This window comes from Rhodoferax sp. (assembly GCF_034519335.1).
GTDB lineage: Bacteria > Pseudomonadota > Gammaproteobacteria > Burkholderiales > Burkholderiaceae_C > Allorhodoferax.
Genome location: NZ_JAXHOL010000040.1, coordinates 1 through 230686, shown reverse-complemented (window position 1 = coordinate 230686; position 230686 = coordinate 1). Strand labels below are relative to the sequence as shown.

Sequence of the window (230686 nt, the reverse complement as noted above, 5' to 3'; positions counted from 1 at the left end):
GGGTACTCATTCAAGCGATCTCCAGATGGCTGCGGAGCATACAGCCCCATGCAAAAGGCCACCCGAAGGTGGCCTTGGTGTGACGCGCCTTACACGCGTTCAAAGATGCCGGCAGCGCCCTGCCCGGTTCCTACGCACATGGTGACCATGCCGTACTTCAGGTTGTTACGGCGCAGTGCGTGGATAACGGTAGCCGCACGAATGGCACCGGTAGCGCCGAGCGGGTGACCTAGCGCAATCGCGCCACCCATGGGGTTGACCTTGGACGGGTCCAGACCCAGGGTGTTGATTACGGCCAGCGACTGGGCCGCAAAGGCTTCGTTCAGCTCGAACCAGTCGATGTCAGAGTGCTGCAAACCGGCGTAACGCAGGGCCGCAGGAATGGCTTCAATGGGGCCGATACCCATGATTTCGGGTGGCACGCCACGGGCCGCAAAGCTCACAAAACGAGCCAGTGGTGTGAGGCCGAATTGCTTGACCGCTTTTTCGCTGGCCAGAATCAAAGCGCCTGCGCCATCGCTGGTCTGGGAGCTGTTGCCGGCGGTCACGCTGCCGCGGGCAGCGAACACGGGCTTGAGCTTGGCCAGGCCTTCGATGGAGGTGTCTGGGCGCGGACCTTCGTCGAGGTTCACGGTGCGAGTGCGGGTGGACACTTCGCCGGTGGCGAGGTTGGGCGTGCGCTCGATCACGTCAATGGGCGTGATCTCGTCGGTGAACTCGCCGGCTTGCTGGGCCTTGATGGCGCGCAGGTGGGATTCAAGTGCGAAGGCGTCTTGCATTTCGCGTGTCACCTTCCACTGCTGGGCCACCTTCTCAGCGGTCAGACCCATGCCATAAGCGATGCCGACGTTTTCGTCGCGGGCAAACACTTCGGGGTTGAACGAGGGCTTGCCACCACCCATGGGCACCATGCTCATGGACTCGGCACCACCGGCGATCAGCACATCGGCTTCGCCGACACGGATGCGGTCTGCCGCCATCTGAATAGCGGAAATGCCGGACGCGCAGAAGCGGTTGACGGTGATACCACCCACGGGGTGGTCAAACGCCAGACCCACGGCCACGCGGGCCATGTTCATGCCCTGCTCGCCTTCAGGGAAAGAGCAGCCGATGATGGCATCTTCAATCGCCTTGGGATCCAGGGTGGGGACTTGCAACATGGCGCTGCGCAGGGCAGACACCAGCAACTCGTCTGGGCGGGTATTGCGGAAATAGCCGCGGCCGGAACGCCCGATGGGGGTGCGCGTAGCGGCAACGATGTAAGCGTCTTGGACTTGTTTCATGGGATAACTCCTAATCAGTTGGGGACAGAGCTTGCGACTACGTCGCTGCGGTCTGTCCCGCAATGCTCTTTGGTTGCGGGGTGGGTATCCACGCCCAGATGAATTCACATTGAATGGGCTGCTCGCCCGATTCGTCGCTGACCAGCACGGGCACGCTGACCTCGCCCTTGTCGCTTTGCTGCATGAGCTGACGCTGTGCATCCGACAAAGTGGCCACGGCGCGCATGGCGCCCTGGGCACGTCGCTTGAAGTCGATGCGCATGGTCTTGGCCAGGGGCACGCAGTCGTCCCGCACATTCATGCCCACCACCATGCCGGTGGCCGTTTCGGCCAACAGCGCCATGGCAGCCGCATGCACGCCCTGAATGTGGTTTTGCACGCGGCGCACATTAGCCACGGCAATCTCCACACGCTCAGGCGCCATGTGCGCAAAGTCCAAGCCTGCGGTGCCGGTGAACGGCACTGCGCGGCCCATGACCTTGTTACGCAGCCAGGGGCGCAGAGCCGCAGGCACGCGGTCCAGCTTGGCGACCGAACGCGCCAGCCGGTTGGGCCGGGCGGTCGATGCGTGGGCAGCGGGAATGCTCATGCCGGCGATCAGTTTCGCACCGGCTTGCCGGTGGACATCATGCCCATGATGCGCTCTTGCGTCTTGGGGTGGGTCAGCAAGCTGCAGAAAGCCTTTCGTTCCATAGCCATGAGGTATTCCTCCGTCACCAGGGTGCCGGCATCCACTTGGCCGCCACACACGACCTCTGCAATTAGCAGGCCGATATGGAAATCGTGCGCGCTGATGAAGCCGCCGTCACGCATGTTGACCAGCTGGGCACGGATAGTGGCAATGCCACTGCGACCGGCCACGGGGAAGCTGCGCTTGTGCGGTGCACGGTAGCCGGAGGTGTACAAAGCCTTGGCTTCGTTGATAGCGACGAACAAGAGCTCGTCTTTGTGCGCCACCACCACATCGCTGTCCAACAGGTAACCCAGCTTGCGGCTTTCCAGCGCGCTAGTGCCTACCTTGGCCATAGCCGCAGCGGTGAAGCCTTCGGTCAGGAAAGGCAGCACGTCCTTGGAGGTGGACATGGCCATGTTTTCTGCAGCGCGGCGTGCGATGTAGGTCAGGCCACCGGCACCGGGCACCAGGCCCACGCCGACTTCCACCAGACCGATGTAGCTTTCCATCGCCGCCACGCGCTTACTGGAGTAAACGGCCAGCTCGCAACCACCGCCCAAGGCCAAACCGCGAATGGCGGAAATGACAGGCACGTTGGAATAGCGCAGCTTGAGCATGGCGTTTTGCAGCTCGGCTTCTGCGCCCTCGATGGCTTTGGCGCCACCGATCATGAAGGCAGGCATCATGCCTTGCAGGTCGGCACCGGCAGAGAACATCTCGTCCGGCGACCAGATCACCAGGCCTTGGTATTCCTTCTCGGCCAGCTCCTGGGCTTGCAGCAGGCCTTCGATCACACCGCCACCGATGGCGTGCATCTTGGTCTTGATGCTGGCGATCAGCACTTGCTCGTCCAGCGTCCACAGGCGGATGGACTCGTCTTCAAAAATGGTCTTGCCTGCGGTCTCGGCCTTGGGCGCATTGGAACCCAGCACGCTCTCGGGGAAGTGCTGGCGTTCGTACACGGGCAGCTTGCGCACCGGCACAAAAGTGCCTGTGGTGGGGTTCCAGGAACCTGCAGCGGTGTGCACGCCACCGGCATCCGCCACGGGGCCTTTGAACACCCAGTCGGGCAAAGGCGCTTTGCACAACGCTTTGCCGGCGTCGATATCTTCTTGAACCATCTTCGCCACTTCGAGCCAGCCGGCTTCCTGCCAGAGCTCAAACGGGCCTTGCTTCATGCCGAAGCCCCAGCGCATGCAGAAGTCCACATCGCGGGCGTTGTCGGCGATCGACGCCAAATGGATGGCAGCGTAGTGGAAGCTGTTGCGCAGGATGGCCCACAGGAACTGGCCTTGCTTGCCTTCGGCGTTGCGCAAGAGCTTCAGACGCTCGGCGGCTGGCTTCTTGAGCATGCGGGCGTAGACCTCGTCGGCCTTTTCGCCACCGGGCACGTACTCCTGGCTTTCGCCATCGAAACGCAACACATCGCGGCCAACCTTCTTGAAGAAACCGGCTTTGGACTTCTGGCCCAGGTTGCCCATTTCCAACAGGGTCTTAAGCACCACAGGGGTGACAAAGCTCTCGTAGAAGGGATCGGTCTCGATGCTCAGCGTGTCCTGCAACGTCTTGATCACGTGGGCCATGGTGTCCAGGCCAACCACGTCCGCAGTGCGGAAGGTGCCGGAAGATGCGCGACCCAGCTTCTTGCCGGTCAGGTCATCGACCACGTCATAGGTCAGGCCGAAGTTTTCCACTTCCTTCATGGTGGCCAACATGCCGGCGATACCGACGCGGTTGGCGATGAAGTTGGGGGAATCCTTGGCACGCACCACGCCCTTACCCAGGGTGCTGGTCACAAAGCCTTCGAGTGCATCGAGGTAGTGGGCTTCGGTGGTGGGAGTGTTGATCAACTCCACCAGCGCCATGTAGCGGGGGGGGTTGAAGAAGTGAATACCGCAGAAGCGGGGCTTGATTTCTTCCGGCAGCGCTTCTGACAGCTTGGTGATCGACAGGCCGGAGGTGTTGGAGGCCACGATAGTCTCTGGGCCAATAAAGGGAGCGATCTTCTTGTAAAGGTCCAGCTTCCAGTCCATGCGCTCAGCGATGGCCTCGATGATGAGGTCGCACTCGCGCAGCTGCTCCAGATGCTCTTCGTAATTGGCTTGGCCAATCAGGACGGCATCGTCTGCCACACCCAAGGGCGCGGGTTTGAGCTTTTTGAGGTTATCGACAGCGCGGGTCACGATGCCATTCTTGGGGCCTTCCTTGGCAGGCAGGTCGAACAGCACCACCGGTACTTTGACGTTGACGAGGTGGGCGGCAATTTGCGCGCCCATCACGCCTGCGCCGAGCACGGCGACTTTCTTTAATTGGAAGCGGGACATAAAAATTCCTGAATGAGATTACTGGACGCGAATCCAGGTTTGGGTGCGGTAGAAGAATCCGATGTAGCCGCGCATCTCGATCTTCTTGCCACCTTCTATGGGGGTCATGGTCATCTTGTAGACCTTGCCGCTGGAGGGCTCCACAATCGTGCCACCCTCCCAAATGTCCTTGCCCTCGGTCTTCTTCAAACCGCGGATGAGCTCCAGGCCAATGATGGGCTGGTCCTTGCGGTCATCCTTGCACTCGGTGCATTTGTCATCGGGCTTGGCTTTGGGGCTCAGGTCGCGCTCGATCTTGCCCGATACCACGCCACCGTTGTCCACGATGCGGATCTCGGACTTGGCCGAGCCATCCTTGTCATCGATCGTCTTCCACAATCCCACGGGCGTCATTTGCGCCATGGCTGTCAATGCACTCAAACCCAGGGTTGCCACCAAAGTATTGCGAATCATCGTTGTCTCCTTTTGTAATTTGCAGGATTGCGGAACACGGTTGCTTATCAGGCAAACACGGCGTCGGTGTCCATCAAAACCTTCGAGCCGGTGCGTGCTGTGCGCATCAGGGTCGCGGTTTCGGGGAACAGCTTGGCGAAGTAGAAGCGTGCGGTCTGCAGCTTGGCGGTGTAGAACGGGTCGGTGTTGCCGGCCGCAATTTCACGCAGTGCCACTTGCGCCATACGGGCGAAGAAGTACCCGAACACCAGGTGCCCGGCCACGCGCAGGTAGTCCACCGCAGCGGCGCCCACTTCGTCGGGGTTCTGAAAACCCTTGAAGCCGATTTCGGTGGTGAACTTGGTCATCTGCTCGCCCAGGATGGCGATGGGGGTAATGAATTCGGCCATCTTTTCATTGACGCCTTCTTCGGCCACCAGAGCGCCCACCAACTTGCCAAACTTCTTGAGTGTGGCGCCGTTGTTGCCCAGGATCTTGCGGCCCAGCAGGTCCAGCGACTGGATGGTGTTGGTGCCTTCGTAGATCATGTTGATGCGGTTGTCGCGCACAAACTGCTCCATGCCCCATTCCTTGATGAAGCCGTGACCGCCAAACACCTGCATGCAAGCGTTGGTGGCGATGTGGCCGTTGTCGGTCAGGAAAGCTTTGGCAATCGGGGTCAGCATGGCCAACATTTCGCCGGAGTCCTTGCGCACCTTTTCGTCGGGGTGGTTGTGCTCTTTTTCGAGCAGCATCGAGCAATAGGCTTGCAGCGCACGGCCACCGTCGGCGTAAGCGCGTGCCGTCATCAGCATCTTGCGCACATCAGGGTGCACGATGATGGGGTCGGCAGGCTTGTCCTTGGCCTTGGGGCCGGTCAGGCTGCGCATCTGGATGCGGTCCTTGGCATAGGCCAGGGCGTTCTGGAAGGCCACTTCGGTCAGGCCCAAGGACTGGTTGCCCACGCCCAGACGGGCAGCGTTCATCATCACGAACATGCCTTGCATGCCCTTGTTGGGCTGGCCGACCATGGTGCCCACGGCGTTGTCCAGCACCATCTGGCAGGTGGCGTTGCCGTGGATGCCCATCTTGTGTTCCAGGCCACCACAGTAAATGCCGTTGCGCTCGCCCAAAGAGCCGTCCTTGTTCACCAGCACCTTGGGCACGATGAACAGGCTCACGCCCTTGATGCCGGGTGGCGCATCGGGCAGACGGGCCAACACCAGGTGGATGATGTTGTCGGTCATGTCGTGCTCGCCAGCACTGATGAAGATCTTGTTGCCGGTGATCTTGTAGGTGCCGTCGGCCTGGGGCTCGGCCTTGGTGCGCATCAGGCCCAAGTCGGTACCGCAATGGGGTTCGGTCAGGCACATGGAGCCGGTCCACTCGCCGCTGGTCATCTTGGGCAGGTAGGTAGCTTTTTGCTCGGGGGTACCGTGGGTTTCCAGCGCGGCGTATGCGCCGTGGGTCAGGCCGGGGTACATGGTCCAGGCCTGGTTGGCGCTGTTGAGCATTTCGTAGAACATGCTGTTGACCACGTAGGGCAGGCCTTGGCCGCCGTACTCGGGGTCGCAGCCCAGCGCCGCCCAGCCGCCTTCGATGTACTTGCCGTAAGCTTCCTTGAAGCCCTTGGGAGTGGTCACGGCATGGGTCGTCTGGTCAACCTTGCAGCCCTCTTGGTCGCCGCTGATGTTCAGGGGAAAGGTGACCTCAGCGGCGAACTTGCCGCCTTCTTCCAGTACCGCGTTGATGGTGTCTGCATCGATGTCCGCGTGCTTGGGAATCTGCTTGAAATCGGCCACCACGTTGAGCACTTCGTGCATCACAAACTGCATGTCGCGCAGTGGGGGGGTATACGTTGGCATGGTGTGTTCTCCTAGGGGTAACGGAAAGAAACGGTTGGACTAAAAAAGAGTGACTAAACAGACTTGGCGCCGTAACGCGCCAGGATGTTGGCAAAACCTTGGTTGGCCCGCGCAATGGAGCCGGGGTTTTTGAGAAAGCGGGCTTCGTAATGCAGAGCGAGGATCAGGCCGTGGATCTCAAACGCCATTTGCTGCTCGTCCGCGTTGGCGTCCAGCTGGCCGCATTGTTTGGCCAGTACCACCGCGCGGTACAGGGCGCTGAGCCAGGTCTGCACCGAGCTGGCCAAGGCATCCCGCACCGGGCCAGGGCGGTCGTCAAACTCGACCGCACCACTGATGAAAATGCAACCGGACTGGATTTCCACGGCCACGCGCTTCATCCAGTTGTGGAACAAAGCCTCGACGCGAGGCAGCCCCCGCTCAGCGTGCAGTGCGGGGTAAAACACCTCTTGCTCGAAGCGGCCAAAGTACTCGCGAATGACCGAGATCTGGAGTTCTTCCCGCGAGCCAAAGTGGGCAAATACGCCCGACTTGCTCATTTGGGTGACCTCAGCCAACACACCAATGCTCAGGCCTTCGAGTCCAATTTGGGTTGCCAATCCGAGTGCGGCCTCTACGATGGCCGCCTTGGTTTGTTGTCCTTTTTGCATGGCGCGCTTGGACGGCGCACGCTTGCCCGACGCATCAGACGCGGGCTGGGACGGGCTGGAAACCGAGGCAAGAGACATGGATAGAGGCACCACAAAATAGAACGATCGTGCTATTCTGCAGCATTTCCACCGCCTCCCCCCAGAACCCCGGTTTTCTAGAGGGTTACTTCTAGGGGATCTACGGGTTTACCCGAGCATCAATTGCAAGGCGGGCTCCAGATGTTCGGACGGCAAACGCTTGAAACTTGACCGTGCGTAACGCTGCAGGCGCCCCGCCACGAAGGCTGTCACGGTGGCCGCACGCACCTGGACATCCACCGTAGGGGTGGCAGAGGCCTGCGCGGCAACTCCCTCGCGCAGGCACTGCTTGAGCGCGGCTTCCACCTTGTCAAACAGCTGGTTCATGCGCAGTTGCAGGCGCTCGTTCTCCAGCACCAAGGCGTCGCCGACCATGACGCGGGCCATGCCAGGATTCTTTTCTGCAAACTGGATGAGCATGGTGGCAATGCGCGCTGCTTGGCGCTCGCCATGGCCTGCGCCAAGTCCGGCCGCAGACTCCCGTTCCACGATCTGGGTGATCAGGCCGAATACGGTGTCCTCGATGAAATCGATCAGGCCTTCGAACATCTGGGCCTTGCTGGCGAAGTGGCGGTACAACGCCGCCTCACTCACCTCCAGCCGGGCCGCTAGTGCCGCGGTGGTGATACGTTCGCCACCAGGCTGCTCCAGCATGCTGGCCAGGGTTTGCAGAATCTGGACCCTGCGCTCACCGGGCTTGGGGCGCTTGCGCCCGGCTGCGGCAGGCGTGGAGTCGGACGTGTCAGCAAGCGGGGCGTGGGCGTCTGGCATGGTGGGTTCAGCGTTGGGTTCGGAGCATTCTCGCACAGGGTTTTTGGCACTTACGGTGGGAAACTCAACCACACCCGCAGACCGAGGCCACCGTTTCCGCTGGCCAATTGCAGGTGGCTACGGTGCACGCGTGCAATCTCATCCGCAATGGCCAAGCCCAGGCCATTGCCTTCAATGGCCGTGCCCGGCACGCGGTAGAAACGCTCCAATACCCGGCGCCGCTCCTCGGGAGCGATACCGGGTCCATCGTCCTCCACCTCCAGAAACGGCGTAGGGCTGGCGTCTGGAGTGGCTGGACGCAAGCCACAACGCAAGGTAACGCGCCCACCGGTGGGCGTGTATTTGAGTGCGTTGTCAGCCAGGTTGACCAGCAACTCGCGCAGTAGCCATTCTTGCCCGCTGATGTGGGAGTGGGCCACCTCCAAACCAAAATCAATATCCTTGCGTGTGGCGGCTTCCAGCAAGGACTCCAGCACTGCCTCGCACAGTTGCTGCAGGTCCACACGCTGCAAGGGCTGGGCTTGGGCACTGCGTGCATCGGCGCGGGACAGCGCCAGCAGCTGGTTCGCCAACTGGGAGGTCCGCCGCGCCGCATGGCGCAGGCGCAGCACCTGATCCGCTCCCAAAGTAATAGCTGCTTGCGCAGTATTCATGGGCGCCAAAGGCATATTTGATGTGCTTTTTGAGCCCGTTACAGCTTGTGCCCAAGCCTCCACTTGGGCCTGCAGGCCTGCCAGCGGAGTGCGCAGCTGGTGGGCCGCATCGGCTACAAAGCGGGCCTGGCTCTCCGCCTGGGCATTGACCAAGCCGAACAAGCGGTTGAGCGAGAGCACCAATGGACGCACTTCATCCGGCGAAGCATCCGGGTCCAGCGCCGACAAGTCGCGCGGGGAGCGGCGCTCCACCGCATCGCGCAACTCCAGCAGCGGCCGCAGTGCGGTGCGCACCGCCCAGTTCACGGCGAAGAAGCCGCCGATGGCCAGCACCAGGTTGGGCAACAACACCTTGAGCGCCAGCAGAGTCAACCATTGTTGGCGCGGGTCCGAACCATCCGCCAGACGGACCACCAGTTCACCGGCCGCCGTTTTGGCGCGCTGGCTGACGATGCGGTACGTGATGCCCTGGTGCTCTTCACTGGAGAACTCCGCTTCCCGGGTGGTGGGCGGCAAGCCGGTCAACCAGTCGGTGCCCACCAGCACTTTGCCTTCCAGGCTCACCACGGCAAAAGCCGCCAGCTCGGGGCGGATGCTGAGGAATTCATCGACGGGTGGCGCCATCAATAGCACTGGCGGCGTCTCGGCACTGCCACCGCCGGCGATCACCGAGTCGGCCAACAAGGGCGCGAGGTTCAGCAGCTGGCGGTCTTGCTCCAGTGCAGCGCTGTCCGCGCTCCGAAAGTCGAACCAGGTGTTGAGCATGGCCAGCAATAGCAGGGGCAACAACAGCAAGAGCAGCAGGCGCCGCTGCAGGCCGGAGGACATGCCGCTGGTCATTGCATCGTCAGCTTGTCAGCAGTTCTAGCCGGTAGCCAAAACCCCGGATGGAGCGCAAGGCAATGCCATGGGGCTCCAGCTTGCCGCGCAAGCGCGAGATGTAGACCTCGACGGCGTTGGGCGTGATTTCCTTGTCCCAGCCGGTCAGGGCCTGGAGCAGTTTGTCTTTGTTGGCGGGCTTGGGGGCCTGCAGAAGCAGGTACTCCATCACGGTCCACTCGCGGGGCCCCAGCTCAATCGGCTGCGCGCTGCCACTTGCGGAGCGAATGCAGGCTTGGCGCTGGGCCGTGTCCAGCTCCAACGGGCCAAAACTTAGCGTGGCCGACGTCGCGGCCTGGGAGCGGCGCAACAACGCCCGCAGGCGGGCCAGCAATTCTGGCAGCTCAAAGGGCTTGACCATGTAGTCGTCTGCCCCCATGTCCAGCCCCTGAACACGGTCCTGCAAGGCATCACGCGCGGTAAGGATGAGTACCGGCATGCTGTGCCCGTTTTTGCGCAGTGCATGGGTCAACGCCAGCCCATCCATCAGCGGCAGACCAATGTCGACCACCGCCACATCAAACGATTCGGTCTGGGTCACCTCCAGCGCCCGCTCGGCGCTGCCCACCCAGTCCACCGCATATCCAGCGTCCGACAGGCCCAGCTTGATACCGCTGGCCACCATCACATCGTCTTCCACCAGCAAGAGTCTCATAGTACTTTAGGCCTCTGGAGCTTATGGAATATGCGCAAACAGCTACTAATTCAATAGCACATCAATGAGAGCGAATCATGGTGCCGAAGGCTTGATCGGTCAGAATTTCCAGCAGGAGCACGTGCGGCACGCGGCCGTCAATGATGTGCACCGAGTTCACGCCGCTCTTGGCTGCGTCCAGTGCGCCCGCAATTTTGGGCAACATGCCGCCGCTGATGGTGCCATCCACAAACAGCTCGTCGATGCGCTTGGCAGTCAAGTCAGTCATAAGTTGTCCGGCCTTGTCGAGCACACCGCTGATGTTGGTGAGCATCATCAGTTTTTCGGCCTGCAACACCGTGGCCAACTTGGCAGCCACCACGTCGGCATTGATGTTGTAACTCTCGTTGTGCTCCCCAAAGCCGATGGGGCTGATGACGGGAATGAAAGCATCGTCCTGCAACGCCTTGACCACGCTGGGGTCCACGCTGACGATGTCGCCCACCTGGCCCACATCGTGTTCCTTGCTGGGGTCATTGTTGTCCAGCATCTTGAGTTTGCGCGCGCGGATCATGGCGCCGTCGCGCCCGGTCAGGCCCACGGCCTTGCCGCCAGCCTGGTTGATCAGGCCCACGATGTCCTGCTGGACCTCGCCGCCCAGCACCCACTCCACCACGTCCATGGTGGGGCCGTCAGTCACGCGCATGCCCTGGATGAACTGGCCCTGCATGCCCAGACGCTTGAGCGCGCTCTCGATCTGCGGTCCGCCGCCGTGGACCACCACGGGGTTGATGCCGACCAGCTTGAGCAGCACCACGTCTTCGGCAAACGCCTTTTGCAAGGCCGGGTCGGTCATGGCGTTACCGCCGTATTTGATAACCATGGTCTTGCCGTGGAACTTGCGGATATAGGGCAAGGCCTGGGCCAGGATCTGGGCTTTGTCAAAAGGAGCGATGGAAGACGGTGCGCTGGTGTCAGACATGGTCAAGGTCCGTATTGTGTCAGGGAAATAAGCGCAAATTGTGCCGCATTACCGAGCCGCATCCTTGCTGCATGCCTACGGCATACGCACTCAGGCGGGCTGGTAGCCCTGCACGTGCTGCACCATGAAGGCCTTGATCGCGGCAGCGTCATTGGCATTGGCCGCTTGCAGCAACACATGCAACTCTTGCTGCAACACGGCCCAGGGCATAAATGGCTCGTGGGCTTTCATGATGCGCGGGTGCGCGGTAGGCTGCGGGTTGTCACCAATCAGCAGCTCCTCGTAAAGCTTTTCGCCCACGCGCAGTCCGGTAACGGCAATTTCGATGTCCCCGGTTGGGTGGTCCGCATCACGCACCGACAAGCCGGACAACTGCACCATGCGCCGCGCCAAGTCCATGATCTTCACCGGTTGGCCCATGTCCAGCACAAACACGTCACCGCCCTGCCCCATGGCTCCGGCCTGCAGCACCAGCTGTGCAGCCTCGGGAATGGTCATGAAATAGCGCGTGACTTCTTCGTGCGTGACGGTGAGCGGCCCACCTGCCGCCAGCTGTTTGCGAAACAGTGGCACGACGCTGCCGCTGGATCCCAGCACATTGCCAAAGCGGACCATGGAAAAGCAAGTTCCCGAATGTTCTTGCGCAAGCGCCTGCAGCACCAACTCCGCCACACGCTTGGTCGCACCCATCACATTGGTGGGGCGCACGGCCTTGTCGGTGCTGATCAGCACAAACCGCCGGGCACCACTAGCCGCGGCCGCTTGGGCCAGATTCAGCGTGCCAAAGACGTTGTTGCGCACGCCTTCGCCGGGGTTGTCCTCCACCATCGGCACATGCTTGTAAGCGGCGGCGTGGTAAACGGTGGCCGGCTGATAGGCATCACAGATGGCACGCAAGCGCTCGGGATTGGACACACTGCCGAGCAAAGACACCAACTCCACCGGCAACTGTCGGGCATTGCAAATGCCCTCCAGCTCCTGGTGGATGGCATACAAACCAAACTCGTTGTGCTCCAAAAGCAGCAACTGCCGCGGACGCTGCAGCACGATTTGGCGCGTTAACTCTCCGCCAATGCTGCCGCCAGCGCCACTGACCAACACCACTTGCCCCGTGAGATCCTGGGCCAGCAGCTCTGCATTGGGCGGCACTGGCTCGCGGCCCAGCAAATCCTCCACATCCAACTCGTGGATGTCTTGCACCGTGACCTTGCCACTGGCCAGATCGGCCATGCTAGGCAAAGTGCGCACATGTACAGGCAGGCCCTGCAGAGATTCAATGATCTGGTTGCGCCGCTCGCGGGTGGCATTGGGCATGGCGAGGAGGATGTCGGTGACTTGCTCGTCACGCACCAGCTCCAGCAGCTTGACCGACGCATGCACCGGTGCACCATTGATACTGCGCCCATCCTTGCTGGCGTCATCGTCTACAAACCCGACCAAGGTGTAATGGCGGGCCATGCCCAAGGCGGCAGCCGTCTGCGCTCCAGCCGAACCGGCGCCAAAAATGAGCAAACGCCCCCTATCGCCGGCCGACTGCGCAGCAAGGCCAGCCAGCCAGAACCTGGCGAATGCACGACTGGCGCCCACCAGCAACAAAAACACGATGGGTTGCAGCAAACCAAGGCTTCGAGGCACCCCGGGCCATTGTTGCCAGAGCAACACCGTAGTCAGCACTGCGGCATACAGGGCCACCGCCTTGCCGGTAGCGACCAGAGCCGCTTGGCCGGTATACCGAAAAATGGCCCGGTACAGCCCCAAACGGACAAAAATGGGAACGGCCAGCATAGGAGCCACTCCGTATACCCACCACTGCGCCCCCACTGGGTAGTAGGTGTTGTCCAGGCGTAAGGCGTAGGCAACCCATGTTGCCAACAACGCCAGCACAACGTCCAGCGCGATGACAGCCAGGCGCTTGGCCGCACGTGGCCAAGCAAGAACCCGGCGGCTATTGAGCATTGACTGCGAAGGATTCCTTGTTTTGTCCTTGAGCAATCAAGGCCGCCAACCACTTGGGTGTCAGACCACGGCCTGACCAAGTTTCGCCGTTGGGGCCGCGGTATTTGGCAGCGACCGCTACGCCCGCTCGCTTGCCAACCTTGGGCAACTTGCCTCGGGCCACCGCCCTTTTGCCACGCACTCCGTTGGCTGACTTGGCCGGTTTTGCATTTTGCAAATCCTTGACAGTAATGCCGAAGGCCTGCATTTTGGACAAAATATCCTGCACCGTGCTGTGAAATTCCTTCGCCTTGATTTCACTGGCTTGTTTTTGTAATTTTTCGATTTGGCTTTGGATGTCGATCAAATTAGACATACGCTTCTCCTTAATATGGAAGGAAATTAATGGGTAACACTTTCCCGTTTCAAAACTTTCACGATGGTAAGGGCAATTATCTTCAGATCCAAACCCAGAGAACGCCGCTTCAAATATTCCTCATCCAGCGCCACCTTAAGAGGAATGGGCAATTCATCGCGCCCATTGATTTGCGCCCAACCGGTCAAACCTGGCACCAACACATGAATGCCTTTGCTGGTCCGCAGACTTATCAAGTCTTGCTGATTGAATAATGCGGGGCGCGGACCGACAAAACTCATGTCGCCACGCAGAATGCACCACAACTGTGGCACTTCGTCCAAACTGCTTTTACGTAGAAACGATCCTATTGGCGTCAACCACTGCTCAGGATTTTCCAGTAAGTGGGTGGCTACGGCCGGAGTATCTACGCGCATGCTGCGGAATTTGGGCATTTTGAACAGGCAATTATTCCGCCCGACCCGGTCACTCCAGTACAGAGCAGGCCCTCGGGAGGTCAAACGAACAGCCACAATTAAAAGAAGTATCGGGACGGCCAATAGCAACCCCGCCACCCCGGCCAGTATTACGTCGAGTGAACGCTTCATTTTCGAAACTCTTGTGCGGTAAGCCTGAGCCCCTCATCCATTGTCAGCGGCGGGGTCCACCCTAGTAAATAACGAGTTTTTCTGATATCGACCTGCAAAGAATTGCAGAGTCGATGGTACGTGTCCTTTTTGCGCATCAAGTGTGCACCTGCCTCCAGAAAGGCCAGTGGCACTGCCGGTAAACGCACCGGTACGTCCAAAGCATGCCCCATACGCCGTAGCAATTCCGCTGTCGACAAATCCTCACCGTCGCCGGCAAGAAATATCTGATTGGCGGCGGCGTGATGTTGAGTACAGACTGTTATCAAATCCACCAGATTATCTAGAGCCACAAAGCTGCGCCGGTTATGCGTCACCGCTCCCAAAGGCAATGGAAAGCCCCGGGACAGCCAGCGCATCATGGAAGCGAAATTGGCCCTTACCCCTGGACCATAAACCAGGGGGGGGCGGATGATGACCACCTCCATATCGGTTTCCCGGGAAAGCTGTTGCAGCCCCTGCTCGGCTTCCCATTTGGAGATGCCATAGGCATCCTCCGGCTCTGGCAGGGTGTCTGCAGAAAAAGGGACGCCCGGGTAGGTTCGCTCACCGAGTGCCTTCACAGAGCTGATGAACACAAAGCGTCGAACTCCGGCCGCGGCTGCCCAGCGCGCCAACGCCAGCGTGCCTCCAACATTAATGCGCCGGAACTCCTTCAGGGGGTCTGCTGCCTTTTCATCCATGACATGGACTCTAGCCGCCGCATGGACAAGCACCTCCGTCCCTACCAAAGCGGCACGCCAAGCACTGTCGGAGGTGAAGTCGGGGATAGCATAGCAAGCCACGCCCTCGGGCGAAGTCGGCGGCAGAGTTCTGTAACACGCACGAACACCCCGGCCTGTAGCAACTAATTTGCGCAATAGCGCGCTTCCGACAAAACCGGATGCCCCCGTCAACAAGACGTTCATGGATGCGGCCTCGCTTCCTTTGGTGCAGATGCAGCCATCTGGAGCAGCCACGCCTCCAGACGGCCCAGCAGCATGGATCGTTCGAACTCCTGCTCATACAGAGCAAGGCCTTTTCGGCCCATCTCGGCACGCGCAACGTCCGTCAGCGTCGACAGAAGCAGCACAGCATCCGCCAGCCCCACGGCGTCACCCGCAGGGCAGGTCACCCCGGCGCCATGAGTGTCGAGCAGGTCGGCCCCCTCACCATCGAGCATGGCGACAATGGGGCGCCCAGCCGCGAGATAGGACTGCAGCTTGCCGGGAATGGTCATCGCAAAAATAGGTTCTTTCTTGAGGCTAACGAGCAAGGCATCGGCGCCCTGAAAAAAAGATGGCATGCGCTCCACGGGAAAGCGCCCCAGCAAGTGCACGCATGACGCGAGATTTCGCTCGACGATAGCGTGCTCTACCCACGGTTTTACACGGCCATCGCCCAAAACCACCCAGCGGATGTGGGGGTGAGTGTCTTTTAGATATTCCGCCGCTGCCAGGATGCTTGGGAAGTCCTGCGCTTCGCCAATATTCCCCGCAAACAGGACTGTGAAACTACCAAGCGCTCCAGCCAGTTCCTCGGCCCGGGACTGATCAGCATTTCCGGCAAACAGCGACTCTGCCCAACTAGGGAAATACGCGATTTGTGCAGCATCGCCCGTATGTCGGCGAATCTGAGGAATGAAGCTTTGAGACTGCGCCAAGATCAGGTCGCAGCGACGGTAAATCCAGCGGACCATCAGCCCTACCAGCCACAGGCCCCAATCCGAACTGACGATGCCAACGGCCTTCAGTGTTTCTGGCCACAAATCCAGGACCCAGAATGCCATGGGTACTCGCTTGCACCAGCGCAGCACGGCGCCAGGAATCCCCACGGTCACGGGCGAAGGCTCGTACACTAGGATGGCATCGACCCGCTCCTTGCGCAGGCGCCAGGCGCCCCAGAGAGAGGCGCTCAGGGCAAAACTGAAATAGTTGAGTACCAGGCGTACCGCCCCCCGTCCCCGCGCCAGCATAGGAACACGCACCACCCGCGCACCGGCATAGCTGGCAAAGTCTGCGGGGGCGCGGCGATAGCTATCGAACACCTGGCCTTCGGGGTAGTTCGGCAGGCCCGTCAAGACCGTGACCTGGTGCCCCTTCTGGACAAAGTCGGCCACCAAATCATTGATACGAAAGTTCTCCGGCCAGAAGTACTGGCTGATCACAAGCAAGTGCATGAGTTCAGGCGGTGTACTTCTTCCACACTACGCGGTTAATGTAATCCGTGTAACTGTGGATGATGCGCAGCACCTTGTCCGACACATTGGGCATGCTGTAATCCGCAACTTGCCGCAGATCCCGCTGCTCACCACGCGCCTGGTGTGAAAGAATCGCCAGCGCCTGCCGCACGCGATCCACCTCAAGGCCCACCATCATTACGGAAGCCTCTTCCATGCCCTCGGGCCGCTCATGAGCCTCACGCAGATTGAGTGCAGGAAAATTCAGGATGGAGGACTCCTCATTGATGGTCCCGCTGTCCGACAGCACCGCACGCGCCGAGAGTTGCAAGCGCACATAGTCATGAAATCCCAACGGCTTGAGCAAGCGGACCTGCGGGTGGAATTGCACCCTAGTGGCGTCCACACGCTTTTGTGTGCGGGGATGGGTAGACACGATGACCGGCAGGCCATAGTCCTCAGCCACCGTGTTCAGCACGGCAACCAATTTGGCGAAGGATTGGGGTGACTCAATATTTTCTTCGCGATGGGCACTGACTACGAAGTACTCTGCTGGCTTCAGTTTGAGCCGCGTAAGCACATCGGATGCATCAATGCGAGGCCTATAGTGGGTCAACACCTCACACATAGGGCTACCGGTCTTGATGACCATGTCTGGCGGCAGCCCCTCGCGCAACAGGTAGTCGCGCGCGATCGTGCTGTAGGTCAGGTTAATGTCCGCAGTGTGGTCTACGATGCGACGGTTGGTCTCCTCCGGAACACGCTGATCGAAGCAGCGGTTGCCCGCCTCCATGTGGAAGATCGGCACCTTACGTCGTTTGGCAGGAATGACTGACAGGCAACTGTTGGTATCCCCCAAGACCAGCATGGCCTGGGGCTGCACTTGCTCCAGCACGCGGTCAACCGCAGTGATCAGGTTGCCTATGGTGTGGGCAGCACCGCTGGAGTTCGCAGCACTGTCCAAAAAATAGTCAGGTTTGCGTATGTCCAGATCGTCAAAGAACACCTGATTGAGTTCGTAGTCGTAGTTCTGTCCAGTGTGCACCAGCACATGCTCGCAGTGCGCATCCAACTGCGCCAGCACGCGCGACAGACGGATGATTTCAGGGCGGGTGCCCACCACGGTCATGACTTTAAGTTTTTTTAGCTGCATGGGGTTCTTTCCAAGCTGTGTCATACCGGGCAGGCAAAGGTATCGGGCCGTGCGCGGTCAAACACCTCATTGGCCCAGAGCATGACCACCATGTCCCCATCACCCACATTGGTGATGTCATGGGTCCAGCCCGGCACGGTCTCTACGATCTGGGGCCGGGTGCCACTGGTCTGTAGCACGTGCTCCTGACCGGTCTGCATCTGGCGGAAGCGGAACCTGGCATTCCCTTGAATGACCAGGAACTTCTCAGTCTTGCTGTGGTGGTAGTGCCCGCCGCGTGTCACGCCGGGATGCGCCGTGAAATAGGAAAACTGACCGCTGTCCTGCGTTTTGAGCATCTCTACGAACACGCCGCGCGGGTCCGCATGGCACGGCACGTCATAGAAAAAGGCCTCGACAGGCAGATAGCTTACATAAGTCGCATACAGCGCCCGCATCCAACCCGTCCCCACCCGTTCCGTCATGAGCGTTTCCCGGCCTTCTCGGAACGACGCGATCTGCCGTGCCAACTCACCCACTGTCACGGTGTACTGCGGGGCCACAGTATCAAAGCCCTCTGTATTTGTCGCCGGGTCTGCGCCATCCATGAGTTGCAGGAAGCGGTTGATCACATCGTCCACATAAACCAGCCTCATCGCAGCCTGCGGGTCATGAATCTGGATGGCCAGGCCATGGGCGATGTGGTGGCAGAACGTAGCCACTGCAGAGTTGTACTGGGGCCGGCACCACTTGCCAAACACATTGGGTAAGCGGAATAGATGCACCGGCACCAATGGGTCTTTCCCCAACGCCTGCAATGCGACCTCTGCCTCCCGCTTGCTACGACCGTAGGGGCTGTCGGACGCGGCCTGGGTCGACGAGGTATAGAGAATCGGGATAGCCTGGCCCGCCGCGTGCGCCGCGTGTGCCACATCTGCACACAAAGCGCGTGTCAGATCGGCATTGCCCAGGGTGAACTCGGCAGGATCCTGCGGACGATTTACGCCCGCGAGGTGAAACACAAAGTTGACCCCCTGCAACAAAGCAGGCAACTGCTCCACCCCGTTTTCACGGGTGAAGCAGACCACCTGCACATCCTTGCGTTCGCTCAGGTGCAGCTGCAAGTTCTTGCCGACAAAGCCATTCGCCCCCGTGATCAGTACTTTCATGGGCTCAATCCCCGGCAACTGCGGCCTCGCCACGGACTATGCGCTGCATGAAATCCAGCTTGAGCAAAAGCGCCCGCATGCCGGGGAGATCCAGGCGCGTTGTATTGTGGGAGTTGTAGTCCTCACCATGAGAGCTCTGGGTCAACTTGGGCTCACCCTCTTCCACAAACTTGGCGTAGTTCAGATCCCGACCATCTGGTGGCACACGGAAATATCCGCCCAGATCTTCGGCGCACGCCATTTCTTCGCGACTCAGCAGAGTCTCAAAGAGCTTTTCACCGTGGCGGGTTCCTATCTCATGAACCGGATGCGCGGTGCGCCCCAACAGCTCCAGCAAGGCATGGGTCAGCACATGGACCGTCGCAGCCGGGGCCTTTTGTACAAAGATGTCACCGTTGCGCCCGTTCTCGAAAGCATAGAGCACCAGGTCCACCGCATCCTCCAGCGTCATCATGAAGCGCGTCATGCCAGGATCGGTCACGGTGATGGGCATGCCCGCCAGCACCTGGTCAACAAACAGCGGGATGACCGAGCCGCGCGAGGCCATCACATTGCCGTAGCGCGTCCCGCAAATGACGGTGCCGTCCAAGTTGCGGCTGGTGGCGACCATGACTTTCTCCATCATGGCCTTGCTAATGCCCATGGCATTTATGGGATAGACCGCCTTGTCCGTGCTCAGGCAGACCACGCGCTTGACGCGGGCCGCGATTGCCGCCTCCAGCACGTTCTCGGTCCCCAGCACATTGGTGCGCACCGCCTCCATGGGGTGGAATTCGCAGGACGGAACCTGCTTGAGCGCGGCAGCATGGAACACATAGTCCACGCCCCGCATCGCTACAGCTACGCTGCGGACGTCGCGCACATCACCGATATAGAACTTGAGCTTGGGATGCGCATAGCGCTTACGCATGTCATCCTGTTTTTTTTCGTCACGGCTGAAGATACGAATCTCCGCAAGCCCTGCGTCGAGAAAGCGTTGGAGCACAGCGCCACCGAATGAACCGGTTCCACCGGTGATCAGCAACACGCTACCGTCGATTATCAGTTTTTCATTCATGTTTTAAGCTTCCACGCCATTCATTGATCACCGGGGAAGACGAACAGCTTGTTCAGTAGAAAGGAGCTCAGCGCAAATACCGGAACACCTACCAATTGCGCATAGTCACCCGGCACGCCCAATCCCTTGATCGACGCCAGCACCGCGCAGAGGTTCATGGAATAGGCTATTGCGGCCACCAAAAAATATCCCAGCAAGTGCCTGGCCCCTAATGTCGAGCGTCCGAATGTCCAGCGGCCATTCAGCACAAAACCCAAAAAGATACAAACCAGATACCCCGCCAGATTCGCAGTCGCATCGCCCCACTGCAACCCCCATTTGAGCGCGTAAATGATGGCCAAGCCGAGAATTGTGTTGAGCACGCCTACGCTGGCGAACTTGGCCAGCTCCGCAGACAGCCCTTTACGCGAAGCCGCGAACATAGTACTGCCCCCCAAGAGGCAACCATGAGAGCAACCGCTCGGCAAAACGAAATGCCTTGAGAAATCCGGGGAAGAAAACGCGGTATTGCACCCGCACATCCTGAAACCCTGCATCCCGGCAACGTTGCGCCATGACAGAGGCGCGGATCAGCTTGGCGTTCGCGTCGAATGGGCAATTGTTCACCACGCGCACGGTCAGCGGATTGAAGGGGTTGTGCTCGTACACCATCATCATCCCGCCCGACTTGAGCCGCTGGCGGATATCTACTAGCAGCCGAATATGAGAGCGCTCATCCACATGGTGAAAAACACACATAGCGTAGGCGGCATCCAGAGATGCGACCTCTGCAGGCCACGCATTACTACCCTCCAGCACAAGAAAGCTGGCCAACTGCCCATGGTGCTTGCGCGCCTGTTCTAAGCTCTCCATCGAAACATCCACGCCCAGCAGTTCCGCTTTTCCGAAATGCTTGCGTGCATGCGGCATGGATGCACCCACGCCACAGCCGAAATCCATCAAGCGCAAAGCCGTCTCCACATCCCTGCCTGAACGCGCCAGCTCATGGCGCAGATCGCGGATTTTGTATTCCGAGAAATAGGCCGAATCCTCACCAGAAAAGCCTATGCTTTCATCTAATACCTTTTGGTAGCTATGCGCATGTGCGTCGAATTCCTGCCGCGTCATGATTTACCCTTTGTTTGAACCCGCAATATATGTCATACGCTCGACCCGAAGCAGCGCTGCAGCTCCCTCGAGCAGGGTCGTATGGCAGATCTCCCCAGCCGCGCCCAGCGGCGAGACGGAGCGGTAAGCGACCCTGCGCGCATACATGGCCGACAGGTTGTTACGATTGCAGACGATGCGGAGACGACGCTTATTCAAGCGATTGAATGTCGCAATAATCTCGGAAATAGTCACACTGCGTTCAGCGGCGACGATCTTGACCTGTGTACGCTTGTCCTGCGCCCTCAAGGCCTGCAACGCAACGATGAAACCGCTTGCTGCATCCTCCACAAAAAGATAATCCCTTGATGTATCCAGCGGCACGAAGATTTCGACGGGTTGATGTCGGAGCGCACAGCGGGCGATGTGTGACAGCAAGCCCTGCCGCTTGCCCTGCGCCTGCCCTGGCCCATACAGCGTCGAGAAACGCGCCAGCAGCACACGAACATCGGCGATGCGGGAGGCGAAGTCTTCGAACAGGCGCTCCTGCGCCAACTTGGCCGCAGCATAGTCATTGATCACCGTAACGGCTGTGCATTCGGTGATCTCGAAATCCTGACTGCCAGCGTACAGCGCGCCTGCAGAACTCGCAAAACCCACCATCCCCGGCACGCCGCACTGCTGCAGCCCCTGCGCAAGCAATCCCAGGAACTCTCCCAACACAAAAGTCTCTCCATCGAGATCGGCCTTACTGCTACCCATGGAGCCCACGCCTGCGGCCCAATAGATCTCCCAGTCGTCACCCGCAGAGAGTCCGGACAGGAACTCCTGTGTCGCTGCATCGAACTGCTGACGCACATGCTGCGGAGTCTTCCAGTCAAAAGACTCGCGGTAGCGATAGACATGTGCACCGCCCTGGTGCAACTCTCGACTCAGCGCGGCCCCCAGCATCCCTCCGCCCCCCAAAACCCAGACGCGCCTCATTCAGTTTGACCTGTTGCTTCGGGTCCCCACGACATAAAGTGGTTTGCCCATCGCGATTCCCATGGATACGGCCAAGTACTCTGCAATCATGCCCAGGGAGACCAGGATGCAACCGGAAAAGAAAGAGACGACAATCACCAGCGAGGCCCAGCCTTGGGCTTGGACATTGCCGCTCATCTTCTGGTAGACAGCATAGACACCGATGAGGACCGCAATTGCCACCGAGAACACCCCCAATAGGGTAATCAGCCGCAAGGGCCGCGTTCCGACAGTCAACAGCATGGTCCAGAAATGGGCCAGCAGACGGCTATAGGTATAGCCGGAAGCACGGCCTTCCTCAACACGCATATTGACGGGGCAACGGCCGATCCGCCCGGCAATCCAGAGCAGTCCGACATCGAGGTATACGCCGTGCCCGCAGTAAGCGGCCAAGCTGCGGGCAATCTCGCCCTGGACCATGCGGTAACTGTGGAAATACTCGACGGCATCGTGCCCCATCATCAAACGCCCGATACGCTTGGAGAGGCGGCTGGTGAAGTTGCGCAGAAAGCCATGGGGCGGCGTATTCATGGGCTGGGCGTACACGACTTGCATGTCCTGACCCAGGGCGCAATCCAGCAAGCGACCGATATCGCCCGGATCATGCTGGCCGTCTTCGTCCATCGTGACGATCCAATCTCCCGTTGCAGAGCTCATTCCGGCAAGAGTGGCAGCATGCTGGCCGAAATTCTTGGTCAGCCAGATCGGTTTGATCTGCACATGCTTTTCAGCCAGTTGGCGGATGCTCACATCGGAGCGATCGGGGCCGCAGTCATGGACCAGCAGAACTTCCGAAACCACGAAGGTCCTCCCCTCTGTGCTCTCGGTCGGCTCGAAGTAGCGCGCAATCTCATCCACCAACTGAGCAATAGACGTTTGGCCCTGGTACACGGGAATAACAATAGAAACGTTCTGAGCCTTCATGGCCACCTCATTCTTTCTTCGCTCTTCGCCATTTCGCCCAGACCACTCCAAGCTTATCCAGCCAAGGGTCCGCGATATGCACTAAAACCCATGCCAAAAGCAAGTAGTTGCCGAACATATAAGCGGGTATCGGCGGGAAGTAAAGCACAAAGCCTACGACGCCAGCAAATAGTACCGCTGCCCTCATATACATGCCGTGCCAAGCCATGATGGCAAGGACCAGCCCCCCCATACCCGCACTTAAATAACTCAACAGCCTAGACATTGTCAGATAACCCAGAGAAAAACTCTGGGCTGAGTTAACAATTGCATTGCGTACAAGCTCACCCGGATGCTGAGCTGCATATCCAACCAGCTCCTTCTTCAACGCACGGTAGTAGTCGGCGCGGGCTGTTTCATCGTAGTAGTTGCCTCCCGGTAGCGATGTGTCGATCTGTATCCCGCTCAACGCCTTGTAGCGGTTGTAGCCGGAATCATCCGATAGTTCGACACCACCAGCATTGGGATAGGCCCCTAGCCCCACGTAGGCCGTGTGCCAAGGCTGAGACGGACTCTTGACCAGAAGCACAAAGACCAGCATCGCCATCAAGGCGATCCAAGCGTGCACCGTGCGCTCCTTCCATAACCAGTAGCCCAACATGAACATTGACAGTAGCACAGTAGACTGGCGGACGAGGAAGACAGACATCATCGCCGCGAGCATCCAATAAATCTTACGTTCCAGACGGACTCCTCCCCGCGCCTCATAGGCGAGCCAAAGAAGGGTCGGAACGACCTGCCAGTAATAGTGATAAGCGAAGGTAACGAAATGCAGCACGATGGGGTTGATCCCATACACCACAAAGAAAATCAATCGCTGCCGAGGAGTTGAAAGCAGGCTCAGAACCCAAAGGACCGAAGCGATATGGCAAATCACCTGAAGCCATAAGACGGCCTTGATGGAAGGCAGCCAAAAGAGCAGTGTCTGCGCCACCCAGACTATGAACACATAGCCTCGATCTAGAATAGAGTACGGCACCAGATCACCAGCCTGACCTCGTACGAACTCGTAATCCATTTGCCCGGCATAGGGCAGCCGCGCAAATTCAGCATACGTCGCAGCGTCAATCCTCCATGCCAGATCCGGCCCCAGATTGGCGGCGCCTGAGAAGTACGGGTACATCCAGCCAGCTCCCTGCGATCCCGGGTTCCAAAAGGCCAACGCAGCCAACAGCATGACGGCAGAGGCCAGCACCATATAACCGATACTCACTGTCCGTCGCACCTCAGATCCCCACTCTTTTTTTTGCGGGAATAAGGGCAACATAAAACCTAAGAATGTCGGAGAGCTGACTTTCGTAACTGTACCTACTGATATAGGCCTGCTGACCAGCCTGACCCATTTCGAGGGCCAGAGCCGGATCGTGGGTAAGTCGCAGCACTGCGTCGACGAAGGTGTCAACGTCCTCGGGGCGAGCCATCAATCCGGCGCGATTACGCGCTACCACCTCCATTTGGTGTGGCAAGTCGCTGATCACGATCGGCAAGCCAGCAGCCATGTACTCGAAGATTTTGGTGTGGATGCCTTTGATCTGCTGCGGTACCCTCAAATTCGGCGAAATCGCAATCGTCGCCTGATTTAGGACGTCCATGATCTGCGGTGGCTTCACTGGGGGTAGCAGGTCCACGTTAATCAACCCCCGCGCTCCGATCGCCTCCACGAATTGCAGCCTGAAATTCTCGTCGAAGAAGCGCCCGGTGGTAATGACCCGGATATTCGGCGCACGTATCTGCAGGCGTTCGGCAATGTCGAGCAACAACCAACTGCCATTATTCTCGTGGTGCGCACCGATGAAAACCACCCGAGGTTCGCGTTGCGCCCAGTCGGATTTTGCTGAATCGATCAACGCCAAGGATGCGTAATTGAAGATGTAGGTCTTGCGCAGACCTAGCGCGCCGAAATCGGGCTCCTGAGATGGAGCAACGAGCACTATATTCCGAATGATACGGGCGCAGCACCACTGCCCCCAACGCACACCCCATGCCAATGGTCGCCTGAAAAGCGTCGGGATCCATTCGCGAACGAGCATTTCGTCGGGGTAGTTTTCATGAACGTCGTACACCACGGGCTTAAACAGCGCCAGCACTGTCATCCAGGGCAACAGGTCTATGTCGTGGAAATGGACTACATCAACCTCGCCCAATATCCGCCACAGGGACGGCAACAAATGCCTAGGAACGTTCAATAGGCGCGCGGCCCGTGATTGCGGCTTGTGGAAAGGATGAAAGATGACTCCATCGCGCCCCAGTCCGGGCTCAACGCTCCAGGGGGCCACCAGATGAACGACATGTCCAGACGCTGCCAACAACTTGGCATGGCGCCAGACGCGTGCATCAAAGTCCGGGTGAATGGAAGTCACGATCGCAATGACCATGGGCCGCCTTTCGCCAGCCTTTCCTCGAACCATGACGGGCTCCGTGGCGTCCTGCTCTGTTGCACATTCAGCCCCTGCTGCCACACCCTTGTCTGCGGCGGTCATAGCGCTACTCCGCAAACCCTCTGATCTCGCATCATGCATCATGCATCTGCAGCCAGCCTCGCCGCAATCTTGTCCGCAGCATCACCATCACCGTAAGGCGAAACATCGCGCCCATGGGTTCCGAGCGCCTGGCGAATTGCAGCCACAACGACGTCCACATCGTCAGGCGGCGCCAGCCGGTTCCAGCCAGCATCGACCAATTCCACCCATTCTGTTTCTTCGCGCATAGTGACACACGGGACCTTAAAAAAATAAGCCTCTTTCTGTACCCCGCCAGAATCCGTTACAACCAGCGCAGCGTGCTTCTCCAACTGCACCATGTCGAGATAGCCCACAGGTTCGATCAGTCGCACGCCACTGGTCTCCAGTTGGGCCAAGAGGCCATCACGTAACAGCACCCCTCGGGTTCTAGGATGCAGTGGCCATACCACTGGGAGCGTCCGCGCCGTTTCGGCCACCGCCGCTACGATCACCCGCAGCCGTGCGAGGTTATCCGTGTTCTCGGCGCGGTGAACCGTCGCCAGGGCGTAACAGCCTGGCGTCAGGTCGATGCGAGACAGTGCGCCGCCGGTCGCTCCCGCGCGTTCGCCAAAGTACAGTGCAACGTCGTACATCACGTCCCCAACAGGGACGATCCGGCCTGCGGGGACACCCTCTGCATGCAAATGACGGATCGCCGCCTCGGTTGGCGTGAACAGCCAAGTCGATATCCGATCGGTCAGGATTCGGTTGAGCTCTTCTGGCATGCGCATGTTAAAGCTGCGCAAGCCAGCTTCAACATGCGCCACGGGGATGTGCAACTTGGCGGCGGCCAATGCGCCCGCTAGCGTGGAGTTTGTGTCGCCGTACACCAGCACCACATCTGGTGACTCGTCCAGAAGAACCGCCTCAATCGCCTCCAGCATCTGCCCCGTCATGGCACCGTGCGGGCCACCATGCACACCCAGGTTGTACTTGGGCACAGGTATGCCGAGTTCCGAGAAGAAGACTTCCGACATGTTTGCATCGAAATGCTGGCCAGTATGGATCAGCACCTCCTCCAGATTACCGCTACGTGCCAATGCCTTGGACACGACGCTGGCCTTGATGAACTGGGGGCGAGCGCCAATGACCGTTAATATCTTTTTCATTGCGGCGCGCCTTCGGTGCCTCGACGGGGTGCCATGAGCTGCATAAAAGGTTTCAAGAATAAATCCGCACCGTTTTTCCCGTGATTTTTGCCACCACCGACTGAATCCCCTTGAGTGCCCGGTAATACTTGTCCCAGTTGGAAAAATCGGAGTAATGCCGCATGGGCACATGCATCAGCCGCTCAAAATCATCTTCACTAATTCTCAACTTCTTGCAGAAGAAACCGATGTCCGTAGACAGCTCCTTGAGGTCATACAGTGGTTTCTCCATTTCTCGGAGAGCCTCTTCACGGCTCATTTGTCCTGAAACGATCAGGCTGGATAGGTGCGGGCGTCGCTTGTCATAGCCAAACCGTTTAGGCAGATAGTGGTTCTGAAAAATCTTGGTGAAATGAGACTCACCGTGCTTACGTCCATAAGAGCGCCAGCCTACGGTGCGCTCAAGCTCTGCAACGGCCTGGTTCTTGTCATAGGGCATGTAGTTGAGCGGACGCACGGTACGCATTTTTTTGATGAAAGGGTAGCCAATGTAATAGTCAAAGAAATTAATAGTCTCGTAGGTCTCCAGCTGATGCTCCCCGAACGCCCTGTGAATGGCCTTCAGATTGATCGCATCCATGGCGCTACCGTGCCATGCCGAGGGGAATATCCCCTCAGTTGCGATATTCCCCCCGGAAAAGATATATCGGATGCGGTGCCTGGTCGCGAAGTGGTACAGGCTCGCAAAGAAGATGTGGTCTTGGGGTACATCCTGATTGGCAATGCCTGACTTCAGATAGGCAAGATGTAGGTCCCGCATTTCCTCCCAATTCACCACATGGGTGTGTAGGTGGTAGCCGCAGTACTTTACTATAGCCTCGATATTGGCCACCGCTAGCTCGCTATTCCAACCAGCATCCACATGGACAACCAAGGGGCGCAGACCCCATTCCTTGGCCTTCAGAGCGAGGTATGAACTGTCAACGCCACCACTCAAACCAATAATGCAGTCATACGCGTGACCGGCTCCGTCTGCCTTGATTTTCTCTAGGATCGCCTGTAGCTTCCGCCCTCCCTCTTCATTGGGAAACCAGTTGGCACGGGTGACAGCATCGAATTCCACGCAATGGTTGCACACCCCGAGTTCGTCAAAGACGATATCGGGGTCACTGGTGTCCATAATGCACCGTGAGCACACTTGATATGGGGCGGCCTTGTCAGTCATATGAATCGATTATCCCATCTGCAAATGAGCGGAAACCACTCGCATTGCACTATCAAGCTTGGCAAGCCAAGTAACGGCCACCATCCACATCAAAGCCCAGGTCCAGGTACATGGCCATCAGCTCTTTCTCTTCTTCTTGCCAGCTAAATACCCGCTCGTGGCCTCGGGTGTTGGCACGCTTAGCCGCAAGTTCTCTAGCTGTCATGCCCTGAATCAGACGACGCACAGCCTGCACTTCGGGCACCACCTTCCAGCCGCAATCGTACTCTTCCACGAATTGCCCCATCTCCGGGAAGTCACTCACTACAGCTGGAACGCCGCATGCCGCATATTCGAACAACTTGTTGGGCAAGCACAGGTAATAGCTAAGGCATACATTCTCAATCAGTGAGAGTCCGACGTCGGCGTCCACCGTGTACTCCTTGACTAACTCCGGGGGTACCGCCGGCATGAAATGGATATTCGACTGACGTACCGCGCTTGCTTTGATCTGATCCTCCAGCTCGCCAAAGCCCATGAACACCAGATGCTGGTAGTGCGGCAACCCGGAAAACGCATCGATCAGAAGTTCCACCCCACGCCCATGGACTAGCCCGCCCTGATAGAGAAACACCTGCGCATCCGACGCAGTCAGTCCCAACGTTTGCCTCAACAGCCCTTTGCGAACCAGCTCATGCTCATCCCGATAGGGTACATTTTTCACTATCCATACCGTTCTCAGTCTATAGGTGGTCCTGTACCAATCGGCAATTGATCGATTGACTAGGCAGACCGCGTCCGCAAACGGGATCAGGATCCGCTCGATTTTTCGCGCCAGAAACCTTCGCCAGCCGCGCATGGGCGACGTCTCCGTCTCCAGCTCATGCGGTTCGTACACCAGTTTGCATGCCTTCCACCACTTAATCAGCACGGAAAGCGGCAACACAGCGAGGCTGTGGCAGTTGAAGCACGCCACCTTCACGCCCCGCAACGCCCAGAGCACGCCAAGGTACCAGCCGATGACTTTGATAATCAAACCGAGTCGCCCCTTCAACGCAGCCCCAAAGAGTGGCGCCACCCGCAGAACCTCGATCCCGTCGTCGATGGCTTCGCGCCTGGGCAGACCGTCCTTCCAAAGTGCAAGGACCAGAATCTCTGCGAACACCGAATGGCCCCTTAGGCTCCGGACCATTTTGAGTATTCGTGACTCATGCTGAAAAACTGAGGGGTATATATGAATATTCACAACTGACCCATGAAACAAGTTGTCGGGCTGATAATCCCTGTGCCCCACCAAACCCTCATCGTTCCGCCGGCCCTCTCAAGGCTCTGACAATCCGTTTCATGCACCGATAGACCTGACTCGCGTACCGATACTTCCATTGATGGTTTGGGAATTCAGTGTAGTGATGGGCGGGTTGCTCGATCAACACTTCAAACTCAGCCAGCGATAGCCCCAGCTTCTTCGCAATGAACAGCTTGTCTTCGATGAGCAGCTTCTCATCATAAAGAGGGACCTTCAGTGCGTCCAAGGCAGTCGCCCTGTCCATCTGCCCGGAAAGTACCAAGCTGGACAGATGCGCTTTGCGCTTGTCGTACCCGAATTTGTATGGCAGGTAATAGGCTTGGAAGAAACGCGTCCACCTCGACTCGTAGTGCTTTCCGCCGTAGTACCGCCATCCATAGTCCCGCTCAAGGAGCTTGATGGCACTTTCCTTGTCGTACATCAGTAGATTCAACGGCTTGAGAATCTCCATATTAAGAATGTACGGATACCTCACGTAAAAATCGAAGAAGCCAACGACAGGAAAATCCCCCCGTGCGCGTTTGCCGAAGCGTTTATGGATCGCCGTGACATGGGTAGCGTCCATTGCGTCATAGCCCCACGCCGTAGGCAATATGCTCTCTGTCGCAAAGTTACTACCGTTGATCACATATTTGATTCCAGCCTTTGCTGCATACCCATAGAGAGCGGCAAAGAATGCGTGGTCCTGTGGTACGTCTTGATTTGCAAGATTCGACCGCAGAAAGGCCAGTTGCATATCGCGGATTTCTTCCCAATCAACTACGTGGGTCACCAAGTCGAATCCCAATCTACGGCAGATTTGCTCGATATTCATCACCGCCAACTCGGAGTTCCAGCCGGCATCGACATGCACAACTAAGGGGCGCAAGCCCCATTCTGCGACTTTCACGGCCAAGAAGGAACTGTCGATTCCGCCTGACAGCCCAATCACGCAGTCGTAGCGCTTGCCTTTGCCGTTGGTTTTGACGCGCTGAATCATCGCCTCCAACTGGGCAGGATCCCCCGAGCCAAACGACGGCCATGCGGGTCGCACCACTTCGTCGAATCGACGACAGTGGCTACACATACCGTGCACATCGAATTCGATCTCTGGGTCCGTCGTATCCATCACACACCGCGCGCAAATCTGATAAGGGCGATCCAACGGCACAAAGGCGGCCCGCTCGATTGGCCGGCCATCAATGGGCGCACGAACCGCTTCAACGGGATGACTATAGTCAGGCATGTACATCAGTTTTCACTCACTTTTTGGATAGCCACGTGCCAGACAACTCACGGCAGGCGCCGAGCCAGCTCGGTCCGATCTGGGTAGTTGATCAGCACAGCCCGATGTGGTCCGACGAACACGAACAGGCTCCCCGCAGCTACGGCCGAGGCGCCAGCCTCATTCACCGCAGCGGCAAAGTCGTCAATGCCAGATGCGCCACCGCAAGCGACCACCGGAACGCTGACCGACGCCGACACCTCACGAATTAGCTTTAAGTCGTATCCACTTTGTGTACCATCGCGGTCCACGGAATTGACAATGATCTCGCCCACGCCCAGACTCTCCAGCTCTTTCACGTGGTCTTTTAGACTAATGGACTGCTTCGACTTGCCGGCATGGGAGCTCAATTCATAGCGCCCAAGAAGCGTGCGTCGGACATCCACGCAACCCACAATACTCTGGGAACCGTAGATCCCGACTGCGTCGCAAATCAGTTGGGGAGAAGTATAAGCTGCCGTATCTATAACGACCTTCTCGAAACCCAACGCGAAGATACGCTGCACTTGCTCCAGCTTCGTAATGCCACCGCCGTATGCCATCGGCATGAAAGCCTCGCCTGCGATATCGGCCAGCAACTCGTAGTCCGGCCCCCTGCCCTCAGGAGCCGCCGTAATATCGAGAAACACCAACTCGTCTACCTCCTTCTCGTTGAAGATGCGGACCGAATTGATGGGATCTCCAATGTATTTGGGATCTTTGAATTTCACCGTTTTGACCAAGCCTTTGCCGCGCAGAAGCAGGACGGGGATAACACGGGTCTTGTTCATGGGATTTGAAGTTCGACAAAAGATCGCATCAACGCTAGGCCGTGACGCAGGGACTTTTCGGGATGGAACTGGGTTCCCATGATGTTGGCACGCTGCACCGCACAGACGAACTCGACGCCATGTGTGGCCGTGGCCAGCACGTCTTCGGACTGGGCACAAATCATGCGGTACGAGTGTACAAAATAGAAGCGCGCGTCCTCGGCCATTTGGTCCAGCAGGGGAGATGGCCTCTTGGGCACTATTTGGTTCCAGCCCATGTGCGGCACACGAATGCCGGGCATGGCCTCGAAGCGGTGACAGGTCATGTCGATCCAACCAAGACCTGGCGCCTCTCCCTCTTCGCTGCTGCGGCCCAGGATCTGCGCACCCAGGCAGATACCGAGAACTGGGCGCCGCAGCTCCAGTGCAAAACGGTCAAGCGCCTCGCGCAGGCCGGAGGCATTGAGCATCTTCATGCCATGGTCGAAATGCCCCACACCAGGCAGCAGCAGCTTGTCCGCCGCCAGAATCTCGCCCGTATCGCGCGACACCGTCACGTCGCCCCCCGCCTTGCGCAACATATTTCCGACGGACGCAAGATTCCCTACACCGTAATCAACAATCACTATCATCGGGTAACCGCCCCCCGCATCAGGCTTTTTAACCGGCGGATCGCACCCAACAGAATTCGGCGCGCTTCTATTAGGCAATCAAATAGGCATCTCCCCACCAGAATGGGAAATACCAGCGCCCCAGTTAGGGCGGATCCGGATCCCTTCAGAACCGCCTTCTCGGTTTCATAGAGCTGATTGATCTTGCGCAGATGGAAAGCCGCATAGGCAACGAACGGTCGCGACGCGAGATCGGCTGAATGCCTAGGCTTGGAATTCAAGTGCACCCTGTTGAACCACAAAGGTCTGTCAGACGCCGCCAGAAGGTAATTCCCTGCCGCGAGGATATAGCTCAGGGGCGGATAGGCGTTGTTCATCGGGATGGTCTTGTTGATCCACCACCATTTGACGAAATTCATTTTCACGACCGTGCTCATCCTGAACAGACCGTAGAAGAAGGCATCGCGCCGCCCTGAAGGCTCCAGATGAAATTTCGTGATGCGGGTCAGCGCCGAGGCACCTCCAAAGTCGAAGCTATGCATCCCGGGTAGCAGCCCCCCCTGTTCGTCAATTTCAACATAAGGGCAAAAGGCAACCGCAGCCTCTGGCTCTTGCTCCAACGAACCAACTAGGCGTTCGATGAATTCCGGATCCCATCGGTCGTCCGACGCCGCCCACATGAAATACTTTCCTTGCGCCTGATCAATCAAATACCTGAAGTTCGCATGCGGGCCGAAGTTGCGCTCTTGGCGGACATAGCGCACACGGGAATCCTTACTGACGTAGCGCCAACATATCTCTCTCGAATTATCAGCTCGAGGCAGTTGTCCGAGAATGAGCAATTTAGAGGTTACGGTACGATCTGCGCAAGGATGTGTCCATCGTTGGCGGCTCTTATTTTACCTCTCCATCAGTTATAGTTCGGAATTACTAACACAGTCACTCGTGGCTTGCATTATTTCATCAGCAGTGTCACCACTTCAACCCCACCTCGTTAATGTCTAAAAAACGGGCCCAACACCATGTAGGACCGTTCAAAGCAGCTATGGGAGTAGGCGGCATTGACAGGCTAATCCAGCCGTGCCAGCATCCATGCCTAGCAGATCCAGATGAACTAGAGCTACAAGTTAGGCCAATGTGCAGTGCAGAGCCAAGCGCTTATAGTCACGCAGACAGGCAGGCAGCTGGACCACCCAGCGTGCAGGCCAATGTCCATTACTGGCTCACCATACAGAGCAAAACCTCAGCCCCCCAGGTAAGGTTTTTCGGGCCATGATGGGTGCCGCCACAGCCAGATAGCCAATATTCAGGATCAGCCAAGCCACGGCCGCACCCAGGGCGCCTTGTCCCCAGACGAGGGCCAGCATCAGCGGCACGACCACGATGGCCGACACTAGGTTCTGATAAAAGCCATACATGGACCAGCCGCGAGCCACCGTCATCTCGTAGGGAATCCCCAAGGCCGCATTCAGCGCCGAGCCCAGAATCAGCACACTAGCAATCGGAGCTGCAGACCGGGCCACCTGCTCATTTTGCAGCCACATCTGCAAAATCTCCGGAGCAAAGAGAGCCAGAGTCATGGCGGCGGGAAAGACCAAAAGCGAGATCAACTGGCTACCTTGGTGATAAAGAGCCACCAGCTCATGCGGTTTGTCGTCCTGGGCATAGAGCGCGGAGAAACGAGGAAAAAAGGCCTGGAACACGGCTGCCGGCAGCATGCGCGAAGCGGTGTTCAACTGATTGGCCACGTTGTAATACCCGAACGCCGTCAGCGAGATGAATTTGCTTAGAATCAATCGATCGAGGTTAGACAGCAGGAAAGTGACGGCGCCGCTGGCTCCTAAGCCCATCGCAAAGCGCCAGACGCCTCGCAAGGCTACTTGACTATACTTGGCCGAGCGGCGCCGGTGCGGCAATATCTGCCAGCAGACTATCGCAAACCCAGCAACGGAAGCAGCGGCGGCGACCAATTGCCAGGCGAAGAAGGCCTCCAAAGTGGGTGATACCCACCACAAGATACCCATCGCGCCGACGGTCCTCAGCGTCCCGAGCACGATCTGCAGTAAGTTCAGAAGTACCTGCCGTTCCAGACCAGTCAGGCAGCCGACGTAGAGGCTAATGGGCCACTGAAACGCGACTATCAGCCCCATGAATCGAATGGCGTTCACGACATGTTCGGTAGCCTGGTGCTCGTTGTTCAGCCATTGCGTCGCAATGAGGGGCGCGGCCCCATAGACAAGCGCTGCCAGCAGCAGGCCTAGCATCCAGTAGATCACCTCCAGCGACCGAACCAAGTCGCGAGTGTTCTGGAACTCATCTGGCTCCGAGCGAGTTTGCGCTATCTCCCGATTGATCACCACGCCGAAGCCGAACTCCAGCAACTGCAGAGTTGCCAGCAACATCGTAAAGAAACCGATCAGGCCAAAGGCCTCCACCCCCAATTGGTCGATGTAGACGGGAACGGCGATGATGCTGATGGCTAGCAGCCAGAACTTACCGAAGAAGTTCGCAACGATGTTCAGCGCCATCAGCTGTTTGCGTCTCGTAATGACCGTCTCCGGCGCCCGACCTTAGCGGAGGCGCTTAAGGAAACCGTCCGGCGCCACCGTGACCTGCAGCTTGTGCGGGATGGCGGCGTCGATCTCGAAGCCCGGCTGCTCCTTAAGGTAGGCATGCACAGCGGTCTTGGGGTTGTCGCCCGGCGCCCAGGGACGATCCGGGAACAGATTTGCGGGCATGTCCTCCACGAAAGTGTCGAAGACCACGCAATAACAGCCTGGCGTGGTCAGCGGAGCGTAGGCGCGCAGTTCTGCCAACACATGCTCATGCGTGTGGTTGGAGTCCAAGCAGACCATGACGCGCTGGTAGCCGCTTGCGTAGGCCTGGACTTTGTCGATGACCTCGGACGAGATGCTCGAGCCCTGGATCATGTCGATTTTGTGCGCGAGGGGATGCGACTCGATGGCATCGCGATTGTGTGGCCGGATGTCAATGTCCAGACCCAACACCTTACGCTTGCTGGCCTTCGGATCCAGCGCAGTACCAGCCTGGACCGCATCGCAGTAATCCAGCATGGCCAACAGCGAGGCGCTGAGCACCAGCGAGCCGCCGTGCGCGATACCGGTCTCGATGATGAGGTCGGGCCGAGTGGACCAGACCAACTCCTGCATGGCAACCATGTCCTGCGGATACTGGATGATGGGGCGACCCATCCAGTCGTAATTGTAGACATAGCGCCGGCGCATCGAGGCCTCGAGCCAGGCCTGCGACTGGGCGGTGAAAGCGGCGTCACGCGGATAGCCGGCGATCTGCTGGTGGCGTTCCTGGGCGAATTGCTGGATAGGGTCGGTCATAAGCTCACCTGGGTTCATGAGAAAGCGCCGGCCAGGGCGGCCAGCACGGGTCGGGGTTGGAAATCGAACTCTGCTCGGATACGGCCGATGTCGACGGGGATGAAACGCACGGCTGGAGCACCGGGCGTCACTTCGACGGCGCAACCCGTCTGGGCGGCCAGTTGCGCCGTCCATTGCGCGTGCGTGGTCTGCACGCCGCTGGCCACGTTGTAGAGCCGCTCGCGGCCGCCGGCGGCGATGCGCGGCAGCAGCTCGGCCACGTCGTCGATGTGAATGTAGTCCTTGGCCGAGTCGGCGGCCGTCTGCAGCACGATGCGGCCGCTGCGCGCCTCGCGCACGAGGCTGGGCACGAAATTGGCGGAGCCCGCGTCCTCGCCGCCCACCACATTGGACAGGCGAGCCACCCGCACACCGGCGCGCGCATCCTGAAGGCAGAGCGATTCGCCCATGAGCTTGGACAGGTTGTAGAGGTCGGACGGATCCTGCGCCAGCACGAGGCAGCGGGACCATCCTCGCGGCCCTGGCAGGGCGCGCCATAGACGCGCGCCGTGGTGACGAAAGGAGCAGGACTCGAAATCCGCCTGCTGCAGCATTTCGGCCAGCACGCTGACATGGGCCTGCATCGTGTCGTAGGGACGCCGCCGAAAATCGGCCGTCAGCCCGATGGCGTAGATCACATGCCCCAGCGGCCTTCGGTACAGGCCGGCCTCGCCGCGGCCCGGGGTGTCCACGGTCTGCCCGGTCGCCCGCAGCCGGGCCACTAGGCGGCGGCCGATGGTGCCGTTGGCGCCCAGCACGGTCCAGCTCATTGCCGCTCCCCTACCACACGCAGGGGTTGCCCCGCATAGACGGTGTAGGCGGCCAGTTCGCCGCTCACGACGGAACCCGCGCCCAGCACGCAGCCACGGCCCAGGACGGTACCATCCAAGAGCACGCAGTTGGCGCCGATCCAGACGTCGTCCTCGATCACGATGCCGCCCTTGCCGGGCAGGAAACCCTGCTCGCGGATCAGACGCGATTTATCCTTGTAGGCGTGGTTGACCGGCGCGAAGGTGCAGTTGGCGGCGATGGCGACATGGTTGCCGATGTGGATGCCCTGCCCCGTGTAGAGCACGCAGCCCGAATTGATGACCACATGGTCGCCCGATGACCAGGTCGCCCACTACCGCCAGCAGGCTTGACCTTGACGAAGCTGTCGATCACCGAATGCGCGCCGACCACGATGCGGGTGCCGCGCACCGAATCCTCAATGTCGGCCATCGGCGAGACGCGGGCGCTGTGGGCAATCTGGATCGTCATGTCAGTTCCCCAGGAACCGGATTTCCGGGATCGCGACAGCAAGCTGCCCGCCCCATCTCCGCGATGTAGGTCCAGCTGCGTCGGCCACCTCGCTCGGCGCAGGTTCCAGGGCAGGATCAGCACGTAGTCTGGACGTCGTGCGCGCGCAGGTGCGCCTCGCTCACCACCGGGATGTGGCTGCCGGGCAGGTACTGGCCTTGTTTGGCGGGGTTCTTGTCCACCACGTAGGGCAGCAGGTCGGGCCGCACGCCCGCGAAGTTGAGCAGGGTGTTGCCCTTGGCCGCCGCGCCGTAGGCGCCCACCGTGCCTGCCTGCGCGCTTCTGCTCGAGCAGAAATGTGAGCAGCTCGCGCTTGACCCGTATGGCCTGGACCTGGAAATCGCTGTAAAAACCTGCGCCCAGCATGCCCGCCGCTGCCTCGGTGGCCAGCAGTTGCTGCACGCGGGCAGCGCCGTCCGCGTGCCTGCGGGTGCGCCACCGCGTCGGCAGCGGGGCGGCAAACACCCGCAGACTACCGCCGTGCGTGGGCAGCTCCTGCACGTCGAACACCACCAGGCCGTTGGCCGCAAAGATGCGCTGCACCGCCGTGAGCGACAGGTAGGAGTAGTGCTCGTGGTACGCCGTGTCGAACTGGCAGCCCTGCACCATGCGCAGCAGGTGCGGAAACTCGAACGTCGCCACGCCCTGGGGCTTGAGCAGCGGGTGAAGCCGCCCACAAAGTCGTTGATGTCGGGCACATGGGCCAGCACGTTGTTGGCGGCGATCAGGTCGGCCTGGCGGTCGGCGGCGGCCAGCTCGTCGGCCAGGGCCACGCCAAAGAACCGCTCCACCACCGCAATGCCCTTGGCGCGGGCTGCGGCAGCCGTGCTGGCGGTGGGCTCCACGCCGTAGCAGGGGATGCCAGCCGCCTGCACGTACTGCAGCAGGTAGCCGTCGTTGGACGCGACCTCGACCACGCGGCTGGCGGCGGTGAGGCCCAGGCGCTCGCGCATCGCCTCGACATAGGCCTGGGCATGGGCGAGCCAGGACGACGAGAACGAGCTGAAGTAGGCGTAGTCGTCGGTGAACAGCGCCTCGCGCCCGGCGTGGTCTTCGGTCTGCACCAGCCAGCAGGTTTCGCACACCAGCACGCGCAGGGGGAACCAGGTTTCGGGCGCGCGCAGCGCGGCCTCGCTCAGGTAGGCGTTGGACGGCGGCGCGCTGCCCAGGTCCAGGAACGGCAGTTGCAGCGGGCTGCCGCAGTGTCGGCACTTCACAGGCGCACTCCTTCGAATTCTTCGGTCATCCCGGGCTGGCCTGCATCGCGGGGCGACATTTGCCCCACCGGCAGCGGCCAGGCAATGGCCAGGCGCGGATCCAGCGGGTGCAGGCCCGCTTCGGCGGCGGGTGCATAGGCCGCCGAGTGGCAATACAGCAGCTCGGCATGGTCGCTCAGCGCCTGGAAGCCGTGCGCGAAACCGGGCGGGATGAGCAGCGCGCGGCCGTTGTCGGCCGACAGATGCTCGGCATGCCAGTGCAAAAAGGTGGGCGAGCCCTGGCGCAGGTCCACGGCCACGTCCCAGACCTCGCCGCGCAGGCAGCTCACGAGCTTCATCTCGGCGTGCGGCGGCTTTTGGTAGTGCATGCCGCGCACGGTGCCTTTCAATGCGGTGTAGCTCTGGTTGATCTGGGCGATGGCGCCCGTCCAGCCCGCGCCCGCCAGTTCATCGGCGCAGAACAGGCGCGCAAAAAAGCCGCGCTCGTCCACCAGCGGCTGGCGCTGCACGCGGAACAGCCCCGCCAGCGGGCAGCGGCGCCAGGGCGAGGCGGCTCACAGGGCGCCGCCTCCCAGGCGTCGATGTCGGCCAGGCACAGCGCGCGCGCGTCGGCGCCGCCGTGTTGCTGGCGGTACCAGTTCATGGTGCGGGCCACGGCCGTGCTCAGCGACCAGTGCGGGGCCACGCCCAGCACCTGGCGGGCGTGGGCGGTTTCCAGCGCGAGCCAGCCAGCTTCGTGCGGGCCTTGACTCTCATTTTCATAGCTGGTAGCGCTTGATGGATAAGCGCTAGAGGCCAATTCGATCACATTTTTGACCGTGGCAGCCTCATGCGGCAGCGGGCCGAAGTTGTAGGCACCGGCCAGCGTGGGCGTCTCCCACAGGCACTGGGCCAGGCGCAGGTAGGCGGCCAGCGGCTCCAGCACATGCTGCCAGGGGCGCGTGGCCTGGGGGCGGCGGATGTGCAAGGTTGCGCCCTTTTCCCAGGCGCGCACGGCGTCGGGCAGCAGGCGGTCTTGCGCCCAGTCGCCGCCGCCAATCACGTTGCCCGCGCGGGCGGTGGCCACGGCCACGCCCTGTGCGGCCAGAAAGGAATCGCGGTAGCTGGCCGTGACCAGTTCGGCGGCGGCCTTGCTGGCGCTGTAGGGGTCGTGCCCGCCCAGCGCGTCGTCTTCGCGGTAGGGGTAGGCCCATTCGCGGTTGCGGTAGACCTTGTCGGTGGTGACCACCACGGCCACGCGCACGCCGGCCAGGCCGCGCAGCGCATCCAGCACATGGGCCGTGCCCATGACGTTGGTGGCGAAGGTGTCGAGCGGCGCCGCATAGCTAGGCCGCACCAGCGCCTGCGCGGCCAGGTGCAGCACCACTTCGGGCCGGGCGGCGCGCACGCGGCCATCGGCCGCCTGGGCGCTCGCGGATGTCGCACAAGTCGGCTCTCGCATAGCCTGGCGCGACCTGCCCCAGCTGGGCCAGGGTGAACAGATTGGGCTCGGTGGCGGGCGGCAGTGCCACGCCGGTGACCTGGGCGCCCAGGCGCTGCAGCCACAGGGCCAGCCAAGCGCCCTTGAAGCCAGTGTGGCCGGTAAGCAACACGCGCTTGCCGCGCCAGAAGTCGGGATCAGGGCGCATCGTGGGTTACCAGCATTTCCAGGGCGCGTTGCCCGATTGCCACAGGTCTTCGAGCAGGTTTTTCTCGCGCAGCGTGTCCATGGGCTGCCAGAAGCCGGTGTGTTCAAAGGCCACGCAACTGGCCGGCTGCGCGCCAGCCGCGCCAGGGGTTCAGCTTCCCAGCTGGTGCTGGTCGTCCGTCGATGCAGGTCGATCACCTCGGGCTGAAGCACAAAAAAGCCGCCGTTGATCCAGCCGCCATCGCCCCGCGGCTTTTCCTCAAACCCGGCCACCGTGTCGCCGTCACGCACCAGGGCGCCGTAGCGGCCCGGCGGCTGCACGGCGGTCACCGTGGCGCTGCGGCCGTGCGCCCGGTGGAAGCGCGAGCGAGCTCGCCGATGTTGACGTCGGACACGCCGTCGCCATAGGTGAAGCAGAAGGCTTCTCATTCTCAGGCATATACGCTTGCACCCGGCGCAGGCGCCCGCCGGTCATGGTGCTTTCGCCGGTGTCCACCAGGGTCACGCGCCAGGGCTCGGCGTGGCGGTGGTGCACTTCCATGCGGTTGTTGGCCATGTCGAAGGTCACATCCGACATGTGCAGGAAGTAGTTGGCGAAATACTCCTTGATCACATAGCCCTTGTAGCCACAGCAGATCACGAAGTCGTTTACGCCATGGGCGGAATACATCTTCATGATGTGCCAAAGGATGGGCTTTCCACCGATCTCGATCATCGGTTTGGGGCGAAGATGGGTCTCCTCCGATATACGGGTGCCCAATCCCCCTGCAAGGATTACTGCTTTCATATAGTCCTGATGTATCGATGGCAATCCGAGTTATTCCAAAGCTTTGAGGCCGCCCAACGCTCGCTGCAATGCCTCGACGACTTTCTTTTGATCGCCATCCCCTAAGCCCGGTGACATCGGAAGACTCATGACCTCCTGCGCAACAAGGTCCCCAATTGGGACCATCACCGTATCGTCGGCTACGGCGGGCTGCTTATTGAGTGGAAGCGGATAGTGCACTGCAGTAGGAATGCCTAACTCGCTCAGCATCTTTTGAACTTGGTCACGCGCCGGCACGCGCACCGTGTACTGGGCCCAGGCGCTGACGTTGTACCCCTCAACATGCGGCGTAGCCTTGACCCCAACCTCATTTAACAGGCGGGTGTAGAGTGCGGCGACCATCTGCCGCAAGCCCAACTCCTGATCCAAAATGGCCAGCTTGGGCAGCAGAATAGCCGCTTGAAGCGTGTCGAGGCGGCTGTTCACGCCGACCCGCACATGATGGTAACGACGCTCCTGCCCATGACGTGCGATCTGGCGCATGACCTTGGCCAACCCATCATCGCTCGTAAAAATTGCGCCGCCATCACCATAACAACCCAAAGGCTTGGTCGGGAAGAAGCTCGCGCAAGCGATGGTACTGAGGTTGCAGCTCTTGTGCCCCTTGTAGCTGGCGCCAAAGCTTTGGGCAGCATCTTCGATAACAGGAATTCCGTGGCGCGCTGCGATGGTATTGATGGCGTCGAAGTCGGCGCACTGGCCGTACAGGCTGACCGGAATGATGGCCTTGGTGCGCGGAGTGATGGACGCCTCCAGCAGTGCCGGATCCAGGTTGTAGGTGCGGGCGTCGATGTCCACGTAGACTGGCTTGGCGCCCAGCAGGGCCACCGTCTCGGCAGTGGCAATGTAAGTGAAACCAGGGGTGATAACTTCATCGCCCGGGCCAACGCCCAACGCCATCAACGCGATCTGCAATGCGTCCGTGCCGTTCGCCACGCTAATGCAGTACTTTGCGCCAGTGTAGGCTACCAGCTTCTCTTCGAGCTCTGCAACTTCAGGGCCGAGAATGAACTGACCATGGTCCATCACGCGCTGGATCGCGGCGTCAATCTGGGGCTTGAGCCGCTGGTACTGGCTCTTGAGGTCAATGAATTCCATGCGAAACTTTTCCTATTTTCAGTCCACCAGCCGACACTGGCCACCCCGCAATTCATACCGTTGCCCGGTCTGCGCGCACACGGCCTCTGCATTCCCGCGTAACGGCAGGCTTAACCGCTCGCCGTGCTGGTTTATCCAGCCAATCTGGCGTGCCGGCACGCCAACCATTAGCGCGTAATCTGGCACGTCATGGTTTACCACGGCACCGGCACCGACAAACGCGTACTGCCCAATCGTGACGCCACAAACGATAGTGGAATTGGCGCCAAGCGTTGCGCCACGACGAACCAGCGTACGCCGGTATTCATCCTTGCGGGTTACGGCGCTGCGCGGGTTATAGACATTGGTGAAGACCATGCTGGGGCCGCAAAAAACGTCGTCCTCCAGCGTTACTGCTTCGTAGACGCTAACATTATTTTGGATCTTGACGTTGTTGCCAATCAGCACATCGTTGCCCACAAACACATTCTGCCCGAAGGAACAGCCCCGGCCGATGCGTGCACCTGCACTGATATGAACCCAATGCCAGACGCGGCTGCCTTCGCCAATATGCGCCCCTGCGTCGACGATGGCCGTGGGATGTATGGTGGTAGTCGCGCCCATCAAAGCTCCAGCGGCAGTCCCACCCGTACGCCATCGCGCGCCGAGCGATAGGCCGCAATCAACACCTCCAGCGACTTCAAGCCTTCGCGACCATCTACATCAGGCTCAGCCTCACCACGCATTGTCCTAATGACGTTGTCGTAGTAGAGGGGATGACCAAAGCCATAGACGCTAGTCGTCGCATAGCTGGCAGCCTTGATCTGCTCATCTTCCGGGCGGCTGTCGGCAAACTGCCACTCTTGGATCTCATTCACGGCCACGCCACCTACCCGCACCGTACCTTTTTCGCCCAGGATGGTGATGGATCCTTCCAAATTTTTGGGATACGTCAGCATGGTGCAGTTCAGCGAGCCAAGCGCACCGTTGCGCCAGCGCACGCTGAGCACGCCGCTGTCTTCCGCTTCAATGTCGCGGGCCAACGTAGCGGTGTAGGCATGCAGGGAGTCTATGGGGCCGATCAGCCACTCCAGGAGGTCCACATAGTGGCTGGCTTGATTCATGAAGGCGCCACCGTCCAACTCCCAGGTACCACGCCACTTCGCCTGATCGTAATAACCCGCCTGGGGCCGTTGCCAGAATACATTGAGAGTCACCATGTAAATCTGGCCAAAGCGCTTTTGGCTGACAGCCTGCTTGAGCAATTGCAGCGTAGCGTTTTTGCGGTTTTGCTTGACAACGAAGAGGCGCACACCGGCCTCCTCGCAGGCACGCACCATCTTAAGGCCATCTTCCCACTTGGTAGCCATGGGTTTCTCGCTGAGCACATGGCGTCCGGCGCGGGCCACGTCCACCGCCTGCTGCGGATGGATACCGCTGGGCGTGGTCAGGATTACGCAGTCAGCCGTTGTTTTCTCCAGCATGGCTGATAGGCTGGCGTGGCCTACGGCACCCGTAGCTGTAATCGCATTTTGCAGAGCGGCGGGATCGATATCACATACATCCACTAACTCGGCGTGATCGGCATGCTGGCGGATCGAGTCGAAATGGTTCTTGGCAATCCGGCCACAGCCCACGAGGGCGAAGCGGATTTTACGGTTGGTGATGGGGGTGTTGCTCATGGCGGAACTCACAGTCGGAACACCGTAAAGCCAACGCCCGCGGCGGCGTGGCGGTCGTAAAGGCTCTTGACATCTGCCAGCACAGGCTTCTCCCCGCGGCACAGCACGCGCAATTCACTAGGCTGCGCGTGGCGGTATTCGTTGTGTCCCACCGCGACCACAAGCGCATCCACGGGGCGGGCTGCATCGACGACTCCAAGTTTGATACCGTATTCGTGTTGCACCTCTTCAGCATTTGCCCAGGCATCAGCCACAACGACCTCAACTCCCCAGCCCTCAAACTCGCGCACCATGTCCACCACCTTGCTGTTGCGGATGTCAGGGCAGTTTTCCTTGAAGGTAAGGCCCATCACCCCCACACGGCAGCGCGGGACATCCATGCCGTTTTGCAACATGAGCTTGATCGTATTGCGCGCCACATAGCGCGCCATGTTGTCGTTAATGCGACGCCCGGCCAAAATGACCTGTGGGTGATAGCCCACTTCCTCAGCCTTGTGAGTGAGGTAGTAGGGATCGACACCGATGCAGTGACCACCGACCAGGCCCGGACGGAAGGGCAAGAAGTTCCACTTGCTGCCCGCTGCTTCCAGCACATCCAGCGTATCGATACCCAGACGCGCAAAGATGACAGACAGCTCATTAATAAGTGCAATATTCAGGTCACGCTGGGTGTTCTCGATCACCTTGGCGGCCTCTGCCACCTTCAAGCTGCTGGCCTTATGGGTCCCCGCGGTAATAATGCTGCGATATAGCGCATCCACCGCCTCGGCAACCGCGGGGGTGCTACCGCTGGTGATCTTCTTTATCTTGGTCAGGGTGTTGACCTTGTCACCAGGGTTAATGCGCTCTGGGCTGTAGCCGCAGTAGAAGCCTTGGTTGAATCTCAAGCCGGAAAACTTTTCCAGCACAGGCACGCAAACCTCTTCAGTCGCGCCAGGGTAAACAGTGGATTCATAGATCACCACAGCGTCTTTGGGCAACACTTTACCCACAGTCTCGCTGGCCTTGACCAAGGGCGTCATGTCAGGGCGGTTCGCCGTATCCACCGGTGTCGGCACGGTTACGATGAACACTTGACATTGCTTGAGAAGATTCAGGTCGGCGGTGTAGGTTGCATGACGCGCAGACTGCAGCTCCTCTGCAGACACTTCCAGCGTGCTGTCCTCGCCTGCCTGCAGCTCTGCAATGCGTGCGGCATTAATATCGAAGCCAATCACCTTGCGCGTCTTGGCAAACTCGACTGCCAAGGGCAGACCCACATAGCCAAGGCCGATGACCGCAATCACACCATCAAGTTGCTTCATTTTCCATCCATCCCGTTTACAGACTCGGCCTCCCGACGCAGCTGCTCTATCTCCTCTTGCAGCCGCTCATACTCTGCCATCTTGATCTGCAGAAAGTCCAAGGCCAGACTGCTTTTTGCAGCAATGCCTGAAGGCGTCAGTAAATACGCATAAGCCAGCTTATTGCGGCTACCCCGGAAGTTCTGCAACTTGATAAAACCCTTGGCCAGCAAAGCCTGCACGCAGAAATTAGCCTTACCAAGACTCATACCCAACTCCGCCGCCAGCTCTCGCTGGGTGAGCTGCGGTTTTCTCTCAAGCAGGCGCAGGACCTGCAGGCTGGATTCCTCAGAAGAGACTGGCATTTGGCGCGAGCTTGTTCATTGGTTGAACAATTCTAATCGCCAAATGACGCAGTTCCACCAAGCGCCTAGAAGTGAATTCCCCGCATCATCTGCTGCATCGCAATTGCCTCCGGCGACAGCTTAGGCTTATCCCCAGCCTTGGCCCCCTTGGCTGCCGATGAATCAGGGAACATACGGAAGCTGGTGTTCATGGCGATCTGGGCGATACGAGGCACGAGGGCGTGCAGCACCTGACCAGTAATGCCCAAGCGGGTGGCAATGCGCACCGGCTTACTGATACAGGCGTCAGCCACCATGTCGGCAGCTTGCTCAGGCGACAGCGTGGGCACGTTGTTGTAGATGCCTGTGGGCGCAATCATGGGGGTGCGCACCAGTGGCATATTGATGGTGGTGAAGCTGATGCCCTGGTCGGCAAACTCGCTGGAGGCGCAACGGGTCCACGCATCCAGCGCGGCCTTGGAGGCCACATAGGCGCTGAAGCGGGGCGTTGGTCAGCACGCCAATAGAGCTGATATTGACCACGTGGCCTTTTTTCTTGGCCACCATGCCGGGCAACAGCCCCATGGTCACCCGCAGGCAGCCAAAGTAATTGAGCTGCATGGTGCGCTCATAGTCGTGGAAGCGGTCGTAGCTAGACTCAATGGCGCGGCGGATCGAGCGACCGGCGTTGTTGATGAGGAAGTCCACACCTCCGTGGTTCTCGATCAATAGCTGCACAAACCGATCGCAGTCGGCCATGTCCGCGATATCCGCCGGGTACGCGACAAAATTGTAGCCCTTGGCTTTGGCTTCTTTGCAGGCCTCATCCAGCTTATCTACATCGCGCCCACAAATAATAGTGGTGGCGCCCGCCTCGGCAAACTTGTGCGCAGCCGCCAAGCCGATCCCCGAGGATCCGCCGGTAATCAGCACGACTTTTCCGCCCACGGTACCGCGCAGGGAACGGTCAATGTGCAAGTCGGGATCGAGATGACGCTCCCAGTAATCCCACAGGCGCCAGGCGTAGTCCTTGAGGTTGGGACACTCCACCCCACTGCCCTTGAGCATGGCCTGGGTATCGCGGCAGTCAAAGCGTGTGGGGTAGTTGATAAAGGTGAACATGTCCTCGGGCAAGCCCAGGTCTTTCATAACCGCATTGCGCACGCGCCGCACCGGGGCCAGTGCCATGAGGCTCTTGGTCACGCTGCGCGGAATGAACCCAAGCAGGGCCGCATTCACAAACACATTCATCTTGGGCGCATGCGCAGCCTTGCTGAAGATGTCCAGCACATCGCCGACGCGGTAGCCCACCGGGTCCACCAGGTGGTAGCACTTCTTGGCAATGCCGGCCTTGTGGCTGATGGCGTCCAGCGCGTCCACCACAAAATCCACCGGCACGATGTTGATGCGACCACCTTCGAGACCAATGCCGGGCATCCATGGCGGCAGCAGCTGGCGCATGCGCTGGATCAGTTTGAAGAAATAATACGGGCCGTCGATCTTGTCCATCTCACCGGTCTGGCTGTCGCCCACCACCATGGCGGGGCGATAAACGGACCATGGCACCTTGCAGTCTTTACGCACGATTTTTTCGCTCTCGTGCTTGGTCATGAAATAGGGGTGGTCGTAGTTTTCAGCCTCTTCGAACATGTCCTCCCGGAAGACACCTTCGTACAAGCCCGCAGCAGCGATGGATGACACATGGTGGAAGTGGCCAGCATCAATCGCTTTGGCAAACTCGATGGTGTTGCGGGTACCTTCGATATTGACGGCAATTTGGCTGTCCTCGTCAGCGCCCAAGTCATACACAGCAGCCAAATGGTAAAAATGGTCGACGCTACCTTTCAGAGCCTTGACGGCATCCGCGGCCACACCCAGCTTCTTGCTGGTCAGATCACCAAATACCGGGACTGCCCGAGCAGCACCTTTGGCGTCCTTTAGCCCCCAAAATTCATGCAAGCCCGCAACCTTGTCCTGACTCTCCTTGCGGATCAAAAAGTGCACCACAGCGCCCTTGCGCTCCAGCAGTTTTTTTACAAGGCGCTTGCCAATAAAGCCTGTGGCTCCCGTCACAAAGTACTGCATACATGCTCCAAATAATGAAACCATTTTGGCCGACTTTACAAGCCACCCCGTTCATCGTAAACCCGCAACTGCCACCGTTAGTTAGGCACATCTACACAGACGTGCACTCTGCGCTTAGAGTAAGGGCTAAAGTCGCTCATCCCACACATCCTCAGGAGTTCTCATGGTCAAGAAACTGCAAAAAAACAAACCCACCAAAGCAGCTGGCATCCACCTGTCTGGCTCTGTCAAAGATTCTGCCCAGCAGATCTGGCAGGCTGGCTTGGGCGCCTTTACCCGCGCACAAGCGGAAGGCAGCAAGGCCTTTGAGTCCTTGGTGAAAGAAGGTGTGAGCATTCAACGCAAGACACAGGCAGCCGCAGAAGAAAAGATATCGGAAGCGACGTCCAAGATGTCAACCATGGCCACGGATATTTCCAGCAAAGCTTCCGGTCAGTGGGACAAACTGGAGAACATTTTTGAAGAACGCGTAGCCAAGGCGCTGAACAAGCTGGGTGTCCCCTCGGCCAAAGACGTGGCAGCGCTGATCACCCGCATCGACGACCTGAACAAGGCAGTACAAAAGTTGTCGGCCAAAGCGCCGGCGGGGGCAAAAGCCCCAACGGCCAAGCCCGCATCCAAGCCGGCTGCCAAGAAGGCAGTGCCTGCGGCTGCAAAAAAGGCAGCTAAAGCACCGGCCAAAAAGGCCGCCCCCATCAAGAAGACCGCAAGCAAACGCGCAGCACCTGCAGCTAAACCTGCCGCAGCCAGCAACACCGAAACGCCCGCGTCCCAGGCTTGACCCCGTGTTGGCCTCATAACCTGAAGGGCGCTACGGCGCCCTTTTTTGCGCGCAGCCGAGACTGCTGCAACGCAACAAAAAACGCCCCCACTCGCATCTACACTTTCAGGCCATGAACGTAAAAAAGAAACCCACTCCCAAGATTGCGCTGGCACTGGCGGGGGGAGGTCCCTTGGGCGCGATTTACGAAGTTGGCGCCATGTGCGCGCTAGAAGAATCTCTGGAGGGCCTGGACTTCAACCAGCTGCACCATTACATCGGAGTTTCGGCTGGAGGGTTTATTGCGGCTGCATTGGCAAATGGCCTGACACCGCGAGACATGTGCGCGTCGTTCATCGAAAACGACAGCGCGCCTTCGGAAACCTTTGACCCCTCCTGGCTCATGGAACCGGCCTACGGTGAATTTGTCCGCCGTGGCATCATGCTCCCGGGGCTTGCCTTGCAAGTAGCTTGGCAGGTTTTTAGCGGGCGCAGCTCCTTGCTGCGAGGCTTGGAACGCTTGAGCCCGGGCCTGCCTACCGGCGTTTTCTCCAATGCACAGGTCAACACCCAGCTGGCGCGACTGTTCAGCCAGCCTGGACGCACCAACGATTTTCGCCAGCTCAAAACCAGGCTCACCCTGGTGGCCACCAACCTTGACAGTGGCGAAGCCGCCCCATTCGGACGCCCCGGCTTCGACCACATCCCGATCTCCCAGGCGGTACAGGCCAGCTCGGCTCTGCCGGGGCTTTTTCCTCCTGTGGAGATTGATGACCAGTACTACGTAGACGGCGCGCTCAAGAAGACGATGCATGCGTCAGTGGCTCTGGAAGAAGGTATTGACTTGATGATTTGCCTGAACCCCTTGGTGCCGTTTGACGCCACAGCGCCGCAATTCGACAAGGTCATGCAACGCGGTGTGCCACAAGAAAAGCGAAAAATTCCGCGCATTGTGGATGGCGGCCTGCCCGCTGTGCTGAGCCAGACCTTCCGCTCCATGATCCACTCGCGCATGGAACTGGGCATGAAGCATTACGAACACGCCTACCCCAACACAGACATTTTGTGGATTGAGCCCGACCACCGCGACCCCGAGCTCTACTTGGCCAACACCTTCAGTTATGCCCAGCGTCGCCATCTCGCCGAACATGCTTACCAACAAACACGGCAAATGCTGCGTTCACGCAAGACGGGACTGTCTGCCAAGTTAGCGCGTCATGGCATCAGCTTGAACCAAGTTGCGCTGGATGATCCCAAACGCCATCTGTGCCTGCCCAAGAAGCCCCCCACGGAACTGGGGCGTGCGATTGCAACACTCCAAGAGCTGATGGATGACTTGGGCCATCTGGTGGCCGCGCCCGCCGCTGCCAAGGCCCTGCACTGAAGGTACCCGATGGTCAAAAAAGCCCCTCGCCGCACCGCCGAACGGATTCTGGAAGTCACGCTGGAGCTGTTCAACCGCTTTGGTGAACCCAACGTCTCCACCACGCTGATTTCTGCCGAACTGGGCATCAGCCCCGGCAACCTCTATTACCACTACCCGGCCAAAGACGAGCTCATCAACTCGTTGTTTGACCGCTACGAGCGCTCCCTCAACGAAGTGCTCAACGCCAGCGACAACGTGCGCGATGTAGAAGACGCCTGGTTCTTCATGCACACCCTGTTCGAGCTGATCTGGCAGTACCGCTTTCTGTACCGCGACCTCAACGACCTGCTCAGCAAGAACCGCCGCCTGGAGACCCACTTCCAGAGCGTGCTCAAGAACAAGACCCGCTCCATCCGCGCGCTGCTGGAGAGCATGGCGCGCTCTGGCGCACTCCGCATGGACGCCCGCGAGATGGAGCCCACCGCCACCAGCATGGTGGTGGTGCTGACCTACTGGCTGAGCTTTGAGTACGTGCGTGACCCCCGCAACGCCCTAGAACCCGCCAGCGCCCAGGCCGCCCTCATGCGTGGTGCGCACCATGTGCTCAACCTGCTGGTGCCCTACCTGGAGCCTCAGCAGCGTACCCACCTGCTCACCCTGGCAGGGGCCTACACCAGCCCCTGACACTGCATGACCACTTGGACCGCCTTCCCCTACCCCGAACGGCATGTATTCGATGCGGCAGGCGTGCGTGCCCAGTGGGCGGTCTTGCACCGCGGGGACCAGGAGCCCCTGCCCACCGACCCGCGCGTGCTGGAAGCCTGGGTGCTGTACCACCGGGGCGAGTTTCAGGCAGCAGCCCAGGCAGGCGATGCCTTTGGTGCGGCGGGCGCTGTGGTTGCCAACAAAGCCCGCCTGATCTATGCAGACTACCTGGAGCCCGGAGAAAAAGCGCGTCTAGACCTGTTCATGGACGTTGCCAAGCGCTGCGAGGCCCTAACCGAACAAGCCCCCGACTGCGCGAACGCCCACTACCTGCACGGCTACGCGCTGGGCCGCTACAGCCAGGGCGTGAGTGTTGCGAAAGCTCTGGCCAAAGGCATTGGCGCAAAAGTGAAGACTGCGTTTGAAACCACCTTGGCATTGCAGCCCGAGCATGCCGACGCCTACATTGCATTGGCCGCCTTCCATGCAGAGGTCATCGACAAGGTGGGGGCGCTGATTGGTCAACTCACCTACGGTGCCAAACGTGAAACGGCCCTCAATTTGTTTGCCGAGGGCATGACCCGCATTCCCCAAGCGGCCATTGCCCTCACCGAATACGGCAAGGCTTTGCTAATGTTGGACGGCGACATACGCATAGCGGAGGCGCAACGCCTCTATGAAGAAGCCGCCAGCATCGCCCCCCTGGATGCCATGGAGCATTTGGGTGTGGACCGCGTAGTGGCCGAGCTCAGCGCCTGAGTCGCACGAAAGCTCAATCTCCCCAGGGCAGCATCAGGGTCAGCATGGAGAGCTTGGCAAACTCGGGCTCAAACTGGTCGATGATTTGCTGCGGGTCCGGGCACAGCTTGGCGTCTGACACCACGCCAAACTGCACACCGCCGCCATAACTCAGAATGGATACACCCAGTCCAACAGAACCGCTTTGCGGCACCCAGAACAGCGTCTCTTCAATGGTCGAGCCGCAAATCTTGAGCTTCTCGCGTGGCCCCGGCACATTGGTCATCACGGCCGTGGTCTTCTTCGAGAACAGGTTGAGCAGCGCATCCTGCGCGGGCTTGATGAGCAGGCCCGCCACCGCCAGCAGGCCGAAGGCCAGCAGTGGCTGCATGCTGCCCTTGAGCCCGCGCATGCGGCTGCGTACTTCGTAGACCCGTTCCACCGGATTCTCCACACCAATGGGCAGCACCAGCGGGGCCAAGCCAAACTGGTTGCCCAGCTTGTAGGCCTGCTCCATGGGGCGCAGGTTCACCGGCACCATGGCGCGAATCTCCTTGCCAGCCACCGCCTCGCCCTGCTCCTTCAGGTACTCGCCGATGGCGCCAGCCACACAGCTCAGCAGCACATCATTGATCGAGCAATTGAGCGCCTTGCCAACGGCCTTCACCTCTTCCAACGGAATCGGCGGGCACCACGCCACGCGCTTGCGGTTGCCCGGCAGGCCCTTGAGGCGGGTGGGCGAGTCGTCGGGCATCAAGGCCAGCGAGGCCAGATCGGCCACCACCTGGTAGGCCATCTTGGCGGCATCCACCGAGTTGTGCATGCCCTGCTCCATGCCTTTTTGCGGCTCCATGAGCAGGCCCATGGAACGGGCCGCGCCCTCGCCCGCCGCGCCCAGCGCCTTCACCGTCATGCTGGTAAAGGGTTTGAGCAGCGCGTTGGCGATCCACTCCTCGGCCCCCTCCAGTCCTTCCGCGCGGGCCTGGCGTGGGGTGCGTTGGGGTGGCGGAGCACCGCCGTCCACCAGGGATTGGGTGACCGAAATCAGCGCAATGCCATCGGCAATGCAGTGATGTATACGCACCATGAGGGCCGAACCACCTTTGTAGTCTTCCACCAAATGCATCTGCCACAGCGGATGCTGCTTGTCCAGCGGCTCCATGGTGAGCTGGGCCAGACGGTCTTGCAACGCCTCTTGCTCGCGGCCCGCAGGCTTTTTGGCCAGCGTCTCCGTCACCAGGTGGTTGCGAATGTCGAAGGCCGGATCTTTCACCCAGGTGGCACCGGCCGCATCTTCCACGGCACACTGCACAAAACGCGGGTACTTGAGCAGGCGCTCCTCAATGCGCTGCTGCAGGTCAGCCAGTTTGAGCTTGGGGTGAATCACCCACACACCCACAATCATCATTAGGTTGGCCGCAGAGTCCATGCGCAACCACGCGGTATCCACTTTGCTCATGCGTTCGCCGTTCAGGCCCAGCGAACCCGCCACGGCCTTGGTCACATTCTTCTGGACGACCCGTGCGGCTTTTTGGGCCTGGCGGGTCGCTTTCTTGGCTACCGGACCGACGGGAGCCACGGTGGCTGCGACACGGCGCTTGGCCTTCTGGGCTACATCTTTGGCAAGAACTCGGGTGACCATGGATTCTCCGGGCGAAACAGGGGTTGGGGGTGCTCACCTATTCTGCAGTGAAAACGCCCCTTAAGATACGCGGGTAACCATCAATGGAGAACACCATGGCCGACCTGAAAGCCGCTTTTGAAGCCGCCGTTGCAAATTCCAAAAACCTGAGCGAACGCCCCGACAACGGCACCCTGCTCAAAATCTACGCGCTCTACAAGCAAGCCACCGCCGGTGACAACGCCGAGAAGAAGCCAGGCTTCGCCGACATGGTGGGACGCGCCAAGTGGGACGCCTGGAATGGATTCAAAGGCACCAGCAACGACGACGCGATGCAGCAGTACATCGACCTGATTGAGTCTTTGAGCTAAATCAGGCCCTAGCCCTCGTATTTGCTGCGCAAGCAGCTATCAAAAAAGTAGCGCCTAGCGCTACTTTTTTTTCGCCGCCGCTTTGGGCTTGGCGGTCTTGGGGGCCAGCAGCTGGTCCAGGTTCTTGACAATCTCCGCCTCAATCTTGTCTTTGAAAGCACCCAGCAAAAAACCCAGTTTGGCATTCAGCTCAAACTGGTCCTTGGTCACCAAGAGGGTTCCGTTGACCCCAGAGCGCTTGAAGCTCACTTCGTCTTCGGTCTTGCCCTCGGCGTACACACACTCCATGTCGAACTCTTGCTCCACTTGCTCGGCCCATTCAAATGCAATTTTGCGGGCGCCAGCCAGGCCCAGGGTGTGTTCGCGAAGAATATGAAGGTCTGCCACGGTGCTGCTCCTCGTTGAAATGCGTTTGGGGTAAAAGAGTGGGCACATTGCACCATAAAACCGGAGTCCATCGCCATGCTGTACAAGTTCAAATCCAAAGTCTCCAGCGACGTCATCATGCTGGAACCCAATGGTCGCCAGATCCTGCAAATCTGGGGCAAGTTCGAGGAAGGTGCGCCCGCCAAAGGCATCCTCCTGCCAGAAGATATGCCGGCTGCAAAGGCGGCGCTGGAGGCGGCCATTGCACAAGAGGAAGCCCAGCGGGCCCAGGCCGCGCTGGAAGCACAGGCCAGCGGCGAGGACACCCATGTACCCGGCATCTCGCTGCGCCAGCGCGCCAAGCCCTTGCTGGACATGCTGCAACGCAGCCTGAAGGCCCAAAAAGAAATCGTCTGGGGCACCTAGGCGCCACCAGACGATGGGGGTCTCGGCCCCTCACGGGGCACAGAAACGCAGGCTTAGTCGGCGTACACGCCAGCGGCCTTGATCACAGGGCTCCACTTGGCGATTTCAGCAGCCACAAATTTCTTGTGCTCAGCGGGCTCCATGCGCTTGTCGGTCACCACCACCGCACCCAAAGCTTCCTGCTTCTTGATGAAGTCGGGGTCTTTGAGCGCAACCTTCACGGCAGCGTTGAGCTTGGCTGCCACGTCGGCGGGCAGACCCTTGGGGCCATAAAGGCCGTGCCAAATCGAAACCTCAAACCCCTTGAGACCGGAGTCATTCAGGGTGGGCAAGTCTTTCAGGGCGGGCGTGGTCAATGGCTTGGGAGAAGTCACCGCGTAGGCAAGCACCTTCTTGGCTTCGATTTGTGCTGTTGTGTTGGTGGTTTGGTCGCACATGAAGTCGATTTGGCCACCAATCAAGTCGGTCATGGCTGGCGCAGTTCCCTTGTAGGGAACCGTGGTCATGTCCACAGCCATGGCGTTCTGGAACATCAGCCCGCACAGGTGCGAAGCGGAACCAATACCGGCGTTACCCAAATTGATTTTCCCCTTGTTCTGCCCGATCCAAGTCGAGAGCTCTTTGAAATTCTTGGCAGGCAACGAGGGGCGGCCAATCAAGGTCATGGGCACATCGTTGACCAAACCCAAATAATCAAAATCACTTTCGACTTTGTAGGGAATGTTGCGCAACAGGGTCGGCAGCGTTGCCATCCCGATATGGTGCAACAACAGGGTGTAGCCATCGGGTGCTGCCTTGGCTACCTTGTTGGCACCGATAGAGCCACCGGCACCGGCAGCGTTGTCCACGACAACGCTCACACCACCCAACGGCTTGCGCATGGCTTCGGCCAAGTCACGGGCCACACGGTCGGTGGGGCCACCTGCGGCGAAAGGCACAACAAGCGTAATAGGCTTGGATGGATAGTCTTGTGCCTGAGCACCAATGGCAGCCAAAGCAGCCGCAACGACGAGCAGTTTTTTCATGTTTCAGTCTCCTAGTTAATGTGTGCAGTCTAGCCTGCCCCGGCAAACACTGTCATGCGGAAAGCACCTAGCGCTCAGGGGTCTTGGGCTGCGAAATCCAATTTCAGCCGAGCCTAGGTTATCCAGGCCCGCGCCGCTTGATAACTGTGGTGTTCAACAGCTCGGGAAAACCCTAGTCCGACATTACCAGCGGCCCTAGCGGTAGCTGCGCGCATCCTCAATCACCTTGCCGTCATTGGGCAAACTCCCCGGCGCCACCAGCACCACATCGCCGCGCAATTTGGTCACGTCACGAATAGCCTCGCCTACACGGCTGGGCAGCCCCTCCGGGCTACCGACCACTTCAATGTGCAAGGCCATGGTGTCGCTGGCCATCTCGCCGCTCACCACCAGCCGAGCCCGCAACACCTCTGTAAAGCGCTTGGCAATCTCGTCCACCTGCTTGGCGTGCACAAACATGCCGCGCACCTTGGTGGTCTGGTCGGCCCGGCCCATCCAGCCTTTGATGCGGGTATTGGTACGGCCCGTGGGGCACGGCCCGGCCAGCACGGCCGACAGATCACCCGTGCCAAACCGCACCAAGGGATAGCCTGCGCCCAATGTGGTCACCACGACCTCACCCACCTCACCGTCGGCCACCGGATCGCCGGTGCCGGGACGCACGATCTCCACGATCACACCTTCGTCCAGCACCAAGCCTTCGCGGGCAGTTGTCTCGTAGGCAATGAGTCCCAGGTCGGCCGTGGCGTAGCACTGGTAGCCATCCACCCCGCGCTCCAGAAACCAGTCGCGCAGAGACGGCGGAAATGCCTCGCCACCAAACATGGCTTTGGTGACGCTCGGAATGGTCACTCCCATTTCAGCGGCCTTCTCCAGAATGATCTTGAGGAAACTGGGTGTGCCGATGTAGCCCGCCGGCTGCAGCTCGCGCATCGCCTGCACCTGCTGCTCGGTCTGGCCGGTGCCACCAGGAAACACCGTGCAGCCCAGCGCATGGGCACCAGTCTCCATCATCGAACCGGCAGGCACAAAGTGGTAACTAAAACTGTTGTGGATCAGCTCGCCCGGACGAAAGCCAGCTGCGTACATGGCACGCGCCATGCGCCAGTAGTCTTTGGCCGTGCCCTCGGGTTCGTAGATAGGGCCCGGGCTGGCAAACACACGCGGCATGGCGGCACCAAAGCCCAGCGCGCTGAAACCGCCAAACACATTACCCCCCTGCTCGCGTGCAGCCTGTTGCAGCGCCTGCAACTCGGTTTTGCGCGTGACCGGCAATTGGGCCAAAGCAGCGCGGTCGACCACACGGCTGGCATCCACCCCCGCCAGAATGCGGGCAAAGGCCGGAGCGCTGCGCTGGGCATGTGCCACTTGCGCGGGCAGGGGGGCCATCAAAGCGACTTCGCGCTCAGCAGGGGATCGGGTTTCCAGGGCGTCGTAGGATCTGGTCATGGTGGGCAGCCGAGGGGTTTATAAGTAATTTTGGGCTTTGGCACCCATGGAATATGCGCAAACAGCTATCAATTGCATAGCAATTCAAGCCAGCCAGCGTTTGCGGCGCTTGTAACTCTTCACATCCTTGAAGCTCTTGCGCTCGCCACCGCCCACGCCCAGGTAGAACTCTTTCACGTCCTCGTTGCTGCGCAGGTCCTCGGCGGCGCCGTCCATCACTACCCGGCCGCTCTCCATGATGTAGCCGTAGTCGGCGTACTTCAGGGCCATGTTGGTGTTCTGCTCGGCCAGCAGGAAGGTCACGCGTTCTTTGGCGTTCAGGTCTTTCACAATCTCGAACACCTCTTCCACAATTTGCGGCGCCAGGCCCATGGACGGCTCGTCCAGCAACACCATGCTCGGATTGGCCATCAGCGCGCGACCAATGGCGCACATCTGCTGCTCGCCGCCCGAGGTGTAGGCAGCTTGTGACGCACGGCGTGTCTTGAGGCGCGGAAAGTAGTTGTAGACCTTTTCCAGATTCGCCGCCACTTCCGCCTTGCTCTTGCGCGTGTAGCCACCGGTCAGCAGGTTTTCTTCGATGGTGAGGTGGGCAAAGCAATGTCGCCCTTCCATCACCTGCACCACGCCGCGCTGTACCAGGTCGGCCGGACTCAGGTTTTCAATGCGCTCACCACGCAGCTCGATGCTGCCCTTGGTCACCGCGCCGCGCTCGCCGGCCAGCAGGTTGCTCACCGCGCGCAGCGTAGTGGTCTTGCCCGCCCCGTTGCCACCCAGGATGGCCACAATGCCGCCCTCCGGCACCTGCAGCGACACCCCCTTGAGCACCAGGATGACGTGGTTGTAAATGACCTCGATGCCATTCACGTTGAGAACGATGTTTTTAGTGTCCATAGGTCGTTGCCTTTACCAATCGACAGACCTGCGCAGCAAGCCTGTCGATTGGCGGCCCGTCGGGGCCGCTGCCCCTCCCGCTCGGCGGGAGGGGTTGGGGAGGGTGCAGTCAGGACAGCAGAACTGCCGTCTTGATCTGCAAAGCAGATCAAGACTGGCAGTCAGCCGGAGTACGGGCAGTCAGCTTCTTCTCGGCAGCGTATTTGGCGGCAGTGGTCTTGACCAAAGGCTTGATGATTTGCTCATCGCCCTGCAGCCAGTCGGAGGTGAACTTCCAGGCCTTGCCATCCCAGGTGTGGATACGGGCCCACGATGCACCCATGTGGTCCACACACGAGGTGCTGATGGGGCGCATCACACCGGCAAAGCCCAGGGCATCCAGCTTCGGTTGGGTCAGGTTCAGATTCTCCAGGCCCCAGCGCACTTGCTCGCCGGTCATGACCTTGCCCTTGCCAAAGCGGTCTTGCGCCGCGCGCACACCTTCAATCGCCAGCATCGCGCTCATGGCGCCACGCATGTAGAGCACCTGGCCCACTTCTTCCTTGGGTCCGGTGCCCTGGCCTTTTCCGTGCACCATGGCCATCACGTCTTTCACCAGCTTGGAGTTGGGTTCGGCACCGTGCTGCATGGTCACGGCGTTGTAGCCCTTGGCACCGTCGGCCACGTCCTTCACATCAGGCTCGGCACCCGCCCACCACACGCCATACATCTTCTCGCGCGGGTAGCCGGTGGCTTGCGCTTCCTTGATGGCGGTGCTGTTCATGATGCCCCAGCCCCACAGGACCACGTAGTCAGGCCGGTTTTGACGCACCTGCAGCCAGGTGGCTTTTTGCTCCACACCGGGGGCGGTCACGGGCAACAGCTGCAGGTTAAAACCATGCATGGCAGCGCGTTCTTGCAGCAGCGGAATGGGCTCTTTGCCAAACGGGCTGTCGTGGTACACCAGCGCCAGCTTCTTGCCCTTGAGCTTGTCAAAGCCGCCTTCTTTCTTGGCGATCGCTTGCATGATCGCGTCAGCAGCGACCCAGTAGGTGCCGGCGATCGGGAAGTTCCACTTGAATACCGAGCCGTCCGCGCTTTCGCTGCGGCCGTAGCCCACCGTCACCACGGGGATCTTGTCGGCCGGTGCTTTTTCGGTAATGGCAAACGTAGCGCCAGTGGACAGCGGCTGCACAAAGGACGCGCCCTTGCCCTTGAGGCGTTCATAGCACTCCACGCTGCGTGCGGTGTCGTAGCCGGTTTCGCACTCTTCAAAACTGAACTTCACCCCATTGATGCCACCACGCGCGTTGGTGAGTTTGATGTAGTCCACATAGCCGTTGGCCCATGGCACACCGTTGGGCGCGTAAGGCCCGGTGCGGTAGGACAGCACCGGAATGAACTGCTCCTTGGCCTGGGCCATGGCTTGGCCAGCCGCCAACCCGGAGGCCAGGGCGACGGTTGCGAGAACGAGTTTAGAAAGCTTCATTTGTCTCTCCTGTAATTAAGTGTTGAAGCACGGGGAAAACACGGGGACCAGCGCGCAGGCCCTAATGGGGAAAAGGCCAGAGACGCAGTTTTTGTTTGGCAATGGACCACAGCTTGGCCAGGCCATGCGGCTCCACAATCAAGAACCACACAATCAGACCGCCAAAAATCATCAACTCGGCATGCGAAATACCCGCGGTGGAAATCTCGATCCCAAACAGGCTGGCCAGCACGGGCAGGACCTGGCTCAGGAAGATGGGAAGCACCACGATGAAGGCCGCCCCAAAAAAGCTGCCCATGATGGAACCCATGCCGCCAATGATCACCATGAACAAGAGGCGAAAGGACTGGTCCACCGAGAAGGCCGCGGGCTCCCAGGCGCCCAGGTAAATAAAGCCCCACAAGGCCCCGGCTACACCTACGATGAAAGAACTGACCGCAAACGCGCTGAGCTTGGCGTACATGGGGCGGATGCCAATCACGGCGGCCGCCACGTCCATGTCACGGATCGCCATCCACTCGCGGCCCACCGCGCCGCGCACCAAGTTTTTGGCCAAAAACGCGATAACGGCCAGCAGGCTCAGGCAAAACACGTACTTGGCCACTGGGCTCTCCAGCGAAAAGCCAAACACCTGCAGGTTGGACACCGACACCGAGCCCGACGGCGAGTTGTTCGTGAACCACTGGATACGCAAAAACATCCAGTCTGCAAAAAACTGCGCGGCCAGCGTAGCCACCGCCAGATACAGGCCTTTGACCCGCAGGCTGGGCAGGCCAAACACCATGCCAAACAGCATGGAGCTCACACCACCCAGCAGCAGCGCCACCAGCAACGGCATGCCCTCAATGCGCACAAAGAAGTTGTAAGCCGCATAAGCCCCCACCGCCATGAAGGCACCCGAACCCAGCGAAATTTGCCCGCAGTAGCCCACCAGAATGTTCACGCCCACCGCCGCCAGCGAGAAGATCAGAAAGGGAATCAGGATGGCCCGAAACATGTAGTCGCTGGCCAACAGGGGCACCACCGCAAACGCAACCACCAGCAGGGCCAAAATGGCGATGCGGTCTTGCGCGATAGGAAAGATCTGCTGGTCCGCGCGGTAGCTGGTTTTGAATTGACCGTTTTCTCTGTAGAACATTTTTATCTCGCAATTTCTTAGCTAGGTGTCAGTGCGGCAGTTCGCAAAGAAAGATTCAAAGCGGTCGTCATACGCGGTCGATGATTTTTTCGCCAAATAGGCCTTGGGGCCGAATCAGCAAAAAGCCCAGCGCCAACACATAGGCAAACCAGATCTCGATGCCGCCACCCACATAGGGGCCCAGAAAGACCTCGGACAGCTTCTCGCCCACCCCAATAATCAAGCCGCCCACAATGGCACCGGGCACCGAGGTGAGTCCGCCCAAAATCACGACCGGCAACGCACGCAGCGCCACCGTGGTCAATGAGAACTGCACGCCCAGCTTGCTGCCCCAGATCATTCCGGCCACCAGCGCCACCACACCGGCCACGCACCAGACGATGACCCAGATGCGGTTGAGCGGAATGCCAATGGATTGCGCGGCCTGGTGATCGTCGGCCACCGCGCGCAGGGCCCGGCCGGTGGCCGTTTTCTGAAAGAAGACGCTGAGCAATGCCACCAGTGCCGCGGCAATGATGGCGGCGTAAAAGTCTTCCTTGTTGATCAGGATGCCGCCTTCAAAGGTGCTCTCCAGAATCATCACCGGGTCTTTGGGCATGCCAATGTCGATCTTGTAAATGCTGCTGCCAAAGATCGTTTGGCCCAAGCCTTCCATGAAATAGGTGATGCCCAGCGTAGCCATCAACAACGTAGTGCCTTCCTGGTTGACCAGGTGGCGCAGCACCAGGCGTTCGATGATCCAGGCCACCACAAACATCACCACGCCCGCTCCCACAAAGGCCAAGACATTGGCGGCAATCGGGTCGCTGATTCCCAGGTGCAGCGGAATCCATTCTGCAAAGCGCGCCATGGCCAAGGCTGCAAACAGCACCATGGCACCTTGCGCAAAGTTGAATACGCCTGATGCCTTGAAGATCAGCACAAAGCCCAGTGCGACGAGGGAATACAACATGCCGGCCATCAGGCCGCCAAGCAAGGTCTCTAGAAAAAATGCCATCTTGGTATGTCCTTAGTGCGAGGTGCCGAGGTAGGCGCTGATCACGTCGGGGTTGTTGCGCACTTCATCGGGGGTCCCGTCGCCAATCTTCTTGCCGTAGTCCAGCACCACCACCCGGTCGCTGATGTCCATCACCACGCCCATGTCGTGCTCGATCAACACCACTGTGGTGCCAAACTCGTCGTTCACGTCGAGCACAAAGCGGCACATGTCCTGCTTCTCTTCCACGTTCATGCCGGCCATGGGCTCGTCCAGCAGCAGCACCTGTGGCTCCATGGCCAAGGCGCGTCCCAGGTCCACGCGTTTTTGCAGTCCATAGGGCAGCTGGCCCACGGGGGTCTTGCGGTAGGCCTGGATTTCGAGGAAGTCGATGATGCGTTCGACCGCCTCGCGGTGCTGGATTTCCTCGCGCTCGGCCGGGCCAATGCGCAGCGCTTGCAGCAGGATGTTGCTTTTGATCTTGAGGTTGCGCCCGGACATGATGTTGTCCAACACACTCATGCCCTTGAACAAGGCCAGGTTCTGGAAAGTCCGGCCTATGCCCATAGTGGCCACCTGGTGGCTGTTCATGTACTTGAAGGCTTGGCCACGGAAGGTGATGGCACCCTCCTGCGGTGCATACACGCCGTTGATGCAGTTGAGCATGGAGCTCTTGCCCGCCCCGTTGGGGCCGATGATGGCGCGGATCTCGTGCTCACGCACATCGAAGCTGATGTCGGTCAGCGCCTTCACGCCGCCAAAGCGAAGGGAGATATTTTTGACGTCCAGGATGACGTCACCTATTTTCTTGCTCACTACATAACCTCCGTGCTGCGCACTGCGGTGCGAGCTTGCTTGGGGCGGCCCTGCGCGGCGCTCATGCCGCAGCCTTCACAGGGGCGAATGTTTTTGCGTCGTCAATCCTCAGCGTGGCACTCACGCTGCCGGTGCGGCCATCTTCAAACTTGACCTGGGTTTCGATGAACTGGCTGGTCTTGCCGCCGTACAGGGCGTCCACCAGCACCTGGTATTTCTCGGCGATAAAGCCGCGGCGCACCTTGTTGGTCCGGGTCAGTTCGCCGTCGTCGGCATCCAGCTCCTTGTGCAGCACCAGAAAACGGCTCACCTGGCTACCAGCCAGCAGCGCGTCCGCACTCAGGTCGGCATTCACCTTCTCCACACACTCCTTGATGAGCTGGTAGACCTCGGGCTTTTGCGCCAGATCGGTGTAGCCGGCGTATGGCAGATTGCGCCGTTCGGCCCAGTTGCCCACGGCATCAAAGTCGATATTGATCAGCACGCACACTTTTTCGCGGCCATCGCCATAGGCCACCACTTCCTTGATGTGCTGGAAGAACTTGAGCTTGTTCTCCACGTACTTGGGGGCAAACATGGCGGCATCGAATGCACCGCCCTGGATGCGGCCCACGTCTTTCACGCGGTCGATGATCTTGAGGTGGCCATGCGCATCAATAAAGCCAGCATCGCTGGTGTGGTACCAGCCATCCGCCGTCAGCACCTCGGCCGTGGCAGCGGGGTTTTTGTAGTACTCCTTCAAGAGACCGGGCGACTTGACCAGAATCTCGCCGTTGTCGGCCACCTTGATTTCCACCCCCGCGCAAGGTACGCCCACCGTATCGGCACGCGCCTGGTTGTCGGGCTGCAAGCACACGAACACCGCAGTCTCGGTAGAGCCGTAGAGCTGCTTGAGGTTGATGCCAATGGAGCGGTAGAAGGTAAATAGATCGGGGCCAATGGCTTCGCCCGCGGTGTAAGCCACGCGCACCCGGCTGAAGCCCAGGGTGTTGCGCAGCGGGCCATACACCAGCATATTGCCCAGTGCATACAAGGCACGGTCCGCGGCGGACACGGGCAGGCCGTCCATCAGCGCAGGGCCCACTTTCCGGGCCACGCCCATGAAGTAATGGAACATCTTGCGCTTGAGGGCACCCGCGTCCTCCATACGGATCATCACCGTGGTCAGCATGCCCTCGAACACGCGCGGCGGCGCAAAGTAGTAGGTGGGGCCAATCTCTTTCAGGTCGATAGTGGCCGTTGCGCTGCTTTCAGGGCAGTTCACCACATAGCCGCACGACAGCCACTGCGCGTAGCTGAAGATGTTTTGCCCGATCCAGGCTGGCGGCATGTAGGCCAACACGTCCTCGTCGCTGGTCAGGCGGTCGAACTCGGCACCGGCGCGGGCGCGGTTCAGCAGCGAATCGTGCGTGTGCACCACGCCCTTGGGGTTGCCCGTGGTGCCGGAGGTAAAGAACATCGCAGCCACATCGGTGTGTGCAATCTTGGCGACCTCGCCCTTGAAGAATTCGGTATGCAGCGCTGCAAACGCTTTGCCGGCGGCCTGCAGCTCATCCATCGCGGCCAGGCCAGGTTCGTCGTAGTTGCGCAGGCCGCGCGGATCATCAAAGTAAATGTGGGCCAGCTGCGGGCACTGTTCGCGCACCTCCAGCAGCTTGTCGACCTGCTCCTGGTCTTCGGCAAAGGCGAAGCGCACTTCGGCATTGTTGATGGGGAACACACACTCCGGTGCCGCGGCATCCTGGTACAGCGGAATGGGAATGGCACCCAGGCTCTGCGCAGCCAGCATGGTGGCGTACAGGCGCGGGCGATTGGCGCCCACCACCACCATGTGATCGTGGCGTTGCAAGCCGGCCTGGTGCAGGCCGGCGGCAATCTGCTCCACCATCTGCACCAGGTCTGCCCAGGTGAGCGCCTGCCAGATGCCGTATTCCTTTTCACGCATGGCTGGCGCCTGCGGGCGCTGGCTGGCGTGCTGCAGCAACAGCTGCGGAAATGTCGTGTGCGTACCCATTGCGTGTCACCTCGTTATGGCCCCCGGCATGCGCCAGAGGGCTTTTGGTATGGGGCGAATGGTAGAACTGCATTTGACGCCAAGTTGTCGTTTGAACGACAATTTGCGCATTTCTCGGTAGGTGTTTTCCCTTCACTTATTGGCAACTTACAAGGCCTGCCCATGACCGCCGATCCCAGCCTTCACCAGCGCCGCCGCCCCCTCACCGAGGCCGAGTTGGCCGCCATTCCCTGGCTGCAAGTGCTGCTGCCCGACGAACGCCAGCGCGCGGTGGACGACCTGCGCATTGCCGAGGCCGCGCCGGGTGAATACCTGTGCCGCATGGGCCGCCCAGTGACGTATTGGTTTGGCGTGGTGGACGGCCTGCTGAAGATGAGCACCGACAACGCCGAGGGCCAGACCATGACCTTCACCGGCGTGCCGCCCGGCGGCTGGTTTGGCGAGGGCACAGCCCTCAAGCGCGAGACTTACCGCTACAACATCCAGGCGCTGCGCAAGAGCCAGGTGGCGGGCCTGCATGTGGACACCTTCCACTGGCTGTTGGACCACTCCATCGGCTTCAACCGCTTTGTGATGAACCAGCTCAACGAACGCCTGGGCCAATTCATCGCCGCACGCGAGATCGACCGCATGACCAACCCCGACATCCGCGTGGCGCGCAGCCTGGCGTCACTGTTCAACCCCGTGCTCTACCCCGGCGTGGGCGAGGTGCTGCGCATCACCCAGCAGGAGCTGGCCTACTTGGTGGGCTTGTCGCGCCAGCGCGTGAACGAGGCGCTAAATGCACTGGAGGCGCAGGCCTTCATTCGCGTGGAATACGGCGGGTTGCGGGTGCTGGATTTGCAGGCGCTGAGGTCTCGGGTGTTTACACGTCAAATCACTCCCTAACGCCCATGGAATATGCGCGAGCAGCTATTGTTTTTATAGTGACTCGATTGGTGGGCTGCGTGGCGTGCGCTGCGGTGTGGACGAGGTGGGCGGCCAACTGCAGGAGGTCCGCTACCATGGTCCCAACGTTCACCCTTCCCTCACTTCATTTGCAGCCATGAAGAAGCTCGTTTTCCTTGCCCTGGTATCTACCGCGTCGGCCTTGGCGGCCACACCTGCCGCGCCGGAGCGGCCGCCCAGCGGGCACCCGCTGGTGGGCACCTGGCAGTGGACGCACCAACCGAGCAACTGCACCGAGGTCTATGAATTCCGCGCCGACGGCCAGGCCTTCATCCAAAGCCGGGACGAGCGTACCGACAACACCTTCACCGTGGCCGCAGCGCCCGACGCCAACGGGTTTTACCGCGTTGTGCTGCGCACCACCAAAGACCATGGCGGCCAAGACTGCGTGAACGACTCGGCCGACAACACCGGGCTGGAAAGCATTAACTACAACGCCTTCACCCCCGACCGCACCCAGATGCTGACCTGCTACGAGCCCACAAGCAGCGCCTGCTTCGGGCCGCTGCGCCGCATCAAGTAGCCGTGGCTGCGAGGCGGCTCAGCCGCGCAATTAAGTGCCAAATTGGCACTCAGCGCCCGTAAAATATGCGCAAGCAGCTCCTAAAACAATAGCAAAACTCTCCCCTACACTTCGTAGCACCAACTTCTCCCAACCACGGTACACAGCACATGCAAGGGCAACTTTTCAGCCAAGACTTCCTAACCCGCGGCGTGTTGGACACCCAACCCTCGCTGGCTCTGGATGAAAGCAAGGCACTGGCGAAGTTTGAAGCTGCGTTGCGGAACATTTTTGCAGGGCTGGATGCAGGCTCCACCATCAACGAAGCACAGACCGAGAGCGTCGTCATCAACAAAGTGCTGGTAGAGCTGGGCTGGGGCGACGATTTTTTGCCCCAGGTCAACCTGTCAGGCAAACGCCGCGAAGACGTGCCCGACTGCCTGCTGTTTGCCAGCATCGAGAAAAAAGCGCTGGCGCTGGCCGAAACCAAAGACGACAAACGCTACCGCCACGGCTTGGCTATTTTGGAGGCCAAACGCTGGCTGCGTCCGCTAGACCGGGGGGACAGCACGGAGGCTACCGACCCGGATGCGCCATCGAGCCAAATGCTGCGCTACCTGAGTCGGGCCGATGTAGTGTCTGACCGTGCCGTGAAATGGGGCGTACTGACCAATGGCAATGTGTGGCGCCTCTACTGGCAAGACGCCCGCTCCCGTTCCGAGGAGTTTTTTGAGGTCGACGTTGCCGCCGCGCTGGGCCTGAGCGGAATTCAGCACGAGCTGGACGAAATAGACCCTGCCCACGCCCTGCGTCTATTCTTCTTGTTCTTCCACCGGGGCGCCTTTTTGCCCCAAAGCTGGGACGATAGTGGCCGCACCTTCCATGCCTACGCCCTGAACGAAGCGCGCCTCTACGAAGAAAAAGTGTCGCAAGACCTGGGCAAACGGGTATTTGAAGACATCTTCCCCCAACTAGCCGATGCACTGGCCCGGGGCGACCTGCACGCCAAAACCCACAGTATTGGCTACGGCCAGTTCACCCGAGCGCAATACACACCCGAGTACTTGGACGAAGTGCGCGAAGCCGCGCTGGTGCTGCTGTACCGCCTGCTGTTTTTGTTTTACGCCGAAGACCGCAATCTGCTCCCTGTGCGCGACCCGCGCTACGCCCCTTACAGCATTCGCCGCATACGCGAAGACGTACGAGACAAGGTAATTGCCGGGGGTACTTTCTCCAGTACCTTGTCCAACATTTGGCGTGACATCGAGGGTGTTTGCCAGCTAATTGATGAAGGCGACGACGACATCGGCATGCCTGCCTATAACGGCGGTCTCTTCAACCGGGCGCGCTCTCTACTGCTGACCCGTGCAAAAGTACCTGACAAAGTGATGGCCCCCATCATCGATGCCCTCTCGCGCCGCACCGAAGAGTTGCTGGCCGGTTGGATCAACTACCGGGACCTGGCCGTGGCCCACCTAGGTGGCATTTACGAGCGCCTGCTGGAGTACAGCCTGGTGCACGAAGTGCAGGCTATCGACACCTACAAAGATAAACCCGAGATCAACCGCATCGTGGCCGCCCCGGCCAGCTTTGCGCGCAAGGTATCGGGCAGCTACTACACCCACGATGACCTAGTCCGCCTGATCTTGCGCGAATCCGTAGGACTATTGGCTACCGAGCGCTTGCAAAGCTTTGAAACTCACCTAAAAAAACAAGGAAAAAAAACATCGCTCAACCCCGGCGACTGGGATGCGCTAGACGCAAAAGACCCCGCAGGCCAAATCTTAGAGCTCAAGGTCTGCGACCCGGCCATGGGCAGCGGCCACTTTTTGGTGGCGCTAGTGGACGACATTGCAGACCGGGTACTGGAAGCCGTTGCCACCGCCACAGAAACCGTCAACGCCCAACCCTGGGCCGCGCACCTGGTAGAGAGTGGACGCCCCTGGCAAAGCCCGGTGCTCGCGCGCATCGCCCATATCCGCCGCAGCATCAAAACCGCTGCCAAAACCCACGGATGGGCCGTGACCGACGCGCAGCTGGACGACCGCCACATCGTGCGCCGCATGATTTTGAAAAAAACCATCTTCGGCGTGGACAAAAACCCCATGGCCGTGGAACTAGCAAAAACTGCACTGTGGCTGCATACCTTCACCGTGGGCGCTCCACTGAGTTTTTTAGATCACCACCTCAAAATTGGCGACAGCCTACACGGCGAACAGTTGCCACAGGTTCAAAAGAACCTCAATGACCTTGGCATGCTGTTTCAACAGGCCGACTTGGCACGACTGGATATTGCAGAACGAAGCTTGGGCCAAGTCGCAGACTTGACTGATGTGGACATTGCCGAGGCGCGGTTGTCCAAGCAATTGACTGACGAGGCTCAAGCACAGGTCAAACCACTACATGCACTGCTGGACTTCTGGCGCGCCCTGCGCTGGAAAGTACCCGGTTGGCCTGTGAACTCGCCCAAAAAATTAGCCAAACTGGGTGACGACACATTACGTTTGGCATTGGCAGAGATTTTTTCGCTGGATAGAAATCTGATTGCTGTTCTCGCGGAAGGCAAGATTACAGGCCATGGTGACGGTATTGATGCTGCCAACCTTTTGCTAGCCCAAACCCAAGAACTCGCCCAGAGAGAATCATTTTTCCATTGGTGGACGGCTTTCCCCAACGTCTGGAAATCGGATGGTACGGGTGGGTTTGATGCTGTCATTGGCAACCCACCTTGGGACGTTATCGAAATGAAAGAGGTGGAATGGTTTGCAGATAGAGATGACTCTGTCTCGTTGACCCCTAACGCCGCGGAGCGAGTAAAAGCAGTTGCGGCGCTTAAGACAACCAAGCATCAGTTGTGGACAGAATTCAAAAAGGCAGAGGAAACAACTGAAACGATTTTGCGCGTCGTTCGGGAGTCTGGTGAATATCCACATTTTTCGGCAGGCAAAGTTAATCTTTACAAACTTTTTGTGGAGCGCGTTCAATCGCTTATTTCAACTAACGGCCTTGCAATGCTGCTAACACCGTCAGGAATTTCAGCGGACAAGGCGAGCGTAAGTTTTTTCAAAAGTGTCGTTTCTGCAAAAAGATTGAATGTGATTTTTGACTTTGAAAATCGAAATAATCCATGTGGCAGTTACTTCCCTGACGTCGACCAACGCTTTAAATTTAGTGTCTTTGGATTTGGTGGAAGCGCTCGGTCTTTCGATTCAGTCAGATGCGCGTTCTACTTAAACAGCCCCGCTGACTTAGATACGGATGAGCAGCGAATTTTGTATCTGACTGCTACAGATTTCGAAAACATCAATCCGAACAGTGGAACAGCACCAATGCTTAAGTCCCGATTTGAAGGGACATTAACGACGACTGTCTATCGAAATAATCCGGTGTTTATCGACAGGCGTCCAAAGCAGCCGCTCGCGCAATGGCCCCTGCGCTACACACAAGGCACGCACAATATGGCGACGGCCTCAAAGAAATTCTTGCGAAAGGCTGAATTGATTGCCCAGAGTTGGCTACCCGGCAGCGGTGGTTGCTGGGAGAAAGACTCCAAAAGTTACGTTCGACTCTTTGAAGGCAAGATGGTCCAGATGTATGACCACCGGGCTGCTGAAATCATCATCAATCCCACCAACTTGCACCGCCCCGCGCAAGAAGTGCCCGTAAATGCTGCACGCAAAGCCGACCCGACTTTCTTGCCAGACGCTCAGTACTGGGTGTGTACTGATGACTTCAGGTTTGATGAGATGTCTAGTGCACTGTTGGGATTTAAGGATGTGACTTCACCCACCAATGCTCGCTCAGCGATCGCTGCATTTATTCCTGCCAGCGGTGCGGGACACACGTTCCCGTTACTGCTACCCAAAGCAGACACTAATCACAGGGACTACCTGCGGTGCGCTTCGCTGTTGTTGGCAAATCTCAATTCGTTTGCATGTGATTTCTTCCTACGACAAAAGCTCCAGACGCAGCACTTAACTTTGTTTGTTCTTGAGCAGCTCCCCGTCATCGCCCCCGAGCGTTTCGACGAGCCCCTGCCCTCCGCCTTTGTCTCCGCCATGCGCGCTGCCGAGCTCATGAACGGCCACCACCCGCACCCCACGGTGGCCGACTTCGTGCTGCCCCAGGTGCTGGCACTCACCTACACCGCGCACGACATGGCGCCGTTTGCCCGCGACATGGGCTATGTCGACGACCAAGGCGACGTGCTGCCCCCGCTGGTGTGGAATGAAGACGAGCGCCGCGCCCGCATGGCCGCGCTGGATGCGGTGTTTTTTTACCTCTATGGCCTGAATGCCAAAGACGCTGCTTACATGCTCGACACCTTCCCCATCGTGCGAGAGCAAGACCTAAAAGTGTTTGGCAACTTCAAAACCCAGACGGACATTCTGGCGCTACTGGGCCTGTTATGGCCATAATTTACGAACCAAATCTGCCTCTAGCCCCTATGCAATATGCGCAAGCAGCTCCTAAAACAATAGCAAATTCACCATGACCGACCAGCCCCCCCGCCCCACCCTGCGCCGTGCACCGGCGCCGACAACCGATGCCGCCAGCCCGGCTGGCGTGCGCCGCGCGCCACCGCCTGCCAACCGAGCCCCCGGCAACCGCGCCATTCCGGCCGGCCAAACCAACACCGCCGCCCAGGGCGCGGGCGGCACGGTGCGCCTGAACAAGCGCATGGCCGAGCTGGGCATGGCCTCGCGCCGCGAGGCCGACGAATGGATTGGCAAAGGCTGGGTGAAGGTGGATGGCAAGGTGGCCGAAATGGGCATGCAGGTGCTGCCCGGCGTGCGGATCGAAATCGACAAACAGGCCCAGGGCCAGCAGGCCAACCAGGTCACCATCTTGCTGAACAAACCCATTGGCATCGTCAGCGGCCAGGCCGAAGACGGGCACGAGCCCGCCATCACCCTCATCCAGCCGCAAAACCGCTGGACTGAGGACAACGCGCGCTTCTTCTTCCACGGCAGCCAGCTCAAGAGCCTGGTGCCCGCCGGTCGGTTGGACATTGATTCCACCGGCCTCTTGGTGCTGACACAGGATGGCCGCGTGGCGCGCCAGCTGATTGGCGAAGACTCGGTGATGGAAAAAGAGTATTTGGTGCGCGTGGTCTACACCGGTGTGGCCAACAGCGCAGCGGCCAACTCGCCCGCCGCCACCTATGGCGGCAAGACCCAGCAGCTCAGCCGCATTGACGATGACGACCCGGTGGGCACCGACGTGCAAAGTGTGTTTCCCCCCGACAAACTGCAGTTGCTGCGCCACGGCTTGAGCCTGGACGACCAACGCCTCAAGCCTGCCAAGGTGGAATGGCAAAACCCCGAACAGCTGCGCTTTGTGCTGACCGAGGGCAAGAAGCGCCAGATCCGCCGCATGTGCGAACTGGTGGGCCTGCGTGTGGTGGGCCTCAAGCGCGTGCGCGTGGGCAAGGTCATGCTGGGCAACCTGCCCGTGGGCCAGTGGCGCTATCTGCAGCCACACGAGAAGTTTTAATACACCCGTTTTCGAAGGCCACCATGCCCCTGCCACCCCGCCCCAAAGCCCTGCAGCACTTTCGGGCGTCTGACCTGCGTGGGGTGGTGCAACTGGCCACCCAGGCCACCCGCGGTGTGGCGCGCATGGCAGAGGGCGTGCACCAGTCGGTTTGGGGCAGCATGGGCGTGCCGGGCGGCCAAACGGCGGGCACCACGCGCGGCCTGACCGGCCTGATTTACCAAACCGTGCAGGGCGTGACCCAGCTGGTGGGCAGCGGCGCCGAAGCACTGTTGGGCAAGCTGCAGCCCCTGCTGGACGCGGCCGATGCCCAAGCCCCCAACACTCCACAGCGCGAAGCCGTGCTGGCCGCCCTGAACGGCGTGCTGGGCGACCGCCTGGCTGCCAGCGGCAACCCGCTGGCCACCCGCATGCAACTGCGCCATGCGGGCCAGGCGTTGGACTGGAGCAACCCTGCGACACTGCCCGCAAAAGCCGCTGTGGGCGGCAAGCTACTGCTCGTTATCCACGGCCTGTGCATGAACGACCTGCAATGGACCCACACCACCGCCACTGGCGAGGTGTGCAGCCATGCCAACGCACTGGCCGGGTTGGGTTACACCCCGGTTTATGTGCGCTACAACACGGGCCTGCACACCTCAGAGAACGGCGCGCTGCTGGCAGCAGAACTGGCGCAACTGGTGGCCCACTGGCCCGTGCCGGTGACCGAGATCACCGTGCTGGCGCACAGCATGGGCGGGCTGGTGGTGCGCAGCGCCGTACAGCAGGCATTGCCAAGCCAACCAGCGTGGCTGCCTGTGTTGAAGAACATCGTTTTTCTGGGCACACCGCACCACGGCGCACCGCTGGAGCGCGCGGGCAACTGGGTCGATGTGATCTTGGGTGCCACGCCCTACTCGCGCCCCTTTGCCAAGCTGGGCCAGTTGCGCAGCGCCGGCATTACCGACCTGCGTTATGGCTTCGTCAGCCCCGAGGATTGGCAGGGCCGCAACCGCTTCCACAAGGGGCCGGACCGCCGGGCCCTCGTGCCATTGCCTGAGGGTGTGGCCTGCTTTACCGTGGCCGCAACCACCGCCAGCCAGCGCGGCGCCTTGGCCGACCGGCTGCTGGGAGATGGGCTGGTGCCACTGCGCAGTGCGCTGGGCCTGCACGACGAGGCAAAACGCAATCTGGTGTTTGCCAAGCCCAGCCAGTGCATCGCCTACCAAATGAACCACATGGAGCTGCTGCACCGCCCCGAGGTGACGGCGCAGCTGCTGGCCTGGCTGGCGGACTAGGATTTGGGAAACAGCTTGTCCAGATCCACGGGCACCGTGGGCTCAAAGTCAGGGGGCGCTTCAGCCCCCGGTTTCTTCTCCGTACCTTCCACACTCGCCTCCCACAGGCCCCAGGCGGTGTCGGTGTCGCTCTCCGTCACATCCGGCAAAGGCAGCGGGTCCAACAAACTGTCGTAAGGCTTGGCCGGGCCTGGCTTGCTGGTGGCGGGGAAGGTAGGTGGCTTGTCTGGCTTCATGTCGGGGCGTCCCTGGGGGCTTTTTCTGCAATGTAGCCCCAACGCCTGCCCACGGGAAGGCCAGACGCTAAACCCCCCGGTATTACTCACCTTTTGCCGCCCCGGCCATGCGCTCGCAATCCTCCAGTGCAAGCAGCAAGCTGGTGCGGTGCTCACGGGCGACTTCCTGCCAGTGCAAGCCACTGATTGCGCCCTCCAAAGCCCAAAGCAGGTTCAGACTGGCGTTGCCGCCTTGCCGTTTGACCTGAAGGTAAGAGGCCACCGAACCGAGACGGTGTAGGTCATCCGCAGAGCGGATGCCAGCAGCCAGCAGCATCGCGCAGGACTTTGCGCCTAGGTTGGGCAGACCAGCAAGATCATGGGGCATGACGTTCTATCCAAAGCGGGAACCACTGAAGCCATACGTATTTGAATGCCGTGCCCGCGTTATCGGAGCCCAGTGGTAAATCGGGCCATCACCGCCGATGCCGCCTCATTCGCGTAGCTGCGCTGCGCAGTGTCCATCTCAAACTGGTAGTCGCGCAAGGCCATCGACGCATCAAGCAAACTGTCGCGCAAAGTGTTCAAGGCATCAACAAGGTCGCTCACAGAGCTGTCAGTACTTTGTGGCTTCTCAGGGTAATTGGGGGCTGTCATAGGCCAATTCGCAAAAAGTTGCGCTTTAAAAATTTGTCCAATTGGCATCATCGTCATTGGCACCGCTGCTTGTTGGTGGCTTGGGTGCCGCCGCCGGTAGCCGCGGTGCGACGTTGGTCCTATGTTTTGGTGCAGCCTTTTTAACTGGTGCAAACCGCTCGGGTGTACTGCGTTGCATAGCCGTGGCACCATGATGATTGCCTGGTGTGAATGCACCGTCACCTTGCGGGAGCTTGAACACGGCCACCGTTCCCACCAAATCGTGCGCTTGCGATTTGAGGCTGCTCGCCGCAGCGGCCATTTGCTCCACCAATGCTGCATTTTGCTGCGTCGCCTGATCCATCTGGGTCACGGCCTCACCCACTTGGGCCACCCCCGCACTTTGCTCTGCGCTAGCCGCACTGATCTCCCCCATGATGTCTGTCACGCGCCGAATGGACCCTACCACCTCCGTCATGGTGGCCCCGGCTTGATCCACAAGCACAGTCCCTTGCTCTACCCGCTCCACACTGGCGTTGATCAGCCCCTTGATTTCTTTGGCAGCTTCAGCACTGCGCCCGGCCAAACTACGCACCTCTGACGCCACCACGGCAAAGCCTCGGCCCTGTTCGCCAGCACGAGCGGCCTCTACCGCTGCGTTCAGCGCCAAGATATTGGTCTGGAAGGCGATGCCATCAATCACGCTGATGATGTCGGCAATCTTCCTGGAGGAGTCGTTGATGCCCTTCATGGTGTCTACCACCTGGGCCACCACCTCACCGCCTTTGACTGCCACTGTACTGGCGCTTTGGGCCAATTGGTTTGCTTGGCGGGCGTTGTCGGCGTTTTGTTTGACGGTGGAACTGAGCTCTTCCATCGAAGCCGCCGTTTCTTCCAGCGCGCTAGCCTGGCTTTCGGTGCGGGCACTGAGGTCATGGTTACCCTGCGCAATTTCTGCGGATGCGGTAGACACGCTCTCGGCGTTGCTGCGCACATTGGCCACCACGCTGGCCAGGGCAGTCTGCATCTCACCCAGGGCGGCCATCACCGGCGAAAACTCGTCGCGGCGGCGGTCGGCCACTGCGCGGGTGAAGTCGCCATCGCGCACGCGTTCGCTTATCTCGCGCATTTCGCGCACACGGCCGCGCAATGCAGCGCCTATGTACCAAGCCAACGCACCCAAGCCCAAGGCAATGGCGCCAGCCAGGCCCACCAGCACGTTGCGGGTGTTGGCAGCGGCATTACTTATGTCGTGGATTTCGCTGCTCAGAGTCTCTTCCTGCGCCTTGACCATGACGGCAATCTGTGAGAGCCAGACATTGCGCGCCGGAATGGTGATGTCTACCAGGAAGGCGAAGGCTTCGGCATTCTTGCCCTCATTGATCAGTGCAATGTTCTCGCCCCCCAGTTGCCAGAACTTGGCCTCCATGGGTTTCATGGCTTGAAAGAGTTCACGAAACTTGGGCGCGGCAATGGCTTTTTCGTAGTCGGCCACCAAGCCGTCCAACGTGCCCTTGAGCTTGCTCACGTCGGCCATGGTGGCGGCACGCTCCTCGGGCGTGCGCGAAAGCATGGCGTGGCGCAACTGCAGCGACGTGCGTGTGACATTGAGTTGGATGGCAGCCATGCGCTGCAGTTGCGGCACGCGCAAAGACTCGGTCTTTTGGGCTAGTTCGTCCATCTTGCTCAGGTTGCTGGCCGTGTAGACGACAGCCCCCACAAGGGCCACAGTGACAGCCGCCACGGCGGTGTACAGGCGACCGGTCAGGCCGAAGGTGCTAAGAAAGCTCATGGGTGTTGACTCCAACGTTGGTTTGGGATGGGCATCTAGAATTAGCTTTGACAATTGCAGGCGAGCCCATTTTGTTGCCGAATCCGAGTGTTTTCCAGCCCCCCCCCCCCCCCCCCGCGTTTACCCCTATAGCCGAGTGAAACAGCGCATGCAGCTCGCGCATTTCTACACATCAGGGCGCTCCTCTTGAAACACCCCCCGTCGCCCATAATTGCGGGTTGCCCGTGCCGCAGGCGCCTGTCTACCGACGCACCTTGCTTTTTTTATACCCAGAGACCTATCTATGACCAAACAAACCATGAATTTCCAGGCCGAAGTAGCCCAGCTGCTGCACCTGGTGACCCACTCGCTGTACTCCAACAAAGAGATTTTCCTGCGCGAGCTGATCTCCAACGCATCGGACGCCTGCGACAAGCTGCGTTTTGAGGCTATCAACAATGGCGGCCTGTACGAGAACGACCCTGAACTGAAGGTGAAAGTCACCTTCGACAAGGACGCCAAGACACTAACCATCACCGACAACGGCATTGGCCTGAGCCAACAGGAAGCCATTGACAATCTGGGCACCATCGCCAAGAGCGGTACCAAAGACTTTGTGAGCAAGCTCACCGGCGACCAAAAGTCCGACAGCAACCTGATCGGCCAGTTTGGCGTGGGCTTCTACTCCGGCTTCATCGTGGCCGACAAGATCACCGTCGAATCTCGCCGTGCCGGCCTGGCGGCCAATGAAGCCGTGCGCTGGACAAGTGCGAGTGTTAACGACGGCGGTGCCAGCGGTGGCGGCGCGTTTGAGGTGGAAACCATCACCCGCGAAGCGCGTGGTACCAGCGTCATCCTGCACCTGCGCGACGATGCACAAGACTACGCCCAGGCCTGGAAAGTCAAGGGCATCATCAACAAATACTCCGACCACATCAGCCTGCCCATCCAGATGGAAAAGGAAGAGTGGAAAGACGGCGAGCTGATCAACCCGAGCGACGAAAACGGCGGCCGCCAGCCCGGCACCATGGTCAAAACCGGCGAATGGGAAACCGTCAACAAGGCCAACGCCATCTGGAGCCGCGCCAAGAAGGACATCACCCAAGAGCAGTACGACGACTTCTACAAACAAATCAGCCACGACTTTGAAGCGCCACTGGCCCACACGCACAACCGCGTGGAAGGCAGCACCGAATACACCCAATTGCTGTACATCCCCGGCAAAGCGCCGATGGACCTGTACAACCGCGAAAAGTCCGCTGGTGTGAAGCTGTATGTCAAACGCGTGTTCATCATGGACGACGCCGAAGCCCTGCTGCCTACCTATCTGCGCTTTGTGAAGGGTGTGGTCGACTCCGTAGACCTGCCGCTGAACGTCAGCCGCGAACTGCTGCAGGAAAGCCGCGATGTGAAAGCCATCCGCGAAGGCAATACCAAACGTGTGCTCTCCATGCTGGAAACCTTGGCCAAGAATGACAAGCTGCCGGAAGCCGGCACGGATGGCGTGACCGATGTGCTGAGCGCAGAAGACAAGGCCGAACAGGAAGCGAACGTTGGCAAGTACAGCAAGTTCTACGCAGAATTTGGTGCCGTGCTGAAAGAAGGCCTGGGCGAGGACTTTGCCAACAAAGAGCGTCTGGCCAAGCTGCTGCGTTTTGCCAGCAGCACCACCGACAGCGTGAGCGTGTCGCTGACCGACTACAAGGCGCGTATGAAAGAAGGCCAAGAGGCCATCTACTACATCACCGCCGACAACGCCGCTGCCGCCAAGAACAGCCCACAGCTCGAAGTGTTCAAGAAAAAGGGCATCGAAGTGCTCTTGATGACCGACCGCGTGGACGAGTGGGCGCTGAACTACCTGCACGACTTTGACGGCACGCCCATGCAGTCCGTCGCCAAGGGTGCGGTCGATCTGGGCAAGCTGCAAGACGAAGCCGAGAAGAAAGCGGCTGAGGAAGCTGCAGAAGCCTTCAAGCCGCTGCTGGCCAAGCTCAAGGAAGCGCTGAAAGACAAGGCCCAGGACGTGCGCGTGACCACCCGCCTGGTCGACAGCCCCGCCTGCCTGGTGGTGCAAGACGACGGCATGAGCACCCAACTGGCCCGCATGCTCAAACAAGCCGGCCAGACCGCGCCCGAAGTGAAGCCCGTGCTGGAAGTGAATGCCGAACACGCGCTGGTGAAAAAGCTGGACGGCTCGGTCCACTTCAACGACCTGGCCCACATCCTGTTTGACCAAGCCCTGCTGGCCGAAGGCGGACTGCCTGCGGACCCTGCTGCTTATGTGAAGCGGGTGAATGCCTTGCTGGTGTAATGCGCGGGGATTGAGAGCCAAGTTGGCCTTCAGCCCCCGTGAAATATGCGCAAGTAGCTACTGAATTAGTAGCAAATTCCGCATAAAAAAAGCCCCGCAATTGTGAGACTGGCGGGGCTTTCTGTTTGCTCGAGAAAGGCCAACTGCCACTTGGACGGCCACCGCCCTGGCGGTGTAGTGGGCATCGGGAAGCATATACACACTGACAAACGCCTGCCTGCTTTCGGCGGCGACCAAGCTTGAAGATGACAGATTGGCTATTTCAAGGAGCCCTGTGAACAAGCCTCGTTTCAGCTTCGATTAAGCTCAACCTTTCGCGAATACCAAGAGGTTGCATCATGAATCCGCTAACAGATGAACAGTTGACCGCGCTACTCGACGACCTTGAATCGGATCGCACGGAACGTAAGGCCGCTTGGGCAGGCAACGCGCCGGAGAAAGCCCGTCAGGCAGTTTGCGCATTCGCCAACGACTTACCCAACCATGGCAAACCCGGTATCGTTTTCATCGGCGCCAATGACGACGGTAGCGCAGCCAATATCCTGGTAACCGACCAACTGCTGCAGACGCTTTCCGATATGAAAACGGACGGCAAAATCGTGCCCCCTCCCACGCTGACCGTTGAGCAGCGGGTTTTGAAAGGTGCGGCAATGGCCGTTGTAACGGTCTGGCCCGCAGACGCGCCACCGGTCCGCTATGAAGGGCGTATCTGGATTCGAGTCGGCCCGCGTCGCGGTCACGCCAGCGCGCAGGACGAGCGCATCCTGAACGAAAAGCGCCGCCATCGCGACCGCGCTTTTGACACCCATCCGATCCAGGGCTGCCCTATCAGCGAGCTCAACCGCGTCGCTTTCGAAAGTGAATACTTGCCGCAGGCCGTTGCGGCGGATGTGCTGGCAGTCAACGGTCGCAGTTATGAAGAGCGCCTAGCCTCCATGGGAATGATCGCCTCTGCGGACGACCCGACTCCCACGGTCATCGGCATTTTGACCCTCGGAAAAACCCCGCGCACCTGGGTGCCGTGCGCGTACGTTCAGTTTCTGCGCATCCGTGGAACCCAATGGGGAGACCCTGTTGTCGATGAACAAGAAATGGATGGCTCACTCGACCAGATGCTGAGACGCCTGGACGACAAGCTCAAGGCCACGCTGGCGGTAGCGGTGGACTTCACCTCCGGAACCACGACCGAGGTTCGCTCCACACCCTACCCCCTTTCCGCACTGCAGCAACTCACACGCAATGCGGTCATGCACCGGACGTACGAAAACACCAACGCGCCCGTCCGGGTTTACTGGTTCGATGACCGGATTGAGATCACCAACGCGGGCGGCCCTTATGGCACGGTTACTGCCGAGAATTTTGGCCGCCCCGGCGTAAGCGACTACCGCAACCCCAACGTGGCTTCGGTGCTGAAGACCCTGGGGTTTGTCCAACGCTTCGGGTTTGGTATCGCGGAAGCACGCCGTGCGCTGAAGGCCAATGGCAATCCGGACCTTGAATTTCAGGTGGAGCCGACCATCGTGCTGGCCACCGTGAGGCGTGCACCATGACGACCCCGATCTTGACATTTTTCAATAACAAGGGCGGTGTTGGCAAAACCTCGTTGGTTTTTCATTTGGCATGGATGTTTTCCGAGATGGGCAAGCGTGTGGTTGCCATCGACCTCGATCCACAGGCCAATTTGACATCGGCTTTTCTTTCCGAAGAAGAACTGGAGTCATTGTGGGATGCGGACGATACATCGGCCCGCTCGGACACGGTTTACCAATGCATTCGCCCGCTGACCGAAGTAGGCGACATTCTTGCGCCTCAGACCAAGACCATCAACCCGCGATTGCATCTGGTTCCTGGCGATCTGGCACTGGCGGGTTTTGAAGATACCCTGTCCCAGGCCTGGCCTTCTGCGATGGGCTCCACCAACCTGTACCGCCCCATGCGTTTGCTATCGGCCTTCTGGCAGGTGGCCCAAATGGCCGCTACGCAGCACAGTGCGGACTTGATACTGGCGGACGTCGGCCCGCACCTGGGAGCCATCAACCGTTCGGCTTTGATTGCCAGCGACCATGTAGTCATCCCCTTGGCGGCGGACCTCTTCTCGCTTCAGGGGTTGCACAACCTTGGCCCCACACTGGAACACTGGCGCAACGACTGGCGCAAACGGTTGGACAACTGGAACGCACCTTCGTTTGACTTGCCACGTGGTGCCATGCAGCCGCAAGGTTACATCCTGATGCAGCACACCGAGCGGCTTTCTCGCCCCGTCAAGGCCTACAAAAAGTGGGCGGACCGAATTCCGTCAACTTACCGCGAAAGCGTGCTCCAGCAAACCGGCACGCAGATGGTCTTGCCCGTTGACGCCAACTGCCTGGCCAAGCTCAAGCATTACCGCAGCCTGGTACCTATGGCGCAAGAGGTACGCAAACCCATTTTCCAACTCTCCACGGCCGATGGGGCCATTGGCAGCCACTCCTACGCGGTGCGAGATGCCTGGAGCGACTTCAAGGCACTGGCCGTCGCCATTCTCGAACGTATCGAGCCACAACAACACCCCATGAACTAAGCATGGCACGACAAGAGAAAAATTTGATCGCGTGGATGACGAAGAAACGTAGTCACCCAGCAGGCAACGCTGCTTGAACTCTTCGGCCGCGTTGAAGACCTGAGCAGCGTTGGGGAAGTATGGCTTGAACCGGCTCATGTCATGCCGCCCTTCTGCGTTGGATGCTCAGTTGCGGGCGCGGGATTGTCAGAGGCTTCAGCCAAATCTCCTTCATCGCCTCTCAGTTCGACGCCCATTCGATACCCCATCGCGCGATAGCCTCGCTGTCGCTTGTCCCACATTCTCAACAGCGCGGGGTGGCCCGTATCGACGAAGTCGATGATCCGTACATCGGCTTTGCCAGCATGTTCTCGGTGCAAACGGCCTGCGTATTGTCGCAGCGTGCCTTTCCAGGAAACCGGCATGGCCAGCACCAAGGTATCCAGCGGCGGGTGGTCAAATCCTTCGCCCACCAGCTTTCCAGTAGCCAGCAGGATGCGTTGTGCCTCGGGTGGCAGCGCGTCAAGTTCGGCGATGCAGGTGGCCCGCTGCTTCTTCGACAACCGCCCGTGCAACATGAAGGGCTGCGGCACCAGTGCGATGAGGGCTTCGTGGATGGCGTCTAGGTGTTCCGTGCGCTCGGTCAGCACCAGCACTTTGCGGCCCTGCTCGAACGCCGCCGTGACCTCCGCCGCAATGGCTTGGGTGCGGGCCAGGTCATTGGCGAGGTACCGGAACACTTCTTGAATACCCGCCGTGGCTGGCAGGGCTATGCGGGCAAACCGTGATCGAGGAACCACCTCCAGGTCGTGTGGCGCACCGCTCGGCCTGGCTGCCGTGTGCCGAATCGGCCCGCATTGCATGAAGATGATGGGCTGTTGGCCGTCGCGGCGAATCGGCGTTGCGGTCAAACCCAGAACGAACTTCGCCTTGGTTCGCTTGAGGATGGCATCGAACGATGCGGCGCCCACATGGTGGCACTCGTCGACGATGACCTGCCCGTAGTTCTCAACCAGCGCGTTAACCTTGCCCTGGCGGGACAGAGACTGCATCACGGCAATATCGATCTTGCCAGTGGGTTTTGCCTTGCCGCCGCCAATGGTGCCTACCACACGCTTGCCTGCGCCGGGCTCCATGGCGAGAAAGGCTTGCAGGCGCTCTTGCCATTGCTTCAACAGTTCAGTGCGGTGTACCAGCACCAAGGTGTTCACACCACGCCGGGCGATGATGGCCGCTGCTGTCACCGTCTTGCCGAATGCGGTGGGAGCACACAGCACCCCAGCATCGTGATGCAGCATGGCCGCCACTGCCAACTCTTGGTCGGGCCGCAGGGTGCCGACGAAGCTGGCATCGATGGGCTCGCCCCCGTAACGTTCGTCCCGCAGGTCACAACGAACGCCGTTGTCCTTCAACAAGGCCAGGGCGGCGTCGAGGCAACCACGCGGCAAGGCGATGTGCTGCGGGTAGTTCTCGGCATTGCCGATGACGCGCGGTTTGTCCCACACCGACAGGCGCATGGCTTGGGCCTTGTAGAACTCGGGGTTCTGGAAGGCCGCCAACCGGATCAGCCGATTGGCCAAGGCTTGGGGCAGCTCGCTCTTCTCGAAGTAGACCAAGTTGCCCAGCGTCACGGTCAAAGCCTTGGGCATGGTGCCGACCAGCTTCGTGGACACGCTGGCCTGCCGCTTCCATGGCGTGGCCAAGTCTTCGTCGTCGATGAAAGTCACATCCAACGGATGGATGCCGCCGGTGGCGCGCAGGATGGTCGGCTCGACGTCATGTGGCGCCACGGGCTGGACGGATGCGAGAAACGCCCACTGGTCGCGGTGCGGACGCAACGCAGCGTCCACAAAGACGCTGTAGCCGCTCGCGCGCGGGTGTTTCTGCAGCGGCAGGGCAATCAGGTTGCCAAACCCTCCTTTGGGCATCGTATCCTGATTGGGAAACAAACGGTCATAGGACGCCAGCTTGAGCTGCCGGGTGCGCGCACAGGTGTGGCTGATCAAGGCGGTGCCCAGGCGGCGGGCATCGCGTGCGGACACCCGCCCAGCGAAGAACACCCAAGCATGCGCGCCCCGGCCCGAGCGCGAAATCTCCAGTGCTGTTGGCACACCCAGCTCGGTGCACGACTGCATGAACGCCTGGGCATCCCCCTGCCACTCGGCTTCGTCGAAATCGACCGCCAGAAAGTAGCAGGTGTCATCTTCCAGCAGCGGGTAGATGCCCACCGTGTGCTCGCCGGTCAAGTGGTCGTAGATCACCGCATCGGACAGCGGAACCAGCAGCCGCTGGCTACAGTCGCCGCACTTGATGCGCGGCTTCTCGCAGATGCCAACCCGCCACTCGTTGGCGCAAGCAGGTGCGTAGCCCGACTTGCCCGATGTCTTGCCCTCCCAACGCACCGGATAGACATCCGTGCGGCCCCGGAACAGCCGCCGAAACAACGTTACCTTCTCGGCAGTAGACAAGCTGACATGCAGTGTTTCTGGTGCGGCCCGCGTTGGCTGCGAAACCGTTGATGACGGCGTGTGCCATTCAATGCCATGCGATTCCAGCAACGCAACCAGCCGCGCATTCTCGGCTTGCAGCGTTGCAAACACATCGTGCTCAGTCATCGACCCCGTGCTCCGCTAGTAGCTCGTCCATGCTCTCACCCACGCCATAGCCAATGTTGTGGCTACGGTCTCGAACCACAACCAAGCGCCCCCAGAGTGCCGGGCGCTGCGTCTTCGGCAAGGTGGCGATGGTCTTCAGGGCCTGCGCGAACATCAACACCAATGCGTCGAAATGGCTTTCGTCGTCCATGCCGACCTCGGCGCAAAATCCAGAGTCCCGCTCGCAATAGAAGACCATTAGCTCCGCCAGCCCTTCGACCGCGCCCAAGGCCTTCTTGTAGTCTGCGATGGCCTTCTTGGCCTTGGCCACCGAGATATCCTGGTTCTTGAACACATCCGGCCACAGCCAGCGGTCTATGGTGGCCTTGTAAGGCTTGAGCACATCGCCACCGAGGTGCAGACGGGCATGCAGAAAGACCTGGTTGTCTTTGCCGGCAGCGTAGAGGTCTTGCACCAAGGCGAGCAGGCCGGCGCGGTCAACTTCGGTCAGCTTGGCCTTGACGTCGATCCATGTTGATTTGGCCTTCTTTGTTGCCATGAAATTCCTTGAGTCGGTCAAACGATCGATGCGATGCCGTTCAGTGCATCTTCATGCATGATGGCGTCGCCCGGCTCCGCCCCTTTCGGCCGTTTGCAGCATGGCCACCTTCCGCGCGACAGCGCGTACGTCCGCTATCTCTCTTGGCTTCATTTTCCTATCCCTTTGTCTCGTGTCTATCGTACAACTCGTTGCAACTGATGTTCATGCGTCATAAGACATCTGCGAGTCGCGCGGGCACGTCCGCTCGAATCCCGTCACCCAAATTTGTCACACAAACGCACCACCCACAAAAGTCCGCCCTCACAGTTTCCAGGCCCCTTGTCCAACAAAGAGCGGCTGTGCAAGCTGTTGCGCTTTGCCGACGACAACGCACGCATGAAGGAAGGCCAAGAGCCCCGCCTGCCTGGTGGTGCAAGACGACGGCATGAGCACCCAACTGGCCCGCATGCTCAAACAAGCTGGCCAACAGGCGCCTGAAGTGAAGCCGGTGCTGGAAGTGAACGCCGAACACGCGCTGGTGAAAAAGCTGGACGGCTCGGTCCACTTCAACGACCTGGCCCACATCCTGTTTGACCAAGCCCTGCTGGCCGAAGGCGGACTGCCTGCGGACCCGGCTGCGTATGTGAAGCGGGTGAACGCCTTGCTGGTGTGACGCCAGAGGCAATTTTGGGGTCAAATTAACCTCCAGCCCTCGTGGATACTGCGCAAGCAGCTACTAAATTTGTAGCGAAATGCGCAAAATCAGCCCCGCAGTTGTGAGACTGGCGGGGCTTTCTTCTGGAGTCATGCACTCACGGACTAGGCCTGGGAATCGCTCCTTTTCAATACAGCGACCTGCGCATGCACGCGGAGCTCAAAACCCAAACTCTCGTAAAGAGCGATTGCACTGCGATTGCTTTCCCATGCGTGAAGGAAGGGTTGCTCGCCACGCTGCTGAATACCACTGGCGATAACCGATGACAGCCCTTTTGCCAAACCCCGCCCACGAAAGTCCGGATGTGTACACACACCGCTCACCTCCGTGAAGCCAGGAAAGCGCATGCGTTCTCCTGCCATGGCAGCCAAACGCCCGTCTATTCGCACACCGACAAATCGGCCCATGGTGTGCGTGCGATCCAGAAAGGGACCGGGTTCAGTCAGCCGTGCCAGGGCGCACATTTCAGCCGCATCTGCATTGCCAAGTTCCACGACCGCACAGCCATGCACTGCCGGCGTGATGCGTCGCTTTGCAAGCATTTGCACTGCTCGCGCTGCGCGCTCGATCTGTAGTCCGTCTGGTACGCAAATTGCCGGCACTTGAGTCAAGATGACGGACTCTCCTTCGCAAACCAACTCTCGCAACGCAACAAGACTGGCGGCGTCCTCGTTGCATGTTGCCGCAAACACGTTGACACCGCGTTGAAAACGCTTGGCCAAGTCACCGCCCATTGCAAGGTGCGGGGTATGGATCAGAGAAGCCCAGACAGGCCGATCAAGCCAGTTCATCATGTGGAAGTCCTTTGTGTAGAGACCAAGGCGGCAGGCGCGAAATTGGAAGCGCGTTGCTGCAGTGAAAGCATTTCAAGGGCGATTTCGAGAGTCGCAAGCTGTTCTAGCAGCGATCCGTTGAGCGGCTCGCAAACTTGTGCAACCGCAGCCTCTATCAATGGCCACACGGCTTGTTTGGCATACTTAACTCGCTCTCGGCCCTTTCGACTGAGTTGGATGCGACGCATCCTTTGATCGGTTGTTACTGATTTGGACTCCACCAGACCTGACTCCACCAAGCCGAGCAGTGAGCGACTAACCACAGGTTGACTTACACCCACGGCCCGACTCAGTTCACTCACACCCAAAGGACCCAATTGGTCTAAGGCTGCGAGCAAGGGATAGTGGGCGGCCGGCAACTCCATGCCGTTCTTCGAAAGCAACTCTTGCGTCTGCGCCTGCAACAAATCACCAATGCGTTTGAAACGGGTACCGAGTGTCAGAAAGCCTAGTTCTTTGACAATATCGCGCACAGCCTGCTCCTTTCATATCAAGATATATAGCATGATATGAAAATAATTTCATTCTGTCAAACCTGAGCCTTGTCCAATGAGGTACACCCTGGCAACCAATCTGATGATCTGGTTTGAGGTGCTGGCCAGCCGGGCACGCAGCCCCCAGACCTAGCGCCACAGCCGGCTGCGACAATGCCGACTTTCCCTCTTTGATACAGACTCCACCATGCACACCATCACCCGTATTACCGCCCTCACCCTAGCCCTGGCCTGCGCCAGCAGTTGGGCCCAAAACGCCACCACCGCAGCCTCTGCCAAAGAAGACGGCGCCGTGGTCAGCAGCACCGGCCTGGTCTACCGCGCGCTCAAAGAAGGCGCCGGCGCCAGCCCCAAGGCCAGCGACACGGTGAAGGTGCACTACCGCGGCACCCTGCCAGATGGCAAAGAGTTCGACAGCTCCTACAAGCGTGGCGAGCCGATTGAGTTTCCGCTGAACCGCGTGATTGCCTGCTGGACCGAGGGCGTGCAGCGCATGAAGGTGGGCGGCAAAGCCAAGCTCACCTGCCCGCCCCAGATTGCCTATGGCGAGCGCGGCGCGGGTGGTGTGATTCCGTCCAATGCAACGCTGCTGTTCGACGTGGAACTGCTGGGCATCAACGGCAAGTAACCCTTCTGCCCCAGGAGCGCCCATGCCATACCGTCGCAACATTCTTCAGGCGCTGGGCGCCGCCAGCGTGGCGTCTTGCATGGTGCAGGCCCTGGCCATGGGTGCACGCCCGCTATCGCCTGGCATCCGCAGCCTCAAGGGCACGGTGCGTGTCAATGGCAGCCCGGCCCAGGAAGGCCAGTTGGTGCTCAATGGCGACACCATAGCCACCGGCAAGGCCAGTGAGGTGGTGTACGTGATGGGCAACAACGCCTACCTGATGCGCGAGGACAGCCAGGTGCAGTTCGCCAGCGAGGGCATCACCGCCGTGCTGCGGGTGGTGACGGGCAAGGTGCTGGCAGTGTTTGGCCCCGGCAAGCTGCGTATCGACATGCCCACCGCCACCGTGGGCATTCGCGGCACCGCCTGCTACATCGAAACCACCGACACCAGCACCTACTTTTGCCTGTGCTACGGCACCGCCGAGCTAAGCCCCAAGGCCGACCCCAGCCAGGCGCGCACCTTGGTTACCCGCTACCACGACTCCCCCTTTTGGGTAGGCAATGACACCGCAGCCCCCTTGCTCCGGGCCGCACCCGTCATCAACCACCGCGATTACGAGCTCACCCTGCTCGAAGCGCTGGTGGGCCGGCTGCCGCCCTTTGCAGGCAAAGAAAGCACCAGTTACTAGGCCGGGCGCGGGCTCGCTCAGGCGCTCCACTGCAGCAGCGGCTGCAGCACGCTGGCACCCAGCTTCTTGGAGCGCTCGCCGCTCCAGCCCACCAGCGGGTCGGGCAGGTCGGCGTTGTCCTTGAAGGGCATCTCCACGGTGAAAGCCAGGCAGCCAAACTGCTGGGCGATCCAGCTGGTGGCCAGCGTCAGGTTGGCTTGGCCGGGCGCCGTCTTGCCGTAGTTCACGCGGTCCTGAAAATCCGGGCAGTTCGCGGCCCAGCTGGCTTTGAAGGCGTCTTCCAGCGCGGCCACGCGCGGGCTGTAGCCGGGCGTGCCCTCGGAGCCCACCACAAAGTTGTAGGGCAGGCCCTCGTCGCCGTGCACATCCAGGTTCAGGTCCACGCCGATGTCCAGCATGGCCTGGCGCACCAGCAGTACCTCGGGCGAGCGTTCGGCCGTGGGGGCGGCCCACTCGCGGTTCAGGTTGGCACCGGCAGCATTGGTGCGCAGGTTGCCCAGCACCGCGCCGTCCGGGTTCATGTGCGGCACCACGTAAAAGATGCAGCGCTCACGCAGCACGCGGGCCACGGCATCGTCGGCGTCCAGCAGGCGCTCCAAGAAGCCTTCCACAAACCATTCGGCCATGGTCTCGCCGGGGTGCTGGCGCGCAATCATCCAGACCTTCTTTTTCTGCTCGGGCGGCGTGTCGCCCGCATCGTCGGTAATGCGCAAGAGCGTCATGTCACGCCCCTGCACGGTGCTGCCCAAGCGCTGCAGGGTGACCCAGGGCGAGGTGGCAGCCGAGGCCAGCAGGTCCAGGTGCTGCTCGTAGGAATACGGCTCGAAATAGGCAAAGTACACCGCCTGCGCCATGGGCGTGAGGCGGGCGGTCATTTCTTTGCCGTCAAACTGCGTGTCGATGCGCGTCCACTCCTGGCGGTCGTAGCTGGCCACCACCTGGTAGCCCTCCCAGCCCTTGGGGTAGGCACTTTCACCGGCGTTCAGAAAACGCAGCGTCACCGGCTGGAAGGCCGCGCCGTGCAGGCAGAAGTGGAACCACTGGGCAAACTCGGCCGCGCTGTCCTTGCGGATGCGCAGCTGAATGTCGTCGGCGCGCTCCAAGCGTACCACCTCGATGGCGCCGGAGTCGAACTGGGTAGAAATGTGCAGTTTATGCATGAAATTGGCCTCTAGCTCCCGTGCTTATTGCGCGAGCAGCTCCTGTATGAATAGCAATTAAAGGGCATCCACCACTTTGACCAGCTGCCCAACCTTGGGCTCACCGCCGCCGTAGTAGCCGTTAATCAGGCGCAGCTGCTGCTCAGGCCGCGCAATCGGAGAGTTCTTGGCCAGTTCGGCAAAACCACCCTTGGGGTAGGCCACGGTCTTGATGCCCCAGGGCCGCGCGGCCGCTTTGTCTTGGGCGGTGAGCGCGCGGAAGCTGCCTTCCACCTCGCGCACCTGGGCGCGGGCGCGCTGCAAGGCATTGGCATCTTTGGCGCTGGTTTGCAGCACATAGATGGTGCCACCCGGACCGGTGATGACGGTAGCCTCCAGCGCCTGGCTCTGGCCATTGCTGGCGGTGCGCACGCCGGCAAAGCGGGTGGCCTGCAGTCCGTTGAGCGTGGTGGCTTCCGTGCGGCCCTGCGTAGGCTTGAGCAGGGTGCGGATCACCTCCGTGTGCGTCTTGCCTGCCTGCACCGGCGCCACGCGAACCACCACGGCTGCATCGCGCGCGGTGTTCAGCAAGGCCAGCTGGTCGGCGTCGTTCTGGATGTACCAGCCCGTGGGCGCAGTGAGCGCGATGCCCAGGGGCTCGTGGTAGAAATTGCGCCCCCGCGTCAGGCCCTGGGCCGGGCTGTCGCCAAAGGTCATGCCGCTGATGAGCTTGAGGTAGCGCTCGCGCCCCTCGCTGTTGTAGCCGCCCTGGTCTTTGTACTGCGCCGCCAGCGCAGTGATGGCCTGCAAGCGCTGGTCGTTGCTGGGGTGCGAGGCCAGCCAGTCGCTGCCGCTGGGCACCGGGCGGCCTTCGGCTTTGGCCTGGTCGGCAGCAAAACGCTCCTGGTTCTTCAGCACGTTGATCACGTCCACCATATTGCGCGGGTCATACTTGGTGCGCGCCAGGTACTCAGCACCCAGGCCATCAGCCTGCAGCTCCTGCTCGCGCCCATAAGACGCGATGTAGCCCGCCGCCACACTTTGCGAGGCCTGGCTGGCCAACTGACCGGCGCCACCAAAACCCTGGGTCTCCAGCACCGCCCCCAAGATGCTGGCGGCAAACACGCCCAAGCCCGCGGTCTGCTGGCGCGTGGCACGCTGCGCCCCATGACGTGCGGTGACGTGGCCAATCTCGTGGCCGATGACACCAGCCAAGTCCGCCTCGCTGTCCATATAGGCCATGATGCCCCGCGTCACATACACATAACCACCGGGCAGCGCAAAGGCGTTGATCTCGGGGCTGTCCAGCACGGTGAAGTGCCACTGCAGCTGGCTGCGGTGGCTTTGCGCCGCCAGCGCATTGCCCAGGTTGGTGACATAGCGTTGCACCGCGGCGTTGTTGTAGACGCCGTACTCCTTCAACACTTCCGCATGCGCCTTGGCCCCTTCGGCCACCTCGTCCTCTTCACTCATCACCGAGCGCTCGGCCTGCCCGGTGACCGGGTTGACCATGGTGGTGCCGCAGCTGGTGAGCAGCAGGGCGGCGAGCAGGAGGCTGGGGAGTTTGAACTTCATGGGCTTGGTGTGGGTGGCGATGGGTGCATTTTAGGGAGGGCTGGGGTTTGGGGCTCCCCTGTGGAGCTACGGGTTTGGGGGCCGGCAGCCCGTGCACCCGTTCTCCGGCCTCGTCGCGGGCTGCGGCTTTGGGTTCGCTTACGTTGCTGCGTCAATGCCGTAGTTGGCGCGCCTGCTCTATGGCAACCGCGAGTGGGGCCTGCGCCCGGGTACACGGGCTATCTGCCTGACGTGGCGTGACGTGTGTGGAAGACGGGAGTACTGGAAGATTCACCCGATTGGCGGTTACCCAAGGGAGCAACAAGTGGCCACAATACGGCGGAAGCGGATTTCCAAAAAATCCAACCGTGTTGTGGATAGGCGTGCCTTACGGTGGCGGTCAGTATCGGGGCAGAGCCAAAAAATTAGGACTCGGAATAGTGAAACGCTGGTGGAATAGCCCTTATCTTTCATTGATAGGCAATGTCGCTGTACTTTGCTTTGCGCTCTATTTAGGTTGGGCCTGCCTAAATGCGACACTCACTGGCGAAATAAAGTTCGGCAAAGCCAATAGATGGATTCGCTTGGACAGTGAGCCAACAGTGTTTTGGCTGGCTTTCTGGTTTCAGTTTGCCCTCGCGGTTTTCGCTATAGCCGTGACTCCTAGATCAATACGCAACGACGTTCGCTCTATCAAAGAAAATCGTGCCCTTCGCAGGAATACGTGAAGACCACTAATTGTCCGAAGCCGAAGGTTCCAAATTACATCAGTAGTGTCCCAACGTTTTTCAGAGGAGAACGAGCTGTTGAGGCTCGGAACTCAGATCTGAATCCGCTGAGGGTGGTGTAAGTAGTTGATTTATTGGGGTTTGTTCAAACATGGTCAGGCTCAGGATTTGTAGGATTTCGTAAAGGCTGTGATGCTCAAGATGCAGACGTTTCTTTGTTATGGCGATCAGCACGTAGGTGCACACCGCGATCCAAATTTGCGTCTTCACGGCGTTCTCGCTGGTACCCAAAAAAGCCTTGATGCGCAAGTGCTGCTTGATCCATTTGAAGAACAACTCGACCTTCCAACGCTGGCGATACAGGTCGGCAATGAGTTCGGGTTTCAAGGCGAAGTTGTTGGTCAGAAACGTGATGCGCTTGCCGGTTTCGTCTTTGACGACAACCCTGCGCAAAGCGGCTGGGTAATCCTTGCTGGAGTAGAAAACCGTGAGCACGCCGATCTGGTCGCAGATGACGTTGCTGGTGTTGCGGTCCACGGGGTTGGAGTAGCGCCGCTTGAACTGGGTATTGCTCTTGGCACGCGTCACGAAGAAGGCCTGGGCCTGATGAATGACATACAGCCTTTTGAAGTCCAGATACCCGCGATCCAGCAGGTAGAAGGCCCCGGCTTCGAGCACCAAGTCGTCCATCACATTGACCTCGTGGGTCTTGCCATCGGTGATGTGAATGAAGCTGGGGATGGAGCCATGCAGATCCAGCAAGGTGTGCAGCTTGATAGCGGCCTTGGTGGAGCGAAACGGTGCCCACGGATGCAACGACAGACACAAGTCGATGGTGCTGGCGTCGAACGCATAAACGGCCGCATCCAGGTCGATTCCCAGTGGCTCCTTGGCATACAGCGGTCTGGCCATGCCAATCAGGTGTTGGGCAAAGTCGGCGTAAATCTGCCATGGACGAGTGGCATTCGCATTGGCCAGTGTGTTGCGCGAAATCGTAGAGCAGCGAAAGCCCATGTGGTAAAGCCGATTGGCTTGCGCCCGCAGGTTGACTTCGATATCGCGAAGGGACTCCCGGTAGGTCAGTTGCGCAAAGGCCATGGCGAAGAACTGGTCCAGGCACGAGAAATCTTTGACCTTGTGGTCGCCCCGATGCTTGGCCACACACCTGCGAAAGGTGCTCATGGGCAGATAGGCCATGAGCTGAGAAAACACGAGCTTGCCTTGGTGCATACCGGCCCTTCGCGCTCTCGCGCAAAAGGCCACAAGTCTGACGCTCGACGTTCAAATCGAGACCAGACCGGAATGTCGAATTCTGCAAGCAAATCATTAACTTACGAAGTCCTGATGTGAGAACGTTGGGACACTACTGAAATTACATCCAAGCCCACCAACCCAGGCGGGTGGTGGGGCCCGCGGGCGCAGGCCGCACTCGCGGTTGCTACAGAGCAGGCGCGCCCACCGCGGCATTGGCGCAGTAACGACGGCGTACCCGAAGCCGCCGCCCGCGACGCGAGCCGGAGAACGCGGGCCACGCCGCCCGCCGTGCGCGCACCAACCCCACAAACGCGCAATTCAGAACAAAATAGGCCTTCAGACCGCATGGAACATGCGCAAACAGCTACTAAAACGATAGCATTTAGGCGCACCAACCAACCATGGCAAAGCCCAGCCGCCGATAATCGGGGCATGACTGCTTTCTCTTCTCTCCCCCTCTCCCCCGCCACCCTGGCCAACCTGCAACAGCTGGGCTACGAGTCCATGACGCCCATCCAGGCTGCAAGCCTGCCCGTGGCGCTGGCTGGCACGGACCTGATTGCCCAGGCCAAGACCGGCAGCGGCAAGACCGCCGCCTTTGCGCTGGCGCTGCTGGCCAAGCTGAACCCCCGCTGGTTTGCCGTGCAGGCCATGGTGCTGTGCCCCACGCGCGAGCTGGCGGACCAGGTGACGGTGGAAATTCGCCGCCTGGCGCGGGCCGAGGAAAACATCAAGGTCGTGACGCTGTGCGGTGGCGTGGCCACGCGCGGCCAGCGAGCCAGCCTGGAGAACGGTGCGCACATTGTGGTGGGCACGCCGGGCCGCATCATGGACCTGCTGGAGCGCGAATACCTGTCGCTGGAAAACCTGAATACACTGGTGCTGGACGAGGCCGACCGCATGCTGGACATGGGCTTCTTTGACGACATTGCCACCGTGGTGAAGCAAACGCCTGCGGCCCGCCAGACGCTGCTGTTCTCGGCCACCTACCCCGAGGGTATTGAAAAACTGGCCAAACAATTCATGCGCGAGCCGCAGCAAATCACCATCAAGCCGGTGGTGGCCGAGAACACCATTGAGCAGCGTTTTTACGAGGTGGAACGCAGCAACCGGCTGGACACCGTGGGCCTGCTGCTCAACCACTTTCGCCCCACCAGCACGATTGCGTTTTGCAACACACGCGCCCAATGCAACGACCTGGTAACCCTGCTGCAAGGCCAGGGTTTTGTGGCGCAGGCCCTGCACGGCGACCTGGAGCAGCGTGACCGCGACCAGGTGCTGGCGCAGTTTGCCAACCGCAGCTGCTCGGTGCTGGTGGCGACCGATGTGGCGTCAAGAGGCTTGGATGTGAAAGAGCTGGACCTAGTGATCAACGTGGACATCACGCCCGACGCCGAGGTGCATGTGCACCGCGTGGGCCGCACGGGCCGCGCGGGCGAAAAAGGACTGGCGGTGAGCCTGGTGTCCATGAACGAGATGGGGTCGGTCGGCAAGATTGAGCAGTACCAGAACGCGCCCTCGGTCTGGTTCAAACGTGACGAGCTCACCCCCACCGGCAGCGGCCGCCTGCTGCCGCCCATGGTGACCGTACAAATTGCCGGTGGCCGCAAAGAGAAGATTCGCCCCGGCGACGTGCTGGGCGCGCTGACCAGCCTGGAAGGCGGCCCGGCCTACACGCGCGAGCAGATTGGCAAGATTGCCGTCACCGAATACTGCACCTTTGTGGCCGTGGAGCGCAGCGTTGCCAAAGACGCCTGCGCCAAGCTCAATGCGGGCAAGGTCAAGGGCAAGAGCGTTAGAGCGCGGTTGATCTAATCGCGCTGGCGGAATTGCAAGGCTGGGAACCGGTTTATTCGGCCTTGTAAGGCAAATTCCTACACGCTTTACAGCGCGTGACCGACTCCAGTTCTCGTGGTCCGTGACTACAGTTCTCCCAAGCGCCAGAGTTGTTGGATGGCGCAGCAACCACCGGAGAACTGCCATGAAAGATACCGCCACCGCCCTGAACCCCTTCAGCCTGATGATGGAGCCCGAGCTGGTTTTGCAGACCATGGAGCGCTCGCAGCAGCTGCGTGGCCTGCGCCGCCACAAGCTGCGCCCGCTGGACAAGCCGCTGATCCCTTACACCAAGGAAGCCATCGCCGCGCGCGCTGCGTTTGACGCGGCCATTGACGCCGAAGACTTTGAAGACCAGGCCGACAGCTACCTGCTGAACTAAGCCTCCCCACATTTCCGGCCCTCTCGGGGCCGGATGCGAAGCCGGATGGGCCGATAATGTTTCGGTCTCATCCCATCCCACAAAGGAAGCTTCGCAATGTCCCTCGCCCGTCCTGCCTCCCTGCGCCTTGTCGCCGCTGCCGCCTTGGCCGCATGCTCTGTGGCCGCTGTGGCCCAGTCCGCAGAACCCGTACGCGTGGGCTTGCTCAGCACCCTGTCCGGCCCCGGCGCTGGTTTGGGTGTGGACATTCGGGATGGTTTCCAGCTGGCCATCAAGCTTAACGACGGAAAACTCGGTGGCCGCGCCGCCGAAGTGATCGTGGCCGACGACCAGGCCAACCCCGACGTGGGCCGCCAGACCGCAGACCGACTGGTCAAGCGCGACAAGGTCGACTTCATGACCGGCATCGTGTTCTCCAACGTGATGCTGGCCGTGGGCACGCCCACCTTCCAGTCCAAAACCTTCTACATCAGCGCCAACGCCGGCCCCTCGCAGTACGCGGGCGAGCAGTGCAGCCCCTATTTCTTCAGCGCCTCGTACCAGAACGACAACATGCACGAAGCCGTGGGCAAGACGGTGACAGACAAAGGGTTTAAGCGCGTAGCGCTGATAGCGCCTAACTACCCCGCAGGCAAGGACGCGTTGACTGGCTTCAAGCGTTTCTTCAAGGGCGAGGTAGCGTCTGAAACCTACACTGCCCTCAACCAGCTGGACTACAGCGCCGAGCTCTCCAAGCTGCGCGCCAGCAAGCCCGACGCGGTGTACATCTTCCTGCCCGGTGGCTTGGGCATCAACTTCATCAAGCAGTTTGTCGGTGCCGGCTTGTCCAAAGACATTACGCTGTTTGGGCCCGGCTTCTCGGGCGACGAAGACGTGATCAAGGCGGTGGGCGACCCGATGCTGGGCATGTTCAACACCAGCCAGTGGGGCCACGACATGGACAACGCGGCCAACAAAAAGTTTGTGGCCGAATTTGAAAAGGCCTATGGCCGCCTGCCCACTCTGTACGCCGCCCAAGGCTATGACGCGGCCCGCCTGATGGACGCGGCTGTGCGCGACAGCAAGGGCAAGCTGGACGACAAGGCTGCTGTGAAGAAGGCGCTGGAAGCCGCCAAGTTCGACTCGGTGCGCGGCGCCTTCAAGTTCAACAGCAACCACTTCCCCATCCAGGACTACTACCTGCGCGTCATCACCAAAGACGCCAAGGGCCGCGTGACCAACCGCACACTGGGCGCCGTGTTCAAGAACCATGCAGACGCCTACGTGGGCAACTGCAAGATGCCGGCGCTGTAAACCCAAGGCTGATTCGACACGATGGGGATTTTGTTGCTGGAGCAGGCCTTGAACGGCCTGCAGCTGGGGCTTATGCTTTTTTTGCTGGCCGCCGGCCTCACGCTGGTGTTCGGCATCATGGACATGGTGAACCTGGCGCACGGCTCGCTCTACATGGTGGGTGCGTACCTGATCGCCACCGTGTCTGCGGCGGCCGATTCGTTTTGGGTGGGCCTGGGGGTGGGCGTGCTGGCCACGGCCGTACTAGGCATGCTGCTGGAAGTAACCGTACTGCGCCGCCTGTACCGGCGCGACCATGTGACGCAGGTGCTCGGCACCTTTGCCATTTTGCTGATGTGCAACGAGGGGGTTCGCATGGTGTGGGGTTCACAACCCATCTCGCTGAACCCGCCCGCCGCACTGGCTGGCCCGGTGGAGCTGCTGCCCGGCTTTTATTACCCCGCGTTTCGCCTGCTCATCATCGGCGTGGGCCTGGCCACAGCGCTGCTGCTCTACCTACTAGTCACGCGCACGCGCGTGGGCATGCAGGTGCGCGCCGGGGCGTCGAACCGCGACATGGCGCTGGCCATGGGCACCAATGTGCAGCGCCTGTTTACCGCCGTGTTTGGCTTGGGCGCGGCGCTGTGCGCGCTGGCGGGCGGCATGCTGGGGCCGCTGCTGGCGGTGCAGGTGGGCATGGGCGAGAGCATCCTCATTCTGGCCTTTGTGGTCATCGTGATTGGGGGCATTGGCTCCATCCGCGGCGCGCTGGTGGGTGCACTGCTGGTGGGCCTGGTGGACTCCGGCGGGCGCACGCTGCTGCCCATGCTGTTCGAGGCACTGTTCAGCCCACAGGTGGCGGCCGATGCCGCGCCTGCCGTGGCCTCCATCCTCATTTACGTGCTGATGGCTGCGGTGCTGGCCTTCAAGCCGCGTGGACTGTTTCCCGCCCATGGCTAATCCGCGCACCTCTACCAGCCTGTTGCAGCACAGCCTGAATCTGCGCTGGACGCTACCGCTGCTGGCTGTGCTGTGCGCGCTGCCCTGGGTGGCAGCCGCTCTGGGCGACAGTTTTTACGTGACGCTGGCCACGCGTATTCTGGTGTTTGCGCTGGCCGCCACCAGCCTGAACCTGATCCTCGGGTTTGGCGGCATGGTGAGTTTTGGGCACGCGGCCTTTGTGGGCGTGGGCGCCTACACGGTGGGCATCCTCATGCAACACGGCATTACCAGCGCCTGGCTCGCCTGGCCGCTGGCCATGGCGGTGAGTGCGCTGCTGGCGCTGCTGATTGGCACCATCAGCCTGCGTACGCAGGGCGTGTACTTCATCATGATCACGCTGGCCTTTGCGCAGATGCTGTACTACCTGGCCGTGTCGCTCAAGGCCTATGGGGGCGACGACGGGCTGTCACTGCCCGGCCGCTCCGCGCTGGGCTTCGAGCTTTCTGATACCGCACTGTATTACGTGACGCTGGCCCTGCTGGTCGCCACCATCGTCTTCGTCACCCGCCTGCTCAATGCACGTTTTGGCCAGGCCCTGCAAGCCATCCGCGAGAACGAGGTGCGCATGGCAGCGCTGGGCTACGCGGTGCTGCGCTACAAGCTGGTGGCCTTTACGCTGGCGGGGGCGCTGACTGGGCTGGCGGGCGCGCTCTTGGCCAACCAGGGGAGCTTTGTGAGCCCGTCCCTCATGCAGTGGAGCCAGTCGGGCATGCTGATGGTGATGGTGATTCTGGGCGGCGTGGGCCATGTGCTGGGTGGCTTGGTAGGGGCTGCGGCCTTTTTACTCATGGAAGAATTTTTGGGCCACCTGACCGAGCACTGGCAGCTGGGCCTGGGCGCGCTGCTCTTGCTGGTGGTGCTGGTGGCACCGCAGGGGCTGATGAGCCTGTTCAAGCGGAGGGCGCCATGAGCACGGCGCCACTGTTGCAGGTCACCGGTTTGGTGAAACACTTTGGCGCACTGGCCGCCACCGACCATGCCAACCTGAGCGTGCAGCAAGGCCAGATCCATGCGCTCATTGGACCCAACGGCGCGGGCAAAACCACGCTGATCCACCAAATCTCTGGTGCGCTGCGCCCCGACGCCGGGCACATTGTGTTCGACGGCCACGACGTCACCCGCCACCCCATCCACCGCCGTGTGCACCGCGGCCTGGCACGCAGCTACCAAATCACCAATGTGTTTTTGCGCCTGAGCGTGCTGGACAACCTGGCGCTGGCCCTGCAGGCCGTGGACGGCAGCAGCCTGCGCTTCTGGAAGGCCGCGCACGCTGAGGCCCAGCGCCTGGAGCGCGCCGCCACCGTGGCGCGCCGCGTGGGCCTGGGGACGCGGCTGGACACGCTGGCCGGCGCGCTCTCGCACGCCGAGCAGCGCCAGCTCGAAGTGGGCCTGGCGCTGGCCAGTGGCCCGAAGCTGCTGTTGCTGGACGAGCCGCTGGCTGGCATGGGCCCTGATGAATCGCAGCGCATGGTGGAACTGCTGCACAGCCTGCGCAGCGAAACCACGCTGCTGCTGGTGGAGCACGACATGGATGCGGTGTTCCAGCTGGCCGATGCGATCTCGGTACTGGTGTTTGGCAAGGTGATTGCCAGCGGCGCCCCAGCCGCTATCCGCGAAGACGCAGTGGTGCGCCGCGCCTACCTGGGCGATGAAGTCTAAAGAAACGCCCATGGAAACCCTGCTCGACATCACCGACCTGGACACCGCCTATGGCAGCAGCCAGGTGCTGTTTGGCCTGAACCTGCGCATCCCCGCCGGCGGCGTGGCCACACTTTTGGGCCGTAATGGCATGGGTAAGACCACCACGGTGCGCAGCATTCTGGGCCTGACACCCGCGCGCAGTGGCAGCATCCGTTTTCGGGGTGAACGTATTGACCAGCTCAGCCCCGACCGCATTGCCCGCATGGGCCTGGCCGTGGTGCCCGAGGGGCGGCAGATTTTCCCCAACCTCACGGTGCTGGAAAACCTCAAAGCCTTTGCAGCACAACGCAATGCCAGCCCCACGCCGTGGACGCTAGAGCGCATTTACGACCTCTTTCCGGTGCTGCAACAACGTGCCCGCAACATGGGCAACCAGCTCTCGGGCGGCGAGCAGCAGATGCTGGCCATAGGCCGTGCGCTGATGACCAACCCGCACCTGCTGATCCTGGATGAGGCCACCGAGGGCCTCGCGCCGCTGATCCGCGAAGACATCTGGGCTTGCCTGGCCACGCTGCGCGCACAGGGCCAGAGCATTCTGGTGATCGACAAATACGTGCAGCGCCTGTTGCCGCTGGCGCAGCAGCACACCATCATCGAACGCGGCCGGGTGGTCTGGACTGGTGACTCCGCCACGCTGGCAGCCCAACCCGACCTTTGGCACCAATACGTTGGCATCTAACTGCAGGAACCTGACATGCCCCAGCTTTACCGCGACTTTGACACCCAGGCGCAAATCGATGCGCAATACAACCCCTCGCTCGCCTTGGCCGACGCCACAGCGCCGGGCAAGCATTTTGTGGCGCAGTCCAGCAAAGCCCGCAACACGCTCAAAAACCATTTGGACATTCCGTTTGGCCCCACGGTGCACGAGACGCTGGACATTTTTCCGGCCGATGCCCCCAACGCGCCCGTGTTTGTGTTTATCCACGGTGGCTACTGGCGCGCCCTGTCGTCCAAGGAATTCAGTGGTGTGGCGCTGGGCCTGCAGCCGCTGGGCATCACCACCGTGGTGGTGAACTACGCGCTGTGCCCCTTTGTCACCATTGCCGAAATCACGCGCCAGTGCCGCGCCGCGGTGGCCTGGACGCTGCGCAACATCGCCCAGTACGGTGGCGACCCCACGCGCGTGGGCGTAGGCGGCCACTCGGCCGGCGGCCACCTGAGCGCCATGTGCCTAGAAACCGCCTGGGACACCGACTACGGCCTGCCACACGACCCGCTCAAGGCCGCCATTCTGATCAGCGGCCTGCACGATCTGGAGCCGCTACGCTACAGCTACCTGCAGCCCATGATCCAGCTGGACGAGCACACCGTGCGCCACTATTCCCCCGCGGCCAATGTGCGCGCCTGCCCCACCCCCACCTGGGTGACCTGGGGCGGTGCCGAGAGTGCTGAGTTTGCCCGCCAGTCTGCCCTGTACCACGCGGCCGCTCAGGCGCTGGGCAACCCGACCGAGCTGCGCGACTTGCCGGGTGCAGACCACTTCACCATCGTGCATGAGCTGGAGCGTAGCGACAGCCCGATGGCGCAGTGGCTGGCTACGCAGTTGCGTGTCTAACGTACCCCGGAGGCAATTCTTAAGCCAAAAATGGCTGCAGCGCTTATGAAATAAGCGCGAGTAGCTCCTAATTTAATAGCAAATCTCAGCGCGCCTTGCGCCGCTCAGGCCGATCATCATGCGCCTGCAACCAGGTAACCCAGTCGTCCACCGCCAGCGGCCGACTAAAGCAGTAGCCCTGCAACTCATCACAGCCCAGTGCAGTCAACGTCTGGGCCGTCGGCAGGTTTTCCACCCCTTCAGCAACCACCTTGAGCCCCAGCGTGTGGCCCAGTGCTATGACCGCGTGCACGATGGCCGCGTCCGCACTGTCGTCCAGCATGCCGTAAACAAACGACTGGTCCACCTTGAGCTTGTCGATCTCGAAACGCTTGAGGTAGGCCAAACTCGAGTAGCCGGTGCCAAAGTCATCGATGGCAATCTGCACGCCCAGGCCTTTCAGCGCACGCACCTGCGCCTGCGCCGCCACCGGGTTGTCCATCAGCGTGGATTCGGTCAGCTCCAGCTCCAGCAGGTGGGGCTCCATGCCCGAGGCCTGCAGCACACCGCGCAGTTGCTCCACCAGCTCCGGGTCGGCCAGCTGGGCCACCGACAGGTTGACCGACAGCTCCATGCCCTTGCACAAGCCCCGCTTCTGCAGCGCCACCCACTGGGCGCAGGCCTCGCGCAGAACCCACAGGCCGATGGGTTTGATCAGCCCCGTTTCTTCGGCCAGATGGATGAAGTGGCCGGGCGCGACCTGGCCCAGCAGCGCGTTGTGCCAGCGCAGCAAGGCTTCGGCGCCTTGCACCCGGCGGGTGCGTGCATTCAGGCGTGGCTGAAAGTGGAGGCTGAATTCCTCGTTGTCCAACGCCTGGCGCAATTGGCCTTCCATAGTCTGGCGGGCTTGCACACGCTGGTCAGTTTCGGGCGAAAAGAAGCGTGCCATGTCGCGGCCCGCAGCCTTGGCCTCGTACATGGCGGCGTCAGCTCGGCGCATCAGTTCGTCTTGCGCCGTGGCGTCTTCGGGGTACAGGGCCACGCCTACGCTGCAAGATACTGTGAGGTTGTTGCCCTCCACCATGGCGCTTTGGCGCAGCGAAGGAATCAGGCGCTGGTTCACCATGGTGGCCAGCTCCTCGCGGTTGGCTACGTGGCGCAAGATGATGACGAACTCGTCGCCCCCCAAGCGGCTCACCGTATCGTCAGCACGCACGGCTGCAGTCAGGCGCCGCGCCACAGTGCGCAGCAGGCCATCGCCAATGTGGTGACCTAGCGTGTCGTTGATGAACTTGAAGCGGTCCAGGTCGATAAACAGCACCGCCACCTGCTCGCCCGTGTGCTGGGCCTGCGCCAATGCTTCAGCCAGGCGCTGCTGGCACAAGGAGCGGTTGGGCAGCTCGGTCAGCACGTCGTGCTGGGCCAGAAAGCGGATGCGCTCTTCCTTAGCCTTGCGGTCGGTGATGTCAATCGATATACCGATGTAGTTCACCACTTCGCCGCTGGTGGCACTTTTATGCACCGCCGACACCATCAGCCAGGCGGGATAACTTTCTCCCGATTGCTTGCGGATACGCACCTCGCCCTGCCAGGCATCCTTGTCTTCCAGATCGGACCACACCATGTCCTGGGGGCTGTCCATCACATAGGCCAAGTCGTGGCCTATGACTTCGTAAAAATCATAGGCGGTGCTACGGCAGAAAGCGCGATTCACGCTAATGATCTTGCGTGATTCGTCCATGATGATGATGCTCTCGCTGGACGCCTCAAACACCTTGGCCCACAGCTCCAGGCGCTGCTCCATGACCTTGAGCTTGTTGATAGGTGCGAACGCAGTGAGGATGGCGTCACGTCCCTGGAATTTGAGCCGCCGGGCGGACAGCACGGCCCATGAGGGCGCTGTGCCGCCGAGCCAGCGGACCTCAAACTCATCCACAGCGTCAAAATCTGACAGGCGCTGGAAAAAGCGGCCGCGTACGCTGGCCTCCAGCCCCGTGCGCCAAGGGTCGGATGTTTGCCCCCCCAGCCATGGCTGGGCCGGGGCATTGGCGTGCAGCACTTCGTGATCAGGCACCGAGGTCACCACCATGGGCATGGGGAAAGCCTCCACCAGTTCCAGTTGCGCCTCAGCCGCGCGGGCGCTGGCTGCCAGCTCCTGCTGCGCCAAGCGGTCACGGTCCAGCTGGGCCAACATGCCATTGAAGGCCGTGAAAAGCTGGCCAATTTCATCCCGACTGTGCCAGTTGGCGCGACGCGTGTAGTCGGCCGTGTGGCGCACGTCATCGGCCACGCGAGCCAGGGCCTGCAACGGCCGAGCGATCTGGCTGGCCACCAAGTAAACCAGACTCAAGATGCATCCCAACAACAGCAGTGCGGTGCCCAAATGCAACCACATACGCTGAAACAGGCCATCCACTCTGGCATTGAGCAGCTGCTGCATCTGCTCCAGCCCCACACGCCAGGCATCGTCCAGCCCGGTCAATGCGGCCTGGTAGGCCTGCTCGAGGGCGGCTGCTTCCTGGGCACTCACACCGTCTGAAGACGCTGCTTGCACAGTGCGCGAAAACGCGTGTGCCTGCTGCAGCAGCGCCGTACGGGTGGCACCCAGCCCGGCGTGCAGCTGCGGTGTACCAGCTAGCCAAGCCTGTTCGTAGTCGGATTCCATGCCCTGCAACACTGCGTCCAACCGCCCCACCAGCGTAAGCAGCTGGGCACTGGGGTTTTGCCCTTGCGACGTCTGGCCCCAGTGCTGCATGAAGTCACGGGTGTCGTAAAGCACCTGCAGAAGCTCGGGAAAACGCAGCACTGTGAGCGACATCACGTAGTAGCTGTCCAGATCAGGATCGAGAATCAGGTTGGATTGATTGCCCACAATGGTGAGCAAATCACGCCCTTGTGACAACAGGGCGGTCTTGTTGGCCTTGCTGGAGGGTGTTTGCAACAAGGTGTGCAATCGCTGCGATGCCTCGGCGGTGTGCAGCTCAGCATCGTGGACCTCACGGATGGCGTCCAACGCTTTCAGGTCATCCACAAAAGCGGATGGCACCACAGCGGCAGCGGGCGGCGGCACGCGAAAGGCGCCCATGAGGTTGCGGCGCACCACCTCGGCGTAGTGGGCGCCCACAATTTCCTTGCGCGCAAAGTCAATGGCCAGGTACTTCTCGTGGATCAGAATGCCGGACACATAAATCACGGCCGTGAGGTCCAGCAGGTAGATGAGCGTGAGCTTGCGCCCCACGCTCAAGCGTCCCAGCCACAGCGGTATTTTTGACAGCATCGTGTGTCCTTCCCAACGATGGGACACACTAAGCAATAAGCGCACCAACTTGGCGCAGACCGCTCAATTACATATTGCGCCGGTACTGCCCCCCACTTCAAACAGGACGCTGGTGATCAGTCCCGGTGAACAGCCCGAAGCGCCGCAGAGCCCCCACGGCTAGACAGCCTACATGCGTGCAGCGCAACCCTTGCCCACAGTCGCGGCTGGCAGTTTCCAGAGTCGCTCAGCGTTGCCGTGGGCAACGGCGTGCGCGACATCGTCTGGCAACTTCCCGAGCGCCTGGCGCCAAAATGTGACTTGCCGTACGTATTTTTCAGACCAGTCCTCAGGCCAGACGTTGTCAACAGCGAAGATGAATCGGTCCGGATACCGCAGTATCAGTGCCGTCCAGTCGGGGCTCAGATCTTCGCCCACGAACATGTCCGTCCAAGGTTGCGAGCTCTCGCTTACCTTTACAGGATTTGCATGCGATGTAAGGAAGACCACATTGGCGTGTGCAGCCAGCAGACCTGCGGCATCATCCGCGTCGAGCTGCGCCATGTGAATCAGCGCAAATGGATGCTGTGGGTACCGGCTCAAGAGTGATGTCAATTCTTCCATCCGCTTTGCACGGGCTTCTGCACCATAGGCCTTGGTGAGCCATCGAAATTCGTAATGGAGAACCACCGGCCAGCCTTTGGTGATGGCCTGGCGTATCGCCGCCTGAACTTGAGGTGTATCGGCTTCCAGGTAGACCTCGCGCGCACGATCGCCCTTGGGCGCGTGCGCGAGAATAATCTCGCTCATCGCTTTGAACGCGCGCTGGCTCACCTGTTCGTTCAATTGTTTGTAGTATCCGGGCTCGTTCTCGTCATACGCCCGGCCTTTTGTGCGTACAGAGGGAACAATGCAGTCGGGGTATGTCGCACCTATTCCCAGAAAGGTAGATGGCGAGACTTTTCCCCGTGTGGACAACACCACTTGCGTCACACCCGCGCGCGCCAAGTATTTGATCACTTGGTCTGGGCGAATATCTTCATCGAACTGGCTATGTGCATCAATGAATGGCAGAACACTGGATGCCCCGTAAACAGGGCCCAACGCCAATAGGGAAAAGAAACAGGCCAACAATAACTTCATGAAACAGCGCCCTTGTGACTAGACTGCCCAACCTACATGCTCCGCCTGAAGAAGTACAGCTTAGCCGTTTGGCTGCCCTATAACTTCGAAAGGCGTCGAGCCGATCTTGCACAGCAGATGTTACGACCAGCGTCTCTACCTAGGCCGCCTGCTGCTGAAGGGGGCGTAGTGAAATCCGAGGCTGAATATGAACATTCGCACTACATATTGCGCCGGTACTGCCCACCCACCTCAAACAGTGCGCTGGTGATCTGGCCCAACGAGCAGACGCGCACGGCGTCCATCAGCACGTCAAACACGTTCTGGTTGTCAATGACGGCTTGCTGCAGCTTCTTGAGCATGGCCGGCGCAGCGTGTGCGTGGCGGGTGTGGAAGTCCGCCAAACGTTTGAGCTGGTTTTGCTTTTCCTCGTCGGTACTGCGGGCCAGCTCCAGCTTGTCCATGACCTGGTCGCCATGCGGGTTGCGGAAGGTATTGACGCCGATGATGGGCAGCTCGCCGGTGTGTTTGAGCATCTCGTAGTGCATGGACTCATCCTGAATCTTGCCGCGCTGGTAACCAGTTTCCATCGCGCCCAGCACACCGCCGCGCTCGGCAATGCTTTCAAACTCCTTGAGCACGGCCTCTTCCACCAGTTCCGTCAGCTCTTCGATGATGAAGGCGCCCTGTGACGGGTTCTCGTTCTTGGCCAGGCCCCACTCGCGGTTGATGATGAGCTGGATGGCCATCGCTCGGCGCACACTATCTTCAGTTGGCGTGGTGATGGCCTCGTCAAAGGCATTGGTGTGCAGGCTGTTGCAGTTGTCATAAATCGCGATCAGCGCCTGAAGCGTGGTGCGGATATCGTTGAACTGGATTTCCTGTGCGTGCAGGCTGCGGCCGCTGGTCTGGATGTGGTACTTGAGCTTTTGGCTGCGTTCGTTGGCGCCGTATTTCTCTTTCATCGCCACCGCCCAGATGCGGCGTGCTACGCGGCCCATCACGGTGTATTCGGGGTCCATGCCGTTGCTGAAGAAGAAGCTCAGGTTGGGCGCAAAGTCATCAATGTGCATGCCGCGTGCGAGGTAGGCCTCGACAAACGTGAAGCCGTTGGACAGGGTGAACGCCAGCTGGCTGATGGGGTTAGCCCCCGCCTCGGCAATGTGGTACCCGCTGATGGAGACGCTGTAGAAATTGCGCACGTTGTGGTGCACAAAATAGCTGGCAATGTCACCCATGACCTTGAGACTGAATTCGGTGCTGAAGATGCATGTGTTCTGACCTTGGTCTTCTTTCAAAATGTCGGCCTGCACGGTGCCGCGCACATTGGCTAGCACCCATTCGCGGATCTTGGCGACTTCGGTGTCCGTGGGTTCGCGGCCGTTGTCCGTCTGAAACTTCTCGATATTCTGGTCAATGGCCGTGTTCATGAACATGGCCAGAATGCTGGGCGCCGGGCCGTTGATGGTCATGGACACGCTGGTGCTGGGGTTGCACAGATCGAAACCGCCGTACAACACCTTCATGTCGTCCAGCGTGGCGATGGACACACCGCTGTTACCTACCTTGCCGTAGATGTCGGGACGTGGATCAGGGTCGTTGCCATACAGCGTGACCGAGTCGAACGCAGTTGAGAGGCGCTTGGCGGCCATGCCGCTGGAGAGCAGCTTGAAACGCGTGTTGGTGCGGAAGGCGTCACCCTCGCCCGCGAACATGCGTGTGGGGTCTTCGCCCTCGCGCTTGAAGGCGAAGGTGCCGGCGGTGTAAGGGTAGCTGCCGGGCACGTTGTCCAGCATCAACCATTGCAATACCTCGCCCTGGTCCTCGTACTGGGGCAAGGCCACTTTGCGGATGGTGGTGCCACTCAAACTCTTGGTGGTGAGCGCTGTGCGGACTTCCTTGTCGCGGATCTTCACCACGTATTCGTCACCCGCATAGGCCTTTTGCATTTCGGGCCACTGGGCCAGCAGCTTGCGCTCGGCCATGCCCATTCGATCTTCGCGTTGGGTGGCCAGGTCATGGACTGCCAGCACCGCACGCTCTTTGTCGGGATTGGCCTCCTGCAGCATGCGGCCACTTGCACGCAGTTGCTGAATCTCGCGCGCCAGGCGCGCCTGTTCTTTGGCGCGCTTTTTATAGCCGCGCACGGTGTCGCTAATTTCGGCCAAATAGCGCGTGCGCGCCGCAGGCACCACCGGCGTCTGATTGGAGCTGTGGCGCACCTGCACCTTGGGCAACATGCCGTCCTGCAGCGGCACACCCAAAGCTTGCAGGCGTGGCAGCAGGGCTTGGTACAGCGCGGTCACGCCATCGTCGTTGAAACGGGCAGCCATGGTGCCAAACACCGGCATCTGGTCCGTGGGTATGGTCCAAGCCTCTTTGTTACGCTGCACCTGCTTGGATACATCGCGCAGCGCGTCGCTCGCGCCTTTTCGGTCAAACTTGTTGATGGCGACGAACTCAGCGAAGTCCAACATGTCGATCTTTTCGAGCTGGCTGGCGGCGCCAAACTCTGGCGTCATGACATAAACCGGCACGTCCACCAGCGGCGCAATGGCCGCATCACCCTGGCCAATGCCCGAGGTTTCCACCACCACCAGATCGAAGCCCGCCACCTTGCAGGCGGCAATCACGTCGGGCAGCGCCTTGCTGATCTCGGAACCAAAATCCCGCGTGGCCAAGCTGCGCATGAAGACGCGGCTGCCCTGTTGCCAGGGAGAAATAGCGTTCATGCGGATGCGGTCGCCCAAAAGTGCACCACCGCTCTTGCGGCGAGAAGGATCAATCGAGATCACGGCCACACGCAGGCTGTCGGCTTGGTCCAACCGCAGCCGGCGGATCAGCTCGTCCGTCAGGCTGGACTTGCCGGCGCCACCGGTGCCGGTGATGCCCACCACTGCTATCTTTTTGGTAGCTGCTTGCGCATTTATTTCAAGGGCTAGAGCTTCATTTACCTTGGAAGCCTCGATGGCTGTGAGCAACTGGGACAGCGCGCGCCAGCTGGCCTCGGTATGGCCCTGGATGGCAGAGAGGTCGGTAGGGGCCAGCGTGGTGATGTCCTTGTCGCAGCGCATTACCATCTCGCCAATCATGCCGGCCAGCCCCATGCGCTGGCCATCTTCAGGGCTGTAGATGCGGGCCACGCCGTAGGCATGTAACTCGCGGATTTCGGCCGGCACGATGACGCCACCACCGCCGCCAAACACCTGGATGTGCGCACCACCCCGGCTTTTCAGCAGGTCCACCATGTACTTGAAGTACTCCACATGCCCGCCTTGGTAGGAGCTGATGGCAATGCCCTGCACGTCTTCCTGCAGCGCGGCGGTGACCACCTCGTCCACGCTGCGGTTGTGGCCCAGGTGGATGACCTCGGCGCCCATGCCCTGCAGAATGCGCCGCATGATGTTGATGGCGGCGTCGTGCCCGTCGAACAGGCTGGCGGCGGTGACAAAACGCACCTTGTGGGTGGGGCGGTAGTTGGCCAGGGCCTTGAAGTCAGCGGACAGGTCAGTCATGGGGCACTCGCAAAAAAGGGCAAGAAAACGGCAAAAGGCGACGAATTGACGTTTACGTAAACGTCAACTGTAAACCATCCACCCCAACCTAGGCTTACGCATTTACCCGGTCGCGACCCGCCCGCCCAAATCCAGTACATTGGCAAGGCGTGCTTACGCTTTGTTACCTGTTCCAGAACCTGCCCCCGCCATGCAACCCATCCAGCTCTTCGACCCGGCGTCCAGCACCTACACCTACATCTTGTTTGACGAGGCCAGCCGCGACGCACTGATCGTGGACCCGGTGGATGAGCAACTGGAGCGCGACCTGGCTACGCTACGCCAGTACGGCCTGAAGCTACAGTGGGCCGTCGAAACGCACGCCCACGCAGACCACATCACCAGTGCCGCGCTGCTGGCCGAGCATACCGGCGCCAAAACCGCAGCCCCTGCCGGTTGCGGCATTGGCACGGCGGCCGTGCAACTGGCCGATGGCGACACGCTGGCCTTTGGCACCGAGTCCATCCGCGCACTGCACACGCCGGGCCACACCAGCGGCAGCATGAGTTTCACTTGGCGGGACCATGTTTTCACCGGCGACACGTTGCTGATTGGCGGCTGCGGCCGTACCGACTTCCAGTCCGGTAGTGCCCAAGACCTGTACCGCAGCCTGACCACTGTGCTGTTTGCCCTGCCCGACACCACCACGGTCTGGCCCGGACACGACTACCAGGGCCGCACCCGCACCACCATTGGCACCGAAAAAACCAGCAATGCCCGCGTGGCCGGCAAGAGCTTGGCGGAATTCGTCGCCATCATGGAAGGGCTGAATTTGCCGCGCCCGCGACGCATCGACGAGGCCGTGCCGGCCAACCTGAGCTCGGGCGTGCGCCACGACGCCGGCAGCGCGGGTGCCATTGCGGCCCAGGCCGCAGCGGGCTACGCGGGTGATGTGAGTGCCGAACTGGCCTTCGCCTGGTGGCAGGTGGGCGAAGCCGTGCTGGTGGATGTACGCACCGATGCCGAGCGCGAGTGGGTAGGCTTTGTGCCCGGTGCCGTGGCGCTGGCCTGGAAGCAGTGGCCCGGCATGGCGATGAACCCGCAGTTTGATGCCGCCTTACAGTCAGCGGTGCCAGCGGGCCAGAAAGTGCTGCTGCTGTGCCGCAGTGGCGTGCGCTCCATTGCGGCGGCCAAACGCGCCACCGAACTGGGTCTCGAAGCCTACAACATCCTCGAAGGTTTTGAGGGCGACCCCGATGCCAACGCCCAGCGTGGTCACCGCGGCGGCTGGCGCCTGCGCGGCCTGCCCTGGCGGCAGGGCTAAAACCAGCACAATACCGCCCAGAGACAACCCGAAAAAAACAAAAACCATGACATTCCTTGCGCTGGACATCGGCAACACCCGCCTCAAGTGGGCCCAGTACGCCAGCCCGCAGCCCGGCGCCGCCCTGCTGGCCCAGGGGGCCGAGTTTCTGGAGAACATTGACAAACTAGGGGATGGCGCTTGGCGCGGCCTGCGGGCACCACGCCAAGTGCTGGGCTGCGTAGTGGCGGGCGACGCCGTCAAACGTCGCGTGCAGGAGCAAATGGATGCATGGGATGTGACCCCGCAGTGGGTCGTGTCCAGTGAAGGCGAAGCGGGCCTGCGCAATGGCTACGACCACCCCACGCGTTTGGGTGCGGACCGCTGGGTGGCCATGATCGGTGCCTACCACCGCATGTTGGCGCAGGGCTCGCCACGTCCCATGGTGGTGGTGATGGTGGGCACCGCAGTGACCGTGGAAGCGATCGACGCTAAAGGCAAATTCTTGGGCGGGCTGATCCTGCCAGGCCACGGCATCATGTTGCGTGCGCTCGAATCCGGCACCGCCGGCCTGCACGTACCCACAGGCGAAGTGCGCGAATTCCCCACCAACACCAGTGATGCGCTGACCAGCGGCGGGACCTACGCCATTGCAGGTGCTGTTGAGCGCATGGTGCAACACGTAAGCGCCCACTGCGGCGCAGAGCCCAAGTGCATCATGACGGGCGGTGCGGGCTGGAAGATGGCACCCAGCATGACACGCCCGTTTGAACTGGTGGATAACCTGATTTTTGACGGCCTGCTGCAGATGGCCCAGGGGCGCTACCAGCCGGCCACAACGGCCTGAGGCCAGCGCGGGACTCAGAGGTCTAGCAGCTGCGAAAAATCAGTGTGGGTGGAACTTGGGCTGTTATCGGCAGACAACACTGCACTGCCCTCAAATGCATGTTCCAGTACACGCACATCGGACTCACCGAGCGCAGCGCCCGCCAATACTGCACGGTCCACCATGCGCATCAACAAGGCCCGCGCCGCATCGGGCGACTCACCCTGCAAATCTACGGTAGCAACCAGCGTTAATCGAACGGTAGCCAGATCAGGCGCGCGCGACGGTACACGCGATGCCGAGCCGCTGTCCTGCAACACCGTGCCGTCACGGGCCACAAACAACACCCGTGATGCGCCTCGTGGCGACAGTACATGGGACTGCCCATCTGCATTCACTACCAGCATGGTGCCATTGGCAAAGTCTCGGGCCCAGGCGGTTTTTCCACCCAAAAAACCGCGGATGCTGAAGCCATATTCGCGCGGAGACACGAAGTGACGTCCACTGATATCTAACGAGGGATCATCGATTTCCAAGTCGTCGTGGACAAAGGTGTAGCGATTTACACCGGCTTGTAGCTGCCGTGGGGTCGCACGGGGCAGACCGGGAGGATGCTCTCGGGGACTGAGTTCACTCCAATTGGTCATAGTTACCTCCCGTTACATTTTCTGGCAATCATACTGAGTTCAGGTCGGCGTTGCGAGCCATTGCTCGGCCAAGCGCACCCAGTAGGTGGCGCCAAGCGGCAAAAGGGCGTCATTGAAATCGTAGCTTGGGTTGTGCAACATGCAAGGGCCGCCGCCATGGCCCATCTCGCGGTGGGCACCGTCGCCATTGGCAATAAAGCTGTAGCAGCCAGGTTTGGCCTGCAGCATGTAGGCAAAGTCTTCCGCCCCCATGGTGGGCTCTTGCGCAAGCACGTTTTCCTCCCCCACGATGCTGGCCATCACTTTGCGTGCAAATTCGGCCTCTTTGGCGCTGTTGATGGTGGGCGGGTAGTTGCGAACAAACTGGAATTCACAGGTTGTACCAAAGGCCGCACTGGTGTGCTGGGCGAGGTCGCGCATACGCTGCTCAATCATGTCCAGCACCGCGATGGTGAAGGTGCGCACCGTGCCCTGAATTTCGCACTGATCAGGGATCACGTTGGTGGCCTCGCCAGTGTGGATCATGGTGACGGATATCACGCCCGCGTCGATCGGCTTTTTGTTGCGGCTAATGATGGTCTGGAAGCCCTGCACCATCTGGCAGGCCACCACCACGGGGTCAATGGCATTGTGCGGCATGGCCGCATGACCCCCCTTGCCGCGAATCACAATTTTGAATTCGTTGCTGGACGCCATCACCGGCCCTGGGCTCGCGGCAAAGGTACCGGCGCGCATGCCAGGCCAGTTGTGCATGCCAAAAACAGCCTCCACCGGGAACTGCTCAAACAGTCCGTCCTTGATCATCTCGCGTGCGCCGCCACCGCCCTCTTCGGCCGGCTGAAACACCAGGTAGACCGTGCCATCAAAGTGGCGGTGCTGGGCCAAATGTTGGGCCGCACCGAGCAGCATGGCGGTGTGCCCGTCGTGACCGCAGGCGTGCATCTTGCCCGGGTGCTGGCTGGCGTGGGCAAAGGTGTTGAACTCCTGCATGGGCAGTGCATCCATGTCTGCGCGCAAGGCGATAGCGCGACTGGAAGTACCCGCTTGGACTATGCCCACCACCCCGGTGGTGCCCATGCCACGGTGGATGGGGATGCCCCATTCGGTCAACTTGGCGGCAACCAGATCGGCGGTGCGCACTTCTTCGAAACACAGCTCAGGATGGGCGTGCAAATCGCGGCGCAGCGCAGCAATCTGCGGGGCATTGGCAACAATTGGGTCTAGCAGTTTCATGGTGCGGGCTCCAGCAAGAAAATGGATTGTGCACCGCGCCGATGACACCCACAGACCAGACTCGCTAAAGTAGAGCCATGCATCCAGAGAATTTATCTTCCACGCCCGAACACAAAGTCCTGGGTGCCTGCCCCCACGACTGCCCCGACACTTGCTCCATGCTGGTCACCGTACAGAACGGCGTGGCCATCAAGGTACAGGGCAACCCGGAGCACCCCGCCACCAACGGCGCGCTGTGCACCAAGGTGTCCCGCTACACCGAACGCACTTACCACTCCGATCGGCTGCTGCACCCACTCAAACGCGTGGGGCCCAAAGGGTCCGGCCAATTTGAACGCGTGAGCTGGGACGGGGCGCTGAGCGATATTGCAAACAAGCTCCAGACCATTGCCGCTCGCGACCCACAGGCTATTCAGCCCTACAGCTACGCCGGCACCATGGGGCGCGTGCAAGGCGAAGGGATGGCTGCCCGCTTCTTCAATAAGCTGGGCGCGGCCCGGCTGGACCGCACCATTTGCGCCTCGGCCGGCGCGGAGGCACTGACGTTCACTTTAGGCAACAAGGTCGGCACCAAGGTGGAGTTCTTTGCAGAGGCCAAGCTCATCCTGATCTGGGGCAGCAACTCGATTGCCAGCAATGTGCACTTCTGGCGCTACGTTCAAACCGCCAAGCGCAACGGTGCGCGCATCATTTGCATCGACCCGCGCCGCTCTGAGACGGCCGAAAAATGCCACCAGCACATCGCCCTGCTACCCGGCACCGATGCCGCACTCGCGCTGGGCCTGATGCATGAGCTGATCACCCACGACTGGCTGGACTACGACTACATTGACCGCCACACCCTGGGTTGGGAGGGCCTGCGCGAACGTGCCCTGCAATGGACGCCTGAGCGCACCGCAGAGGTGTGTGGCATCACTGCCGACGAAGTGCGTGCATTGGCCCGCGAATACGGCCAGATCGCGCACGCAGGCGAGCCTGTGGCCATCCGCATGAACTATGGTCTGCAGCGGGTGCGTGGCGGCGGCAATGCCGTTCGCGCCATCGCCTGCCTGCCCGCGCTGGTAGGCGCCTGGCGGCACCGTGCCGGAGGTGTGCTGCTGTCGAGCTCGGGCTATGTGCCCACCCAGACCATGGCACTGGAGCGGCCCGAACTGCTGGCCGGCCGCACACCACGCACCATCAACATGAGCACCATTGGTGACGACTTGCTGCGTCCGGCCAGCCCGGAATTCGGACCTGCCATTGAAGCCCTCATCGTTTACAACAGCAACCCTGTGGCGGTGGCACCGGAGTCCGCCAAGGTAGTGCAAGGCTTTGCGCGCGACGATTTGTTTACCGTGGTGCTGGAACACTTCCAGACCGACACGGCGGACTACGCGGACTATGTGTTGCCCGCCACCACCCAACTCGAGCATTGGGACGTGCACAGCAGCTACGGCCACACCGACATCCTGCTCAACCGCCCGTCCATTGCCTCACTGGGCGAAGCGCGCACCAACACCCAGTTCTTCCGCGACCTGGCGCAGCGCATGGGCTACACCGAAGACGTGTTTGCCGAGTCTGATGAGAGCCTGTGCCGGACTGCCTTTGGCGACAAGGTGGACTTTGGCTTGCTACTGAGCCAGGGCTACGCGCCCCTGCCCGTTTCCGATGCGCCGTTTGCCGATGGCGGCTTTCCAACACCAAGCGGCAAGTGCGAGTTTTACAGCGCGCGCTTGGCTGCGCGCGGGGACGACGGCCTGCCCGACCACCTGCCCAACTACGAACCCGCAGGAGCGGATGCGAGATACCCGCTGGCCATGATCTCGCCACCCGCACGCAACTTCTTGAACTCCACCTTTGTGAACGTAAAGAGCCTGCGCGACATCGAAGGCGAACCCCTGGTGGAACTGCATGAAACCGATGCTGCGCCACGCGGTATCGCGGATGGGGATGAGGTGACGGTATTCAACGGCCGCGGCACCCACCGCTGTGTGGCGCGCGTGTCCGCCCGCGCACGCCCCGGAGTGGTCAACGGCCTGGGCATCTGGTGGCGCAAGCTGGGCCGCGACGGCACCAATGTGAACGAGCTGACCAGCCAACGCCTGACCGACATGGGACGCGCACCAACGTTTTACGACTGCGCGGTCGAGGTGAAAAAGACCTGAGTTACCAACGCAACGGCGTTCAGCGCTTGTTGCGTCCAAATTTGAGCAGACGGGTGGCGATGAAAGTCTCCACCATGAAGCAGATCAAGGCGCTCAAAAAGCACACGACACCTCCGACAAACGTAAAGATGGAGATACGTAAGCCGGGGAAGTCAATCGTCTCGCCAAGGAACAACACCACGATTGTGAGGCCGATCAGGAACGCACAGGCCGTTAACAACGCAATGCTCGAATTCGCTAGCAAACCGCGAGTTCGCAGCTCCGCGAGTTCGGTATAGCCATCTGCATCTTCCGCAGGGTGGGTGCCCTGCTTTATGCGGGTTTCCACATTGCGCGCCCGGTCGATGATGCGCGCCAGTCGTCCGGACACCGCCGCAATCATGCCGGACACTGCTGTCAAAAGAAAGACGGGCGCAACCGCCAGCTGGATTCCGTGGGAGACCGCATCCGGCTCAAGGGGAAAGGGCATTGCATACACCTCAATAAAAAACGCCATGCCGGCTCGTGCAGGCATGGCGTCGCATTGTAGGGCGGGGCTCTATTTCTGTTGGGCCAATTGCTGCTCCAACTGGTGCAGCACGCGGTAGCAGTCCAACACGCGGCCTACGCTGGAGTTGGGTTCGCGCCCTTCTTTGATGGCAGCAAAAAACTCGCGGTCTTGCAGCTCAATACCGTTCATGCTGACAGCCACGTTGCTTACGTCGATCTTTTCTTCTTTGCCGGTATACAAATCGTCGTAACGGGCGAGGTAGGTCGCTGTGTCGCCGATGTAGCGGAAGTAGGTACCCAAGGGGCCGTCGTTGTTGAAGCTCAGTGACAAGGTACAGATCGCACCGTTGGCCGCACGCAGCTGGATGCTCATGTCCATGGCGATGCCGAGCACCGGGTGGATGGGACCCTGAATGGCGTTGGCTTGCACGATGGGGCTATTGGCTTGGTAGGCAAACAAGTCCACGGTGTGGGCCGCGTGGTGCCACAGCAAGTGGTCGGTCCAGCTACGGGCCTGGCCAAGCGCATTGGTGTTGGTACGGCGGAAGAAATAGGTCTGCACATCCATCTGCTGGATGTTGAACTTGCCGGCTGTGATCTGCTCGTTGACGTACTGGTGGCTTGGGTTGAAGCGGCGGGTGTGACCGCACATGGCGACCAAGCCTGTCTTCTTCTGTTCAGCCACCACCGCCTCGGCGCCAGCCCAGCTGTCGGCCAGGGGTATTTCCACCTGCACGTGCTTGCCGGCCTTCAGACAGGCCAGCGTTTGCTCGGCGTGCATCTGGGTGGGGGTGCAGAGGATGACAGCATCCAGCTCGGGCAGTGCCAAGCTTTCCGACAGCTCTGTGGTCACATGGCCGATGCCATACTTGGCAGCCACTTCTTTGGTTTTGTCCAGATCACGGCTGATCAGCGAGACCACTTCCACGCCTTCAATGTTCTTGATGCCGTCCAAATGTTTGTTGCCAAACGCACCAGCCCCAGCGAGGGCGACTTTGATGGTTTTACTCATATCAGTTGTTCTCCAAAATCAAATGGCCCACTGCGGTGTTGCTGGCGGGCACATGGTAAAAACGGTGTTTGACGCTTACAGAGTGTGCGCGAGCAGCTATTAAATCTGTAGCATCCTTGTCGTTGTAGGGCACATCTGACATCGCACCGCGGGCGATCAGCCACATTACCAGCTCAATGCCTTCACTCCCCGCCTCACGCACGTAGTCGATGTGGGGCGTGGCGGCGCAGGCGGCCGGGTCGGCAATCATCTGGTCCAGCCAGGCGTTGTCCCACGCGCGGTTAATCAAGCCCGCGCGCGCGCCTTGCAGCTGGTGGCTCATGCCGCCAGTGCCCCAGATGTGCACGTTCAGGTCTTTGTCATAGCTCTCCACCGCCTTGCGGATGGCCTTGCCCAGGTTGAAACAGCGCTGGCCGCTGGGCACCGGGTACTGCACCACGTTCACGGCAAACGGAATCACCGGGCAGGGCCAGCTGTCCTTGACCGGGTCCTTCTCACCGCACATCAGGCTCAGGGGCACGGTCAGGCCGTGGTCCACATCCATCTTGTTCACGATGGTGAGGTCAAAGTCCTGCTGGATCACCGAGTGGGCAATGTGGGAGGCGAGATCGGGATGCCCCTTTACCTTGGGCACGGGGCGGGGGCCGAAGCCCTCGTCGGCAGGTGTGTACTCTGCGGCAGTACCGATGGCGAAGGTAGGGATCATGTCCAGGCTGAATGCCGTGGCGTGGTCGTTGAAGACCAGGAAGATGACGTCGGGCTTGTTGTCCTTCATCCATTGTTTGGAGAAGTCGTAGCCCGCAAACAGCGGCTTCCAGTAGTCTTCCTGGGTCTTGCCCAAGTCCATCGCCGCGCCGATGGCGGGTACGTGAGATGTGAATACAGATGCGGTAATTTTGGCCATGGGGTTCAGTCTTTCTTGACGCCAGCTGCGTTGTGTTGGCCTTGGGGTTGGCGGTGGGCCTGGGCATCGCCATCCTCACCGATGTAGCGGTTGCCTTCCGCCGAGCGGCCGCCGGCCATCATCATGGCGCGGTACTCCACCTCGGTCATGCCGGTCATGCTGCCGGCCATCTGCTGAAAGCTCAGGCCATGGGTGGCACCGATCTTGGCCAGGAAGTAAATGTTGCCGCCAAGCAGCATGGCGCGGTTCAGGTCCATGTCGATCACCGCCTGGCGCTGCTCTTCACTCATGGGCCATTCGTTCAGGTAAGCACGCTGGTCTGCCTTGAAACGAGTGCGGTTTTCGGGCTTCATCAGGCTCATGCAGAACTGGTTGAGCCAGTAGCCTTTGCGGCTTTGCTCGGCATCAAAAATGATGGTGCCGGGAATGTCTTGGTAGGGTTTGTCGAGGGCCATATCAGCCTTTCAGGGTTTCAGGCCAATACAGGCGGTTGGGGTTGTCCACCAGCAGCTTGCGCTGCAGCTCGGCGGTGGGCGCAATGTGCGGAATGAAGTCCACCAACAGTCCGTCATCGGGCATGTGATCCTTCAGGTTGGGGTGCGGCCAGTCGGTGCCCCAGAGCACACGGTCGGGGAACTGCTCGACGATGCGTTTGGCAAACGGAATCACGTCACGGTAGGCGTTCTGCTCACCGTTCAGTGCCTTGGGGCCGCTCACGCTCAAGCGCTCGGGGCAGCTCACCTTGCTCCACACATTGCTGTGCTCGCGCATGAACTTCTCAAACAACGCGAACTGCGGGCCGTCCACCGGCAGTGCCACGTCGGGCCGGCCCATGTGGTCCACCACCACGGTAGTGGGCAGCGCGGTGAAAAAGTCCCACAGGTCAGGCAGGTCTACCGCCTCGAAGTAGATCACCACGTGCCAGCCCCACTTGGCGATGCGGCTGGCAATTTCCAACAACTCGTCCTTGGGTGTGAAGTCCACCAGACGCTTGACGAAATTGAAGCGCACGCCGCGCACACCGGCGTCGTGCATGGCCTGGATTTCTTCCTCCGTGACGCTGCGCTTGACGGTGGCCACACCACGCGCCTTGCCATTGCTGGCCAGCAGTGCATCCACCAAGGCGCGGTTGTCCGCGCCGTGGCAGGTGGCCTGCACGATCACGTTTTTCTCAAAGCCCAGGTGGTCGCGCAGGGCAAACAACTGGTGCTTGGAGGCGTCGCAGGGCGTGTACTTGCGCTCGGGCGCATACGGAAATTCCGCGCCCGGGCCGAACACATGGCAGTGCGCATCCACCGCGCCAGCGGGAAGTTGGAACTTGGGCTTGGCCGGACCGGTGTACCAGTCCATCCAGCCTGCGGTTTTGGTGAAGTCATCAGAAGTGGGTTTGCTCATGTCCTGCCCTCAATCGAAGTACTTCAAGCCTGCGGCGGCCAAGGGCTCGCGCATCTTGTACATGTCCAGCCCCAGCACGCCGGCGGCCAGCTTGGCGCGCTTCTCGCCTTCAAAGCTCTCACGCTTCTGCGCGGCTTCCAGCGTGGCGGCGGCACGTGCTGCGGGTACGCAGACGACACCGTCATCGTCCGCCACGATCACGTCACCCGGCGTCACCAGCATGCCGGCACAGACGATGGGAATATTCACTGAGCCCAATGTTGCCTTGATGGTGCCCTTGCTGCTGATGGCCTTGCTCCATACCGGGAAGCCCATGCGCTGCAGTTCTTTCACGTCGCGCACACCGCCGTCGATGATGAGGGCGCGCGCGCCACGGGCTTGAAAGCTGGTGGCCAGCAGGTCACCGAAGAAACCGTCGGTGCACTCGGCGGTCACGGTGGCCACCACGATGTCACCGGGCTGAATCTGTTCCGCCGCCACGTGCATCATCCAGTTGTCGCCGGGCTGCAGCAGCACGGTGACAGCCGTACCGGACACCTGCACGCCGCTCTGGATGGGGCGCATATAGGGCTTGAGCAAGCCCACACGGCCCATGGCCTCATGCACAGTGGCAGAGCCCAGCGCGGCCAGGCCGTCAGCGGCTGCGCGGTCTGCGCGCTGGATGTTTCTGTAGACGACACCTAGTTCATACATATTCATTTCTCCTCAGAATTTCTTGTCCAAGTTTTGGGCTGGACCCGCGGCGGATCAGGGGAGAGTGCCTCCGCTCATGTCCCCCGCCCGCTGCGCGGGCTCCTCCTTTACTTCGCTGCGGCACTCACCCCTACTCCACCGCTGCGAAGAAGTGTCTTTTCTATTCGCACTTCCAACACACGCCGCAAGGCTCGGGGTGGCTATGCGTTTTGCGGAGGTAAAGGAGGAGCCCGCAAAGCGGGCGGGGGACACGCAGCAAAACGCATAGCCACCCCGAGCCCCCACCACCGCAAAAAACTCAACGACCTTTGGCCTTCAAATCCGCATCCAACCGAGGAAACACCCGCCGCGCATTGCCTTCGTAAATCTCAAATCGGTCCTCATTACTCAAAATCTTGGACGCCTCGATATAGCGTTTGGTGTCGTCGTAATAGTTGCCGGTCTGCGGGTCAATACCCCGCACCGCTCCAATCATCTCGGACGCAAACAGCACGTTCTTCACCGGGATCACGGTGTTGAGCAAATCAATGCCGGGCTGGTGGTAGACACACGTATCAAAGTAAATGTTGTTGAGCAAATGCTCTTCCAACAAGGGCTTCTTCAACTCCTGCGCCAGCCCACGGAACCGGCCCCAGTGGTAGGGCACAGCGCCGCCGCCATGGGGAATCAAAAACTTCAGCGTGGGGAACAGCTTGAACAGATCGCTGGTCAGACACTGCATGAAGGCCGTGGTGTCCGCGTTCAAGTAATGCGCGCCGGTGGTGTGGAAGCACGCGTTGCAGCTGGTGCTGACGTGGATCATCGCGGGGATGTCGTACTCCACCATCTTCTCGTAGATCGGGAACCACGCCTTGTCCGACAGCGGAGGCGAATTCCAATGGCCACCACTGGGGTCGGGGTTCAGGTTGATACCCACGTTGCCGTATTGCTCCACACACTTCACCAGCTCGGGGATGCAGGTGGAAGGGTCCACACCGGGGCTCTGCGGCAGCATGGCGGCGGGGATGAAGTTATCGGGGAACAACTGGCTCACACGGAAGCACAGCTCATTGCAGATAGCCGCCCAGGTGGCGCTGGTGTTGAAGTCGCCGATATGGTGCGCCATGAAGCTGGCACGCGGGCTGAAGATGGTGAGGTCGGAACCCCGCTCTTTCATCAGGCGCAGCTGGTTGGTCTCGATGGTCTCGATCAGCTCGTCGTCGCTGATCTTCAGGTCAGCGACCTTGGGGCCCAGCTCGGGCGTATTGAGGTTGGCGATCTGGGCGTTGCGCCAGTTTTCCAGCGCCTTGGGCGCGGTGGTGTAGTGGCCGTGGCAGTCAATGATCAGGGGCTTCTTCACGGGTCTCTCCTTGGGTTCTTCTTGGATGAATAAGGTTCAGGCGGGCTGCATGCCTTCGCGCTGCTTGGCAGCGGCGGCTTGGGGCGAGGCCATGAAGGCCAGCAAGGCGCGCACCGCCTCGGGCTGGATGGACTGGCTGCCCACGCCGGCAGAAAAAGTGGTGGTGATCTGAATGGCTGCGGGCAGCGGGCCCACGATGGTGATGCCCTCCACGTGGATGAGCTCACTGAGCTGCTGAAAGCCCAACGCCACCTCGCCACGCGCCACCAGCGCCCCCACAGGCACACCGGGTGGCGCCTGCACGATGCGGCTTTGCACGGCTTCGGCAATGCCCCAGCGCTCAAACAGCTTGACCAGCGCCACCCCGCTGGGGCCGGTGGAATAGCCCAGCGTGGGCGCGGCCAACGCTGCTGCGCGCACGGCGTCTCCAGTCGCAATATCAGGCTGCGGCGCGCCCGCCGGCACGGCCACGGCCACACCGGAATGCACCAGGTCCACGCGGGCACCCTGCAAATGCCCCGCGTCGATCAGCTTGTCGATGGCATCGGACGCCAGAAACACGACGTCAAACACCTCGCCGGCTTGCACCCGTTTGGCGGCATCCACGCCACCCACGGATTCAATGTGCACCGCTTGACCGGTCTGCACCGTGAAGTCGGCAGCCAGCGCATTGAGCAGCAAGCGCGTGGCCATGGATGAGATGCACTTCAGGGCCTCAGGAGCAGTGGAGACGGTGTTGGACATGCTCGGTATTCTGGTCGGCGGGCTGCTATTTGATAAGCCGAGGGGAGCACTAGCAGCTATCTCAAATTGGCATAATTAGGACGCAGCTATTCGCTGATGCGAATCCCCATTTGGAGCCAGTTCATGGACCTCAAACAGCTTGAATACTTTGTGCGCGTGGCCGAAATGGGCAGTTTTACCCGTGCCTCCATCTCGCTGGACGTGGCCCAGCCCGCCTTGAGCCGCCAGATCCGCCTGCTTGAGGTGGAATTGCGGCAGAACCTGCTGACGCGCAACGGCCGGGGCGCCGTGCCCACCGAGGCTGGCAAGCTGCTGCTGGAGCACGGGCGTGGCATCCTGCACCAGGTGCAGCTCACACGCGAAGAGCTGGGCGCGGCGCGCGGCGCGTTGGCCGGGCGGGTGTCCATCGGCCTGCCACCCAGCCTGTCCAAGCTGATCACCGTGCCACTGGTGCTGGCGTTTCGCGAACAGTTGCCGCAGGCACAGCTCACACTGACCGAAGGTTTTTCGGTGCAGATGCACGAGGGCCTGCGCCTGGGTAACCTGGACATGGCCGTGCTCTACAACCCTGGCCAGAGCAGCGAACTGGAAATGAGCACGCTGGACGAAGACGAGCTGTCGCTGATCTCGCACAACCCACAGTCCAGTAGCAAAGGCAAACGCGCCAAACCCGCACCGGCCATCAGCCTCAAGGATGTGGCCGAGCTGCCGCTGATCCTGCCCAGCCGGCCCAATGCCTTTCGCATCCTGATTGAGGGCGAGATGATGGCGATTGGCCGCCGCCCCGAGGTGATGCTGGAGGTGGACGGGCTAAACGCCATCCTGAACCTGGTGAAAGAAGGCATGGGCCATGCCGTGCTGCCCAGCTACACACTCAGCAACTTTGACAACCCCGACACCTTCACCGTGCAAGCCATCCACAGCCCGCGCATCATGAGCCAGTTGATGCTGGTGTGGTCATCGCGCCGCCCCACCACCCAAACCCAGCGCAAGGCCATGGACGTGGTGAACCAGGTGGTGCTCAAGGCCATCCACCGCTAGCAACCGCACTGCGCCTTTTGGCATAGCTGCTATGGCAGACACAAACTTGCCGACTGGGGGGCGCGCCGCACAAACTCCGAGTCAAACCAACACAGTAGGCGACATCGTTATGGCCAAAATTACTCACAAATTGATAGCTGTTTGCGCAATAACCATGGGGGCTAGCGGCCTATTTCATGCTAAAACTGCGCTTGCGCAGGGCACCGCCAGCTACCCCAACAAAACCATCCGCCTGGTCGTGCCCTTCACCCCCGGCGGCTCCACGGACATACTGGCGCGCGCCATTGGCCAAAAACTCACCGAGGTCTGGGGCCAATCGGTCGTGATTGACAACGTGCCGGGCGCGGGCGGCGCCATTGGCGCGGACAAGGTGGCCAAGGCGCCGGCCGACGGCTACACCTTGCTGATGGGCCATATTGGCACCCTGGCAGTGAACCCCTCGCTGTACCCCAACTTGCCCTACGACCCGATCAAGAGTTTTGCGCCCGTGGCCTGGGTGGCGCGGGTGCCCAATGTGCTGGTGGTGCACCCCAGCGTGCCAGCCAAAACCGTGAAAGAGCTGGTGGCGCTGGCCAAAGCCAAACCGGGACAGATGAACTACGGGTCTGGCGGCAACGGCAGCGCGGCCAACCTGGCCACCGAATACTTCAAGCTGCAAACCGGCACCTCACTGCTGCACATTCCCTACCGCGGCACGGCCCCCGCGGTGACGGACCTGGTCGGCGGGCAGACGCAGCTGCTGTTCACCGGGGCACCCGCCGTGCTCAGCCAAATCAAGAACGGGCAGCTGCGCGCGCTGGCCGTCTCCAGCCCCAAGCGCATGGACGCCCTGCCCGACCTGCCCACGGTGGCCGAAAGTGGCTACCCGGGCTTTGAGGCTGACCAGTGGTACGGCGTAGTCGCACCGGCAGGCACACCGGCGGACATCGTGGCCAAGCTCAACACCCAGATCAACCAGGCCCTGAACTCCGCAGAACTCAAGAACCGCCTGAATGCCGAAGGCGCCATCGCCACGCCCGACACCCCGGCCAACTTCGGCAAGCTGATTGCTGCCGAGATTGCCCGCTGGAAGCCGGTGATCAGCGGCGGGCGGGTGAAGGCAGACTGAGCGCGCAGGCCTACAAGGGGTAGTGCTTCAGCACCCACAACAAGGCGTTGAGGGTGAAAAACGAGCCGATGGTGGCGGCCAGCAAGGTCGCCGCACTCACCTCTTCGTGGCCGTACTTCAGCGCCAGAATGGGGTAGACCCCCAGCATGGGCATGGCGGCAAACAGCAGCGCGGCGGTGCGCAGCTGCGGGTCGGCAATCGGCACCACAAAGGTGAACGCCAGGAACACACACAGCGGATGCAGCACCAGCTTGCCCAGCGTGATGTGCCCCACCAGCCGGCGCTTGCCCCTGAGCTGCAAGCCCACCAGCGCCCCGCCAATCACAAACAGCGCCAGCCCGGTGGTGACCTGCGAAAACAGGGTGATGGTGCGCGCCAGCGGTCCAGGCAAGCTCCAGCCCATCACCGACACCAGCAGCGCCAACGGAATCACCACCAGCATGGGCGTGCGTACCCAGCCTTGGGCAATGTCGCGCAGCACGGTTCCCCAGGGGCGGTGTCCACCCGCATCGGCGTTGTCCGCCAGGGTCAGCAGCACGGGCAGCTTGATGAGGTTTTCAAACAGCATGTTGAGTGCCAGCGCCACCGGCGCAATGCTGCCCAGCACCAGTTGCACCACGGGGTAGCCCATGTAGCCGCTGTTGGAACACGCTGTGCCCATGGCAAAGAAAGCACGGTAGCTGCCCGTGCTGCGGTTCACATACCGCGCCCACAGGTAGGCGCCCAGGATCATCACGCATGAGCCCAGGCCATAGGCCAGAAGGTAATCAAAGTGCATGACATCGTGCAGCGGACGCTGGGCAATGGCATTGAACAGCAGCGCGGGCAAGGCAAGGTTGAGCACAAACTTGCCCAGCACGCGCAGGTCAGGCTTGCTGAATATGCCCATGCGGGTGCAGAGGTAGCCCATGGCAATGCACAGGTAGATAGGGCCGGTGATGGCCAGGATGTCGAGCATGGGAACCTAAACGATCAGAACAGAAAGGGGCGCGGGTCTCAGTCCTTGCGCGCGGCCAGCAGGGCGTCAGCGTACACCTGCCAGGGTGCGTTCTTGCCCACATGGGCCAACACCCCGGCGCGCGCCTGGTCGGCCACCCACTGCTGCTTGTCGGCAATGGCGCTGGCCATGGTGGGCGCAAAGCCAGCCTCGGCCACGGTACGCGCCGATTCGCGCATCTCTTCAGCACGGCGCTGGCCGTGCTGCACCACGCGACTGAAGAAGTAGGCGCCCTGGGTCTCCCAGTCGATGCTGGGGAAGGTTTCGACCAGCGTAGGCAGCACGTGGTCTTCCACCCCGTAGGCGCGGGCGGTGGCGTAGCTCTCGATCACCAGCGCCTCCAGGCCCTTGATCATCACGCTGCGGCACATCTTGATGGCCGAGGCGACACCAATCTCGGGGGCCACGGCCTTGGCATCCATGCCCAGGGCGTTGAGCTGCTCGGCCAGCTCTGCGGCCAAGGGGCCGCCCAGCAGCATGGGCACCTTGATGCCATAGGGCGGCACCGAGGTCATCACGCCAGCTTCCACATAGCGAGCACCCGCCGCCTCAATCAATGCGGCCGCCTGCTGCTTGGTGCCCGGCGATGCAGAGTTGAGGTCCAGAAACACGGTGCCGGGGCGCAGGTGCGGTGCTGCCGCTTCGGCCACGGCCAAGGTGTTGGAGGCGGTGACAGCGGAGATGATGAAGTCGCTCTGCGCGCATAGCGCAGCCATGGAGAGCATGGCCTGCTCGCCTGCTGCAATGGCCTGGGTTGCAGCACCCGTGGCCGGGTCCGCAAACTTCAAATCCCAAGCGCTGCAGGAGGCGAAATGGCTGCGCAGGCCAGCGCTAAAGATGCGCCCCACCTCGCCATAGCCCACCAGACCCAGATGTTGCAGTGGCAAGGCCATGGCGGGAGTCCTCAGAGTTTGGGCACACCGGCCTTGGCAATCACCTCGGCCCAGCGTTTGGTCTCGGTCGCCAGCAGCTCGGCCAGTTTCTCGGGGCTGGAGCCACGGGCTTCCACGTTCAGCTCGTAGAGCTTCTTCTTCACATCCGGGTGGTTCAGCGCGGCCTGCACCTCTTTGTTCAGGCGGGCGATCACGTCCTTGGGCGTCTTGGCCGGGGCCGCCAGGGCGTTCCACGACGACACGTCGAAGTCCTTCACGCCGCTTTGCATGAGCGTGGGTACATCGGGAATCTGGCTGGCGCGCGTGTCGCTCAGCACGGCCAGCGGGCGCACCGCCTTGGAAGTGACCTGGCCCATCATCGGGCCCAGGATCTCGACCGCCACATCGATCTGCCCGCCGCGCAGTGCGGTGGTGACGGCCGGTGTGCCGTTGAACGGCACGATGAGGAAGTCCACGCCCGCGCGGGTTTTGAGCAGCTCAGCCGCCAGGTTTTGCGTGCTGCCGATGTTGACCGTACCCACATTGAGCTTGCCGGGGTTGGCCTTGGCATAGGCCAGCAAGTCGGCCATGGTCTTGTAGGGCGCGTTGGGGGCGGCCAGCACAGCGAGGTCGAAGTAGCCCAAGGTAGAGACCGGCGCGAAGTCACGCTGTGCATCAAAGGGCAGGCTCTTGAACAGGCTGGCACTCACCGCCGTGCCGTTGGACATGAGCAAGAGCGTGTGGCCATCGGGGTCGGCCTTGGCCACGGCCTCTCCAGCACCCACGCCGCCGGCGCCCGGCTTGTTGTCAATCACCACCGGCTGGCCCAGCGACTCGGACAGCTTTTGCGCCACGGTGCGCGCGGTCAGGTCGGCCACGCCGCCAGCGCCAAAGGGCACCACGATGCGGATGGGCTTGGAGGGAAAGGTATCGGCCCAGGCGGGCAATGCGCCCACAGTGCCGGCCAACAGGGCCAGGCCCAGTGAAACAGTGCGACGGTTCAGGTTTTTCATATGAAATTGGCCTTTAGCCCTCATGGAATATGCGCAAACAGCTATCAAATAGATAGCAAGAAAATCAACGTGCAACGCCCAGCAACTTGTCCAGCAGCTCGGGTTGCTCGCGCAGGCTTTGCGCCGTGCCGCTGTGCACCACGGTGCCCCGGTCCAGCACGGCCGCCGTATCGCTGATCGCCAGAATCGCCTGCGGGTGCTGCTCCACGATGATGGCCGAGAGGCCCTCCTCGCGGGTAATGCGGCGGATGGCACGCAGCAGCTCCTGCACGATGATGGGCGCCAGGCCTTCGCAGGGCTCATCCAGCAACAGGATGGTGGGGTTGAGCACCAGCGCGCGGCCCACGGCCAGCATCTGCTGCTCGCCCCCGGAGAGCTGCGTACCCAGGTTGGTCTTGCGTTCAGCCAAGCGGGGGAAGAGCTCATACACCCGCTCAGGCGTCCACATGGCGGCCTTGCGGCCGGCACGGGCCGGACGCGCCACCGCGGTCAGGTTCTCGTCCACAGTGAGCGACTTGAAGATGTTGCGCTCCTGCGGCACCCAGCCAATGCCTGCCGCCGCGCGCTCATGTTGGGGCAGCTTGTGCAGGGCCGCACCGCCCAGGGCGATGGTGCCGCCGTGCTGCCGTGTGGCGCCGGCCAGGGTGTTCATGAAGGTGGTCTTGCCAGTGCCGTTGCGGCCCAGCAAAGCCAGGGTTTCGCCTTCATTGATGCTGACGGACACGCCATGCAGCACCACGGCTTCGCCGTAGCCTGCACTCAGATTTTCGACTTTGAGCAGCTCGGTCATGCGTGGGCCTCCTCACCTTCGGCGTGGCCGAGGTACACCGCCTTGACTTGCGGGTCGTTGGCAATCTGCTCGGGGTCGCCCTCGGTCAGCACCGTGCCGTTGACCAGCACCGTCATGCGTTTGGCAAAGCTGAAGACCAGATCCATGTCATGTTCAATCAAAAGGATGGACACATCGGCCGGCAGGGCGGCCACGGTTTGCAGCAGCTCTTCGCGCTCGCCCGCCGGCACGCCGGCCACGGGCTCGTCCAGCAGCAGCACGCGCGGCTCGCAGGCCAGCGCGATGGCGATCTCCAGCAGGCGGCGCTTGCCATAGGCCAACACCCGCGTCTCCTGCGCCATCACCTCGGTCAGGTGGAACTGCTCCAGCAGCTGTTCGCAGCGCTCAATCACGCGGCGGTTGCTACCGAGCGCTTGCCACCACTTGCTGCCCAGCCCGGTGTGCTGGCTGACCACCATGGCCAGGGTTTCCATCGGGGTCAAGGTGTCAAACAGCTGGTTGATCTGGAAGGTGCGCACCATGCCACGGCGCACACGTTGGTGCGGCGCCAGGTCGGTGATGTCCTGGCCTTCCAGGATGATCTTGCCTTCAGTAGGCTGCAGCACGCCGGTCAGCAGGTTGATCAGCGTGGTCTTGCCCGCGCCGTTGGGGCCGATGAGCGCATGGCGTGCGCCCTTGTGCAGGTCCAGCGTGACGTTGTTGGTGGCCGTGATGCCACCAAACTTCATCACCAGGCCCTGGGCGCTGAGGACAGTTTGCACTGCGTTATGCATTGTGGGGCTGCTCATGCGGCACCTCCAGTCTTGTTCTTCTTGGCACCGAACCAGGTCCAAGGGCGCACCAGGCGTTCGCGGCCGACCAGCACCAGAACCACCAGGAACAAGCCAATCCAGAAAGTCCAGTATTGCGGAGTGATGCTCGAAATGAAGTCCTGCATGAGCTTGAAGATCAGCGCACCAGCCACACCGCCGTAGAGCCAGCCCACACCGCCAATCACCAGCACCAGCATCACGTCGGCCGAGCGGTGGAACTCGAACACATCGAGCGAAGCGAAGCCTGAGGTCTGCGCAAGCAGCGCACCGGCCGCACCCGCCGCACTGGCGGCCACGGTGTAGGCCACGGCCAGGCGGCTGGCCACGGGAATGCCGATGGCCATGGCGCGCAGGCGGTTGTCGCGGATGGCCTTGAGCGTGGCGCCAAACGGCGAGCCTACAAAACGACGCGCCAGCACAAAAACGACCAGCAAGATGCTGATGGAGTACCAAGCGGCCACCTGGCCATACAGGTCAAACTCGAAGCGACCCAACACCGGCCCCATCACCACGCCCTGCAGTCCGTCAGCACCGCCGGTCAGCCAGTCGAGCTTGTTGGCAAGCTCCATGAGGATCAGCCCCACGCCCAGGGTCACCATGAGGCGGGTGAGGTCGGTGCCACGCTGGATAGTGACGCTGCAAATGGCGCCCAGCACGGTAGCCGTGCCAATGCCGACTGCCATGCCGATTAGCGGATCCGGGTGGATGTGTTTGGCAAACAGGGCTGCCGAGTAGGCGCCCATGCCAAAGAAGGCGGCATGGCCCAGCGACACGATGCCGGTGTAGCCCAAGATGATGTCCAGCGAGAGCGCGAACAGCGCGACGATGGCAATCTCGTTGATGATGAGCGCGTGGCTAGACAAAGCCCAGGGCGAAGCCAGGGCTGCGGCCCACAGCACGACTTCCCACCAGCGCCAACGGCGCGAGGCGAGCAGGATGTTGGGTTTGAAATCAGCGCTCATGCCTTGCCCCCTTTGCGCACAAACAGGCCTTGCGGGCGCCACACCAAAATCACAATCATCAGGCTGTAGACGATGAAGGCGCCCAGTTTGGGGATGTAGTACTTGCCGGCCACGTCGGCGATGCCCAGCAACAGGGCGGCCAGCAAGGGGCCGGTGATGCTGGAGGTGCCGCCCACGGCGACCACGATCAAAAAGTAAATCATGAACTTGAGGGGGAAGGTGGGGTCCATGCCCAGCACGTCAGCGCCCAGCGCCCCGCCCAGTCCGGCAAGGCCAGAACCCACAGCAAAGGTGGACAGGAAGACAGCGTTGACGTTGATGCCCAGGCCGGCAGCCACGCGCTGATCGTCCACAGAGGCACGCAGGCGGCTGCCAAAGCGGGTCTTGGTCAGGATGTACTGCAGTGCCACGGTCAATGCAGCACAGACGGCGATGATGAACAGACGGTAATGACCCATGCCCAGCATCCAGGCACCGTCACCGAGTTCGGTACGGCCCTTGAGCCATTCGGGCAGTTGCACAATTTGCTGCGTGGAGCCGACGAAGTAGTCCACACTGGCCACGGCCATGAAGGTCAGGCCAATGGAGAACAGCACCTGGTCCAGGTGGGGCTTGTTGTACAGCGGGCGGTAGAGCGTGCGCTCCAACAGACCGCCCAGCAAGGCTGCGCCAATAAAAGCCGCCGGCAGGCACAAGAGAAAGGGCACGCCCAGGCGCTGCATCAGCAGCACCGTGATGTAGCCGCCCACCATGGCAAAGGCGCCGTGCGCGAGGTTGATGAAGTTCATCAAGCCCATGGTCACTGCCAAGCCTACGGCGAGGATGAAAAGCAGCATGCCATAGGCGATGCCGTCAAAAAGTATGGTCAACATGGTTTGCCAATCACTGGTGATTTCATGCCCTGGCCGTTATTTTGGGCAACAAAAAAGCGAGGGGCTTGCCATCGCTTTTTTGCCTGCCTGTGTGCACCGCCAGGGTCTGCGGTCAAGTTCCGGGTCAGCGGCTCTTACCGGGATCTTTCACGTCTTTGATCACATCAAACTCGACGTTATAGAGCTGCCCGTCTTTCTTCTCGACCTTGCGCAGGTAGATGTTTTGCACAATGTCACGTGTCTGGGCATCGATGAAAATCGGGCCGCGGGGGCTTTCGAAGATCTGGCCCTTCATGGCCGCTAGCAGGGCGTCGCCACCGCCAGCACCCTTGGTGGTCTTGAGGGCTTCGTAGATCACCCGCATGCCGTCGTAGCCACCGACAGCCATGAAGTTGGGGCGCAGGTTGTTGTTAGCCTTCTTGAAAGACTCAACAAACTTTTTGTTCAAGGCGGAGGGATGTGCCGCGGAGTAGTGGTGCGAGGTGACCACCCCCAAAGCGCCGTCACCCATGTCGTTCAGCTGGTCGTCATCGGTGATATCGCCGGGGCCAATGAGTTTGATGCCGGCCTTGTCCATACCGCGCTCCAGAAACTGCTTCATGACCGCAGCGCCCGCGCCAGAAGGCACAAACACAAACAACGCATCCGGCTTCAGGTCACGCACCTTCTGCAGGAAGGGAGCAAAGTCGGGGTTGCGCATGGGCACGCGCAGGGATTCCACGATGGTGCCGCCGTTAAAGGTCAAACGGTCCTTGAAGAAGCGCTCGGCATCGATGCCAGGGCCATAGTCAGACACCAGTGTCACAACTTTTTTGATCCCGTTTTTGGGCGCCCAATCCGCGATCGCCACGGCTGCTTGGGGCAGCGTGAAGCTGGTGCGCACGATGTAGGGCGAAGCTTCGGTGATGCTGGAGGTGGCAGCCGCCATGACCACCAAGGGGGTTTTGGATTGGGTGGCAATGGTTGCCGTAGCCAACGCGGATGGGGTAATGCCCATACCGGCCAGCACATTTACTTTGTCGTTGACGACCAGCTCTTGTGCCATACGTTTGGTCACATCAGGAATGCTGGTGTCATCCTTAATGATGAGCTGGATTTTCTTGCCAGCGACGGTATCGCCGTTTTGCGCCATGTAGAGCTTGGCCGCCGCTTCAATCTGGCGGCCAGTGGTGGCCTGCTGGCCGGTCATGGGCAAGACCAAGCCGATCTTGAAGACATTGTCTTGGGCCAGTACTGCGGTACCTGCCAGCGCCAAGCTTGCCAACGCGGTAGCCCGCAAAAAGTGACGTTTGTTCATGTGTTGTCTCCTAGAAGTTTTTCATTTCACACTGCCCACAATATCGCGCCTAAACCATCCTTGTGCAATCGCGATTCAGCTCACTTTGATATAGCATTTTGCAATAACCGGCACCTATAACCTTTGTCTTTTTGCAGTTTCAACGGTCGCATATTGGACGCTGCCTTACGCAGCATGTAGTGCGGCCAGTTGCTGGCGCAAGTCGGCGTTTTCAGCCTCCAAGGCTGCCACGCGCTGCTGCAAGGCCAGCAGCGGCGACACAGTTGAATCCACGCCGTCGGTGCTTGCCTGCATGGAAAGCTCTTCGCGTGCGGAACGCCGGGCCTCCCGCACCCGTTTGGCAGCCTGTTTGAGTTGATCTTTGCCTGCGGTGGCCGCGGCCACCTGCTCCTCTGCAGGCAGGGTGGCCACGGCTGCTGCCGCGTTGATGGAAATGGTTCCGGACTTCACAGCAGCAACCAGCTCCGGAGCCGCCTGCTTTTGTATCTTTTCAATCATTACCACCTGACTGCTGCTCAATCGCGCGGCCTTGGCTATGTCTTCGCGGCTTTTGAGCGTTGCAGGCATTGCGACTGCAACTTTGTCCCCCGCCTCTGTCGGAACGACGGCATCTGATTTGATGTTGATTTGGGACGATTGCGCCGTGCGCTCGGCGAGAATCTCGCGCTTGCGCAATGCCAGCACCCCTCTCTGAAAATCAGACACGCTACGTCGCCCCAAATGCTGATCAATCATCCAGAGGTGGACATCGTCCAATGTCTTGAACAATGAACTTTGTGTGGTTTGGAAAGGCAGGCCGTGTTTTTTGCAAATGCCATACCGGTTATGCCCATCTACCAATACATCGCCCCACAACACCAAGGCATCGCGACACCCCTCGGTGAGGATGCTTCTTTCCAATGATGCATATTCATCCGCCGTGAGTGGATCGATATAGGCTTTGAGAGCTTCGTTGACAACAATGTCCATGGTGCGTGTTTGACGGGGGCAAAGGGTCTGGATTGTAGAGACGCTGCCCTACTTGGCTTGCCCGATTTCGCTGACATACCTCTCACATTTAATTTGAAGCGACGCACAAATAGCCGTGTTCTCAGGCTAAAATTATTTACTTCAAAATGCGGGAATAGCTCAGTTGGTAGAGCGCAACCTTGCCAAGGTTGAGGTCGAGAGTTCGAGACTCTTTTCCCGCTCCAGATTTCTGTGGGATGGTGTGCAATGCACCATTCAGGTTGTATCGGTTGTCATTTTTCAACCGCGGGGTTTTAGCAGTGTGCTACTTTGCTCACCTTAATGAACCCCTCGCCTTCCTAACTATTTTCAGTCTCCTTCCGCGCTTGGAAGCAGTTGGCTTTGACAATGCTGCGCCCACAAAGTGGGTACGAAACTTAATTGCCTCTATTGTGGAAGCAAGTGACGCTCCGCCAAGGTCTTGCCAATGGACTCAGCAAGTTCACGCGGCTCAAATTTGGCAACATAGGCATCCGCCCCCACACTACTGGCGTGCCCCTCACTTGCAGTGCCTGTCAATGACGAATACACGATCACCGGAATTCCGGCAAAGCGCGCGTCCTGTTTGATATTGCGTGTCAACGTAAAGCCATCCATCTCGGGCATTTCGAGGTCGGTCAACACAAGCGCAACCTTGTCTCGCGCGCGCTTTCCTTTGGCGATGGCTTCGCCATGAAAGCTCGCCAAACGCTCCCAAACTTCCCGACCATTTTTGAACGCCACAAACTGTACGCCCATTGCCTTCAAGCTCTCTTCCACCAGCATTCGCGCCACAGCGGAGTCTTCGGCCACAAGGACCACTGAACCCTCGGGCAAGCGGAGCTTGGCTAGGCTGGAGTTCATGTCCGCATTGTTATGAGCGCCTGGAAATACATCACGCAGGATTTGTTCAACATCCAGTACTTGGGCTAAGCGAGAGTCTTGCGCATCACCATCAATGCGTGCTACACCGGACAGCAGGACAGAGCTACTGCTGTCCGCTGCAAGCAAATGTTTCCAGTCAAGCTGCACAATCTCCACAACCTCATCCACTAAAAAAGCTTGTGTGGTGCGTGCAAATTCCGTCACCAACACAATCTTCGAATCAGTTTGTGGAACGCACCCCGCCAAGCTTGGGAGATCAATAACTGGAATCAATTGGCCTCGTACATTGGCGAGCCCAAGGGCATGGGCGGGCGCATTCACAATGGATGTAATGTGGGGGGCGACCACAATTTCTCGCACTTTGAAGACATTGATACCAAATAACTCCCGTTGCCTGAAGTCGCGGGCTTCACCCAAACGAAACAGCAGCAATTCCAAGCGTCCGCTGGAGCCTTGGCCTGCCGTGGCGTGGCTCTTGTCCATAGGGGTAGAGGTTTTCATGGAGTTTCCTGCGTCAATTCTCATGGTGGGAGCACTCATCAGATGCCTGCCCAAGTTGCCAGCCAGATGCAAACATTATTGCCCGATGTGAGTTGCGCTGCAGGGAAGAATTGCAATGCAATCACAAGGCAGAAAACAAAAAAGGCTCACCGAGGTGAGCCTTTACTGTCGTGGAATTCCACGTATCTATTGGTTGCGGAGGCTAGATTTGAACTAACGACCTTTGGGTTATGAGCCCAACGAGCTACCAGGCTGCTCCACTCCGCGTCAAGATTTAGATTATAACCTATTATGCTTGGACTGCATCAGAAGTTTCAGAAACTTCTTCAGCACGATCCACCAACTCGACCAAAGCCATGGGCGCATTGTCACCAACGCGGAAGCCCATCTTCAAGATGCGCGTATAACCACCAGGACGGGCCTTGAAGCGAGGACCCAGCACATCAAACAGCTTGGTCACGCTGTCGCGATCACGCAGGCGGTCAAACGCCAAACGGCGATTCGCCACAGTAGCTTCCTTGGCCAAAGTGATCATAGGCTCTACAACGCGACGCAGTTCCTTAGCCTTGGGGACTGTAGTCTTGATGACTTCGTGTTCGATCAACGAATTCATCATGTTGCGCAGCATTGCCAAGCGGTGAGAGCTTGTGCGGTTAAGTTTACGTAGTCCGTGTCCGTGACGCATGGTAGTTTCCTTCAGTTATTAGCCAGGCAGCCGTATCAGGTACTGCCCGTGGCACGGAACCCCCAGAAGGGGTTCAATTCAAAACCCTTGTACAAGCTCATTTCAGAGCCCCAAACAGGGTCCAATTTAGATTGGAGCTTCTGGTGAGAGCGCTAATCAGCGCTTTTCCAGGGAAGCAGGCGGCCAGCTTTCCAGCTTCATGCCCAGTGTCAGACCGCGAGAGGCCAGCACTTCCTTGATTTCGTTGAGCGACTTGCGACCCAGATTAGGAGTCTTCAGCAGCTCGTTCTCGGTGCGCTGAATCAGATCACCGATGTAATAGATGTTTTCGGCCTTCAGGCAGTTGGCAGAACGCACGGTCAATTCCAGCTCGTCCACCGGACGCAGCAAAATCGGATCGAACTGTGTGTTTCCACGTGGTGCAGGAGAGTCGAACGCAGCCAGTTCGCTGCCTTCCAGCTGCGCGAACACAGCCAGTTGCTCCACCAGGATCTTGGCCGAGGCACGCACTGCATCTTCTGCAGACACGGCGCCATTGGTTTCGATCTCAACGACCAGCTTGTCCAAGTCGGTACGTTGTTCAACACGTGCGCTTTCCACGGTGTAGCTCACGCGCTTCACCGGAGAGAACGACGCATCCAGAACGATGCGGCCGATGGATTTGTTGGGCTCGTCGGCGTAGCGGCGCATGCTGCCCGGCACGTAGCCGCGGCCTTTTTCAACTTTGATCTGCATGTCCAGCTTGCCGCCGAGCGACAGCGTGGCAATCACGTGTTCCGGATTGATGATTTCAACATCATGGGGAGTCTGAATATCCGCTGCAGTGACAACGCCCTCAGAATCCTTGCGCAAGCTCAGGGTAACTTCTTCGCGATTGTGAAGCTTGAACACCACACCCTTGAGGTTCAAAAGGATGTTTACAACATCTTCTTGTACGCCATCAATCGAAGAGTACTCATGTAGTACACCGGCAATGGTCACTTCGGTTGCTGCAAATCCAGGCATGGAAGACAACAGGACGCGACGAAGGGCGTTGCCCAAGGTGTGGCCGTAGCCACGCTCAAAGGGCTCCAGAGCGACCTTGGCGCGATTGACGCCGGTCTGTTCAACGCTGATGGACTTGGGCTTCAGCAAACTATTTTGCATTCAAACTTCCTCTCAATACCCCCGACTCGTTACGTCAGTAAGGCTGGTGAAGCACCTACATCGCGGTACACGCGACGTAGGAACGATTTCAACGACTCAGGTGCTATTAGCGTGAATACAGTTCAACGATCAACGATTCGTTGATGTCAGCACCGAATTGGTCACGGTCAGGAACTGCCTTGAAAGTGCCTTCAGCTTTTTCGATGCTGACTTCCACCCATGCAGGCATGCCGACTTGCTGGGCCAATTGCAGGGCTTCAACAATGCGGTTTTGCTTCTTGGACTTCTCACGCACAGCAATCACATCACCCGCCTTGACCATGTACGAAGGAATGTTCACGGCTTGGCCATTCACGGTCAGCGCCTTGTGGGAGACCAATTGACGTGCTTCAGCGCGTGTCGAACCAAAGCCCATGCGATACACAACATTGTCCAGACGCGATTCCAGCAAGAACATCAGGTTGGCACCAGTGTTACCCTTGCGGCGGTCAGCTTCTGCGAAATAGCGGCGGAACTGGCGCTCCAACACGCCGTACATGCGCTTCACTTTTTGCTTTTCGCGCAATTGCAGGCCATAGTCAGAGGTACGTGCACCAGAAGTGCGTCCGTGCTGACCTGGCTTAGAGTCGAATTTGGCTTTGTCCCCGATGGAGCGACGTGCGCTCTTGAGGAACAGGTCTGTGCCTTCACGGCGGGAAAGTTTGGCCTTGGGGCCGAGATAGCGTGCCACTTGATCTTCCTTTTATGTCATCTGCCGCATACAAATGCGGGAGCCGTCAACGGAAGTTGACGGCGGTGGGCTTGTTGATAAATTAAATGCGGCGGCGCTTTTGAGGGCGGCAACCGTTATGCGGCACGGGAGTCACATCAGCAATCATGTTGATGCGGATACCCAGCGCTGCCAAGGCCCGAACCGAGGATTCGCGACCAGGACCAGGGCCCTTGATTTCGACGTCCAAGTTCTTGATGCCTTGCTCAAGTGCTGCACGACCAGCCACTTCGGACGCTACCTGAGCAGCAAACGGAGTGGACTTACGGGAGCCCTTGAAACCTTGACCACCCGACGAAGCCCAAGACAATGCATTGCCTTGGCGATCGGTGATGGTGATGATGGTGTTGTTGAACGACGCGTGCACGTGCGCGATACCGTCCGCAACGTTCTTGCGAACCTTCTTGCGAACGCGCTGTGCAGCGCTGTTGGAGGGAGCTTTTGCCATGTTGGTTTATCCCGATTATTTCTTCAAGGACGCAGCAGCCTTACGCGGGCCTTTGCGGGTACGTGCATTCGTGCGGGTACGCTGACCACGCATGGGCAAGCCACGACGATGGCGGAAACCGCGGTAGCAACCGATGTCCATCAAACGCTTGATGTTCATGGTTGTCTCACGACGCAAATCACCCTCAATTGTAAACTGAGCGATTTGATCGCGAATTTTCTCCAAGTCACCATCAGTCAAGTCTTTGACTTTTTTGGAGTAAGCAATGCCGCAAGCTTCGCAAATCTTGCGAGCGCGAGTGCGACCGATACCAAAAATAGCTGTCAAGCCAATTTCAGAATGCTGATGCGGCGGAATGTTGATGCCAGCGATACGTGCCATTTTCGTCCTCTAAAACTCTTGCAATTAACCCTGACGCTGCTTGTGACGAGGATCTGTACAGATCACTCGCACAACGCCCTTGCGACGGATAATTTTGCAGTTGCGGCAAATTTTCTTGACCGAAGCCGAAACTTTCATTTTCTTCTCCTAAAACTTTTCGCTCCGTTCCGACTTTGATTCGCGCGGAACATGCGCTCTAACTTGCTACCTAAGCGATTCACAACTTGGTTGCCCATGCCATGCTCGCTTCTACGTTGACTTACTTTTTCAAGAAGCCTTGAAATTCGCCTTCTTGAGTAGCGATTCGTATTGCTGCGACATCATGTAGTTCTGGACCTGAGCCATGAAATCCATGGTGACAACAACAATAATCAGCAATGAAGTTCCACCGAAGTAAAACGGGACGTTGTACTTCAGGATCAAGAACTCCGGCAACAAACACACGAAAGTGATGTAGATCGCGCCAGCCAGAGTCAAACGCAACAAAATCTTGTCAATGTATCGTGCGGTTTGGTCCCCGGGACGAATACCTGGTATGAATGCACCGCTCTTCTTCAAGTTATCTGCTGTTTCACGGCTATTAAAAACCAACGCAGTGTAAAAGAAACAAAAGAACACGATTGCAGCGGCATACAACATCACATAGATCGGCTGGCCAGGGCTCAAAGTGCTGGATATGTCTTTCAACCAACGCATGGAGTCCCCGGAGCTAAACCAATTTGCAATGGTGGCTGGCAACAAGATGATCGACGAAGCAAAGATTGGTGGGATTACACCCGCCATGTTCAGCTTCAGTGGAAGATGGGACGACTGACCACCATACACCTTATTGCCGACTTGACGCCTAGCGTAGTTCACCAAAATCTTACGCTGACCCCGCTCCACGAACACAACAAAGAAAGTAACCAATGCCACCAAAGCCACGATGAGCAACGCAACGATGATGCTCATGGCGCCGGTGCGTACCAACTCCAACAAGCCACCAACGGCACTGGGTAGGCCAGCAGCAATACCGCCGAAAATCAGAATCGAAATCCCGTTCCCCAATCCGCGCTCAGTGATTTGCTCGCCCAGCCACATCAGAAACATCGTGCCGGCCGTCAGAGTAACCACTGTCGTCATCCGGAAACCAAAGCCTGGAGCAATCACCAGACCAGCGGAGGCCTCGAGCGCCATAGCAATTCCCAACGACTGGAAAAGTGCCAAGCCCAGCGTACCGTACCGCGTGTACTGCGTGATTTTCCTACGTCCAGCTTCACCTTCCTTCTTCAGCTGCTCAAATGCCGGCAAGACATATGTCAACAGCTGCATAACGATGGAGGCCGAGATGTACGGCATGATCCCCAACGCAAAAATTGTGAAGCGAGAGAGTGCGCCACCAGAAAACATATTGAACAAACTCAATATGCCGCCTTGCTGCCCCTTGAACAACTGCTGGAGCTGTGCAGGATCAATGCCAGGAACAGGTATGTGCGCACCCAGGCGATAGACCACCAGAGCGAGCAGCAAAAAGACAAGCCGACGACGCAAGTCGCCAAACTTACCTGTTTTTGCTGTTTGAGCCGCGTTTGTTGCCACTTGCTAACTTTCTCGCCTAGGCAAACTTAAGCAACGCTTCCGCCAGCCGCTTCAATCGCAGCCTTGGCACCAGCCGTTGCACCGATACCGTTCAATTTGACTGCCTTGGCAATCGCACCGGTATTGATAACTTTCACGACTTTAGCCAATTGACCTACGAGGCCAGCTTGCTTCAGAGACAACAGATCCACGTCAGCAACGCCCAGTGCGTCCAATGCAGTCAAGGTTACTTCGGCATTGAATTGCAACAAATGCGACTTGAAGCCACGCTTGGGCAGGCGGCGATGCATAGGCATCTGACCACCTTCAAAACCAACTTTATGGTAACCACCGGAGCGGGACTTTTGACCTTTGTGACCACGGCCGGCGGTTTTACCCAAACCGGAACCGATACCACGGCCCACGCGACGCTTCGCGTGCTTTGCACCCTCTGCGGGCTTGATGTTATTGAGTTCCATCATCAACCTTTTAGAGGACTTTGACCAGGTAGCTGATCTTGTTGATCATTCCGCGCACGGCCGGTGTGTCTTGCAACTCACTGGTGCTGTTGAGCTTGCGCAGACCCAAACCACGCACAGTCGCACGGTGGGATTCTTTGGTGCCAATTGGGCTACGCACCAATTGGATCTTCACAGTTTGTTGTGTTGTCATTATGAATTCCTCGATTAAGCGAAGATTTCTTCAACAGTCTTACCGCGCTTGGCTGCAACTTCCGACGGTGTCGTAGACACAGACAGGGCATCCAATGTGGCACGGACCATGTTATAGGGGTTGGAAGAACCATGGCTCTTGGCCACGATATCAGTGATACCAACCACTTCGAACACTGCGCGCATGGGGCCGCCAGCAATGATGCCAGTACCCTTGGGAGCCGGCGCCATCATGACGCTGGCCGCACCATGGTGACCCATCACTTTGTGGTGAATGGTTCCGTTTTTCAAGGAGACCTTGAGCATGTTGCGACGAGCTTCTTCCATAGCCTTCTGCACAGCTGCAGGGACTTCTTTGGATTTGCCTTTACCCATGCCGATGCGGCCATCACCATCACCAACCACAGTCAAAGCAGCGAAACCGAGAATACGGCCGCCCTTGACCACTTTGGTGACGCGATTGATCGCGATCATCTTTTCGCGCAGACCGTCCTCAGGACCCTCGGCCTTACCTTGCATTTTTGCTTGAACTTTAGCCATCTTAATTTCCGATCTGCTTAGAACTGCAAGCCAGCTTCACGCGCGGCATCCGCCAGCGCCTTGACGCGACCGTGATAGGCGAAGCCGGAGCGATCAAACGCCACCTTCTCCACACCGGCAGCCTTGGCTTTTTCAGCCACGCGCTTGCCAATGATCTGGGCAGCGGCGACGTTGCCGCCCTTGCCAACTGTGCCCAGGGCTTTGCGCACTTCTGCTTCTGCAGTGGATGCACTGGCCAACACCTTGCCGCCTTCGCCAGAAATAACGCTGGCGTAGATGTGCAAGTTGGTGCGTGTCACTGTCAAACGGGCTACGCCTTGCGTTGCAATGCGGATACGGGTTTGACGGGCTCTGCGAAGACGCTGCTCTTTTTTGGTCAACATGTTGCAGCTCCTTATTTCTTCTTGGTTTCTTTGATCGTCACTTTTTCATCCGAGTAACGGATGCCCTTGCCCTTGTAAGGCTCGGGGGGACGAATCGCACGAATCTCGGCTGCAATCTGGCCAACGCGTTGGCGGTCTGCACCCTTGATCAAGATCTCGGTGGGTGTGGGAGTCGCCACGGTGATGCCAGCGGGCATATCCAAATTGACAGGATGGGAGTAACCCACAGCCAAGTTCAACTTATTGCCAGACGCTTGCGCCTTGTAACCCACACCAATCAGGGTCAGCTTGCGCTCAAAACCCTTGGTCACACCAACTACCATGTTGTTGACCAATTGACGGAACGTGCCAGTCATTGCGTCAGCTTCACGGGATTCGTTGGCGGGCTGGAAGCTCAGCTTGCCAGCATCGTTAGCGATATTCACCAGGCTGTTTTGAGCCAGTTGCAGCGTGCCACCAGTACCCTTGACGCTGATTTGGTCAGCCTTGATGGATACCTCAACACCTGCGGGAATGGCGACAGGAAGTTTGCCTACACGGGACATTGTTTCTTACTCCTCAATGTAGTGTTAAGCGACGTAGCACAGCACTTCGCCACCGACACCGGAGGCACGCGCTTTGCGATCAGTCATAACACCCTTGGGGGTGGTCACGATGGCAACGCCGAGTCCGTTTTGGACTTGGGGAATTGCTTCGCTGCCACGGTACACGCGCAGGCCGGGACGGCTTACACGCTCAATACGCTCGATCACAGGGCGACCGGCATAATATTTCAGGGCGATTTCGAGTTCAGCCTTGCCACCTTCAGTGGAAATTTTGAAACCGTCGATGTAGCCTTCGTCTTTCAACACTTGGGCAATAGCGACCTTCACTTTGGAAGAAGGCACCGAGACAGTCGTCTTGGCAACCATTTGCGCATTGCGGATACGTGTCAACAGATCGGCGATGGGATCACTCATACTCATGTTCAGTTCTCCTATCGCTTACCAGCTGGCCTTGACTATGCCGGGGATTTCACCAGCAAAGGCCATTTCACGAATCTTCGCACGTGCCAGACCGAAATGCTGGAACGTTCCACGGGGACGACCCGTGATCGAGCAGCGGTTACGCTGGCGAGTGGGGTTTGCATTGCGAGGCAGTTTCTGCAGACCCAGACGAGCCTCAGCGCGCTCTTCATCAGAGCGTTTTGCATCACCAGCAATCGCCTTCAGTTCCGCGTATTTCTTCGCGTACTTGGCAGCCAGCTGATCACGCTTGAGCTCGCGTTGGATTAAAGCCATTTTTGCCATAGGTGACCTCAGTTCTTGAACGGAAAGCGGAAGCCAGCGAGAAGCGCTTTGCACTCTTCGTCGGTCTTGGCCGTTGTGGTGATGCTGATATTGAGGCCGCGCAAGGCGTCAACCTTGTCATATTCAATCTCAGGGAAAATGATCTGTTCTTTGACGCCGATGTTGTAATTGCCACGGCCATCAAATGCACGACCAGAAATACCACGGAAGTCACGGACGCGGGGCAAAGCCACAGTCACGAAACGATCCAGGAATTCGTACATCTGAACGCCACGCAGTGTCACCATGCAACCAATGGCCTGGCCTTCACGGATCTTGAATCCAGCGATAGCTTTCTTGGACTTGGTGACCACAGGCTTTTGCCCTGCGATCTTGGTCAGGTCGCTCACAGCGTTGTCCATGACCTTCTTGTCGGCAACCGCTTCGCTCACACCCATGTTCAGGGTGATCTTGGTCAGACGGGGCACTTGCATGGGCGAGGTGTAGCCAAACTTGGCTGTCAGCTCAGGCGCCACTTTTTCACGATAGTGTTGTTGGAGACGTGCCATGGTTATGCCACCTTGATTTCTTCGCCGCTGGACTTGTAAACGCGAACGCGTTTGCCGTCAGCCAGCACCTTGATACCAACACGGTCAGCCTTGCCAGTCGCAGCATTGAAAATTGCCACGTTGGATTGGTGAATAGGCATGGTCTTCTCAACAATGCCGCCGGTTGTGCCCTTCATGGGGTTTGGCTTGGTGTGCTTCTTCACCAAGTTAATACCTTCGACGATCACATGGGAATCATCCTTGCGCAAGGAGATCACTCCACGCTTGCCCTTGTCGCGGCCTGCGATTACGATGACTTCGTCGCCTTTGCGAATCTTGTTCATGGCGGGTCCTTACAAAACTTCAGGAGCCAAGGACACGATCTTCATGAACTTTTCAGTGCGCAGTTCGCGGGTCACTGGTCCAAAGATGCGGGTGCCGATAGGCTCCAACTTGGCGTTGAGCAACACTGCAGCGTTGCCGTCGAATTTCACCAAAGAACCGTCGCCACGGCGGATGCCCTTGGCAGTACGAACCACCACAGCACTGTAAACCTCGCCTTTTTTGACGCGGCCACGGGGAGCGGCTTCTTTGATGCTAACTTTGATGATGTCGCCCACAGACGCGTAACGGCGCTTAGAACCACCCAGCACCTTGATGCACAGGACGGACTTAGCGCCGGTGTTGTCGGCAACTTCCAATCGAGATTCAGTTTGGATCATTTCAATATTCCCAACTTGCACCAGAAGATTGCATGTGCCACTGTGGCATACACCATCAACCAGTCAGTCTTGGGCCCGCTGTCGGCAGCACGAACCACTCATGCTGCTTTCATTTGGGCAGAACCTTCATACTTTTTCAAGCGAAGCCCACGATTGTGCCTGCTCTGCAATACCTCGTCAACACCTTTTTACTCAAGAAAGCAAATATTGTTGTGCCAAGGCGGTGAATTCTTCCGGTCTGGACGGCAAACCCGTTTCTTCCTGCAGGATGACGCCCACCCGCATGGCCAAGGCAATGGCCAGAGCCGCATCCAAAAACAACAAGCGTGACCGGCGAGCCAGCACATCCTCCACTGTCACCGCGTATTCGTAGCGCGCAGCGAAGCGCACCATGCCCTCGGTCAACCCGGGCGCCAATTCGACCTCGCTGCCCGGCATCCCGCCCACCACATGCTGCTCATCGCCGTAACTCGGCAAGCCCGAAGGCAGGCTGACAGACTGAACAGCACCAGAGCCCGAAGTAGCACCCACGAGCTTCAAATGCACCGTGACACCCGCTGGACGTCGGGGTAATAGTTGCTTTTCTGCACATTTTTCAAGAACGTCTTCCGCCATCGCCCGGTAGGTCGTCCATTTCCCACCCGTCACCGTCACCAGGCCACTGCGGCTGACCAGCACCGTGTGCTCACGGCTGATGCCCTTGGTGCTATTGCCATCGTCGTCCTGCGGCTTGACCAGGGGGCGCAGCCCGACCCAAATGCTTTTCACGTCTGCACGGGTAGGTGCGCGACGCAGGTAGCGGGCCGATTCGGACAGGATGAAGGCGATTTCCTCCTCGAAAGCCACTGGCTCACGAGCCAGGTCATGGCGCGGCGTGTCCGTCGTACCCAAAATGACCTTGCCCAACCAGGGCACCGCAAACAGCACCCGGCCATCCGCCGTCTTAGGCACCATCAAAGCCGTATCGCCCCCCAGAAACTCTCGATCCACCACGATATGTACGCCCTGGCTGGGCGCCACCATGGGCTTGGTGGTTTGGCGGCCGTCGGCGGCGTTTGCGTCGCCATCCTTTTGCCGCAACTCGTCCACCCACACCCCCGTGGCATTGACCACGCAGTGCGCCTTGACCGGGTATTGCTGGCCAGTCAGCGCGTCTTCACACAGCACCCCCTGCACCTTGCCATCTATATAGATGAGGTCTGTCGCACGGCAGTAATTCACCAGCAGCGCGCCTTTGGTGGCAGCAGTGCGGGCCAAGGCCAAGGCCAGCCGTGCATCGTTGAACTGGCCATCCCAGTACTTCACCCCGCCTTTAAGGCCCTGCGGCTGCGCCGTGGGCAAGAGTTTGAGCGCAGCGTTTCGCCCCAGAAACTCGGTCCGCCCCAGCCCGGCCTTGCCCGCCAGTGCGTCATACGCCACCAAGCCAGCCCCGTAGAACGGGGTTTCCCACCACTGGTAAGAGGGCATCACAAAAGCCAGAGGCTGCGCCAGGTGCGGGGCATTGTTCAGCAGCGTGGTGCGCTCGTGCAGGGCCTCGCGCACCAGCGAGATATTGCCCTGGGCGAGGTAGCGCACCCCGCCGTGCACCAGCTTGGTTGCCCGCGAGGAAGTGCCTTTTGCAAAGTCATGTGAATCGACCAGCACCACGCGCAGGCCGCGGGCTGCGGCATCCAGGGCCACTCCCAAACCGGTGGCACCGCCGCCCACCACGGCCAGGTCATAGGTTTGATCCTGCGCCAAACGGGCCATCAGGTCTTCGCGGCGGGTAGGTAAGGGGGTAGCAACAGTGGGCATGGCAATTACCGGTCGAAAGAATGCTCGATATTATTCTTTTTGATTCGTTTTGTCACTTTTCAACGCGTTTCTCTTCGCTTATAGTCCGACTACTTTTGCAACACGGCCGCCACCATGCAACCCAACCCTCGCCAGCTCACCCTGCTCTCCCTGGTCCAGGCGCGGGGCTCCGTGTCGGTGGAGCAGTTGGCCGAACACCTGCAGGTCACCTTGCAGACGGTACGCCGCGACGTGCAGAAGCTGGCGGACGAGGGCTTGCTGGCGCGCTTCCATGGCGGCGTGCGCGTGCCCAGCTCCACCACCGAGAACATTGCCCACCAGCAGCGCGAGAGTCTGAACGCCGAGGGCAAGTCCCGTATCGCGCGCGCCATTGCCGCCGCCGTGCCCAATGGCTGTTCGCTAATCCTCAACATCGGCACCACCACCGAGGCCGTGGCCCATGCGCTGGCCGAACACAGTGGCCTGCGCGTCATCACCAACAACCTGAACGTGGCCCGCATCCTGAGCGCTAACCCCAGAACCGAGGTCATCGTCACCGGCGGCGTGGTGCGCGGACGCGACCAGGGCGTGGTGGGCGAAGCGGCGGTGGACTTCATCCGCCAGTTCAAGGTGGACTTGGCGGTGATGGGTATCTCCGGCATCGAGGCCGATGGCACGCTGCGCGATTACGACTACCGCGAGGTGAAAGTGGCGCAGACCATCTTGTCGCACGCCCGCGAGGTCTGGATGGCCGCCGACGCGAGCAAGTTCAACCGCCCCGCCATGGTGGAAGTGGGCCAGCTGTCGCAGGTGGACCGCTTGTTTACCGACGCCGCACCGCCCGAACCCTTTCCCCAGCTGCTGGCCGATGCCGGCGTGCAGCTGCACATTGCCCGCTAACCCTGCCCTATTCCGGAGACCTCCATGTCCCAGCCCACTTACCTGCTTGCCCTGGACCAGGGCACCTCCAGCTCCCGCAGCATCGTATTCACGCCCGAAGGCAGCACGGTGGCCATGGCGCAGAAGGAACTCACCCAGATCTACCCCCAGCCCGGCTGGGTGGAGCACGACGCGCTGGAAATCTGGCGCATCCAGCTCGCCACCGCGCGCGAGGCGCTGGCCAAAGCCGGCATCACTGCCGCACAGGTGAAGGCCGTGGGCATTACCAACCAGCGCGAGACCACCGTGGTGTGGAACCGCAAGACCGGCCAGCCCATCCACCACGCCATCGTCTGGCAGGACCGCCGCGCGGAACCTACCTGCGCCGAACTGCGTGCCAAGGGCTTGGCCGACACCATCCGCGACAAGACCGGGCTGCTGATCGATGCGTATTTCTCGGGCACCAAACTCAAGTGGCTGCTGGACCATGTGCCCGGCGCGCGTGCGCAGGCGGCCAACGGCGAGCTGGCCTTTGGCACCATAGACAGCTGGCTGATCTGGCAGCTGACCGAAGGCCGCGTGCACGTCACCGACGTGAGCAATGCCTCGCGCACCATGCTTTTCAATGTGCACACCAACCTGTGGGACGAGGACCTGCTGGCCGCGCTGGACATCCCCGCCAGCCTGATGCCGGCGGTGCAGCCCTCCGCCTCGCTATTTGGCGAGGTGGCCCCGGCGCTGCTGGGTGGCGCCATCCCGATTGGTGGCGTAGCGGGCGATCAGCAGAGCGCGCTGTTTGGCCAGGCCTGCTTCAAGGCCGGCATGGTGAAGAACACCTATGGCACGGGCTGCTTCATGCTCATGCACACGGGCCACAGCTTCCAGACCTCGCACAACGGCCTCATCACCACCAGTGCGGCGCAGACGACTGCCCAACCCGAATTCGCGCTGGAGGGTAGCGTGTTTGTGGGGGGCGCCGTGGTGCAGTGGCTGCGCGACGGACTGCACGCCATCCAGGGCAGTGGCGAGGTGCAAAGCTTGGCGCAAAGCGTGCCCGACGCGGGCGGCGTGATCGTGGTGCCGGCCTTCACCGGCCTGGGCGCGCCGTATTGGAAGCCCGATGCACGCGGCTCCATTACAGGCCTCACCCGTGGCTCCACCCTCGCCCACATTGCGCGAGCCGCTCTCGAAAGCATAGCATTCCAAAGCGCAGCGTTGCTCCAGGCCATGAGCCGCGACGCCGTGCGGGCGGGCGGCGCACAGGTGTCCGAGCTGCGCGTGGACGGCGGTGCGTGCGTCAACGACTTGCTGATGCAGTTCCAGGCCGACCTGCTGGGCATTCCCGTGGTGCGCCCCGCCGTGACCGAGACCACCGCCTTGGGTGCGGCCTACCTGGCCGGACTGACCACGGGCGTGTACCGCAGCACGGACGAACTGTCCGACCTGTGGAAAGCCGAACGCCGCTTCCTGCCCACCATGGCGCCCGAGCGCGCCAAGGAGCGCATGGCGCAGTGGGAACACGCGGTGCGCCAGACCACGCTGTAAGCCCTTTGTCGGCTTGTGGCCGGGGCTTTGGCTAGACTCTGGCGCTCCACGACATCTGCAGAGGACACAACACCATGGGCAAGCGCATTGCATTCATCGGCGGCGGCAATATGGCCAGCGCCATCATCGGCGGGCTGATCCGCCAGGGCTCTGCGGCCAGCCAGATTGACGTGGTGGAGCCCTGGGACGAAGCCCGTACCCGCCTGCAGGCCGACTTTGGCATCACCGCACAGCCTGCAGCCGGCGCCTTTCTGGCCCATGCCGACCTCATCGTCTGGGCCGTGAAGCCGCAAACCTTCAAGGAAGCCGCCGCTGCCGTGGCCGCGCACAACACCGGCGCCCTGCACCTCAGCGTGGCCGCCGGCATTCCCAGCAGCAGCATTGCCGCATGGCTGGGCAGCGAACGCATCATCCGCACAATGCCCAACACGCCCGCGCTCATCGGCAAGGGCATCACCGCGCTGTATGCCCGCGCCGCCGTCACCCAGGCCGACAAGGATTGGGCCAACGACGTGATCGCCACCACCGGCGCCACCGTGTGGCTGACAGCCGAGGCGCAACTGGACGCGGTCACCGCCATCAGCGGCTCGGGCCCGGCCTACATGTTCTATTTCATGGAGGCCATGACCGAGGCCGGCGCCCAGATGGGGCTGGCGCGCGAACAGGCCTACCAGCTGGCCGTGGCCACCTTCATTGGCGCCGGGGAGTTGGCGCGTGCCTCCACCGAACCACCCGAGAGCCTGCGCGCCAAGGTCACGTCCAAAGGCGGCACCACCTACGCAGCCATTACGTCCATGGACGAGAGTGGCATCAAAGACCTGTTTGCCAAGGCGCTGTTTGCGGCGCAGAGGCGCGCTGGCGAGCTGGGCCAGGAATTCGGCGCGGCCTGAAATTTAAGACTTTTGGGCCTCTTGCGCCCGTATCCATTGCGCCAACAGCTCCGTTTTTTATAGCAAATATGCCCATCACCATCCCCAAAGAGCAGCGCCAGCGCGCCGTCGAATCGATTGAGCGCTACTTCCGCGAGAACATGGATGACCCGATTGGCAACGTGGCAGCGGGCAGCCTGCTGGGCTTCTTCCTGGAAGAGATTGGGCCGCTGGTCTACAACCAGGCGGTGACCGATGTGCAAGGGCGCCTGCAAGCCCGGGTGATGGAGGTGGACGTGGAAGTGCACGAGCCCGAATTCACTTACTGGCACAAGTTCGACCGCAGGCGCTAGTACCGCATGCAGCGTGCTGGCGCGGTACCAAAGTCCGCCGCAAAAATGCAAACCGCCCAGCACGACGGGTGATTGGCACAGCGTTACACTGACCCCAGCCACCGGCACAGCGATGATTGCCGCCAGCCAACACCTTGGGGAACCGTTTTGGGACAGGTCGACACCACGTTGTTCTATATGGACATAGTGCTCACTGCCATGTGGGCATTTTCCTGGGGCGTGATTGGTGGGGCCATGAAGATGGCGCCCAAAGCCACCCTCCGCTTCTGTGTCGCCAACCTGCTGTTTGCGGGCACCGTGGCACTGCTGGTGCAACGCACAGCAGCACCGAGCTATCTGCACTACCAAGGCGTGGAGTGGCTGGTGTTTATGGGATTGGCAAGCTTCCACAGCGGCATTGTGTATTTGGTGCGACTGGACGAACTACCGACGTTGGCGCGGCGCATCAGCCCCATCCTGATCGCGATGGTTATCACGCTGCAAGTGGCTCCCGACGGCAGCTCGTACATGGTGCGTGCGATCGTGTTTTCATTCACTGTGGCCATGCTCACCTTCAATTGCTTCTGGGACTGCTACCGCGGCCTGCGCAACGATCAATTCTCCGCCACCGTACGCTGGGCCATCAGTGGCCCTTTCTTGCTGGCCACACTTGCCATGTTGGCGCGTGTGGTGCTGGTGCTACTGGAAGGCGCACCGACGTCCGTTGACGGCTTCATACACGTTCCCCATTTCACGCCTTTTTTGTGGATGCTCACCGTGATTGTCATGGCCATGAACATCACCATGGCCGGCCTCACGGCGGGGCGTCTGGTCAAGCGCTTTCGCAGCCTGGCTGAACAGGACCACCTGACCGGTTGCCTGAACCGAGCCTCCATGGAAGAACGCCTGGCCATCGAATTCGAACGCACCCACCGTACTGGCGAACCTGTGGCCTGCGTGTTTTTTGACCTGGGCCACTTTAAAGATATCAACGACCAATACGGCCACGAAACTGGCGATCGGGCGCTGTGCCATGTGGTGGACGTGGTGCAAAGCCGACTGCGCACCGTGGATGCGCTGGGCCGGTTTGGTGGCGAGGAATTCATGGTGCTGATGCCCGCCACCCACATCACCGGTGCCCGCGAAGCCGCCAACCGCATGCGTGTGGCACTGGAAGAAACCCCGCTGCGAGCCCAAGGCGCTGACATCCGACTCACCGCCAGTTTTGGTGCCGCCGTGCTGGGCTCCAAGGAAAGCCAGGCCGGCGTGCTGCGGCGGGCCGATGCCGCCATGTACCTGGCCAAACGGAACGGGCGCAACCGGGTGGAGATTTCCATGGAGCCAATTCAAAGCCCAATCAGCCTCCAGCACTGATAGAAACTGCGTGGAAAGCTCCTATATTTATAGTGACGTCCAGTACCCGGCAGCCCCGTAGCGCTCTTTGATGAAGTCGATCCACAGGCGCACCCGCAGCGGCAGGTGCTTGCGCTGGGGGAAGACAGCGTAGATGCCGTTGGGCGGGGCCGCAAAATCCTCCAGCACAGCGACCAGTTGGCCTGCCGCAATCTCGGACTCCACTTCCCAGGTGCTGCGCCAGGCGATGCCCAGGCCCGCCAGGCACCAGTCGTGCAGCACCTGGCCATCGCTGCAGTCCAGCGGGCCGGCAGGTTTGAGGTAAATCACCTCGCCTTCCTTGCCGCCCTTGCTTCCCTTGGCATCGGCCGGCAGCTTGAAGGCCCAGCCTCGCGTTTGGGAGGCATCGCTGGACAACGTGAGGCAGTCGAATTTGGCCAGATCGGCCGGCGTCTGCGGTGTGCCGTGGCGCTTGAGGTAGGCTGGCGTAGCCACGCACAGGCGGCGGTTGTCGGCCATGCGCACGCTCACCAAGGACGAATCCGGCATATCGCCCACGCGTACCGCGCAGTCAAAGCCCTCACCTGCAATGTCCACCACGCGGTCAGACAGGTTGAGCGACACCGTGACCTCGGGGTGCAGCGCGCGGAACTTGGGCACCAACGGCGCCACATGGCGGCGGCCAAAACCCGCGGGCGCGGTGATGCGCAAGTGTCCCGCCGCCTTCACGCCCCCGGCGCTCACGCTGGCCTCGGCATTCGCCACATCGGCAATGATGCGCTGGCAGTCTTCCAAAAAGGCGCTGCCTTCGTGCGTGAGCGTGATGCGGCGCGTGGTGCGGATCAGCAGCTTCACGCCCAGGCGCTCTTCCAGCCCGTCGAGGCGCCTGCCCATGATGGCGGGCGCCACGCCTTCGGCATGGGCCGCTGCAGTCAAGCTGCCGCGGGTGGCGACTGAGACGAAGGACTCGAGTTGCTTGAGTTTGTCCATGGTTAGCTCCGTGGGGAGTTTCTGGATTCCTGCGTGGGCCAAAGGGCAGCGCGTTTTACTCCGTGTCCCCCGCCCGCTACGCGGGCTCCTCCTTGACCTGCGTAAAACGCACTACCCTTTAGCCCCTTGGCGCTCGTGGATATTGCGTGAAAAGCTCCTATTTTCATAGCACAACGCCTTGCGCATGAAGGGCAGCCACATCGTCCGCGCTGTAGCCCAGGCTATGCAGCAGCGCATCGGTGTGCTCGCCCAGCTTGGGCGGGTCCAGGCGCAGGCCCAGGCGCTCGCCGCCCAGCGTCAGTGGCAGCAAAGGCACTTGCGTCTGGCGGCCATCGGGTAGCTCCATCGGGGCCAAGCCGCCGGTGGCTTGCAGGTGCGGGTCGTCAAACAAATGCTGCGGGTCGGTGATGGGAGCGAAGGGGAGGCCCACTTGCTCAAAGCGCTGCGAGAGCTCGGCGCGGCTGAACTGCGCCAAACGGGTGCGCAACTCGGGGATGAGCCAGCTGCGGGCCAGCACGCGGTCGTTGTTGGTGGTGACGCGCGGGTCGGCAAACAGGTCGGCGTAGCCGAAGGCCTCGCAAAACGTCTTCCACTGCCCATCGCCCACCACAGCCAGGAAGATCTGCTCGTTGTCCTTCACGCTGAACACGTCGTAAATGCCCCAAGGCGAAATGCGTTCGGGCATGGGCGCGGCGGCCTTGCCGGTCACGGCGAACTGCATCATGTGCTGGGCCACGAGGAAGATGTTGTTCTCAAACAGCGCACTTTGCACTTCCTGGCCCTTGCCGGTTTGCTGGCGCTGCATCAGCGCGGCCATGGCGCCCACTGCGCCGAAGATGCCGCCCATGATGTCGTTCACGCTACTGCCCGCGCGCAGCGGGTCCCCGGGGCGGCCGGTCATGTAGGCCAGGCCACCCATCATCTGCACCACCTCGTCCAGCGCGGTGCGGTGGTCGTAAGGGCCGGGCAGAAAGCCTTTGTGGCTCACATAGATGAGGCGCGGGTCCAGCTTGCTCAAGGACGCGTAATCCAAGCCCAGCTTCTGCATGGTCTCCGTTTTGAAGTTCTCGCTCACGATATCGGCCGTGGCGATGAGCTTGAGCACAATTTCGCGGCCCTTGACACTCTTCAGGTCCACCGCAATGCTCTTTTTGTTGCGGTTAAATAGCGGGTAAAAACCCGCGCCGCTACCCAAGAGCTTGCGGGTGCTGTCGCCCGCCAGCGGCTCCACCTTGATGACCTCGGCGCCCAGATCGCCCAGCGTCATGCCGCAGGTGGGGCCCATCACCATGTGGGTGAACTCAACGACGCGGATGCCGGCCAGGGGCAAGGTTTTGGCTTCGCTCATGGGCGCCTACACCGTGTAATCCAGCACCAGCACATCGTCCAGTGTGGGTTTCAGAATCTCCACAAACGCCAGATGGTCCGGGTGCGGCAGGTAGACGGCGCGTGCGGCATCGTCCGCAAACGTGAGGTTGAAGCAGTGGGTGAAGCCCTTGTCCAGGCCTTCGGGGCTGTTGTTGGTGCCCCATTCCAGGCTTTGCACGGCACTGATCTTGCTGCGCAAATCGACAAATCCGGCTTCAATGCCCTGGATCTCGGACGGGGTGACGGAGGCTTTGAACTTCAGCAGGACGAGGTGGCGTATTGGCATGGACTACCTTTGAAATTGTCACAAATAGATTGATATTCTTCCATATAGTGCCGCGCAAAGGATGGAATACAGTACATCACTAGCCTCAGGCCTATGGCGGCGGCACCCCTTTTCTTTTTTTCTCGAAAGGCATCGTTCATGTCCAACGCACCGTCTACCCCCCGCACCAGCGCACACCGCCTGCAGGTGGCTACCAGCCTGCACCAGTTCATCGAACAGAAAGTGCTGCCCGGTACCGGCATCACGCCCGAAGCATTCTGGAAAGGCTTTGACGCCATCGTGGCCGACCTGGCGCCGAAGAACATCGCCCTTTTGGCAGAGCGCGACCGCCTGCAAACTGAGCTGGACACCTGGCACAAGGCCAACCCCGGCCCCATTGCCGACATGCCCGCGTACAAGGCATTCTTGGAAAAAATCGGCTACCTGGTGCCCAGCCCCAAGAAGGTGAAGATCACGACTAAGAACGTGGACGCCGAGCTGGCCACGCAAGCTGGCCCGCAGCTGGTGGTGCCCGTGCTGAACGCGCGCTACGCACTGAATGCGGCCAACGCCCGCTGGGGCAGCCTGTACGACGCGCTGTATGGCACGGATGTGATCAGCGAAGACAAAGGTTGCGAGAAGGTGGGCCAGAAAAATGGAAAAACTGTGGGCTACAACCCCAAGCGCGGCAAGAAGGTCATTGAATACGCACGCCACGTGCTGGACCGCACCGCACCGCTGAAGAAGGGCTCGCATGTGGGCTCCACCGGCTACGCCATCAAGGGCGGTGATCTGGTCGTCACACTCAAAGACGGCACGACAAGCAAGCTGGCTGACAAGGCCCAGTTCATCGGCTTCCAGGGCGCTGCCAAAGCCCCATCCAGCGTGCTGCTCCAGCACAACGGCCTGCACTTGGACATCATCATCAATCGCACCACCCCCATCGGTAAGAGCGACGCCGCTGGCGTGAGCGACCTGGTGCTGGAAGCTGCCCTGTCCACCATCCTGGACCTGGAAGACTCGGTGGCCGTGGTGGACGCTGAAGACAAAGTGCTGGCCTATGGCAACTGGCTGGGCATTCTGCAAGGCACCTTGGTCGAGAGCTTTGAGAAGGGTGGCAAGACGCTGACCCGTGGCCTGAGCGGCGACCGTGTGTACACCGCGCCCGATGGCAAGAAAGAAGTGAAGCTGCACGGCCGCAGCCTCATGTTTGTGCGCAATGTGGGTCACCTGATGACCAACCCGGCCATCACCTACACCGCAGCCGACGGCACAACCAAAGAAATCCCCGAAGGCATCATGGACGCGGTGGTCACCACCACCATCGCCCTGCATGACCTGAAGAAGACCAAGAAGGACGCCATCCGCAACTCGCGCAAGGGCTCGGTCTATATCGTCAAACCCAAGATGCACGGCCCCGCTGAAGTGGCGTTTGCCGCCGAGCTGTTCACCCGCGTGGAACAGATGCTGGGCCTGCCAGACAGCACCGTGAAGCTGGGCATCATGGACGAAGAGCGCCGCACCAGCGTGAACCTGAAGGCCTGCATTGCCGCCGCTCAAAGCCGCGTGGCCTTCATCAACACCGGCTTCCTGGACCGCACCGGCGACGAGATGCACACCGCCATGCAAGCTGGCCCCATGATCCGCAAGGCCGACATGAAGAGCAGCGCCTGGATTGCCGCGTACGAGAAGAACAATGTGCTGGTGGGCCTGTCCAGCGGCCTGCGCGGCAAGGCGCAGATCGGCAAGGGCATGTGGGCCATGCCTGACCTGATGAAGGCCATGATGGAGCAGAAAATCGGCCACCCTAAGGCCGGTGCCAACACCGCCTGGGTGCCCAGCCCCACCGGCGCCACCCTGCACGCCCTGCACTACCACCAGCTGCTGGTGAGCGATGTGCAAAAGGAACTGGAAAAGACCCACTACGAGAAGGCACGCGACGGCATCCTGGACAACCTGCTCCAGATCCCCGTGACGGCCACCCCCAACTGGACGGACGCCGAAAAACAAGCCGAGCTGGACAACAACGCCCAGGGCATTCTGGGCTACGTGGTGCGCTGGGTGGACCAAGGGGTGGGCTGCTCCAAGGTGCCCGACATCAACGACATCGGCCTCATGGAAGACCGCGCCACCCTGCGCATCAGCAGCCAGCACATGGCCAACTGGCTGCACCACGGTGTGGTCACCAAAGCCCAGGTGGAAGAAACCTTCCAACGCATGGCCGCCAAGGTGGACAAGCAAAACGCTGGCGACAAGCTCTACACCCCCATGGTGGGCAACTTCAAGGGCGCGGCGTATCAGGCGGCATGCGATCTCGTCTTCAAAGGCAAAGAACAGCCAAGCGGCTACACCGAGCCGCTGCTGCATGCTTGGCGCTTGAGGGTGAAGGCGGACGCGTAAGCAGTCAAGGCGGGCAGCTCACTATCAATTTAGGAGCTTCTCGCGCATATGCCATGGGCGCTAAGTGCCAATTCGGCATTGAACCTCGATCAAAAATGGCACCTTCGGGTGCCGTTTTCTTTTGGCGCGCGCACGGGCAGTCACTTGGTAACATTGACCGGCGAGAAGTTGCAGGGTCGCTAAAGCTGCAAAACTGGACCTCATGCAAGACTTGCTCACCAGCATAGTCTCAGTTCAATAGCCAACAGGGGAACGTATGGCAGATTACAAAAGCAAAAAGCTTATCTATCACCTGACTGCGCTAAAGAACATCCCGTCCATCCTTGAGAAGGGGCTTCTGCCACGAAATCAGCTCACCGACTTTCAAGACGTTGCAGATATGGCGATCATTGAAAAGCGACAGGGCTTGGTTCTGGAGGGGTATGTCCCGTTCCACTGGTTCGTAAACAACCCATTCGACGGGATTATTCAGAGAACATACAGGGACACGTCGTTCGCGCTCATTGCAGTGAAGCGTGAGCTGGCTGCCCGAAAGAACTGGAAATTTCTCCCGCGCCACCCTTTGGCCAATAGCGGGATGGAGCTGCTCGACTACGCTGCGGGTTTTGAGGCAATCGACTGGGAGACGATGAATCAACGGGATTACCACGACCCGAATTGCAAGAGCGTATGCATGGCAGAGTGTCTTGCACCCGGCTCGGTACCAGTTTCTCAGTTCTTTGCAATCTATGTTCGCGACACCACGATTGAACGAAAAGTCCGTACGTGTGCGAATCGCCATGGTGTGACCGTTGGCATTGATGTGAACGAGAACATGTTTCTCCGATGATTTACAAGAGTCTCAACCCCGAAAAAGCGCTGATCTGGCGCATCATCCATCGCGACAATCTGCCCTGGGTGCTGCAGCATGGCCTGCATTGCGGCAACAGTACCCAACGGGCGCCAAACTGGGTGAGCATTGGCAATTTGGAGTTGATTGACAAGCGCGCACGACACACGGTGCAAATGCCACCGGGCGGGCTGCTGAACGACTACGTTCCCTTCTATTTCACACCCTTCTCCGTGATGATGCGCAATATACGCTCGGGGCGCGGCGGCGTGCAACAGCGGCAAAACGATGAGATCGTAATTCTGGTGTCCAGCTTGCACCATGTGGCACAGCAGGGGTTGCCCTTTCTATTCACTGACATGCACGCCTATTACCGCTGGGCCACCTACTACAACGATCTAGCCCATCTAGACAAGGTGGACTGGCCGCTTTTGCAGGCCCGAGACTTCAAACGCGACGAGAACGACCCCGCCAAATTTGAGCGCTACCAAGCCGAAGCATTGATTCATCAACATTGCCCCGTATCGGGGTTGATAGGTATTGTTTGCCATTCAGAAACAGGCAAAATGAGTACTCAGGCGCAAGTTGTTGCCCAAGGGCTCAATTTGCCGGTTCATGCACGCCCGGGGTGGTATTTCTAATGCTCAATTTCACAACAGGTAATTTGCTGGAAGCCCGCGCGCAAGTGTTCGTGAACACAGTGAACACCGTGGGCGTGATGGGCAAGGGAATTGCGCTGATGTTCAAAGATCGGTTTGACGACAACTACCGCCAATACGCTGCCGCCTGCAAAGCGCACGAGGTGCGTACCGGGTACATGTTCATCACCCAGCCCTCTGAATTGGATGGGCCTCGCTGGATTGTGAATTTCCCTACAAAGCAACACTGGCGCTCGCCATCTCAACTGGAGTGGGTGACCGAAGGGTTAAAAGACCTTCGCAAGTTTCTGATCGACAACAAAGTTAAGTCAATCGCTATCCCTCCCTTGGGCGCCGGCAATGGTGGACTGGATTGGGAAACAGTGAAACTCGAAATTGAGCGTGCATTGGGCGATCTGGCTGATATTGAAATCACCGTGTTTGAACCCACCAAGCAATATCAGAACGTAGCTAAGCGCACAGGCGTTGAAAAGCTAACTCCAGCCCGTGCGCTGATCGCTGAATTGGTACGCCGCTACTGGGTGCTCGGCATGGAGTGCAGCCTGTTGGAGATCCAAAAGTTGGCTTGGTTTCTGGAGCGTTCTATCGAACGACTGATGCCCGGCACCAACCCGTTGGACTTACAGTTTGAAGCTAATCGCTACGGCCCTTATGCAAACCGCCTCGACAAACTTATCGACAAGTTGGACGGAAGCTATTTGCATTGCGATAAACGAATTGCTGACGCGGACAAGCTTGATGTAATTTGGTTTGACGATGATCGCAAGGACTTGGTTCAGGCCTTTTTACAAAGCGAAGCCAAGGCCTATATTCCTGCGCTTGAAGAAACTGCCGCTTTAATTGATGGGTTTGAATCTCCGTTTGGCATGGAGTTGCTTGCAACGGTGGATTGGCTCTTAATCAAAGAGCATGTACAGCCTACTGTTTCAGCCGTACGCGAAGGCTTGCTGGCCTGGCCCGTGCAAGGCGCAGCGCAGCGGAAGTCAAGGCTTTTCCATAACGAGGCTATTGGCATTGCTTTGGAGCGACTGACGAATCCACCACGCCTAGCCATCGCTGCCTGACAGCGCGTGCTCATGTCGGAAGACAGCGAGACATAGCGTCTGTTTTTCCGGCAACGCATAGCGCAGGGAGCAACGATGGCGACTGAGGTCAGCTGAGTAAAGTCAGCAAGTGCGAATACGGCACCTTCGGGTGCCGTTTTTGTTAGTGGTGCCGGCTCCTGAAAAAGCCCGAGTCCAACAATGCGATGCCTTTCGCGCGACACTCGGGGACTCCACTTACAGAGACCCAAAACATGTACCCGGAAGACGACACCCCACCCCACAGACCACGTTGGCTTGCGGCGGCACTTATCGTGGCGGTGCTGGTGGTCGTCGCGGGCATGCTGATGGTGGGCTGGCGCACGCTGCAGGCCGACAACAGCGAAGGCGGATCGATACAAAGTGCCGCTGTACCTGCAAAAAGCGCCAGCGGTGTGGAGTCGCCAACATCACCGGCTACCCCCGCTGCTTCACTGGCGCTGGGCCAAGCTGCTGTCAACGCGTCCAACTGTATGCGCTGCCACGGGGTAGACCGGCGCTATGTCGGCCCGGCATTCAATCAAATGGTTGCGCGCTATCAAGGCCGTCCCGATGCGGTGGACTACCTGGCGGGCAAGATTCGCAATGGGGGCTCCGGCGAATGGGGCCGGGCCCTGATGCCTCGGCACCCGCAGCTCAGCGAAGCGCAAGCGCGGCAGATGGCGCTGTGGGTAATGTCGCTGCCACCGGCAGCGCAGTGAACTGCAGCAAAACCCAAAAAACGCTACGTTTTTAGTAGCTATCTGCGCATATTCCATGCGCGCTAGAGGCCCATTTCATACCTCAACGCATCAAGCTGCAGCCATGTGGCGCACCGCGCGAATGTCGTCCGGGCCGGTGCGGCAGCAGCCACCAATCATGCGGGCCCCTTTGGCCTGCCAGCGCGAGGCCATCTCGGCGTACGCATCTGCCGGGTCGCAGGCGCCCGTCCAGACCTTGCCTTCTGCGTCGTAGTGTTCACCGGAGTTGGGGTAGACCAGCACCGGCTTGGTGGTGCGGGTTTTAGCCTGCTCGACCAGGCTGGCCACATATTCAGGCGCGGTGCAATTCACGCCGATCGCCACGATGTGCGGATAAGCCTCTAGCGCAGCCACGCAATCCGCCAAGCGCTCGCCCTGCACGTTGCGCTCGCCGTCTTTGCAGGAGAAGCTGATCCACGCGGTGATGGTGTTGTGCTGGGCCAGCACATCGGCAATCGCCAAGGCTTCGTCCAGACAGGGAATGGTCTCGCAAGCCAGCAGGTCAGCGCCTGAGGTGGCCAGCACTTGCATGCGCTCGCGGTGAAAGTCGGCCAGCGCGGCACGGCTCAGTGCATAGTTCCCGCGGTATTCCGAGCCATCGGCTAGCATGGCACCATACGGCCCTACCGACGCTGCCACCAGCGGGCGCAGGCGTCCCACGCGGTTAGCGGGCTCGGCCCAGAACGCATCGCGCGCCTCGCAGGCCAATGTCACGGACAGGCGCATCAAATCAGCGGCCTGCGCCCGGCTCATGCCACGGAGGGTAAAGGCTTCAAAGGTAGCCTGGTAGCTGGCGGTCGTGGCCACATCGGCACCAGCGGCAAAGTAGTCTGCATGCACCGCACGAATGAGTTCGGGCTGCTCGATCAGCAGCTTGGCAGACCATAGCGCGTCATTCAGGTTGGCGCCACGGCGCTCCAACTCGGTGGCGAGGGCGCCGTCCAGCACCATCAGGCGGTCGTGGGCGAGAAAACTATTCAGGGGATTCAGCATCGTGGGGACCATTCAAAAATTCGAGGAAGAGCATAGGCAAAGCGCCTGCGCGGTGGCAGCAATTTGCCCAGGCTCTATGCAGACAAGCGGCTCAGGCCACGTGGCTTTTGCGGCGCCGCTCCAGAAAATGCACGCCCGCCGAAATCAGCAGGGTCAGCGCGCCATAGACCACGCCAGCCAGCACCAGTGCATCCGTGGTGTACGACTCGTTAGAGAGGCGGCGGGCTACGCCGGTCAGGTCAAACACGGTGATGGTGCTGACCAGCGCCGTGGCTTTGAGCAATGACACCACCTCATTGCCTAAGGCGGGAGTGGCTATACGCAATGCCTGCGGCAGCACGATACGGCGCAGCAAAGTACCAGACGGCATTCCGAAGGCGCGGGCCGCTTCTTGCTGCCCCTGCGGCACCGCCAGAATGCCGGCACGGATGTCTTCGGCCATGTAGGCGGCAATGTTGAGGGTCAGGGCTATGAGCCCGCAGTAAAACGCGTCTTCCAGCACCACCCACGCAGCGGACGCCCGCACCCACTCAAACTGGCTGAGCCCGTAGTACAGCAGGAACATCTGCACCAGCAGCGGCGTACCCCGCAGGGCCGCACCGTAGATGGGCACCAGCCGCCGCACTACCGCCCCGCCGTGCGTGGCACCCAATGCCAAGCCGAGCGCGAGTACCAAGCCAGCGGCGCCAGCGGCCGCCCACAGCAGCAAGGTAACGACCAAGCCCTCCCAGAGTTCGGCACGGTTGTCCTGCAGCAGGACGAGGGTGTCAGTGAACCAGGCGTCCATAGCTAGCTGCGAGAGGGTTGGTAAGGGCGCTGGGCCCGCCGCTCCAGCGCGGAGACCACCGGGTCGGAAATCGCCAGCAGGCAGAAATACATGACGGCTGCCACCAGCAAGAACATAAACGGCTCGCGGGAGGCCTGCGCCGCCATGTTCGACTTTTTGAGCAAGTCCTCCAAGCCGACCACCGACACCAGCGAGGTGTCTTTGAGCAAGGATTGCCAGAGGTTGCCCAAGCTGGGAATGGCGATGCGCCAGGCCTGCGGTAAGCGCACCAGAAAGAAGGTTTGCACCGGGCTCAGGCCCAGCGAGCGGGCGGCTTCCAGCTGCCCACGATCCAGCGCCACAAAGCTGCCGCGGAACACCTCGGAGGAATACGCCCCCAAGACCAGCGCCAGAGACACCACGCCTGCAAAAAACGGGCTGATGTCAAACGCGCTGTCAAAGTGGTTGTTGATGAGGTTGGACAACCCGAAGTAGCACACCAGTACCACCAGAAACTCGGGCACTCCGCGCAGCACGCCGGTGATCACCGTCACCGGGCGGCGCAGCCAGGCGTGGCGATTGAGCTGGCAGGCCGCCAGCAACAAGCCCAAGGCCAGCCCACACACCAAGGCGGCGCAGGCCAGTTGCACGGTCATCAGCGCACCTTGCAGCAGCTGGCCCGTGTAGGCCTGCAAAACATCCATCTCGACTCCGGAAAAGCGCGGCCACCGCCCGCACGGGGCGGTGGGGCCCTGTCAATTACTTGCTGGCAGGCGCAATGCTAAACGGGAACACCTTTTTGTTCTCGGCAGCAAAGGTGCCATCGGTCAGCACCTTCTTGATGGCGGCGCTGAAGCGGGCCTTCAGGGCGTCGCCCTTGCGCACCGCAATGCCAGTGCCTTCGCCGAAGATTTCCACGTCGTTCACCGGCTTGCCGGCGAAGTCGAAGCCCTTGGCCTTGCCGGTTTTTTGCAGCCACTCGTAAGCAACGGTGGTGTCGGTCAGGGTGGTGGTCAGGCGGCCGGCTTCCAGGTCCAGCCAGATCGCGTCCTGATTGGGGTACGACTTGGTGGCGATGCCGGACTTGCCCTTGGGCAGGCGCTTCTTGAAGTACGTCTCGCTATTGGAGCCGCTGTACACGCCCACAGTCTTGCCGCGGAGGGTGGCAGGGTCTTCGTTGATGCCGGAGCCCACTTTGGCCACGTATTGCACGGGTGCCAGGGTGAACAGATCAGTGAAGTCCACCACTTTTTTGCGCTCGTCGGTGATGGACATCTGGGCCAGCACGGCGTCAATCTTCTTGGCTTTGAGCGCAGGAATCAGCGCATCAAAGTCCATGGTGACGTATTCGCACTTGGCTTGCATGTGCTTGCACATCGCGTTGCCCAACTCAATCTCCATTCCCTTGAGCTGGCCAGACGCATCTTTGTACTCAAAGGGCGGGTAGTCCGACAGGGTACCGATACGCACCACGTCCTGGGCATGGGCCACGCCGGCCACCAAGAACAGACCACCCAAGACCGCTTTCAACATCTGACGCTTCATTTTTCGTTTCTCCATCCGGGCGCCCCACCACAGGACACCGCCAAGTTCGATCAACACTGCGCTTTTTAGACGCAAAGGAAACTCAAGTTTCCCGCAAAGAAATACCGCCAGGCGGCGTAATAAGCACTTTTCGCGCGGGAAAACGGCAGTGTCGCAAGCCTTGGTGCCGCCGCAGGCCATCGCACCGTGCTGCCTACAATGCACCGATGGAAACGCCTTTGGACCCCTTTGACCGCAAGATTCTGGAGTTCGTACAACGCGATTGCCAGGTCAATGCAGAAGTGATTGCCGAGGCGGTCGGTCTGTCTGCATCTGCAGTGCAACGGCGCCTGCGCCGGCTACGGGCCGACAAAGTGATTACGGCCGAGGTCGCCATCGTGGACCCGCAGGTGGTCGGCCAACGCATGCAGTTCATTGCCGGTATTGAGCTCAAGGACAACTACGAAGCCCTGCCCCGGATCCGCGCTTGGGTACAAAAAGAACCCGAAGTACAACAGCTTTTTTATGTGACCGGCGCGGTCGATCTGGTAATGATCATCCTGAGCAAAAGCGTGAAGGAATACGACGCCCTCTCTGCCCGGCTGATGGCGGAAGTGCCACAGGTCATCCGCATGACCACCAATGTGGTGATCGATGCGATGAAGTCCGACCTGTACGTGCCGGTAGACGAATAAGACGGAAGACGGCGCGTCGCCAGCTACAGCGGTTTGACTGGAATGCACAGTTCGCAGCTGAACACCCCTGTAGCCGGGTCGTAATTTCAGTCCAGGCCAGCGCAAGCAAGACGGAGGAAGTCATGGCCCGCAGTGCAATGCTCCTATTTCAGGAGCTGTTCGCGCATATTTGACGGGCTCTAGGGATTATTTTCTTTCCTAGCCACGATCAGTTTGCAGGCTTGGGCGGTGGCGGCTTGCTACTGCCGTCCCCCTGCCCTTGCCCCTGTGGCGGGCGCGCCGGGCGGCAGGCCAAGGGTTTGCCTTCGGGAGCGCCGCAAGTGCCACTCATGCTGCCCTGCGGGGTGGTCATGGTGCAGGCGGCGCCGCTGCTCAGGGATTTGCAGGCCGCCAGCGCCTCGGGCGGCGGACCACGGTGGCCACCATCTTGCCCCTTGCCTTGGCCCTCGGGCGGCTTGGGTGGCGGGTTCTGCTGGGCCAGCGCACTGCCCAGCAGGAACAGACCGCCCAAAGCGGCAACCAGAAAAGATCGGTGGATTCCTTGCATCACGCGCTCCTTGCATGTGGCCCGCGGAGTGCCGGCCCGCATCCAGCGTAGCAGCGCCGTGTATCTGCTTTGCAAAGCTGGCGCGCCTTTTGGCTGGGCAAAACGGTGCTTTTCTGCCTTTCAGCCCCCAAAGCCCGGCCTAGCATGGCGCATGATCCGGATCTTCATTGGTTACGACCCGCGCGAAGCCGTGGCCTACCACGTGTGCGCCAACAGCATCGTGCGGCACGCACGGCAGCCCGTGGCCATCACGCCGTTGGCGCTGCACACCCTGCCCGACTACCGCGAAACCCATGGGGACGGCAGCAACCAGTTCATTTACAGCCGTTTTTTGTTGCCGTACCTGACGGACTACAGCGGCTGGGCGCTCTTCATGGACGGCGACATGGTGCTGCGCGAAGACATTGCCCAGCTCTGGGCCCTGCGCGACGACAGCAAAGCCGTGATGTGTGTACAACACGATTACAAAACCAAAGCACAGGGCAAGTACCTGGGCTCCAAGAACCAGGACTACCCGCGGAAAAACTGGTCCAGTGTGGTGCTGTGGAACTGCGGCCACCCGGCCAACCGAGTGGTCACGCCCGCCTTTGTGGAAAACGGCACTGGCGCGCAGCTGCACCGCTTTACTTGGCTGGCCGACGAGCTGATCGGTGCGCTGCCGATTGAGTGGAACTGGCTGCCCCAGGAGTTTGGCCCCAACCCCGAGGCCAAGCTGCTGCACTGGACGCTGGGTACGCCCTGCTTCCACGAATACGCCGACGACCCCATGGCTGCCGAATGGCACCGCGAGCGCCTGCTAGCTGACTATTCCCTCCAACGCCATGGATGAGGGCACTCCCGGCCTGGAGCATGCACTAGCCGGTGACCGATTGCTGGCGCAAGGGCAGTTCGCCCAGGCTTTCGATGCCTATGCCTCGGCCTTGCAAGCCCAGCCCCGGAACGTGTACTGGCGGTTTCTGGCCGGTGAATCGATGTTCCACCTAGGCCGCTATGAGGACACAGTAACCCTGCTGCACGACCTGGACCCAGGTGCGGATACTGCGCTGGCCATCGAACTTGCGCTGACCCTGGGCCGCGCTTTGCAGCTCACAGGGCACACCACCGCCGCAGAGATGCAGCTCATCAAAGCCTTCATGCTGGACCCGGGCCACGAAGAAGCCGCCTACAACCTGGGCGTGTTTTATGAACAGGCGGGGCTGCCCGAACAAGCCGTCACTTTTTTGCAGGCGGCCGCCCAGCGGCACCCGCAGTCGGTGCGCCTGCACTACAACTTGGGCAGCTGCTTGGCACAGAGCGGCCAGACGGCTGCGGCCGAATACGCCTTGATGGCCGCCCTAGCGCTGCAACCCGACCATGTGGACGCGCACCACAACCTCGCCTTGCTATACCTGCGCCAAGGCAATCTTACGCAGGGCTGGCAACACTACGCTTGGCGATTCAACCGCCATGCCACCGAAGGCACACCCGCGCATTGGGTGCCCAAGACCCCGGAGCTGCCTGCCGACTTGCACGGCCACACGGTGCGGGTGCAAGGAGAGCAAGGCATCGGCGACGAGCTGTTTTTCATGCGTTACCTGCCCGCCTTGCATGCGCGGGGTGCCCAGGTGCAGTACCAGCTTTGCAACGCCAAACTGGCGCCGCTGCTCAGTCAGCCCGCCCTCGCATCGCTCGTGCAGGCTTCGAATTCGGAAACACCGGCCAGCTTCCGGCTGCTAGTCGGTGACCTGTCTTGGGCTCTGGGCAGCGCGCTGACAAACGCCTACCCCGACGCCGTGCCGCTACAGGCACAAACTGCGGTGCGCACGGGCCTGCAGCAGCAGTACCCGCTACTGGCCAGCCCACGTCGAAAGCTGGGCCTGGCCTGGCGTGCCGGCACACAAGCCCAGCCCCAGGGCTTTGCCACCCAGCGCTGGCTGCAAAAAACGGCACCCCTGGACAGCCTGCTGGACGTGCTTGCGCCATTGGATGCCGAAGTGGTGGTCTTGCAGCGAGGCTTGCAGCCCGGGGAGTGGGCGCAAGTACAAGCCCGCCTGGGTGCAGACCGTGTGCTGGACGCCAGCAGGTTCGACCAGGATCTGGACGAACTGCTGGCGCTGCTCTCCTGTCTGGATGGGCTGGTGGGCGTCAGCAACACCAATGTGCATCTGTGCGCAGGGCTGGGCATCGGTGGGGACGTGCTGGTGCCTGCGCCCGCAGAGTTCCGCTGGCAAGAGGAAGGCTCGCCATCGCCCTGGTTCCCCGGCTTTGCAGTACACCGGCAAATCGCCGGGGCAGACTGGCAAGCCCCGATGGAGACGCTGACGGCATCCCTGCAAGCGCGCTACGGCGTGGCCCAGCGGCAGTAGGGGTGCACGGCCAGGTTGGAGTTGAAGTAGCGCGCATCCTGCGTTACTTCGTCACCCAGCCAATCAGGCCTTGCAAAGGCTTGGTCTTCTGATTCCAGCTCCACCTCGGCCACCACCAGCCCGGCGTTTTCGCCCGCGAATACATCCAGCTCCCAGCGTGTACCAGCGTGGTCCAGCAGGTAGCGGGTTTTCTCAATCAAGGGGCCATCACACAGGGCCAGCAGGGCCTCTGCGTCAGCCAGAGGAATGGGGTACTCAAACTCGGCACGGGTTGCGCCCACATTGACGCCCTTGATGGTCAAGAAAGCTGCGTCTCCCGCAACCCGCACACGCACGGTGCGGGTCTTGTCCCGGTTCAGATAGCCTTGCCGGTACACCACCTCAGGCACCTGTAGCCAGGGCTGGCCGATCACCAAAAACTTGCGTTCAATTTCTACCGCCATGGCCAAATGTTTCCTCAAAAGAATAGGGGTGCGGTGGCTACACTGTGGGTACCATGCCCACGCCAAGCCCCACCGCCCCTGAAGTGTGCCCGCTGTGCGGACAAGCGAACCAATGCGCCATGGAACTGGAGCGTGCTACCGGCCAAAAACAGCCTCCCTGCTGGTGCACCCAAGCCACTTTTAGCGCGGAGCTGCTGGCAAACGTACCAGCGGCTGACCGTGGCAAAGCCTGCATTTGTGCCGCCTGCGCAGCGGCCGCCAAACGGGACGCTGGCTGACACGCCTGCACCAGGGACTCACTCCACCTTGTGCAGCGAAGCCAGGTTGATCAAGGCGGAAAGGACCTCGGGCTTGAAGCCCACACGGTTACGGGTGCTGTCGCTGTAGCCACCGCTCAACACCAGAGTTTGCAGGTACTCCACGCAGTCGCGGTGGCCCCAGAATTTCTCGATGGCCAAGGCAATGCGGATGTGGTGCTCCGCGATGATGGCCATTTCATGGTCGATGCGGGCCTGAAGGGGACGCTCATGGAAAGGCATGGGCCGCGTAGGCAAGTCTTCCTCTTCCCACTGCAAAGAGGGGAAGCCAGTTTCGTGAAAACGGGAATCTTTCGGGTCTGGCACCGTGGCCCTCGTGATGGTCTTGCCTGCACTCTACCGCATACCGCGCAAACAATCACGCGGCACAATACCCTCATGTCCAGCCTGCCCACCTTCATTGCCCCCGCCCGTTTTACCGACCCTGCTGCCGCCCTGGCCCAGGTTCTGCGCATTTATGACAGCAGCATCCAACACCTGCGCCAGGCCATGCAGCGGTTTGTGGCGGGGGAAGACAGCCAAGGCCACGTGCGCGCCTGCTACCCGCTGGTGCGCATCCACACCGATACTGTGTCGCGCAAACCGGGCTCCGAGGCGGCACGCCTGAGCTTTGGTTTTGTGGCCGGCCCCGGCCGGTTTGAGACCACGCTGACCCGCCCCGACCTTTACCGCAGCTACTACCTGGAGCAGTTTCGCCTGCTGCTGCAAAACCACGGTGTGGAGTTGGAGGTGGGCACCAGCAGCCAGCCGATTCCCGTGCACTTCTCGTTTGCCGAGCACGACCACGTGGAAGGCCAAATGAGTGCCGAGCGCCGCACGCTCATGCGCGATGTGTTTGACCTGCCTGACCTGGCCGCTATGGACGACGGCATTGCCAATGGCACCTACAGCCCCAAAGCTGGCGAGCCCCAACCCCTGTCGCTGTTCACTGCGCCGCGGGTAGATTACTCACTGCACCGCCTGCGCCACTACACGGGCACGGCGCCGGAGCACTTCCAGAACTTTGTTCTGTTTACCAACTACCAGTTCTACATCGACGAATTCGTGCGTCTGGGCCATGCCGAGATGGCGAAAGCCGACAGCGAATACGTGGCCTTTGTGGAACCCGGCAATGTGGTCACGCGCCGCGTGGGCCTGCCTGCTCAGGCGGCAGACGCGCTGGGCGCCGCGCCCCCGCGCCTGCCGCAAATGCCGGGCTACCACTTGGTGCGCGCCGACAACGCGGGCATCACCATGGTCAACATCGGCGTAGGCCCGGCCAACGCCAAAACCATCACCGACCACATTGCCGTGCTGCGCCCGCACGCCTGGATCATGCTGGGCCACTGCGCGGGCCTGCGCAACAGCCAACAACTGGGCGACTACGTGCTGGCCCACGGCTATGTGCGCGAAGACCATGTGCTGGACGAAGAATTGCCGCTGTGGGTGCCCATCCCGGCGCTGGCAGAAATCCAGCTGGCGCTGGAGCAGGCGGTGGCAGATGTCACGCAGATCAAGGGCGCCGCACTCAAGAGCATCATGCGCACCGGCACCGTGGCCAGCACCGACAACCGCAACTGGGAGCTGCTGCCTGACAACACGCCCCAGCGCCGCTTCAGCCAAAGCCGCGCCGTGGCGCTGGACATGGAGAGCGCCACGATTGCCGCCAACGGTTTCCGCTTCCGCGTGCCCTACGGAACCTTGCTGTGTGTGAGCGACAAGCCCCTGCACGGCGAAATCAAGCTGCCTGGCATGGCCAACCACTTCTACCGCGAGCGGGTAGACCAGCACCTGCGCATCGGTATCCGCGCCCTTGAACTGCTGCGTTCCCAGGGGGTAGACCAGTTGCACAGCCGCAAGCTGCGCAGCTTTGCCGAGGTGGCCTTCCAGTAAGCCCATGGAGAAGCTCAACGTCCTGACCATTCTGGTCCTGACTGCGCTGAACCTGAGCACCGTCTCTGTTGCCTTGCTCCTGATCATGGGCCAGGGCATCAGCCGCGCGGCGCGCCTGGCCCAGTTCAGCCTGCTGAGCCAAACGCTGGGCTGGGTCGCTATCATCGCCTCGGGCTTTGCCTTTGGCCACTGGCTGGACCCCGTGCTGTCCACGCTCGCCATGGTGTTGGCTTCGGTGGCCAATTACCTGATGTTTCTGGCCTTGCAAGCCTGGCTGGGTCCACGCCCTCACCAGCGCGCTCTGCTCGCCCTGCTGATCCTGATGCCCATTGGGTATGCCTTGAGTTTTGAAAACTACAGCCTGCGGGTGGGTTATGCCAACCTGCTGTTTGCGTTTCAGTTGGCCATCGTGTCCCGGGCAGCGCTGGGGCCAAGCCAGCCGGCCGGGTTGCGCTGGCGTGCCCTGGTGGCCCTGTGTTACGCAGCGGTGGCCTGCGCATCGCTGGCGCGTGGCATGCTTGGCGCGTTTTACCCCGAGTTGTATCCCGCCTTTGACGCTCCTCACCCCGTCAACGTGGTGGCCCAACTTACTGCCAATCTGGCTTTGGTGTTGACGACCGTGGCGGTGCTGGTGGCCTGGCGTGAAGAGGCAGAGGGCCAATTGCGCGAACAGGCGTTTACCGACAACCTCACCGGCCTGCTCAACCGCCATGGCTGGGACGACCGGGCGCCCGCCCTGTTCGACCAGGCACGACGCCACCGCACCCCGCTGGCGCTGATCATGCTGGACCTGGACCACTTCAAACGCATCAACGACACCCAAGGCCACGAGGTGGGTGACCAAGTGTTGCGCGTGGTTGGCAAAGTGCTGCAATCCAACCGCCGCAGCAGCGATCTGGCTGCGCGCATTGGCGGCGAGGAGTTTGCTTTGCTGTTGCCGCAGACGGACAAACGTGCCGCCCTGCATGTGGAGCAGCGTTTGCGCTTGGCCCTGCTCGAAGAAGGCATTCAGCAACCCACGCTGCGGGTGGGCTACAGCGCGGGCCTGGCCTTGCTGCGTCCCCAAGACCTCAAACTGACTGACTTCATGGTGCGCGCCGATACCGCGCTGTACCAGGCCAAGGCCCAGGGTCGGGGCCGACTGCTGCAGGCAGACTAGACACCCCTGCGGCACAATGGCCGCATGAATGCAAAACTGTTTGAAGTGCAGCACTTGCACAAGCGTTATGGCGACGCAGAAGTCGTCAAAGACCTGTCTTTCGAGATTGCGCCGGGCGAATGCCTGGGCGTCATCGGCCCCAACGGCGCGGGCAAAACCACCACCATCCGCATGTGCCTGGGACACACCGTGCCCGACGGTGGCAGCATCCATGCGCTGGGCTTGGAAATGCCACGTGACGCGCTGGCCATCAAGGCTGCGCTGGGCGTCGTCACCCAGTTCGACACGCTGGACCCGGACTTCAGCTGCGCCGAGAACCTGCTGGTCTATGGCCGCTACTTTGGCATGAAGGACGCCGCGATCCGCGCGCGCATTCCGCAGCTGCTGGAGTTTGCCGCCCTCACCCACAAGGCCAATGCCAAGCCAGGCGAACTGTCCGGCGGCATGCGCCGGCGACTCTCGCTGGCACGCGCGCTGGTCAACGACCCCAAACTGCTGTTGCTGGACGAACCGACCACTGGCCTGGACCCGCAGGCCCGCCACCTGATGTGGGAACGCCTGCAGGTGCTACTGCAGCAAGGCAAATCCATTTTGCTGACCACCCACTTCATGGACGAAGCCGAGCGCCTGTGCAACCGCCTGCTGGTACTGGACCACGGCAAGAAGATTGCCGAAGGCACCCCGCGCGACCTGATCGCCCAGCACCTGGAGCCCGATGTGGTGGAGGTGTTTGGCGTGGGCGCCGTGGCGCTGGTGGACAGCCCGCTGCGCAGCTTGGCGGCGCGCGTGGAGGTGAGCGGAGAGACCGTGTTCTTCTACACGCAAGACGCCGGCGCCCTGCTGCAGGGCTTGGCCTCTCATCCGCAGCTGCGGACCCTGCACCGCCCGGCCAACCTGGAAGATTTGTTTTTGAAACTGACCGGACGCCAGATCCGCGAGGAAGGTTGATCCCATGACCACTGCCAACTACGTTCAAGCGAAGCCCCAGTCCATCTGGCGCGCCCCAGAGGTATCTTTCCGTTTCTGGCCCGTGTTCCTGCGCAACCTGCTGGTCTGGCGCAAGCTGGCTATCCCCAGCCTGGTGGGCAATATTGCCGAGCCGCTGATGTGGCTGATCGCCTTTGGCTACGGCATGGGCGCCTTGGTAGGCGAGGTCAACGTGGCCGGCCCTGCTGGCACTGTGGCTGTGCCCTACATCTTGTTTCTGGCCAGCGGCTCTATCTGCATGAGCGCCATGCAGGCCGCGTCGTTTGAAGCGCTGTACTCCGCCTTCAGCCGCATGCATGTGCAAAAGACCTGGGACGGCATCATGAACGCCCCCGTGAGCCTGGACAACGTGGTGCTGGCCGAAATGCTCTGGGCCGCGTTCAAGTCGCTCTTCACCGTCACCGCCATCCTGGGCGTGATGCTGGCCTTGGGCATCAGCCACAGCCCCAAACTCTTCGTCGCCTGGCCCATCCTGTTCGGAGTGGGCATCACCTTCAGCTGCATTGCTCTCATCTTCAACGCGCTGGCCAAAGGCTATGACTTCTTCACCTACTACTTCACGCTCTTCCTCACCCCCATGATGTTCCTGAGTGGCGTCTTCTTTCCGCTGGAGCAATTGCCAGTGGTGGTGCGTGTGGTGGCTGACTGGCTGCCCCTCTCCAACGCTGTAGCCCTGGTGCGGCCGCTGTTCATGGACCAGTGGCCCACAGATGCCATACGGCACTTGGCAGTGCTGGCGGTCTATGCCGTGGGGTCGTTCTGGATTGCGCTGGCGCTGACGCGCAAAAGGTTTGCGAAATGATCTCTCTACTGCTCAGCGGCAATTGCAGACATATACAAACATCTTCCAATGGAACTTGATAACGCACTTGGGGCAGTTTCCGACTCCGCTAGTTTTCTTGCATTCGTAAGGTTACTTGCGAAGGATCGGGCGGAGTCTGCGGCCAAGGAAGCTGTGAATTGCTCCAATCCATATGGCCCTGATGCCAATGGTTGGGAGAACACGTCAATTGAGAGGTTTCTAGAGGCAGCTGTTAGTTGGGGCGAGTCAACGGACATGGGGCTAACTCAAAAAATCGCACCCGAAAATCTATGGAGAAGGTTCGCAGTCTTTCTGTATTGCGGAAAGATTTACGAGTAGAAGTGTGTCCGCTTTGGATTGTTTGGTATGCCCGCTCCTAGTCTGAAGCCGAAGTTCTAAATGCCCCCCAGCCCACCAACCCAGGCGGGTGGTGGGGCCCGCGGGCGTAGGCCGCACTCGCGGTTGCCACAGAGCAGGCGCACCGACTACGGTGTTAACGCAGTAACCCCAACTAACCAGAAACGGCCGTCCGCGACGCGAGCTGGAGAACGCGGGCCACGCCACCCGCCGTGCGCGAACCAAGCACCAGAAATTTCTTTTACACACAAAACCGGCCCTGTAGCCTGTAAATACTGCGCGAGCAGCTACTAAATTAATAGCAAATCAGGCGGCAAGTCACCACGCCGCCTTGATCAAATCCGCCGCCTTCTCCGCAATCATGATGGTCGGTGCATTGGTATTGCCACTCACGATGCGGGGCATGATGGAGGCGTCCACTACGCGCAGGCCCTGAACACCTTGCACGCGCAACTCGTAGTCCACCACGTCCATGGGACCCGGGCCCATGCGGCAACTGCCCACGGGGTGGTAGACGGTGTCGGCGTTGTCGCGAATGAACTGTTCGATCTCAAAGTCATTGCGGGCAGCGGCGGACTTGGGGCCTTCCTTGCCACCCAGTTCGGCGAAGGCCGGCTGCTGAAGCACGGTACGCATCAGCTTGAAGCCGCGCACCAGACGATCCACATCGTCGCGCTCGCCCAGAAAATTCGGGTCAATCACGGGCGCTGCAAATGGGTCTTTGCTTGCCAGCGTGACACTGCCGCGGCTGTGGGGGCGCAGCAGGCAGACGTGGCAGGAATAGCCATGGCCCAGCACCGTGCTGCGGCCGTGGTTCACCAGCTTGGCGATGGCAAAGTGGAACTGCAAGTCAGGCGTGCGCTCGTCGGGCTGACTCTTGATAAAGCCACCGGCCTCGGCAAAATTGGTGGTGAGCATGCCGGTGCGCTGCTTGCGCCATTCAAAAATGCCGCGCAGCGCATTCACCATGCCGGTGAAGGACACGCCAAAGGTCTCCGTCAGTTGCGGTGCGTTAACCAGCTGCACGATGTCGATATGGTCATGCAGGTGCTGCCCTACGCCAGGCAGGTCGTGCAGCGTGGCAATGCCGTTCTCCAGCAAGTGCTTGTGCGGGCCGATGCCCGAGAGCATCAGGATCTGCGGGGACTGCAACGCACCGGCGCTCAGCAGTACCTCGCGGCTGCAGCGCAGCTCTTTCATTTCGCCCTCGTGTAAAAACTGCACCCCTACGGCCCGCTTGTGCTCCAGCAGGATGCGTGTGGTGTGCGCGCCGGTGAACACATGCAGATTGGGCCGCCCGAGGTTGGGGGTGAGGTAGCCTTTGGCGGCGCTGTAGCGTTCACCGTCTTTGTGGGTCACCTGGTACATGCCCACACCCTCCTGGCTGGCGCCATTGAAGTCGGGGTTGACGGCATAGCCGGCCTGGTGCCCCGCTTCCACAAACACCGGGCCTAGGCGGTTCGGGCTGGTCAGGTCCTGCACGTGCAGGGGGCCACCCTGGCCGTGGAAGGCGTCGGCGCCGCGGGCGTTGTCCTCGGCTTTCTTGAAATAGGGCAGCACCTCGTCATAGTTCCAACCGGAGTTTCCCTCGGCGGCCCAGTGGTCATAGTCCTCTTTTTGGCCACGAACATAGATCATTGCGTTGACCGAGCTGGATCCCCCCAGCACCTTGCCGCGCGGCTGGTAGCCACGTCGGCCGTTGAGACCGGGCTGCGCGGTGGTTTCGAACTTCCAGTTGGCCTGGCCGTTCTTGGCCAGCACCGCGAGCCCCGCAGGGCAGTGGATGAGCACGCTGCTGTCAGGTGGGCCAGCTTCCAGCAGGGCCACCGTCACGGCGGGGTCTTCGCTCAGGCGGGCTGCCAAGACGCAGCCAGCCGAGCCGGCGCCAATGATGATGTAGTCGAACACGTACGGCCTCCTCATTCAGGGTGACGTTAACGTTACCCCATCGACCCCGAACCTGCCAAGCCGAGGTTTACCCTTGTGCTGACTCTCAAAAAGAATTTTGTGAATTTGTATTGCACACAATTAAATTGCCAGCTACAATTCATCCCATGCCAAACCCACGCACCACCTCTGCCAATGACGCCGCCCTGCGTCTGGACAACCAGTTGTGCTTTGCGCTGTATTCGACCTCGCTGGCCATGACCAAGCTTTACAAGCCACTGCTGGAAGAACTGCAACTCACCTACCCGCAGTACCTGGTAATGATGGTGCTGTGGGAGCAGGACGGCCTGAGCGTTTCGGCCTTGGGCGAACGCTTGTATCTCGATTCCGGCACGCTCACGCCCCTGCTCAAACGCATGGAACAGGCTGAGCTGCTGAGCCGCCAGCGCAGTGCCGCCGATGAGCGCCGCGTGGAAGTGTTTTTAACGGCCAAAGGCCGCGCCCTCAAAGTACAGGCCACGAAGATTCCCGCCTGCGTGCTCGCCGCCGCGGACTGCCCGCTGGACGAACTCATGAGCCTGACCCAACAGGTGCAAGCGCTGCGCCAGCGCCTGACGGCCCCCTGAAACCCAACACCCCATTACCCACCCCGCTGCCAGCCGGCAGCACTTTATGAAAGAAGCACCATGACCACCAAAATCGAAAAAGTGATTTACCAAGCCCACGCCACCTCCACCGGCGGCCGCGACGGCACCACCCGCACTTCCGATGGTCTGCTGGACCTGAAGCTGGCCGTACCTAAAGAAATGGGCGGCCCCGGCAATGGCGTGAACCCCGAGCAACTGTTTGCCTCCGGCTACAGCGCCTGCTTCATCGGCGCGATGAAGTTCGTGGCCGGCACCCAAAAGATCGCCCTGCCTGCCGACACCAGCATCAACGCCACCGTAGGCATTGGCCAGATTCCCGCGGGCTTCGGCATCGAAGTGCAACTGGAAGTCTCCATCCCCGGCATGGACAAGGCCGCAGCGCAAGCGCTGGTGGACAAAGCTCACCAGGTGTGCCCCTACTCCAACGCCACCCGCGGCAACATCGAAGTGACCATCACCGTGGTCTAAACGGAGGGTGTGTACGGGGCCTAGCGCCCTGTCACCTCGGAGGCCGGTCCCGCTTGGCGGGGCCGGCCTTTTGTCTTATGGTGCCGCGCATGGACACCACCTCCCTGCTCATCCGCAAAGCCCAGCTCGGCCAGACCCGGCTACACACCCACACCCTGCACGCGCTGGCCGATGGCGCCGTGCGGGTGCACATTGACCGCTTTGCGCTCACCTCCAACAACATCACCTACGCCGCCTTTGGCGAGGCCATGCAGTACTGGCAGTTCTTCCCGGTGCAAGGCGTGCCGGATGCCGACCAGTGGGGGCGCATTCCGGTCTGGGGATTTGCCACCGTGCTGCAAAGCCGCCACCCCGAGGTGCCAGTGGGCGAGCGCGTGTACGGTTACTTTCCCATGGCCAGCGCGCTGGACCTGACACCAGGCAAGGTACACGCGCAAGGCTGGTCCGATGTGGCACCCCACCGCGCACCCTTGCATGCGGTCTACAACCAGTACACCCGCTGCGCCACCGACCCGTTTTACACCACCGACACCGAAGACCTGCAGGCCCTGCTGCGCCCGCTGTTCATTACCTCCTGGCTGATCGACGACTTTCTGGACGACAACGCCTGGTTTGGCGCAGGCGACATTGGCACGCCCTGCATCCTGCTCTCCAGCGCATCCAGCAAAACCGCCTATGGCACCGCCCTCCAGCTCGCGCAGCGTGCGGGCATCGAGGTGGTGGGCCTCACTTCGGAGCGCAATGTGGCGTTTTGCCAAAGCCTGGGCGTGTACCACCGGGTGCTGACCTATGCGCAGCTGGACCAGGTCGCCCCCGGCACACCCTCCATCTATGTGGACTTTGCGGGCAACGCGGCGTTTCGCAAGGCGCTGCACACGCATTGCACGGCATTGGTCTACAGCAGCTCCATTGGCGGCACGCATGTGGCCGAACTGGGCAGTGGCAAGGACCTGCCCGGCCCCCGCCCCACGCTGTTTTTTGCGCCCGCACAAATCAAGAAGCGCAGCAGCGAATGGGGTGGCGCCGAGCTGAACCGGCGCCTGGTGCAGTCTTGGCAGGCCTTTGTGGCACGGGTTCAGCAGCCGCCCGCACCGTGGCTGCAGGTGCAGCACCACACGGGGCCAGCGGCGGTGCAGGCGGCGTACACGGCCATCCTGGCGGGCCAGAGCGACCCGCGCACGGGCCACACACTGTCGCTCTGATACCCGCAACACCGCCCAGTTTGACCTTCATCAAGGCTAGGAAACCCCACGCCTGCAAACTTGTCGTCAGGCGTATCGCGCATGATGGTGGACCCACAAACCTGAACTCGGAGACTTGATGAGACTGGCCCTGCTGTCGGACATTCACGGCAATATCCAGGCGCTGGACGCCTGCCTCGCCCATGCCCGTGCGCAGCAGGTGCAGCGCTTTGCCTTTCTGGGCGATCTGGTTGGCTACGGCGCCAACCCGGCCGAGGTGGTGGAGCGCGTCTCGCTGCTCACAGAAGAAGGCGCCATCGTGCTCAAGGGCAACCACGACGACATGGCCGTGCGCCCACCCGCCACGGTCCAAACCGTGGGAGACAGCACTGCCACCTGGACCCACCAGCAGCTCAGCCCCGTGCAGCGCCTGTGGATTGACACCCTTCCCTTTACCCAGCAGCTGGATAGCGTGCTGCTGGTGCACGCCAGCGCCGATGGCCCAGAGCTGTGGCGCTATGTCTACGACCAGCGCGCCGCCGCCGCCAGCCTGAACGCAGCCAACGAATGGCCCGGCGTGCGGTATGTGTTTGGCGGCCATGTGCACTTGCAAACGCTGTACTACCGGGGTGCCACCGATGGCCTGATGAAGTTCACCCCGCAGCCCGGTGTGGCTGTGCCGGTGCCCAAACACCGCCAGTGGCTGGCCACCGTAGGCTCGGTAGGGCAGCCGCGCGATGGCAACCCACAGGCCATGTACGCCGTGTTGGACACCGAGCGCGCGCAACTCACCTTTCACCGCGTGCTCTACGACCACTACAGCGCTGCCGCAGCTATTCGCCGCGCGGGCCTGCCCGAATTTTTTGCCAACCGGCTGGAGGAGGGACGATGAAACTGCTGGAGCCCGGCGCGACGCTGGACGGATTCACCATCGAGGAATGCATCCACTCCGGGGGCATGGCCCATATCTACCGCGTGGTGTACGCTGATGGCCGCCCCGGCCCCGGCTTTTCCATGGCCATGAAGATCCCCCGCATGACCGCAGGCGACGGGGCCGAAAACATCGTCAGCTTCGAGGTGGAATGCCAGATCATGCAGGTGCTGCAGGGCAGCCACACCCCGCGCTTTGTGGCGGCGGGCGACCTGCAATACACGCCCTACCTGGTGATGGAGTACGTGCATGGCCACACGCTGCAACACTGGCTCGATGGCCCGCAGCCTCTGACAGTGGAGACCATCACCCAGCTGGGCGCTGCCACCGCCCGTGCCGCCCATGCTCTGCACCAGCAAAACACCGTGCACCTGGACCTGAAACCCGCCAACGTGCTGCTGCGCGAGAACGGCAGTGCCGTACTGCTGGACTTTGGCCTGTCGTGCCACGCACACTACCCCGACCTGCTGGCCGAACAGCTGCGCAAGGCGGTGGGATCCCCCGGCTGGATCGCGCCCGAACAGGTGGTGGGCGTGCGCGGCGACCCGCGCAGCGATGTGTTTGCCATCGGCGTCATGCTCTACCAGCTGTGCACCGGCGAACTGCCCTTTGGCGCGCCACAAACGGCGGCCGGGCTGCGCCAGCGCCTGTGGGTGGACTCCACGCCACCGCGCAAGCTACGCCCGGACATTCCAGCTTGGCTGCAGGAAGTGGTGCTGCGCTGCCTGGAGCCCGAAGCGGCCAAGCGTTACCCCTCGGCCGCCCACCTTGCGTTTGACCTGATGCACCCCACCCAGGTGCATGTCACCCACCGCGGCACCCATGTTGTGGGCACGCCGTTTCGCACCCACTTCAGGCGCTGGCTCAAGGCGGCGGGCATGCACTACCAGCCCAGCCCGCTGGCGTCTGCCCAGCAGGTGCAGGAAGTCCCCATCGTCATGGTGGCAGTGCCGCACAAGGATGCGAGTGACACCACGCTGTACAGCCTGCGCCAGGCCGTGGCCCGTTCGCTGGGCACCCGCCCCGGCGCGCGGCTGGCCTGCGTCACCGTCATATCCAGCAGTGAGACCAGCGCGTCAGATGAGGCCCGCAGCGAAACCAATGTGCACCGCCGCTACCTGACCGCACTGCGCCAGTGGGCCCAGCCGCTGGACCACCCGGGCCACCAAACCTCGTGCCACGTGCTTGAGAGTGGCGATGTGGCCCAAGCCCTGCTGGACTACGCGCGTGGCAATCACGTCAGCGTCATCGTCATGGGGGCCGCCACCCACGGCCTGAAGACGCAGCGCTTTGTCGCCACCGTGCCCATCAAGGTGGCCATGGACGCCCCCTGCACCGTCATCCTGGTGAAACAAAGCCTGCCGTTTGAACAACTGGGCAATGCGTCAACCCCTGCAGCAACGTTTGCCCATGCTTACTCGGACTCCGATGCAGACACGGCAACAACACCCGTCGCCCCTTTGTACGGCGATGACCTTGGCCCATTGGGTTAAACGGCTTAAGCCACCTGCCCAAAAGGGGCAAGCCCGCAGACGACAATCGGGGCATGCACAGCACCACGGGCACTGCCCTTCATCCCTTTGAATCCCTGACCCCGGACTTGGTGCTGGACGCGCTGGACAGCGTGGGCCTGCGCGGCGATGGTCGCCTGACCGCCTTGTCGTCGTACGAAAACCGGGTCTACCAGGTGCACCTCGAAGACGGCGCGCCGGTGGTGGCCAAGTTTTACCGGCCCGAACGCTGGAGCGATGCACAAATCCAAGAAGAGCACGACTTTGCGGCCGAGCTGATGGCAGCCGAAATTCCTGTGGTGGGGCCGCTGGTGCTGGACGGCCAACTCGCCGCCAGGCCGCCCCAAGGCGAGTTACCCCCCCTGGGGGGCAGCGACCCGCACAGCGGCGGAGCGTGGGGGCCACGAACGCTGCACCACTTTGGCGGCTTTGCCTTCAGTGTGAGTCCACGCCGCGGTGGCCGCCCGCCGGAGTTGGACGACGGCGAAGTGCTGGAATGGATTGGCCGCTTTCTGGCGCGTATCCACGCCGTGGGCGCCAAGCGCCCCTTTGTGCACCGACCCGCGCTGGACGTGCAGACTTTCGCCATCGAACCCATGCAGTGGCTGCTGGCCAACCACATGGTGCCGCTGGACGTGCAAAGTGCTTGGACCACCGCCTGCCAAAATGCTATTGATTTGATAGCTGCTCGCGCAGACATGGCGGGCGCCACAGGCCAAAACAAGTCAAATTCCAGCGGCATACGCCAGTTGCGCCTGCATGGCGACTGCCACCCCGGCAACATCCTCTGGACACCAACCGATGTGGCCGCCAGCGCAGGCCCGGGACCGCACTTTGTGGACTTGGACGACGCGCGCACCGGCCCCGCCGTGCAAGACCTGTGGATGCTGCTCAGTGGTGATCGCCAGCAACGCACCCGCCAGCTGGGCATGCTGGTGGACGGCTACGAGCAGTTCCGCGAGTTCGACCGCGCCGAGCTGGCGCTGATCGAGCCGCTGCGCACGCTGCGCCTGATCCACTACAGTGCCTGGCTGGCCCGGCGCTGGAGCGACCCGACCTTTCCCGCCAACTTTCCATGGTTTGGCAGCAGCGACTACTGGAAGGGCCAGATCCAGATGCTGGACGACCAATGTGAGGCCATGCAGGAAGACCCGTTGATCGTATGAGTGGGGATGTGACCAGCGCCCCCCAGGTGGCGCCCGTGTGGTGGTTGATCACGCACCTGGGCTCCTCCAGCCTGCTTTTGCCAGCCTTTGGGCTGCTGGTGTGGGGCCTGTGGCGCAGCGGTGCGCGAGCCGTGGCACGCCACTATGTGCTGGCCATGTCCGCCGCAGTGTTGCTCACCGTGGTGAGCAAATGCCTGTTTTATGGCTGGGGCATCGGTATTGCGGCGCTGGATTTCACAGGTATCAGCGGCCACGGCCTGCTGGCCAGCGCGGTACTGCCTTTGCTGTTGCGCGGCCTGCCGGGTAGCCGCGCTTACCGTTGGGGGCCTGCACTGGGCGTAGGCCTGGCCCTCGTGGTGGGCGTGTCGCGCGTCATGGTGGGCGCCCACAGCGTGAGCGAAGTGCTGGCGGCATGGCTCCTGGGTTTGGCGGTCAGCTGGCCCGTGGTGCAGCGCTTGCAAACCGTGGTGGTGGCGCACTGGGCCACCCGTTTCTCACCCTTGCTCTTGGTGCTGGCGTTGCATACGTCGACCGCCACGTATTTACCCACCCATGCCTTGGAGGTACGCATCGCCTTGTGGCTCTCGGGGCAGGTGCAGCCTTTCACCCGGCACCAGCTGCACCAGTCCCCGGCGGCGCTGCCTAAGCCAGCACGTCCTTGACCCCGAAACGTGGCGCGTAGCCCAAGAGGCGCGCCGCTTTGGCGTGCGAGATGAGTGGATCGGTGCCCGCAAAACCCGGCGCAAACTGGGTGACTTCGGGCCAAAACTCGGCCATCAACGCACGGCCATCTTGCCCGGTCCAGTTGTGCGGGCCGGCAATGAAGAATGCCTCGTGGGAGTTGTCCAGATCCACCTCCAGCGCCAGGCGGTGCGCCGTGGCCACATCGCGCGCATCCACAAAGGTCCAGAGATTTTTATACCAGTTGGCGTACTCTGCCACCAGGGTCCGGTAGAAGGGGCGCTGCGCATCGTCAGGCAACCAGACCCAGGGCATGCGCAGGCACACGGTGCGCATGCCGTAACGCTCGGTGTAGGTCTTGCAGATCTGCTCGCTCACCACTTTGCTCAGACCATAGGGGTCTTGTGGGCGCGCGGGGTGGGCTTCGTCCACGGGGATAAAGAGCGGCGCGAGCCGGTGCGTGGCGAACGCAAAGCCCATCGTCGATTCGCTGGAGGTGAACACCACCTTGCCAATGCCCAGCTGGGCCGCCGCTTCCAGCACATTGAAGGTGCCGTTTACATTGACATCGAACACGCGTTTGGCCGGATCGTTGAGCGGGTGCGGAATGCCGGCCACATGCACGACCGCCTCGTAGCCTTGCATGGCCTGCAGCACGGCGTCGAGCTGCAGCACATCCACGGCATGGTGGGTCACGTCGCTGCGCGCGGGTGCCGCCAGGTCCAGCACACCCACCGTGTACCCGTGCTGCACCAGATCGTCCACAATGTATTTGCCGACGGCACCGGTGCCGCCTGTAACCAGAATTTTTTTCATGGTGCCATAGTAGCGGCGCCGAGCCCTTTTGGGAGCAACCTTTCAGTGACAACCCTCAACCTCGTGGGTGCCGGCCGCGTCGGCCGCACCCTGGCCATGCTGTGGGCCCGCCACGGCAGCTTCGAGATCCAGGATGTGCTGACCAGCAGCTTGGAAAGCGCACAACAGGCCTGTGTCGCCATCGGCAGCGGTCACGCCGTGGCCCGGCCAGCGGACATGCGCCCCGCCGATGTGTGGATGGTGGCGGTGCAGGACGCGCACATTGCGGCAGTGGCCACAACCCTCGCCGCGTCGCACCACACAGGCGCGACCGGCCCCATCGTTTTTCATTGCAGTGGCGCCCAGAACGCTGGCAGCCTGCAGCCCCTGGCCGACATGGGTTGGCGCACCGCCAGCGCACATTGCATCCTGAGCTTTGCCGAGGTCGAGGCGGCAGTGCAGCAATTTGCGGGAACCGCGTGTGCCCTCGAGGGAGATGCCGACGCATGCACGGCACTGGAAACCGCTTTCCAGGCCATTGGTGGCCAGTGCTTCCGGGTGGCGGGGGAGGACAAGGTGCTGTACCACGCAGCGGCGGTGTTTGCCACCAACTTTCTGCCGGTGCTGCAGTCGGTGGCCGAGGCAGCCTGGGCGCGCAGCGGAGTGCCGCCTGCCCTGCTGCCGCAGCTACGCGCCAGTTTGCTGCGCAACGCGGTGGACAACATCACACGCCTTGGGCCGGCGGGCGCCCTGACCGGGCCCGCAGCGCGCGGCGATGTGGCCGCCATTGAACGGCAGGCCGCAACCGTCCACGCGTGGGATGCGCCCAGTGGCGACGCCTACCGAGCACTCAGCACCCTGGCCCTGCGCTTGGCAGGGCATGCCTACTAAGCCTGCCAAGCGGCCCATACCTGCGGCAACCACTGGGCGCCGCTGACGGCCAAGACTGCCAAAGTAATCACCAGCAGAAACCCCAGCGCTGCACCGGCCAACAGTGCCAAGCCGTCCTCAAACACCAGCCCCAGTCCGATGAGCAGCAGGGCGACCGCTGGCACCACATTGCCAAACGGAATGGGCAAAAAAATCACCAGCGCCATGGCAGCCACCAAGGGTGCCAGCCAGACGCGGTGGCCGGGCTGCACCCACCAGCGCAGGCGGGCCCGCATCACCCGCGCAGCCTGCTCGTAGAGCCAAGCCAGGGTGTGCAAGGCCCGGCGCGCCATGGGGGCCGACAACTGCAAGCGCCCCACCCTGCGGGGCATGACCAGCCGCGGAAAGTATCGCCAGATCATCCAGGCCAGCGCCGCCAGACCCATGGACATCAAAGTGCCTGCTCCCGGCAAAGGCAGCAGGCACGGCACGGTCAAGACCACCAGCAAGGCCCCTGGCCCTCCCCGGCCATGCAGCCGGAAGAGTTGCTGCAGGCGCATGGGCTGGTCCTCCAGCGTATCGGCTGCAGCCCGCAGGCGCTGGGCCTGCATCTGGTTCATGGTCACGTGCTGCTGCGCGTGCTGCTGGAGCGCACACTCAGCCACATGGTGATCGCCAGAATGCCCACCACCACACCGAGGGACACGCCCACCGGGATTTTGTAGATATCAATCAGGCACATCTTGGTACCGATGAACACCAGAATCACAGCCAAGCCGTAGTTCAACAAGCGGAACTTGTTGGCGACGGCAGCCAACAGGAAGTACATGGCACGCAGACCCAGGATCGCAAACACGTTGCTGGTCAGCACGATGAAAGGGTCGCTGGTGATCGCAAAGATCGCGGGGATGGAGTCCACCGCAAAGATCACGTCCGTCAGGGCCACCAGGCAGATCACCATGAACAAAGGTGTGGCAATCTTCTTGCCGTTTTCCACGGTCCAGAAATTCTCGCCATCGTAGTTCTTACTCACGGGCAAGATCTTGCGCAGCAGCTTCAGGGCAGGGTTGTCATCCAGCTTGGGTTCCTGGCCGGCAGCCCACCACATCTTCACGCCGGTAAGGATCAGGAAAGCGCCGAACACGTACAGGATCCAGTGGAACTCGGCCAGCAACCAGCCACCCACCAGAATCATGATGGTGCGCAACACGATGGCACCGATGATGCCGATCATCAGCACCCGCTTCTGGTAGTGCGTGGGCACCGCAAAGTAGGTGAAGATCATCAGGAACACGAAGATGTTGTCCACCGCCAGCGATTTCTCGATGAGGTAGCCAGTCAGGAACTCCAGTGACTTGGTGTTCGCGATCTCGGTCGAACCGGTGGTGTCTTTGACTGCCCACCAGAACAGGCCGTTGAACAAGAAGCTCAAGGCGATCCAGATGAGGGACCAGTTGAGGGCTTCTTTGACGCCGATGTCATGGGCGCCCTGTTTTTTGAGGACGACGAAGTCCACGAAGAGTGACACCAGAACGATGCCTACGAAGGTGGCCCATAGCCACAGCGGTGCGATTGTTTGCATATGCAAGACCCAGAAATGGTTGAAACATTCCCTGTAGGTCTTGCGGGAGAGCGCCGGATGGCGCCTCTGCATGTTCCGGCCGGGGCGATGAAACCACCCGCGACGTACTGACGAAACATGCAAACCCGGCACCTGCGCGCCGGGATTGCTACTCCCCTAAAGGTGTGTGGATCATGACAGAAAAAAATGAAATATTGTCATATGCCCTGCCACGCCCTGGGGACATTAGCTATTAAATTTATAGCTATCCGCGCTTACTGCGCAGGCCTCAATAGCCTATTTTCCTTTAAAACAAAGCCGCACACTGCGCCATGCATACAGAAGCAAACTGACCGCAGTGACCACTGCCAGCACCCTTTGGGTCTGGTGGTTTTCGGCAAAATCCAGGTCTTCGGCGATCAGGTGGTACAGAGCCAACGCGACCAGCACCGCGGCCAGGCGCACGCCCCAAGCGGAGTGCCCCAAGTGTTTTTCCGGCAGACGGATCCACACCTGATGCCCCAGCAAACCGGATAGCAGCCCCAGGCTGGCGCCCACCACCACATCCCCAGGCCAATGCGCGCCCACGGCAATGCGCGACAGGCCCGCCCCCGCCGCCAGTACCCACAACCACCAGTGACGGCGACGCTGGGCGACTGTCAGCGCAAAGTAAATGGCCGAAGCCACCGCAAACGCGGTGAGGGTATGCCCCGAGGGCATGGACACGTTGTGCAGCAGCTCACCCACCACGCGCATCTGCGCGTTGTCCACCACCGCGGCAGGGCGCGGGCTTTCAATGAAGAACTTGCCGGTGCGCGCAAACAGCACTGCAAACGGCGCAGCGCACAACCACGCCACCATCAACCGAGGGGCCAGCACCAGCAGGGGTGCCGTAACAGCCAAGATTCCCCAGCCATTTCCCAACAGTGAAAGGCCAGTCCAAAACTCGGCGGCTACCGGCGCACACCACTGGTTAATGGCAAGAAAAAGCCCGGGCTCCCACAACTGCAGCCACAGCGGTGTACCGACGATGAAGATCACCAGCGGCCACCACCAGGTGCGGCTGGACACCGGAGTGGCAAGGGCATGGGACGTAGTGGCGGGTGGCAACATCGGGTACAGGTCTCAGGAATTGGGCGCGAGTGTAAGGCGTGGCTGCGGCGTACCACCGGACCAGCCGCGGCAGTCATAAAACCGGAAGCTGGCTAACGGCCGCCCCCCGTGCTGCAAGGGAAGGCTTTCCAGCAAGGCGCAACTAGCAAACCCTTCCGCACCCACGGGTGGGTCGTAGGCCATGTACGACCAGTCGACCAGCAGCGTGCCGCCGCCTTGTGGGAGGTCACCAGCCCAAAGCTTGAACTGGGAATCTCCGTCTTCCAGAACGTGCACCGGCAAGGGGCGTGCATACCAGCCCAGGCGGCTGCCCAGCGTCCAGTTCTGTACCGCCACACTGTCCAAGCCACGCTGCACCGCCCAACGGGTTGCTCGCTGCCCAGCCACGTCCCAGCCATGCAGGTCGGCAAACGGGTTGGGCTGGGGCGCCACTGGGGCATCGCTACCCGCTACGACTGGCCATCCCGCGCTGCCCATCAGGCCCAACAGCCCGGCGCATACCAAGGCCTGGGCCAGACCCAGTGCGGCCAGCAGCCATCGGGCTGAACCTCGCCACAGCCTTGCCAGCCCCATGCCAGCAAAAGGCGCCAAAGCCACCCAGGACGGGGCCGTCCAGTGCGGCAGCGCCGTGCCGCCACCGGCCATGTAAGTGAAAATGACAAAAGGTATGGCGAATAGCCAAACCAGCGACCGCTGTCGCCGGTCCGCTTGGCGCCAGCCCGCCACAGCACACCAGAGCAGGGGGCCAAACGCCAGCAGCTGGGTTAGCACAAAGCGCAGCACATGGCTGGCTTGCCACACACTGCCTTTGCCGTGGGCCAGCTGGTAGGTGAACGAGATCCATTGGTTCTGCGCATTCCATACCAGCACGGGGGTGATCAACAGGGCCGCAACGCCCACTGCAGCCCACAAAGCCGGGCGACGCAGCACGCCCCAGCCTTGGGCGCCCACGATGCACAGCGCCACCGCCAGCGCGGTGAACACAGCGGTGTACTTCGCCAACCCCGAGAGCCCCAGCAGCCCTCCCATTACCAGCCAGGAAACGGTGCGCCCTGCAGCCCCGGGCTGCATCAGAGTCCAGGTCTGGTGCATCAAGGCCACGGTCAGCGCCATCAGCAAGGTATCGGGTAACAGGCCAATGCCCAGGACATGCAGCAGGGGCGCCAGGGCCAGCACCATCACGGCCGCCAAGGCAGACTGTGGTACATGCGCCTGCCCCTCCAGCAGACGCAGCGTAAGGCGGTACACACCCCACACCGTGGCCAGCCACAACAGACCGGGAATCAACCGCAGCACGCCGACGGGCGCACCCAGCGCCACCAGCGGCCACTGAACCCAGCCCACCAATGGTGGGTGGTCAAAGTAGCTGAGTGCGGGGTGCGCGGCGTAGAGCAGGTAGTGCGCCTCGTCTACCGACAGGCCCAGCAAGGCTCCCAGCACCGCATGCAGGCCAAACACCAACGCCATGACCCGGTGGGCACGGCCATGCTGAGAAAGCGGGAACAAAAATTGCAAAGGAAAGTCGGAGGAAAATGGAAACCCCCGCAGTCTAATCTGCCCCTTCTATCCCCCCACACCAAGGAACCCCATGCCCACCTACCATGTTGAACTGCTGGAAGGCCGTACCCAGGAGCAAAAGAAAAAGCTGGTAGAAGAAGTGACCCGCGTCACGGTCGAAACCCTGGGCTGCTCGCCCGAGGCGGTCGACATCATCATTACCGACGTGAAACGCGACAACTGGGCCACAGGCGGCAAGTTCTGGAGCGAACCGCGCGCATAAGCGCACGCTGATTCCGTCTATCGTTTGTCAGCCCCTGCCACCACCCCGGAGTAAACTGTTTTCATGTGCCAACTGCTTGGAATGAATAGCCATTTGCCGGCCAGCCTGACGCTGAGTTTTACCGGCTTTTCGCAGCGCGGCGGCTGCACCGACCACCATGCCGATGGCTGGGGCATCGCCTTCTTCGAGAGCGAAGGCGACCTGCCCGGCAAGGCAGCGCGGCATTTTGTGGACAAGGAAAGTGCATCCACCTCGCCGATTGCGAAGATGCTCAAGTCCTACCCCATCAAGAGCCACAACGTGGTGGCTCATGTGCGCAAGGCCACGGTGGGGGCAGTCACCCTGGAAAACTGCCACCCTTTCACCCGCGAGCTGTGGGGCCGCTACTGGGTGTTTGCCCACAACGGCGACCTCAAGGAATTCAACCCACCGCTGCATGGCAGCTTCAAACCCGTGGGCAGCACCGACAGCGAACTGGCATTTTGCTGGCTGCTGCAGGAGCTCAACAAGTCCCACGCGACCGTGCCCAGTGTGGAGGAACTCACTCACACCTTGGCCGAGCTGGTACCCAAAATTGCCCGCCACGGCACCTTCAATTTCCTGCTCAGCAATGGCCAAGCCCTGTGGGCCCACGCCAGCACCAAGCTCTGCTACGTGGTGCGCCAGCACCCCTTCAGCGAAGTGCAGCTCAAGGATGAAGATGTGACGGTAGACCTATCGCAACTGAACGGCCCGGACGATCGTCTGGTGATTGTGGTGACAGAGCCACTCACCACCAACGAAGCCTGGGTCGCCATGGAAGCAGGCGAATTACATGCCTTTGTAGACGGCCAACCCCTGACCCGCGCTGTGTGCAAAGCCACGCTGATTGCAGCGGCTGCCGCTGCTGCGGCCCAGCGCGAAGCCGAAGAGGCGGCCCGACATATGCCCCCACGCTCCGCCGCTGTGCGGGTCGCTGCCCCCCAAGGGGGCTAATTTGGCTGTCGCCGCTGGCCGCCAAGCGGTCCAGAGGCCTTGGGGCGGCCCGGCGGCAAATTGCCCGTCCCCCTCCTAGGCCCCCGCGCTCTGCCGCTGCGCGGGAGGGCTGACCTCCTCAGGGCTTGCAGCCGTACTGGCCTTTTTTCACGTTTTCAAAATAGCTCAGATCACCCTTGCATGTCGGTTTTTCGGCGGGCAATGCGGTTCCGGCTTTGGCTGCACAGGTGAAGGCGCCGGTCTTGGCGTTGAGCTTGCCGGACAGCTTCCAGGGCTTCACGCACACATCGCCGGGCTTGGCAGGTGCAGCCGCCTTGGCCACACCGGTCACGGTGATGTCAACCGCGCGCTCGGGGCCACCGCAGTTGGGGTGGTTTTGCACATTTTTGCCGCCCAGGGTCACGTGGTAGGAGCCGGGTTTGTCATATGTACGGGTCACCACCAGGGGCACTGGGGTGCTCACGTCGCTGACCGCGTCTTTGAAGGTGCCATCGCCAAAACCCACCACGAAACCGCAGTAGTTGGAGTTCAGCACATCGATGTTGGCGGTGATGGTGACGGGCTCGCCGACCTTCACCGTGGTGCTGGAGGCTGTGATGGTGCCCAGCACCTGGGCGTGGGCCGCTCCGGCCAGCAGACCGGCAGCGAGCAGGGCGGCGTATTGCATGCGTGTTGTCATGGGATGTCTCTCCGTTGTTTCGTGCCGCTGCTCCAAGCGTGGCAGCGGACCACGCAGAGCCATTGTGCGCCGTTGGCAGCAGCGCAACACAGGGCTGGCCCTGATCTGCCGCAATAAAGCGGCAATGTGTGAACTTTGCCGCGAGGGTGTGCGCCCCCAGAGGGTGCTGACTAACGCCCTGCGGCCACCGCAGCTTCGAGCGCGTCCACAAACATGGCGGGCACGTCAAACCCGGTCTGGTCAGTGATTTCCTGGAAGCAGGTTGGGCTGGTGACGTTGATTTCGGTGAGGCTGTCGCCAATCACGTCCAGCCCCACCAGCAGCAGACCACGTGCCGCCAAGACAGGCCCCAGCGCTTCAGCTATGCGGCGGTCATCGTCGCTCAGCGGCAGGGCCACTCCCTTGCCGCCCGCCGCCAGGTTGCCACGCACCTCGCCGCCCTGCGGAATGCGGGCCAGGCAGTAGGGCGCAGGCTTGCCACCAATCACCAGCACACGTTTGTCGCCGTCCTTGATGGCGGGCAGGAACTTCTGCACCATCAGGGTCTGGGCGCCGTCCTTGTTCAGCGTCTCGATGATGCCACCCAGATTCAGTCCATCGTCTTTCACGCGGAAGATGCCCATGCCGCCCATGCCGTCCAGCGGCTTCAAGATGATGTCGCGGTGCTCGGCGTGGAAGGCGCGCACCGCGGCCGCATCACGGGTGACCAGGGTGGGGCCAATGAACTCGGGAAACTCCAGAATCGCCAGCTTCTCGGGGTGGTCGCGCAGGGCGCGTGGCTTGTTGAAAACCTTGGCACCTTCGCGCTCGGCCTGCTCCAGCAGGTGAGTGGCGTAAAAAAATTCGCTGTCGAACGGCGGGTCCTTGCGCATGACGATGGCGTCAAAAACTTTCAGCGCCACGGTGGCCGGCTCGGCCTCGGTGAACCAGGCATCCGCATGGCCCGTGAGCGTGATGCGCCGCACCGCGGCCTGCACCACCCCACCGCGCTGCCACACCAAGTCGCGTGGCTCGCAGGCAATGATGCGGTGGCCGCGCTTCTGCGCCTCGCGCATCATGGAAAAAGTGGTGTCCTTGTAAATCTTGAAGGATTCCAGCGGGTCGGCAACAAACAGAATGTCCATGGGGTTCTTTCTCGGTCAGGGGCTGCGGCTCAGGTACCCGCAGGCTTGCGGCCGTAGTGTTGCACCAAAAGCGCAAGCCCGCCTGCGACCACCCCCCAAAAGGCCGAGCCGACTCCGGCTATTACGACCCCGCTGAGCGTGACCAGAAAAGTGATGAGCGCGGCTTCACGATGGGTGTCGTCCTTGAGCGCGGCGTTGAGCGCACCACCAATGGTGCCCAGCAATGCCAGCCCCGCAATAGCGGCCACCAGCTCCTTGGGAAAGGCAGTCAAAACACCGGTGATGGCCGCGCCGAACAGGCCAATGACCACATAGATGAGACCGCACGAGGCCGCAGCGGTGTAGCGCCGCGCCGGGTTGCTGTGCGCCTCCGGCCCCATGCAGATGGCGGCGGTGATGGCGCTGAGGTTAAGTGCAAACGCACCAAACGGCGCCAGCACCAGCGTAACCAGCCCGGTAAGGGTGATGACTTTGGAGATGGGGATGCCGGCGTCGCCCCCTCGGAGCGGCGGTCGGCATAGCCCGCCGCCCGGATGGCCGCCACACCGGGCAGGTTTTGCGAAGCCATGGTGACCACAAACAGCGGCAGAGACATGCTGATGAAGGCGGCCAGGGAAAAGCTGGGCGTGACCCAGACTGGCATTGTCAAGCCAAATTGGATCTCAGCCCCCGTGAATTCTGCGCGAGCAGCTACGAAAATAATAGCAACCAACAAGGTCAGCGGCACCGCATAACGTGGCACCAGGCGCTTGCCGAGCAAGTAGGTCAGCAGCATGAGCACCACCAAAGGCAGCGCTGTCTGCGCGGCGGCAAACCCCGACAAACCAAAGCGCGCCAGCACCCCCGCCAGCAAGGCCGAGGCCAGCGCCAGCGGAATGCGGTTCATCACCCTCTCAAACCAGCCCGTGGCGCCCGCCACGGTGATCAGCACGGCGCACAGGATGAAGGCGCCCACGCCCTCGGCCATGCCAAAGCCACCAGCCGTGGCTGCGGTGGCCAGCACTGCAGCACCCGGTGTGCTCCAGGCCACCATGACCGGCTTTTTGAGCCACAACGAGGGAATGAGCGAGCACAGGCCCATGCCAATGCCCAGCGCCCACATCCACGAGGCCACCATGGCCGGTGTGGCGCCCAGCGCCAGCGCGGCCTGGAAAACGATGGCGACCGAACTGGTGAAACCCACCAGCACCGCCACAAAACCGGCCGTGAAGGCCGAGAGACTCAGGTCTTTGAAAAAATGCATGGCAGGCACAAAGAAATGGGGCCGCTGCGCGGCCCCAAGAGATTTAGATTTCGATTTTGGAGCCTAGCTCCACCACCGAGTTGTTCGGCAGGTTGAGGAAGTCCGCCGCCGCGCTGGCATTGTGGTGCATTTGCGCGAACAGTTTCTCGCGCCAGGGCGCCATGCCCTCGCCCAACGTGGGCACCACGGTGTCACGCGACAAGAAGTAGCTGGTGCTCATCGGGTCCAGGTCGCAGCCACGGCCCTTGATCTGTTCCAGCGCCTTGGGGATGTCGGGGTCATTCTTGAATCCGTAGTGGATCACCACCTGCCAGCAGTCGTGGCCCAGGGAGTCGATCTGCAGGCGTTTGTCCAGCCCGATCCAGGGCACCTCGTGGTTCTTCACCGTGACGAACAGGTTGCTGGTGTGCAGCACCTTGTTGTGTTTGAGGTTGTGCAGCAGCGCATTGGGCACGGTGCCCATCTCGGAGGTGAGGAACACCGCGGTACCTTCCACGCGCGCCGGGGGGCTCACAAACACTGCCTCCAGAAAACTCGGCAGGTCCAGTGCGTCGGCACGCAGCTTGTCGTTGAGCAGGCGCCGGCCGTCCTTCCAGGTCATCATCAGGGTGAACACCGCCCCCCCAATGGCCAGCGGAAACCAGCCGCCGTCAAACAGCTTGAGCAAGTTGGACGCCCAGAACGCAAAGTCGACGATGAAGAAGAATCCGGTAGCAACAATGCAGAGCCACAACGGGTACTTCCAGCCGTGGCGGATGACGTAGAAGGTGAGGATGGTGGTAATCAGCATATCGGTACACACCGCAATGCCATAAGCCGCCGCCAGGTTGCTGGACGACTTGAACATCACCACCGCGAGCACGATGGCCACAAACAGGCCCCAGTTCACAAAGGGCATGTAGATTTGGCCGGTATCTTTGACACTGGTGTGCTCGATCTGCAGGCGAGGCAAATACCCCAGTTGAATCACCTGTTTGGTGACCGAAAACGCCCCGGAGATCAAGGCCTGCGAGGCAATTACCGTCGCCATGGTGGCCAAGCCCACCAGGGGCAGCAAGGCCCAGTCGGGCGCCATCATGTAGAAAGGGTTTTTGACGGCGGCAGGGTTGGCCAACAACAAGGCGCCCTGGCCAAAATAATTGATCACAAGGGCTGGCATGACCACGGAAAACCAGGCCAGGCGAACCGGCTTTTTGCCGAAGTGCCCCAGGTCGGCATACAGCGCCTCGGCGCCCGTGACACACAGCACCACAGCCCCCAGGATGATGAACGTGGTGCCGGGGTTGTTCCACATAAAGCCCAGCGCATAGTGCGGGCTGATGGCCCACAAAATCTCAGGGTGGTCCACGATGTGGCTCACACCCAGCAGCGCAAGCACAGCAAACCACACGACGGTAATGGGGCCAAAAAACTTGCCGATGCCCGCCGTACCCCGCTTTTGCACCGCAAACAGGCCAAACAGAATGACCAGTGTGATGGGAATCACATACCGCTTGAAGGCGGGCGAGATAACCTCCAAACCTTCGACGGCCGACAGCACCGAAATGGCCGGGGTAATGACGCCATCCCCGTAAAACAGGCAAGTGCCAAAAATACCAATGATGAGCAAGACGCGGCGCAGCTCGGGCCGGTCTTTCACCGACTGTGAGGCCAGCGCCAGCATGGCCACCAGGCCGCCCTCGCCGTGGTTGTCGGCCCGCAGCACCAGCACCACATATTTGATGGAGACGATGACCGTGAGGGTCCAGAAGAAGATGGAGAGGATGCCGTAGACGTTGTCGGGGGTGAAAGGCACGTGGCCGGAGCCAAACACTTCTTTCATGGCGTACAGCACGCTGGTGCCAATGTCGCCGTAGACCACGCCGATGGCGCCCAGGGTGAGCGCCGCAAGAGACGATTTTGATGCTGACACGAGATCACCCGGCGCTCGGGGGCCGCCGGGTTCCATTCCTGAAGGGACCGCTATTTTGCTCCTGGCGCTTCAGGCTGCAAGCCACAAATCTGCAAATTGCGCGGAATTTGGAGCCGTGTTGCAGCGCAGCAACTCGGCTGCAACACTGGGTTGACGCGCCTCAGTCGTAGCGTTCTGCGTCGGGGTCGGTGGCTTCCAGCTCGTAGCTGCCGGCCAGCATGGCCAAGCGGCCAATGACACCGTACATGTAGAAGCGGTTGGGAGCGCTTGCACCGGGGCGCACACCGGGCTGAGGTAAGTGCGTACTCTCGGCAAACGCCAATGGCACATAGGCAGAGCCGGGCGCACTGAGGTTTTCATCCTCGCCACGCTCGGCGTGCATGCGGTAGAAGCCGCCCACCACGTAACGGTCCATCAGGTAGACCACAGGTTCCGCCACGGCGTCGTTCACGCGCTCGTTGGTCAACACGCCTTCTTGCAAGATCAGCTCCAGCGGTGCCGGTGCGGCGTCAAGGCCGGCCCCCATCTTGCGCAGCTTGGTTTCCAGGTCCTTGGTGTCGCGCACCGAGAGAATGGCGTTACCGCTGGTGCGGTTGTCGGCCTTGATGACCACGAACGGCCGCTCCTTGATGCCGTATTCCTTGTACTTCTTCTTGACCTTGGTGAGCATGGCATCGACCCGTTGCACCAAGGCATCAATGCCAGCAGGCGTGACCAAGTCCACCACACCGTACTTGTCAAACATGGGGTTGATGAGCCAAGGGTCCACACCAATGAGCTTGCCAAAACGCTTGGCCACTTCCTCGTAGGCCTTGAAGTGCGTGCTCTTGCGCCGCGTCGTCCAGCTCGCGTGCAGCGGAGGCAGCAGGTACTGCTCATTCACCTCTTCCAGAATGCCGGGCACACCGGCGCGCAAATCGTTGTTGAGCAGGATGGTGCAGGGGTCAAAGTCCTTGACACCCAAGCGGCCCTTGGTGCGGATGACGGGCTCGATGGTGATGGACTCGCCACCCGGCAACTCGATGGTGGTGCTTTTCTTGACCTCCGGGCTGATGGAGCCAATGCGCACATTGAGCCCGGCCATGTGGAAGATGCGACGCATCTGGGCCAGGTTGCTCAGGTGGAAGGTACCGCGGGCATTGTTCTCGGGCACGATCAGCAGGTTGCGGGCCTCGGGGCAAATCTTCTCAATGGCAGCCTGCGCAGCCTGTACCGCCAGCGGCAGCATGGCGGGCGTCAGGTTGTTCCAGCCGCCTGGGTAAAAGTTGGTGTCCACCGGCGCCAGCTTGAAGCCGGCGTTGCGCACATCGACCGCGGTGTAGAAGGGCGGTGTGTGCTCCATCCACTCCAGACGGAACCAGCGCTCGATGGCGGGCATGGAGTCCAGAACCCGTTGCTCGAGTTCGTTGATGGGGCCCGTGAGGGCAGTGACGAGATGCGGAACCATACGGCGCTTTCAAAGAGGACTGCCCATTCTAGGGGGCTCCATCAGGTGGAGAAGTTCCCCGAAATTTCAAGTCCTTGGCCGCACGTCGCCAGAAAAAACAGCGACCCAAGTAGTCGGCTCAGCCGCGCACTTCGCCTTCACCGAGTACCACGTACTTGTGCGAGGTCAGTCCCTCAATGCCCACCGGGCCGCGGGCGTGGAATTTGTCGGTGCTGATGCCGATTTCGGCGCCCAAGCCGTACTCAAACCCGTCGGCAAAGCGCGTGCTGGCATTCACCATCACGCTGGCCGAGTCCACCTCGCGCAGAAACTTCTGGGCATGCACGTGGTTGGTGGTCAAGATGGCGTCCGTGTGGTGGCTGCTGTACTGGTTGATGTGGGCAATGGCTTCGTCCACACCCGCCACCACTTTCACGCTGACGATGGGGGCCAGGTATTCCTCGTACCAGTCCTGCTCGGTGGCAGGCACCAGTTTTGCTACTGATTCAGGAGCTGCTTGCGCAGCATCCACGGGGGCCAGGGGCAGATTTGACTTCAAAATCGCCAGCGCCTCTGGGTCGCAGCGCATCTCCACCCCCTTGGCCGCATAGACCGCGCCAATCAACGGCAGGAATTCGGCCGCTGCGCCGCGCGCCACCAGCAGGCCTTCAGTGGCATTGCAAGGGCTGTATTTGTTGGTCTTGGCGTTGTCCGCCACCTTGACCGCCATGGCGATGTCGCAGGGGTCGTCCACATAGGTGTGGCAATTGCCGTCCAGGTGCTTGATGACCGGCACCTTGGCGTCGCGGCTAATGCGCTCGATCAGGCCCTTGCCACCGCGCGGAATGATCACGTCCACGAACTGCGGCATGGCGATGAGCTGGCCCACCACCTCGCGGTCGGTGGTCTGCACCAGTTGCACCGCGTCGGCGGGCAAACCAGCCTCCAGCAGCGCCTGCTGCACCAGCCGGGCCAGCGCCTTGTTGGAGTCAATGGCCTCCGAGCCACCGCGCAGGATGCAGGCGTTGCCGCTCTTGATGGAGAGGCTGGCCGCCTCGATGGTCACATTCGGGCGGCTCTCGAAAATCATGCCAAACACGCCAATCGGCACCCGCATTTGCCCCACGCGGATCCCGCTGGGCTGTTGTTTCATGCCGATGATTTCACCAATCACGTCCGCCATGGCCGCCAGCTGCTCACAGCCTTCGGCACAGGTTTCCAGCACCTTGGGCGTGAGCTTGAGGCGGTCCACCATGGGGGCAGACAAGCCGTTGGCCACGGCGCGCTCAATATCCTTGGCGTTATCCACCTGCAGGGCCTGCGTATTTTCACGCAGCAGCCTTGCCAAGGCCCGAAGCGCTACGTTTTTAGTAGCTGCAGGCGCACGCGCCATAAGGGCCGAAGCCACTTTCGCTTGAGAACCGAGGGCCAGGGTGTATTCGGTGGTGTTGGTCGCGTTCATAAGGAGATTTTCGCAGATTGCTCAGGGCGCGCCCAGCGTGCGGGACCACCGCTCCAAATCTTGCACCACACCGCCCAGTGCCATCGCTTCCTGCACTACACCCGCCCACACAGGCGAGTCCACCCGTACACCCGACTGCAGCACCGACTGCGCCAAACGCTCCTGCACGCGCGTCTGCCATTGGGCCGCCGACAACTGCACACCAAGGGCGGCCAGCACACGCTGCTTGGGCTCCACCATATCCTGCACCCGCAGGAGTCGCAGCAGCCGCTGCCGGGTCTCGGGCTGGTCGTGAAGGCGTTCGGCCTGCTGATGAATGGCTTCGTTGAGTAGCACCTCCAGCACCAGCTGGGCGTCCTGACAGGCCCTGGACCACACCAGCGCGCCGTCAAAATGCAACAGACTGCGCTTGAAGGCCATAGGCCCCTCGGCCAGCGCTTGTGTGTGAAAAAAACAAAAGCCGTTGGCATTCCAGCTCTGCGCCTCGATGGGCTGCCAAGCCCCCTCCAGCCGGGCATGGAGCCGAATCGACAGCTGGCTATGCCTAGGCTGGTGGCGCAGGATGGGAAGACTGTCAGGCATAACGCTCCAGAGCAGGCTCAGCGTCGTACGTAGGCTGGGGCCGCCGGGGCCTTGGGCGCAGCAGCACACAAGCCACACAGCTGCAGCGCCAGCCGGTGCAGTGCCTGCCAGCCCGCGGTGGGCCAGTCGGGTTGCTTCAGGCCTTTAACAATGCCGTCCACCACATGGGCAGATTGCAGCAGTTCAGCCAGTTTGGATTCCGAGAGCTTGGGCAGCACACGTTCGAACAGGCGCTCTTTCACGCCCCAGATGCGGTTCTCTCGCAGCGCCATGGGCAAGGGACGCCCCTGGGCCATGGCGTCTTTCACGCGTTTCAGGGCGCGAATATCTTCACTCAGCGTGTAGTGCACCAGCACTTCGGCCTCGCCTTCTGCCTGCAGGCCGTCCAGCATGCGCTGCACGCGCACCGCCTGTCCGGCCAGCACAGCCTCACTAAGCTTGAACACGTCGTAGCGCGCGACATTGAGCACCGCGCTTTCGACCTGTGCCAAGGTCAGCACGCCGCCGTTCGCGTCTGCGGGGAACAGGAGTCCCAGTTTTTGAATCTCTTGGTGCGCGGCCAGCAGATTGCCCTCCACGCGGTCGGCAAAGAATTGCAGCGTGCGCTGGCCTTCTTCGCCCGCCTCCACGCGCTGCCCCTGGGCGCCCAGGCGCTGGGCAATCCATTGGGGTAGCGCGCTGCGCTCCACGGGACTCACCTCCAGCGTGACGCCATTGGCATCCAGCGCAGCAAACCAGGCCGTGGACTTGGTCATCTTGTCCAGGCGCGGCAGCAAAACGATGGTGAGCGTGGAATCGTTGCCCTGCGCGCCTTCGGCGAGCTGTTGCAGGGCCACACTGCCGTCTTTGCCAGGTTTGCCACTCGGAATGCGGATTTCGACGATTTGTTTGTCGGCAAACAGGCTCAGGGAACCGCCCGCAGCCAGCACCTCACTCCAGTCGAAATGGGCACCGGCCACGGTGTGCGAGGTGCGTTCTGTGTAGCCGTTGGCGCGGGCGTTGGCGCGAATCGCATCCAATGCCTCTTGCTGCAGTAGCGGCTCATCTCCATGCAGCGTGTACAGACTCTTGAGCCCGCGCTGAAGGTGATTGCTGAGTTGGTTCGCTGCGAGTTGCATAGGAGGGCAAGTTTAAGGCCCCCACGCCCCTTCGCAGGGTTCAGGCCGCCAGCTCCATCGCGGCAGCCCCCGGCGCCAACACCGCGCAGACCAGGTCCGTCGCGGCCCGGGCGGTTTGGCCACCAAAGTCGCGCAACGGGTTGTATTCGGTGAGCTCCAGCGCCACAAACTTTGGGTCGTGGCTGCAGCCCGCCAGCACCCGCAGGGCATCGGCCAGGCGAATGCCCTGCTCCACCGGCGTGCCAGTGCCCGGCGCATCACGCGGGTCCAGGCCATCCAGATCAAAGCTGATGCCCCAGCCCGCGGTGCCGGTCTGCACACGAGTGCGGGCCTCGTCAAAGCAGGCCGCAAAACCGCGCTCCATACACACCCACCCCACTTACCTTTTCCGCCGGCTCGTAACTACGTGCGCCAATGATGACCAGATGCTCCGGGCGCAGCTTGTGGCGCCAGCCAAACACATCGGTCATGCCGGCCGAGCCATGGCCGAGCAGCGCCGCCACAGGCATTCCGTGCGGGGCCTGGCTGTCGGATGTCTCAGGTGTGTGAGCATCCAGGTGGGCGTCAATCCAAATCAGACCCAGCGCACCTTGCGGGCGCAGGTGGTCGGCCACGGCGCTCCAGGTGCCCACAGCGCAGGAATGGTCACCGCCCAGCACCAACGGCTGGTGGCTCAGCTGCAGCACGTGCGCCACGGCTGTTGCCAAGCGCTCGGAGAAGCCTTCGATGGCGTTCAACCGGCTGGTGGCCAGGATGGGCTGTGCGGTCACCGTGTCACCCCAGGTGACGGTGCGGCCTGTGGCCGCCAAGGCCTGGGCAATACCGTGCTCGCGCAGCGCGGCGGCGCCCCACTTGCAGCCGCCATCGCTGGCACCCTCGCCCACTGCGGCGCCTACCAAGTGCAGAACGGACGTGCTCATGCGGCTTTGCGCAGGGCCGGGCGTGCGGCGGTAGCGCAAGCAAACAGGTCTTTGGGATCAGGCAAATCAGGCACCAGCTGCACCGCGCTGCCCACGCCAAGCTTTTGCGACAGGGCATGCACATAACGCAAGGCGGACAGGTCTTCCAGCGCGAAACCTACCGAGTCAAACAGCGTGACCTGCTCGGCACTGTCACGGCCTACGTCGGTACCCGCCAGTACCTTCCACAGGGGGTGTGTCACAAAGTTGGCGGGCATTTGCTGCAGCTCCCCCTCGATGCGGGTTTGCGGCTCGAACTCCACAAACACCTTGGCGTGGTGCAGGATCGCGGCCTGCAGCTCGGTTTTGCCGGGGCAGTCGCCGCCCACCGCATTGAGATGCATGCCGGGCTCGATCATGTCGGCGGTCAGGATGGTGGCATTGGTTTTGTCAGCGGTAACGGTGGTGACGATGTCGGCACCGCGTACGGCCTCGCGCGTGGAAGCGCAACGCACGATGGTGAGCGCACCGGAGTCTGTGTAGGACCGCAGGTTGGCGACCAGCTTGTCGGTGGCCTTGGGGTCGACATCAAACACGCGCAGCGTGGTGATGCCCAGCTGCGTCATGAAGGCAATCGCCTGGAATTCGCTTTGCGAGCCATTGCCGATCAGGGCCATGCTGGTGCTGTCCGGGCGGGCCAGCACCTTGGCTGCCATGGCAGAGGTGGCTGCGGTGCGCAGCGCGGTGGTGATGGTGAGTTCGCTCAGCAGCTCAGGGTAGCCCGTGGCCACATCGGCCAGCACACCAAAGGCCATGACGGTGGACAAACCTCGGAGGGGGTTCTTGGGGTGACCGTTGACGTACTTGAAGGCGTAGAGCGCGTTGTCCGACACTGGCATCAACTCGATCACGCCATGGGTGCTGTGGTTGGCGGTGCGGGGGGATTTGTCGAAGTCTTCCCAGCGCAGAAAGTCTTCACGGATGGTCTGGGCCATCTCGGACATCATGGGCGCCAGGCCGTGCTGCAGCACCAACTGCTGCATATCGTGAACGTCGATATAGCGGGTCATGTCGTATCTCCTCAGATGGCCGGGAGAGGTGCGGAATCCGCAGGCCTTGATGGGCAGCCCGGCATACCAAGAAGTTTAGGCGGAGGGTGGGCGCTGTAAGCGCCGAAGCATTGGCAGCGAAGCGCGCAAAAGCGCTGAATCGGCAACAGGTTGCTTCCGTTTCAGAAGCAACCCAAGTCCACCTAGCCGTCGTCGCGCACCATGAGCGGAAAGCCCGCGAATTCCTTGACCGTTTGCAGCTCGGTGCTGGTCACCACCTTGTCGATACCCAGACCGATGTCGTCGATCCAAGTATTGGTGAGGTCGCGGTAGTGGGCCAGATCGCGGCAGGCCAGGCGCACCAGGTAGTCGTAGCGGCCGCTCACCAAGTGGCAGGCAATGACCTCTGGGCAGGCCACCATGGCCGCCTCGAAACGCTGCACCGTAGCCTGGCGTTGGTCCTTCAGCGCAATCTCGGCAAACACCGAGACATGTTCGCCCAGCGCCTTGCGCGCCAGCAGCGCGCGGTAACCGGCGATCAGGCCATCGTCTTCGAGCTTGCGGATGCGGTTCAGCGTGGCACGCGCCGAGAGGTTGACCTCTTCGGACAGGGCCTGGGCGCTCATGCGCCCGTCGCGCTGCAGCAGCTCCAGCAAAGTTTGGTCGACGCGGTCCAGGGCCATGACCTCAATCCAGCGTTTTGACCGCGGCAATGCGGCGCAGCAGCTGCTGCACGATGTCGGACTGCATGTCGCGGTAGAGCAGCGCCTCCTCAGCCTCTTTGGCCAGCACGGCAGATTCGTTAAAGCTGATGTCGCGCTGCTGGATGATCTCGGTATCCTCGATCAGCTCGCGCCCCTGCGGCGTGCGCATACGAAACTTCAGGCGAATGCGCAGCTGGAACTCGCGCACTTGACCCGAGGCATTGACGCCCACCACGGTTTTCTCCCGCAGTTCCTGCAGGATGTCCACCACCACCTGCGGCGGCTGGCCACCAGCGGGCGGCACCAGCGGAAGCACGGCGCTGCCCAGGTAGCGCGCAAGCTCCGAAGCCACGGCGCCACCACGCTCTGGCGTGACTGCAATGGTCTCGAAGGCAAAGGTCTGCTGTCCACGCAGCTTGAAGCCGCAGCCGGCAAGGATGGCGACCAGAGGCAAGGCAAACAGGGAGCGGCGCTGCATCACGGGCTCAGACCACCACGTTGACCAGGCGGCCGGGCACCACAATGACCTTCTTGGCCGGCGCACCGGCCGCGTGGCTGAGGAAAGCCTCGCTGGCCAACGCGGCAGCCTCGATGGCCTCTTTGCTGGCACCGGCTGGCACGCGCACCGCGCCGCGCAGCTTGCCATTCACCTGCAGCACCAGCTCAATCTCGTCCTGCACCAAGGCCGAGGCATCCACCTGAGGCCAAGGGGCATCGAGCAGATCGCCCAACACTGCGGCGTAGCCCAACTCGGACCACAGCGCGTGCGCCAAGTGGGGGGTGGCGGGGTACAGGCAGCGCAACAGGATGCCAAAGCCTTCGATCAGCGCCACCTGGGCACCCGCGCTGTCCGGGGCCTTGAAGCCCTCCAGCGCGTTGATCATCTTCATGGTGCCGGACACCACGGTGTTGTACTGCATGCGCTGGTAGTCAAAATCCACCTGCTTGAGCACGCTGTGCATCTCAAGGCGCAGGGCTTTGGCTTCCTTGCCAAAATCAACGTCTTTTAGGCTGCTAGCCCCCGCCACGCTTGCGCGAGCAGCTACGGAATCCATAGCAGACAACTTGTAGCCAAAGTTCCATACGCGGCGCAGGAAACGGTAGCTGCCCTCCACAGCCGCATCGTTCCACTCCAGCGTGGCCTCGGGTGGCGCGGTGAACATGGTGTAAATGCGCGCCGTGTCCGCACCGTACTTGGCAATCAGCGCCTGCGGGTCCACGCCGTTGTTCTTGGACTTGGACATGGTGCCCACGCCCTCGTAGTCGATGGGCGTGCCCACGGGCAGCAGGCCATCGCCGCTCTCTGCTTCGTTCTTGAGTTTGGCGCCCACTACCTTGCCAGCTTCGTCCAGCACATGCTCCACGTCATGCGGCCAGAAGTAGTCCTTGCCGCCCTTGGCGGTCTTGCGGGAGTAGATGTGGTTGAGCACCATGCCTTGTGTCAGCAGCTTGGTGAAGGGCTCGTCCACCTTCACCAGACCCAGGTCGCGCATCACCTTGGTCCAGAAACGGGCGTACAGCAAATGCAGTATGGCGTGTTCGATGCCGCCTATATACTGGTCCATGCCGCTGCCACCGGAAGCGGCATTCTGGTCCCGCATCCAGTAGTCCGTACCGCCAGCCACCATCTTCTCGGCGTTGGTCGGGTCGCAATAGCGCATGAAATACCAGGACGAGTCCACAAAGGTGTCCATGGTGTCGGTCTCGCGGCGCGCGGCCTTGCCACACACGGGGCAGACCACACCGGCATGAAAACCTTCGTGCTTGTGCAGCGGGTTGCCGGATCCATCGGGCACGCAGTCCTGCGGCAGCACCACGGGCAGGTCTTTCTCTGGCACCGGCACAGCACCGTGCTCGTCGCAATGGATGATGGGGATGGGCGTGCCCCAGTAGCGCTGGCGGCTCACACCCCAGTCGCGCAGGCGCCAGGTGGTTTTCTTCTCGCCCAGGCCTTTGGCGGCCAAGTCCGCAGCAACAGCATCGACAGCATCGTGATATGTCAGACCAGTTAACGATCCACTGTTGATGCATATGCCACCTTTCAAACCGTTACGGTCATCCCAGCGAGTGTGGTCAAAGTAGCGGCTACCAACGTCGACAAGTAACTCACCAGAATGCGCATCACGCAACTCGCGAATGGAATATCCGGTTTTTTGGTCTTTATAAAGATCTACTCGAACTTCATCGATACGAGCCACCACTGGCTTGATCTCAATTCCGTACTTCAATGCAAACGCAAAGTCACGCTCGTCGTGCGCTGGCACGCCCATCACGGCGCCATCGCCGTAGCCCATGAGCACGTAGTTGCCCACCCACACCGGCACTTGCGCACCGGTCAGCGGATGCGTGACGAGCAAGCCCGTGGGCTGACCCTTCTTCTCTTGCGTGGCCAGCTCGGCTTCGGTGGTTCCACCCGTCTTGCACTCTTCAATAAAGGCCGCCAGCGCAGGGTTGGAGGCAGCGGCATGCGCCGCCAGCGGGTGCTCGGGCGCCACCGCGCAGAAGGTCACGCCCATGATGGTGTCCGCGCGGGTGGTGAACACGTACATGCGACCTTCGCCAATCAAAGTACCCGTTGCGTCCTTGATGTCGTGCGGGAAGGCAAAGCGCACGCCTTCGCTCTTGCCGATCCAGTTTTCCTGCATCAGGCGCACGCGGTCGGGCCAACCGGTCAGCGTGGCCTTGTCGTTGCCCATCTGGACATGGTCCAGCAGCTCTTGCGCGTAGTCGGTGATCTTGAGGTAGTAACCGGGGATCTCGCGCTTCTCGACCACCGCGCCGGTGCGCCAGCCCTTGCCGTCAATGACCTGCTCGTTGGCCAGCACGGTCATGTCTACCGGGTCCCAGTTGACGATCTGGGTCTTGCGGTAGGCAATGCCTTTTTCCAGCATCTTCAGGAACAACCACTGGTTCCACTTGTAGTACTGCGGGTCGCAGGTGGCAACTTCACGGCTCCAGTCGATGGCCAGGCCCATGGCCTGCATCTGGCCCTTCATGTAGGCGATGTTCTCGTAGGTCCACTTGGCGGGCGGCACCTTGTTTTTGAGCGCGGCGTTTTCGGCAGGCAGGCCGAAGGCGTCCCAACCCATGGGCATGAGCACGTTGTGGGCGTTCATGCGCAGGTAGCGCGCCAGCATGTCGTTGATGGTGTAGTTGCGCACGTGACCCATGTGCAGCTTGCCGCTGGGGTAGGGCAACATGGAGCAGGCGTAGAACTTCTTCTTGGGCTTGCCCTGGGCATCCAGGGTGTTTTCGGTCACGCGATAGGCGCTCTGACCGTTCCACAGGGGTTGCGACCAATGCGCTTGGGCCGATTGTTCTACGTCGAGGTGCTGGTACTTGTCTTGCATGGGGATAGGGCAGCGCCAAGCTGCCAATGGAAAAGGCTTGGAGGGATTTTAGGCGCAGCGCCAGCGCGGGCCGTTCAGGGCTACGGCGCCGTGGCAGGCGGTTCCGGGTTGGCCACAAAGCCAATTCGGCTCAGACCTGCCGTATGCGCCAGCCCCATGACTTCAACCACCCGTCCATATGGCACTGTGGCGTCTGCACGCAGCTGCACTTCGGTCAGCGGATTGCGCTGGGCCGCCTGCTTGAGCTCTTGCGCCAAGGCTGGCAAAGCAACGGGCTGGTCCGCCAGATACACCTGGCCAGACTTGTCCAATGCCAACGATACGAACTGGGGGGCGTCTGCAGCTTGGGCACCTTGTGTTTGGGGCAGATCCACCTTCACGGCACTGACCATGAGTGGCGCGGTAATGATGAAGATCACCAGCAGCACCAGCATGACGTCGATCAACGGCGTCATGTTGATTTCGCTCATGGGTTGCGCGCTGGGGGTGCGCTCCAAACGGCCGAAACTCATGGCTGCTGCGTCAACAACAATTCACGCAGGTCCCGGGCAAAGCCTTCCAGATCCGCTTCGATACGGCCTATGAGACGCCCCAAAATGTTGTAACCCAACACGGCAGGTATGGCAACGGCCAGGCCTGCCGCCGTCATGATCAGCGCCTCACCCACCGGACCGGAAATCTTGTCAATACTGACTTGGCCGGAACCCGCAATTCCAATGAGGGCATGGTAAATGCCCCAAACCGTCCCCAGCAAACCTACAAAGGGAGCTGTGGATCCAACCGTGGCCAACAAGACCTGCCCGGCCTGCAGTTGGCGCAATACGCTGTGCAGGGCATCCCGCAGCACCCGCGTCAACTGCTGGGAACGGTCCCCGCTGGCTCCCAAAGTGCCTGGCAATGTCTGCTGCGTGGCTTCTACCAAGGGGCTGACCAGCAGCTCCCGATCAAAAGACCGCACGGCCGTTCGGGCCTGCGCCCAGTCCGGTGCCTGCCAGAAGGCCGCGGTACTGCGCCCGACATCATGCAGCGCGCGCTGTAGCAACCAGCCTTTCCACAAAATCACCACCCAGCTGCACACCGACATGCCGAGCAAGACCACGGACACCGTGGTACTCACCGCATCGCCCTGGAACAGCAGGTTGGCGCTCATGTCAGGTTGAGGACATCAAACATGTCGAACAGGCCCGAGGTGCGACCAGCGAGGAAACGCGCAGCGCGCAAACTGCCTTGGGCGTAAGTGGCGCGGCTGGAAGATTTGTGGCTGATTTCGATGCGCTCGCCGGTACCGGCGAACAGCACGGTATGGTCGCCCACAATGTCACCACCACGAATGGTGGCAAAGCCAATGCTGGACGGATCGCGTTCACCAGTGACGCCATACCGCTCGTACACGGCGCATTCCTTCAGATCGCGGCCCAGGGCCCCTGCAATCACTTCCCCCATCTTCAGGGCGGTGCCCGAGGGCGCATCGACCTTGTGGCGGTGATGCGCCTCGACGATTTCAATGTCATACCCGGTGGACAAGGCCTTGGCGGCCATTTCCAGCAGCTTGAGGGTGACGTTTACGCCCACACTCATGTTCGGCGCCATCATGATGGCAACGTGTTTGGATGCCTCTGCGATCTCGGCCTTCTGCGCCTCAGTGAACCCGGTGGTGCCAATCACGACAGAAACCCCAAGCTCGCGGCACACCCGCAAATGCTCCAGGGTGCCCTCCGGGCGGGTGAAATCAATCAACACGTCACAGCCTTGGAGCCCCTGGCGCAGGTCGGAGGTGATCAACACCCCTGTAGGCTGGCCAGCAAATGCACCCGCGTCCAGGCCCAGTGCGGGACTGCTGGCGATGTCCAATGCACCACCCAAGCGGCAGTCATCGGTCGCGCGCACGGCGTCAATCAACATCTGGCCCATGCGGCCGGATGCGCCAGCGATGGCGATGGTGTGGGTCATGTCCCTGTCCTGTAGAGAAAACTTTACTGTGCTGCAGGTTCCAGCGGCGGGTAGGCAGCTGGAGGGGTAGCAGCGGGGGAAGTCGGAGCGGCATCCGCACCGGCAGGGGCCGGGAACTTCTGCAGCTTGTCTTCCGGTGCATTCAGGGCTGGCAACGGCCCCTTGATGGGAGTGGATTTGAGAGTTGCCACAAATTCTGATTCGCTAGGCAGCTCGTCTGCTTCGACACGCTCCAGCGCGTCATTGCTGAAAAACACAGTCACACGACGCGATTGCGGCTCTGCACCCTGGCGCTTCAGAGTGAATACATAGTCCCATCGATTGGCATGAAACACACTGGCCAACAAAGACGAACCCAACACATCCTGCACCATGGCACGAGGCATTCCAGGGCGCAACACCGCCAACTGCTCTCGTGTGACCACGTTGCCCTGCACGATATCGATTTTGTAAGGCTGGACACTTTGCGCAGCCTTGGCAACCGTATCGCCCGTGCTGCTGAGCGTGCTGCAACCCGCCAAGGCGGCCAAAGCCAAAACCACCAGGGAAAACCGGGAACCGCGCAGCAGGTTATTGGGCATGAAAAGTCAGGAACGATATGATCACGCGATTGTAGCGGTTGGCCTTTGCCAGCCCGACTCGTCACAGCGCTGGAAAAATGCCATGAGCAATATCAACGAACTGAAAAATACGGGCCTCAAAGCGACAGTACCGCGCCTGAAAATTCTGGAGGTTTTCCAACGGGGCACCCAGCGCCACATGACGGCGGAAGACGTATTTCGTGTCTTGCTGCAAGAACGATCCGACGTCGGCTTGGCCACGGTCTACCGGGTGTTGACGCAGTTTGAACAGGCCAGCATTCTGAGCCGCAGCCACTTTGAGAGTGGCAAGGCGGTGTACGAGCTCAATGAAGGACAGCACCACGACCATCTGGTGTGCCTGGATTGCGGCAAAGTGGAAGAGTTTTACGACGCCGAGATCGAGAAGCGCCAACACGCGGTGGCCAAGGCCAAGGGCTTCACCATTGCAGACCACGCGCTGAGCCTGTACGCCACCTGCACCAAGGACAAGTGCCCCCATCGCGACACCCCGTCCACCTGAGTAAGCAGCCGGTTTATCCTTCGGACATCGCCTTGCGGTGTCGCTCGACAAACTCTTGGTAGGTGTCGATGCCCCGCAACTGCAAGATCGTGTTGCGCACGGCAGCCTCGACCAACACGGCGATGTTGCGCCCGGCGACCACCTGAATCACCACCTTGCGCACTGGGATGCCGAGCACGTCTTGCGTCAGGGGTTCGTAGGGAATTCGCTCGTAATCGCGCTCCAAGGTCTCGCGGCGCACAAGGTGAACGATGAGCTTGAGGCGCATTTTCCGACGCACTGCAGTCTCGCCAAAAATGCCACGGATATCGAGCAGCCCAATTCCACGCACTTCCAGCAAGTTTTGAAGCAACTCAGGGCAACGGCCTTCAATGGTGGTCTGGTTGATGCGGTACAGGTCTACGGCATCGTCAGCCACCAGGCCATTGCCGCGAGAGATCAGCTCCAGGCCCAGCTCGCTTTTACCCAGGCCCGACTCCCCCGTAATCAGCACGCCGAGTCCCAGAATATCCATGAACACGCCATGCATGGACATGCGCTCGGCAAAATGCTTGGACAAGTAGGCGCGCAAGACATCGATCACAAAAGCCGATGATTCTTTCGTCGCGAACATGGGGATTTGCGCCCGCTCGCACATGGACAGCAGCGCCTGGGGGGCGGCTTGCCCATCGGCCAGCACCAGCACGGGGGGCTCCAGCGTCACGATACGGGAGATACGGCGTGCGCAATCCTCCGGCGTCGCGTTGGTGATGTAAGTGATTTCCCGCTCGCCCAGTATCTGGACGCGATAGGGGTGGATGTAATTGAGGTAACCGACCAAGTCGGCACCCGACCGGGCGGCACTAATGGCGACCTCGTCGAACCGGCGCTCAGAGGCCCCTAGTCCGGCCACCCACTCCCATCGCAGATAGGCCCTGAATTCTTCAAACAGGGCGTCTGCGCTGACCGCGGTAGGTTTCACTACGCGACTCGACTAGGGAAAATCAGGCGGCACGCGCCGACTGCCAACCGGCAATGAGACCATGCAGTTGCCCGGAATCGTCACAGACGGTGAGCTGCTCACGCAAGCTCGCGTCACTGAGTAATTCTGCGATCTCCGACAGGATTTCTAGGTGCTTTTGGGTGGCAGCCTCGGGCACCAGCAGAAAGATCAAAAGACTGACTGGCGCATCGTCAGGGGCATCAAAACCGATGGGCTTCGCCAACTGAAACACCGCTGCCATGGGGGCCTTGAGACCCTTGATACGACCATGGGGGATAGCCACACCGTGCCCCAGCCCGGTCGAGCCCAACCGTTCACGGGAGAACAAGCTGTCGGTGACCAACGCACGGCTCAGGCCATGCAGGTTCTCAAACAGCAGGCCGGCTTCTTCAAAAGCACGTTTTTTGCTGGTGACGTCGACTTGCGCAAGAACTTGCGAAGCGGAGAGGATAGACGCGAGTCGGTTCATGGTGTGAGCCGAATTATGCACACAAAAAAACCGCCCGTGAAAGGGCGGTTTTTGGGGGCATCACCTAATGCGGCGGAACTACATCAAGCGCTTGGGCGCCTCGTGGTGGTGGTTTTGCAAACGGTCTTTGTGGCGAACCACTTGGCGGTCAAGTTTGTCCACCAATTCATCCACTGCCGCATACAAATCCGCGTGAGCGCTTTCGGCGAACATATCGCTGCCTTTCACGTGGATGTTGCACTCGGCACGTTGCCGTCGCTCCTTTTCCTTTTGCTTCTCAACGGTAAGTAAAACCTTGACGTCTACCACTTGGTCAAAGTGCCGCATGATGCGATCGAGCTTGGTCGTGACATAACTGCGCAGGGCGGGGGTAACTTCAAGGTGATGACCGCTGATCGTCAAATTCATAAATAGCCTCCAGTTGCTCTCAGGGTTGACAAAGCCTTCCATTTGCGGTGGTTGGCGCTCACACTAAAAATCCGAAATTTCTGAACCCTATTTGCGGTCTTGCTGTAAACAACTATGCGCCCGTTTGAAGGTGATTGCAATCGGTTTTTGTAATGCAATGCAACATGCAGGGGCTCTTTACTTGGACGCAGGCCCAGCCGGTTGGTGGAGCTGCAAACGCGCGCCCACCACAATCGTCAGCAAGCTCGCACAACCACCAACGACCGCGGCCCATCCATAGTTTTGCACCAATCCGGCCGAATCGCGACTGATGATGTAGCCACCGACCAAAGCCGCCAAACCCATGGCCGCCGACTGAACCGCAGAGTTCAGCGTCATGAAGGTGCCGCGCAATGCGGGATTGGCTGCCGACGTGAGCATGGCCATGCCGGGAATCATGCGCCCACTCATACAGACAAAGAACAAGGTCGAAATCAGCAGTACCAACGCCATGGGCACTTGCCCAAGCTGCGTGATTGCCAGCATGGGCACCAACACCACGGCGGCCATGACACGAAAAGTCTTGAACTTGCCCCAACCATCCGCCAGGCGCCCCACCATGCGCGCCGAGAGCAAGGTCGCCACACCTCCGCAGAGGTAAATGTAGGGAATTTGGTCAGCGCGCATACCCACATTGGTCTGCATGTAAATGGTGATGTAGGGAATGACGGTAAACCCCGCAAACATGAGCAAGGCCGAGAAAACGAACGCCCGCTGGTGGTTACGATCAACTATGACATCGCGGATACGACTCCAGGATGACGTGTGAACCTGGGCTGCCACGTGGTCTTTCAGAACAGGCATGGAAATTTGGGCAAACACCATGAATAAAACGCTGAGCACAGCGATCAGGATGAATGGCAGATGCCAGCCAAAGTGTGCCGCCAAGAACAACCCCAGCGGCACACCCGCCACCGTGGACACGGAAAAAGACGTCATGACCACACCCATCGCACGCCCCCGGCGCTCGTAAGGGATGACGTCTCCCACAATGGTTTGGCTCAGCGCTGAAAGCACGCCGCCAAAAATTCCTGCAGCAATGCGTGCGACCATCAGGGTGCCATAGGTAGGTGCCAGACCACAGGCCAGCGTAGACAGCGCAAACAAGCCATACAACACCATGAGCAAGCGCTTGCGGTCGAAACGGTCAATGTAGGTAGAGGCAGCAAGTCCGGAGGCGCCTGCCGCCAAGGTGTACGCCGACACCAGCATGCCAAACTGCGCGTCACTGATTTGGAACAGCACAGTCAGCGCCGGCCCCAACGGCATCATGATCATGAAGTCCAGGATGTTGGTGAACTGGATCCCTGCGAGGGTGATCAGGAGCCAAAGTTCGCGGCGTGGCGAGAGAGCAGAAGGCATGGGAAAGCGCACAAGAAGTGCAGAGGAATGACCAGCGAGACACTCTAACACCCCTATCTCGGTGCGATAATTTGTGGACAGCCACTATTGGAGAACACTCCTTGGAAACCTACCCCAGTCGGTAGCTTTCAACTCCCAGCACTGCATCGGGGTTGAAAGCACCCAACCCGCACCGCAGACACCAACACCTCGGGAGTGAGCCATGCTCAATATCTTTACGCTCGCCAACGGTCGCCTCTTTCAAGAGGAAATCGAATCGTTGGAGGAACTTTCCAAATTCCAGCCTATCTGGGTGGATCTTGAATCACCCACACTGGAAGAAAAGCGCTGGGTCAAACAGTACTACGGCCTGTCCATCCCCGAGGATGCGATGGACGAGGACATCGAAGAATCCGCCCGCTTTTACGCCGAAGACAACGGCGATGTGCATATCCGTAGCGATTTTCTGGTAGCCGACGACAACGAACCACGCACGGTACGCGTCGCCTTTATCCTGAACCTGGTCAACGCCAACCTCAAGAGCAAGGGCGTGCTGTTTTCCATCCATGACGAAGACGTACCGGTGTTCCGTCTGCTGCGCATGCGTGCGCGCCGGGCTCCCGGGCTGATTGAAGACGCCAAAGAAGTCTTGCTCAAGCTGTTCGACGCAGACGCCGAATATTCCGCCGATACGCTGGAAGGCATTTACGACGAGCTCGAAAAAGTCAGCAACAAAGTGCTGTCGGGTGACGTGACAGATGCGATGGCTGGCGAAGTCCTGGGAGCCATTGCCCGCCACGAAGACATGAATGGGCGTATCCGTCGCAACGTGATGGACACCCGACGCGCAGTGAGTTTCATGATGCGCAGCAAGATGCTCAATGCGGAGCAGTTCGAAGAAGCGCGGCAGATTTTGCGCGATATCGATTCCCTGGACTCGCACACTGCGTTCCTGTTCGACAAGATCAACTTCTTGATGGACGCGACTGTAGGTTTTATCAATATCAACCAGAACAAGATCATCAAAATCTTTTCAGTGGCCAGCGTGGCCCTGCTGCCACCTACGCTGATTGCCAGCCTGTACGGCATGAACTTCAAGTACATGCCCGAGCTGGATTGGGCGCTGGGCTACCCCTACGCGCTGGCGCTGATGGTGGCCAGCGCCTTGGTCCCCATGTGGTACTTCCGCAAACGCGGTTGGCTCAAGTAGTTACAAGCCAAATAGGCCTTCAGCGCTTACGGAATATGCGCGAAAAGCTATTATTTTGATAGCGTTTTGAGCAAATTTTCGACAATACGCTGGGCGTACACGCTCGCGACGTCCTGCACAAAAGTGCTGAAGTCCATGTGGGCGGTGTCGTCTGCCCGGTCGGAGATGGTGCGCACCGCGGCAAAGGGAACGCCGTAGTCGGCGCACACCTGGGCCACAGCGGCGCCTTCCATCTCCACGGCCAGCGGCGTATGGCCAGCTGCCTTGAGCCGTCCCACCAACGCCGCCACTTCGGTGGCGCCGTTCACAAACCGGTCACCACTCGCAATCAGGCCGCGGTGCACCGCAGGGGCTCGGTCCCGGTGGCGGACCAGGGCGGCGTTACAGGCCGCTTGCAACGCGCCACACATACCATCATCTCCAGCAAACACCGCCCGTCCGTACAGCGGAATCTCGTAGCGTGGAAACAGCGGCGAGGCATCCATGTCGTGCTGTAGATACGACGTACCCACCACCACATCCCCGACCTGCACACCGTCGCCCACACCGCCCGCTACCCCGGTGAATACGACCTTACCTACGCCCAGATGGGCGATCAGCGCAGTTGCCGTGGTGGCCGCCGCGACCTTGCCGATGCGCGACAGGGCCAGCACCACCGGCTGGCCCCACAAGCTGCCACACCAAACCGTGCGCCCGGCCAGCACCACATCACGCGCACCCTGCATGTGCTGCAGCAATCCGGCTTGTTCTTCGGCCAGGGCGCTCAAGATGGCAATGGGGGCGGCGATGGGGGGCATAGATGTAAGGAATAAAAGAGGCTAGCGTAGCAGGCACAAAAAAGCGGCCCGCAGGCCGCTCTCTCCTCCCTACCAACCGCCTCGCAGCGGCGGACGGCAAGACGGTGTTACTTGTCGCGCAGCTCGCGACGCAGAATCTTGCCCACCGGGGTCTTGGGCAGGTCAGCACGGAACTCGATGACCTTGGGCTGTTTGTAGCCCGTGAGATTTTCCTTGCAAAAACTGCGTACATCTTCTTCGCTGAGGTTGGGGTCCTTTTTGACAATGACCAGCTTTACCGCCTCGCCAGATTTTGCATCGGTCACGCCGACACACGCGCATTCCATGACTCCCGGCATTTGCGCCACGACATCCTCGAGTTCCGTTGGAAACACGTTGAAGCCGCTGACGAGAATCATGTCCTTTTTGCGGTCCACGATTTTGAAGAAGCCCTTTTCGTCCACCACACCAATATCGCCAGACTTGAAAAAACCGTCCGAGGTCATGACCTTAGCCGTTTCATCAGGGCGCTGCCAGTAGCCTGCCATGACCTGCGGCCCTTTGATCGCAATCTCGCCACTCTGGCCCGCGAGAACTTCGTTGCCGTCATCGTCCAGCAGCTTCATGAAAGTACTGGAAACCGGAATGCCGATGGTGCCGGTGTATTCGTTGGAGGTGATCGGGTTGCAGCTGGCGATCGGCGATGTCTCACTCAGGCCATAACCTTCACAAATCGGGCAGCCGGTTTTTTCAAACCACAGCTTGGCCACGGCGCTCTGCACGGCTGTACCTCCGCCAACCGAGACCTTCAAATGGCTCCAGTCCACGGTGTTGAAGTCAGGGTGGTTGGCCAAGCCGTTGAACAGGGTGTTGACTGCCGGGAAGCTGTGGATCGTGTGCTTGGCAAGCTCCTTGAGCACGCCTGGAATGTCCCGCGGATTGGGGATCAGCAAAAGCTTGCCGCCGGTACGCATGGACAGCATCATGCCCACGGTAAAGGCGAAGATGTGGTACAGCGGCAATGCACACACCGATGTAGGCTGCACTCCCGATGGAACCTTGGCCATGGCTGGCCCGTACCAAGCCTCGGCCTGCAAGGCATTGGCAATCACATTGCGGTGCAACAGCACCGCTCCTTTGGATACACCGGTGGTGCCACCGGTATATTGCAAGACCGCTACATCGTCTGGCTTGGTCTCAGGCTTTTTGAATGGTGCTTTCGTACCGCTTGCAATCGCCGCGTTGAATCGCACCGCACCCGGCAGGTTGTAGGCAGGCACCATCTTTTTGACATTGCGCACCACGTAGTTGACCAGCGCACCTTTGAGCAAGCCCAGCTGGTCACCCATAGCGCACAGCACCACATGTTTGACCGGTGTAGCAGCCACACATTTTTCCAGTGTGGTGGCAAAGTTTTCGATGATGACGATGGCTTTGGCACCTGAATCCTTGAGCTGGTGCTCCAGTTCCCTCGGGGTGTACAAAGGATTCACGTTTACCACCACAAAGCCGGCGCGCAATATGCCAGCCACGGCAACGGGGTACTGGGGCACATTGGGCATCATGATCGCGATGCGGTCTCCCTTGACCAAACCCAAGCCCTGCAGGTACGCCGCGAACGCCTGGCTCAGACTATCGGTCTGGGCGTAGCTAACGTCCTTGCCCATGAAGTTGTAAGCCACACGGTTGGCGTGCTTTTGGAAGCTTTCTTCCATGAGTGCCACCAACGAGGGATACAACGCGGTGTTGATGTCTGCTGGCACCCCTTTGGGATAGCTGCTCAGCCAAATGCGATCTGTCATGTCCTTGTCTCCATCCTGTTTTTATAGACCCAGTCGGGTATTTTCACAGGCCGGGGCGTTGCCCGGTCGTGTGATTTCCCTAGTATTTCCGCGCGCCCATCAGGCTTTCAAGATACCCAGCACTTCGTCCAGCATCTTCTTGGCATCGCCAAACAACATGCGGTTGTTGTCTTTGTAAAACAGGGGGTTGTCCACACCCGCGTAGCCCGAAGCCATACTGCGCTTCATCACAATCGACGTCTTGGCCTTCCAGACCTCGAGCACCGGCATGCCGGCAATCGGACTGCTCGGATCATCTTGTGCGGACGGATTCACGATGTCGTTGGCGCCAATCACCATCACCACGTCGGTCTCAGGGAAGTCATCGTTGATTTCTTCCATCTCGAACACGATGTCGTAGGGCACCTTGGCTTCGGCCAATAGCACATTCATGTGGCCGGGCATGCGTCCTGCCACGGGGTGGATACCAAAGCGTACGTTGACACCCTTTTCCCGCAGGGTGCGCGTGATCTCGAACACGGTGTGCTGGGCCTGGGCTACCGCCATGCCATAGCCGGGAACGATGATCACGCTCTTGGCTTCGCGCAGCAGCTCCGCGGTCTCACCAGCGTTGACCGCTACGACTTCACCAGCAGGCTGCACGGCCCCACCGTCAGCTTTGGGTGCGGCTGGGGCGCTACCGAAGCCACCCGCAATCACGCTAATAAAGCTGCGGTTCATGGCATTGCACATGATGTAGGACAGGATGGCACCACTGGAACCCACCAGCGCACCGGTCACGATCAACAGGTCGTTGGACAGCATGAAACCGGTAGCCGCTGCGGCCCAACCGGAGTAGCTATTGAGCATAGACACCACCACGGGCATGTCGGCGCCGCCGATGGCCATGACCATATGCACACCGAACAACAAAGCCACCACCGTCATAACAATCAGCGGGGTCATGCCTTCGGCTACCGAAGTGGATTGAATGAATTCACGTCCGAACCAGAGAACTACCAGCAAGCCTGCCAGATTCAACAAATGGCGGCCTGGCAACAGCAACGGCTTGCCACCGATCTTGCCGTTGAGTTTTCCAAAAGCGATCAGCGAGCCAGAGAAGGTGACTGCACCAATAAAAATGCCGATGTAGATCTCCACTTCGTGAATGACCTTCTCGGCACCGGTGTGCTGAATAGAGGTGTCGACGTAACTGGCAAAACCGACCAGGCAGGCGGCGAGGCCTACCATGCTGTGCATCAGCGCCACCAGCTCCGGCATCTGAGTCATTTGCACGGTACGAGCCGCGTACAGGCCTACGCCACCGCCCAAGATCATGGCACCGGCAATCCAGGGCAACCCAGCGGCAGTTACCGTGGGGCCAAACACCGTGGCCAGTACGGCCAGTGCCATGCCCACCATGCCGTACAGATTGCCGCGCAGCGCGGTGGACTGGTTGGACAGGCCGCCCAAGCTCAGAATAAACAGAATGGTCGCGCCAATGTAGGAGACCGTAGCCAAACTTGCAGACATCTTCAGGTCTCCTTACTTGCGGAACATGGCCAGCATGCGCTGGGTGACGGCAAAACCGCCAAACATATTGATGGCCGTGAGCACAATGGCCGCAGCCGCCAGCCAGGTAATCAGGCTGTCAGGCCGACCCACCGCACCCGCAACCGGAGAAATCTGCACCAGCGCACCGATGGCGATGATGCTACTGATGGCGTTGGTCACACTCATCAGCGGCGTATGCAGCGCGGGCTTGACGTTCCACACCACCATGTAGCCCACAAAGCAGGCCAGCACAAACACCGTGAAGTGGCCAAGGAACGCCGTTGGTGCATAGCTACCGATCACCCAGAACAGCACAGCCGCCACGGCCATCAAAACAAGGAGACTCTTGGCCGACATGGGCTCGCTCGCAGCACCGTGGCCGTGGGCTGGCTTTTTTGCCACAACAGGTGCGGCGGCTTTGGGCGCGGGAGCGGCTGCCACCTTGGGCGGCGGCGCAGGCCATGTGATGGCGCCGTCCTTGATGACCGTCAGGCCGCGGATGGCGTCGTCTTCCATGTTGACATTGGCAATGCCGTCCTTGGTCTTGCACAGCTCTTCGCTCAGGCGGAACAGGTTGGTGGCATAGAGGGTGGATGATTGCTTGGACAGGCGCGAGGCCAGGTCGGTATAGCCCACGATGGTCACGCCATACTTGACGACGGCCTGGCCGGGCTCGGTCAGTTCACAGTTGCCGCCTTGCTCGGCGGCCATGTCGACGATCACGCTGCCGGGCTTCATGCTGCGCACCATCTCGGCGGTGATGAGCTTGGGCGCAGGCTTGCCGGGGATCAGCGCGGTGGTAATGATGATGTCGACCTCTTTGGCCTGGTGCGCGTACATGGCGCGCTGCGCGGCCTGGAAGCCTTCGGACATCACCTTGGCATAACCGCCACCGCCACCGCCCTCTTCCTCGTAGTCCACCTTGACGAACTCACCGCCCAGAGAGACCACTTGGTCGGCCACTTCCGCGCGGGTGTCATTGGCACGCACGATAGCGCCCAAGCTGGCTGCGGTGCCGATGGCGGCCAAGCCTGCCACGCCGGCACCGGCAATAAACACCTTGGCGGGAGGCACCTTGCCGGCGGCCGTGATCTGGCCATTGAAGAAACGGCCAAACGCGTTGGCCGCTTCGATGACGGCGCGGTAGCCACTCACACCGGCCATGGAGGTCAGCGCATCCATCTTCTGGGCACGGCTCAATGTACGGGGCAACGCGTCAATTGCCAGCACGGTAGCGTTGCGTGCAGCCAGTTGTTGCAAGAGATCGGGGTTTTGGGCCGGCCAAATGAAACTGACCAGGGTGCCGCCTTCGCGCAACAAGGCTGCTTCTTCACTGGATGGGCCGCGCACCTTGAAGACGATGTCGGACTGGGCCCAAAGTTCGGCGGCAGTCGCCACCACATCAGCACCCGCGGCGCGGTAGCTATCGTCGTCACAGTTGGCCAGGGCGCCTGCACCCGACTCCACACTGACCCGAAAGCCCAGCTTGATCAGCTTCTCCACAACGTCCGGCACAGTAGCAACGCGTTTTTCACCAGGAAAAATTTCCTTGGGAACACCAATACGCTGTCCTTTTTCAGTGGGAACACTGGTCTGCATTAAGCGACTCCTCAACATGGATGGGGCCTAGCCCTGGGCGTGTTTCGCAGCGGTAAGCTTGGCGAAAGGTATCTGGGCGGCAACTTTAACTGAATTTCCCAGCGCAACCGCCCACCTGACGCCCCTGGCGCAAGGGCCGGGCGCAAAACAGCCCAACCTTGTATGTTCATAATCCGACATGACTCAACGATGGAAACCCAGTGTCACTGTGGCTGCTGTCATAGAGCAGCGTGGCCGATTTCTCTTGGTAGAAGAGCACACCCCAGAAGGCCTGCGCTTGAACAATCCGGCCGGCCACCTGGACCCGGCGGAATCGCCCGCTCAGGGTTGTTCCCGAGAGGTATTAGAGGAAACGGCCTACGCCTTCACACCCACCCACCTAGTGGGCCTGTACCTGTCGCGCTTTCAGCGCCAGCGCGCAGATGTGCTGGAAGACGTGACCTACCTGCGTTTTGCCTACGCGGGCACCCTGGGTGCCTTTGACGCAGGCCGCACGCTGGACACCGGCATTGAACGCACAGTGTGGCTGACCGCCGATGAGCTGCGCGCCAGCCAGGCCCGGCACCGCAGCCCACTGGTACTGCAGTGCATGGAGGACTACCTGCGCGGCCAGCACTACCCGCTGGAACTAGTCTATGCCGACACGTCGCTATGGAACCCGGCCACACCGCTATAAAAATAGGAGCTGCTTGCGCAATATCCGCAAGGGCCAGGGGCATTATTTATGCTTAAAACCAGGCCACCGCTGCACCAGTAAAATCGACGCATGAGCAAGCAACGCATCGTGGTGGGCCTGAGCGGCGGCGTGGATTCCGCCGTCACCGCCCACCTGCTGAAACAACAAGGCCACGAGGTGGTCGGCATCTTCATGAAGAACTGGGAAGATGACGACGACAGCGAGTACTGCTCCTCCAACATCGACTTTGTCGACGCCGCCGCCGTGGCTGACGTGCTGGGCATCGAGATCGAGCACGTCAATTTTGCCGCCGACTACCGCGACCGGGTGTTTGCCGAATTTCTGCGCGAGTACCAGGCAGGCCGCACACCCAACCCCGACATCCTCTGCAACGCCGAGATCAAGTTCAAGGCCTTTCTGGACCACGCCATGCGCCTGGGGGCCGAGATGATTGCCACGGGCCATTACGCGCGGGTGCGCCTGAACGACGTGACCGGCAAGCACGAGTTGCTCAAGGGCCTGGACCCGGCCAAGGACCAAAGTTACTTCTTGCACCGCCTGAACCAGGCCCAATTGTCCAAGACGCTGTTCCCCGTGGGCGAGCTGCACAAGACCGAGGTGCGCCGGATTGCGGATGAGATTGGGCTGCCCAATGCCAAAAAGAAGGACTCCACAGGGATCTGCTTCATTGGCGAGCGTCCGTTCCGCGAGTTCCTGAATCGTTACATTTCCAAAGAACCCGGTCCCATCAAGAACGCCAAGGGCCACGCCATTGGCGAACATGTGGGCCTGTCGTTTTACACCCTGGGGCAACGCCAGGGCTTGGGTATTGGCGGGTTGAAAACCAAAGGAGCCCAGCGCGGCGGCGGTGATCACGCCCCCTGGTTTGTGGCACGCAAGGATATGGAGAACAACACCTTGTGGGTCGTGCAGGGGCATGAACACCCCTGGCTCCTGTCCAGCCAATTGCAAGCCCAGGATGCAAGTTGGACTGCAGGCCACCCCCCATCCTCCGGGCTGCTGGCAGCCAAGACCCGCTACCGCCAGGCAGACGCCCCCTGCGTACTGGCACCCGAAGCTGGCGCGTCCTTCGTGCTGAACTTTGGCACACCACAGTGGGCCGTGACCCCAGGACAGTCCGCAGTTCTGTATGAAGGCGACATCTGCCTCGGCGGCGGTGTCATTGCAGTGGCACAGGCCGCCGTTTGAGCGTGCACGTTGACGAGAAAATGCCCTGTTTCATGACTTTTTTGGCATCGCCAGAACCGAAGCAGGTGCTAACATCTTCAGACAAGCGAATGGCAAACAGTTCGCCAGGGACCACTTGAAAGCCCACGGCCATGTTCCACGTACTACGCAACAGCGACGGATCCATTGCCTCATTAGCCCGAAGCGAGCGACCCGGCGGCGAAATTCTGGCAGACGACCACCCCGATATTCAGCGCTTTCTGGGCAGCAAGGGCGGAGTGTCTGGTTTCAATGAAGCGGACGCCGAATTTGTGCGCGTGCTGGAAGACCTGATCGACACGCTCATCATGAAGAACGTCATTCGCCATACCGATTTGCCGGATGCTGCCCAACGCAAGCTCATGCTGCGCAAGGGGCTGCGTAACCGCATGCAAGGCGCTCTGAACCTGCTGGGTGGCGACGAGCGGATTCTCTGAGCCCATGGTGACCCAAGCAATACCAACACCTCCGCCTACCAAACCTGCCGCTTGGAGGCTGGGAGAGCACGGCATTCACTTCGATCCCTTGTTGGACAGCGTGGTGGCCATTGCCCGGCTCTTCGGGATTTCTACGAGCCAAGAGGCACTGTCGGCCGGCCTGCCCCTTGAGGGCAACCTGGTGACGCCGGCATTACTGCCCCGTGCCGCTGCACGGGCAGGTCTCACGGCACGCTTGGCGCGCCGTGAACTCACCGACCTGCGCCCGGGTCTGTTGCCGGCCATCCTGTTACTGAAAGACAAACAAGCCTGTCTGCTACTGGAGTGGATGGAAGACGGTCAGGCCCGCGTCCGCTTCCCAGAAAGCGGCGAATCCAGTGACGTTCTGCCCAAGGCAGAACTGGAGGCCCTGTATGCAGGCGTGGTGTTTTTTGTTCGTCCCGTTTTCAAGTTCGAGCCGCGCAACCCACAAACCGGCCAGATCAAATCGGGGCATTGGTTTTGGGGGGTGGTATTTCAGAACTGGCGACTCTACCGAGACAGTCTGTTGGCGGCCTTGCTGATCAATGTATTCGCGCTTGCCATGCCCATGTTCTCCATGACGGTGTATGACCGCGTGGTACCCAACCGGGCCGAGGAAACCCTGTGGGTCCTCGCCATTGGTGTATTGCTGATGATGGGTTTTGACATGGCGCTGCGCATTTTGCGCGCCTACATTCTGGACACCGCTGGCAAACGCATTGATGTCACCCTCTCGTCCCGCATCATGGAACGGGTGTTAGGCCTGCGCATGGCAGACCGTCCAGCATCGGTAGGCTCCTTTGCCGCCAATCTGCGGGCGTTTGAGGCGGTGCGCGACTTTGTGGCTTCCGCATCCATCACCACCTTGGTAGACCTGCCTTTTGTGTTGGTTTTTTTATTGGTGATTGCCTGGATTTCCCCATGGCTGCTCATTCCACCTTTGGTGTGTATTGCGCTGCTGCTTCTGGCCTCTCTGGTGGTCCAACAAAAAATGCAAGAGCTGGTGGAAGTAACCCAGCGCGCAACAGCACAGCGCAATGCATCGCTGGTCGAAAGCCTGGTTGGGATTGAGACCATCAAATTCATGGTGGCCGAGAGCGCATTTCAGCGCAAGTGGGAGCAGTCCACCGTGTTTCTGGCGCAGCACGGTGCCAAACTCAAGCTCTTGTCCAGTAGCACGCTCAATTTTGCGCAAATGATGCAGCAGCTGGTCTCAGTCACGACTGTCATCGTGGGCGTTTACCTGTTGATGGCCAATCAAATCAGTATGGGGGCCATCATCGCGGCATCGATGCTCGCGGGGCGCGCCATGGCGCCATTTGGTCAGGTGGCAGGCCTGCTCATGCAGTACCACAGCGCCAAGAGTGGTTTGGCTTCAGTGGACACCCACATGCAAACGCAACCCGAACGGGCTGACGATGCAGCATTCCTGCATCGCACGGGCTTCCAGGGCACGATCGAATTCAAGAATGTGAGCTTCACCTACCCGGGCCAACAGCAGGCGGTGCTGAGCCGGGTGTCATTCAAAATTCATGCAGGTGAGAAAGTAGCGTTCATCGGGCGCGTAGGCTCAGGAAAATCCACCATACAGCGCCTCATTTTGGGTCTGCACCAGCCCACCGAAGGTGCTATCTTGATCGATGGCATTGATTCCCGACAAATTGACCCAGCCGAGCTTCGTAGGGCTGCGGGATTCGTCTCGCAAGATGTAAGTCTGTTTTATGGCACGCTGAAAGAGAATATTTCTCTGGGGGCGCCGTTTGCCGACGACCAAGACGTGATCGCTGCGGCTGAGATTGCCGGAGTCACCGAGTTTGCCAATCGCCACCCCCGTGGCTTTGACATGCCCATTGGCGAGCGCGGCGAGTCCCTTTCGGGCGGCCAACGACAGGCGGTAGGCATCGCACGTGCCGTGCTCAATGACTCCCCCATTTTGCTGCTGGACGAGCCAAGCAGTGCGATGGACCACCAGAGTGAAGATCTACTGAAGGCGCGCTTGCGGCGCTTCACCATGGGCAAGACCGTGGTGCTGGTCACCCATCGCACATCCCTACTTGAACTGATTGACCGGTTAATCGTGATCGACAATGGGCAAATCATGGCGGACGGCCCCAAAGCACAAGTTGTCGAAGCTTTGCAAAGTGGCCGCATCGGGAGGGCAGCCTGATGACGGATGACGCCCCCATCGTCAAACCACGCTGGAAGATGGCATGGGATCGCTTTTATGCCTGGAGTTCATCCTGGATAGACCGCGGCATGCTGGCCATCGTAGGCAAACACAGCGAGCAGGATGGCGACTTCGATGCGAACGCGGATTGGGCGATCGCAGAACAAACTCCAAAAGGCGCGCGTATTGTCATCTGGCTGAGCGTGGCCTCCCTAGCGGTGCTACTACTGTGGTCTGCCTTTGCGGTGCTAGACGAAGTGACGCGAGGTGAGGGCAAGGTCATTCCCTCCCGTCAGATTCAAATCTTACAAAGCCTGGATGGAGGCATCGTCTCAGAAATTCTGGCGCGCGAGGGGCAGACCGTAAAAGCAGGCGATTTGTTGCTGAAAGTGGATCCTACGCGCATGGTGTCTTCCCTGCGGGAAAACCAGTCGCAATATCTAGCACTGCTGGCCAAAGGAGCTCGATTGCGCGCTTTGGCAGAGGGCTCACGTTTCGTCCCGCCGGAAGAAGTTGCACAACAAGCCCCTGAAATTGTGGAGGCCGAACGTGCACTGTACGAATCGCGCCGCGCGGAACTGGATGCCACGATTGGTGTCGCGCGACAGCAATCTACCCAGCGCTCCCAAGAGCTGGTGTCGATCCGAGCACGTCGCGAACAAGCCGCACAAAGCTACACTTTGACCGCAAGGGAGTTGGAGATGACCCGCCCCTTGGTCCGCACGGGCGCGGTTTCGGATGTGGAACTATTGCGACTGGAACGCGACGTTGCCCGTTATCGCGGAGAACGCGATAGCGCCAACTCAGATATTCCGCGTCTAGAGTCTGCTGTGTCAGAGGCCAATCGAAAAATCCAGGAGATTGAGTTGACGTTTCGTAACGTAGCCCGCTCCGAGCTGAGTGAAGTCAATGCCAAACTCAGCACGCTTTCAGAAGGAAGCGCAGCGCTGGAAGACAGAGTGAAACAGACAGAAATCCGCTCACCTGTGAATGGCACAGTGAAACAGCTCAAGGTCAACACGGTGGGCGGCGTAGTCCAGCCTGGCAAAGACGTCATTGAGTTGGTTCCATCGGACGACGCCTTGCTCTTGGAAGCCAAGGTTTTGCCACGTGACATTGCCTTCTTACGACCCGGACAAAAAGCGCTGGTGAAGTTCACTGCCTATGACTTTGCGGTGTACGGTGGTCTTGAAGCCACACTGGAACAAATCGGAGCAGACAGCGTAGTGGACGAAAAAGGCAATGCCTATTTCGTGGTCCGGGTTCGCACACTGTCTAACACGATCGGTCAACAAAAGCTACCCATCATTCCCGGCATGGTCGCTGAAGTGGATATCTTGACGGGCAAGAAGACGGTTTTGTCCTATTTGCTCAAACCCATCTTGCGAGCCAAGGCAAAGGCATTGACCGAACGATGAACGGAGCTACCAAAGGGCTATACCTGAGCCGGGATATCGGACTACTGTCGCATTGGAAAACGGCACTGCAAGACACCAAAGGTAAAGCGCTCAACGGATTGAATGACATCCCCCCCCATTCCATCTCTGCCCCCTCCCTGCTATGGGTCGACTTGGCCACACCACAACTGCCGACCTGGAGCCATCCTGATTGGGCCGCGCTGCTGCGGCACCCGCAATTGCGGGTGATTGCCGCGAACTCCTACCCCAAGGATGCAGAAGCGGTTACTGCGCTAGACGCCGGTTGTGCTGCGTATTGCCATGCCTATGCGGACGCTAACACCCTGCGCCAAGTCGAACAAGTCGTGCGGGCGGGCCACGTCTGGATCGGTGCGACGCTCATGCAGAAGTTGATTCAAACAGCCAACCATGTAACCACACACACGGCCGAGGCTGACGCATGGGCAGCCAACCTGACTACGCGCGAAAAACAAGTCGCATTGTTGGCTGCAAAGGGCGCATCCAACCAGGATATCGCCAAGCGCTGTGATATCTCCGAAAGAACGGTCAAAGCCCACTTAAGTGCTGTTTTTGAAAAATTGGGCATCGCAGACCGCCTTCAATTGGCGCTTAAAGTACACGGAATACAGTAAAAGTTCACACAACCTGTACTTGAGGACAATAGGCAAGAGCCCGTGCGTACTCTAGAGTCAGCTGATCTAAATTAGCTGAATTCCGGAGTTTGTATGGCTGCCAACCAAGTTACCGCCCAAGCACGTGGTGTTGTCGTGATCCTCCAAGGCAAAGCCTGGATCGTCAATGTGGATGGCAGCCGGCGAGACTTGAAAGTTGGCGATGAGGTTCAGGAAGGCCAGGTAATCGCCACGGAAGACGGCTCCGTTCTGGAACTGGCTTTGCCCAACGGCCAACCTTTGAACATTGCGTCTGGCCGCGAATTGCTGCTCGATGCCAACTTACTAGGGACAGCAACGACAGACCCCACTGAGGCAGCACTGAAAGACCTCAACAGTGGCGCAGAAGCCGTTGCCCGCGCATTGGCCACTGGCACTGGTGACTTGTCTGCCGAGCTGGAAGCCACGGCGGCGGGACTGGGCGGCGGAGAAGGTGGCGACTCTCACAGTTTTGTCCGTTTGGTTCGTATTAGCGAAGAGTTGGCACCATTGGACATTCAGCGTTCGGCCCAAGAAATAACTGAAGAGCCAATTTTCCAAAGTGGAACAGACAGCAATAGCAGCATTGCACAGGCCATCTCAGACCCAACGGTTATCGGCGTGTCTAGCCCGCGCGAAATAGAAGGCACATCGCTGTCCTATTCCGTCAGTTTGTCCGGAACAACGACACAAACGGTGACATACAGCTTCTCCCTCTCCGGTGGCGCACCCGCTTCGCAAGCGGCCACTGCGAGCGACTATGGCACTCCAGTTTTTAACAATGGCGTGACCTTCAATGCACTATCGGGGACAATAACTGTCCCCGCGGGCGTAAATGGATTCAACATCACAATCCCGACCGTCAACGATGTATCGTATGAAAATGAGGAATACCTTCTTGTTAACGTAGGTGGCGCAATCGGCACAGGCACTATTGTTGACAACGACACAGCGCCGGTCTTCAACGTGGGTTCGGACTTCATCGTCGATGAGGCCGCTGGCACCATCACTTTCACGGTCACCAAGACCGGCTCCACCAATCTGGCTTCCTCCGTGGCCTTCACTACCGTGGACGGCTCCGCCGCCGCCGGCAGCGACTACACCGCGACCGCAGGCACTCTGAACTTCGCCGCCAACGAGACCTCCAAGACCATCACCGTGCCCATCACCAATGACACGGTCTTCGAAGGTGCCGAGTCTTTCAGCCTGCAAATCAGCACGCCCACCAACGCCACCATCGGTGATAACTCTCAAGTCGCCACCATCGTCGACGATGGCCGTACCCTGCCCGGCGGCGGTACCTCCAACGATGACCGTCCTTCTGTCTCCATCGGCTCCAATGTGGTCATCGATGAGGCCGCCGGCACCGTCACTTTCACGGTCACCAAGACCGGCTCGACCAACCTGCCTGTCACCGTCGATTTCGCAACCGCCAATGGCTCTGCCACTGCCGGCTCCGACTACACCGCAACCAACGGCTCTCTGAGCTTTGCGGCCAATGAGACGACCAAGACCATTACGGTCAATATCACCAACGATACGACCTACGAGATCAGCGAAGACTTCACCGTCTCCCTCTCCAATGTCTCCGGCGCTACCTTGGGCACTTCCAGTGCTACCGGCACCATCGTCGACGATGGCCGCACCCTGCCCGGTGGCGGCACTGCCAACGATGACCGCCCCGGCTTCTCCATCAACGATGTCACCATCAATGAGGCTGCCGGCACCGTGACCTTCACCGTCACCCGCGCAGGCGATCTCTCCCAGGCCGCCTCCGTCCAGTACGCCAGCGCCAATGACTCCGCCACCTCCGGCGCAGGCAACGACTACACCGCCGTCGCTGGCACTCTGAACTTCGCCGCCAACGTCGCCACCCAGACCATCACCGTCTCCATCAACAACGACACGGTTTTTGAAGGCGCCGAGTCTTTCAACATCAACCTCTCCAACGCCGTCGGCGCTGTCATCACCGACAGCCAAGGTGTGGGCACCATCGTCGATGACGGGCGCACCCTGCCCGGCGGTGGTACCGCCAACGACGACCGCCCGGTCTTCAACGTGGGTTCGGACTTCATCGTCGATGAGGCCGCTGGCACCATCACTTTCACGGTCACCAAGACCGGCTCCACCAATCTGGCCTCCTCCGTGGCCTTCACTACCGTGGACGGCTCCGCCGCCGCCGGCAGCGACTACACCGCGACCGCTGGCACTCTGAACTTCGCCGCCAACGAGACCTCCAAGACCATCACCGTGCCCATCACCAATGACACGGTCTTCGAAGGTGCCGAGTCTTTCAGCCTGCAAATCAGCACGCCCACCAACGCCACCATCGGTGATAACTCTCAAGTCGCCACCATCGTCGACGATGGCCGTACCCTGCCCGGCGGCGGTACCTCCAACGATGACCGTCCTTCTGTCTCCATCGGCTCCAATGTGGTCATCGATGAGGCCGCCGGCACCGTCACTTTCACGGTCACCAAGACCGGCTCGACCAACCTGCCTGTCACCGTCGATTTCGCAACCTCCAATGGCTCCGCCACCGCGGGCTCTGACTACACCGCAACCAACGGCTCTCTGAGCTTTGCGGCCAATGAGACGACCAAGACCATTACGGTCAATATCACCAACGATACGACCTACGAGATCAGCGAAGACTTCACCGTCTCCCTCTCCAATGTCTCCGGCGCTACCTTGGGCACTTCCAGTGCTACCGGCACCATCGTCGACGATGGCCGCACCCTGCCCGGTGGCGGCACTGCCAACGATGACCGCCCCGGCTTCTCCATCAACGATGTCACCATCAATGAGGCTGCCGGCACCGTGACCTTCACCGTCACCCGCGCAGGCGATCTCTCCCAGGCCGCCTCCGTCCAGTACGCCAGCGCCAATGACTCCGCCACCTCCGGCGCAGGCAACGACTACACCGCCGTCGCTGGCACTCTGAACTTCGCCGCCAACGTCGCCACCCAGACCATCACCGTCTCCATCAACAACGACACGGTTTTTGAAGGCGCCGAGTCTTTCAACATCAACCTCTCCAACGCCGTCGGCGCTGTCATCACCGACAGCCAAGGTGTGGGCACCATCGTCGATGATGACAATCCTCCCGTCAACACGGCTCCAGGTGCTCAGTCCACCACCGAAGACACCGCTCGCGTATTCAGTACTGCCAATGGCAACGCCCTGTCGGTGACTGATGTGGACGGCGGCACTCTGACCACCACTGTGGCGGTGACCAATGGCACCTTGACCGCTGTGGCTTTCGCCGGCGCCACCATCACCAACAACGGCTCCGGTTCGGTCACCATCTCCGGCTCCGCTGCGGCCATCACCGGCGCATTGAACGGCCTGAGCTTTGTGCCCACCGCCGACTACAACGGCGCCGCTACCCTCACGCTGACCACCAGCGATGGCTCTGCCAGCGATGTCGATACCGTGGCCATTTCCGTCACTGCCGTGGCCGATATCGCCGACAACACCGCCACCACCTCCGAGGACAACGCCGTCACGATCAATGTGCTGGGCAATGACTCTTTCGAGAACGCCGGGCGCACTATCACCGCCGTCAACGGCTCGGCCATCACCGAGGGCGGCGCCTCCGTGGCCGTGTCCAACGGCTCTGTGGCTTTGGTCGGCGGCCAGCTGGTCTTCACTCCAGCCACCAACTTCAACGGCTCGGTGCCCACTTTCACCTACACCGTCACCTCCGGCGGCGTCACCGAAACCGCCAACGTCAATGTCACCGTCACCGCCGTGAACGACCCTCCCGTCAACACGGCTCCAGGTGCTCAGTCCACCACCGAAGACACCGCTCGCGTATTCAGTACTGCCAATGGCAACGCCCTGTCGGTGACTGATGTGGACGGCGGCACTCTGACCACCACTGTGGCGGTGACCAATGGCACCTTGACCGCTGTGGCTTTCGCCGGCGCCACCATCACCAACAACGGCTCCGGTTCGGTCACCATCTCCGGCTCCGCTGCGGCCATCACCGGCGCATTGAACGGCCTGAGCTTTGTGCCCACCGCCGACTACAACGGCGCCGCTACCCTCACGCTGACCACCAGCGATGGCTCTGCCAGCGATGTCGATACCGTGGCCATTTCCGTCACTGCCGTGGCCGATATCGCCGACAACACCGCCACCACCTCCGAGGACAACGCCGTCACGATCAATGTGCTGGGCAATGACTCTTTCGAGAACGCCGGGCGCACTATCACCGCCGTCAACGGCTCGGCCATCACCGAGGGCGGCGCCTCCGTGGCCGTGTCCAACGGCTCTGTGGCTTTGGTCGGCGGCCAGCTGGTCTTCACTCCAGCCACCAACTTCAACGGCTCGGTGCCCACTTTCACCTACACCGTCACCTCCGGCGGCGTCACCGAAACCGCCAACGTCAATGTCACCGTCACCGCCGTGAACGACCCTCCCGTCAACACGGCTCCAGGTGCTCAGTCCACCACCGAAGACACCGCTCGCGTATTCAGTACTGCCAATGGCAACGCCCTGTCGGTGACTGATGTGGACGGCGGCACTCTGACCACCACTGTGGCGGTGACCAATGGCACCTTGACCGCTGTGGCTTTCGCCGGCGCCACCATCACCAACAACGGCTCCGGTTCGGTCACCATCTCCGGCTCCGCTGCGGCCATCACCGGCGCATTGAACGGCCTGAGCTTTGTGCCCACCGCCGACTACAACGGCGCCGCTACCCTCACGCTGACCACCAGCGATGGCTCTGCCAGCGATGTCGATACCGTGGCCATTTCCGTCACTGCCGTGGCCGATATCGCCGACAACACCGCCACCACCTCCGAGGACAACGCCGTCACGATCAATGTGCTGGGCAATGACTCTTTCGAGAACGCCGGGCGCACTATCACCGCCGTCAACGGCTCGGCCATCACCGAGGGCGGCGCCTCCGTGGCCGTGTCCAACGGCTCTGTGGCTTTGGTCGGCGGCCAGCTGGTCTTCACTCCAGCCACCAACTTCAACGGCTCGGTGCCCACTTTCACCTACACCGTCACCTCCGGCGGCGTCACCGAAACCGCCAACGTCAATGTCACCGTCACCGCCGTGAACGACCCTCCCGTCAACACGGCTCCAGGTGCTCAGTCCACCACCGAAGACACCGCTCGCGTATTCAGTACTGCCAATGGCAACGCCCTGTCGGTGACTGATGTGGACGGCGGCACTCTGACCACCACTGTGGCGGTGACCAATGGCACCTTGACCGCTGTGGCTTTCGCCGGCGCCACCATCACCAACAACGGCTCCGGTTCGGTCACCATCTCCGGCTCCGCTGCGGCCATCACCGGCGCATTGAACGGCCTGAGCTTTGTGCCCACCGCCGACTACAACGGCGCCGCTACCCTCACGCTGACCACCAGCGATGGCTCTGCCAGCGATGTCGATACCGTGGCCATTTCCGTCACTGCCGTGGCCGATATCGCCGACAACACCGCCACCACCTCCGAGGACAACGCCGTCACGATCAATGTGCTGGGCAATGACTCTTTCGAGAACGCCGGGCGCACTATCACCGCCGTCAACGGCTCGGCCATCACCGAGGGCGGCGCCTCCGTGGCCGTGTCCAACGGCTCTGTGGCTTTGGTCGGCGGCCAGCTGGTCTTCACTCCAGCCACCAACTTCAACGGCTCGGTGCCCACTTTCACCTACACCGTCACCTCCGGCGGCGTCACCGAAACCGCCAACGTCAATGTCACCGTCACCGCCGTGAACGACCCTCCCGTCAACACGGCTCCAGGTGCTCAGTCCACCACCGAAGACACCGCTCGCGTATTCAGTACTGCCAATGGCAACGCCCTGTCGGTGACTGATGTGGACGGCGGCACTCTGACCACCACTGTGGCGGTGACCAATGGCACCTTGACCGCTGTGGCTTTCGCCGGCGCCACCATCACCAACAACGGCTCCGGTTCGGTCACCATCTCCGGCTCCGCTGCGGCCATCACCGGCGCATTGAACGGCCTGAGCTTTGTGCCCACCGCCGACTACAACGGCGCCGCTACCCTCACGCTGACCACCAGCGATGGCTCTGCCAGCGATGTCGATACCGTGGCCATTTCCGTCACTGCCGTGGCCGATATCGCCGACAACACCGCCACCACCTCCGAGGACAACGCCGTCACGATCAATGTGCTGGGCAATGACTCTTTCGAGAACGCCGGGCGCACTATCACCGCCGTCAACGGCTCGGCCATCACCGAGGGCGGCGCCTCCGTGGCCGTGTCCAACGGCTCTGTGGCTTTGGTCGGCGGCCAGCTGGTCTTCACTCCAGCCACCAACTTCAACGGCTCGGTGCCCACTTTCACCTACACCGTCACCTCCGGCGGCGTCACCGAAACCGCCAACGTCAATGTCACCGTCACCGCCGTGAACGACCCTCCCGTCAACACGGCTCCAGGTGCTCAGTCCACCACCGAAGACACCGCTCGCGTATTCAGTACTGCCAATGGCAACGCCCTGTCGGTGACTGATGTGGACGGCGGCACTCTGACCACCACTGTGGCGGTGACCAATGGCACCTTGACCGCTGTGGCTTTCGCCGGCGCCACCATCACCAACAACGGCTCCGGTTCGGTCACCATCTCCGGCTCCGCTGCGGCCATCACCGGCGCATTGAACGGCCTGAGCTTTGTGCCCACCGCCGACTACAACGGCGCCGCTACCCTCACGCTGACCACCAGCGATGGCTCTGCCAGCGATGTCGATACCGTGGCCATTTCCGTCACTGCCGTGGCCGATATCGCCGACAACACCGCCACCACCTCCGAGGACAACGCCGTCACGATCAATGTGCTGGGCAATGACTCTTTCGAGAACGCCGGGCGCACTATCACCGCCGTCAACGGCTCGGCCATCACCGAGGGCGGCGCCTCCGTGGCCGTGTCCAACGGCTCTGTGGCTTTGGTCGGCGGCCAGCTGGTCTTCACTCCAGCCACCAACTTCAACGGCTCGGTGCCCACTTTCACCTACACCGTCACCTCCGGCGGCGTCACCGAAACCGCCAACGTCAATGTCACCGTCACCGCCGTGAACGACCCTCCCGTCAACACGGCTCCAGGTGCTCAGTCCACCACCGAAGACACCGCTCGCGTATTCAGTACTGCCAATGGCAACGCCCTGTCGGTGACTGATGTGGACGGCGGCACTCTGACCACCACTGTGGCGGTGACCAATGGCACCTTGACCGCTGTGGCTTTCGCCGGCGCCACCATCACCAACAACGGCTCCGGTTCGGTCACCATCTCCGGCTCCGCTGCGGCCATCACCGGCGCATTGAACGGCCTGAGCTTTGTGCCCACCGCCGACTACAACGGCGCCGCTACCCTCACGCTGACCACCAGCGATGGCTCTGCCAGCGATGTCGATACCGTGGCCATTTCCGTCACTGCCGTGGCCGATATCGCCGACAACACCGCCACCACCTCCGAGGACAACGCCGTCACGATCAATGTGCTGGGCAATGACTCTTTCGAGAACGCCGGGCGCACTATCACCGCCGTCAACGGCTCGGCCATCACCGAGGGCGGCGCCTCCGTGGCCGTGTCCAACGGCTCTGTGGCTTTGGTCGGCGGCCAGCTGGTCTTCACTCCAGCCACCAACTTCAACGGCTCGGTGCCCACTTTCACCTACACCGTCACCTCCGGCGGCGTCACCGAAACCGCCAACGTCAATGTCACCGTCACCGCCGTGAACGACCCTCCCGTCAACACGGCTCCAGGTGCTCAGTCCACCACCGAAGACACCGCTCGCGTATTCAGTACTGCCAATGGCAACGCCCTGTCGGTGACTGATGTGGACGGCGGCACTCTGACCACCACTGTGGCGGTGACCAATGGCACCTTGACCGCTGTGGCTTTCGCCGGCGCCACCATCACCAACAACGGCTCCGGTTCGGTCACCATCTCCGGCTCCGCTGCGGCCATCACCGGCGCATTGAACGGCCTGAGCTTTGTGCCCACCGCCGACTACAACGGCGCCGCTACCCTCACGCTGACCACCAGCGATGGCTCTGCCAGCGATGTCGATACCGTGGCCATTTCCGTCACTGCCGTGGCCGATATCGCCGACAACACCGCCACCACCTCCGAGGACAACGCCGTCACGATCAATGTGCTGGGCAATGACTCTTTCGAGAACGCCGGGCGCACTATCACCGCCGTCAACGGCTCGGCCATCACCGAGGGCGGCGCCTCCGTGGCCGTGTCCAACGGCTCTGTGGCTTTGGTCGGCGGCCAGCTGGTCTTCACTCCAGCCACCAACTTCAACGGCTCGGTGCCCACTTTCACCTACACCGTCACCTCCGGCGGCGTCACCGAAACCGCCAACGTCAATGTCACCGTCACCGCCGTGAACGACCCTCCCGTCAACACGGCTCCAGGTGCTCAGTCCACCACCGAAGACACCGCTCGCGTATTCAGTACTGCCAATGGCAACGCCCTGTCGGTGACTGATGTGGACGGCGGCACTCTGACCACCACTGTGGCGGTGACCAATGGCACCTTGACCGCTGTGGCTTTCGCCGGCGCCACCATCACCAACAACGGCTCCGGTTCGGTCACCATCTCCGGCTCCGCTGCGGCCATCACCGGCGCATTGAACGGCCTGAGCTTTGTGCCCACCGCCGACTACAACGGCGCCGCTACCCTCACGCTGACCACCAGCGATGGCTCTGCCAGCGATGTCGATACCGTGGCCATTTCCGTCACTGCCGTGGCCGATATCGCCGACAACACCGCCACCACCTCCGAGGACAACGCCGTCACGATCAATGTGCTGGGCAATGACTCTTTCGAGAACGCCGGGCGCACTATCACCGCCGTCAACGGCTCGGCCATCACCGAGGGCGGCGCCTCCGTGGCCGTGTCCAACGGCTCTGTGGCTTTGGTCGGCGGCCAGCTGGTCTTCACTCCAGCCACCAACTTCAACGGCTCGGTGCCCACTTTCACCTACACCGTCACCTCCGGCGGCGTCACCGAAACCGCCAACGTCAATGTCACCGTCACCGCCGTGAACGACCCTCCCGTCAACACGGCTCCAGGTGCTCAGTCCACCACCGAAGACACCGCTCGCGTATTCAGTACTGCCAATGGCAACGCCCTGTCGGTGACTGATGTGGACGGCGGCACTCTGACCACCACTGTGGCGGTGACCAATGGCACCTTGACCGCTGTGGCTTTCGCCGGCGCCACCATCACCAACAACGGCTCCGGTTCGGTCACCATCTCCGGCTCCGCTGCGGCCATCACCGGCGCATTGAACGGCCTGAGCTTTGTGCCCACCGCCGACTACAACGGCGCCGCTACCCTCACGCTGACCACCAGCGATGGCTCTGCCAGCGATGTCGATACCGTGGCCATTTCCGTCACTGCCGTGGCCGATATCGCCGACAACACCGCCACCACCTCCGAGGACAACGCCGTCACGATCAATGTGCTGGGCAATGACTCTTTCGAGAACGCCGGGCGCACTATCACCGCCGTCAACGGCTCGGCCATCACCGAGGGCGGCGCCTCCGTGGCCGTGTCCAACGGCTCTGTGGCTTTGGTCGGCGGCCAGCTGGTCTTCACTCCAGCCACCAACTTCAACGGCTCGGTGCCCACTTTCACCTACACCGTCACCTCCGGCGGCGTCACCGAAACCGCCAACGTCAATGTCACCGTCACCGCCGTGAACGACCCTCCCGTCAACACGGCTCCAGGTGCTCAGTCCTCCACCGAGGACACCGCTCGCCTATTCAGTACTGCCAATGGCAACGCCGCTGTCGGTGACTGATGTGGACGGCGGCACTCTGACCACCACTGTGGCGGTGACCAATGGCACCTTGACCGCTGTGGCTTTCGCCGGCGCCACCATCACCAACAACGGCTCCGGTTCGGTCACCATCTCCGGCTCCGCTGCGGCCATCACCGGCGCATTGAACGGCCTGAGCTTTGTGCCCACCGCCGACTACAACGGCGCCGCTACCCTCACGCTGACCACCAGCGATGGCTCTGCCAGCGATGTCGATACCGTGGCCATTTCCGTCACTGCCGTGGCCGATATCGCCGACAACACCGCCACCACCTCCGAGGACAACGCCGTCACGATCAATGTGCTGGGCAATGACTCTTTCGAGAACGCCGGGCGCACTATCACCGCCGTCAACGGCTCGGCCATCACCGAGGGCGGCGCCTCCGTGGCCGTGTCCAACGGCTCTGTGGCTTTGGTCGGCGGCCAGCTGGTCTTCACTCCAGCCACCAACTTCAACGGCTCGGTGCCCACTTTCACCTACACCGTCACCTCCGGCGGCGTCACCGAAACCGCCAACGTCAATGTCACCGTCACCGCCGTGAACGACCCTCCCGTCAACACGGCTCCAGGTGCTCAGTCCACCACCGAAGACACCGCTCGCGTATTCAGTACTGCCAATGGCAACGCCCTGTCGGTGACTGATGTGGACGGCGGCACTCTGACCACCACTGTGGCGGTGACCAATGGCACCTTGACCGCTGTGGCTTTCGCCGGCGCCACCATCACCAACAACGGCTCCGGTTCGGTCACCATCTCCGGCTCCGCTGCGGCCATCACCGGCGCATTGAACGGCCTGAGCTTTGTGCCCACCGCCGACTACAACGGCGCCGCTACCCTCACGCTGACCACCAGCGATGGCTCTGCCAGCGATGTCGACACCGTGGCCATTTCCGTCACTGCCGTGGCCGATATCGCCGACAACACCGCCACCACCTCCGAGGACAACGCCGTCACGATCAATGTGCTGGGCAATGACTCTTTCGAGAACGCCGGGCGCACTATCACCGCCGTCAACGGCTCGGCCATCACCGAGGGCGGCGCCTCCGTGGCCGTGTCCAACGGCTCTGTGGCTTTGGTCGGCGGCCAGCTGGTCTTCACTCCAGCCACCAACTTCAACGGCTCGGTGCCCACTTTCACCTACACCGTCACCTCCGGCGGCGTCACCGAAACCGCCAACGTCAATGTCACCGTCACCGCCGTGAACGACCACTCCCGTCAACACGGCTCCAGGTGCTCAGTCCACCACCGAAGACACCGCTCGCGTATTCAGTACTGCCAATGGCAACGCCCTGTCGGTGACTGATGTGGACGGCGGCACTCTGACCACCACTGTGGCGGTGACCAATGGCACCTTGACCGCTGTGGCTTTCGCCGGCGCCACCATCACCAACAACGGCTCCGGTTCGGTCACCATCTCCGGCTCCGCTGCGGCCATCACCGGCGCATTGAACGGCCTGAGCTTTGTGCCCACCGCCGACTACAACGGCGCCGCTACCCTCACGCTGACCACCAGCGATGGCTCTGCCAGCGATGTCGATACCGTGGCCATTTCCGTCACTGCCGTGGCCGATATCGCCGACAACACCGCCACCACCTCCGAGGACAACGCCGTCACGATCAATGTGCTGGGCAATGACTCTTTCGAGAACGCCGGGCGCACTATCACCGCCGTCAACGGCTCGGCCATCACCGAGGGCGGCGCACTCCGTGGCCGTGTCCAACGGCTCTGTGGCTTTGGTCGGCGGCCAGCTGGTCTTCACTCCAGCCACCAACTTCAACGGCTCGGTGCCCACTTTCACCTACACCGTCACCTCCGGCGGCGTCACCGAAACCGCCAACGTCAATGTCACCGTCACCGCCGTGAACGACCACTCCCGTCAACACGGCTCCAGGTGCTCAGTCCACCACCGAAGACACCGCTCGCGTATTCAGTACTGCCAATGGCAACGCCCTGTCGGTGACTGATGTGGACGGCGGCACTCCTGACCACCACTGTGGCGGTGACCAATGGCACCTTGACCGCTGTGGCTTTCGCCGGCGCCACCATCACCACCAACGGCTCCGGTTCGGTCACCATCTCCGGCTCCGCTGCGGCCATCACCGGCGCATTGAACGGCCTGAGCTTTGTGCCCACCGCCGACTACAACGGCGCCGCTACCCTCACGCTGACCACCAGCGATGGCTCTGCCAGCGATGTCGATACCGTGGCCATTTCCGTCACTGCCGTGGCCGATATCGCCGACAACACCGCCACCACCTCCGAGGACAACGCCGTCACGATCATTATGCTGGGCAGTGACTCTTTCGAGAACGCCGGGGCGCCACCTATCACCCTGCCGTCAACGGCTCGGCCATCACGCGAGGGCGGCGCCTCCGTGGCCGTGTCCAACGGCTCTGTGGCTTTGGTCGGCGGCCAGCTGGTCTTCACTCCAGCCACCAACTTCAACGGCTCGGTGCCCACTTTCACCTACACCGTCACCTCCGGCGGCGTCACCGAAACCGCCAACGTCAATGTCACCGTCACCGCCGTGAACGACCCTCCCGTCAACACGGCTCCAGGTGCTCAGTCCACCACCGAAGACACCGCTCGCGTATTCAGTACTGCCAATGGCAACGCCCTGTCGGTGACTGATGTGGACGGCGGCACTCTGACCACCACTGTGGCGGTGACCAATGGCACCTTGACCGCTGTGGCTTTCGCCGGCGCCACCATCACCAACAACGGCTCCGGTTCGGTCACCATCTCCGGCTCCGCTGCGGCCATCACCGGCGCATTGAACGGCCTGAGCTTTGTGCCCACCGCCGACTACAACGGCGCCGCTACCCTCACGCTGACCACCAGCGATGGCTCTGCCAGCGATGTCGATACCGTGGCCATTTCCGTCACTGCCGTGGCCGATATCGCCGACAACACCGCCACCACCTCCGAGGACAACGCCGTCACGATCAATGTGCTGGGCAATGACTCTTTCGAGAACGCCGGGCGCACTATCACCGCCGTCAACGGCTCGGCCATCACCGAGGGCGGCGCCTCCGTGGCCGTGTCCAACGGCTCTGTGGCTTTGGTCGGCGGCCAGCTGGTCTTCACTCCAGCCACCAACTTCAACGGCTCGGTGCCCACTTTCACCTACACCGTCACCTCCGGCGGCATCACAAAAACCGCCAACGTCAATGTCACCGTCACCGCC

At 60.7% G+C, this 230686-nt stretch carries 214 protein-coding genes, 2 tRNA genes and 7 pseudogenes (1 of these 223 cut by a window edge); 72 read left to right on the top strand and 151 right to left on the bottom strand.

The genetic code is table 11. The features are described 5' to 3' along the window. The 46 genes and pseudogenes from U5O12_RS18880 to U5O12_RS18640 all read right to left on the bottom strand — a co-directional run. Positions 1–10, bottom strand: partial view of a thioesterase family protein gene (locus U5O12_RS18880; protein ID WP_322580124.1) — the 5' end (the start) only. It extends 797 nt beyond the left edge of the window; only the first 10 of its 807 coding nucleotides appear in the window; its start codon is at positions 8–10; its stop codon lies beyond the left edge, outside the window. Positions 11–89: 79 nt separating this feature from the next. Beyond that, positions 90–1283, bottom strand: coding sequence for an acetyl-CoA C-acyltransferase (locus U5O12_RS18875; protein WP_313875037.1), 1194 nt, complete (start codon positions 1281–1283; stop codon positions 90–92). 37 nt (positions 1284–1320) lie between these two features. Then, entirely contained in the window at positions 1321–1872 is a 552-nt protein-coding gene (locus tag U5O12_RS18870) for a DUF4442 domain-containing protein (protein ID WP_322580123.1), read from the bottom strand. A gap of 8 nt (positions 1873–1880) precedes the next feature. Further along, positions 1881–4280 (bottom strand): 3-hydroxyacyl-CoA dehydrogenase/enoyl-CoA hydratase family protein, encoded by a 2400-nt coding sequence (locus U5O12_RS18865; protein ID WP_322580122.1) that lies wholly within the window; start codon positions 4278–4280, stop codon positions 1881–1883. Between the two features lie 18 nt (positions 4281–4298). Beyond that, positions 4299–4733, bottom strand: a complete 435-nt coding sequence (locus U5O12_RS18860) for a DUF2147 domain-containing protein (protein ID WP_296467600.1) — start codon at positions 4731–4733, stop codon at positions 4299–4301. A 47-nt stretch (positions 4734–4780) separates the two neighbouring features. Further along, a complete protein-coding gene (locus tag U5O12_RS18855; RefSeq protein ID WP_322580121.1) occupies positions 4781–6577 on the bottom strand; it encodes an acyl-CoA dehydrogenase C-terminal domain-containing protein in 1797 nt (598 codons plus the stop codon). 53 nt (positions 6578–6630) lie between these two features. Further along, a complete protein-coding gene (locus U5O12_RS18850) occupies positions 6631–7305 on the bottom strand; it encodes a TetR/AcrR family transcriptional regulator (protein ID WP_322580120.1) in 675 nt (224 codons plus the stop codon). A 108-nt stretch (positions 7306–7413) separates the two neighbouring features. After that, complete coding sequence (slmA, locus tag U5O12_RS18845) at positions 7414–8076, bottom strand: nucleoid occlusion factor SlmA (protein WP_322580119.1); 663 nt, start codon at positions 8074–8076, stop codon at positions 7414–7416. A gap of 50 nt (positions 8077–8126) precedes the next feature. Continuing rightward, positions 8127–9557: a sensor histidine kinase gene (locus U5O12_RS18840; protein ID WP_322580118.1), complete on the bottom strand. Its 1431-nt coding sequence runs from the start codon at positions 9555–9557 to the stop codon at positions 8127–8129. Between the two features lie 19 nt (positions 9558–9576). Next, positions 9577–10263, bottom strand: a complete 687-nt coding sequence (locus tag U5O12_RS18835; RefSeq protein WP_322580117.1) for a response regulator transcription factor — start codon at positions 10261–10263, stop codon at positions 9577–9579. Positions 10264–10324: 61 nt separating this feature from the next. Beyond that, on the bottom strand, positions 10325–11224 hold the full coding sequence (argB, locus tag U5O12_RS18830; protein WP_322580116.1) for an acetylglutamate kinase: 900 nt from the start codon (positions 11222–11224) through the stop codon (positions 10325–10327). A 90-nt stretch (positions 11225–11314) separates the two neighbouring features. Then, complete coding sequence (locus tag U5O12_RS18825; protein ID WP_322580115.1) at positions 11315–13180, bottom strand: nucleoside-diphosphate sugar epimerase/dehydratase; 1866 nt, start codon at positions 13178–13180, stop codon at positions 11315–11317. Further along, the gene (locus tag U5O12_RS18820; protein ID WP_322580114.1) at positions 13170–13535 is read right to left on the bottom strand and encodes an H-NS histone family protein; all 366 of its coding nucleotides are present in this window, start codon (positions 13533–13535) and stop codon (positions 13170–13172) included. Before U5O12_RS18820 ends, U5O12_RS18825 begins: the two co-directional genes overlap by 11 nt. A 26-nt stretch (positions 13536–13561) precedes the next feature. After that, positions 13562–14122, bottom strand: coding sequence for a sugar transferase (locus tag U5O12_RS18815; RefSeq protein ID WP_322580113.1), 561 nt, complete (start codon positions 14120–14122; stop codon positions 13562–13564). Beyond that, positions 14119–15069 (bottom strand): SDR family oxidoreductase, encoded by a 951-nt coding sequence (locus U5O12_RS18810; protein ID WP_322580112.1) that lies wholly within the window; start codon positions 15067–15069, stop codon positions 14119–14121. Before U5O12_RS18810 ends, U5O12_RS18815 begins: the two co-directional genes overlap by 4 nt. Continuing rightward, positions 15066–16319 (bottom strand): glycosyltransferase family 4 protein, encoded by a 1254-nt coding sequence (locus tag U5O12_RS18805; protein ID WP_322580111.1) that lies wholly within the window; start codon positions 16317–16319, stop codon positions 15066–15068. Before U5O12_RS18805 ends, U5O12_RS18810 begins: the two co-directional genes overlap by 4 nt. Before the next feature lie 4 nt (positions 16320–16323). Further along, on the bottom strand, positions 16324–17472 hold the full coding sequence (gene wecB / locus U5O12_RS18800; RefSeq protein ID WP_322580110.1) for a non-hydrolyzing UDP-N-acetylglucosamine 2-epimerase: 1149 nt from the start codon (positions 17470–17472) through the stop codon (positions 16324–16326). Positions 17473–17492: 20 nt separating this feature from the next. Next, positions 17493–18620, bottom strand: coding sequence for a UDP-2-acetamido-2,6-beta-L-arabino-hexul-4-ose reductase (wbjC, locus tag U5O12_RS18795; protein WP_322580109.1), 1128 nt, complete (start codon positions 18618–18620; stop codon positions 17493–17495). 4 nt (positions 18621–18624) lie between these two features. Next, on the bottom strand, positions 18625–19677 hold the full coding sequence (locus tag U5O12_RS18790; protein ID WP_322580108.1) for a polysaccharide biosynthesis protein: 1053 nt from the start codon (positions 19675–19677) through the stop codon (positions 18625–18627). 20 nt (positions 19678–19697) lie between these two features. Further along, positions 19698–20099: a GtrA family protein gene (locus tag U5O12_RS18785; RefSeq protein WP_322580107.1), complete on the bottom strand. Its 402-nt coding sequence runs from the start codon at positions 20097–20099 to the stop codon at positions 19698–19700. Continuing rightward, positions 20080–20784: a class I SAM-dependent methyltransferase gene (locus U5O12_RS18780; protein WP_322580106.1), complete on the bottom strand. Its 705-nt coding sequence runs from the start codon at positions 20782–20784 to the stop codon at positions 20080–20082. The genes U5O12_RS18785 and U5O12_RS18780 overlap by 20 nt, the downstream gene beginning before the upstream one ends. 3 nt (positions 20785–20787) lie before the next feature. Then, positions 20788–21747, bottom strand: coding sequence for an NAD-dependent epimerase/dehydratase family protein (locus U5O12_RS18775; RefSeq protein WP_322580105.1), 960 nt, complete (start codon positions 21745–21747; stop codon positions 20788–20790). Continuing rightward, on the bottom strand, positions 21748–22710 hold the full coding sequence (locus tag U5O12_RS18770; RefSeq protein WP_322580104.1) for a glycosyltransferase: 963 nt from the start codon (positions 22708–22710) through the stop codon (positions 21748–21750). 7 nt (positions 22711–22717) lie between these two features. Continuing rightward, positions 22718–23962 (bottom strand): hypothetical protein, encoded by a 1245-nt coding sequence (locus U5O12_RS18765; RefSeq protein WP_322580103.1) that lies wholly within the window; start codon positions 23960–23962, stop codon positions 22718–22720. A 13-nt stretch (positions 23963–23975) separates the two neighbouring features. Beyond that, positions 23976–25229: a glycosyltransferase family 4 protein gene (locus U5O12_RS18760; RefSeq protein ID WP_322580102.1), complete on the bottom strand. Its 1254-nt coding sequence runs from the start codon at positions 25227–25229 to the stop codon at positions 23976–23978. 38 nt (positions 25230–25267) lie between these two features. Beyond that, positions 25268–26359, bottom strand: coding sequence for a non-hydrolyzing UDP-N-acetylglucosamine 2-epimerase (gene wecB, locus U5O12_RS18755; RefSeq protein WP_322580101.1), 1092 nt, complete (start codon positions 26357–26359; stop codon positions 25268–25270). Between the two features lie 52 nt (positions 26360–26411). Further along, on the bottom strand, positions 26412–27518 hold the full coding sequence (locus U5O12_RS18750) for an N-acetyl sugar amidotransferase (RefSeq protein WP_416221525.1): 1107 nt from the start codon (positions 27516–27518) through the stop codon (positions 26412–26414). Between the two features lie 97 nt (positions 27519–27615). Continuing rightward, a complete protein-coding gene (locus U5O12_RS18745) occupies positions 27616–28707 on the bottom strand; it encodes a glycosyltransferase (RefSeq protein ID WP_322580099.1) in 1092 nt (363 codons plus the stop codon). A 136-nt stretch (positions 28708–28843) separates the two neighbouring features. After that, positions 28844–30079, bottom strand: coding sequence for an N-acetyl sugar amidotransferase (locus tag U5O12_RS18740; RefSeq protein WP_322580098.1), 1236 nt, complete (start codon positions 30077–30079; stop codon positions 28844–28846). 41 nt (positions 30080–30120) lie between these two features. Continuing rightward, positions 30121–30882 carry an AglZ/HisF2 family acetamidino modification protein gene (locus U5O12_RS18735; protein ID WP_322580097.1) on the bottom strand — a complete coding sequence of 254 codons (762 nt, stop codon included), beginning with the start codon at positions 30880–30882 and terminating at the stop codon, positions 30121–30123. Beyond that, positions 30879–31493, bottom strand: coding sequence for an imidazole glycerol phosphate synthase subunit HisH (hisH, locus tag U5O12_RS18730; protein WP_322580096.1), 615 nt, complete (start codon positions 31491–31493; stop codon positions 30879–30881). The genes U5O12_RS18735 and hisH overlap by 4 nt, the downstream gene beginning before the upstream one ends. After that, entirely contained in the window at positions 31490–32314 is an 825-nt protein-coding gene (locus U5O12_RS18725; protein ID WP_322580095.1) for a glycosyltransferase family 2 protein, read from the bottom strand. Before U5O12_RS18725 ends, hisH begins: the two co-directional genes overlap by 4 nt. A 381-nt stretch (positions 32315–32695) precedes the next feature. Further along, positions 32696–34000, bottom strand: a complete 1305-nt coding sequence (locus U5O12_RS18720; protein WP_322580094.1) for a lipopolysaccharide biosynthesis protein — start codon at positions 33998–34000, stop codon at positions 32696–32698. Positions 34001–34042: 42 nt separating this feature from the next. Next, complete coding sequence (locus U5O12_RS18715; RefSeq protein ID WP_322580093.1) at positions 34043–34825, bottom strand: cephalosporin hydroxylase family protein; 783 nt, start codon at positions 34823–34825, stop codon at positions 34043–34045. Positions 34826–34839: 14 nt separating this feature from the next. Beyond that, positions 34840–35634: an NAD-dependent epimerase/dehydratase family protein gene (locus tag U5O12_RS18710; protein ID WP_322580092.1), complete on the bottom strand. Its 795-nt coding sequence runs from the start codon at positions 35632–35634 to the stop codon at positions 34840–34842. After that, the gene (locus U5O12_RS18705) at positions 35631–35960 is read right to left on the bottom strand and encodes an acyltransferase (protein ID WP_322580091.1); all 330 of its coding nucleotides are present in this window, start codon (positions 35958–35960) and stop codon (positions 35631–35633) included. The genes U5O12_RS18710 and U5O12_RS18705 overlap by 4 nt, the downstream gene beginning before the upstream one ends. 165 nt (positions 35961–36125) lie before the next feature. Then, a pseudogene (locus U5O12_RS21260) lies at positions 36126–37380 on the bottom strand (class I SAM-dependent methyltransferase). Then, positions 37377–37871, bottom strand: a complete 495-nt coding sequence (locus tag U5O12_RS18680) for a dTDP-4-dehydrorhamnose 3,5-epimerase family protein (protein WP_416221528.1) — start codon at positions 37869–37871, stop codon at positions 37377–37379. Before U5O12_RS18680 ends, U5O12_RS21260 begins: the two are co-directional and overlap by 4 nt. Positions 37872–37942: 71 nt before the next feature. Continuing rightward, positions 37943–39008 (bottom strand): annotated as a pseudogene (gene rfbG, locus U5O12_RS18675) (CDP-glucose 4,6-dehydratase); the annotation flags it as partial. 6 nt (positions 39009–39014) lie between these two features. Continuing rightward, a pseudogene (gene rfbF / locus U5O12_RS18670) lies at positions 39015–39794 on the bottom strand (glucose-1-phosphate cytidylyltransferase). A 30-nt stretch (positions 39795–39824) separates the two neighbouring features. Further along, complete coding sequence (locus U5O12_RS18665) at positions 39825–40931, bottom strand: DegT/DnrJ/EryC1/StrS family aminotransferase (protein ID WP_322580089.1); 1107 nt, start codon at positions 40929–40931, stop codon at positions 39825–39827. Positions 40932–40949: 18 nt separating this feature from the next. After that, positions 40950–41534 (bottom strand): acyltransferase, encoded by a 585-nt coding sequence (locus tag U5O12_RS18660; protein ID WP_322580088.1) that lies wholly within the window; start codon positions 41532–41534, stop codon positions 40950–40952. Next, positions 41534–42592, bottom strand: coding sequence for a Gfo/Idh/MocA family oxidoreductase (locus U5O12_RS18655; protein WP_322580087.1), 1059 nt, complete (start codon positions 42590–42592; stop codon positions 41534–41536). The genes U5O12_RS18660 and U5O12_RS18655 overlap by 1 nt, the downstream gene beginning before the upstream one ends. Before the next feature lie 8 nt (positions 42593–42600). Next, entirely contained in the window at positions 42601–43896 is a 1296-nt protein-coding gene (locus U5O12_RS18650) for a nucleotide sugar dehydrogenase (protein ID WP_322580086.1), read from the bottom strand. After that, positions 43893–44240: a MarR family EPS-associated transcriptional regulator gene (locus tag U5O12_RS18645; protein ID WP_322580085.1), complete on the bottom strand. Its 348-nt coding sequence runs from the start codon at positions 44238–44240 to the stop codon at positions 43893–43895. Before U5O12_RS18645 ends, U5O12_RS18650 begins: the two co-directional genes overlap by 4 nt. A gap of 65 nt (positions 44241–44305) precedes the next feature. After that, a pseudogene (locus tag U5O12_RS18640) lies at positions 44306–46304 on the bottom strand (SDR family oxidoreductase). 163 nt (positions 46305–46467) lie between these two features. Between U5O12_RS18640 and U5O12_RS18635 the strand changes: the two are divergent. The 4 genes from U5O12_RS18635 to U5O12_RS18620 all read left to right on the top strand — a co-directional run bounded on the left by U5O12_RS18635 (position 46468) and on the right by U5O12_RS18620 (position 49894). Continuing rightward, on the top strand, positions 46468–47085 hold the full coding sequence (locus tag U5O12_RS18635; RefSeq protein WP_322580084.1) for a phasin family protein: 618 nt from the start codon (positions 46468–46470) through the stop codon (positions 47083–47085). 112 nt (positions 47086–47197) lie between these two features. Beyond that, the gene (locus U5O12_RS18630; RefSeq protein ID WP_322580083.1) at positions 47198–48448 is read left to right on the top strand and encodes a patatin-like phospholipase family protein; all 1251 of its coding nucleotides are present in this window, start codon (positions 47198–47200) and stop codon (positions 48446–48448) included. A gap of 9 nt (positions 48449–48457) precedes the next feature. Next, positions 48458–49114: a TetR/AcrR family transcriptional regulator gene (locus tag U5O12_RS18625; RefSeq protein ID WP_094481862.1), complete on the top strand. Its 657-nt coding sequence runs from the start codon at positions 48458–48460 to the stop codon at positions 49112–49114. A gap of 6 nt (positions 49115–49120) precedes the next feature. Beyond that, the gene (locus U5O12_RS18620; protein ID WP_322580082.1) at positions 49121–49894 is read left to right on the top strand and encodes a hypothetical protein; all 774 of its coding nucleotides are present in this window, start codon (positions 49121–49123) and stop codon (positions 49892–49894) included. 13 nt (positions 49895–49907) lie between these two features. On the opposite strand, the gene U5O12_RS18615 is transcribed toward U5O12_RS18620, so the two are convergent. Further along, entirely contained in the window at positions 49908–51515 is a 1608-nt protein-coding gene (locus U5O12_RS18615; RefSeq protein ID WP_322580081.1) for a wax ester/triacylglycerol synthase family O-acyltransferase, read from the bottom strand. A 95-nt stretch (positions 51516–51610) separates the two neighbouring features. Here U5O12_RS18615 and U5O12_RS18610 point away from each other — a divergent pair, with 95 nt between their 5' ends. Next, complete coding sequence (locus U5O12_RS18610) at positions 51611–51865, top strand: acyl-CoA-binding protein (protein WP_315495553.1); 255 nt, start codon at positions 51611–51613, stop codon at positions 51863–51865. Between the two features lie 60 nt (positions 51866–51925). Here the strand turns inward: U5O12_RS18610 and U5O12_RS18605 are convergent, their stop codons facing one another. Further along, positions 51926–52252, bottom strand: a complete 327-nt coding sequence (locus U5O12_RS18605) for a polyhydroxyalkanoic acid system family protein (RefSeq protein WP_322580080.1) — start codon at positions 52250–52252, stop codon at positions 51926–51928. Between the two features lie 75 nt (positions 52253–52327). On the opposite strand from U5O12_RS18605, the gene U5O12_RS18600 reads away from it, so the two are divergent. Further along, the gene (locus tag U5O12_RS18600; protein ID WP_322580079.1) at positions 52328–52657 is read left to right on the top strand and encodes a DUF1840 domain-containing protein; all 330 of its coding nucleotides are present in this window, start codon (positions 52328–52330) and stop codon (positions 52655–52657) included. A gap of 53 nt (positions 52658–52710) precedes the next feature. Here the strand turns inward: U5O12_RS18600 and U5O12_RS18595 are convergent, their stop codons facing one another. The 8 genes from U5O12_RS18595 to U5O12_RS18560 all read right to left on the bottom strand — a co-directional run bounded on the left by U5O12_RS18595 (position 52711) and on the right by U5O12_RS18560 (position 62437). Then, entirely contained in the window at positions 52711–53682 is a 972-nt protein-coding gene (locus U5O12_RS18595; protein WP_322580078.1) for a tripartite tricarboxylate transporter substrate-binding protein, read from the bottom strand. 195 nt (positions 53683–53877) lie between these two features. Then, on the bottom strand, positions 53878–55131 hold the full coding sequence (locus tag U5O12_RS18590) for a phenylacetate--CoA ligase family protein (RefSeq protein WP_322580077.1): 1254 nt from the start codon (positions 55129–55131) through the stop codon (positions 53878–53880). An 84-nt stretch (positions 55132–55215) separates the two neighbouring features. Then, positions 55216–56025 carry an ABC transporter ATP-binding protein gene (locus U5O12_RS18585; RefSeq protein ID WP_322580076.1) on the bottom strand — a complete coding sequence of 270 codons (810 nt, stop codon included), beginning with the start codon at positions 56023–56025 and terminating at the stop codon, positions 55216–55218. A 148-nt stretch (positions 56026–56173) separates the two neighbouring features. Further along, a complete protein-coding gene (locus tag U5O12_RS18580; protein ID WP_322580075.1) occupies positions 56174–57493 on the bottom strand; it encodes an ABC transporter substrate-binding protein in 1320 nt (439 codons plus the stop codon). A gap of 61 nt (positions 57494–57554) precedes the next feature. Continuing rightward, positions 57555–58631 carry a branched-chain amino acid ABC transporter permease gene (locus U5O12_RS18575; RefSeq protein WP_322580074.1) on the bottom strand — a complete coding sequence of 359 codons (1077 nt, stop codon included), beginning with the start codon at positions 58629–58631 and terminating at the stop codon, positions 57555–57557. 67 nt (positions 58632–58698) lie between these two features. Further along, complete coding sequence (locus tag U5O12_RS18570) at positions 58699–59628, bottom strand: branched-chain amino acid ABC transporter permease (RefSeq protein WP_322580073.1); 930 nt, start codon at positions 59626–59628, stop codon at positions 58699–58701. Between the two features lie 12 nt (positions 59629–59640). Further along, positions 59641–60423 (bottom strand): ABC transporter ATP-binding protein, encoded by a 783-nt coding sequence (locus U5O12_RS18565; protein WP_322580072.1) that lies wholly within the window; start codon positions 60421–60423, stop codon positions 59641–59643. Positions 60424–60484: 61 nt separating this feature from the next. After that, complete coding sequence (locus U5O12_RS18560) at positions 60485–62437, bottom strand: AMP-dependent synthetase/ligase (RefSeq protein WP_322580071.1); 1953 nt, start codon at positions 62435–62437, stop codon at positions 60485–60487. Positions 62438–62599: 162 nt separating this feature from the next. Between U5O12_RS18560 and U5O12_RS18555 the strand changes: the two genes are divergently transcribed. From U5O12_RS18555 to U5O12_RS18535, 5 genes are all read left to right on the top strand, one after another. Next, positions 62600–63325: a Crp/Fnr family transcriptional regulator gene (locus U5O12_RS18555; protein WP_322580070.1), complete on the top strand. Its 726-nt coding sequence runs from the start codon at positions 62600–62602 to the stop codon at positions 63323–63325. A 157-nt stretch (positions 63326–63482) separates the two neighbouring features. After that, positions 63483–63908: a hypothetical protein gene (locus tag U5O12_RS18550; protein WP_322580069.1), complete on the top strand. Its 426-nt coding sequence runs from the start codon at positions 63483–63485 to the stop codon at positions 63906–63908. 800 nt (positions 63909–64708) lie between these two features. Further along, positions 64709–68305 carry an Eco57I restriction-modification methylase domain-containing protein gene (locus U5O12_RS18545; RefSeq protein ID WP_322580068.1) on the top strand — a complete coding sequence of 1199 codons (3597 nt, stop codon included), beginning with the start codon at positions 64709–64711 and terminating at the stop codon, positions 68303–68305. Between the two features lie 73 nt (positions 68306–68378). Then, entirely contained in the window at positions 68379–69383 is a 1005-nt protein-coding gene (locus U5O12_RS18540) for a pseudouridine synthase (RefSeq protein WP_322580067.1), read from the top strand. 23 nt (positions 69384–69406) lie between these two features. Then, positions 69407–70660, top strand: a complete 1254-nt coding sequence (locus tag U5O12_RS18535; protein WP_322580066.1) for an alpha/beta hydrolase — start codon at positions 69407–69409, stop codon at positions 70658–70660. Here the strand turns inward: U5O12_RS18535 and U5O12_RS18530 are convergent. The 4 genes from U5O12_RS18530 to U5O12_RS18515 form a co-directional block, all read right to left on the bottom strand. After that, a complete protein-coding gene (locus U5O12_RS18530; RefSeq protein ID WP_322580065.1) occupies positions 70657–70896 on the bottom strand; it encodes a hypothetical protein in 240 nt (79 codons plus the stop codon). The genes U5O12_RS18535 and U5O12_RS18530 overlap by 4 nt on opposite strands. Positions 70897–70978: 82 nt before the next feature. Next, the gene (locus tag U5O12_RS18525) at positions 70979–71263 is read right to left on the bottom strand and encodes a TfoX/Sxy family protein (protein WP_322580064.1); all 285 of its coding nucleotides are present in this window, start codon (positions 71261–71263) and stop codon (positions 70979–70981) included. Positions 71264–71322: 59 nt separating this feature from the next. After that, positions 71323–71484, bottom strand: coding sequence for a hypothetical protein (locus U5O12_RS18520; RefSeq protein WP_322580063.1), 162 nt, complete (start codon positions 71482–71484; stop codon positions 71323–71325). A 73-nt stretch (positions 71485–71557) separates the two neighbouring features. After that, complete coding sequence (locus U5O12_RS18515) at positions 71558–73303, bottom strand: methyl-accepting chemotaxis protein (protein WP_322580062.1); 1746 nt, start codon at positions 73301–73303, stop codon at positions 71558–71560. A gap of 283 nt (positions 73304–73586) precedes the next feature. Here U5O12_RS18515 and htpG point away from each other — a divergent pair, with 283 nt between their 5' ends. The 3 genes from htpG to U5O12_RS18500 all read left to right on the top strand — a co-directional run bounded on the left by htpG (position 73587) and on the right by U5O12_RS18500 (position 78153). After that, positions 73587–75593 carry a molecular chaperone HtpG gene (htpG, locus tag U5O12_RS18510; RefSeq protein ID WP_322580061.1) on the top strand — a complete coding sequence of 669 codons (2007 nt, stop codon included), beginning with the start codon at positions 73587–73589 and terminating at the stop codon, positions 75591–75593. Between the two features lie 338 nt (positions 75594–75931). Next, on the top strand, positions 75932–77143 hold the full coding sequence (locus U5O12_RS18505; protein ID WP_322580060.1) for an ATP-binding protein: 1212 nt from the start codon (positions 75932–75934) through the stop codon (positions 77141–77143). Beyond that, on the top strand, positions 77140–78153 hold the full coding sequence (locus tag U5O12_RS18500) for a ParA family protein (RefSeq protein ID WP_322580059.1): 1014 nt from the start codon (positions 77140–77142) through the stop codon (positions 78151–78153). Before U5O12_RS18505 ends, U5O12_RS18500 begins: the two co-directional genes overlap by 4 nt. A 134-nt stretch (positions 78154–78287) precedes the next feature. Here the strand turns inward: U5O12_RS18500 and U5O12_RS18495 are convergent, their stop codons facing one another. Both U5O12_RS18495 and U5O12_RS18490 read right to left on the bottom strand, forming a co-directional pair. Then, positions 78288–80747, bottom strand: coding sequence for a TOTE conflict system archaeo-eukaryotic primase domain-containing protein (locus U5O12_RS18495; protein WP_322580058.1), 2460 nt, complete (start codon positions 80745–80747; stop codon positions 78288–78290). Beyond that, positions 80740–81285 (bottom strand): hypothetical protein, encoded by a 546-nt coding sequence (locus U5O12_RS18490; protein WP_322580057.1) that lies wholly within the window; start codon positions 81283–81285, stop codon positions 80740–80742. Before U5O12_RS18490 ends, U5O12_RS18495 begins: the two co-directional genes overlap by 8 nt. Before the next feature lie 382 nt (positions 81286–81667). Between U5O12_RS18490 and U5O12_RS18485 the strand changes: the two are divergent. Then, positions 81668–81940 (top strand): annotated as a pseudogene (locus U5O12_RS18485) (molecular chaperone HtpG); the annotation flags it as partial. Positions 81941–82086: 146 nt separating this feature from the next. Here U5O12_RS18485 and U5O12_RS18480 read toward each other — a convergent pair. Together U5O12_RS18480 and U5O12_RS18475 are read right to left on the bottom strand one after the other, a co-directional pair. After that, entirely contained in the window at positions 82087–82776 is a 690-nt protein-coding gene (locus tag U5O12_RS18480; RefSeq protein WP_322580056.1) for a GNAT family N-acetyltransferase, read from the bottom strand. Next, positions 82773–83288, bottom strand: coding sequence for a MarR family winged helix-turn-helix transcriptional regulator (locus U5O12_RS18475; protein WP_322580055.1), 516 nt, complete (start codon positions 83286–83288; stop codon positions 82773–82775). The genes U5O12_RS18480 and U5O12_RS18475 overlap by 4 nt, the downstream gene beginning before the upstream one ends. Positions 83289–83496: 208 nt before the next feature. Here U5O12_RS18475 and U5O12_RS18470 point away from each other — a divergent pair, with 208 nt between their 5' ends. Both U5O12_RS18470 and U5O12_RS18465 read left to right on the top strand, forming a co-directional pair. Beyond that, complete coding sequence (locus U5O12_RS18470) at positions 83497–83937, top strand: FKBP-type peptidyl-prolyl cis-trans isomerase (RefSeq protein WP_322580054.1); 441 nt, start codon at positions 83497–83499, stop codon at positions 83935–83937. Positions 83938–83959: 22 nt separating this feature from the next. Further along, a complete protein-coding gene (locus U5O12_RS18465) occupies positions 83960–84607 on the top strand; it encodes a FecR domain-containing protein (RefSeq protein WP_322580053.1) in 648 nt (215 codons plus the stop codon). 17 nt (positions 84608–84624) lie between these two features. Here the strand turns inward: U5O12_RS18465 and U5O12_RS18460 are convergent, their stop codons facing one another. From U5O12_RS18460 to U5O12_RS18450, 3 genes are all read right to left on the bottom strand, one after another. After that, positions 84625–85767 carry a M14-type cytosolic carboxypeptidase gene (locus U5O12_RS18460; protein ID WP_322580052.1) on the bottom strand — a complete coding sequence of 381 codons (1143 nt, stop codon included), beginning with the start codon at positions 85765–85767 and terminating at the stop codon, positions 84625–84627. Positions 85768–85824: 57 nt separating this feature from the next. Beyond that, complete coding sequence (locus tag U5O12_RS18455; RefSeq protein WP_322580051.1) at positions 85825–87321, bottom strand: M48 family metalloprotease; 1497 nt, start codon at positions 87319–87321, stop codon at positions 85825–85827. Between the two features lie 767 nt (positions 87322–88088). After that, positions 88089–89258, bottom strand: coding sequence for an IS4 family transposase (locus tag U5O12_RS18450; protein ID WP_322576703.1), 1170 nt, complete (start codon positions 89256–89258; stop codon positions 88089–88091). Positions 89259–89714: 456 nt separating this feature from the next. Between U5O12_RS18450 and dbpA the strand changes: the two genes are divergently transcribed. The 8 genes from dbpA (at position 89715) to U5O12_RS18410 (ending at position 97033) form a co-directional block, all read left to right on the top strand. Then, on the top strand, positions 89715–91097 hold the full coding sequence (gene dbpA / locus U5O12_RS18445; RefSeq protein ID WP_322580050.1) for an ATP-dependent RNA helicase DbpA: 1383 nt from the start codon (positions 89715–89717) through the stop codon (positions 91095–91097). Between the two features lie 166 nt (positions 91098–91263). Further along, complete coding sequence (locus U5O12_RS18440) at positions 91264–91500, top strand: hypothetical protein (protein ID WP_296467773.1); 237 nt, start codon at positions 91264–91266, stop codon at positions 91498–91500. A gap of 96 nt (positions 91501–91596) precedes the next feature. Continuing rightward, positions 91597–92793, top strand: a complete 1197-nt coding sequence (locus tag U5O12_RS18435) for an ABC transporter substrate-binding protein (protein ID WP_322580049.1) — start codon at positions 91597–91599, stop codon at positions 92791–92793. Positions 92794–92814: 21 nt separating this feature from the next. Next, complete coding sequence (locus U5O12_RS18430; RefSeq protein ID WP_322580048.1) at positions 92815–93732, top strand: branched-chain amino acid ABC transporter permease; 918 nt, start codon at positions 92815–92817, stop codon at positions 93730–93732. Beyond that, positions 93725–94684 (top strand): branched-chain amino acid ABC transporter permease, encoded by a 960-nt coding sequence (locus tag U5O12_RS18425; protein WP_322580047.1) that lies wholly within the window; start codon positions 93725–93727, stop codon positions 94682–94684. The genes U5O12_RS18430 and U5O12_RS18425 overlap by 8 nt, the downstream gene beginning before the upstream one ends. Further along, positions 94681–95433: an ABC transporter ATP-binding protein gene (locus U5O12_RS18420; protein WP_322580046.1), complete on the top strand. Its 753-nt coding sequence runs from the start codon at positions 94681–94683 to the stop codon at positions 95431–95433. The genes U5O12_RS18425 and U5O12_RS18420 overlap by 4 nt, the downstream gene beginning before the upstream one ends. 10 nt (positions 95434–95443) lie before the next feature. Next, positions 95444–96154, top strand: coding sequence for an ABC transporter ATP-binding protein (locus U5O12_RS18415; RefSeq protein ID WP_322580045.1), 711 nt, complete (start codon positions 95444–95446; stop codon positions 96152–96154). Positions 96155–96169: 15 nt separating this feature from the next. Then, on the top strand, positions 96170–97033 hold the full coding sequence (locus tag U5O12_RS18410; protein ID WP_322580044.1) for an alpha/beta hydrolase: 864 nt from the start codon (positions 96170–96172) through the stop codon (positions 97031–97033). Positions 97034–97118: 85 nt separating this feature from the next. On the opposite strand, the gene U5O12_RS18405 is transcribed toward U5O12_RS18410, so the two are convergent. From U5O12_RS18405 to icmF, 3 genes are all read right to left on the bottom strand, one after another. After that, positions 97119–100289, bottom strand: coding sequence for an EAL domain-containing protein (locus U5O12_RS18405; RefSeq protein ID WP_322580043.1), 3171 nt, complete (start codon positions 100287–100289; stop codon positions 97119–97121). Between the two features lie 168 nt (positions 100290–100457). After that, positions 100458–101411, bottom strand: coding sequence for an amidohydrolase family protein (locus U5O12_RS18400; RefSeq protein ID WP_322580042.1), 954 nt, complete (start codon positions 101409–101411; stop codon positions 100458–100460). Between the two features lie 200 nt (positions 101412–101611). Beyond that, complete coding sequence (gene icmF, locus U5O12_RS18395; protein WP_322580041.1) at positions 101612–104905, bottom strand: fused isobutyryl-CoA mutase/GTPase IcmF; 3294 nt, start codon at positions 104903–104905, stop codon at positions 101612–101614. 190 nt (positions 104906–105095) lie between these two features. Between icmF and U5O12_RS18390 the strand changes: the two are divergent. From U5O12_RS18390 to U5O12_RS18380, 3 genes and pseudogenes are all read left to right on the top strand, one after another. Further along, positions 105096–105596, top strand: a pseudogene (locus U5O12_RS18390) (MBL fold metallo-hydrolase); the annotation flags it as partial. A 174-nt stretch (positions 105597–105770) separates the two neighbouring features. Then, a complete protein-coding gene (locus U5O12_RS18385) occupies positions 105771–106208 on the top strand; it encodes a rhodanese-like domain-containing protein (RefSeq protein ID WP_322580172.1) in 438 nt (145 codons plus the stop codon). Positions 106209–106254: 46 nt separating this feature from the next. Next, positions 106255–107034, top strand: a complete 780-nt coding sequence (locus U5O12_RS18380; RefSeq protein WP_322580040.1) for a type III pantothenate kinase — start codon at positions 106255–106257, stop codon at positions 107032–107034. A gap of 14 nt (positions 107035–107048) precedes the next feature. Here U5O12_RS18380 and U5O12_RS18375 read toward each other — a convergent pair whose 3' ends face one another. Together U5O12_RS18375 and U5O12_RS18370 are read right to left on the bottom strand one after the other, a co-directional pair. Further along, complete coding sequence (locus U5O12_RS18375) at positions 107049–107660, bottom strand: hypothetical protein (protein WP_322580039.1); 612 nt, start codon at positions 107658–107660, stop codon at positions 107049–107051. A 39-nt stretch (positions 107661–107699) separates the two neighbouring features. Beyond that, positions 107700–108893 (bottom strand): M20 aminoacylase family protein, encoded by a 1194-nt coding sequence (locus U5O12_RS18370; RefSeq protein ID WP_322580038.1) that lies wholly within the window; start codon positions 108891–108893, stop codon positions 107700–107702. Positions 108894–108970: 77 nt separating this feature from the next. On the opposite strand from U5O12_RS18370, the gene U5O12_RS18365 reads away from it, so the two are divergent. Next, positions 108971–111040: a molybdopterin oxidoreductase family protein gene (locus tag U5O12_RS18365; RefSeq protein WP_322580037.1), complete on the top strand. Its 2070-nt coding sequence runs from the start codon at positions 108971–108973 to the stop codon at positions 111038–111040. 19 nt (positions 111041–111059) lie between these two features. Here U5O12_RS18365 and U5O12_RS18360 read toward each other — a convergent pair whose 3' ends face one another. The 8 genes from U5O12_RS18360 to U5O12_RS18325 form a co-directional block, all read right to left on the bottom strand. After that, positions 111060–111509, bottom strand: coding sequence for a DUF2721 domain-containing protein (locus U5O12_RS18360; RefSeq protein ID WP_322580171.1), 450 nt, complete (start codon positions 111507–111509; stop codon positions 111060–111062). Between the two features lie 69 nt (positions 111510–111578). Further along, entirely contained in the window at positions 111579–112541 is a 963-nt protein-coding gene (locus U5O12_RS18355) for a Gfo/Idh/MocA family oxidoreductase (protein ID WP_322580036.1), read from the bottom strand. Position 112542: 1 nt separating this feature from the next. Further along, positions 112543–113445, bottom strand: a complete 903-nt coding sequence (locus tag U5O12_RS18350; RefSeq protein WP_322580035.1) for a class III extradiol dioxygenase subunit beta — start codon at positions 113443–113445, stop codon at positions 112543–112545. Positions 113446–113450: 5 nt separating this feature from the next. Next, positions 113451–113900: a protocatechuate 4,5-dioxygenase subunit alpha gene (gene ligA, locus U5O12_RS18345; protein ID WP_322580034.1), complete on the bottom strand. Its 450-nt coding sequence runs from the start codon at positions 113898–113900 to the stop codon at positions 113451–113453. A gap of 1 nt (position 113901) precedes the next feature. Then, positions 113902–114840: an amidohydrolase family protein gene (locus tag U5O12_RS18340; protein ID WP_322580033.1), complete on the bottom strand. Its 939-nt coding sequence runs from the start codon at positions 114838–114840 to the stop codon at positions 113902–113904. Between the two features lie 9 nt (positions 114841–114849). Then, complete coding sequence (gene ligK, locus U5O12_RS18335) at positions 114850–115533, bottom strand: 4-carboxy-4-hydroxy-2-oxoadipate aldolase/oxaloacetate decarboxylase (RefSeq protein WP_322580032.1); 684 nt, start codon at positions 115531–115533, stop codon at positions 114850–114852. A gap of 298 nt (positions 115534–115831) precedes the next feature. After that, the gene (locus tag U5O12_RS18330; protein WP_322580170.1) at positions 115832–116860 is read right to left on the bottom strand and encodes an amidohydrolase family protein; all 1029 of its coding nucleotides are present in this window, start codon (positions 116858–116860) and stop codon (positions 115832–115834) included. Positions 116861–116908: 48 nt separating this feature from the next. After that, a complete protein-coding gene (locus U5O12_RS18325; RefSeq protein ID WP_322580031.1) occupies positions 116909–117616 on the bottom strand; it encodes a substrate-binding domain-containing protein in 708 nt (235 codons plus the stop codon). Positions 117617–117739: 123 nt separating this feature from the next. On the opposite strand from U5O12_RS18325, the gene U5O12_RS18320 reads away from it, so the two are divergent. Beyond that, positions 117740–118657 carry a LysR family transcriptional regulator gene (locus tag U5O12_RS18320; protein ID WP_322580030.1) on the top strand — a complete coding sequence of 306 codons (918 nt, stop codon included), beginning with the start codon at positions 117740–117742 and terminating at the stop codon, positions 118655–118657. A gap of 154 nt (positions 118658–118811) precedes the next feature. After that, positions 118812–119765, top strand: coding sequence for a tripartite tricarboxylate transporter substrate binding protein (locus tag U5O12_RS18315; protein WP_322580169.1), 954 nt, complete (start codon positions 118812–118814; stop codon positions 119763–119765). A 10-nt stretch (positions 119766–119775) separates the two neighbouring features. Here U5O12_RS18315 and U5O12_RS18310 read toward each other — a convergent pair whose 3' ends face one another. The 9 genes from U5O12_RS18310 to U5O12_RS18270 all read right to left on the bottom strand — a co-directional run bounded on the left by U5O12_RS18310 (position 119776) and on the right by U5O12_RS18270 (position 128349). Further along, on the bottom strand, positions 119776–120723 hold the full coding sequence (locus U5O12_RS18310) for an AEC family transporter (protein ID WP_322580029.1): 948 nt from the start codon (positions 120721–120723) through the stop codon (positions 119776–119778). A gap of 38 nt (positions 120724–120761) precedes the next feature. Next, on the bottom strand, positions 120762–121655 hold the full coding sequence (locus tag U5O12_RS18305) for a DUF1932 domain-containing protein (RefSeq protein WP_416221524.1): 894 nt from the start codon (positions 121653–121655) through the stop codon (positions 120762–120764). An 11-nt stretch (positions 121656–121666) separates the two neighbouring features. After that, positions 121667–122647 carry a tripartite tricarboxylate transporter substrate binding protein gene (locus U5O12_RS18300; RefSeq protein ID WP_322580028.1) on the bottom strand — a complete coding sequence of 327 codons (981 nt, stop codon included), beginning with the start codon at positions 122645–122647 and terminating at the stop codon, positions 121667–121669. Positions 122648–122711: 64 nt separating this feature from the next. Then, positions 122712–123437 carry an ABC transporter ATP-binding protein gene (locus tag U5O12_RS18295; RefSeq protein WP_322580027.1) on the bottom strand — a complete coding sequence of 242 codons (726 nt, stop codon included), beginning with the start codon at positions 123435–123437 and terminating at the stop codon, positions 122712–122714. Beyond that, positions 123434–124225 (bottom strand): ABC transporter ATP-binding protein, encoded by a 792-nt coding sequence (locus U5O12_RS18290; RefSeq protein ID WP_322580026.1) that lies wholly within the window; start codon positions 124223–124225, stop codon positions 123434–123436. Before U5O12_RS18290 ends, U5O12_RS18295 begins: the two co-directional genes overlap by 4 nt. Then, positions 124222–125211, bottom strand: coding sequence for a branched-chain amino acid ABC transporter permease (locus U5O12_RS18285; RefSeq protein WP_322580025.1), 990 nt, complete (start codon positions 125209–125211; stop codon positions 124222–124224). The genes U5O12_RS18290 and U5O12_RS18285 overlap by 4 nt, the downstream gene beginning before the upstream one ends. Next, positions 125208–126083 (bottom strand): branched-chain amino acid ABC transporter permease, encoded by an 876-nt coding sequence (locus U5O12_RS18280; RefSeq protein WP_322580024.1) that lies wholly within the window; start codon positions 126081–126083, stop codon positions 125208–125210. Before U5O12_RS18280 ends, U5O12_RS18285 begins: the two co-directional genes overlap by 4 nt. Positions 126084–126207: 124 nt before the next feature. Continuing rightward, positions 126208–127380, bottom strand: coding sequence for an ABC transporter substrate-binding protein (locus tag U5O12_RS18275; protein WP_322580023.1), 1173 nt, complete (start codon positions 127378–127380; stop codon positions 126208–126210). Between the two features lie 165 nt (positions 127381–127545). Then, positions 127546–128349, bottom strand: a complete 804-nt coding sequence (locus U5O12_RS18270; protein WP_322580022.1) for a plasmid replication/partition related protein — start codon at positions 128347–128349, stop codon at positions 127546–127548. 148 nt (positions 128350–128497) lie between these two features. Between U5O12_RS18270 and U5O12_RS18265 the strand changes: the two genes are divergently transcribed. Next, positions 128498–128573: transfer RNA gene (locus U5O12_RS18265), tRNA-Gly, on the top strand. A 202-nt stretch (positions 128574–128775) separates the two neighbouring features. On the opposite strand, the gene U5O12_RS18260 is transcribed toward U5O12_RS18265, so the two are convergent. The 20 genes from U5O12_RS18260 to U5O12_RS18165 form a co-directional block, all read right to left on the bottom strand. Then, positions 128776–129753, bottom strand: coding sequence for a chemotaxis protein (locus U5O12_RS18260; RefSeq protein ID WP_322580021.1), 978 nt, complete (start codon positions 129751–129753; stop codon positions 128776–128778). Positions 129754–129943: 190 nt separating this feature from the next. After that, positions 129944–130020, bottom strand: a tRNA-Met gene (locus tag U5O12_RS18255). A gap of 22 nt (positions 130021–130042) precedes the next feature. Further along, positions 130043–130438: a 50S ribosomal protein L17 gene (rplQ, locus tag U5O12_RS18250; RefSeq protein WP_322580020.1), complete on the bottom strand. Its 396-nt coding sequence runs from the start codon at positions 130436–130438 to the stop codon at positions 130043–130045. Positions 130439–130594: 156 nt separating this feature from the next. Next, entirely contained in the window at positions 130595–131584 is a 990-nt protein-coding gene (locus tag U5O12_RS18245; protein ID WP_322580019.1) for a DNA-directed RNA polymerase subunit alpha, read from the bottom strand. Between the two features lie 106 nt (positions 131585–131690). Then, positions 131691–132314 carry a 30S ribosomal protein S4 gene (gene rpsD / locus U5O12_RS18240; RefSeq protein WP_322580018.1) on the bottom strand — a complete coding sequence of 208 codons (624 nt, stop codon included), beginning with the start codon at positions 132312–132314 and terminating at the stop codon, positions 131691–131693. 82 nt (positions 132315–132396) lie between these two features. Beyond that, positions 132397–132801, bottom strand: a complete 405-nt coding sequence (rpsK, locus tag U5O12_RS18235; protein ID WP_094481697.1) for a 30S ribosomal protein S11 — start codon at positions 132799–132801, stop codon at positions 132397–132399. Positions 132802–132816: 15 nt separating this feature from the next. After that, positions 132817–133182, bottom strand: a complete 366-nt coding sequence (rpsM, locus tag U5O12_RS18230) for a 30S ribosomal protein S13 (protein ID WP_105259338.1) — start codon at positions 133180–133182, stop codon at positions 132817–132819. Between the two features lie 24 nt (positions 133183–133206). Next, the gene (gene rpmJ / locus U5O12_RS18225) at positions 133207–133320 is read right to left on the bottom strand and encodes a 50S ribosomal protein L36 (protein WP_012348927.1); all 114 of its coding nucleotides are present in this window, start codon (positions 133318–133320) and stop codon (positions 133207–133209) included. A 129-nt stretch (positions 133321–133449) separates the two neighbouring features. Then, a complete protein-coding gene (gene secY, locus U5O12_RS18220; RefSeq protein WP_322580017.1) occupies positions 133450–134760 on the bottom strand; it encodes a preprotein translocase subunit SecY in 1311 nt (436 codons plus the stop codon). Between the two features lie 26 nt (positions 134761–134786). Beyond that, a complete protein-coding gene (gene rplO / locus U5O12_RS18215) occupies positions 134787–135218 on the bottom strand; it encodes a 50S ribosomal protein L15 (RefSeq protein ID WP_322580016.1) in 432 nt (143 codons plus the stop codon). Positions 135219–135228: 10 nt separating this feature from the next. Further along, entirely contained in the window at positions 135229–135411 is a 183-nt protein-coding gene (gene rpmD / locus U5O12_RS18210; protein WP_105259340.1) for a 50S ribosomal protein L30, read from the bottom strand. Positions 135412–135425: 14 nt separating this feature from the next. After that, positions 135426–135950, bottom strand: coding sequence for a 30S ribosomal protein S5 (gene rpsE, locus U5O12_RS18205; protein ID WP_296467858.1), 525 nt, complete (start codon positions 135948–135950; stop codon positions 135426–135428). A gap of 17 nt (positions 135951–135967) precedes the next feature. Beyond that, complete coding sequence (gene rplR, locus U5O12_RS18200) at positions 135968–136333, bottom strand: 50S ribosomal protein L18 (protein WP_322580015.1); 366 nt, start codon at positions 136331–136333, stop codon at positions 135968–135970. Between the two features lie 11 nt (positions 136334–136344). Then, positions 136345–136878, bottom strand: coding sequence for a 50S ribosomal protein L6 (gene rplF / locus U5O12_RS18195; RefSeq protein WP_322580014.1), 534 nt, complete (start codon positions 136876–136878; stop codon positions 136345–136347). Between the two features lie 24 nt (positions 136879–136902). Then, complete coding sequence (gene rpsH, locus U5O12_RS18190) at positions 136903–137298, bottom strand: 30S ribosomal protein S8 (protein WP_094481685.1); 396 nt, start codon at positions 137296–137298, stop codon at positions 136903–136905. 18 nt (positions 137299–137316) lie between these two features. Next, positions 137317–137622 (bottom strand): 30S ribosomal protein S14, encoded by a 306-nt coding sequence (gene rpsN / locus U5O12_RS18185; RefSeq protein WP_094481683.1) that lies wholly within the window; start codon positions 137620–137622, stop codon positions 137317–137319. Positions 137623–137630: 8 nt separating this feature from the next. Next, positions 137631–138170 carry a 50S ribosomal protein L5 gene (gene rplE, locus U5O12_RS18180; protein ID WP_094481681.1) on the bottom strand — a complete coding sequence of 180 codons (540 nt, stop codon included), beginning with the start codon at positions 138168–138170 and terminating at the stop codon, positions 137631–137633. A gap of 2 nt (positions 138171–138172) precedes the next feature. Continuing rightward, a complete protein-coding gene (gene rplX, locus U5O12_RS18175; RefSeq protein ID WP_322580013.1) occupies positions 138173–138493 on the bottom strand; it encodes a 50S ribosomal protein L24 in 321 nt (106 codons plus the stop codon). 9 nt (positions 138494–138502) lie between these two features. Continuing rightward, positions 138503–138871: a 50S ribosomal protein L14 gene (gene rplN / locus U5O12_RS18170; RefSeq protein ID WP_007861702.1), complete on the bottom strand. Its 369-nt coding sequence runs from the start codon at positions 138869–138871 to the stop codon at positions 138503–138505. A gap of 192 nt (positions 138872–139063) precedes the next feature. Further along, complete coding sequence (locus tag U5O12_RS18165) at positions 139064–140665, bottom strand: glycerol-3-phosphate dehydrogenase/oxidase (protein ID WP_322580012.1); 1602 nt, start codon at positions 140663–140665, stop codon at positions 139064–139066. 114 nt (positions 140666–140779) lie between these two features. Between U5O12_RS18165 and U5O12_RS18160 the strand changes: the two genes are divergently transcribed. The 5 genes from U5O12_RS18160 (at position 140780) to U5O12_RS18140 (ending at position 145643) form a co-directional block, all read left to right on the top strand. Then, the gene (locus U5O12_RS18160) at positions 140780–141544 is read left to right on the top strand and encodes a DeoR/GlpR family DNA-binding transcription regulator (RefSeq protein ID WP_322580011.1); all 765 of its coding nucleotides are present in this window, start codon (positions 140780–140782) and stop codon (positions 141542–141544) included. Between the two features lie 24 nt (positions 141545–141568). Further along, on the top strand, positions 141569–143068 hold the full coding sequence (gene glpK / locus U5O12_RS18155; protein ID WP_322580010.1) for a glycerol kinase GlpK: 1500 nt from the start codon (positions 141569–141571) through the stop codon (positions 143066–143068). 74 nt (positions 143069–143142) lie between these two features. After that, complete coding sequence (proC, locus tag U5O12_RS18150; protein ID WP_322580009.1) at positions 143143–143958, top strand: pyrroline-5-carboxylate reductase; 816 nt, start codon at positions 143143–143145, stop codon at positions 143956–143958. Between the two features lie 68 nt (positions 143959–144026). Then, positions 144027–144290: a DUF2164 domain-containing protein gene (locus tag U5O12_RS18145; RefSeq protein ID WP_322580008.1), complete on the top strand. Its 264-nt coding sequence runs from the start codon at positions 144027–144029 to the stop codon at positions 144288–144290. A 147-nt stretch (positions 144291–144437) separates the two neighbouring features. Continuing rightward, positions 144438–145643, top strand: a complete 1206-nt coding sequence (locus tag U5O12_RS18140) for a GGDEF domain-containing protein (RefSeq protein WP_322580007.1) — start codon at positions 144438–144440, stop codon at positions 145641–145643. Positions 145644–145670: 27 nt separating this feature from the next. On the opposite strand, the gene U5O12_RS18135 is transcribed toward U5O12_RS18140, so the two are convergent. From U5O12_RS18135 to U5O12_RS18125, 3 genes are all read right to left on the bottom strand, one after another. Continuing rightward, complete coding sequence (locus U5O12_RS18135) at positions 145671–146612, bottom strand: LysR family transcriptional regulator (RefSeq protein ID WP_322580006.1); 942 nt, start codon at positions 146610–146612, stop codon at positions 145671–145673. Positions 146613–146775: 163 nt separating this feature from the next. Next, positions 146776–147960: a CaiB/BaiF CoA-transferase family protein gene (locus U5O12_RS18130; protein ID WP_322580005.1), complete on the bottom strand. Its 1185-nt coding sequence runs from the start codon at positions 147958–147960 to the stop codon at positions 146776–146778. Between the two features lie 6 nt (positions 147961–147966). Continuing rightward, positions 147967–148266 (bottom strand): Dabb family protein, encoded by a 300-nt coding sequence (locus tag U5O12_RS18125; protein ID WP_322580004.1) that lies wholly within the window; start codon positions 148264–148266, stop codon positions 147967–147969. A 138-nt stretch (positions 148267–148404) separates the two neighbouring features. On the opposite strand from U5O12_RS18125, the gene U5O12_RS18120 reads away from it, so the two are divergent. The 5 genes from U5O12_RS18120 (at position 148405) to U5O12_RS18100 (ending at position 153916) form a co-directional block, all read left to right on the top strand. Further along, positions 148405–150645: a malate synthase G gene (locus U5O12_RS18120; protein WP_322580003.1), complete on the top strand. Its 2241-nt coding sequence runs from the start codon at positions 148405–148407 to the stop codon at positions 150643–150645. A gap of 256 nt (positions 150646–150901) precedes the next feature. Continuing rightward, on the top strand, positions 150902–151474 hold the full coding sequence (locus U5O12_RS18115; RefSeq protein ID WP_322580002.1) for a DarT ssDNA thymidine ADP-ribosyltransferase family protein: 573 nt from the start codon (positions 150902–150904) through the stop codon (positions 151472–151474). After that, the gene (locus tag U5O12_RS18110; protein WP_322580001.1) at positions 151471–152115 is read left to right on the top strand and encodes a DUF4433 domain-containing protein; all 645 of its coding nucleotides are present in this window, start codon (positions 151471–151473) and stop codon (positions 152113–152115) included. The genes U5O12_RS18115 and U5O12_RS18110 overlap by 4 nt, the downstream gene beginning before the upstream one ends. Then, positions 152115–153197, top strand: a complete 1083-nt coding sequence (locus U5O12_RS18105; protein ID WP_322580000.1) for a macro domain-containing protein — start codon at positions 152115–152117, stop codon at positions 153195–153197. The genes U5O12_RS18110 and U5O12_RS18105 overlap by 1 nt, the downstream gene beginning before the upstream one ends. A gap of 233 nt (positions 153198–153430) precedes the next feature. Further along, the gene (locus tag U5O12_RS18100; RefSeq protein WP_322579999.1) at positions 153431–153916 is read left to right on the top strand and encodes a c-type cytochrome; all 486 of its coding nucleotides are present in this window, start codon (positions 153431–153433) and stop codon (positions 153914–153916) included. Between the two features lie 90 nt (positions 153917–154006). Here the strand turns inward: U5O12_RS18100 and mmuM are convergent, their stop codons facing one another. From mmuM to U5O12_RS18080, 4 genes are all read right to left on the bottom strand, one after another. Further along, complete coding sequence (gene mmuM, locus U5O12_RS18095) at positions 154007–154948, bottom strand: homocysteine S-methyltransferase (protein WP_322579998.1); 942 nt, start codon at positions 154946–154948, stop codon at positions 154007–154009. Between the two features lie 91 nt (positions 154949–155039). Next, positions 155040–155735, bottom strand: coding sequence for an ABC transporter permease subunit (locus tag U5O12_RS18090; RefSeq protein ID WP_322579997.1), 696 nt, complete (start codon positions 155733–155735; stop codon positions 155040–155042). 2 nt (positions 155736–155737) lie between these two features. Next, complete coding sequence (locus U5O12_RS18085) at positions 155738–156418, bottom strand: ABC transporter permease subunit (protein WP_322579996.1); 681 nt, start codon at positions 156416–156418, stop codon at positions 155738–155740. A 55-nt stretch (positions 156419–156473) separates the two neighbouring features. Then, positions 156474–157259, bottom strand: coding sequence for a transporter substrate-binding domain-containing protein (locus U5O12_RS18080; RefSeq protein ID WP_322579995.1), 786 nt, complete (start codon positions 157257–157259; stop codon positions 156474–156476). A 206-nt stretch (positions 157260–157465) separates the two neighbouring features. Between U5O12_RS18080 and U5O12_RS18075 the strand changes: the two genes are divergently transcribed. Next, positions 157466–157933, top strand: a complete 468-nt coding sequence (locus U5O12_RS18075; RefSeq protein WP_322579994.1) for an Lrp/AsnC family transcriptional regulator — start codon at positions 157466–157468, stop codon at positions 157931–157933. Positions 157934–158141: 208 nt separating this feature from the next. On the opposite strand, the gene U5O12_RS18070 is transcribed toward U5O12_RS18075, so the two are convergent. Continuing rightward, entirely contained in the window at positions 158142–158480 is a 339-nt protein-coding gene (locus tag U5O12_RS18070; RefSeq protein ID WP_322579993.1) for a hypothetical protein, read from the bottom strand. 151 nt (positions 158481–158631) lie between these two features. Between U5O12_RS18070 and U5O12_RS18065 the strand changes: the two genes are divergently transcribed. Both U5O12_RS18065 and U5O12_RS18060 read left to right on the top strand, forming a co-directional pair. Then, a complete protein-coding gene (locus U5O12_RS18065; protein ID WP_322579992.1) occupies positions 158632–159309 on the top strand; it encodes a glycosyltransferase in 678 nt (225 codons plus the stop codon). Then, positions 159302–160825: a tetratricopeptide repeat-containing glycosyltransferase family protein gene (locus U5O12_RS18060; RefSeq protein ID WP_322579991.1), complete on the top strand. Its 1524-nt coding sequence runs from the start codon at positions 159302–159304 to the stop codon at positions 160823–160825. The genes U5O12_RS18065 and U5O12_RS18060 overlap by 8 nt, the downstream gene beginning before the upstream one ends. On the opposite strand, the gene U5O12_RS18055 is transcribed toward U5O12_RS18060, so the two are convergent. Continuing rightward, positions 160801–161268 (bottom strand): CYTH domain-containing protein, encoded by a 468-nt coding sequence (locus U5O12_RS18055; protein WP_322579990.1) that lies wholly within the window; start codon positions 161266–161268, stop codon positions 160801–160803. The genes U5O12_RS18060 and U5O12_RS18055 overlap by 25 nt on opposite strands. A 53-nt stretch (positions 161269–161321) precedes the next feature. On the opposite strand from U5O12_RS18055, the gene U5O12_RS18050 reads away from it, so the two are divergent. After that, positions 161322–161546: a cysteine-rich CWC family protein gene (locus U5O12_RS18050; RefSeq protein WP_322579989.1), complete on the top strand. Its 225-nt coding sequence runs from the start codon at positions 161322–161324 to the stop codon at positions 161544–161546. Between the two features lie 18 nt (positions 161547–161564). On the opposite strand, the gene U5O12_RS18045 is transcribed toward U5O12_RS18050, so the two are convergent. Continuing rightward, positions 161565–161891: a hypothetical protein gene (locus tag U5O12_RS18045; RefSeq protein WP_322579988.1), complete on the bottom strand. Its 327-nt coding sequence runs from the start codon at positions 161889–161891 to the stop codon at positions 161565–161567. A gap of 72 nt (positions 161892–161963) precedes the next feature. Between U5O12_RS18045 and U5O12_RS18040 the strand changes: the two genes are divergently transcribed. The 4 genes from U5O12_RS18040 to U5O12_RS18025 are packed head-to-tail and all read left to right on the top strand — an operon-like array spanning position 161964 to position 166405. Continuing rightward, positions 161964–163457: an AMP nucleosidase gene (locus U5O12_RS18040; protein WP_322579987.1), complete on the top strand. Its 1494-nt coding sequence runs from the start codon at positions 161964–161966 to the stop codon at positions 163455–163457. 4 nt (positions 163458–163461) lie between these two features. Beyond that, complete coding sequence (locus U5O12_RS18035; protein WP_322579986.1) at positions 163462–164616, top strand: GGDEF domain-containing protein; 1155 nt, start codon at positions 163462–163464, stop codon at positions 164614–164616. A gap of 24 nt (positions 164617–164640) precedes the next feature. Then, positions 164641–165564: an ATP-binding cassette domain-containing protein gene (locus U5O12_RS18030; protein ID WP_322579985.1), complete on the top strand. Its 924-nt coding sequence runs from the start codon at positions 164641–164643 to the stop codon at positions 165562–165564. Between the two features lie 4 nt (positions 165565–165568). Further along, complete coding sequence (locus tag U5O12_RS18025; RefSeq protein WP_322579984.1) at positions 165569–166405, top strand: ABC transporter permease; 837 nt, start codon at positions 165569–165571, stop codon at positions 166403–166405. Between the two features lie 675 nt (positions 166406–167080). Here U5O12_RS18025 and U5O12_RS18020 read toward each other — a convergent pair. Next, on the bottom strand, positions 167081–168685 hold the full coding sequence (locus U5O12_RS18020; protein ID WP_322579983.1) for a choline dehydrogenase: 1605 nt from the start codon (positions 168683–168685) through the stop codon (positions 167081–167083). A 131-nt stretch (positions 168686–168816) separates the two neighbouring features. Here U5O12_RS18020 and U5O12_RS18015 point away from each other — a divergent pair, with 131 nt between their 5' ends. The 7 genes from U5O12_RS18015 (at position 168817) to U5O12_RS17985 (ending at position 175215) form a co-directional block, all read left to right on the top strand. Continuing rightward, positions 168817–169275, top strand: coding sequence for a MarR family transcriptional regulator (locus U5O12_RS18015; RefSeq protein ID WP_322579982.1), 459 nt, complete (start codon positions 168817–168819; stop codon positions 169273–169275). Between the two features lie 60 nt (positions 169276–169335). Then, on the top strand, positions 169336–169764 hold the full coding sequence (locus U5O12_RS18010) for an organic hydroperoxide resistance protein (protein ID WP_322579981.1): 429 nt from the start codon (positions 169336–169338) through the stop codon (positions 169762–169764). 89 nt (positions 169765–169853) lie between these two features. Continuing rightward, positions 169854–170966, top strand: a complete 1113-nt coding sequence (locus tag U5O12_RS18005; protein WP_322579980.1) for a DUF2855 family protein — start codon at positions 169854–169856, stop codon at positions 170964–170966. A gap of 118 nt (positions 170967–171084) precedes the next feature. Then, entirely contained in the window at positions 171085–171837 is a 753-nt protein-coding gene (locus U5O12_RS18000) for a metallophosphoesterase family protein (RefSeq protein WP_322579979.1), read from the top strand. Further along, positions 171834–173369, top strand: coding sequence for a bifunctional serine/threonine-protein kinase/universal stress protein (locus U5O12_RS17995; protein ID WP_322579978.1), 1536 nt, complete (start codon positions 171834–171836; stop codon positions 173367–173369). Before U5O12_RS18000 ends, U5O12_RS17995 begins: the two co-directional genes overlap by 4 nt. Before the next feature lie 53 nt (positions 173370–173422). Further along, positions 173423–174553, top strand: coding sequence for a serine/threonine protein kinase (locus U5O12_RS17990; RefSeq protein WP_322579977.1), 1131 nt, complete (start codon positions 173423–173425; stop codon positions 174551–174553). An 8-nt stretch (positions 174554–174561) separates the two neighbouring features. Continuing rightward, positions 174562–175215 carry a phosphatase PAP2 family protein gene (locus tag U5O12_RS17985; RefSeq protein WP_322579976.1) on the top strand — a complete coding sequence of 218 codons (654 nt, stop codon included), beginning with the start codon at positions 174562–174564 and terminating at the stop codon, positions 175213–175215. Here U5O12_RS17985 and U5O12_RS17980 read toward each other — a convergent pair. Continuing rightward, positions 175196–176050, bottom strand: coding sequence for an NAD(P)-dependent oxidoreductase (locus U5O12_RS17980; protein WP_322579975.1), 855 nt, complete (start codon positions 176048–176050; stop codon positions 175196–175198). The two genes, U5O12_RS17985 and U5O12_RS17980, sit on opposite strands and share 20 nt — an antisense overlap. Positions 176051–176095: 45 nt before the next feature. On the opposite strand from U5O12_RS17980, the gene U5O12_RS17975 reads away from it, so the two are divergent. Further along, the gene (locus U5O12_RS17975; protein ID WP_322579974.1) at positions 176096–176920 is read left to right on the top strand and encodes a Rossmann-like and DUF2520 domain-containing protein; all 825 of its coding nucleotides are present in this window, start codon (positions 176096–176098) and stop codon (positions 176918–176920) included. Here the strand turns inward: U5O12_RS17975 and U5O12_RS17970 are convergent. The 4 genes from U5O12_RS17970 to U5O12_RS17955 form a co-directional block, all read right to left on the bottom strand. Continuing rightward, positions 176917–177519: an exopolysaccharide biosynthesis protein gene (locus tag U5O12_RS17970; protein WP_322579973.1), complete on the bottom strand. Its 603-nt coding sequence runs from the start codon at positions 177517–177519 to the stop codon at positions 176917–176919. The genes U5O12_RS17975 and U5O12_RS17970 overlap by 4 nt on opposite strands. A gap of 2 nt (positions 177520–177521) precedes the next feature. After that, positions 177522–178481, bottom strand: a complete 960-nt coding sequence (locus U5O12_RS17965; protein WP_322579972.1) for a TerC family protein — start codon at positions 178479–178481, stop codon at positions 177522–177524. Between the two features lie 276 nt (positions 178482–178757). Beyond that, positions 178758–179573 (bottom strand): phosphatase PAP2 family protein, encoded by an 816-nt coding sequence (locus U5O12_RS17960; RefSeq protein ID WP_322579971.1) that lies wholly within the window; start codon positions 179571–179573, stop codon positions 178758–178760. A gap of 12 nt (positions 179574–179585) precedes the next feature. After that, positions 179586–181088 (bottom strand): ArnT family glycosyltransferase, encoded by a 1503-nt coding sequence (locus U5O12_RS17955; RefSeq protein ID WP_322579970.1) that lies wholly within the window; start codon positions 181086–181088, stop codon positions 179586–179588. 73 nt (positions 181089–181161) lie between these two features. Between U5O12_RS17955 and U5O12_RS17950 the strand changes: the two genes are divergently transcribed. Both U5O12_RS17950 and U5O12_RS17945 read left to right on the top strand, forming a co-directional pair. Further along, positions 181162–181353, top strand: coding sequence for a 4-oxalocrotonate tautomerase (locus U5O12_RS17950; protein WP_322579969.1), 192 nt, complete (start codon positions 181162–181164; stop codon positions 181351–181353). 63 nt (positions 181354–181416) lie between these two features. Continuing rightward, entirely contained in the window at positions 181417–182328 is a 912-nt protein-coding gene (locus U5O12_RS17945) for a class II glutamine amidotransferase (protein WP_322579968.1), read from the top strand. A 118-nt stretch (positions 182329–182446) separates the two neighbouring features. Here the strand turns inward: U5O12_RS17945 and U5O12_RS17940 are convergent, their stop codons facing one another. From U5O12_RS17940 to U5O12_RS17855, 18 genes and pseudogenes are all read right to left on the bottom strand, one after another. Next, on the bottom strand, positions 182447–183007 hold the full coding sequence (locus tag U5O12_RS17940) for a PKD domain-containing protein (protein WP_322579967.1): 561 nt from the start codon (positions 183005–183007) through the stop codon (positions 182447–182449). A 170-nt stretch (positions 183008–183177) separates the two neighbouring features. Next, on the bottom strand, positions 183178–184131 hold the full coding sequence (gshB, locus tag U5O12_RS17935; protein ID WP_322579966.1) for a glutathione synthase: 954 nt from the start codon (positions 184129–184131) through the stop codon (positions 183178–183180). A 29-nt stretch (positions 184132–184160) separates the two neighbouring features. Beyond that, positions 184161–185374, bottom strand: a pseudogene (locus U5O12_RS17930) (benzoate/H(+) symporter BenE family transporter). 43 nt (positions 185375–185417) lie between these two features. Further along, a complete protein-coding gene (locus U5O12_RS17925) occupies positions 185418–187286 on the bottom strand; it encodes a potassium transporter Kup (RefSeq protein ID WP_322579965.1) in 1869 nt (622 codons plus the stop codon). A 160-nt stretch (positions 187287–187446) separates the two neighbouring features. Then, positions 187447–188733: a glutamate--cysteine ligase gene (gene gshA, locus U5O12_RS17920; RefSeq protein ID WP_322579964.1), complete on the bottom strand. Its 1287-nt coding sequence runs from the start codon at positions 188731–188733 to the stop codon at positions 187447–187449. Between the two features lie 118 nt (positions 188734–188851). Then, a complete protein-coding gene (locus tag U5O12_RS17915) occupies positions 188852–190174 on the bottom strand; it encodes a glutamate-5-semialdehyde dehydrogenase (RefSeq protein ID WP_322579963.1) in 1323 nt (440 codons plus the stop codon). 21 nt (positions 190175–190195) lie between these two features. After that, on the bottom strand, positions 190196–190756 hold the full coding sequence (locus U5O12_RS17910) for a hypothetical protein (protein ID WP_322579962.1): 561 nt from the start codon (positions 190754–190756) through the stop codon (positions 190196–190198). Between the two features lie 17 nt (positions 190757–190773). After that, on the bottom strand, positions 190774–191874 hold the full coding sequence (holA, locus tag U5O12_RS17905; RefSeq protein WP_322579961.1) for a DNA polymerase III subunit delta: 1101 nt from the start codon (positions 191872–191874) through the stop codon (positions 190774–190776). Between the two features lie 40 nt (positions 191875–191914). Further along, positions 191915–192238: an arginase family protein gene (locus U5O12_RS17900; RefSeq protein WP_322579960.1), complete on the bottom strand. Its 324-nt coding sequence runs from the start codon at positions 192236–192238 to the stop codon at positions 191915–191917. Beyond that, positions 192210–192794 carry an arginase family protein gene (locus U5O12_RS17895; protein ID WP_322579959.1) on the bottom strand — a complete coding sequence of 195 codons (585 nt, stop codon included), beginning with the start codon at positions 192792–192794 and terminating at the stop codon, positions 192210–192212. Before U5O12_RS17895 ends, U5O12_RS17900 begins: the two co-directional genes overlap by 29 nt. Continuing rightward, positions 192791–193843 (bottom strand): ornithine cyclodeaminase, encoded by a 1053-nt coding sequence (locus U5O12_RS17890; RefSeq protein ID WP_322579958.1) that lies wholly within the window; start codon positions 193841–193843, stop codon positions 192791–192793. Before U5O12_RS17890 ends, U5O12_RS17895 begins: the two co-directional genes overlap by 4 nt. Positions 193844–194025: 182 nt before the next feature. After that, positions 194026–194505 carry an Lrp/AsnC family transcriptional regulator gene (locus tag U5O12_RS17885; protein ID WP_322579957.1) on the bottom strand — a complete coding sequence of 160 codons (480 nt, stop codon included), beginning with the start codon at positions 194503–194505 and terminating at the stop codon, positions 194026–194028. Positions 194506–194509: 4 nt separating this feature from the next. After that, positions 194510–195004: an LPS assembly lipoprotein LptE gene (gene lptE / locus U5O12_RS17880; RefSeq protein ID WP_322579956.1), complete on the bottom strand. Its 495-nt coding sequence runs from the start codon at positions 195002–195004 to the stop codon at positions 194510–194512. A gap of 7 nt (positions 195005–195011) precedes the next feature. Beyond that, positions 195012–197876: a leucine--tRNA ligase gene (leuS, locus tag U5O12_RS17875; RefSeq protein ID WP_322579955.1), complete on the bottom strand. Its 2865-nt coding sequence runs from the start codon at positions 197874–197876 to the stop codon at positions 195012–195014. Between the two features lie 80 nt (positions 197877–197956). After that, entirely contained in the window at positions 197957–198388 is a 432-nt protein-coding gene (locus tag U5O12_RS17870; protein WP_322579954.1) for a biopolymer transporter ExbD, read from the bottom strand. Continuing rightward, positions 198385–199026: a MotA/TolQ/ExbB proton channel family protein gene (locus tag U5O12_RS17865; RefSeq protein ID WP_322579953.1), complete on the bottom strand. Its 642-nt coding sequence runs from the start codon at positions 199024–199026 to the stop codon at positions 198385–198387. The genes U5O12_RS17870 and U5O12_RS17865 overlap by 4 nt, the downstream gene beginning before the upstream one ends. Beyond that, positions 199023–199826, bottom strand: coding sequence for a 4-hydroxy-tetrahydrodipicolinate reductase (gene dapB, locus U5O12_RS17860; RefSeq protein ID WP_322579952.1), 804 nt, complete (start codon positions 199824–199826; stop codon positions 199023–199025). Before dapB ends, U5O12_RS17865 begins: the two co-directional genes overlap by 4 nt. A 23-nt stretch (positions 199827–199849) precedes the next feature. Continuing rightward, the gene (locus U5O12_RS17855) at positions 199850–200407 is read right to left on the bottom strand and encodes an outer membrane protein assembly factor BamE (protein WP_322579951.1); all 558 of its coding nucleotides are present in this window, start codon (positions 200405–200407) and stop codon (positions 199850–199852) included. 82 nt (positions 200408–200489) lie between these two features. Here U5O12_RS17855 and fur point away from each other — a divergent pair, with 82 nt between their 5' ends. Further along, the gene (gene fur, locus U5O12_RS17850) at positions 200490–200927 is read left to right on the top strand and encodes a ferric iron uptake transcriptional regulator (RefSeq protein WP_322579950.1); all 438 of its coding nucleotides are present in this window, start codon (positions 200490–200492) and stop codon (positions 200925–200927) included. Between the two features lie 13 nt (positions 200928–200940). Here the strand turns inward: fur and hprK are convergent, their stop codons facing one another. The 4 genes from hprK to U5O12_RS17830 all read right to left on the bottom strand — a co-directional run bounded on the left by hprK (position 200941) and on the right by U5O12_RS17830 (position 204187). Further along, positions 200941–201888, bottom strand: a complete 948-nt coding sequence (gene hprK / locus U5O12_RS17845; RefSeq protein WP_322579949.1) for an HPr(Ser) kinase/phosphatase — start codon at positions 201886–201888, stop codon at positions 200941–200943. Positions 201889–201910: 22 nt separating this feature from the next. After that, positions 201911–202378 (bottom strand): PTS sugar transporter subunit IIA, encoded by a 468-nt coding sequence (locus U5O12_RS17840; protein WP_322579948.1) that lies wholly within the window; start codon positions 202376–202378, stop codon positions 201911–201913. A gap of 78 nt (positions 202379–202456) precedes the next feature. Next, the gene (gene hpf / locus U5O12_RS17835; RefSeq protein ID WP_094481558.1) at positions 202457–202786 is read right to left on the bottom strand and encodes a ribosome hibernation-promoting factor, HPF/YfiA family; all 330 of its coding nucleotides are present in this window, start codon (positions 202784–202786) and stop codon (positions 202457–202459) included. Between the two features lie 177 nt (positions 202787–202963). Further along, a complete protein-coding gene (locus U5O12_RS17830) occupies positions 202964–204187 on the bottom strand; it encodes an MFS transporter (RefSeq protein WP_322579947.1) in 1224 nt (407 codons plus the stop codon). Positions 204188–204389: 202 nt separating this feature from the next. Here U5O12_RS17830 and corA point away from each other — a divergent pair, with 202 nt between their 5' ends. Continuing rightward, complete coding sequence (corA, locus tag U5O12_RS17825; protein ID WP_322579946.1) at positions 204390–205376, top strand: magnesium/cobalt transporter CorA; 987 nt, start codon at positions 204390–204392, stop codon at positions 205374–205376. Between the two features lie 50 nt (positions 205377–205426). Here corA and U5O12_RS17820 read toward each other — a convergent pair whose 3' ends face one another. The 4 genes from U5O12_RS17820 to U5O12_RS17805 all read right to left on the bottom strand — a co-directional run bounded on the left by U5O12_RS17820 (position 205427) and on the right by U5O12_RS17805 (position 211086). Next, positions 205427–206173, bottom strand: a complete 747-nt coding sequence (locus U5O12_RS17820) for a 5'-methylthioadenosine/adenosylhomocysteine nucleosidase (protein ID WP_322579945.1) — start codon at positions 206171–206173, stop codon at positions 205427–205429. 107 nt (positions 206174–206280) lie between these two features. Further along, positions 206281–207954 carry a long-chain-fatty-acid--CoA ligase gene (locus tag U5O12_RS17815; RefSeq protein ID WP_322579944.1) on the bottom strand — a complete coding sequence of 558 codons (1674 nt, stop codon included), beginning with the start codon at positions 207952–207954 and terminating at the stop codon, positions 206281–206283. Between the two features lie 99 nt (positions 207955–208053). Beyond that, positions 208054–209466, bottom strand: coding sequence for a Re/Si-specific NAD(P)(+) transhydrogenase subunit beta (pntB, locus tag U5O12_RS17810; RefSeq protein ID WP_322579943.1), 1413 nt, complete (start codon positions 209464–209466; stop codon positions 208054–208056). 12 nt (positions 209467–209478) lie between these two features. Then, positions 209479–211086, bottom strand: coding sequence for a Re/Si-specific NAD(P)(+) transhydrogenase subunit alpha (locus U5O12_RS17805; protein WP_322579942.1), 1608 nt, complete (start codon positions 211084–211086; stop codon positions 209479–209481). A 178-nt stretch (positions 211087–211264) separates the two neighbouring features. Here U5O12_RS17805 and U5O12_RS17800 point away from each other — a divergent pair, with 178 nt between their 5' ends. The 10 genes from U5O12_RS17800 to U5O12_RS17755 form a co-directional block, all read left to right on the top strand. Beyond that, entirely contained in the window at positions 211265–211762 is a 498-nt protein-coding gene (locus U5O12_RS17800; protein ID WP_322579941.1) for an NUDIX hydrolase, read from the top strand. Positions 211763–211852: 90 nt separating this feature from the next. Beyond that, a complete protein-coding gene (mnmA, locus tag U5O12_RS17795) occupies positions 211853–212971 on the top strand; it encodes a tRNA 2-thiouridine(34) synthase MnmA (RefSeq protein WP_322579940.1) in 1119 nt (372 codons plus the stop codon). Between the two features lie 131 nt (positions 212972–213102). Continuing rightward, positions 213103–213426, top strand: a complete 324-nt coding sequence (locus tag U5O12_RS17790) for a hypothetical protein (protein ID WP_322579939.1) — start codon at positions 213103–213105, stop codon at positions 213424–213426. 4 nt (positions 213427–213430) lie between these two features. Continuing rightward, a complete protein-coding gene (locus U5O12_RS17785) occupies positions 213431–215614 on the top strand; it encodes a type I secretion system permease/ATPase (RefSeq protein ID WP_322579938.1) in 2184 nt (727 codons plus the stop codon). Next, positions 215614–217032, top strand: coding sequence for an HlyD family type I secretion periplasmic adaptor subunit (locus tag U5O12_RS17780; RefSeq protein WP_322579937.1), 1419 nt, complete (start codon positions 215614–215616; stop codon positions 217030–217032). Before U5O12_RS17785 ends, U5O12_RS17780 begins: the two co-directional genes overlap by 1 nt. Next, entirely contained in the window at positions 217029–217664 is a 636-nt protein-coding gene (locus tag U5O12_RS17775; RefSeq protein ID WP_322579936.1) for a response regulator transcription factor, read from the top strand. The genes U5O12_RS17780 and U5O12_RS17775 overlap by 4 nt, the downstream gene beginning before the upstream one ends. 93 nt (positions 217665–217757) lie before the next feature. Continuing rightward, positions 217758–227480 (top strand): tandem-95 repeat protein, encoded by a 9723-nt coding sequence (locus U5O12_RS17770; RefSeq protein ID WP_322579935.1) that lies wholly within the window; start codon positions 217758–217760, stop codon positions 227478–227480. Beyond that, the gene (locus tag U5O12_RS17765; RefSeq protein ID WP_322579934.1) at positions 227455–228801 is read left to right on the top strand and encodes a tandem-95 repeat protein; all 1347 of its coding nucleotides are present in this window, start codon (positions 227455–227457) and stop codon (positions 228799–228801) included. The genes U5O12_RS17770 and U5O12_RS17765 overlap by 26 nt, the downstream gene beginning before the upstream one ends. Positions 228802–229013: 212 nt before the next feature. After that, positions 229014–229463 (top strand): Ig-like domain-containing protein, encoded by a 450-nt coding sequence (locus tag U5O12_RS17760; protein ID WP_416221523.1) that lies wholly within the window; start codon positions 229014–229016, stop codon positions 229461–229463. Between the two features lie 29 nt (positions 229464–229492). Next, the coding region (locus U5O12_RS17755; protein ID WP_322579932.1) for a tandem-95 repeat protein at positions 229493–230686 on the top strand (1194 nt) is incomplete at its 3' end.

Coding starts and splice junctions, on each gene's coding strand:
- U5O12_RS18875 (WP_313875037.1), bottom strand. CDS start 1,283: ATGAAACAAGTCCAAGACGCTTACATCGTTGCCGCTACGCGCACCCCC.
- U5O12_RS18870 (WP_322580123.1), bottom strand. CDS start 1,872: ATGAGCATTCCCGCTGCCCACGCATCGACCGCCCGGCCCAACCGGCTG.
- U5O12_RS18865 (WP_322580122.1), bottom strand. CDS start 4,280: ATGTCCCGCTTCCAATTAAAGAAAGTCGCCGTGCTCGGCGCAGGCGTG.
- U5O12_RS18860 (WP_296467600.1), bottom strand. CDS start 4,733: ATGATTCGCAATACTTTGGTGGCAACCCTGGGTTTGAGTGCATTGACA.
- U5O12_RS18855 (WP_322580121.1), bottom strand. CDS start 6,577: ATGCCAACGTATACCCCCCCACTGCGCGACATGCAGTTTGTGATGCAC.
- U5O12_RS18850 (WP_322580120.1), bottom strand. CDS start 7,305: ATGTCTCTTGCCTCGGTTTCCAGCCCGTCCCAGCCCGCGTCTGATGCG.
- slmA (WP_322580119.1), bottom strand. CDS start 8,076: ATGCCAGACGCCCACGCCCCGCTTGCTGACACGTCCGACTCCACGCCT.
- U5O12_RS18840 (WP_322580118.1), bottom strand. CDS start 9,557: ATGTCCTCCGGCCTGCAGCGGCGCCTGCTGCTCTTGCTGTTGTTGCCC.
- U5O12_RS18835 (WP_322580117.1), bottom strand. CDS start 10,263: ATGAGACTCTTGCTGGTGGAAGACGATGTGATGGTGGCCAGCGGTATC.
- argB (WP_322580116.1), bottom strand. CDS start 11,224: ATGTCTGACACCAGCGCACCGTCTTCCATCGCTCCTTTTGACAAAGCC.
- U5O12_RS18825 (WP_322580115.1), bottom strand. CDS start 13,180: ATGCTCAATAGCCGCCGGGTTCTTGCTTGGCCACGTGCGGCCAAGCGC.
- U5O12_RS18820 (WP_322580114.1), bottom strand. CDS start 13,535: ATGTCTAATTTGATCGACATCCAAAGCCAAATCGAAAAATTACAAAAA.
- U5O12_RS18815 (WP_322580113.1), bottom strand. CDS start 14,122: ATGAAGCGTTCACTCGACGTAATACTGGCCGGGGTGGCGGGGTTGCTA.
- U5O12_RS18810 (WP_322580112.1), bottom strand. CDS start 15,069: ATGAACGTCTTGTTGACGGGGGCATCCGGTTTTGTCGGAAGCGCGCTA.
- U5O12_RS18805 (WP_322580111.1), bottom strand. CDS start 16,319: ATGCACTTGCTTGTGATCAGCCAGTACTTCTGGCCGGAGAACTTTCGT.
- wecB (WP_322580110.1), bottom strand. CDS start 17,472: ATGCAGCTAAAAAAACTTAAAGTCATGACCGTGGTGGGCACCCGCCCT.
- wbjC (WP_322580109.1), bottom strand. CDS start 18,620: ATGAAAGTACTGATCACGGGGGCGAATGGCTTTGTCGGCAAGAACTTG.
- U5O12_RS18790 (WP_322580108.1), bottom strand. CDS start 19,677: ATGAATGAAAAACTGATAATCGACGGTAGCGTGTTGCTGATCACCGGT.
- U5O12_RS18785 (WP_322580107.1), bottom strand. CDS start 20,099: ATGTTCGCGGCTTCGCGTAAAGGGCTGTCTGCGGAGCTGGCCAAGTTC.
- U5O12_RS18780 (WP_322580106.1), bottom strand. CDS start 20,784: ATGACGCGGCAGGAATTCGACGCACATGCGCATAGCTACCAAAAGGTA.
- U5O12_RS18775 (WP_322580105.1), bottom strand. CDS start 21,747: ATGAGGCGCGTCTGGGTTTTGGGGGGCGGAGGGATGCTGGGGGCCGCG.
- U5O12_RS18770 (WP_322580104.1), bottom strand. CDS start 22,710: ATGAAGGCTCAGAACGTTTCTATTGTTATTCCCGTGTACCAGGGCCAA.
- U5O12_RS18760 (WP_322580102.1), bottom strand. CDS start 25,229: ATGACCGCCGCAGACAAGGGTGTGGCAGCAGGGGCTGAATGTGCAACA.
- wecB (WP_322580101.1), bottom strand. CDS start 26,359: ATGAAAAAGATATTAACGGTCATTGGCGCTCGCCCCCAGTTCATCAAG.
- U5O12_RS18750 (WP_416221525.1), bottom strand. CDS start 27,518: ATGGACACCAGTGACCCCGATATCGTCTTTGACGAACTCGGGGTGTGC.
- U5O12_RS18740 (WP_322580098.1), bottom strand. CDS start 30,079: ATGTACATGCCTGACTATAGTCATCCCGTTGAAGCGGTTCGTGCGCCC.
- U5O12_RS18735 (WP_322580097.1), bottom strand. CDS start 30,882: ATGAACAAGACCCGTGTTATCCCCGTCCTGCTTCTGCGCGGCAAAGGC.
- hisH (WP_322580096.1), bottom strand. CDS start 31,493: ATGATAGTGATTGTTGATTACGGTGTAGGGAATCTTGCGTCCGTCGGA.
- U5O12_RS18720 (WP_322580094.1), bottom strand. CDS start 34,000: ATGGCGCTGAACATCGTTGCGAACTTCTTCGGTAAGTTCTGGCTGCTA.
- U5O12_RS18715 (WP_322580093.1), bottom strand. CDS start 34,825: ATGACCGACCCTATCCAGCAATTCGCCCAGGAACGCCACCAGCAGATC.
- U5O12_RS18710 (WP_322580092.1), bottom strand. CDS start 35,634: ATGAGCTGGACCGTGCTGGGCGCCAACGGCACCATCGGCCGCCGCCTA.
- U5O12_RS18665 (WP_322580089.1), bottom strand. CDS start 40,931: ATGGAATTCATTGACCTCAAGAGCCAGTACCAGCGGCTCAAGCCCCAG.
- U5O12_RS18660 (WP_322580088.1), bottom strand. CDS start 41,534: ATGGGCGCGACTACCACCATACATCCCACGGCCATCGTCGACGCAGGG.
- U5O12_RS18655 (WP_322580087.1), bottom strand. CDS start 42,592: ATGAGCAACACCCCCATCACCAACCGTAAAATCCGCTTCGCCCTCGTG.
- U5O12_RS18650 (WP_322580086.1), bottom strand. CDS start 43,896: ATGAAGCAACTTGATGGTGTGATTGCGGTCATCGGCCTTGGCTATGTG.
- U5O12_RS18645 (WP_322580085.1), bottom strand. CDS start 44,240: ATGCCAGTCTCTTCTGAGGAATCCAGCCTGCAGGTCCTGCGCCTGCTT.
- U5O12_RS18635 (WP_322580084.1), top strand. CDS start 46,468: ATGGTCAAGAAACTGCAAAAAAACAAACCCACCAAAGCAGCTGGCATC.
- U5O12_RS18630 (WP_322580083.1), top strand. CDS start 47,198: ATGAACGTAAAAAAGAAACCCACTCCCAAGATTGCGCTGGCACTGGCG.
- U5O12_RS18625 (WP_094481862.1), top strand. CDS start 48,458: ATGGTCAAAAAAGCCCCTCGCCGCACCGCCGAACGGATTCTGGAAGTC.
- U5O12_RS18620 (WP_322580082.1), top strand. CDS start 49,121: ATGACCACTTGGACCGCCTTCCCCTACCCCGAACGGCATGTATTCGAT.
- U5O12_RS18615 (WP_322580081.1), bottom strand. CDS start 51,515: ATGGTCACCCGAGTTCTTGCCAAAGATGTAGCCCAGAAGGCCAAGCGC.
- U5O12_RS18610 (WP_315495553.1), top strand. CDS start 51,611: ATGGCCGACCTGAAAGCCGCTTTTGAAGCCGCCGTTGCAAATTCCAAA.
- U5O12_RS18600 (WP_322580079.1), top strand. CDS start 52,328: ATGCTGTACAAGTTCAAATCCAAAGTCTCCAGCGACGTCATCATGCTG.
- U5O12_RS18595 (WP_322580078.1), bottom strand. CDS start 53,682: ATGAAAAAACTGCTCGTCGTTGCGGCTGCTTTGGCTGCCATTGGTGCT.
- U5O12_RS18590 (WP_322580077.1), bottom strand. CDS start 55,131: ATGACCAGATCCTACGACGCCCTGGAAACCCGATCCCCTGCTGAGCGC.
- U5O12_RS18585 (WP_322580076.1), bottom strand. CDS start 56,025: ATGGACACTAAAAACATCGTTCTCAACGTGAATGGCATCGAGGTCATT.
- U5O12_RS18580 (WP_322580075.1), bottom strand. CDS start 57,493: ATGAAGCTTTCTAAACTCGTTCTCGCAACCGTCGCCCTGGCCTCCGGG.
- U5O12_RS18575 (WP_322580074.1), bottom strand. CDS start 58,631: ATGTTCTACAGAGAAAACGGTCAATTCAAAACCAGCTACCGCGCGGAC.
- U5O12_RS18570 (WP_322580073.1), bottom strand. CDS start 59,628: ATGGCATTTTTTCTAGAGACCTTGCTTGGCGGCCTGATGGCCGGCATG.
- U5O12_RS18560 (WP_322580071.1), bottom strand. CDS start 62,437: ATGGGTACGCACACGACATTTCCGCAGCTGTTGCTGCAGCACGCCAGC.
- U5O12_RS18555 (WP_322580070.1), top strand. CDS start 62,600: ATGACCGCCGATCCCAGCCTTCACCAGCGCCGCCGCCCCCTCACCGAG.
- U5O12_RS18550 (WP_322580069.1), top strand. CDS start 63,483: ATGAAGAAGCTCGTTTTCCTTGCCCTGGTATCTACCGCGTCGGCCTTG.
- U5O12_RS18540 (WP_322580067.1), top strand. CDS start 68,379: ATGACCGACCAGCCCCCCCGCCCCACCCTGCGCCGTGCACCGGCGCCG.
- U5O12_RS18535 (WP_322580066.1), top strand. CDS start 69,407: ATGCCCCTGCCACCCCGCCCCAAAGCCCTGCAGCACTTTCGGGCGTCT.
- U5O12_RS18530 (WP_322580065.1), bottom strand. CDS start 70,896: ATGAAGCCAGACAAGCCACCTACCTTCCCCGCCACCAGCAAGCCAGGC.
- U5O12_RS18525 (WP_322580064.1), bottom strand. CDS start 71,263: ATGCCCCATGATCTTGCTGGTCTGCCCAACCTAGGCGCAAAGTCCTGC.
- U5O12_RS18515 (WP_322580062.1), bottom strand. CDS start 73,303: ATGAGCTTTCTTAGCACCTTCGGCCTGACCGGTCGCCTGTACACCGCC.
- htpG (WP_322580061.1), top strand. CDS start 73,587: ATGACCAAACAAACCATGAATTTCCAGGCCGAAGTAGCCCAGCTGCTG.
- U5O12_RS18505 (WP_322580060.1), top strand. CDS start 75,932: ATGAATCCGCTAACAGATGAACAGTTGACCGCGCTACTCGACGACCTT.
- U5O12_RS18500 (WP_322580059.1), top strand. CDS start 77,140: ATGACGACCCCGATCTTGACATTTTTCAATAACAAGGGCGGTGTTGGC.
- U5O12_RS18495 (WP_322580058.1), bottom strand. CDS start 80,747: ATGACTGAGCACGATGTGTTTGCAACGCTGCAAGCCGAGAATGCGCGG.
- U5O12_RS18490 (WP_322580057.1), bottom strand. CDS start 81,285: ATGGCAACAAAGAAGGCCAAATCAACATGGATCGACGTCAAGGCCAAG.
- U5O12_RS18480 (WP_322580056.1), bottom strand. CDS start 82,776: ATGATGAACTGGCTTGATCGGCCTGTCTGGGCTTCTCTGATCCATACC.
- U5O12_RS18470 (WP_322580054.1), top strand. CDS start 83,497: ATGCACACCATCACCCGTATTACCGCCCTCACCCTAGCCCTGGCCTGC.
- U5O12_RS18465 (WP_322580053.1), top strand. CDS start 83,960: ATGCCATACCGTCGCAACATTCTTCAGGCGCTGGGCGCCGCCAGCGTG.
- U5O12_RS18460 (WP_322580052.1), bottom strand. CDS start 85,767: ATGCATAAACTGCACATTTCTACCCAGTTCGACTCCGGCGCCATCGAG.
- U5O12_RS18455 (WP_322580051.1), bottom strand. CDS start 87,321: ATGAAGTTCAAACTCCCCAGCCTCCTGCTCGCCGCCCTGCTGCTCACC.
- U5O12_RS18450 (WP_322576703.1), bottom strand. CDS start 89,258: ATGCACCAAGGCAAGCTCGTGTTTTCTCAGCTCATGGCCTATCTGCCC.
- dbpA (WP_322580050.1), top strand. CDS start 89,715: ATGACTGCTTTCTCTTCTCTCCCCCTCTCCCCCGCCACCCTGGCCAAC.
- U5O12_RS18440 (WP_296467773.1), top strand. CDS start 91,264: ATGAAAGATACCGCCACCGCCCTGAACCCCTTCAGCCTGATGATGGAG.
- U5O12_RS18435 (WP_322580049.1), top strand. CDS start 91,597: ATGTCCCTCGCCCGTCCTGCCTCCCTGCGCCTTGTCGCCGCTGCCGCC.
- U5O12_RS18430 (WP_322580048.1), top strand. CDS start 92,815: ATGGGGATTTTGTTGCTGGAGCAGGCCTTGAACGGCCTGCAGCTGGGG.
- U5O12_RS18425 (WP_322580047.1), top strand. CDS start 93,725: ATGGCTAATCCGCGCACCTCTACCAGCCTGTTGCAGCACAGCCTGAAT.
- U5O12_RS18420 (WP_322580046.1), top strand. CDS start 94,681: ATGAGCACGGCGCCACTGTTGCAGGTCACCGGTTTGGTGAAACACTTT.
- U5O12_RS18415 (WP_322580045.1), top strand. CDS start 95,444: ATGGAAACCCTGCTCGACATCACCGACCTGGACACCGCCTATGGCAGC.
- U5O12_RS18410 (WP_322580044.1), top strand. CDS start 96,170: ATGCCCCAGCTTTACCGCGACTTTGACACCCAGGCGCAAATCGATGCG.
- U5O12_RS18405 (WP_322580043.1), bottom strand. CDS start 100,289: ATGCTGTCAAAAATACCGCTGTGGCTGGGACGCTTGAGCGTGGGGCGC.
- U5O12_RS18400 (WP_322580042.1), bottom strand. CDS start 101,411: ATGAAGTTATTGTTGGCCTGTTTCTTTTCCCTATTGGCGTTGGGCCCT.
- icmF (WP_322580041.1), bottom strand. CDS start 104,905: ATGACTGACCTGTCCGCTGACTTCAAGGCCCTGGCCAACTACCGCCCC.
- U5O12_RS18380 (WP_322580040.1), top strand. CDS start 106,255: ATGACATTCCTTGCGCTGGACATCGGCAACACCCGCCTCAAGTGGGCC.
- U5O12_RS18375 (WP_322580039.1), bottom strand. CDS start 107,660: ATGACCAATTGGAGTGAACTCAGTCCCCGAGAGCATCCTCCCGGTCTG.
- U5O12_RS18370 (WP_322580038.1), bottom strand. CDS start 108,893: ATGAAACTGCTAGACCCAATTGTTGCCAATGCCCCGCAGATTGCTGCG.
- U5O12_RS18365 (WP_322580037.1), top strand. CDS start 108,971: ATGCATCCAGAGAATTTATCTTCCACGCCCGAACACAAAGTCCTGGGT.
- U5O12_RS18360 (WP_322580171.1), bottom strand. CDS start 111,509: ATGCCCTTTCCCCTTGAGCCGGATGCGGTCTCCCACGGAATCCAGCTG.
- U5O12_RS18355 (WP_322580036.1), bottom strand. CDS start 112,541: ATGAGTAAAACCATCAAAGTCGCCCTCGCTGGGGCTGGTGCGTTTGGC.
- U5O12_RS18350 (WP_322580035.1), bottom strand. CDS start 113,445: ATGGCCAAAATTACCGCATCTGTATTCACATCTCACGTACCCGCCATC.
- ligA (WP_322580034.1), bottom strand. CDS start 113,900: ATGGCCCTCGACAAACCCTACCAAGACATTCCCGGCACCATCATTTTT.
- U5O12_RS18340 (WP_322580033.1), bottom strand. CDS start 114,840: ATGAGCAAACCCACTTCTGATGACTTCACCAAAACCGCAGGCTGGATG.
- ligK (WP_322580032.1), bottom strand. CDS start 115,533: ATGTATGAACTAGGTGTCGTCTACAGAAACATCCAGCGCGCAGACCGC.
- U5O12_RS18325 (WP_322580031.1), bottom strand. CDS start 117,616: ATGTCCAACACCGTCTCCACTGCTCCTGAGGCCCTGAAGTGCATCTCA.
- U5O12_RS18320 (WP_322580030.1), top strand. CDS start 117,740: ATGGACCTCAAACAGCTTGAATACTTTGTGCGCGTGGCCGAAATGGGC.
- U5O12_RS18315 (WP_322580169.1), top strand. CDS start 118,812: ATGGGGGCTAGCGGCCTATTTCATGCTAAAACTGCGCTTGCGCAGGGC.
- U5O12_RS18310 (WP_322580029.1), bottom strand. CDS start 120,723: ATGCTCGACATCCTGGCCATCACCGGCCCTATCTACCTGTGCATTGCC.
- U5O12_RS18305 (WP_416221524.1), bottom strand. CDS start 121,655: ATGGCCTTGCCACTGCAACATCTGGGTCTGGTGGGCTATGGCGAGGTG.
- U5O12_RS18300 (WP_322580028.1), bottom strand. CDS start 122,647: ATGAAAAACCTGAACCGTCGCACTGTTTCACTGGGCCTGGCCCTGTTG.
- U5O12_RS18295 (WP_322580027.1), bottom strand. CDS start 123,437: ATGACCGAGCTGCTCAAAGTCGAAAATCTGAGTGCAGGCTACGGCGAA.
- U5O12_RS18290 (WP_322580026.1), bottom strand. CDS start 124,225: ATGAGCAGCCCCACAATGCATAACGCAGTGCAAACTGTCCTCAGCGCC.
- U5O12_RS18285 (WP_322580025.1), bottom strand. CDS start 125,211: ATGAGCGCTGATTTCAAACCCAACATCCTGCTCGCCTCGCGCCGTTGG.
- U5O12_RS18280 (WP_322580024.1), bottom strand. CDS start 126,083: ATGTTGACCATACTTTTTGACGGCATCGCCTATGGCATGCTGCTTTTC.
- U5O12_RS18275 (WP_322580023.1), bottom strand. CDS start 127,380: ATGAACAAACGTCACTTTTTGCGGGCTACCGCGTTGGCAAGCTTGGCG.
- U5O12_RS18270 (WP_322580022.1), bottom strand. CDS start 128,349: ATGGACATTGTTGTCAACGAAGCTCTCAAAGCCTATATCGATCCACTC.
- U5O12_RS18260 (WP_322580021.1), bottom strand. CDS start 129,753: ATGAAAACCTCTACCCCTATGGACAAGAGCCACGCCACGGCAGGCCAA.
- rplQ (WP_322580020.1), bottom strand. CDS start 130,438: ATGCGTCACGGACACGGACTACGTAAACTTAACCGCACAAGCTCTCAC.
- U5O12_RS18245 (WP_322580019.1), bottom strand. CDS start 131,584: ATGCAAAATAGTTTGCTGAAGCCCAAGTCCATCAGCGTTGAACAGACC.
- rpsK (WP_094481697.1), bottom strand. CDS start 132,801: ATGGCAAAAGCTCCCTCCAACAGCGCTGCACAGCGCGTTCGCAAGAAG.
- rpsM (WP_105259338.1), bottom strand. CDS start 133,182: ATGGCACGTATCGCTGGCATCAACATTCCGCCGCATCAGCATTCTGAA.
- rpmJ (WP_012348927.1), bottom strand. CDS start 133,320: ATGAAAGTTTCGGCTTCGGTCAAGAAAATTTGCCGCAACTGCAAAATT.
- rplO (WP_322580016.1), bottom strand. CDS start 135,218: ATGGAACTCAATAACATCAAGCCCGCAGAGGGTGCAAAGCACGCGAAG.
- rpmD (WP_105259340.1), bottom strand. CDS start 135,411: ATGACAACACAACAAACTGTGAAGATCCAATTGGTGCGTAGCCCAATT.
- rpsE (WP_296467858.1), bottom strand. CDS start 135,950: ATGGCTAAAGTTCAAGCAAAAATGCAAGGTAAGGCCGAGGGTCCTGAG.
- rplR (WP_322580015.1), bottom strand. CDS start 136,333: ATGTTGACCAAAAAAGAGCAGCGTCTTCGCAGAGCCCGTCAAACCCGT.
- rplF (WP_322580014.1), bottom strand. CDS start 136,878: ATGTCCCGTGTAGGCAAACTTCCTGTCGCCATTCCCGCAGGTGTTGAG.
- rpsH (WP_094481685.1), bottom strand. CDS start 137,298: ATGAGTATGAGTGATCCCATCGCCGATCTGTTGACACGTATCCGCAAT.
- rpsN (WP_094481683.1), bottom strand. CDS start 137,622: ATGGCAAAAATGGCTTTAATCCAACGCGAGCTCAAGCGTGATCAGCTG.
- rplE (WP_094481681.1), bottom strand. CDS start 138,170: ATGGCACGTCTCCAACAACACTATCGTGAAAAAGTGGCGCCTGAGCTG.
- rplX (WP_322580013.1), bottom strand. CDS start 138,493: ATGAACAAGATTCGCAAAGGCGACGAAGTCATCGTAATCGCAGGCCGC.
- rplN (WP_007861702.1), bottom strand. CDS start 138,871: ATGATCCAAACTGAATCTCGATTGGAAGTTGCCGACAACACCGGCGCT.
- U5O12_RS18165 (WP_322580012.1), bottom strand. CDS start 140,665: ATGCCCACTGTTGCTACCCCCTTACCTACCCGCCGCGAAGACCTGATG.
- U5O12_RS18160 (WP_322580011.1), top strand. CDS start 140,780: ATGCAACCCAACCCTCGCCAGCTCACCCTGCTCTCCCTGGTCCAGGCG.
- glpK (WP_322580010.1), top strand. CDS start 141,569: ATGTCCCAGCCCACTTACCTGCTTGCCCTGGACCAGGGCACCTCCAGC.
- proC (WP_322580009.1), top strand. CDS start 143,143: ATGGGCAAGCGCATTGCATTCATCGGCGGCGGCAATATGGCCAGCGCC.
- U5O12_RS18145 (WP_322580008.1), top strand. CDS start 144,027: ATGCCCATCACCATCCCCAAAGAGCAGCGCCAGCGCGCCGTCGAATCG.
- U5O12_RS18135 (WP_322580006.1), bottom strand. CDS start 146,612: ATGGACAAACTCAAGCAACTCGAGTCCTTCGTCTCAGTCGCCACCCGC.
- U5O12_RS18130 (WP_322580005.1), bottom strand. CDS start 147,960: ATGAGCGAAGCCAAAACCTTGCCCCTGGCCGGCATCCGCGTCGTTGAG.
- U5O12_RS18125 (WP_322580004.1), bottom strand. CDS start 148,266: ATGCCAATACGCCACCTCGTCCTGCTGAAGTTCAAAGCCTCCGTCACC.
- U5O12_RS18120 (WP_322580003.1), top strand. CDS start 148,405: ATGTCCAACGCACCGTCTACCCCCCGCACCAGCGCACACCGCCTGCAG.
- U5O12_RS18115 (WP_322580002.1), top strand. CDS start 150,902: ATGGCAGATTACAAAAGCAAAAAGCTTATCTATCACCTGACTGCGCTA.
- U5O12_RS18110 (WP_322580001.1), top strand. CDS start 151,471: ATGATTTACAAGAGTCTCAACCCCGAAAAAGCGCTGATCTGGCGCATC.
- U5O12_RS18105 (WP_322580000.1), top strand. CDS start 152,115: ATGCTCAATTTCACAACAGGTAATTTGCTGGAAGCCCGCGCGCAAGTG.
- U5O12_RS18100 (WP_322579999.1), top strand. CDS start 153,431: ATGTACCCGGAAGACGACACCCCACCCCACAGACCACGTTGGCTTGCG.
- mmuM (WP_322579998.1), bottom strand. CDS start 154,948: ATGCTGAATCCCCTGAATAGTTTTCTCGCCCACGACCGCCTGATGGTG.
- U5O12_RS18090 (WP_322579997.1), bottom strand. CDS start 155,735: ATGGACGCCTGGTTCACTGACACCCTCGTCCTGCTGCAGGACAACCGT.
- U5O12_RS18085 (WP_322579996.1), bottom strand. CDS start 156,418: ATGGATGTTTTGCAGGCCTACACGGGCCAGCTGCTGCAAGGTGCGCTG.
- U5O12_RS18080 (WP_322579995.1), bottom strand. CDS start 157,259: ATGAAGCGTCAGATGTTGAAAGCGGTCTTGGGTGGTCTGTTCTTGGTG.
- U5O12_RS18075 (WP_322579994.1), top strand. CDS start 157,466: ATGGAAACGCCTTTGGACCCCTTTGACCGCAAGATTCTGGAGTTCGTA.
- U5O12_RS18070 (WP_322579993.1), bottom strand. CDS start 158,480: ATGCAAGGAATCCACCGATCTTTTCTGGTTGCCGCTTTGGGCGGTCTG.
- U5O12_RS18065 (WP_322579992.1), top strand. CDS start 158,632: ATGATCCGGATCTTCATTGGTTACGACCCGCGCGAAGCCGTGGCCTAC.
- U5O12_RS18060 (WP_322579991.1), top strand. CDS start 159,302: ATGGATGAGGGCACTCCCGGCCTGGAGCATGCACTAGCCGGTGACCGA.
- U5O12_RS18055 (WP_322579990.1), bottom strand. CDS start 161,268: ATGGCGGTAGAAATTGAACGCAAGTTTTTGGTGATCGGCCAGCCCTGG.
- U5O12_RS18050 (WP_322579989.1), top strand. CDS start 161,322: ATGCCCACGCCAAGCCCCACCGCCCCTGAAGTGTGCCCGCTGTGCGGA.
- U5O12_RS18040 (WP_322579987.1), top strand. CDS start 161,964: ATGTCCAGCCTGCCCACCTTCATTGCCCCCGCCCGTTTTACCGACCCT.
- U5O12_RS18035 (WP_322579986.1), top strand. CDS start 163,462: ATGGAGAAGCTCAACGTCCTGACCATTCTGGTCCTGACTGCGCTGAAC.
- U5O12_RS18030 (WP_322579985.1), top strand. CDS start 164,641: ATGAATGCAAAACTGTTTGAAGTGCAGCACTTGCACAAGCGTTATGGC.
- U5O12_RS18025 (WP_322579984.1), top strand. CDS start 165,569: ATGACCACTGCCAACTACGTTCAAGCGAAGCCCCAGTCCATCTGGCGC.
- U5O12_RS18020 (WP_322579983.1), bottom strand. CDS start 168,685: ATGAGGAGGCCGTACGTGTTCGACTACATCATCATTGGCGCCGGCTCG.
- U5O12_RS18015 (WP_322579982.1), top strand. CDS start 168,817: ATGCCAAACCCACGCACCACCTCTGCCAATGACGCCGCCCTGCGTCTG.
- U5O12_RS18010 (WP_322579981.1), top strand. CDS start 169,336: ATGACCACCAAAATCGAAAAAGTGATTTACCAAGCCCACGCCACCTCC.
- U5O12_RS18005 (WP_322579980.1), top strand. CDS start 169,854: ATGGACACCACCTCCCTGCTCATCCGCAAAGCCCAGCTCGGCCAGACC.
- U5O12_RS18000 (WP_322579979.1), top strand. CDS start 171,085: ATGAGACTGGCCCTGCTGTCGGACATTCACGGCAATATCCAGGCGCTG.
- U5O12_RS17995 (WP_322579978.1), top strand. CDS start 171,834: ATGAAACTGCTGGAGCCCGGCGCGACGCTGGACGGATTCACCATCGAG.
- U5O12_RS17990 (WP_322579977.1), top strand. CDS start 173,423: ATGCACAGCACCACGGGCACTGCCCTTCATCCCTTTGAATCCCTGACC.
- U5O12_RS17980 (WP_322579975.1), bottom strand. CDS start 176,050: ATGAAAAAAATTCTGGTTACAGGCGGCACCGGTGCCGTCGGCAAATAC.
- U5O12_RS17970 (WP_322579973.1), bottom strand. CDS start 177,519: ATGAACCAGATGCAGGCCCAGCGCCTGCGGGCTGCAGCCGATACGCTG.
- U5O12_RS17965 (WP_322579972.1), bottom strand. CDS start 178,481: ATGCAAACAATCGCACCGCTGTGGCTATGGGCCACCTTCGTAGGCATC.
- U5O12_RS17960 (WP_322579971.1), bottom strand. CDS start 179,573: ATGTTGCCACCCGCCACTACGTCCCATGCCCTTGCCACTCCGGTGTCC.
- U5O12_RS17950 (WP_322579969.1), top strand. CDS start 181,162: ATGCCCACCTACCATGTTGAACTGCTGGAAGGCCGTACCCAGGAGCAA.
- U5O12_RS17945 (WP_322579968.1), top strand. CDS start 181,417: ATGTGCCAACTGCTTGGAATGAATAGCCATTTGCCGGCCAGCCTGACG.
- U5O12_RS17940 (WP_322579967.1), bottom strand. CDS start 183,007: ATGACAACACGCATGCAATACGCCGCCCTGCTCGCTGCCGGTCTGCTG.
- gshB (WP_322579966.1), bottom strand. CDS start 184,131: ATGGACATTCTGTTTGTTGCCGACCCGCTGGAATCCTTCAAGATTTAC.
- gshA (WP_322579964.1), bottom strand. CDS start 188,733: ATGGTTCCGCATCTCGTCACTGCCCTCACGGGCCCCATCAACGAACTC.
- U5O12_RS17915 (WP_322579963.1), bottom strand. CDS start 190,174: ATGAACGCGACCAACACCACCGAATACACCCTGGCCCTCGGTTCTCAA.
- U5O12_RS17910 (WP_322579962.1), bottom strand. CDS start 190,756: ATGCCTGACAGTCTTCCCATCCTGCGCCACCAGCCTAGGCATAGCCAG.
- holA (WP_322579961.1), bottom strand. CDS start 191,874: ATGCAACTCGCAGCGAACCAACTCAGCAATCACCTTCAGCGCGGGCTC.
- U5O12_RS17900 (WP_322579960.1), bottom strand. CDS start 192,238: ATGGAGCGCGGTTTTGCGGCCTGCTTTGACGAGGCCCGCACTCGTGTG.
- U5O12_RS17895 (WP_322579959.1), bottom strand. CDS start 192,794: ATGAGCACGTCCGTTCTGCACTTGGTAGGCGCCGCAGTGGGCGAGGGT.
- U5O12_RS17890 (WP_322579958.1), bottom strand. CDS start 193,843: ATGACCCGCTATATCGACGTTCACGATATGCAGCAGTTGGTGCTGCAG.
- U5O12_RS17885 (WP_322579957.1), bottom strand. CDS start 194,505: ATGGCCCTGGACCGCGTCGACCAAACTTTGCTGGAGCTGCTGCAGCGC.
- lptE (WP_322579956.1), bottom strand. CDS start 195,004: ATGCAGCGCCGCTCCCTGTTTGCCTTGCCTCTGGTCGCCATCCTTGCC.
- leuS (WP_322579955.1), bottom strand. CDS start 197,876: ATGCAAGACAAGTACCAGCACCTCGACGTAGAACAATCGGCCCAAGCG.
- U5O12_RS17870 (WP_322579954.1), bottom strand. CDS start 198,388: ATGAGTTTCGGCCGTTTGGAGCGCACCCCCAGCGCGCAACCCATGAGC.
- U5O12_RS17865 (WP_322579953.1), bottom strand. CDS start 199,026: ATGAGCGCCAACCTGCTGTTCCAGGGCGATGCGGTGAGTACCACGGTG.
- dapB (WP_322579952.1), bottom strand. CDS start 199,826: ATGACCCACACCATCGCCATCGCTGGCGCATCCGGCCGCATGGGCCAG.
- U5O12_RS17855 (WP_322579951.1), bottom strand. CDS start 200,407: ATGCCCAATAACCTGCTGCGCGGTTCCCGGTTTTCCCTGGTGGTTTTG.
- fur (WP_322579950.1), top strand. CDS start 200,490: ATGAGCAATATCAACGAACTGAAAAATACGGGCCTCAAAGCGACAGTA.
- U5O12_RS17840 (WP_322579948.1), bottom strand. CDS start 202,378: ATGAACCGACTCGCGTCTATCCTCTCCGCTTCGCAAGTTCTTGCGCAA.
- hpf (WP_094481558.1), bottom strand. CDS start 202,786: ATGAATTTGACGATCAGCGGTCATCACCTTGAAGTTACCCCCGCCCTG.
- U5O12_RS17830 (WP_322579947.1), bottom strand. CDS start 204,187: ATGCCTTCTGCTCTCTCGCCACGCCGCGAACTTTGGCTCCTGATCACC.
- corA (WP_322579946.1), top strand. CDS start 204,390: ATGCTCAATATCTTTACGCTCGCCAACGGTCGCCTCTTTCAAGAGGAA.
- U5O12_RS17820 (WP_322579945.1), bottom strand. CDS start 206,173: ATGCCCCCCATCGCCGCCCCCATTGCCATCTTGAGCGCCCTGGCCGAA.
- U5O12_RS17815 (WP_322579944.1), bottom strand. CDS start 207,954: ATGACAGATCGCATTTGGCTGAGCAGCTATCCCAAAGGGGTGCCAGCA.
- pntB (WP_322579943.1), bottom strand. CDS start 209,466: ATGTCTGCAAGTTTGGCTACGGTCTCCTACATTGGCGCGACCATTCTG.
- U5O12_RS17805 (WP_322579942.1), bottom strand. CDS start 211,086: ATGCAGACCAGTGTTCCCACTGAAAAAGGACAGCGTATTGGTGTTCCC.
- U5O12_RS17800 (WP_322579941.1), top strand. CDS start 211,265: ATGACTCAACGATGGAAACCCAGTGTCACTGTGGCTGCTGTCATAGAG.
- mnmA (WP_322579940.1), top strand. CDS start 211,853: ATGAGCAAGCAACGCATCGTGGTGGGCCTGAGCGGCGGCGTGGATTCC.
- U5O12_RS17790 (WP_322579939.1), top strand. CDS start 213,103: ATGTTCCACGTACTACGCAACAGCGACGGATCCATTGCCTCATTAGCC.
- U5O12_RS17785 (WP_322579938.1), top strand. CDS start 213,431: ATGGTGACCCAAGCAATACCAACACCTCCGCCTACCAAACCTGCCGCT.
- U5O12_RS17780 (WP_322579937.1), top strand. CDS start 215,614: ATGACGGATGACGCCCCCATCGTCAAACCACGCTGGAAGATGGCATGG.
- U5O12_RS17775 (WP_322579936.1), top strand. CDS start 217,029: ATGAACGGAGCTACCAAAGGGCTATACCTGAGCCGGGATATCGGACTA.
- U5O12_RS17770 (WP_322579935.1), top strand. CDS start 217,758: ATGGCTGCCAACCAAGTTACCGCCCAAGCACGTGGTGTTGTCGTGATC.
- U5O12_RS17765 (WP_322579934.1), top strand. CDS start 227,455: ATGGCAACGCCGCTGTCGGTGACTGATGTGGACGGCGGCACTCTGACC.
- U5O12_RS17760 (WP_416221523.1), top strand. CDS start 229,014: ATGGCTCTGCCAGCGATGTCGATACCGTGGCCATTTCCGTCACTGCCG.